Annotated in this window: 215 protein-coding genes, 1 pseudogene and 1 riboswitch (1 of these 217 running past the window's edge); of the genes and pseudogenes, 118 read left to right on the top strand and 98 right to left on the bottom strand. The window is 72.5% G+C overall.

The genetic code is table 11. The features are described from left to right. The 5 genes from ABZ815_RS09675 to ABZ815_RS09655 form a co-directional block, all read left to right on the top strand. On the top strand, window positions 1–481 hold the final stretch of the coding sequence (locus ABZ815_RS09675; RefSeq protein ID WP_357695891.1) for an ATP-binding protein. The gene continues 1,013 nt to the left of window position 1, outside the view; 481 of the gene's 1,494 nt are visible here — the last part of the coding sequence; its start codon lies beyond the left edge, outside the window; the stop codon is at window positions 479–481. Beyond that, entirely contained in the window at window positions 478–1,161 is a 684-nt protein-coding gene (locus ABZ815_RS09670; protein WP_357695889.1) for a response regulator, read from the top strand. Before ABZ815_RS09675 ends, ABZ815_RS09670 begins: the two co-directional genes overlap by 4 nt. A gap of 82 nt (window positions 1,162–1,243) precedes the next feature. Next, on the top strand, window positions 1,244–3,271 hold the full coding sequence (locus ABZ815_RS09665; protein ID WP_357695887.1) for an N-acetylneuraminate synthase family protein: 2,028 nt from the start codon (window positions 1,244–1,246) through the stop codon (window positions 3,269–3,271). 3 nt (window positions 3,272–3,274) lie between these two features. Further along, complete coding sequence (locus ABZ815_RS09660) at window positions 3,275–4,261, top strand: glycosyltransferase family 2 protein (RefSeq protein WP_357695885.1); 987 nt, start codon at window positions 3,275–3,277, stop codon at window positions 4,259–4,261. Next, the gene (locus ABZ815_RS09655; protein WP_357695883.1) at window positions 4,261–5,496 is read left to right on the top strand and encodes a polysialyltransferase family glycosyltransferase; all 1,236 of its coding nucleotides are present in this window, start codon (window positions 4,261–4,263) and stop codon (window positions 5,494–5,496) included. Before ABZ815_RS09660 ends, ABZ815_RS09655 begins: the two co-directional genes overlap by 1 nt. Here the strand turns inward: ABZ815_RS09655 and ABZ815_RS09650 are convergent. Both ABZ815_RS09650 and ABZ815_RS09645 read right to left on the bottom strand, forming a co-directional pair. Continuing rightward, entirely contained in the window at window positions 5,480–6,655 is a 1,176-nt protein-coding gene (locus ABZ815_RS09650) for a DUF6716 putative glycosyltransferase (RefSeq protein ID WP_357695881.1), read from the bottom strand. The two genes, ABZ815_RS09655 and ABZ815_RS09650, sit on opposite strands and share 17 nt — an antisense overlap. Then, entirely contained in the window at window positions 6,652–7,596 is a 945-nt protein-coding gene (locus ABZ815_RS09645) for a hypothetical protein (protein WP_357695879.1), read from the bottom strand. Before ABZ815_RS09645 ends, ABZ815_RS09650 begins: the two co-directional genes overlap by 4 nt. A gap of 97 nt (window positions 7,597–7,693) precedes the next feature. Between ABZ815_RS09645 and ABZ815_RS09640 the strand changes: the two genes are divergently transcribed. The 3 genes from ABZ815_RS09640 to ABZ815_RS09630 all read left to right on the top strand — a co-directional run bounded on the left by ABZ815_RS09640 (window position 7,694) and on the right by ABZ815_RS09630 (window position 10,451). Continuing rightward, window positions 7,694–8,515: an aldo/keto reductase gene (locus ABZ815_RS09640; protein ID WP_357695877.1), complete on the top strand. Its 822-nt coding sequence runs from the start codon at window positions 7,694–7,696 to the stop codon at window positions 8,513–8,515. A 19-nt stretch (window positions 8,516–8,534) separates the two neighbouring features. Beyond that, on the top strand, window positions 8,535–9,488 hold the full coding sequence (locus ABZ815_RS09635; RefSeq protein WP_357695875.1) for a Gfo/Idh/MocA family oxidoreductase: 954 nt from the start codon (window positions 8,535–8,537) through the stop codon (window positions 9,486–9,488). 117 nt (window positions 9,489–9,605) lie between these two features. Beyond that, a riboswitch (cyclic di-AMP (ydaO/yuaA leader) is annotated at window positions 9,606–9,743 on the top strand. 12 nt (window positions 9,744–9,755) lie between these two features. Further along, window positions 9,756–10,451, top strand: a complete 696-nt coding sequence (locus tag ABZ815_RS09630; RefSeq protein WP_357695873.1) for a CHAP domain-containing protein — start codon at window positions 9,756–9,758, stop codon at window positions 10,449–10,451. A gap of 53 nt (window positions 10,452–10,504) precedes the next feature. Here ABZ815_RS09630 and ABZ815_RS09625 read toward each other — a convergent pair whose 3' ends face one another. Beyond that, entirely contained in the window at window positions 10,505–11,323 is an 819-nt protein-coding gene (locus ABZ815_RS09625; RefSeq protein WP_357695871.1) for a class I SAM-dependent methyltransferase, read from the bottom strand. 165 nt (window positions 11,324–11,488) lie between these two features. On the opposite strand from ABZ815_RS09625, the gene ABZ815_RS09620 reads away from it, so the two are divergent. The 9 genes from ABZ815_RS09620 to ABZ815_RS09580 all read left to right on the top strand — a co-directional run bounded on the left by ABZ815_RS09620 (window position 11,489) and on the right by ABZ815_RS09580 (window position 21,050). Next, a complete protein-coding gene (locus ABZ815_RS09620) occupies window positions 11,489–11,917 on the top strand; it encodes a YciI family protein (RefSeq protein WP_357696077.1) in 429 nt (142 codons plus the stop codon). 43 nt (window positions 11,918–11,960) lie between these two features. Continuing rightward, complete coding sequence (locus tag ABZ815_RS09615; protein WP_357695869.1) at window positions 11,961–13,232, top strand: RNA polymerase sigma factor; 1,272 nt, start codon at window positions 11,961–11,963, stop codon at window positions 13,230–13,232. A gap of 360 nt (window positions 13,233–13,592) precedes the next feature. After that, the gene (locus tag ABZ815_RS09610) at window positions 13,593–14,933 is read left to right on the top strand and encodes an extracellular solute-binding protein (protein WP_357695867.1); all 1,341 of its coding nucleotides are present in this window, start codon (window positions 13,593–13,595) and stop codon (window positions 14,931–14,933) included. A 57-nt stretch (window positions 14,934–14,990) separates the two neighbouring features. Next, a complete protein-coding gene (locus ABZ815_RS09605; protein ID WP_357695865.1) occupies window positions 14,991–15,947 on the top strand; it encodes a sugar ABC transporter permease in 957 nt (318 codons plus the stop codon). Further along, window positions 15,944–16,774, top strand: a complete 831-nt coding sequence (locus tag ABZ815_RS09600; protein ID WP_357695863.1) for a carbohydrate ABC transporter permease — start codon at window positions 15,944–15,946, stop codon at window positions 16,772–16,774. Before ABZ815_RS09605 ends, ABZ815_RS09600 begins: the two co-directional genes overlap by 4 nt. Then, window positions 16,771–18,180, top strand: a complete 1,410-nt coding sequence (locus ABZ815_RS09595) for a GH1 family beta-glucosidase (protein WP_357695861.1) — start codon at window positions 16,771–16,773, stop codon at window positions 18,178–18,180. Before ABZ815_RS09600 ends, ABZ815_RS09595 begins: the two co-directional genes overlap by 4 nt. Then, window positions 18,161–19,159: a LacI family DNA-binding transcriptional regulator gene (locus tag ABZ815_RS09590; protein ID WP_357695859.1), complete on the top strand. Its 999-nt coding sequence runs from the start codon at window positions 18,161–18,163 to the stop codon at window positions 19,157–19,159. The genes ABZ815_RS09595 and ABZ815_RS09590 overlap by 20 nt, the downstream gene beginning before the upstream one ends. Before the next feature lie 53 nt (window positions 19,160–19,212). Next, a complete protein-coding gene (locus tag ABZ815_RS09585) occupies window positions 19,213–20,040 on the top strand; it encodes an aldose 1-epimerase family protein (protein WP_357695857.1) in 828 nt (275 codons plus the stop codon). Window positions 20,041–20,057: 17 nt separating this feature from the next. After that, on the top strand, window positions 20,058–21,050 hold the full coding sequence (locus ABZ815_RS09580; protein ID WP_357695855.1) for an aminoglycoside phosphotransferase family protein: 993 nt from the start codon (window positions 20,058–20,060) through the stop codon (window positions 21,048–21,050). On the opposite strand, the gene ABZ815_RS09575 is transcribed toward ABZ815_RS09580, so the two are convergent. Then, window positions 20,997–23,243, bottom strand: a complete 2,247-nt coding sequence (locus ABZ815_RS09575) for a M64 family metallopeptidase (RefSeq protein ID WP_357695853.1) — start codon at window positions 23,241–23,243, stop codon at window positions 20,997–20,999. The two genes, ABZ815_RS09580 and ABZ815_RS09575, sit on opposite strands and share 54 nt — an antisense overlap. Before the next feature lie 77 nt (window positions 23,244–23,320). Between ABZ815_RS09575 and ABZ815_RS09570 the strand changes: the two genes are divergently transcribed. The 4 genes from ABZ815_RS09570 to ABZ815_RS09555 all read left to right on the top strand — a co-directional run bounded on the left by ABZ815_RS09570 (window position 23,321) and on the right by ABZ815_RS09555 (window position 27,909). Continuing rightward, on the top strand, window positions 23,321–24,268 hold the full coding sequence (locus tag ABZ815_RS09570; RefSeq protein WP_357695850.1) for a LysR family transcriptional regulator: 948 nt from the start codon (window positions 23,321–23,323) through the stop codon (window positions 24,266–24,268). A gap of 114 nt (window positions 24,269–24,382) precedes the next feature. Next, the gene (locus ABZ815_RS09565) at window positions 24,383–25,579 is read left to right on the top strand and encodes an FAD-dependent oxidoreductase (RefSeq protein WP_357695848.1); all 1,197 of its coding nucleotides are present in this window, start codon (window positions 24,383–24,385) and stop codon (window positions 25,577–25,579) included. A 68-nt stretch (window positions 25,580–25,647) separates the two neighbouring features. Then, window positions 25,648–26,985, top strand: a complete 1,338-nt coding sequence (locus tag ABZ815_RS09560; RefSeq protein WP_357695846.1) for a class II 3-deoxy-7-phosphoheptulonate synthase — start codon at window positions 25,648–25,650, stop codon at window positions 26,983–26,985. Between the two features lie 156 nt (window positions 26,986–27,141). Beyond that, complete coding sequence (locus ABZ815_RS09555) at window positions 27,142–27,909, top strand: SAM-dependent methyltransferase (protein ID WP_357695844.1); 768 nt, start codon at window positions 27,142–27,144, stop codon at window positions 27,907–27,909. A gap of 37 nt (window positions 27,910–27,946) precedes the next feature. Here the strand turns inward: ABZ815_RS09555 and ABZ815_RS09550 are convergent, their stop codons facing one another. Continuing rightward, the gene (locus ABZ815_RS09550; protein WP_357695842.1) at window positions 27,947–28,798 is read right to left on the bottom strand and encodes a LysR family transcriptional regulator; all 852 of its coding nucleotides are present in this window, start codon (window positions 28,796–28,798) and stop codon (window positions 27,947–27,949) included. 26 nt (window positions 28,799–28,824) lie between these two features. Here ABZ815_RS09550 and ABZ815_RS09545 point away from each other — a divergent pair, with 26 nt between their 5' ends. Next, the gene (locus ABZ815_RS09545; RefSeq protein WP_357695840.1) at window positions 28,825–30,243 is read left to right on the top strand and encodes an MFS transporter; all 1,419 of its coding nucleotides are present in this window, start codon (window positions 28,825–28,827) and stop codon (window positions 30,241–30,243) included. Here the strand turns inward: ABZ815_RS09545 and ABZ815_RS09540 are convergent. Beyond that, complete coding sequence (locus tag ABZ815_RS09540) at window positions 30,209–30,583, bottom strand: thioredoxin family protein (protein ID WP_357695838.1); 375 nt, start codon at window positions 30,581–30,583, stop codon at window positions 30,209–30,211. The two genes, ABZ815_RS09545 and ABZ815_RS09540, sit on opposite strands and share 35 nt — an antisense overlap. 162 nt (window positions 30,584–30,745) lie before the next feature. Further along, a complete protein-coding gene (locus ABZ815_RS09535) occupies window positions 30,746–32,449 on the bottom strand; it encodes an ExeM/NucH family extracellular endonuclease (protein WP_357695837.1) in 1,704 nt (567 codons plus the stop codon). 106 nt (window positions 32,450–32,555) lie between these two features. Here ABZ815_RS09535 and ABZ815_RS09530 point away from each other — a divergent pair, with 106 nt between their 5' ends. Both ABZ815_RS09530 and ABZ815_RS09525 read left to right on the top strand, forming a co-directional pair. Continuing rightward, window positions 32,556–33,926, top strand: a complete 1,371-nt coding sequence (locus ABZ815_RS09530) for a pentapeptide repeat-containing protein (protein ID WP_357695835.1) — start codon at window positions 32,556–32,558, stop codon at window positions 33,924–33,926. Window positions 33,927–33,979: 53 nt separating this feature from the next. After that, window positions 33,980–35,131 carry a hypothetical protein gene (locus ABZ815_RS09525; protein ID WP_357695833.1) on the top strand — a complete coding sequence of 384 codons (1,152 nt, stop codon included), beginning with the start codon at window positions 33,980–33,982 and terminating at the stop codon, window positions 35,129–35,131. Between the two features lie 71 nt (window positions 35,132–35,202). On the opposite strand, the gene ABZ815_RS09520 is transcribed toward ABZ815_RS09525, so the two are convergent. From ABZ815_RS09520 to ABZ815_RS09510, 3 genes are read right to left on the bottom strand one after another with little or no spacing between them, the layout of a single operon-like run. Then, window positions 35,203–35,634, bottom strand: coding sequence for an SRPBCC domain-containing protein (locus tag ABZ815_RS09520; protein ID WP_357695831.1), 432 nt, complete (start codon window positions 35,632–35,634; stop codon window positions 35,203–35,205). Continuing rightward, entirely contained in the window at window positions 35,627–35,953 is a 327-nt protein-coding gene (locus ABZ815_RS09515) for a metalloregulator ArsR/SmtB family transcription factor (RefSeq protein ID WP_357695829.1), read from the bottom strand. The genes ABZ815_RS09520 and ABZ815_RS09515 overlap by 8 nt, the downstream gene beginning before the upstream one ends. After that, window positions 35,950–36,303 carry a VOC family protein gene (locus tag ABZ815_RS09510; protein ID WP_357695827.1) on the bottom strand — a complete coding sequence of 118 codons (354 nt, stop codon included), beginning with the start codon at window positions 36,301–36,303 and terminating at the stop codon, window positions 35,950–35,952. Before ABZ815_RS09510 ends, ABZ815_RS09515 begins: the two co-directional genes overlap by 4 nt. 104 nt (window positions 36,304–36,407) lie before the next feature. On the opposite strand from ABZ815_RS09510, the gene ABZ815_RS09505 reads away from it, so the two are divergent. After that, on the top strand, window positions 36,408–37,091 hold the full coding sequence (locus ABZ815_RS09505) for a permease prefix domain 1-containing protein (protein WP_357695825.1): 684 nt from the start codon (window positions 36,408–36,410) through the stop codon (window positions 37,089–37,091). Here the strand turns inward: ABZ815_RS09505 and ABZ815_RS09500 are convergent. After that, complete coding sequence (locus ABZ815_RS09500; RefSeq protein WP_357695823.1) at window positions 37,083–37,418, bottom strand: helix-turn-helix transcriptional regulator; 336 nt, start codon at window positions 37,416–37,418, stop codon at window positions 37,083–37,085. The two genes, ABZ815_RS09505 and ABZ815_RS09500, sit on opposite strands and share 9 nt — an antisense overlap. A gap of 89 nt (window positions 37,419–37,507) precedes the next feature. Between ABZ815_RS09500 and ABZ815_RS09495 the strand changes: the two genes are divergently transcribed. The 8 genes from ABZ815_RS09495 (at window position 37,508) to ABZ815_RS09460 (ending at window position 45,518) form a co-directional block, all read left to right on the top strand. After that, the gene (locus ABZ815_RS09495) at window positions 37,508–38,677 is read left to right on the top strand and encodes a cytochrome ubiquinol oxidase subunit I (protein WP_357695821.1); all 1,170 of its coding nucleotides are present in this window, start codon (window positions 37,508–37,510) and stop codon (window positions 38,675–38,677) included. 10 nt (window positions 38,678–38,687) lie between these two features. Continuing rightward, complete coding sequence (locus ABZ815_RS09490) at window positions 38,688–39,452, top strand: cytochrome d ubiquinol oxidase subunit II (RefSeq protein ID WP_357695820.1); 765 nt, start codon at window positions 38,688–38,690, stop codon at window positions 39,450–39,452. 7 nt (window positions 39,453–39,459) lie between these two features. Continuing rightward, the gene (cydD, locus tag ABZ815_RS09485) at window positions 39,460–41,184 is read left to right on the top strand and encodes a thiol reductant ABC exporter subunit CydD (RefSeq protein WP_357695818.1); all 1,725 of its coding nucleotides are present in this window, start codon (window positions 39,460–39,462) and stop codon (window positions 41,182–41,184) included. After that, window positions 41,181–42,860, top strand: coding sequence for a thiol reductant ABC exporter subunit CydC (gene cydC / locus ABZ815_RS09480; RefSeq protein ID WP_357695816.1), 1,680 nt, complete (start codon window positions 41,181–41,183; stop codon window positions 42,858–42,860). Before cydD ends, cydC begins: the two co-directional genes overlap by 4 nt. An 82-nt stretch (window positions 42,861–42,942) precedes the next feature. Next, window positions 42,943–43,563, top strand: coding sequence for a hypothetical protein (locus ABZ815_RS09475; protein WP_357695814.1), 621 nt, complete (start codon window positions 42,943–42,945; stop codon window positions 43,561–43,563). Then, window positions 43,560–43,883 (top strand): transcriptional regulator, encoded by a 324-nt coding sequence (locus ABZ815_RS09470; protein WP_357695812.1) that lies wholly within the window; start codon window positions 43,560–43,562, stop codon window positions 43,881–43,883. The genes ABZ815_RS09475 and ABZ815_RS09470 overlap by 4 nt, the downstream gene beginning before the upstream one ends. Beyond that, entirely contained in the window at window positions 43,880–44,785 is a 906-nt protein-coding gene (locus tag ABZ815_RS09465; RefSeq protein ID WP_357695810.1) for an ABC transporter ATP-binding protein, read from the top strand. Before ABZ815_RS09470 ends, ABZ815_RS09465 begins: the two co-directional genes overlap by 4 nt. Continuing rightward, the gene (locus tag ABZ815_RS09460; protein ID WP_357695808.1) at window positions 44,778–45,518 is read left to right on the top strand and encodes an ABC transporter permease; all 741 of its coding nucleotides are present in this window, start codon (window positions 44,778–44,780) and stop codon (window positions 45,516–45,518) included. Before ABZ815_RS09465 ends, ABZ815_RS09460 begins: the two co-directional genes overlap by 8 nt. Before the next feature lie 70 nt (window positions 45,519–45,588). On the opposite strand, the gene ABZ815_RS09455 is transcribed toward ABZ815_RS09460, so the two are convergent. From ABZ815_RS09455 to ABZ815_RS09430, 6 genes are all read right to left on the bottom strand, one after another. After that, window positions 45,589–46,827, bottom strand: a complete 1,239-nt coding sequence (locus ABZ815_RS09455) for a trypsin-like peptidase domain-containing protein (RefSeq protein WP_357695806.1) — start codon at window positions 46,825–46,827, stop codon at window positions 45,589–45,591. A 191-nt stretch (window positions 46,828–47,018) separates the two neighbouring features. Beyond that, window positions 47,019–48,554, bottom strand: a complete 1,536-nt coding sequence (locus ABZ815_RS09450) for an AMP-binding protein (RefSeq protein WP_357695804.1) — start codon at window positions 48,552–48,554, stop codon at window positions 47,019–47,021. A gap of 101 nt (window positions 48,555–48,655) precedes the next feature. Then, window positions 48,656–49,483, bottom strand: a complete 828-nt coding sequence (locus ABZ815_RS09445) for a MetQ/NlpA family ABC transporter substrate-binding protein (protein ID WP_357695802.1) — start codon at window positions 49,481–49,483, stop codon at window positions 48,656–48,658. A 9-nt stretch (window positions 49,484–49,492) separates the two neighbouring features. Continuing rightward, window positions 49,493–50,149: a methionine ABC transporter permease gene (locus ABZ815_RS09440; RefSeq protein ID WP_357695800.1), complete on the bottom strand. Its 657-nt coding sequence runs from the start codon at window positions 50,147–50,149 to the stop codon at window positions 49,493–49,495. Then, the gene (locus tag ABZ815_RS09435) at window positions 50,146–51,108 is read right to left on the bottom strand and encodes an ATP-binding cassette domain-containing protein (protein WP_357695798.1); all 963 of its coding nucleotides are present in this window, start codon (window positions 51,106–51,108) and stop codon (window positions 50,146–50,148) included. The genes ABZ815_RS09440 and ABZ815_RS09435 overlap by 4 nt, the downstream gene beginning before the upstream one ends. Window positions 51,109–51,405: 297 nt before the next feature. Continuing rightward, on the bottom strand, window positions 51,406–52,218 hold the full coding sequence (locus tag ABZ815_RS09430; RefSeq protein WP_357695796.1) for an SAM-dependent methyltransferase: 813 nt from the start codon (window positions 52,216–52,218) through the stop codon (window positions 51,406–51,408). Between the two features lie 39 nt (window positions 52,219–52,257). On the opposite strand from ABZ815_RS09430, the gene ABZ815_RS09425 reads away from it, so the two are divergent. Further along, on the top strand, window positions 52,258–52,677 hold the full coding sequence (locus ABZ815_RS09425) for a helix-turn-helix domain-containing protein (protein ID WP_357695794.1): 420 nt from the start codon (window positions 52,258–52,260) through the stop codon (window positions 52,675–52,677). Window positions 52,678–52,766: 89 nt separating this feature from the next. Here ABZ815_RS09425 and lon read toward each other — a convergent pair whose 3' ends face one another. Next, window positions 52,767–55,127 carry an endopeptidase La gene (lon, locus tag ABZ815_RS09420; protein ID WP_357695792.1) on the bottom strand — a complete coding sequence of 787 codons (2,361 nt, stop codon included), beginning with the start codon at window positions 55,125–55,127 and terminating at the stop codon, window positions 52,767–52,769. A gap of 176 nt (window positions 55,128–55,303) precedes the next feature. On the opposite strand from lon, the gene ABZ815_RS09415 reads away from it, so the two are divergent. Together ABZ815_RS09415 and ABZ815_RS09410 are read left to right on the top strand one after the other, a co-directional pair. After that, window positions 55,304–56,797, top strand: coding sequence for a sensor histidine kinase (locus ABZ815_RS09415; protein ID WP_357695790.1), 1,494 nt, complete (start codon window positions 55,304–55,306; stop codon window positions 56,795–56,797). Then, entirely contained in the window at window positions 56,794–57,450 is a 657-nt protein-coding gene (locus ABZ815_RS09410; protein WP_357695788.1) for a response regulator transcription factor, read from the top strand. Before ABZ815_RS09415 ends, ABZ815_RS09410 begins: the two co-directional genes overlap by 4 nt. Before the next feature lie 285 nt (window positions 57,451–57,735). On the opposite strand, the gene ABZ815_RS09405 is transcribed toward ABZ815_RS09410, so the two are convergent. Next, entirely contained in the window at window positions 57,736–58,089 is a 354-nt protein-coding gene (locus ABZ815_RS09405; protein WP_352359473.1) for a helix-turn-helix domain-containing protein, read from the bottom strand. Between the two features lie 155 nt (window positions 58,090–58,244). On the opposite strand from ABZ815_RS09405, the gene ABZ815_RS09400 reads away from it, so the two are divergent. Then, a complete protein-coding gene (locus ABZ815_RS09400; RefSeq protein ID WP_357695786.1) occupies window positions 58,245–59,135 on the top strand; it encodes an NAD(P)-binding domain-containing protein in 891 nt (296 codons plus the stop codon). Between the two features lie 11 nt (window positions 59,136–59,146). Here the strand turns inward: ABZ815_RS09400 and ABZ815_RS09395 are convergent, their stop codons facing one another. Next, window positions 59,147–59,281, bottom strand: a complete 135-nt coding sequence (locus ABZ815_RS09395) for a hypothetical protein (RefSeq protein ID WP_357695784.1) — start codon at window positions 59,279–59,281, stop codon at window positions 59,147–59,149. Window positions 59,282–59,622: 341 nt separating this feature from the next. Between ABZ815_RS09395 and ABZ815_RS09390 the strand changes: the two genes are divergently transcribed. After that, window positions 59,623–60,945, top strand: a complete 1,323-nt coding sequence (locus ABZ815_RS09390; protein ID WP_357695782.1) for a phenylacetate--CoA ligase family protein — start codon at window positions 59,623–59,625, stop codon at window positions 60,943–60,945. Window positions 60,946–60,988: 43 nt separating this feature from the next. Here the strand turns inward: ABZ815_RS09390 and ABZ815_RS09385 are convergent, their stop codons facing one another. Genes ABZ815_RS09385 through ABZ815_RS09360 form a run of 6 tightly spaced genes read right to left on the bottom strand, consistent with a single transcriptional unit; the run spans window position 60,989 to window position 66,828 of the window. After that, window positions 60,989–62,578, bottom strand: a complete 1,590-nt coding sequence (locus tag ABZ815_RS09385) for a fused response regulator/phosphatase (RefSeq protein WP_357695780.1) — start codon at window positions 62,576–62,578, stop codon at window positions 60,989–60,991. Further along, a complete protein-coding gene (locus ABZ815_RS09380) occupies window positions 62,571–64,253 on the bottom strand; it encodes an ATP-binding protein (RefSeq protein WP_357695778.1) in 1,683 nt (560 codons plus the stop codon). Before ABZ815_RS09380 ends, ABZ815_RS09385 begins: the two co-directional genes overlap by 8 nt. Then, entirely contained in the window at window positions 64,240–65,241 is a 1,002-nt protein-coding gene (locus ABZ815_RS09375) for an anti-sigma regulatory factor (protein WP_357695776.1), read from the bottom strand. The genes ABZ815_RS09380 and ABZ815_RS09375 overlap by 14 nt, the downstream gene beginning before the upstream one ends. Further along, complete coding sequence (locus ABZ815_RS09370; RefSeq protein ID WP_357696075.1) at window positions 65,229–65,612, bottom strand: anti-sigma regulatory factor; 384 nt, start codon at window positions 65,610–65,612, stop codon at window positions 65,229–65,231. The genes ABZ815_RS09375 and ABZ815_RS09370 overlap by 13 nt, the downstream gene beginning before the upstream one ends. Window positions 65,613–65,620: 8 nt before the next feature. Further along, window positions 65,621–65,986, bottom strand: coding sequence for an STAS domain-containing protein (locus ABZ815_RS09365; RefSeq protein ID WP_357695774.1), 366 nt, complete (start codon window positions 65,984–65,986; stop codon window positions 65,621–65,623). Further along, a complete protein-coding gene (locus tag ABZ815_RS09360; protein ID WP_357695772.1) occupies window positions 65,986–66,828 on the bottom strand; it encodes an STAS domain-containing protein in 843 nt (280 codons plus the stop codon). The genes ABZ815_RS09365 and ABZ815_RS09360 overlap by 1 nt, the downstream gene beginning before the upstream one ends. A 247-nt stretch (window positions 66,829–67,075) precedes the next feature. Here ABZ815_RS09360 and ABZ815_RS09355 point away from each other — a divergent pair, with 247 nt between their 5' ends. Then, the gene (locus tag ABZ815_RS09355; protein ID WP_357695770.1) at window positions 67,076–67,726 is read left to right on the top strand and encodes a biliverdin-producing heme oxygenase; all 651 of its coding nucleotides are present in this window, start codon (window positions 67,076–67,078) and stop codon (window positions 67,724–67,726) included. Here ABZ815_RS09355 and ABZ815_RS09350 read toward each other — a convergent pair. The 4 genes from ABZ815_RS09350 to ABZ815_RS09335 are packed head-to-tail and all read right to left on the bottom strand — an operon-like array spanning window position 67,723 to window position 71,744. After that, complete coding sequence (locus tag ABZ815_RS09350) at window positions 67,723–69,738, bottom strand: APC family permease (protein WP_357695768.1); 2,016 nt, start codon at window positions 69,736–69,738, stop codon at window positions 67,723–67,725. The genes ABZ815_RS09355 and ABZ815_RS09350 overlap by 4 nt on opposite strands. 22 nt (window positions 69,739–69,760) lie before the next feature. Then, window positions 69,761–70,138, bottom strand: a complete 378-nt coding sequence (crcB, locus tag ABZ815_RS09345) for a fluoride efflux transporter CrcB (RefSeq protein WP_357695766.1) — start codon at window positions 70,136–70,138, stop codon at window positions 69,761–69,763. Further along, complete coding sequence (locus ABZ815_RS09340; protein WP_357695764.1) at window positions 70,135–70,527, bottom strand: CrcB family protein; 393 nt, start codon at window positions 70,525–70,527, stop codon at window positions 70,135–70,137. The genes crcB and ABZ815_RS09340 overlap by 4 nt, the downstream gene beginning before the upstream one ends. After that, window positions 70,527–71,744, bottom strand: a complete 1,218-nt coding sequence (locus tag ABZ815_RS09335; RefSeq protein WP_357695762.1) for an ammonium transporter — start codon at window positions 71,742–71,744, stop codon at window positions 70,527–70,529. Before ABZ815_RS09335 ends, ABZ815_RS09340 begins: the two co-directional genes overlap by 1 nt. 241 nt (window positions 71,745–71,985) lie before the next feature. On the opposite strand from ABZ815_RS09335, the gene ABZ815_RS09330 reads away from it, so the two are divergent. The 9 genes and pseudogenes from ABZ815_RS09330 to ABZ815_RS09290 all read left to right on the top strand — a co-directional run bounded on the left by ABZ815_RS09330 (window position 71,986) and on the right by ABZ815_RS09290 (window position 80,038). After that, a complete protein-coding gene (locus ABZ815_RS09330; protein WP_357695760.1) occupies window positions 71,986–72,918 on the top strand; it encodes an urea transporter in 933 nt (310 codons plus the stop codon). A 9-nt stretch (window positions 72,919–72,927) separates the two neighbouring features. Continuing rightward, window positions 72,928–73,233 (top strand): urease subunit gamma, encoded by a 306-nt coding sequence (locus ABZ815_RS09325; RefSeq protein WP_357695758.1) that lies wholly within the window; start codon window positions 72,928–72,930, stop codon window positions 73,231–73,233. Window positions 73,234–73,265: 32 nt separating this feature from the next. Then, window positions 73,266–73,571 (top strand): annotated as a pseudogene (locus tag ABZ815_RS09320) (urease subunit beta); the annotation flags it as partial. A 238-nt stretch (window positions 73,572–73,809) separates the two neighbouring features. Beyond that, entirely contained in the window at window positions 73,810–75,534 is a 1,725-nt protein-coding gene (gene ureC / locus ABZ815_RS09315) for an urease subunit alpha (RefSeq protein ID WP_357695756.1), read from the top strand. Then, a complete protein-coding gene (locus ABZ815_RS09310; RefSeq protein WP_357695754.1) occupies window positions 75,531–76,202 on the top strand; it encodes an urease accessory UreF family protein in 672 nt (223 codons plus the stop codon). Before ureC ends, ABZ815_RS09310 begins: the two co-directional genes overlap by 4 nt. An 89-nt stretch (window positions 76,203–76,291) precedes the next feature. Next, window positions 76,292–76,969 carry an urease accessory protein UreG gene (gene ureG, locus ABZ815_RS09305; RefSeq protein WP_357695752.1) on the top strand — a complete coding sequence of 226 codons (678 nt, stop codon included), beginning with the start codon at window positions 76,292–76,294 and terminating at the stop codon, window positions 76,967–76,969. Continuing rightward, window positions 76,951–77,892, top strand: coding sequence for an urease accessory protein UreD (locus ABZ815_RS09300; RefSeq protein WP_357695750.1), 942 nt, complete (start codon window positions 76,951–76,953; stop codon window positions 77,890–77,892). The genes ureG and ABZ815_RS09300 overlap by 19 nt, the downstream gene beginning before the upstream one ends. Before the next feature lie 81 nt (window positions 77,893–77,973). Further along, the gene (locus ABZ815_RS09295) at window positions 77,974–78,573 is read left to right on the top strand and encodes a TetR/AcrR family transcriptional regulator (protein WP_357695749.1); all 600 of its coding nucleotides are present in this window, start codon (window positions 77,974–77,976) and stop codon (window positions 78,571–78,573) included. Window positions 78,574–78,631: 58 nt separating this feature from the next. Then, window positions 78,632–80,038, top strand: coding sequence for an MFS transporter (locus ABZ815_RS09290; RefSeq protein WP_357695747.1), 1,407 nt, complete (start codon window positions 78,632–78,634; stop codon window positions 80,036–80,038). Here ABZ815_RS09290 and ABZ815_RS09285 read toward each other — a convergent pair. Continuing rightward, window positions 80,028–81,257 (bottom strand): cytochrome P450, encoded by a 1,230-nt coding sequence (locus ABZ815_RS09285; protein ID WP_357695745.1) that lies wholly within the window; start codon window positions 81,255–81,257, stop codon window positions 80,028–80,030. The genes ABZ815_RS09290 and ABZ815_RS09285 overlap by 11 nt on opposite strands. A gap of 124 nt (window positions 81,258–81,381) precedes the next feature. On the opposite strand from ABZ815_RS09285, the gene ABZ815_RS09280 reads away from it, so the two are divergent. Then, window positions 81,382–82,776 (top strand): FG-GAP and VCBS repeat-containing protein, encoded by a 1,395-nt coding sequence (locus ABZ815_RS09280; RefSeq protein WP_357695743.1) that lies wholly within the window; start codon window positions 81,382–81,384, stop codon window positions 82,774–82,776. Here ABZ815_RS09280 and ABZ815_RS09275 read toward each other — a convergent pair. From ABZ815_RS09275 to ABZ815_RS09250, 6 genes are read right to left on the bottom strand one after another with little or no spacing between them, the layout of a single operon-like run. Then, window positions 82,761–84,257 (bottom strand): HAMP domain-containing sensor histidine kinase, encoded by a 1,497-nt coding sequence (locus ABZ815_RS09275; protein ID WP_357695741.1) that lies wholly within the window; start codon window positions 84,255–84,257, stop codon window positions 82,761–82,763. The genes ABZ815_RS09280 and ABZ815_RS09275 overlap by 16 nt on opposite strands. After that, window positions 84,254–84,946 (bottom strand): response regulator transcription factor, encoded by a 693-nt coding sequence (locus tag ABZ815_RS09270; protein WP_357695739.1) that lies wholly within the window; start codon window positions 84,944–84,946, stop codon window positions 84,254–84,256. Before ABZ815_RS09270 ends, ABZ815_RS09275 begins: the two co-directional genes overlap by 4 nt. Beyond that, window positions 84,943–85,491, bottom strand: coding sequence for a hypothetical protein (locus ABZ815_RS09265; protein WP_357695738.1), 549 nt, complete (start codon window positions 85,489–85,491; stop codon window positions 84,943–84,945). Before ABZ815_RS09265 ends, ABZ815_RS09270 begins: the two co-directional genes overlap by 4 nt. Window positions 85,492–85,501: 10 nt before the next feature. Further along, window positions 85,502–86,761, bottom strand: coding sequence for an ABC transporter permease (locus tag ABZ815_RS09260; RefSeq protein ID WP_357695737.1), 1,260 nt, complete (start codon window positions 86,759–86,761; stop codon window positions 85,502–85,504). Then, window positions 86,748–87,503 carry an ABC transporter ATP-binding protein gene (locus ABZ815_RS09255; RefSeq protein WP_357695736.1) on the bottom strand — a complete coding sequence of 252 codons (756 nt, stop codon included), beginning with the start codon at window positions 87,501–87,503 and terminating at the stop codon, window positions 86,748–86,750. Before ABZ815_RS09255 ends, ABZ815_RS09260 begins: the two co-directional genes overlap by 14 nt. Further along, entirely contained in the window at window positions 87,500–88,603 is a 1,104-nt protein-coding gene (locus tag ABZ815_RS09250; RefSeq protein ID WP_357695734.1) for a biotin/lipoyl-binding protein, read from the bottom strand. The genes ABZ815_RS09255 and ABZ815_RS09250 overlap by 4 nt, the downstream gene beginning before the upstream one ends. A 176-nt stretch (window positions 88,604–88,779) precedes the next feature. On the opposite strand from ABZ815_RS09250, the gene ABZ815_RS09245 reads away from it, so the two are divergent. After that, entirely contained in the window at window positions 88,780–90,516 is a 1,737-nt protein-coding gene (locus tag ABZ815_RS09245) for an efflux RND transporter periplasmic adaptor subunit (protein WP_357695732.1), read from the top strand. 89 nt (window positions 90,517–90,605) lie between these two features. Here the strand turns inward: ABZ815_RS09245 and ABZ815_RS09240 are convergent, their stop codons facing one another. The 3 genes from ABZ815_RS09240 to ABZ815_RS09230 form a co-directional block, all read right to left on the bottom strand. After that, a complete protein-coding gene (locus tag ABZ815_RS09240) occupies window positions 90,606–92,162 on the bottom strand; it encodes an alkaline phosphatase D family protein (RefSeq protein ID WP_357695730.1) in 1,557 nt (518 codons plus the stop codon). An 85-nt stretch (window positions 92,163–92,247) separates the two neighbouring features. Then, complete coding sequence (locus ABZ815_RS09235) at window positions 92,248–92,838, bottom strand: HAD family phosphatase (RefSeq protein WP_357695728.1); 591 nt, start codon at window positions 92,836–92,838, stop codon at window positions 92,248–92,250. Then, window positions 92,835–93,656, bottom strand: coding sequence for a hypothetical protein (locus tag ABZ815_RS09230; protein WP_357695726.1), 822 nt, complete (start codon window positions 93,654–93,656; stop codon window positions 92,835–92,837). The genes ABZ815_RS09235 and ABZ815_RS09230 overlap by 4 nt, the downstream gene beginning before the upstream one ends. 159 nt (window positions 93,657–93,815) lie before the next feature. Here ABZ815_RS09230 and ABZ815_RS09225 point away from each other — a divergent pair, with 159 nt between their 5' ends. After that, a complete protein-coding gene (locus ABZ815_RS09225; RefSeq protein WP_357695724.1) occupies window positions 93,816–94,082 on the top strand; it encodes a helix-turn-helix transcriptional regulator in 267 nt (88 codons plus the stop codon). Between the two features lie 19 nt (window positions 94,083–94,101). Here ABZ815_RS09225 and ABZ815_RS09220 read toward each other — a convergent pair whose 3' ends face one another. Beyond that, on the bottom strand, window positions 94,102–94,881 hold the full coding sequence (locus ABZ815_RS09220; protein WP_357695722.1) for a hypothetical protein: 780 nt from the start codon (window positions 94,879–94,881) through the stop codon (window positions 94,102–94,104). A 145-nt stretch (window positions 94,882–95,026) separates the two neighbouring features. Between ABZ815_RS09220 and arfB the strand changes: the two genes are divergently transcribed. After that, a complete protein-coding gene (gene arfB / locus ABZ815_RS09215) occupies window positions 95,027–95,437 on the top strand; it encodes an alternative ribosome rescue aminoacyl-tRNA hydrolase ArfB (protein WP_357695720.1) in 411 nt (136 codons plus the stop codon). Between the two features lie 12 nt (window positions 95,438–95,449). On the opposite strand, the gene ABZ815_RS09210 is transcribed toward arfB, so the two are convergent. The 5 genes from ABZ815_RS09210 to ABZ815_RS09190 form a co-directional block, all read right to left on the bottom strand. Further along, window positions 95,450–95,983, bottom strand: a complete 534-nt coding sequence (locus ABZ815_RS09210) for an NAD(P)H-dependent oxidoreductase (protein WP_357695718.1) — start codon at window positions 95,981–95,983, stop codon at window positions 95,450–95,452. 95 nt (window positions 95,984–96,078) lie between these two features. Beyond that, complete coding sequence (locus ABZ815_RS09205; RefSeq protein ID WP_357695716.1) at window positions 96,079–98,046, bottom strand: AarF/UbiB family protein; 1,968 nt, start codon at window positions 98,044–98,046, stop codon at window positions 96,079–96,081. 66 nt (window positions 98,047–98,112) lie between these two features. Continuing rightward, window positions 98,113–99,042, bottom strand: coding sequence for an acyl-ACP desaturase (locus ABZ815_RS09200; protein WP_357695714.1), 930 nt, complete (start codon window positions 99,040–99,042; stop codon window positions 98,113–98,115). Window positions 99,043–99,121: 79 nt separating this feature from the next. Next, window positions 99,122–99,310: a hypothetical protein gene (locus tag ABZ815_RS09195; protein ID WP_357695712.1), complete on the bottom strand. Its 189-nt coding sequence runs from the start codon at window positions 99,308–99,310 to the stop codon at window positions 99,122–99,124. A gap of 167 nt (window positions 99,311–99,477) precedes the next feature. Continuing rightward, window positions 99,478–100,218, bottom strand: coding sequence for an HAD-IIA family hydrolase (locus tag ABZ815_RS09190; protein WP_357696073.1), 741 nt, complete (start codon window positions 100,216–100,218; stop codon window positions 99,478–99,480). Window positions 100,219–100,318: 100 nt separating this feature from the next. Between ABZ815_RS09190 and ABZ815_RS09185 the strand changes: the two genes are divergently transcribed. The 8 genes from ABZ815_RS09185 (at window position 100,319) to ABZ815_RS09150 (ending at window position 109,256) form a co-directional block, all read left to right on the top strand. Further along, a complete protein-coding gene (locus tag ABZ815_RS09185; protein ID WP_357695711.1) occupies window positions 100,319–101,512 on the top strand; it encodes a M20 family metallopeptidase in 1,194 nt (397 codons plus the stop codon). Beyond that, window positions 101,512–102,477 carry a zinc-dependent alcohol dehydrogenase family protein gene (locus ABZ815_RS09180; RefSeq protein ID WP_357695709.1) on the top strand — a complete coding sequence of 322 codons (966 nt, stop codon included), beginning with the start codon at window positions 101,512–101,514 and terminating at the stop codon, window positions 102,475–102,477. The genes ABZ815_RS09185 and ABZ815_RS09180 overlap by 1 nt, the downstream gene beginning before the upstream one ends. 182 nt (window positions 102,478–102,659) lie before the next feature. Then, on the top strand, window positions 102,660–104,492 hold the full coding sequence (locus tag ABZ815_RS09175) for an ABC transporter substrate-binding protein (RefSeq protein WP_357695707.1): 1,833 nt from the start codon (window positions 102,660–102,662) through the stop codon (window positions 104,490–104,492). Window positions 104,493–104,495: 3 nt separating this feature from the next. Beyond that, on the top strand, window positions 104,496–105,503 hold the full coding sequence (locus ABZ815_RS09170; protein WP_357695705.1) for an ABC transporter permease: 1,008 nt from the start codon (window positions 104,496–104,498) through the stop codon (window positions 105,501–105,503). Next, the gene (locus tag ABZ815_RS09165) at window positions 105,500–106,405 is read left to right on the top strand and encodes an ABC transporter permease (protein ID WP_357695703.1); all 906 of its coding nucleotides are present in this window, start codon (window positions 105,500–105,502) and stop codon (window positions 106,403–106,405) included. The genes ABZ815_RS09170 and ABZ815_RS09165 overlap by 4 nt, the downstream gene beginning before the upstream one ends. A gap of 3 nt (window positions 106,406–106,408) precedes the next feature. Further along, window positions 106,409–107,395 carry an ABC transporter ATP-binding protein gene (locus ABZ815_RS09160; protein ID WP_357695701.1) on the top strand — a complete coding sequence of 329 codons (987 nt, stop codon included), beginning with the start codon at window positions 106,409–106,411 and terminating at the stop codon, window positions 107,393–107,395. Further along, a complete protein-coding gene (locus ABZ815_RS09155; protein WP_357695699.1) occupies window positions 107,392–108,402 on the top strand; it encodes an ABC transporter ATP-binding protein in 1,011 nt (336 codons plus the stop codon). The genes ABZ815_RS09160 and ABZ815_RS09155 overlap by 4 nt, the downstream gene beginning before the upstream one ends. Next, window positions 108,402–109,256: a GNAT family N-acetyltransferase gene (locus ABZ815_RS09150; protein ID WP_357695697.1), complete on the top strand. Its 855-nt coding sequence runs from the start codon at window positions 108,402–108,404 to the stop codon at window positions 109,254–109,256. The genes ABZ815_RS09155 and ABZ815_RS09150 overlap by 1 nt, the downstream gene beginning before the upstream one ends. Before the next feature lie 2 nt (window positions 109,257–109,258). On the opposite strand, the gene ABZ815_RS09145 is transcribed toward ABZ815_RS09150, so the two are convergent. After that, a complete protein-coding gene (locus tag ABZ815_RS09145) occupies window positions 109,259–110,371 on the bottom strand; it encodes a DUF1343 domain-containing protein (protein WP_357695695.1) in 1,113 nt (370 codons plus the stop codon). A gap of 57 nt (window positions 110,372–110,428) precedes the next feature. Between ABZ815_RS09145 and murQ the strand changes: the two genes are divergently transcribed. The 3 genes from murQ to ABZ815_RS09130 all read left to right on the top strand — a co-directional run bounded on the left by murQ (window position 110,429) and on the right by ABZ815_RS09130 (window position 113,008). Then, the gene (gene murQ, locus ABZ815_RS09140; RefSeq protein WP_357695693.1) at window positions 110,429–111,328 is read left to right on the top strand and encodes an N-acetylmuramic acid 6-phosphate etherase; all 900 of its coding nucleotides are present in this window, start codon (window positions 110,429–110,431) and stop codon (window positions 111,326–111,328) included. A 98-nt stretch (window positions 111,329–111,426) separates the two neighbouring features. Further along, on the top strand, window positions 111,427–112,626 hold the full coding sequence (locus tag ABZ815_RS09135) for a serine hydrolase domain-containing protein (protein ID WP_357695691.1): 1,200 nt from the start codon (window positions 111,427–111,429) through the stop codon (window positions 112,624–112,626). Window positions 112,627–112,630: 4 nt separating this feature from the next. Next, window positions 112,631–113,008, top strand: coding sequence for a VOC family protein (locus ABZ815_RS09130; protein ID WP_357695689.1), 378 nt, complete (start codon window positions 112,631–112,633; stop codon window positions 113,006–113,008). Here ABZ815_RS09130 and ABZ815_RS09125 read toward each other — a convergent pair. Beyond that, window positions 113,005–113,901 carry a TIGR03619 family F420-dependent LLM class oxidoreductase gene (locus ABZ815_RS09125; protein ID WP_357695687.1) on the bottom strand — a complete coding sequence of 299 codons (897 nt, stop codon included), beginning with the start codon at window positions 113,899–113,901 and terminating at the stop codon, window positions 113,005–113,007. The genes ABZ815_RS09130 and ABZ815_RS09125 overlap by 4 nt on opposite strands. Before the next feature lie 18 nt (window positions 113,902–113,919). Between ABZ815_RS09125 and ABZ815_RS09120 the strand changes: the two genes are divergently transcribed. Then, complete coding sequence (locus tag ABZ815_RS09120) at window positions 113,920–114,774, top strand: phosphotransferase (protein ID WP_357695685.1); 855 nt, start codon at window positions 113,920–113,922, stop codon at window positions 114,772–114,774. Between the two features lie 59 nt (window positions 114,775–114,833). Beyond that, entirely contained in the window at window positions 114,834–115,091 is a 258-nt protein-coding gene (locus ABZ815_RS09115; protein ID WP_357695683.1) for a zf-TFIIB domain-containing protein, read from the top strand. Between the two features lie 71 nt (window positions 115,092–115,162). Here the strand turns inward: ABZ815_RS09115 and ABZ815_RS09110 are convergent, their stop codons facing one another. The 3 genes from ABZ815_RS09110 to ABZ815_RS09100 all read right to left on the bottom strand — a co-directional run bounded on the left by ABZ815_RS09110 (window position 115,163) and on the right by ABZ815_RS09100 (window position 118,530). Beyond that, window positions 115,163–116,140, bottom strand: coding sequence for a hypothetical protein (locus ABZ815_RS09110; protein WP_357695681.1), 978 nt, complete (start codon window positions 116,138–116,140; stop codon window positions 115,163–115,165). Window positions 116,141–116,177: 37 nt separating this feature from the next. Next, entirely contained in the window at window positions 116,178–117,770 is a 1,593-nt protein-coding gene (locus ABZ815_RS09105; protein WP_357695679.1) for an ABC-F family ATP-binding cassette domain-containing protein, read from the bottom strand. 232 nt (window positions 117,771–118,002) lie between these two features. Then, entirely contained in the window at window positions 118,003–118,530 is a 528-nt protein-coding gene (locus ABZ815_RS09100) for a CGNR zinc finger domain-containing protein (RefSeq protein WP_357695677.1), read from the bottom strand. Window positions 118,531–118,555: 25 nt separating this feature from the next. Here ABZ815_RS09100 and ABZ815_RS09095 point away from each other — a divergent pair, with 25 nt between their 5' ends. Both ABZ815_RS09095 and ABZ815_RS09090 read left to right on the top strand, forming a co-directional pair. Next, window positions 118,556–118,738 carry a hypothetical protein gene (locus tag ABZ815_RS09095; protein ID WP_357695674.1) on the top strand — a complete coding sequence of 61 codons (183 nt, stop codon included), beginning with the start codon at window positions 118,556–118,558 and terminating at the stop codon, window positions 118,736–118,738. A 50-nt stretch (window positions 118,739–118,788) separates the two neighbouring features. Beyond that, window positions 118,789–120,546 carry a long-chain fatty acid--CoA ligase gene (locus tag ABZ815_RS09090; protein WP_357695671.1) on the top strand — a complete coding sequence of 586 codons (1,758 nt, stop codon included), beginning with the start codon at window positions 118,789–118,791 and terminating at the stop codon, window positions 120,544–120,546. Window positions 120,547–120,659: 113 nt separating this feature from the next. Here ABZ815_RS09090 and ABZ815_RS09085 read toward each other — a convergent pair whose 3' ends face one another. After that, window positions 120,660–121,547, bottom strand: a complete 888-nt coding sequence (locus ABZ815_RS09085) for an NAD(P)-binding domain-containing protein (protein ID WP_357695668.1) — start codon at window positions 121,545–121,547, stop codon at window positions 120,660–120,662. A gap of 86 nt (window positions 121,548–121,633) precedes the next feature. Between ABZ815_RS09085 and ABZ815_RS09080 the strand changes: the two genes are divergently transcribed. After that, a complete protein-coding gene (locus tag ABZ815_RS09080) occupies window positions 121,634–122,014 on the top strand; it encodes a MerR family transcriptional regulator (protein WP_357695666.1) in 381 nt (126 codons plus the stop codon). Between the two features lie 20 nt (window positions 122,015–122,034). On the opposite strand, the gene ABZ815_RS09075 is transcribed toward ABZ815_RS09080, so the two are convergent. From ABZ815_RS09075 to meaB, 5 genes are all read right to left on the bottom strand, one after another. After that, window positions 122,035–122,934, bottom strand: a complete 900-nt coding sequence (locus ABZ815_RS09075; protein WP_357695663.1) for a glycoside hydrolase family 19 protein — start codon at window positions 122,932–122,934, stop codon at window positions 122,035–122,037. A 106-nt stretch (window positions 122,935–123,040) separates the two neighbouring features. After that, window positions 123,041–124,102 carry an acyltransferase family protein gene (locus ABZ815_RS09070; protein WP_357695660.1) on the bottom strand — a complete coding sequence of 354 codons (1,062 nt, stop codon included), beginning with the start codon at window positions 124,100–124,102 and terminating at the stop codon, window positions 123,041–123,043. Continuing rightward, window positions 124,099–124,719, bottom strand: coding sequence for a TetR/AcrR family transcriptional regulator (locus ABZ815_RS09065; protein ID WP_357695657.1), 621 nt, complete (start codon window positions 124,717–124,719; stop codon window positions 124,099–124,101). The genes ABZ815_RS09070 and ABZ815_RS09065 overlap by 4 nt, the downstream gene beginning before the upstream one ends. Before the next feature lie 100 nt (window positions 124,720–124,819). Beyond that, on the bottom strand, window positions 124,820–127,018 hold the full coding sequence (locus ABZ815_RS09060; RefSeq protein ID WP_357695654.1) for a CehA/McbA family metallohydrolase: 2,199 nt from the start codon (window positions 127,016–127,018) through the stop codon (window positions 124,820–124,822). Between the two features lie 236 nt (window positions 127,019–127,254). Continuing rightward, complete coding sequence (meaB, locus tag ABZ815_RS09055; protein WP_357695652.1) at window positions 127,255–128,220, bottom strand: methylmalonyl Co-A mutase-associated GTPase MeaB; 966 nt, start codon at window positions 128,218–128,220, stop codon at window positions 127,255–127,257. Window positions 128,221–128,330: 110 nt separating this feature from the next. On the opposite strand from meaB, the gene ABZ815_RS09050 reads away from it, so the two are divergent. Continuing rightward, complete coding sequence (locus ABZ815_RS09050) at window positions 128,331–130,001, top strand: protein kinase (protein ID WP_357695650.1); 1,671 nt, start codon at window positions 128,331–128,333, stop codon at window positions 129,999–130,001. A gap of 56 nt (window positions 130,002–130,057) precedes the next feature. Here the strand turns inward: ABZ815_RS09050 and scpA are convergent, their stop codons facing one another. The 5 genes from scpA to ABZ815_RS09025 all read right to left on the bottom strand — a co-directional run bounded on the left by scpA (window position 130,058) and on the right by ABZ815_RS09025 (window position 137,664). Then, on the bottom strand, window positions 130,058–132,202 hold the full coding sequence (gene scpA / locus ABZ815_RS09045) for a methylmalonyl-CoA mutase (RefSeq protein ID WP_357695648.1): 2,145 nt from the start codon (window positions 132,200–132,202) through the stop codon (window positions 130,058–130,060). Beyond that, complete coding sequence (locus tag ABZ815_RS09040) at window positions 132,199–133,914, bottom strand: methylmalonyl-CoA mutase family protein (RefSeq protein WP_357695645.1); 1,716 nt, start codon at window positions 133,912–133,914, stop codon at window positions 132,199–132,201. The genes scpA and ABZ815_RS09040 overlap by 4 nt, the downstream gene beginning before the upstream one ends. A 45-nt stretch (window positions 133,915–133,959) precedes the next feature. Beyond that, window positions 133,960–134,721 carry an N-acetylmuramoyl-L-alanine amidase gene (locus ABZ815_RS09035; RefSeq protein WP_357695642.1) on the bottom strand — a complete coding sequence of 254 codons (762 nt, stop codon included), beginning with the start codon at window positions 134,719–134,721 and terminating at the stop codon, window positions 133,960–133,962. Between the two features lie 93 nt (window positions 134,722–134,814). Beyond that, window positions 134,815–135,753 (bottom strand): S-methyl-5-thioribose-1-phosphate isomerase, encoded by a 939-nt coding sequence (gene mtnA, locus ABZ815_RS09030; RefSeq protein ID WP_357695640.1) that lies wholly within the window; start codon window positions 135,751–135,753, stop codon window positions 134,815–134,817. A gap of 45 nt (window positions 135,754–135,798) precedes the next feature. Next, window positions 135,799–137,664: a potassium transporter TrkA gene (locus ABZ815_RS09025; protein ID WP_357695638.1), complete on the bottom strand. Its 1,866-nt coding sequence runs from the start codon at window positions 137,662–137,664 to the stop codon at window positions 135,799–135,801. A 95-nt stretch (window positions 137,665–137,759) separates the two neighbouring features. Here ABZ815_RS09025 and ABZ815_RS09020 point away from each other — a divergent pair, with 95 nt between their 5' ends. From ABZ815_RS09020 to ABZ815_RS09000, 5 genes are all read left to right on the top strand, one after another. Continuing rightward, complete coding sequence (locus ABZ815_RS09020) at window positions 137,760–139,340, top strand: protein kinase (RefSeq protein ID WP_357695636.1); 1,581 nt, start codon at window positions 137,760–137,762, stop codon at window positions 139,338–139,340. 56 nt (window positions 139,341–139,396) lie between these two features. Then, window positions 139,397–140,509: a DUF5925 domain-containing protein gene (locus ABZ815_RS09015; RefSeq protein WP_357695634.1), complete on the top strand. Its 1,113-nt coding sequence runs from the start codon at window positions 139,397–139,399 to the stop codon at window positions 140,507–140,509. A gap of 107 nt (window positions 140,510–140,616) precedes the next feature. Next, window positions 140,617–141,651, top strand: coding sequence for a C39 family peptidase (locus tag ABZ815_RS09010; RefSeq protein WP_357695632.1), 1,035 nt, complete (start codon window positions 140,617–140,619; stop codon window positions 141,649–141,651). A 6-nt stretch (window positions 141,652–141,657) separates the two neighbouring features. Further along, window positions 141,658–143,529 carry a prolyl oligopeptidase family serine peptidase gene (locus ABZ815_RS09005; protein WP_357695630.1) on the top strand — a complete coding sequence of 624 codons (1,872 nt, stop codon included), beginning with the start codon at window positions 141,658–141,660 and terminating at the stop codon, window positions 143,527–143,529. Beyond that, entirely contained in the window at window positions 143,526–144,788 is a 1,263-nt protein-coding gene (locus ABZ815_RS09000) for a M20/M25/M40 family metallo-hydrolase (protein ID WP_357695628.1), read from the top strand. The genes ABZ815_RS09005 and ABZ815_RS09000 overlap by 4 nt, the downstream gene beginning before the upstream one ends. Before the next feature lie 39 nt (window positions 144,789–144,827). Here ABZ815_RS09000 and ABZ815_RS08995 read toward each other — a convergent pair whose 3' ends face one another. Then, window positions 144,828–146,450 (bottom strand): FAD-dependent monooxygenase, encoded by a 1,623-nt coding sequence (locus ABZ815_RS08995; RefSeq protein WP_357695626.1) that lies wholly within the window; start codon window positions 146,448–146,450, stop codon window positions 144,828–144,830. 84 nt (window positions 146,451–146,534) lie between these two features. On the opposite strand from ABZ815_RS08995, the gene ABZ815_RS08990 reads away from it, so the two are divergent. Further along, window positions 146,535–147,188: a TetR/AcrR family transcriptional regulator C-terminal domain-containing protein gene (locus tag ABZ815_RS08990; RefSeq protein ID WP_357695623.1), complete on the top strand. Its 654-nt coding sequence runs from the start codon at window positions 146,535–146,537 to the stop codon at window positions 147,186–147,188. A 54-nt stretch (window positions 147,189–147,242) separates the two neighbouring features. Beyond that, window positions 147,243–147,854: a TIGR03086 family metal-binding protein gene (locus ABZ815_RS08985; RefSeq protein WP_357695621.1), complete on the top strand. Its 612-nt coding sequence runs from the start codon at window positions 147,243–147,245 to the stop codon at window positions 147,852–147,854. A gap of 40 nt (window positions 147,855–147,894) precedes the next feature. Here the strand turns inward: ABZ815_RS08985 and ABZ815_RS08980 are convergent, their stop codons facing one another. The 3 genes from ABZ815_RS08980 to ABZ815_RS08970 all read right to left on the bottom strand — a co-directional run bounded on the left by ABZ815_RS08980 (window position 147,895) and on the right by ABZ815_RS08970 (window position 149,839). After that, on the bottom strand, window positions 147,895–148,638 hold the full coding sequence (locus ABZ815_RS08980) for a DUF427 domain-containing protein (RefSeq protein ID WP_357695619.1): 744 nt from the start codon (window positions 148,636–148,638) through the stop codon (window positions 147,895–147,897). A gap of 71 nt (window positions 148,639–148,709) precedes the next feature. Further along, a complete protein-coding gene (locus ABZ815_RS08975; RefSeq protein ID WP_357695617.1) occupies window positions 148,710–149,294 on the bottom strand; it encodes a hypothetical protein in 585 nt (194 codons plus the stop codon). 77 nt (window positions 149,295–149,371) lie between these two features. Further along, window positions 149,372–149,839 carry an adenylyltransferase/cytidyltransferase family protein gene (locus tag ABZ815_RS08970; protein WP_357695615.1) on the bottom strand — a complete coding sequence of 156 codons (468 nt, stop codon included), beginning with the start codon at window positions 149,837–149,839 and terminating at the stop codon, window positions 149,372–149,374. 207 nt (window positions 149,840–150,046) lie between these two features. On the opposite strand from ABZ815_RS08970, the gene ABZ815_RS08965 reads away from it, so the two are divergent. Continuing rightward, window positions 150,047–150,499, top strand: a complete 453-nt coding sequence (locus ABZ815_RS08965) for an ATP-binding protein (RefSeq protein WP_357695613.1) — start codon at window positions 150,047–150,049, stop codon at window positions 150,497–150,499. Between the two features lie 20 nt (window positions 150,500–150,519). Here the strand turns inward: ABZ815_RS08965 and ABZ815_RS08960 are convergent, their stop codons facing one another. After that, on the bottom strand, window positions 150,520–151,494 hold the full coding sequence (locus tag ABZ815_RS08960; RefSeq protein WP_357695611.1) for a LuxR C-terminal-related transcriptional regulator: 975 nt from the start codon (window positions 151,492–151,494) through the stop codon (window positions 150,520–150,522). Window positions 151,495–151,630: 136 nt separating this feature from the next. On the opposite strand from ABZ815_RS08960, the gene thrS reads away from it, so the two are divergent. After that, complete coding sequence (gene thrS, locus ABZ815_RS08955) at window positions 151,631–152,866, top strand: threonine--tRNA ligase (protein ID WP_357695609.1); 1,236 nt, start codon at window positions 151,631–151,633, stop codon at window positions 152,864–152,866. A 10-nt stretch (window positions 152,867–152,876) separates the two neighbouring features. Here thrS and ABZ815_RS08950 read toward each other — a convergent pair whose 3' ends face one another. Together ABZ815_RS08950 and ABZ815_RS08945 are read right to left on the bottom strand one after the other, a co-directional pair. Beyond that, window positions 152,877–153,845 carry a magnesium transporter CorA family protein gene (locus ABZ815_RS08950; protein ID WP_357695607.1) on the bottom strand — a complete coding sequence of 323 codons (969 nt, stop codon included), beginning with the start codon at window positions 153,843–153,845 and terminating at the stop codon, window positions 152,877–152,879. Then, window positions 153,845–154,558: a DUF72 domain-containing protein gene (locus ABZ815_RS08945; RefSeq protein WP_357695605.1), complete on the bottom strand. Its 714-nt coding sequence runs from the start codon at window positions 154,556–154,558 to the stop codon at window positions 153,845–153,847. Before ABZ815_RS08945 ends, ABZ815_RS08950 begins: the two co-directional genes overlap by 1 nt. A gap of 70 nt (window positions 154,559–154,628) precedes the next feature. On the opposite strand from ABZ815_RS08945, the gene ABZ815_RS08940 reads away from it, so the two are divergent. Next, entirely contained in the window at window positions 154,629–155,912 is a 1,284-nt protein-coding gene (locus tag ABZ815_RS08940) for a YibE/F family protein (RefSeq protein ID WP_357695604.1), read from the top strand. A 43-nt stretch (window positions 155,913–155,955) separates the two neighbouring features. Here the strand turns inward: ABZ815_RS08940 and ABZ815_RS08935 are convergent, their stop codons facing one another. Then, window positions 155,956–156,813, bottom strand: coding sequence for an NAD(+)/NADH kinase (locus tag ABZ815_RS08935; protein WP_357695602.1), 858 nt, complete (start codon window positions 156,811–156,813; stop codon window positions 155,956–155,958). A gap of 79 nt (window positions 156,814–156,892) precedes the next feature. Here ABZ815_RS08935 and ABZ815_RS08930 point away from each other — a divergent pair, with 79 nt between their 5' ends. Then, complete coding sequence (locus ABZ815_RS08930; protein WP_357695601.1) at window positions 156,893–157,744, top strand: DUF72 domain-containing protein; 852 nt, start codon at window positions 156,893–156,895, stop codon at window positions 157,742–157,744. A 13-nt stretch (window positions 157,745–157,757) separates the two neighbouring features. Here the strand turns inward: ABZ815_RS08930 and ABZ815_RS08925 are convergent, their stop codons facing one another. Continuing rightward, on the bottom strand, window positions 157,758–159,029 hold the full coding sequence (locus tag ABZ815_RS08925; protein WP_357695599.1) for a cytochrome P450: 1,272 nt from the start codon (window positions 159,027–159,029) through the stop codon (window positions 157,758–157,760). Between the two features lie 151 nt (window positions 159,030–159,180). Between ABZ815_RS08925 and ABZ815_RS08920 the strand changes: the two genes are divergently transcribed. Continuing rightward, window positions 159,181–160,323: a glutamate--cysteine ligase gene (locus ABZ815_RS08920; RefSeq protein ID WP_357695596.1), complete on the top strand. Its 1,143-nt coding sequence runs from the start codon at window positions 159,181–159,183 to the stop codon at window positions 160,321–160,323. A gap of 11 nt (window positions 160,324–160,334) precedes the next feature. Here ABZ815_RS08920 and ABZ815_RS08915 read toward each other — a convergent pair whose 3' ends face one another. Then, the gene (locus ABZ815_RS08915; protein WP_357695594.1) at window positions 160,335–161,870 is read right to left on the bottom strand and encodes an NAD(P)-binding domain-containing protein; all 1,536 of its coding nucleotides are present in this window, start codon (window positions 161,868–161,870) and stop codon (window positions 160,335–160,337) included. Then, window positions 161,870–162,430: a carboxymuconolactone decarboxylase family protein gene (locus ABZ815_RS08910; protein ID WP_357695592.1), complete on the bottom strand. Its 561-nt coding sequence runs from the start codon at window positions 162,428–162,430 to the stop codon at window positions 161,870–161,872. The genes ABZ815_RS08915 and ABZ815_RS08910 overlap by 1 nt, the downstream gene beginning before the upstream one ends. Before the next feature lie 152 nt (window positions 162,431–162,582). On the opposite strand from ABZ815_RS08910, the gene ABZ815_RS08905 reads away from it, so the two are divergent. After that, complete coding sequence (locus ABZ815_RS08905; protein WP_357695590.1) at window positions 162,583–162,975, top strand: nuclear transport factor 2 family protein; 393 nt, start codon at window positions 162,583–162,585, stop codon at window positions 162,973–162,975. 34 nt (window positions 162,976–163,009) lie between these two features. Here ABZ815_RS08905 and ABZ815_RS08900 read toward each other — a convergent pair whose 3' ends face one another. Beyond that, window positions 163,010–163,537 carry a carboxymuconolactone decarboxylase family protein gene (locus ABZ815_RS08900; RefSeq protein WP_357695588.1) on the bottom strand — a complete coding sequence of 176 codons (528 nt, stop codon included), beginning with the start codon at window positions 163,535–163,537 and terminating at the stop codon, window positions 163,010–163,012. Window positions 163,538–163,846: 309 nt separating this feature from the next. On the opposite strand from ABZ815_RS08900, the gene ABZ815_RS08895 reads away from it, so the two are divergent. Continuing rightward, window positions 163,847–164,563, top strand: coding sequence for an NAD(P)-binding domain-containing protein (locus ABZ815_RS08895; protein ID WP_357696072.1), 717 nt, complete (start codon window positions 163,847–163,849; stop codon window positions 164,561–164,563). Window positions 164,564–164,601: 38 nt separating this feature from the next. Here the strand turns inward: ABZ815_RS08895 and ABZ815_RS08890 are convergent, their stop codons facing one another. The 3 genes from ABZ815_RS08890 to ABZ815_RS08880 all read right to left on the bottom strand — a co-directional run bounded on the left by ABZ815_RS08890 (window position 164,602) and on the right by ABZ815_RS08880 (window position 168,211). Beyond that, window positions 164,602–166,794: a SpoIIE family protein phosphatase gene (locus ABZ815_RS08890; RefSeq protein ID WP_357695586.1), complete on the bottom strand. Its 2,193-nt coding sequence runs from the start codon at window positions 166,792–166,794 to the stop codon at window positions 164,602–164,604. Window positions 166,795–166,871: 77 nt separating this feature from the next. Further along, window positions 166,872–167,645, bottom strand: a complete 774-nt coding sequence (locus tag ABZ815_RS08885; protein ID WP_357695584.1) for an SDR family oxidoreductase — start codon at window positions 167,643–167,645, stop codon at window positions 166,872–166,874. 119 nt (window positions 167,646–167,764) lie between these two features. Next, a complete protein-coding gene (locus tag ABZ815_RS08880; protein ID WP_357695581.1) occupies window positions 167,765–168,211 on the bottom strand; it encodes an ATP-binding protein in 447 nt (148 codons plus the stop codon). 345 nt (window positions 168,212–168,556) lie between these two features. Between ABZ815_RS08880 and ABZ815_RS08875 the strand changes: the two genes are divergently transcribed. Next, window positions 168,557–168,937 carry an STAS domain-containing protein gene (locus ABZ815_RS08875; RefSeq protein WP_357695579.1) on the top strand — a complete coding sequence of 127 codons (381 nt, stop codon included), beginning with the start codon at window positions 168,557–168,559 and terminating at the stop codon, window positions 168,935–168,937. 67 nt (window positions 168,938–169,004) lie between these two features. Here the strand turns inward: ABZ815_RS08875 and ABZ815_RS08870 are convergent, their stop codons facing one another. After that, the gene (locus ABZ815_RS08870; protein WP_357695577.1) at window positions 169,005–169,367 is read right to left on the bottom strand and encodes an STAS domain-containing protein; all 363 of its coding nucleotides are present in this window, start codon (window positions 169,365–169,367) and stop codon (window positions 169,005–169,007) included. A 178-nt stretch (window positions 169,368–169,545) separates the two neighbouring features. Between ABZ815_RS08870 and ABZ815_RS08865 the strand changes: the two genes are divergently transcribed. Both ABZ815_RS08865 and ABZ815_RS08860 read left to right on the top strand, forming a co-directional pair. Then, entirely contained in the window at window positions 169,546–170,148 is a 603-nt protein-coding gene (locus ABZ815_RS08865; protein WP_357695575.1) for a TetR/AcrR family transcriptional regulator, read from the top strand. 132 nt (window positions 170,149–170,280) lie between these two features. Then, window positions 170,281–170,643, top strand: coding sequence for a DUF1622 domain-containing protein (locus tag ABZ815_RS08860; protein ID WP_357695572.1), 363 nt, complete (start codon window positions 170,281–170,283; stop codon window positions 170,641–170,643). Between the two features lie 47 nt (window positions 170,644–170,690). Here ABZ815_RS08860 and ABZ815_RS08855 read toward each other — a convergent pair whose 3' ends face one another. After that, window positions 170,691–171,443 carry a peptidylprolyl isomerase gene (locus ABZ815_RS08855; protein ID WP_357695570.1) on the bottom strand — a complete coding sequence of 251 codons (753 nt, stop codon included), beginning with the start codon at window positions 171,441–171,443 and terminating at the stop codon, window positions 170,691–170,693. Between the two features lie 360 nt (window positions 171,444–171,803). Between ABZ815_RS08855 and ABZ815_RS08850 the strand changes: the two genes are divergently transcribed. Beyond that, on the top strand, window positions 171,804–172,370 hold the full coding sequence (locus tag ABZ815_RS08850; RefSeq protein ID WP_357695568.1) for a hypothetical protein: 567 nt from the start codon (window positions 171,804–171,806) through the stop codon (window positions 172,368–172,370). Window positions 172,371–172,529: 159 nt separating this feature from the next. Here the strand turns inward: ABZ815_RS08850 and ABZ815_RS08845 are convergent, their stop codons facing one another. Beyond that, window positions 172,530–173,999 carry an alpha/beta fold hydrolase gene (locus tag ABZ815_RS08845; RefSeq protein ID WP_357695566.1) on the bottom strand — a complete coding sequence of 490 codons (1,470 nt, stop codon included), beginning with the start codon at window positions 173,997–173,999 and terminating at the stop codon, window positions 172,530–172,532. Between the two features lie 427 nt (window positions 174,000–174,426). On the opposite strand from ABZ815_RS08845, the gene ABZ815_RS08840 reads away from it, so the two are divergent. The 3 genes from ABZ815_RS08840 (at window position 174,427) to ABZ815_RS08830 (ending at window position 176,180) form a co-directional block, all read left to right on the top strand. Next, window positions 174,427–174,954: a hypothetical protein gene (locus ABZ815_RS08840; RefSeq protein ID WP_357695564.1), complete on the top strand. Its 528-nt coding sequence runs from the start codon at window positions 174,427–174,429 to the stop codon at window positions 174,952–174,954. A gap of 163 nt (window positions 174,955–175,117) precedes the next feature. Next, a complete protein-coding gene (locus ABZ815_RS08835) occupies window positions 175,118–175,711 on the top strand; it encodes a hypothetical protein (RefSeq protein WP_357695562.1) in 594 nt (197 codons plus the stop codon). Between the two features lie 148 nt (window positions 175,712–175,859). Beyond that, on the top strand, window positions 175,860–176,180 hold the full coding sequence (locus ABZ815_RS08830) for a GYD domain-containing protein (RefSeq protein ID WP_357695560.1): 321 nt from the start codon (window positions 175,860–175,862) through the stop codon (window positions 176,178–176,180). A 429-nt stretch (window positions 176,181–176,609) separates the two neighbouring features. Here ABZ815_RS08830 and ABZ815_RS08825 read toward each other — a convergent pair whose 3' ends face one another. Genes ABZ815_RS08825 through pdhA form a run of 3 tightly spaced genes read right to left on the bottom strand, consistent with a single transcriptional unit; the run spans window position 176,610 to window position 180,182 of the window. Further along, entirely contained in the window at window positions 176,610–178,043 is a 1,434-nt protein-coding gene (locus ABZ815_RS08825; protein WP_357695558.1) for a dihydrolipoamide acetyltransferase family protein, read from the bottom strand. Continuing rightward, the gene (locus tag ABZ815_RS08820; protein WP_357695556.1) at window positions 178,040–179,074 is read right to left on the bottom strand and encodes an alpha-ketoacid dehydrogenase subunit beta; all 1,035 of its coding nucleotides are present in this window, start codon (window positions 179,072–179,074) and stop codon (window positions 178,040–178,042) included. The genes ABZ815_RS08825 and ABZ815_RS08820 overlap by 4 nt, the downstream gene beginning before the upstream one ends. A 1-nt stretch (window position 179,075) precedes the next feature. Beyond that, window positions 179,076–180,182 carry a pyruvate dehydrogenase (acetyl-transferring) E1 component subunit alpha gene (gene pdhA, locus ABZ815_RS08815; RefSeq protein WP_357695554.1) on the bottom strand — a complete coding sequence of 369 codons (1,107 nt, stop codon included), beginning with the start codon at window positions 180,180–180,182 and terminating at the stop codon, window positions 179,076–179,078. 120 nt (window positions 180,183–180,302) lie between these two features. On the opposite strand from pdhA, the gene ABZ815_RS08810 reads away from it, so the two are divergent. Beyond that, window positions 180,303–180,812, top strand: coding sequence for an Lrp/AsnC family transcriptional regulator (locus tag ABZ815_RS08810; RefSeq protein ID WP_357695552.1), 510 nt, complete (start codon window positions 180,303–180,305; stop codon window positions 180,810–180,812). A gap of 50 nt (window positions 180,813–180,862) precedes the next feature. On the opposite strand, the gene ABZ815_RS08805 is transcribed toward ABZ815_RS08810, so the two are convergent. Next, window positions 180,863–181,654 (bottom strand): enoyl-CoA hydratase-related protein, encoded by a 792-nt coding sequence (locus ABZ815_RS08805; protein ID WP_357695550.1) that lies wholly within the window; start codon window positions 181,652–181,654, stop codon window positions 180,863–180,865. A 1-nt stretch (window position 181,655) separates the two neighbouring features. Further along, on the bottom strand, window positions 181,656–183,695 hold the full coding sequence (paaZ, locus tag ABZ815_RS08800) for a phenylacetic acid degradation bifunctional protein PaaZ (RefSeq protein WP_357695547.1): 2,040 nt from the start codon (window positions 183,693–183,695) through the stop codon (window positions 181,656–181,658). A 91-nt stretch (window positions 183,696–183,786) separates the two neighbouring features. On the opposite strand from paaZ, the gene paaA reads away from it, so the two are divergent. The 7 genes from paaA to ABZ815_RS08765 are packed head-to-tail and all read left to right on the top strand — an operon-like array spanning window position 183,787 to window position 189,236. After that, entirely contained in the window at window positions 183,787–184,752 is a 966-nt protein-coding gene (gene paaA, locus ABZ815_RS08795; RefSeq protein ID WP_357695545.1) for a 1,2-phenylacetyl-CoA epoxidase subunit PaaA, read from the top strand. Continuing rightward, window positions 184,749–185,042: a 1,2-phenylacetyl-CoA epoxidase subunit PaaB gene (paaB, locus tag ABZ815_RS08790; RefSeq protein WP_357695543.1), complete on the top strand. Its 294-nt coding sequence runs from the start codon at window positions 184,749–184,751 to the stop codon at window positions 185,040–185,042. Before paaA ends, paaB begins: the two co-directional genes overlap by 4 nt. 13 nt (window positions 185,043–185,055) lie before the next feature. After that, window positions 185,056–185,961, top strand: a complete 906-nt coding sequence (gene paaC / locus ABZ815_RS08785) for a 1,2-phenylacetyl-CoA epoxidase subunit PaaC (protein WP_357695541.1) — start codon at window positions 185,056–185,058, stop codon at window positions 185,959–185,961. Further along, complete coding sequence (paaD, locus tag ABZ815_RS08780) at window positions 185,958–186,500, top strand: 1,2-phenylacetyl-CoA epoxidase subunit PaaD (protein ID WP_357695539.1); 543 nt, start codon at window positions 185,958–185,960, stop codon at window positions 186,498–186,500. Before paaC ends, paaD begins: the two co-directional genes overlap by 4 nt. Before the next feature lies 1 nt (window position 186,501). After that, window positions 186,502–187,587: a 1,2-phenylacetyl-CoA epoxidase subunit PaaE gene (paaE, locus tag ABZ815_RS08775; protein ID WP_357695537.1), complete on the top strand. Its 1,086-nt coding sequence runs from the start codon at window positions 186,502–186,504 to the stop codon at window positions 187,585–187,587. Between the two features lie 57 nt (window positions 187,588–187,644). Then, window positions 187,645–188,385, top strand: a complete 741-nt coding sequence (locus ABZ815_RS08770; protein WP_357695535.1) for an enoyl-CoA hydratase/isomerase family protein — start codon at window positions 187,645–187,647, stop codon at window positions 188,383–188,385. After that, a complete protein-coding gene (locus ABZ815_RS08765) occupies window positions 188,382–189,236 on the top strand; it encodes a 3-hydroxyacyl-CoA dehydrogenase family protein (RefSeq protein WP_357695533.1) in 855 nt (284 codons plus the stop codon). Before ABZ815_RS08770 ends, ABZ815_RS08765 begins: the two co-directional genes overlap by 4 nt. 7 nt (window positions 189,237–189,243) lie before the next feature. Here ABZ815_RS08765 and ABZ815_RS08760 read toward each other — a convergent pair whose 3' ends face one another. Further along, window positions 189,244–189,873 (bottom strand): TetR/AcrR family transcriptional regulator, encoded by a 630-nt coding sequence (locus ABZ815_RS08760; RefSeq protein ID WP_357695531.1) that lies wholly within the window; start codon window positions 189,871–189,873, stop codon window positions 189,244–189,246. Window positions 189,874–189,993: 120 nt separating this feature from the next. Here ABZ815_RS08760 and ABZ815_RS08755 point away from each other — a divergent pair, with 120 nt between their 5' ends. Continuing rightward, window positions 189,994–190,836: a PHP domain-containing protein gene (locus ABZ815_RS08755; RefSeq protein ID WP_357695528.1), complete on the top strand. Its 843-nt coding sequence runs from the start codon at window positions 189,994–189,996 to the stop codon at window positions 190,834–190,836. 3 nt (window positions 190,837–190,839) lie between these two features. On the opposite strand, the gene ABZ815_RS08750 is transcribed toward ABZ815_RS08755, so the two are convergent. Together ABZ815_RS08750 and ABZ815_RS08745 are read right to left on the bottom strand one after the other, a co-directional pair. After that, window positions 190,840–191,559 carry a tyrosine-protein phosphatase gene (locus tag ABZ815_RS08750; protein ID WP_357695526.1) on the bottom strand — a complete coding sequence of 240 codons (720 nt, stop codon included), beginning with the start codon at window positions 191,557–191,559 and terminating at the stop codon, window positions 190,840–190,842. Then, on the bottom strand, window positions 191,556–193,166 hold the full coding sequence (locus ABZ815_RS08745) for a beta-N-acetylhexosaminidase (RefSeq protein ID WP_357696070.1): 1,611 nt from the start codon (window positions 193,164–193,166) through the stop codon (window positions 191,556–191,558). Before ABZ815_RS08745 ends, ABZ815_RS08750 begins: the two co-directional genes overlap by 4 nt. Before the next feature lie 178 nt (window positions 193,167–193,344). On the opposite strand from ABZ815_RS08745, the gene ABZ815_RS08740 reads away from it, so the two are divergent. The 4 genes from ABZ815_RS08740 to ABZ815_RS08725 all read left to right on the top strand — a co-directional run bounded on the left by ABZ815_RS08740 (window position 193,345) and on the right by ABZ815_RS08725 (window position 197,913). Beyond that, window positions 193,345–194,499 carry an ROK family protein gene (locus tag ABZ815_RS08740; protein WP_357695524.1) on the top strand — a complete coding sequence of 385 codons (1,155 nt, stop codon included), beginning with the start codon at window positions 193,345–193,347 and terminating at the stop codon, window positions 194,497–194,499. A gap of 64 nt (window positions 194,500–194,563) precedes the next feature. Then, window positions 194,564–196,105, top strand: a complete 1,542-nt coding sequence (locus tag ABZ815_RS08735) for an RICIN domain-containing protein (RefSeq protein ID WP_357695521.1) — start codon at window positions 194,564–194,566, stop codon at window positions 196,103–196,105. Between the two features lie 142 nt (window positions 196,106–196,247). Next, window positions 196,248–197,276, top strand: coding sequence for an alcohol dehydrogenase catalytic domain-containing protein (locus ABZ815_RS08730; RefSeq protein WP_357695519.1), 1,029 nt, complete (start codon window positions 196,248–196,250; stop codon window positions 197,274–197,276). Window positions 197,277–197,289: 13 nt separating this feature from the next. Beyond that, complete coding sequence (locus ABZ815_RS08725; RefSeq protein WP_357695517.1) at window positions 197,290–197,913, top strand: cysteine hydrolase; 624 nt, start codon at window positions 197,290–197,292, stop codon at window positions 197,911–197,913. Between the two features lie 14 nt (window positions 197,914–197,927). Here ABZ815_RS08725 and ABZ815_RS08720 read toward each other — a convergent pair whose 3' ends face one another. Continuing rightward, a complete protein-coding gene (locus ABZ815_RS08720; RefSeq protein ID WP_357695515.1) occupies window positions 197,928–198,380 on the bottom strand; it encodes a hypothetical protein in 453 nt (150 codons plus the stop codon). 259 nt (window positions 198,381–198,639) lie between these two features. Here ABZ815_RS08720 and ABZ815_RS08715 point away from each other — a divergent pair, with 259 nt between their 5' ends. The 10 genes from ABZ815_RS08715 (at window position 198,640) to ABZ815_RS08670 (ending at window position 210,420) form a co-directional block, all read left to right on the top strand. Next, window positions 198,640–200,847: a hypothetical protein gene (locus ABZ815_RS08715; RefSeq protein ID WP_357695513.1), complete on the top strand. Its 2,208-nt coding sequence runs from the start codon at window positions 198,640–198,642 to the stop codon at window positions 200,845–200,847. A gap of 112 nt (window positions 200,848–200,959) precedes the next feature. Continuing rightward, window positions 200,960–202,075, top strand: coding sequence for a GntR family transcriptional regulator (locus ABZ815_RS08710; RefSeq protein ID WP_357695511.1), 1,116 nt, complete (start codon window positions 200,960–200,962; stop codon window positions 202,073–202,075). 55 nt (window positions 202,076–202,130) lie between these two features. Then, complete coding sequence (locus tag ABZ815_RS08705; protein WP_357695509.1) at window positions 202,131–203,423, top strand: sugar ABC transporter substrate-binding protein; 1,293 nt, start codon at window positions 202,131–202,133, stop codon at window positions 203,421–203,423. Then, window positions 203,420–204,352 carry a sugar ABC transporter permease gene (locus tag ABZ815_RS08700; protein ID WP_357695507.1) on the top strand — a complete coding sequence of 311 codons (933 nt, stop codon included), beginning with the start codon at window positions 203,420–203,422 and terminating at the stop codon, window positions 204,350–204,352. The genes ABZ815_RS08705 and ABZ815_RS08700 overlap by 4 nt, the downstream gene beginning before the upstream one ends. Beyond that, window positions 204,345–205,157 carry a carbohydrate ABC transporter permease gene (locus tag ABZ815_RS08695; protein ID WP_357695505.1) on the top strand — a complete coding sequence of 271 codons (813 nt, stop codon included), beginning with the start codon at window positions 204,345–204,347 and terminating at the stop codon, window positions 205,155–205,157. The genes ABZ815_RS08700 and ABZ815_RS08695 overlap by 8 nt, the downstream gene beginning before the upstream one ends. 34 nt (window positions 205,158–205,191) lie before the next feature. Continuing rightward, the gene (locus ABZ815_RS08690; RefSeq protein ID WP_357695502.1) at window positions 205,192–206,199 is read left to right on the top strand and encodes a Gfo/Idh/MocA family oxidoreductase; all 1,008 of its coding nucleotides are present in this window, start codon (window positions 205,192–205,194) and stop codon (window positions 206,197–206,199) included. Further along, on the top strand, window positions 206,196–206,966 hold the full coding sequence (locus ABZ815_RS08685) for a sugar phosphate isomerase/epimerase family protein (RefSeq protein ID WP_357695500.1): 771 nt from the start codon (window positions 206,196–206,198) through the stop codon (window positions 206,964–206,966). Before ABZ815_RS08690 ends, ABZ815_RS08685 begins: the two co-directional genes overlap by 4 nt. Beyond that, window positions 206,963–208,402, top strand: coding sequence for a beta-N-acetylhexosaminidase (locus ABZ815_RS08680; protein ID WP_357695498.1), 1,440 nt, complete (start codon window positions 206,963–206,965; stop codon window positions 208,400–208,402). The genes ABZ815_RS08685 and ABZ815_RS08680 overlap by 4 nt, the downstream gene beginning before the upstream one ends. Then, on the top strand, window positions 208,389–209,414 hold the full coding sequence (locus ABZ815_RS08675; RefSeq protein ID WP_357695496.1) for an NAD-dependent epimerase/dehydratase family protein: 1,026 nt from the start codon (window positions 208,389–208,391) through the stop codon (window positions 209,412–209,414). Before ABZ815_RS08680 ends, ABZ815_RS08675 begins: the two co-directional genes overlap by 14 nt. Before the next feature lies 1 nt (window position 209,415). Next, window positions 209,416–210,420 carry a dihydrodipicolinate synthase family protein gene (locus ABZ815_RS08670; protein WP_357695494.1) on the top strand — a complete coding sequence of 335 codons (1,005 nt, stop codon included), beginning with the start codon at window positions 209,416–209,418 and terminating at the stop codon, window positions 210,418–210,420. 48 nt (window positions 210,421–210,468) lie between these two features. Here ABZ815_RS08670 and ABZ815_RS08665 read toward each other — a convergent pair whose 3' ends face one another. Continuing rightward, window positions 210,469–211,617 (bottom strand): enolase C-terminal domain-like protein, encoded by a 1,149-nt coding sequence (locus tag ABZ815_RS08665; protein WP_357695492.1) that lies wholly within the window; start codon window positions 211,615–211,617, stop codon window positions 210,469–210,471. 216 nt (window positions 211,618–211,833) lie between these two features. On the opposite strand from ABZ815_RS08665, the gene ABZ815_RS08660 reads away from it, so the two are divergent. Then, window positions 211,834–212,331, top strand: a complete 498-nt coding sequence (locus tag ABZ815_RS08660; protein WP_357695490.1) for a CAP family protein — start codon at window positions 211,834–211,836, stop codon at window positions 212,329–212,331. Between the two features lie 76 nt (window positions 212,332–212,407). Here the strand turns inward: ABZ815_RS08660 and ppk2 are convergent, their stop codons facing one another. Both ppk2 and pstS read right to left on the bottom strand, forming a co-directional pair. Beyond that, the gene (ppk2, locus tag ABZ815_RS08655; RefSeq protein ID WP_357695488.1) at window positions 212,408–213,367 is read right to left on the bottom strand and encodes a polyphosphate kinase 2; all 960 of its coding nucleotides are present in this window, start codon (window positions 213,365–213,367) and stop codon (window positions 212,408–212,410) included. A 113-nt stretch (window positions 213,368–213,480) separates the two neighbouring features. Continuing rightward, on the bottom strand, window positions 213,481–214,557 hold the full coding sequence (gene pstS / locus ABZ815_RS08650) for a phosphate ABC transporter substrate-binding protein PstS (RefSeq protein ID WP_357695486.1): 1,077 nt from the start codon (window positions 214,555–214,557) through the stop codon (window positions 213,481–213,483). A gap of 219 nt (window positions 214,558–214,776) precedes the next feature. Between pstS and ABZ815_RS08645 the strand changes: the two genes are divergently transcribed. Then, window positions 214,777–216,048, top strand: a complete 1,272-nt coding sequence (locus ABZ815_RS08645) for an alkaline phosphatase (protein ID WP_357695484.1) — start codon at window positions 214,777–214,779, stop codon at window positions 216,046–216,048. 14 nt (window positions 216,049–216,062) lie between these two features. Here ABZ815_RS08645 and ABZ815_RS08640 read toward each other — a convergent pair whose 3' ends face one another. Beyond that, window positions 216,063–216,743, bottom strand: a complete 681-nt coding sequence (locus tag ABZ815_RS08640; RefSeq protein WP_357695482.1) for an alpha/beta hydrolase — start codon at window positions 216,741–216,743, stop codon at window positions 216,063–216,065. A 1-nt stretch (window position 216,744) separates the two neighbouring features. Continuing rightward, window positions 216,745–217,503 carry a DinB family protein gene (locus ABZ815_RS08635; protein ID WP_357695480.1) on the bottom strand — a complete coding sequence of 253 codons (759 nt, stop codon included), beginning with the start codon at window positions 217,501–217,503 and terminating at the stop codon, window positions 216,745–216,747. 72 nt (window positions 217,504–217,575) lie between these two features. On the opposite strand from ABZ815_RS08635, the gene ABZ815_RS08630 reads away from it, so the two are divergent. Continuing rightward, a complete protein-coding gene (locus tag ABZ815_RS08630; protein WP_357695478.1) occupies window positions 217,576–218,541 on the top strand; it encodes a WYL domain-containing protein in 966 nt (321 codons plus the stop codon). A 36-nt stretch (window positions 218,542–218,577) separates the two neighbouring features. Here the strand turns inward: ABZ815_RS08630 and nhaA are convergent, their stop codons facing one another. Beyond that, window positions 218,578–219,813, bottom strand: a complete 1,236-nt coding sequence (nhaA, locus tag ABZ815_RS08625; RefSeq protein ID WP_357695476.1) for a Na+/H+ antiporter NhaA — start codon at window positions 219,811–219,813, stop codon at window positions 218,578–218,580. 239 nt (window positions 219,814–220,052) lie between these two features. Continuing rightward, complete coding sequence (locus ABZ815_RS08620) at window positions 220,053–220,199, bottom strand: hypothetical protein (protein ID WP_357695474.1); 147 nt, start codon at window positions 220,197–220,199, stop codon at window positions 220,053–220,055. Between the two features lie 209 nt (window positions 220,200–220,408). Here ABZ815_RS08620 and ABZ815_RS08615 point away from each other — a divergent pair, with 209 nt between their 5' ends. Beyond that, a complete protein-coding gene (locus ABZ815_RS08615; RefSeq protein WP_357695472.1) occupies window positions 220,409–220,840 on the top strand; it encodes a MerR family transcriptional regulator in 432 nt (143 codons plus the stop codon). A gap of 5 nt (window positions 220,841–220,845) precedes the next feature. After that, entirely contained in the window at window positions 220,846–221,178 is a 333-nt protein-coding gene (locus tag ABZ815_RS08610) for a YnfA family protein (RefSeq protein ID WP_357695470.1), read from the top strand. 262 nt (window positions 221,179–221,440) lie between these two features. On the opposite strand, the gene ABZ815_RS08605 is transcribed toward ABZ815_RS08610, so the two are convergent. Together ABZ815_RS08605 and ABZ815_RS08600 are read right to left on the bottom strand one after the other, a co-directional pair. Continuing rightward, window positions 221,441–221,998: a PepSY domain-containing protein gene (locus ABZ815_RS08605; RefSeq protein WP_357695468.1), complete on the bottom strand. Its 558-nt coding sequence runs from the start codon at window positions 221,996–221,998 to the stop codon at window positions 221,441–221,443. Window positions 221,999–222,142: 144 nt separating this feature from the next. Beyond that, window positions 222,143–222,994: GNAT family N-acetyltransferase (locus ABZ815_RS08600; protein ID WP_357695466.1), on the bottom strand; the 852-nt coding region annotated here is incomplete at its 5' end.

The following is a 222,994-nucleotide window of genomic DNA, read 5'->3' as shown; positions in this document are numbered from 1 at the left end:
CGAGCAGGCGGTCGCGCTGGGCACGGCGGAGCTGCGCGCGGCGCAGGAGCTGACCGACCGGGTGGTGGGCGCGGTGCGCGAGCCGGTGCTGGCCGCGCTGCTGCTCGGCAAGAGCGCCGAGGCGGCCGAGCGCGGCGGCGAGCTGGTGCTGACGCCGGACAGCGACCTGGACGACCTGGGCCTGGACCCGCGCGACCTGGTGACGATCGTCGGCAACCTGGTCGACAACGCCCTCGACGCGGCCACCAGGGTCGAGGTGCGCCTGAGCGCGGACCGGGACGGGGTGGTGATCAGGGTGGCCGACGACGGGCCGGGGCTGACCGCGCCGGAGGCGTTCGCGAAGGGCTGGACCACCAAGGGCGACGGCCACGGGCTCGGGCTGGCGCTGGTCGGGCAGGCGGTGCGCCGCCTCGGCGGCACGATCGACGTGGCCGGATCGGCGTTCACCGTGCGCCTGCCGGTCCCGGAGCGGGTGCGATGAGCGGGCCGGGTGGGGCGGTCTCCGTGCTGATCGTGGAGGACGAGGGGATCACGGCCGAGGCCAACCGGGTCTACGTCGAGCGGGTGGCCGGCTTCGAGGTGGCCGGGGTGGCCCGCTCGGGCGGCGAGGCGTTGCGGTTCCTGCGCGGGCGGCCCGTCGACCTCATCCTGCTCGACCTGTACCTGCCCGACATGCACGGCCTGGAGGTGTGCCGCGCGGTGCGGGCCGGCGGGCTGCTGTGCGACGTCATCGCCGTCACCTCCGCGCGCGACCTGGCCATGGTCCGTTCGGCGGTGTCGCTGGGCGTCTCGCAGTACCTTCTCAAGCCGTTCACCTACGCGACCCTGGCCGAGAAGCTGACGCGTTACGCCCGGTTCAGGCAGGACACCGGCGTGATCGTCGCCCAGGGCGACGTGGACCGGGTGCTCGGCACCCTGCGCGGCCCCTCCGAGCTGCCCAAAGGGCTGGCCCGCGACACCCTCGACGCCGTGTCGGCCCGGCTGCGCGAGCGGCCCGGCGGCAGCTCCGCGCAGAGCGTCGCCGAGGCCGTGGGGGTGTCGCGGGTGACCGCCCGCCGCTACCTGGAACACCTGGTCGAGCTGGGGATGGCGGTGCGCGTGCCGCAGTACGGCGGGGTCGGCCGGCCAGAGTTGCTCTACCGGATCCCCATGGAAAGTTAATGGCGGTGACGCTGCCCGTTCAATCCCGGCCTCTAGCTTCTGGGTGCGATCCCACGCACTGAGGAGAAGACACTTGCGAGTCTTGGCCGTTGTTCCCGCCCGCGGAGGTTCGGCGGGCGTACCCCTGAAGAACCTCGCCCTGGTCGGGGGCGTCCCGCTGGTCACCCGCGCGGTACGGGCGTGCCTGCGGGCCGAGCTCGTGGACCAGGTCGTGGTCAGCACCGACCACCCGCAGATCGCCGAGACCGCCCGCGCGGCGGGGGCGGTCGTGGTGCAGCGGCCCGAGGAGCTGAGCGGCGCGACCGCCTCCAGCGAGTCGGCCGTGCTGCACGCCCTCGACGCCCTCGGCGAGGACCCCGAGGTGGTCGTGCTCGTCCAGTGCACCAGCGCGTTCATCGACCCGGCCGACCTGTCGGCCGCCGTGCGCAGGGTCCTGGACGGCGAGGCCGACTCGGTCGTGTCCGGGCTGCCCACCCACGAGTTCCTGTGGACGGCCGCGGGCGCGGGCGTCAACCACGACCCGGCCGTACGGCAGCGCAGGCAGGACCGCGAGCCGCAGTTCCGCGAGAACGGCGCCTTCTACGTCATGCGCACCGCCGGCCTGCGCGAGCACGGCCACCGCTTCTTCGGCGAGGTCGCCGTGCAGCCGGTGCCGCCGCAGCACGCCATCGAGGTCGACGACCCCGGGGACCTGGAGCTGGTGCGCGCCCTCGCGCCGTTCATCGACCAGCCCGAGCCGATCGACGTGGACGCGGTCATCACCGACTTCGACGGCGTGCACACCGACGACCGCGCCTACATCGACTCCGACGGCCGGGAGATGGTCCTGGTCAGCCGCTCGGACGGGATGGGCGTCTCGCTGCTGCGCCGCTCCGGGGTCAAGGTGCTGGTGATGTCCACCGAGCAGAACCCGGTCGTGGCCGCCCGCGCCCGCAAGCTGGGCGTGCCCGTGCTGCAGGGCCTGGCCGAGAAGCGCATCGTGCTGCGCGACTGGCTGGCCATCGAGGGCCTGGACCCGGCGCGCGTGGCCTACGTCGGCAACGACGTCAACGACCTGGGCCCGATGGCCGAGGTCGGCTGGCCGATCGCCACCCCCGACGCGCACCCGCGCGTGCGCGCCGCCGCCCGCGTGGTGCTGACCAGGCCCGGCGGCTCCGGCGCGGTGCGCGAGCTGTGCGACCTGGTGGTGGCCGCCCGGCCCGAGCCGCCGGTCGCCGAGGCCAAGGCCCGTCCGCGGCTCGGCCCGGTCGCGATCGGCGACGTGCTGGTCGGCGACGGCGAGCCGGTGTACATGATCGGCGAGATCGGCATCAACCACAACGGCGACCTCGACATCGCCCGCCGGCTCATCGACGTGGCGGCCGAGGCGGGCTGCCAGGCGGTCAAGTTCCAGAAGCGCACCCCCGCGATCTGCGTGCCCGAGGAGCAGAAGGGCCAGATCAGGCAGACGCCGTGGGGCGAGATGACGTACCTGGAGTACAAGGAGCGCACCGAGTTCGGCTACGACGAGTACCGGCAGATCGCGAAGTACTGCGACGAGCGTGGCCTGCACTGGTTCGCCTCGCCGTGGGACGTGCCGTCCGTGGAGTTCCTGGAGGACATGGACGTGCTGACCCACAAGATCGCCTCGGCCAGCGTCGCCGACCACGAGCTGCTGCGCGCCCTGGCGGCCACCGGCAAGCCGCTCATCCTGTCCACCGGCATGTCCACGCTGTCGGAGATCGACCAGGCCGTCGAGATCCTCGGCACCGACCGGCTGATCATGATGCACGCCACCTCCACGTACCCGCTGCCGCCGGAGGAGGCCAACCTGCGCACGATCACCACGCTCAAGGAGCGCTACGGCGTGCCGGTCGGCTACTCCGGGCACGAGCGCGGCCTGCAGATCTCCCTGGCCGCGGTCACCCTGGGCGCGGTCTGCGTCGAGCGGCACATCACGCTCGACCGCACCATGTGGGGCTCCGACCACGCCGCCTCGCTGGAGCCGTCCGGGCTGGAGCACCTCGTCCGCGACATCCGCATCATCGAGCAGGCCATGGGCGACGGCGTCAAGCGCGTCTTCCCCGGCGAGGAGGCGCCCAAGGCCCGGCTGCGCCGGGTGACCGTCTGAGTCATGACGCCGACCACTCTCTCCGTCGTCGTGCCGGTGCGTGACGGCGAGCGCTTCATCGCCGACGCGCTCGCCTCGCTCGCCCGCAACGCCCGGCACGACTTCGAGTTCATCGTCGTGGACGACGGCTCCGTGGACGCCACCCCGGACATCATCGCCGACTTCGCCCGCGACCTGCCCGGCCTGGCCGTGCTGCGCAACCCCGCCCCCGTGGGGCTGGCCGACGCCCGCAACACCGGGCTGTCGGCCGCCTCGGGGCGGTTCGTCACGTTCATGGACGGCGACGACTGGCTGGCGCCCGGCTACCTGGCCGGGCTGGTGGCGGCCATCGACGGGCTCGGCTGCGACTTCGTCCGGGTGGACCACGTCCAGGTGGAGGGGCGCAAGCGGGTGGTGCACCGGGCTCCGCTGTCGCGCCGCGGCGTGGTGCTCGACCCCCGTGCGGCGATCCTGCCGGCGGGGGTGCGGACCATGGTGGACTACCCGTACGCGTGGGCCGGGGTCTACCGGCGTTCGCTGCGGGACCTGCTGCACTTCCCCGGCTCGCTGCACACCGCCGAGGACCGGCCGTGGATCTGGCGGCTGCACCGGGAGGCGGCCACGTTCGCGGTGGTGTCGATGGCCGGGGTGTTCTACCGGCGCCTGGTGTCCGGCTCGCTGACGCAGATCGGCGACGAGCGGCAACTGCACTTCTTCGACGCCTTCGAGCTGGTCCTCAAGGACCTGGAGCCGGAGTTCCTGCCCAAGGCGGCGCGCAACTTCTGCGCGCTGCTGGCCCACCACCTGGAGCTCGCGGGCCGGTTCACGCCCGCGCTGCGGGCCCGCTTCGAGGAGCGCGGCGCGCAGATGGTCCGCGGGCTGCCGTCCGCGCTGGTGGCCGACGCGGTGTCGCGGATGGCCGTCGAGCGGGAGGCCCTGCTGCGCGCCCTGGTGCCCGACATTCCCCCCAGCCCCCACGTCCGGATCCGCCGGGATCGGGAGGACTCCTGATGAAGGTCTTCTACGCCTCGACGCTGTTCGGCGCCATGTCGCTGGCCGCCGCGATCGACGACGGCCGCTTCGGCACGGGCCGGCGCGTGCTGATCGTGTCGAACAACGCGGCGATCCCCGAGGTGTCGGTGCCGCTCGACGGCGCGCCCGGCTTCGCCGTCCTGCGCTCGCGCTTCGACGAGGTGCACTCCTGGAACGACCTGATCGCCCCGCTGCACCCCTCCGACTGGCGGGCGCGGGTCATCGAGGTGCCGATGTTCGAGCGACTGATCCGCTCCCACCTGGCCCTGGACGACGTCGAGGAGCTGGTGCTGGAGTCGATCGCGGTGCCGCCCGCGCGCACGATCGCCGGTCTGGTGCGCGACTGCCCGATCACCGTCTACTCCGACGGCCTGATGAGCTACGGCCCGACCCGCGACCCGCTGCCGGCCGAGATCTCCCGCCGCATCGAGCGACTGCTGCACCTGGACCTGGTGCCCGGCCTGACCCCGCTGCTGCTCAGCGAGTACGGCGTGCCGCCCGTGGTGCTGCCCGAGGAGCGTTTCCTCGCGGTCGTGCGCGAGGTGGCCGCCACCGCGCCGGACATGCCCTCCGGGCAGGCGGTCATCCTCGGCCAGTACCTGTCGGCCCTGGAGATCGTCACGCCGGAGGAAGAGGCCGGGCTGCACGCCTCGATGCTGGGCGCGCTGGTCGCCCGCGGCTGCACCAGCGTGGTGTTCAAGCCGCACCCGGCCGCCGGACGCCGGCACGCGCAACTGCTGCGCGCGGCGGCCGAGCCCCTGGGGGTACGGCTGACGGTGGCCGGGGAGAGCGTGCCGGCCGAGGTGTGCTTCGCGGCGCTGCGGCCCGAGCTGGTCGTGGGCTGCTTCTCCACCGGCCTGGTGACCGCCATGCGCTACTTCGGCCTGCCGGTCGCCACCTTCGGCACCGGCCTGGTGCTGGACCGGCTCACGCCGTACGAGAACAGCAACAGGATCCCGGCCACGATCGTGGACGCCCTGCTGCCCCGGCTGGGCGCCGACGGAGTGATCGACCGGCCGCCGCGCACGGACCTGCCGGCGCTGGTGCGCGCGGTCGGCTACTGCATGCAGGCCGACGCCTATCCCGAGCTGCGCCCGTCGGGGGTCGCGTTCGACCCGCGCTACTTCAAGCGCAAGCGCCTGGAGACGCTGGGGCTGGCCGAGCCGCCCTCGGCGCTCTCCAGGCTGCGCAGGAAGATCAGATCAGCGATCTGAGGTAGCGGCGCACCCGCCGCCTGGCCCGGTAGCCCGCCCGCAACATCGTGGGCGGCACCTCCACCCGCAACCTGGCCCGGCGGCGGGCCGCGGCGTGCTCGGGGCCGTCCAGCAGCGAGCGGGCGGGCGGCCGCCCCCCTTCCGCGGCCAGTCCGGCCAGCAGGTCCGCCCAGTCGTCGCGCCCGGCGGGGTGGAAGTAGTTGGCCTCGCACCACCGCGGCTCGGCCGGGCGGAAGTCGCCCAGGGCCAGGTCGTCGAGCGTGCCGAGCAGGCCGCTGCCCTCGAACACCAGGTTGATCATCTCGGCGCTGACGCCGAAGTCGCTCAGCACCAGCGACGGCACGCCCATGGCGACGGCCTCCAGCGCGGCCGTCGAGCTGACCGTGACGAACCCGGCCGCCCGCGAGAGCTGCTCGTGCATCGACCCGGCCGCGAACGTCAGCCGGCCCGGCTCGCCCATCTCGCGCCAGAGCCGCTGGTAGTGGTGACGTTCGTTGTGCGTCTGGCGCTCGTGCTCCAGGGCGCGCAGCTTGACCACGACCTCCAGGCCGGGGCGGCGTCCGGCCAGCTCGGCCAGGGCCCGCAGCACCCGCTCGCGCTCCTCCCGCGCCCGCGGCACCTTGGCCTGGGTGGCGAACACCACCCGGTCGCCGCCGGCCGCCGCGCCGGGCCGCAGGAACGGCAGCCGGGCCAGCCCGACCGCCCCGCCTCCGCCGAGCCGCCCGGCGATCTCGGAAAACTCGGCCACCTCGCGCTCGCTGTGGACCACGAACAGGTCGCAGCCGCTGCGGAACAGCCACGCCTTCTCCGTGGCCGGGACCGAGATGCCGGGCAGCCCGCTGACGAACACCGGCCGTGCCCGACCCGCCGGCCGCAGCCCGGCCAGCACGTCGGCCACCAGCACGTCCACGACCGGGCCCGTGCAGCCGACCAGGATCGCGTCGGGCCTGGTGCGCTCGGCCAGGCGGCGCAGGGACCGCGCCGAGAGCACCGGGGGCGCCGCGCGCCCGCCCACCGCCGCCGCGATCTGCTCGGCCGAGGGCGCGATCGGGGTACGCACCACCACCAGCTCCGTGTCGCAGCCCGGGGGCAGGTCGTCGAGCAGGCAGGCCGCCCACTTCAGATACGAGTCGGAGTCGGCTACCGCCAGCACCCTCACCTGGAAGCTCCTGTCAAATGCGATCGCAGGTCGGGGGCCGCCCTGCTCGTCCACCAGTCGTCGGGAACGTCCACCGGCTCGACCTCGACACCGCGCGGGCCGAGCAGCACCCGCAGCGAGGTGATCGCGGTCGAGGGAAGGCTGAGCACGCGCTGCCCCGCGTCAAGGCCGCGCAGCGTCAGCTCGGCCGGCACGCCCGCGTCGTGCACGGTGATGCCGGGACGCTCCCTGATCAGCGCGAGGTCGACGGGGTCCTCGCGGCGGTGCGGGTAGTAGGCCAGCGGCTCGCGGCCGGCCAGGTCGGTCAGCCAGCGCAGGTAGCGGTCGCGGTGCACCAGGCCGTTGCGGACCAGGGAGGTGCCGAGGACGACCGTGCGCTCGGCGGGGCCCTGCGTGCTCGGCGGCTGGGCGCGCAGCCAGGCGAAGTCGTGGTGCACGAGGTCGACGCCCGCCTCCCGGACGGCGTCGGCCAGCTTCTCGGGGACGGGCAGCGCGGTGAAGACCGAGACCCGGCTCATCCGCAGCCGCAGCGCGGCGGCCAGGCCGAGCAGGGCCCGCGCCCGCGACGGCGTCGCCCGCGCCCGCAGCAGCGGCCGGTACGGCCCGGCGGCCAGCAGTTCGAGCAGCCTGAGCGTGGCCAGGCCGTCGTCCACGACGACGATGCGGCCGGGGTCGGAGGTCAGCCAGCGCACCTGGACCTTGCCGGAGAACGCGTCGCCCACGGCCTGGACGCGGCGCGGCATGCGCTCGCGCGGCTCGTCCAGCACCAGGCCTGGAGGCAGGTCGAGGCGGCGCAGCTCCTTGCGGGTGGCGCGCAGCGGGCGCAGGCCGGCGCGCGGCACGACCACGGTGTCCGGGCCGAGCAGCCCGGCATGGTGGGCCTCGACGGCGCACAGCATCTGGAGCGGAGACTCCACCCAGGCCGACGCCTGTCTGACCACTCTGTTTCCCCCAGCCGGTGGAGCGCCTTGCACGACCCGTCACAAGCTAACCCGGCCTGCTTAAGCCGCAAGAAACGACACGTGAACAATGGAGGGTATGAACTCGCTGATGCTCAACACCGACGGTGTGCAGATACCACAGCTCGGCTTCGGCGTCTGGCAGGTCTCTGCCGACGACGCCGAGCACGCCGTGACGACCGCGCTGCGCGCCGGATACCGGCATGTCGACACCGCCGCCGCCTACGAGAACGAGGAGGGCGTCGGCCGGGCCGTGCGCGCCGCCGGGGTGCCACGGGAGAAGGTGTTCGTCACCACCAAGCTGTGGAACGGCGACCACGGGCGGGCCGAGCAGGCCTTCGACGAGAGCCTGGCCCGCCTGGGCCTCGACTACGTAGATCTTTTCCTGATCCACTGGCCGGTTCCGGAGCAGGACAAGTACGTGCAGGCCTGGCGGGCGCTGGAGAAGATCTACCGTGACGGCCGGGCCAAGGCCATCGGGGTCTCCAACTTCACGGTCGCCACCCTGACCCGGCTGATGGACGAGACCGACATCACGCCCTCGATCAACCAGATCGAGCTGCACCCGTACTTCCAGCAGCGCGAGATGCGGGCCTTCCACGAGGCCAACGGCATCCTGACCGAGGCGTGGAGCCCGCTCGGGCAGGGCAAGGGGCTGCTGGCCGACCCGGCGCTGCGCGTGCTGTCGGAGAAGTACGGCAAGACGCCCGCGCAGATCGTGCTCCGCTGGCATCTCCAGCTCGGCAACGTGGTGATCCCCAAGTCGGTCACCCCGGCGCGGATCGAGGAGAACATCGACGTGTTCGACTTCATCCTCGACTCCGAGGACCTGGTGGCCATCGGCGCGATGAACTCTGGGCGGCGCATCGGGCCCGACCCCGACTCGTTCAACCTGACCTGAGCGCTCTACGATCTCGGGCGTGCGAGATTTCACCTGGGGAATAGCGGCGACCGGCGGCATCGCGCGTACCGTGGGGGCGGCCATCGTGGCCGAGCCCGGCATGCGGGTGGCCGCCGTCGGCTCGCGGAGCCTGGTCAGGGCGCGGGCCCTGGCCGACGAGCTGGGCGCGGAGTCGGCCTATGGCTCCTACGAGGCCCTGTGCGCCGATCCGGCCGTCGACGCGGTCTACGTGGCCACGCCGCACGCCCAGCACCTGGAGGTGGCCGAGGCGGCCATCGCGGCGGGCAAGTCCGTGCTGTGCGAGAAGCCGCTGGCGGCCGGCGTGGCCGACGCCGAGCGCATGGTGGCGCTGGCCCGCGCGGCCGGGGTCTTCCTCATGGAGGCCATGTGGATGCGGTTCAACCCGCTCATCCAGCGGGTGGCGGCCGATCCGCGTTTCGGGGAGATCCGCTCGGTGCGGGCCTCGTTCGGGTTCGCGCTGCCCTACGACCCCGCCCATCGGCTGTGGGCGCCGGAGCTGGGCGGCGGGGCCCTGCTCGACCTGGGGATCTACCCGTTCGGGCTGGCGCAGCTCCTGCTCGGCATGCCGCGTGAGCTGCGGATCACCGGCTCGCTGGCGCCGAGCGGGGTCGACGCGGAGGCGGGCGGGGTGCTGCTCTACCCGGACGGGCGGCGGGCGCTGGTGGACGTGTCCCTGCTCGCCCATCACGCCAACGACGCGAGCGTGGTGGGCACGTCGATGCGGGCCGACATCCTGGCGCCGTTCTGGGCGCCGCAGCGGGTGCTGCTGTCGGGGCCGTCGATGGAGACGGAGGAGCTGGTGCTCGACCCGGCCGACAACGGGTACGCCGGGGAGCTGCGCGAGGTGCGCGCCGCCACGGCCGAGGGCCGGACCGAGAGCGCCGTCATGCCGCTTGACGAATCCCTTGCCATGATGGGGCTTCTGGCCGACGCGCGGGGGCAACTCTCCTAGCTGCGCCTTTAGGCATTTGCCTTCTTCTTGCCCGATGTATTACCTTGTGGGGCATCTCGCGGCAGACGTCCGGTTTGTCCGGCTTTGTCCAACCATCGCAAGACATTTCACAGGATCGTCCTGTGACCGCTGAATCCGCCTCCGGGCGGAACCGGGGACCCACGTCCTTTGGGGTGAATCGGCACTTCGGTGCCGTAGGGCAGCTTCCACGTCCGAACCCGTCAGCTAACCCGGTAAGCGGCATGGAAGCAAGGAGTAATGCCCTCGATGGCCAAGCACCGTCCCATCCGTGCCCCGAAGATCAACCACCTCCGCGCCGCACTCGGCGCGACCATCATCGCCACCGCGATCGGCGCCCACGCCACCGCCGCCGGCGCCGACAGCGTCGACCCGGCCGCCTCCACCGGCCACTCGGCCGTCGCGCCGCAGGCCGCCGCCCAGACCGGCAGGGCCGGGGAGACCCAGGTCAACGTCACCGCCGCACAGGTCCTGGCCGTGGCCAAGGCCCAGGTCGGCATCTCCGAGAACGCCTACGGCGGCGGCACCAAGTTCCAGAAGTGGTACGCCGACTCCCAGCGCGCCGCCGAGACCGTCGCCCGCGACGGCGGGAGCCGCCAGGACTACGTGAACGCCGCCTGGTGCTCGATGTTCGTCTCCTGGGTCGGCGAGCAGACCGGCGCCCGCCCGCAGGTCGGCTGGGACGCCTGGACCGTGGCCCACGCCAAGTGGTTCGCCGCCAACAAGCGCTGGGGCACCGAGGCCAAGCCCGGCGCCGTCGTCTTCTTCTCCTGGAGCGGCAGCAAGAGCCTGGACGCCATCCAGCACGTCGGCTTCGTCGTCAAGGACAACGGCAACGGCACGATCTCCACGGTCGAGGGCAACACCGGCAACGGCAAGGTGGAGGAGCGCGTCCGGCCGAAGTCGCAGGTCGTCGGCTACGGCTACCCGCAGTACGCGGGCTGACCTCCCCGGCTTCGAGCGCGCGTCCCGCACGAGGGACGCGCGCTCGCCGCGTCTCAGGGCCGGACCGCCACCAGCGAGTACAGCACCGGCAGGTGCGAGTCCCCGAACGGCAGCCGGTAGCGCCCGTCCTCACCCTCGGTCAGCAGCCCGCGCGGGTCCAGCTCGGCGGCGACGTGCTCGCCCAGCTCGGCCACCGTGAGCCCGGCGCGCGCCGCCGCCGTGACGATCTCGCCCACCGAGTACGGGTACTGGACGGTCTCCTGGGCCTCGGTCACCACCCCGGCGTCGGCGTACGTGCCGGTCACCGTCTCGCGGTGGGCCTGGCCGCCGCCGTAGGGCCAGTCGGCCACCAGCGGGTCGAGCGAGGCCACCGTCTGGTAGGCCGGATGCAGGTCGACCAGCACCAGCCGCCCGCCGGGCCGCAGCGCCATGGCCGCGCCGCGCATCCAGGCGGCCAGGTCGCCGATCCAGCACAACACGCCGTACGTGGCCACGGCCAGGTCGAAGCCCCCGGCCAGCGACTCGGGCAACCGCTGCGTGTCGGCCTCCACGAACGTGGCCGCCAGCCCGGCCTCGGCCGCCAGGTCGCGGGCGCGCGCGACCGCCACCGGGGAGAAGTCGACGCCGGTCACCCGCGCTCCGAGCCGCGCCCAGCTCAGCGTGTCCATGCCGAAGTGGCACTGCAGGTGGAGCAGGTCCTTCCCGGCGACGTCGCCGGCCAGGCCGCGTTCGAGCGCGTAGAGGGTCTGCCGACCGGCGAGGAAGGCGTCCACGTCGTAGAACCTGTCGGCAGGCGTGGAGCCGTGGACGCGGGCGCGCTCGTCCCAGAGGGCCCGGTTGGCGGGGAGGCCGGCTGCTGCGGGTTGGGGCATGGGCCGAGGATGGCACATCGGCCACGCGGTCGCACGACCGGTACCGTGCCCTGGACAACGAACGATCCGCCCCCGCGTGTCGATCCGGCGGGCGCCCGTTCGACGCTCGGGTGAGACCGGCTCCGCGGCGCGATCGCGGGGGGAAGGGACGGCAGAGTGAAGTTCATGATCGTCGGCAAGGCCAACGCGGAGACCGAGGCGGGGGCGGTGCCCAGCCAGGAGGTCGTCGACAACATGCACGCCTACAACGAGGCGCTGACCAGGGCGGGGGTGCTGCTGGCCGCCGAGGGCCTCTACCCGAGCTCGCAGGGCGCGCAGATCGCCTACAGCGGCGGCCGGGCGAAGGTGATCGACGGCCCGTTCGCCGAGGCCAAGGAGCTGATCGCGGGGTTCTGGCTGATCCAGGTGAAGTCCAGGGAGGAGGCCGTCGAGTGGGCCCTGCGCGTGCCCGTCCCCGAGGGCTGCGACGGGATCGCGCTGGACGTGTGGCGGGTCTACGACGCCTCCGACGCGCCGGACGCGGCCTCGTCCGACCCGGTGGACGTCGAGCGGGAGCGGGCCATGCGCCGGCGCCTGGGCACGTGGGAGCCCTGACCGAGGCTTGCGGACCCCGGGCGGCGGCTGGTGTCATGTGCCGATGACGGCTTCCGAGGCACCCCGGACGATCGAGGCGGTGACGGCCTCCGACGCCCACCGGGCGGTCGAGGCCGTCTGGCGGATCGAGGCCGCGCGGCTCATCGCCGGCCTCGCCGGGCTGGTCCGCGACGTCGGCCTGGCCGAGGAGCTGGCCCAGGACGCGCTGGTCGCGGCCCTGGAGCAGTGGCCGGAGTCGGGCGTGCCACGCAACCCGGGCGCCTGGCTGATGACGGTCTCCAAGCGCCGCGCCGTCGACCTGATCCGCAGGAACGAGCGCATGTCCCGCAACCTGGCCGAGCTGGGCCACCGGCTGGAGAGCGCCGAGGAGCCGCCCGAGCCCGACGAGATCGAGGACGACCTGCTCCGGCTGGTCTTCACCGCCTGCCATCCGGTGCTGTCGATGGAGGCGCGGGTGGCCCTGACCCTGCGGGTGCTCGGCGGCCTGAGCACCGACGAGATCGCCCGCGCGTTCCTGGTGCCCGAGCCGACCGCCGCCCAGCGGATCGTGCGGGCCAAGCGCACCCTGGCCGACCGGGAGGTCCCGTTCGAGGTGCCGCAGGGCGCCGAACTGGCGGGACGGCTCTCGTCCGTGCTGGAGGTCATCTACCTGATCTTCAACGAGGGGTACTCGGCGACGGCGGGCGACGACTGGATGCGCCCCGGCCTGTGCGAGGACGCGCTGCGGCTGGGCCGGGTGCTGGCGGGGCTGATGCCCGCCGAACCCGAGGTGCACGGGCTGGTCGCGCTCATGGAGATCCAGGCGTCCAGGGCGGCGGCCCGGGTGGGGCCGTCCGGCGAGCCGGTGCTGCTGCTGGAGCAGGACCGCACCCTGTGGGACCGGCTGCTCATCGGGCGCGGGCTGGCGGCGCTGGCGCGGGCCGAGAAGCCGGGGGGCGCGGCCGGGCCGTACACGCTCCAGGCCGCCATCGCGGCCTGCCACGCCCGCGCGCTCGATCCCGGCGACACCGACTGGGTGCGCATCGCGAGCCTGTACGAGTCGCTGGCCCGGCTGGCCCGCTCCCCCGTCGTCGAGCTGAACCGGGCGGTGGCGCTGTCGATGGCCTACGGCCCGGCGGTGGGCCTGGACCTGCTCGACCAGATCGTGGACGAGCCGTCGCTGAAGGGTTACCACCTGCTGCCGAGCGTCCGCGGCGACCTGCTGTTCAAGCTGGGCCGGCGCGGCGAGGCGCGGGCGGAGTTCGAGCGGGCGGCCTCGATGACCCGCAACTCCCGCGAGCGGGCCCTGCTGCGCGAGCGCGCCGCCGCCTGCTGAGGAACGGCGATCCCCTCTGCGGAGGGCGGACGTTGGAACGTGCCGGGCGGCCGTCACGCTCCGTGACAGCCGGGCCTGACCCGGAGCAAGCACGGAGGGTCCGGGCGACATGCCCTTGATGCGGCACGAAAGATGTCTCTTGAGGTGGGAGCGCTCCCAAACGGCCCTTCGCGCCCTTCATGCCCCTGAATCCTGATTTTGGGGCGCAAAACGCACCATTGGTAACGGTTCCGTTTCGGTGGATTGACGGACACAGCCGGTAAGTGCACCCTTTGTGGGAGCGCTCCCAAAAACTCCCACCGCGGCGGAGCGCGTGCCGCGGTGCACCTCCCCCACCATTCACCCGAGAAGGGGTCTCCCATGATGATCAGCAAGCGTCGCGGTCTTGCCGCGGCCTCAGCCCTGGCCGCGGCGGCGCTGACCGTCGCGTCGTGCGGCAGCGGCGACACGCCGGCCGCCGGCGGCTCCCCCGCCTCCTCCGCGGCGGCGGCCGAGCCCGTCACCATCCGGGTGCAGACCTTCGGCGGCGGCTCCAACTTCGGCTACAAGAACGCCATCGAGAAGTGGAACGCCGAGCACAAGGACATCCAAATCAAGGAAGAGCACCTGACCGACCAGTTCGAGCAGCAGTACTGGCCCCAGATGATCCAGTGGCTGCAGTCCGGCAACGGCGCCGGTGACGTCGTCGGCATCGACGAGGGCGGCATGGGCCTGGCCAAGGCGCACCCCGAGTGGTGGGCCGACCTGAAGGAGTACGGACTTGAGGGCCGCAAGGCCGACTACCCCGCCTGGAAGTGGGAGAACGGCGTCACCGCCGACGGCAAGATCTTCGGCCTCGGCACCGACATCGGCGGCATGAGCCTGTGCTACCGCGCGGACCTGTTCAAGAAGGCCGGGCTGCCCACGGACCGCGAGAAGGTCGCGGCGCTGTGGCCGACGTGGGACGACTTCATGAAGGTCGGCCAGCAGTTCCAGGCGAAGGTGAAGGACACCAAGTTCACCGACGGCACGAACACGCTCTACAACGTGGTGCTGTACCAGGAGGCGGCCAAGAACGGCAACGTCGCCTACTTCGACAAGGACAACAACCTCATCGTCGACAAGAACCCGGCGGTCAAGGCGGGCTTCGACTTCGCCTCCAAGCTCAGCCAGTCCGGCCTGACGGCCAAGCTGCGCAACTTCACCGACGAGTGGGCGGCGGGCACCCAGAAGGGCGCCTTCGCCACGGTCGGCTGCCCGTCCTGGATGCTCGGCGTGGTGTCGGGCAACGCCGGTGACGGCATGAAGGGCAAGTGGGACGTCGCCTCGGTGCCCGGCGGCGGCGGCAACTGGGGCGGCTCGTGGGTGGCCGTGCCCAAGCAGTCCAAGCACCCGAAGGAGGCCGCGCAGGTCGCCGACTACCTGACCAGCGCGCAGACCGAGGCGAGCATCTTCACCGACTTCGGCAACATGCCGAGCAACAGCAAGGCCCAGGCCGACACCGCCGTGCAAGGCGCGAAGAACGAGTTCTTCAGCGACGCCCCGATCGGTGAGATCTTCGCCAAGTCGGCGGAGAGCCTGCAGCCGGTCTTCCTCGGTGTGAAGCACGCGCAGGTCAAGAACGCGGTCGAGTCGGTCATCCAGGGCATGGACGACGGCTCGGTGGCCTACGACAAGGCCTGGCAGCAGCTGGTCGACGACGCGGTGAAGGCCGCGGGCTGATCTTGCTCCGCCCGGCCCGCGATCCGCGGGCCGGGCTTGCCGCCGAAAGGTCTGTTCATGAGCTTCGACTCCCATCCGCGGCCGGTGCGGACGAACCGCCGCCGTGCCCGCCCTCCCGGCCGCCTCTGGCGTTCACGACTTGACGTCAAGGCCATGCCGTACGCCCTGGTCTCCCCCTACTTCCTGCTGTTCGCCGCCTTCGGGCTGTTCCCGCTGGCCTTCACGCTCTACTACTCGCTCTACGACTACGACCTGGCCGGCGACACCAAGTGGGCCGGGCTGGGCAACTACGCCGCGCTGCTGACCGACGAGGACTTCTGGAACGCCGTCACCAACACCGTCGGCATCTTCCTGCTGGCCACGATCCCGCAGATGCTGATGGCCCTGTTCCTGGCCAACGCGCTGAACAAGAAGCTCCGCTGGCGCCTGCCGATCCGCATGAGCGTGCTGTTGCCGCTGGTCACCTCGGTGGTCGCGGTCGCGGTGGTGTTCACGCAGCTGTTCGCCCGCGACTGGGGCCTGGTGAACTGGGTCCTGGGCATGTTCGGCGGCGAGAAGACCAACTGGCGGGCCGAGCGCTTCCCGTCCTGGCTGGCCATCGCCGCGATGGTCGACTGGCGCTGGACCGGCTACAACGCCATCATCTTCCTGGCCGGCATGCAGACCATCCCCAAGGACCTGTACGAGGCGGCCGCCATCGACGGCGCGTCCCGGCGGCGGCAGTTCTGGCAGATCACGCTGCCGATGCTGCGCCCGACGATGATCTTCGTGGTGCTCAACTCCACGATCGGCGGCCTGACGCTGTTCTCCGAGCCGACCACCTTCTACAACGGCAACGTGGACGGCGGCTCCCAGGGCCAGTTCCAGACGGTGGCGATGTTCGTCGTCAAGCAGGGCTTCCGCGAGTTCGACTACGGCTACGCCGCGGCCGCCGCCTGGCTGCTGTTCCTGCTGATCCTCATCGGCGCGGCCGTCAACTTCCTGTTCGTCCGGCGGATCGGAGGCGCCAAGTGACCGCCTGGAAACCGACCGTCATGACGCGGGTCATGCTGGGGGTGGCCATCTTCCTGTCGGCGTTCCCGCTGTACTGGATGCTGGTCATCGCCTCGCGCACGAACTCCGACGCCGTGGCGGTGCCGCCGAAGTTCCTGCCCGGGGGCAACCTGGGCGAGAACATCGTGGCGGTGCTCAACAACGAGGACGCGCACTTCCTGCTCGGCCTGACCAACTCCTTCATCAGCGCGGCGATCGTCACGGTCTCCGTGGTGATCATCTCGACCCTGGCCGGGTTCGCCTTCGCCAGCCTGCACTTCAAGGGCCGCAACATCCTGCTGCTGCTCGTGCTGCTGACGATGGCGGTGCCGTTGCAGCAGATGGGCGTGGTCCCGCTCTACCGCATGATGGTGAGCCTGGAGTGGACCGGCACGCTCAAGGCGATCATCCTGCCGTACCTGCTCAACGGGTTCGGCGTGTTCCTGATGACGCAGTACACGCGTCAGGCCGTGCCGAACGAACTGGTCGAGGCGGCCAGGGTGGACGGCGCGGCGACGCTGCGGATCTGGTGGAACGTCGTGCTGCCGGCCGTGCGTCCGGGCATGGCGGTGCTGGGCATCAACACCTTCATGCTCATGTGGAACGACTACATGTGGCCGCTGATCGTGCTGACCCCGGACAACCCGACCGTGCAGATCGCCATCAACTCGCTCAACGCGCGCTACTCGACCAGCTACTCGCTGATCTTCGCGGGTACCGCGCTGTCCATCATTCCGCTCATCGCGGTATTCGTCGCATTCGGCCGCCAGATCGTCGGCGGACTCATGGAAGGTGCGGTCAAGGCGTGACGACACAAGAGGAACAGATTCGTCCCGGGCTGCGCTTCCCCGCCGGCTTCGCGTTCGGCGCGGCGACCTCGGCGTACCAGATCGAGGGCGCGGTCACCGAGGACGGGCGCGGCCCGTCCATCTGGGACACCTTCACCAAGACGCCGGGCCGGGTGCTCAACGGGCACCACGGGGACGTGGCCATGGACCACTACCACCGCTACCAGCAGGACGTCGCCATCATGGCGGAGCTGGGCCTGACGGCCTACCGCTTCTCGGTGTCCTGGCCCCGGGTGCAGCCGACCGGCTCGGGCGCGGTCAACCAGAAGGGCCTGGACTTCTACAAGCGGCTCACGGACGAGCTCCGGCAGAACGGCATCGACCCCTGGCTGACGCTCTACCACTGGGACCTGCCCCAGGAGCTGGAGGACAAGGGCGGCTGGCCCAACCGCGACACGGCCTACCGTTTCGCCGAGTACGCCTCGATCGTCCACGAGGCGCTGAAGGACCACGTCCACACGTTCAGCACGGTCAACGAGCCATGGTGCGCCGCGTTCCTCGGCTATGCCTCGGGCGAGCACGCCCCGGGCCGGCGTGAGCCGCGCAACGCGATCAGGGGCGCGCACCACCTCAACCTCGCCCACGGCCTGGCCGTCCAGGCGATGGACGCGCGCCGCGTCGGCGGCTGCGTCAACCTGTACGCGATCTCCCCCGAGACCGGCAGCGAGGCCGACCTGGAGGCGGCCCGCCGCATCGACGGCCTGCAGAACAGGTTCTTCCTGGACGCGCTGCTGACCGGCCGCTACCCCGAGGACGTCCTGAACGACATCCCGATCGACGACGACCTCGTGCAGCCGGGCGACATGAAGATCATCAACGCTCCGATCGACGTGCTGCTGGTGAACTACTACAGCCGCTTCACCGTCTCCGGCGCGCCCGGCGGCAAGGCGTCGGCGGCGGCGGCCCCCACGGACACGGCCTCGCCGTGGGTGGGCAGCGAGCACGTCTCGTTCGTCAACGGCGGCCGGCCGGTCACCGCGATGGGCTGGGAGATCGACGAGGGCGGCCTGGTGGAGGTGCTCACCCGGGTGGCGCGGGACTACCCGCCGATCCCGATGGTGGTCTCCGAGAACGGCGCCGCCTTCGACGACGTGCTGGCCGACGGCCGCATCCACGACGCGCAGCGGCAGGCGTACGTGGAGGCGCACCTCGGCGCGTGCCGGGAGGCGATCGACGCGGGCGTGCCCCTGCAGGGCTACTTCGCCTGGTCGCTGATGGACAACTTCGAGTGGGCCTGGGGCTACGGCAAGCGCTTCGGCCTGGTCCACGTCGACTTCGACACCCAGGAGCGGCTGCTGAAGGACAGCGCGCACTGGTACTCGGAGATCATCCGGCACAATAGGCGACATGAACCGACCGACTCTTGAGGCAGTCGCGGCCCGGGCCGGTGTGGGCCGGGGCACGGTGTCGAGAGTCATCAACGGCTCGCCGAACGTCAGCGCCAAGGCCCGCGAGGCCGTCGAGCTGGCCATCCGCGAGCTGGGCTACGTGCCCAACAGGGCGGCGCGTGCTCTCGTCACGCGCCGCACGGACACGGTCGCCCTGGTGGTGTCCGAGTCCCAGTTCCGGGTCTTCGACGAGCCGTACTTCGCGGGCACCATCCGCGGCATCGGCTCGGCGCTGGCCGAGACCGGGCTGCAGCTGATCCTGGCGATGGCGCGCTCCCCCGAGGAGCACGAGCGGCTGGAGACCTACCTGACGGGGCAGCACGTCGACGGCGTGCTGCTGCTGTCGCTGCACGGCGCCGACCCGCTGCCGGGCAGGCTGGAGGAGATGGGCGTGCCGACCGTGCTCGGCGGCAGGCCCGTCGGCCTCGACCCCTACAGCTTCGTGGACATGGACAACCGGGCGGGGGCCAGGCAGGCGGTCAAACACCTGCTGGGCCTCGGCCGGGCCGCGATCGCCACGATCGCCGGCTCCCAGGACATGGGCGTGGGCGTCGACCGTCTGGCCGGCTACCGCGACGCCCTGCTGCCCTCGGGGCTGCCGGAGATCGTGGCCTTCGGCGACTTCTCCGAGGAGAGCGGCGCCACCGCCATGCAGGAGCTGCTGGAGAGCCATCCCGATCTCGACGCCGTCTTCGCCGCCTCCGACCCGATGGCCCTGGGCGCGATGCGCGTGCTCAAGGCCGCGGGCAAGGCGATCCCGGGCGACGTGGCGGTGATCGGGTTCGACGACTCCAAGGCCGCGCTGCACGCCGACCCGCCGCTGACCACCGTCCACCAGCCGACCGAGGCCATGGGCCGGCAGATGGCCCAGCTCCTCGTGGCCCGCATCAACGGCGAGGAGCTGCGCCAGCCCGTGGTGATCCTCGACACGCACCTGGTTCGCCGAGAGTCGGCCTGACCAGGGGATATCCTGGCCCGGCTGCTCGCAGGCCCGACGAAAGGACCTTCTCCGTGCCCCAGCTCGAAGGCGGCGGCTACACCGCGCAGATCAGCCCGCGTGGCGCCGCGGTCAGGACGCTCAGGCACGGCGGGCGCGACCTGGTGACGACCTGGCCCGAGCAGGGCCCGGTCCCGTACTTCGCGGGCACCGTCCTGGCTCCCTGGCCCAACCGGGTGGGCGGCGCCCGCTACACCTTCCAGGGCCGCCCGTACCAGCTGGAGGTGACCGAGCCCGACCGCGGTCACGCGCTGCACGGCCTGGTCGCCGTCGTCGACTGGAAGGTGGCCGAGGCCGAGGCCGATCGCGCGCGCCTGACGTACGAGCTGGCCGGGGCCCCCGGCTACCCGTTCACGCTGGCGCTGTCGGTCGAGCACCGGCTCGGCCAGGGCGGCCTGACCACGACGGTCACGGCCCGCAACGCCGGCGAGGCCGACGCCCCCTACGGCTGCGGGCCCCACCCGTGGCTGCTGGGCGAGGAGCTGGAGCTGCCCGCCGCCCGCTACCTGGAGACCGACGACCGGCTGCTGCCGGCCGGCCTGGCCGACGTCGCCGGCACCCCGTACGACTTCGGCAAGCCGCGCCCGGTCGGCGACACCGTGATCGACCACGCCTTCACCGGGCTCGACCGCGGGGAGGTGCGGGTCGGCGGGGTGCGGCTCGCCTGGGACCCGGCCGTGCTGCCCTGGGTGCAGGTCTGCACGAGCCGGCAGCTGGGTTACGAGGGCGTCGCGGTCGAGCCGATGATCTGCCCGCCCGACGCCTTCAACTCCGGCACCGACCTGGTCGTGCTGCGGCCGGGCGACGAACACGTGGCGAGCTGGACGATCAGCGCCGCCTGAACCCGGAAGGGGCCCACGTGGACAGTAGGACCAAGCGCCGTTTATCGCCCGCCGAGCTCGACGCGCTGGCCCGGCGGGCCGTGGGGGCGGGCGTCTTCACGGCCACCGAGCTGACCGACGGCTACGCCAACGCGGTGTGGCGGCTGACCCTGGAGGACGGCCGCGAGGTGGTGCTCAAGCTGTCGCCCTCGCCCGATCTCGACCAGCTCAGCTACGAGCGCAACCTGCTGCGCATGGAGGCCGCCGCCTACGAGCTGGCCGCCGCCGCGGGCGTGCCGATGGCGGAGCTGCTGGTGGCCGGGTTCGACGACCCGGTGCTGGGCGGCGACTACCTGATGCTGAGCGCCCTCGACGGCGTCTCCTGGAACGACGTCAAGCCCGAGGGCGAGCGGGCGCTGCGCCGGGAGCTCGGCCGCCACCTGGCCGCGTTCAACGCGGTGACCGGCGAGGTGTTCGGCTACCCGCACGCCGGGATCGTCGGCTCGACCTGGCGGGAGGCGTTCCTGGCCATGGTGGGCGCGCTGCTGGCCGACACCGAGCGCTACCCGACGCCGCTGCCCCGCCCGGCCGCCGAGATCATGGCGGCCTTCGAGCGGGCCGCGCCGGTGCTGGACGAGGTGACCACGCCCTGCCTGGTGCACTTCGATGTGTGGGCCGGGAACGTGTTCCTCGACCTGACCGGCGAACCGCGCATCCAGGCGATCATCGACCACGAGCGCGCGTTCTGGGGCGACCCGATCGCCGAGTTCGTCACCCCGACGATCTTCGACGAGCTGCGCGAGGACGACCCGCTGCTGGCCGGCTACCGCGAGGTGACGCCGCTGGAGCTGACCGCCTCGGCCCGCGCCCGGCTCGACCTCTACCGCGCCTACCTCTACCTGATCCTGCTGGTGGAGAACGGACCCCGGCAGTACCCGGAAGCCGAGTACGCCAGGGTCCGTGATCTGGCCGTCAGCTCACTGGCGGAGGTCCTGGACCGCCTCGTACGGCTTCCCCTTGACGCCCGCTGACAGCTTGCCGCACTGACCGCCGCCCGCGCCGTTCACCTGGTTCGGCACGCCGAGGTCGGCCGGCGCCGGGGTGTTGCCGGTGCAGGCGAGCGCGCCCTTGACCGCGACGCCCGACAGGATCGGCGCGGTGTTGCCGGTGAGCACGGCCGCGCCGCGCAGTTCGCCGCCCACGACGGTGAGCTGCCGCGCGCCCGTGACGCTGAGCGCGCCGTCCACGCGGGTCCTGATCAGGTGCACGGCGGCGGGCCCGGCGGCGGTGAGGGTGCCGCTGATCCGGCCGCCGTCGGTCACCAGCGAGGCGCCCGCCTTGACCGTGACCGGGCCGGTGACCTGGGCGTCCTTCAGGCAGGTGACGCCGTCGGCCACGGTGAGCGGGCCCCGGTGCGCGCCGGTGACCGTGCGGTCGCAGGCGGGCGGCGGGGCGATGGTGGTGACGGTGAAGCTCTTGGCCTGCCCGTAGTTGCCGGCGGCGTCGATCGAGCGGTATTCGACGGTGTGCCGGCCGCGCGGCAGCTTGCCGTAGACGAGGGAGTCGATGACCGTGCCCTCCTCGGTGAACGTCCAGGGCAGCTCGGAGGAGGTGGGCCAGCCGAAGTAGTTGAACCAGCCGTCGCCGTCCACCCGGGACTCCGAGACCACGTACCCGTCGCGGTCGTCGTCGCCGGTGAGCTTCATCGTGAACGGGGCGTTGTAGACGTAGGTGTCGCCGGAGCGGGCGAGCGGCTCGGACAGCTCGTACCCGGTGGTGGGATCGGCGGCGTCGACCTGCCAGGTCAGCGTCGTGCCGCCGAGGGTGGCCGTGAGGGTGTGCGCGCCGGGCGTCAGGCCGGCCGCGCCCAGGTCGAACTCGGCGCCGGTGCCCGCCTGCCTGTCACCGTCCAGCGTCCAGGTGACGGCGGGGACGGCCGCCGCCGGGTGGGTGGTCTCCACGTAGACGACGGCGGCGCGCCCGGCCGGGCGGTCCGTCGGCGTGGACGACACGATGCCCGCCTGGACGCCGTCGGGCGGCGTGGTGAGCGTGGTGTCCACGGTCCAGGTGCGCGTCCTGGTCATGGCGGCCCTGACCGCCGGGTCCCGGACGAACTCCGTGGGGTCGGCGACGGTGGCGGTGACCGTGTGCGTGCCGGGGGCCAGGCCCAGGGTGCGCAGGTCGAGGACGTCGGCGTCGCCGGGCAGGTTCTTGCCGTCCACGGCCCAGGTGGTGGTCAGCGAGTGCCCGGCCGGGCGCATCGGCTCGATCCAGAGCACCCGGTCGGCCCCGACGGGCGCGGACGTGGGCGCGGAGTCCTGGATCAGCATCGTCTTGGCGGTGATGCGCTGGGTCATGACCTCGCGGCTGACCTGGTCGAAGTAGTAGCCGAGGGTCTTCATCATGGAATGCCTGCTCGGCCGCCACACGCCGCTCGTGTAGTACATGCCGCCCTCGAAGCGGGCGATCGGGCCGCCGGACTCGCTGTCCTCGCCCAGCCACCGCCACCACTTCCTGCGCTGGTCGAGCATCTGCTGCTCGGTCAGCAGGCTGTGGTGCGCGCTGGACGGCTCGGAGCCGCCGTAGGTCCCGCCGGGGACGCCGCGCTGGTAGTAGTCGTACTCGTCCTGGAGGCCGCCCAGGGAGTGGCCGAGCTCGTGCGGGCTGATCAGGGCGGACATGGAGTTGCTGCCGGAGGCGGTGGCGTAGCTGCCGCCCGCGCCGCCGTAGGTGCCGCTGTTGGCCAGGGCGAGGATCTGCCGGTTGCCCGACGTCGTCCCGGTGACCAGGTTGGCGAAGCGGGTGGCGGCGGAGTTGTCCATGGTGATCAGGCGCTGCACGCTGCCCGGGTTGCACCCTCCCCAGAAGCCCATGCTCAGCGGGGTCGTACGGCGGGGCGCGTCCAGGCCGGGGTCGCAGCTCACGCCGGACTCGCCGGAGACGATGTCGATCCGGTAGACGTTGATGTAGTCGCGGTAGGTCTTGAACGGCTCGATCGACCACATCACGTTGAGGTGCCGGTCCACGTCGGCCCGGAACTTCGCCTGCTCGGCCTCGGTGTAGCCGTCGCCCATGACGATCAGGTTGAACCGCTTGGCGGGGGCGCCGGTGACCTGGACCGGCACGACCGTGGCCGCGCCGGGCCCGTCAGCGGCCGCGGACGCGTGGGCGGATGGGACATATAAGACGGCGGCGGCCAGCACCAGGGCCGCGAATTTACGCATGTCATGCACTATCGGCCCGAAAGGTGCAGGAGTCTCATCCCATAAGGGCATAACTCCGGAGTGATAGCTTCTGCGGGATGCAGCTCGAACTGAGACATCTCAGGACGCTGCGCGCCATCGCCGACCAGGGCAGCGTGACCAGGGCCGCGGCGGCGCTCGGCGTCTCCCAGCCCGCGCTCACCGCCCAGCTGGGGCGGATCGAGCGCCTGCTCGGCGGCGCGGTCTTCACCCGGGACCACCGCGGCGTGGCGGCCACCGCCTTCGGGGAGTTCGTGCTGGCCAGGGCGCGGGTGGTGCTCGCCGGGGTGGACGATCTGCTGGCGGCGGGGCCGTACGAGCTGGCCGGTCAGTCGATCCGGGTGGGCAGCTTCGAGAACCCCGTCGTCGTGCCCCTCGTCGCGAATCTGGCGGGCGCGCTGCCCGAGGCGCGCATCACGCTGCAGACCGAGCACTTCGTCCGGGTGCTGGTGGACATGGTGGCCAACGGGCGGCTCGACGTGGCCCTGGTGGCCGACTACCCCGACCACGAGCTGCGGCCCAGCCCGGCCATGGGCATGGGGGTGGTGGCGGTCGAGCCGGTGTTCGTGGCGCTGCCCGCCGCCCATCCGCTGGCCGGGCGGACGGAGGTGGAGCTGGCCGAGCTGGCGGGCGAGCCGTGGGTGCTGCCGCCGCCCGACGGCATGGGGTGGCCGGAGCACCTGCTGGAGGCGTGCGGGCGGGCCGGGTTCACGCCGCGCGGGCGGTACCAGCTCGTGGAGGCCGGGGTGCGGCGGGAGCTGATCGCGGCCGGGCACGCGGTGTCGGCCTGCCAGGCGCTCTACGACCCGGGTGAGCGGGTGGCGGTGCTGCCGCTGCGGGGGAACCCGCTGTGGATGCGGCAGGTGCTCATCTGGCGGTCGTCGTTCGCGGCGCACGCGCCGGCCCTGCTGGAGAGCGCCCGCGCCGCGCACGCCGCCGTCGCGGCCCGCAGCACGGCGTACACCGCCTGGACCGCCCGCTACGGCCGCCCGCCCCTCACCTCCTGACCCGCTCCTGACCCGCTCCTGACGCGCGGTCCCCTCCACCCTTCGGCACGCCGGAGGGGCGGAGGGCTTGCCCATTTCCCCGGAGAGGGAGACAATCTCATTGGGTGATGAATTATGACGTGTGTAATAGCCGGAGGCGGTCCCGCCGGGGCCGTGCTCGCACTGCTGCTGGCCAGGGCCGGCGTCGAGGTGACGCTGCTGGAGAAGCACGCCGACTTCCTGCGTGACTTCCGAGGCGACACGATCCATCCCTCCACCCTGCGCGTGCTCGGCGAGCTCGGGCTGGCGGAGGAGTTCCTCAAACTGCCCCACCGCAAGGCGCACGAGCTGAGGCTGGCGACCGACGCCGGTGACATCAGGCTCGCGAGCCTGCGCGGCCTGCCGGGCGGCTACGACTACATCGCGTTCGTTCCCCAGTGGGACTTCCTCACGCTGGTCACGAAGGCCGCGAGCGCGTACCCGAACTTCCGGCTGCTGATGAACGCCGAGGCCTACGACCTGATCCGCGAGGACGGCGCGGTGCGCGGGGTGCGCTACCGCGACCCGTCCGGCGAGCACGAGCTGAGGGCGACCCTGACCGTGGCGGCCGACGGACGGCGCTCGGTGCTGCGCGAACGCGCCGGCCTGGTCCCCCAGGACCTGAAGGCGCCGATGGACGTGCTCTGGTTCAGGCTGCCCCGGCACGACGGCGACCCCGACGACACGTTCCTGCGTGTCTCCAGCGGCCACATGATGGTCGCCATCAACCGCGAGACCTACTGGCAGCTCGCCTACCTGATCCCCAAGGGCGGCTACGGGCCACTGACCAAGCAGGGCATCGACGCCCTCAGGCGCCCGGTGGCCACGCTGCTGCCGTACCTGGCGGACCGGGTGGGCCAGATCGAGGGCTTCGACGACGTCAGCGTGCTCACGGTCGCGCTCAACCGGCTGCGCCGCTGGCACCGCCCGGGGTTCCTGTGCATCGGTGACGCGGCGCACGCCATGTCGCCGGTCTTCGGGGTGGGCATCAACCTGGCCGTCCAGGACGCGGTGGCCGCGGCCAACCTGCTCGCCGCGCCGCTCGCCGCGGGCCGGCCGATCACGGAGGCCATGCTGCACCGGCTGCAGCGCCGGCGCATGCTGCCCACGCGGATCACGCAGGCGGCCCAGCGGGTGGTGCAGAACCGGGTGATCAGCGCCGCGCTGGGGCGGCGGTTCGACCCGTCCGGGCTGCCGCGCGACGTGACCAGGATCCCGCTGCTCAACCGGCTGCCGCGGCGTTTCATCGGGTTGGGCGTACTCCCTGAGCACGTAAAGTCTCCCGAAAGCTGATAAATGCATTCTCACAACGTGGACAAGGGGGTCAGTGGGGCGGGGTCAGTGGAATACCCTCGTATCTCGTGAGCAGCAATCTCGTGGATCTCGATTCCTGGCGAGCCCTTCCCGCGGCCCAGCAGCCCGACTGGCCCGATCGCGGTGAGCTCGACAAGGTCGTCGCCGAGCTCGGCGGCCTGCCCCCGCTCGTCTTCGCCGGCGAGTGCGACCAGCTCAAGAGGCAGCTGGCGGCCGTCTCGCGCGGGGAGGCGTTCGTCCTGCAGGGCGGCGACTGCGCCGAGACCTTCTCCGGCGCGACCGCCGACAACGTCCGCAACAAGCTCAAGACGTTGCTGCAGATGGCGATCGTGCTGACCTACGCGGCGAAGGTGCCGGTCGTGAAGATCGGCCGGGTGGCGGGCCAGTTCGCCAAGCCGCGTTCCAAGGGCACGGAGGTCCGCGACGGCGTGGAGCTGCCGGCCTACCGCGGCGACATGGTCAACGGCTTCGAGTTCACGCCCGAGTCGCGTCAGCCCGACCCGTGGCGGCTGCTCAAGGCGTACCACTCCTCGGCCGTGACGCTCAACCTGGCGCGTGCCTTCACCAAGGGCGGCTACGCCGACCTGCGCCAGGTCCACGCCTGGAACCAGGACTTCGTGGGCGAGTCGCCCGCCGGGCGCCGCTACGAGCAGCTCGCCCGGGAGATCGACCAGGCGCTGGCCTTCATGCGGGCCTGCGGGGCCGAGCCCGAGGAGTTCCACACGGTCGAGTTCTACGCCTCCCACGAGGCCCTCATCCTCGACTACGACCGGGCGCTCACCCGCATCGACTCGCGCACGGGCCTGCCCTACGACGTCTCGGCGCACATGGTCTGGATCGGCGAGCGCACCCGCCAGCTCGACGGCGCGCACGTCGACTTCTTCGCCGGCATCCGCAACCCGATCGGCGTCAAGCTCGGCCCGACGACCTCGCCGAAAGAGGCGCTGGCGCTGATCGAGAAGCTCAACCCGGACAACGAGCCGGGCCGGCTCACGTTCATCACCCGGATGGGCGCCTCGAAGATCCGCGAGCACCTGCCCGCGCTGGTCAAGGAGGTCACGGCCGCCGGCGCCCAGGTGGCCTGGATCTGCGACCCGATGCACGGCAACACGTTCGAGGCGCCGAGCGGGCACAAGACGCGCCACTTCGACGACGTGCTCGACGAGGTGGCCGGGTTCTTCGAGGTCCACCGCGAGCTCGGCACGCACCCGGGCGGCATCCACATCGAGTTCACCGGCGACGACGTCACCGAGTGCGTGGGCGGCGGCCACGAGATCGTCGAGGGCGACCTCGCCACCCGTTACGAGACCGCCTGCGACCCGCGGCTCAACCGCGGCCAGTCGCTCGACCTCGCCTTCCGCGTGGCCGAGCTGTACCGGGGCTGAGCACGACGCCTTCCCGGGGCTGACCGCGGTCTCCTGCCGGGTTCCGCGCGGCGTGTCTCTCCGGGGCGCGCCGCGCGGGCAACCGAACCGAATTCCGGTGCGGGCGGGGTCGGCACGGCTATGATCACGCGAAAGACCGAAATTTCGGGAGAAAACGTGGACAGTGCCCCCGAGGGGGTCGACCCCAACGTCCCCAACGTCGCGCGGATGTACGACTACTACCTCGACGGCAAGGACAACTTCGCGGCCGACCGCGCCGCGGCGGAGCAGATCCTCAAGGTGTTCCCCAACACCAAGGAGGCCGCCCGCGCCAATCGCGCGTTCCTGCAGCGGGCCGTCCGGCACCTGGTGGACTCGGGCGTGCGGCAGATCATCGACCTCGGGGCCGGGCTGCCCACGCAGGGCAACACCCACGAGATCGCTCCCGAGGCGCGCGTGGTCTACGTCGACTACGACTCGGTCGTGTGCGTCCACGGCCGGGCGCTGCTGGCCCGTACGGACAACGTCGACTTCCTCCAGGCCGACATCCGCGAGGTCGACCTCCTGCTGGACAAGCTGGGCGCCCTGGTGGACTTCGACCAGCCGGTCGCCTTCCTCATGCTGGCGATCCTGCACTTCATCCCCGACGAGCAGGCCCGCCCGATCGTGGCCGGGCTGCGCGAGGCCAGTGTCCCCGGCAGCCACCTGGTGATCAGCCACGCCATCGACGCCAGGCCCGACACCACCCCGCAGGCCCACCAGGTCTACAACCAGGCCACGGCCGCGCTGAGCCTCAGGACCGACAAGGAGATCCTGAGCTTCTTCGACGGTTACGAGCTGGTCGACCCGGGCCTGGTGTTCCCCCAGGACTGGCGGCCCACCGAGCCGCCCGCCCTGACGAGCGGCACGGACGTCGGCTACGTCGGCGTCGCCCGCAAACTCTGACGAACCCACCGGACCGCCCGGGTCGCGGCCTCCGTGGTCAGGGCAGGGCCGCCAGGAGCTGCCGCACCTTGGCCGTCGGCGGCCCGGACGGCACGGCGAGGTGGGTGAGCACCTCGGGCTCGTCCAGGCCGGCGTAGGCGACGCCGCGGATCGGCGGCAGCTCGTCGAAGACCGGGTAGAACAGCGTCCACGACGGCGGCCCCGCGGCCAGGTCGATGAGCGTGTCGTGCAGCCCGGTGAAGGCCGGGCCCCGCGGCGGGTCCACGCCCGCCCGCGCCAGCGCCCCGGTGACCAGGTCGTGGAAGGACGGGTTGCGCTCGCGGGGGGCGAGTCGTACGGGCAGGTCGCCCAGCTGGGCGAGGCCGAGCGTGCCGGCCGTGGCCAGCGGGTGGCCGGCGGGCAGCGCCACGACCAGCGGCTCGGTCCAGGCGGGGAAGAACTCCAGACCGGGCGCGCTGTCCACCAGCCGGACGAGGGCGGCGTCCAGGTCGCCCGAGCGGACCGCCGCCAGCCGCTCGGCGAGCCCCTGTTTGCTGAGCCGGACCCGCAGGCCGGGGTCGAGCCGGTCGAGCATCGGGTACAGGCGGGTGCCGGGCGCCCGCGACACGCCGAGCCGCAGGGTGGCTCCCTCCAGGTGGGCGGTGACCGCCCGGCGGGCGCGTTCGGCCGCGGCGAGCACTTCGCGGGCCTCGGGCAGCAGCCGCTCCCCCGCCTCCGTCAGCCGTACGTGCCGGGTCGAGCGGTCGAACAGGCGCGCGCCCAGTTCGCGTTCGAGCCGGCTCACCTGCTGGCTGACGGCGGGCTGCACGATGTGCAGCCGCTCGGCCGCCCGGCCGAAGCCGCCCTCGTCGGCGACGGCGACGAAGTAGGCGAGCTGGCGCAGCTCCACTGGGGCTCCATTCATCATGATCCGTGATGGCTGTCCAGGAGAACGTCTTCTGGTTCGCCCGCTCTTCCCGCGATGGACTGGCCCGCATGAACGGGAGTGGATTGATCGGGATCAGGCTGGGCGCGCTGTTCGGCCCGGCCGTGTTCGGCGTCACGGCGGCCGGGGTCGCCCTGCCGGACGTCGCCGCCGCGCTGGGGGCGCGTCCAGGCGCGGTGGTGTGGGTGCTGACCGCGCACGCCCTGGCGCTGGGCATCGGGACGGCACTGTTCGGACGCCTGTCGGACGCGTGGGGGGTGCGCCGCACGCTGCTGCTCGGCTCGGCGGTGCTGGCATCGGGGGCGCTGGCCTGCCTGGTGGCGCCGTCTCTGGGCACGCTCGTGGCGGCGCGGGCGGTGCTGGCGGCCGGATCGGGCGCGCTGTCGGCGGTCGCGCTGAATCTGGCGGCCACGACCGAGCCGAAGCGGCGTCATGCGGTGCTGGCCTGGTTCGGCAGCGCGATGGCGGTCTTCTCGGCGGGCGCGACGCTGGCCGGAGGGCTGGTCACCCAGGCGTTGTCGTGGCGGCTCACGCTCGCCTTGCCCGCGCTGGCGCTGGTGGCGGTGCCGTTCTGCCTGCCACTGGCGCGGCGGGCGGGGTCGGGCGGACGGGTGGACGTCGTGGGCGCCGGGCTGCTGGCGGCGGCGGTGTCGGCGTTCCTCGTGCTCGTCCAGTCGGCCAATCTGGGGCTGACGTGGCCGGTGGCGGCGCTGGCCGGGGCGGTGGCGGCGCTCGCGGGGGCCGCGCTGGTCCGGCGCACCCGTACGGTCGCCGCCGGGTTCGTCCCGCCCGACCTGCCCGCCGACCGGGTCTTCCGCCGGGCCGCGCTGATCGGCGTCGGCGTGTACGGCGGCCTGTTCGCCACCATGTGGGCCGCCCCGCAGCTCCTGGCCGGCGTGCACGGGTGGAACGTGCTGACGATCGGGGCCTGGCTGCTGCCGGGCGCGCTGGTGGGCGTGGTGCTGGCCAGGATCGCGGGCGGCCGGGCCTGGCTGCTGCCCGCCGTGGCCGCCGCCTTCGCCGCCTGCCTGGTCGCGGCCGGGCTCGCCGAGATGCTCGGCGGCGGACGGACGGGCGCGGTGCTGGTGGTGGTGGCCGCCTCGCTCGGGTTCCCGGCGTTCTCGCTGGCCCAGGTGGTGATCACGGGCCGGATGTCGGCGAGCTTCCCGTTGGAGCGGCGCGGCGGCGCGATGGGCCTGCTGAACCTGACGTTCTTCGTCGGCGGCGGGATCGGGCTGGGCGTGGCGGGGGCGCTGTCACGCGTGCTCGGGCTGCCCGGCACGCTCGTGGTGCTCGCGATGTTCCCGCTGGCCGCCGCCCTGACGCGGGTCGGGGGACGCGAGGGCCCCGCCGTGCAGGCGGGGCCTGCCGGGGTCAGTTCTGCTCGGCGTTCTTCAGCTCCTCGCTGAGCTCGGTCCTGATCGCGTCCATGTCGAGGGCCCGGACCTGGCGGATGAGGTCTTCGAGGGCCGGGGCCGGGATCGCGCCGGCCTGGGCGAACACCACGATGCCGTCGCGGATCGCCATCAGCGTGGGGATCGAGGTGATGTCGAAGCCCTGGGCGAGCGCCTGCTCCGCGTCGGTGTCGATCTTGCCGAAGGTGATGTCGTCGTGCTTGTCGGAGGCCGCCTCGAAGATCGGCCCGAACTTCTTGCACGGCGGGCACCACGTCGCCCAGAAGTCGAGCAGCACGATGCCCTTGTCAGCGATGTCGTTGAAGTTCTTCTCTGTTACTTCGATGGTCGCCACAAGTGGCTCCTCGCTCTTCGGTGAAATTGCAACCGTGTCAACCACGTACCCCCCACCAGCATTCCATGCCGCGGCGGCCCTCAAGCCCGATACGGCGGGCGATCTGGAACGCCGAAGGCGCGGCCCCGCGGGCCGCGCCTTCGGCTCGGGCGACGCGTGCGTTCAGTGGCCGCCGGGCAGGGTCAGGCCGATGACCAGCGGGTCGTGGTCGGAGGAGCGGTAGGCGTCCGGCTGGTAGAGGCCGGGCGGGTTGAACTCGGTGTTGTAGTCGCGGATGCGCGGCTCGTCGGAGTTGATGTGCCAGATGGTGGTGCTGGTCACCCGCTTGAGCAGCTGCTTGCCGGCGAAGGCGTGGTCGAGCTCGCCGGCCAGGCCGTCGAACAGGTAGCTGTAGCGCTGCGGCTCGGGCACGAACCGCTTGGTGAGGCTGGTCAGGCCGCCGGCCTCCAGCGTGTCGATCGGGTCCTCCTCGCCGTAGGCGTTGAGGTCGCCGAGCACGAGCGGGTTGGGCAGGTCCTGGTCATCGATGATGCCCAGCAGCGTCTGGGCCTGCTTGACGCGGGTGGGGTTCCAGCAGCTCTGGCCGTCGCCCTGGTCGGTGTCGGGGCCGTCGGCCGGGCAGGAGCCCTTCGACTTGAGGTGGTTGACGATCATGGTGAACGGCTGGCCGCCGCCCTTCCTGCGGAAGGTCTGGATCAGCGGCGGGCGGCTGAAGACGGGGTCCTGGGAGGCCCTGGTCTCGCCGACCGGGGTCAGCTTGCCCGGCTTGTAGATGAGCCCGACCTGGATGAGGTCCGTGCCGGGGTAGGGGTGGGTGAGCGCCGCGTACGTGCCGGCGCCGACCTCGGCGTTGACGGCGTCCACGAGCGCCTGCAGCGCGGTCTGGCCGTTGTTCTCGACCTCCATGAGGGCGACCGCGTCGGCGTCCAGGCCCTTCAGCGCGGCCACCAGCTTGGCGAGCTGCCGCTGCTGCTCGTTGGCGTTGCTCGCGCCGCGTGAGCCGATGGTGGTGAACCAGTTCAGGGTGTTGAACGAGGCCACCTTCACGTTGCCGACCACCGGGAACGGGCGCGGCGTGCGCGGGTTGGCGTCCAGGTAGGCGATCGGCTTGGTGGGCTGGAGGCGGTACTCGCCGAAGCCGTACCCGAGCACGCCGGTGATGCCCGCGGCCACGGTCCCCGCCCGCGTGACGGGCGGCAGGGTCGCCGGGTTCTCCCGGTTGGAGCCGTCGTCGACGAGCAGCGAGCGGCTCAGGTCGTGGGCGGGGTCCACGCCGGGCCGGTCGGTGGGCTGGTACAGGCGCCCGTGCGCCGACACCGTGACCTCGCCGAAGCGGCCCAGGTTGTAGTTGTCGTCCACGGTGAGCGGCTGCGGGAAGGTGAGCAGCATGTTCTCGACGGACTCCAGCCCCGCCCCACCCGCGGCCGGGGGCAGGGTGTACGGCTGCGCCGCCACGTTGCCGGCGCCGCAGACGTCCACGGCGGTGACCGGGGACAGCTCGGTCCAGCCGTTGTACTCGGTGGCCTTGCCGGTGACCAGGACGCGGTCGCCGACCTTGACGTCCTTGAAGGACTCGCGGGCGAAGACGAACAGGCCCTCGGAGGTCCTCGGGTCGGAGTCGGGCTGCGGGTCCTGCAGGAAGAAGCCGCTGAGCTGGTCGGTCCGCTGGAAGTCGCCGGTCACGACGCCTTCGACCCGTACGGTCTGGCCGGCCAGAGGACTGGCGTCGCCGCTGCCCTGCACCTCGGCGACGCGGCGGTCGGCCGGGGTGTCGCAGGGCGCCGCCGCCGTCTCGGCGAGGGCCGGGGTGGCGGTCAGGGTGCCCGCCACGAGGGCAGCGAGTGCTGCTCGGGATAAAACGCGCATGACCGGCACTTTAGAGGGATTATTGTCCGTATATTTCCACACAAAAGTGGATAGAACATTAAATCATCGAACCTTGACATTGGCGCACTGCGGGTATGACCAGTGCATGGACTGGGTCACCTGCGCGTTTTCTGCTGCCTGCCCCGGAATCGCCCACCAGCCGTCCGGCCTGTGCCTGGCGCATCTGCCGGCCGAGGACCTGCCCGCCGTCCTCGCCCGGCTGTCCCCCGGCAGGCTGCTCGACCTCCGCGGCACCACCGTCACCGCCGACCTGCTCTCGCGGGTCCTGGAGGCGACGAGTCGCAGACCGGGCCGCGCCCGGCTCGACCGGGCCAGGTTCACCGGCGACGTCAGGCTGTCGGGCGTGACGTTCGCCGGTGACGTGTCACTCGACGGGGCCAGGTTCGAAAGGCTGGCCTCCTTCTTCGGGGCGTGCTTCGAGGGGAACGTGTCGCTGGCCGCGGCCAGGTTCACGCGCGAGCTGTCCTTCCACGGCGTACGCGTCCGGGGGCACGTCTCGCTCGACCGGGCCGTGATGTCCCGCGACGCGCTGTTCGGCCAGGCCGTCTTCGAGCACGGGCTCTCCTGCGAGGGCGCCCGGTTCGACGGGTACGCCACCTTCGACGACGCCCGCCTGGGCACCGGCGGCACGTTCCGCGGCGCCAGGTTCGGCCGTACCCTCTCCTTCCGCAAGGTGCGCGGGCAGGCGGGGTTCGAGTACGCGCACTTCGCCGGCGACGCGTACCTGTCGGCCACCGGCAGGTTGTCGGCCGCGCGCGCCCGCGCCGACGGCCTGCTCGACGTGACGGTCGCGCGCTGCGGGGTGGACCTGCGGCGGGTCGAGGTCTCGGGGGCCGCCACCGTACGGCTGACCGACTCCAGCGCCGACCTGGAGGGCGCCGTGCTGCACGGGCCCGCCTCGGTGACCGGCAAGGGCCTGTCGATGCTCAGCTCGCTGCGCCAAGTGGACGCCGACAGCCTCACGCTGACCGGCCTCGACCTGTCGGGGTGCGGCTTCACCGGGCTCATGCGTCCGGCCGGGGTGCGGGTCAGGAACTGCACGTTCGCGCTCACGCCGCGCGGCGTGCGGGTCAGCCTGCGCCGTCCGATGCTGCGCTGGTTCTCGCGGCGCAGCGCGCTGGCCGACGAGCACGCCCTGCGCGGCTGGGACGCCTCCGGCGGCTCGCCCACCACGCCCGACCGGCTGGCCGCCCTCTACGCCGAGCTCCGCGGCCGGGTCGAGGACCGCGACACCTCGGCGGACTTCGCCTTCGCCGCCATGGAGATGCGCCGCCAGGCCGGCGAGCACTGGTGGCTGTCGCTGTCGTGGCTGCTGTGGGGGTACGGCATGCGCCTCGGCCGCGCGGTGGCCTGGTGCACGCTGCTCGCGGCGCTGACGGCGGCGGCGGTGTTGTGGAGCTCCACCTCGCACGCGGCCCGCCAGGCGGTCCACCACAACCCGGTCATCCACCAGTAGCCGGGCGGAAATGCGGTGGCAGGCGGCGGATCGGGCTCGCTAGGGTCGCGCCGGTGAGCATCGATCCACTGCCGCTGCTGTGGTTGTCGGGCCCCACGGGCGCCGGGAAGTCGTCGGCCGGGTGGGAGATCTTCGCCCGGCTCGGCCGCGGCGGCGTCAAGGCGGCCTTCCTCGACGCCGACCAGATCAGCCTCTGTCATCCGGCGCCGGATGACGGCACGCATCGCCTGCGGGCGCGCAACCTGGCGGCCCTGTGGCCGGGGTTCCGGCGCGAGGGGATGGACTGCCTGGTCCTGGCCGGTTTCGTGGACACGTCCGAGGAGGTCGGCCAGTACACGTCGCTGCTTCCTGGGGCGGCGTTCACCGTGTGCCGGCTGCGGGTCCCCCACGCGGAGCTGAGGGCGCGGTTCCTGGGGCGGGGCTGGCGTCCGGACCTGGTGGAGGAGGCCGTGGCCGAGGCCGTGGCACAGGACCGCAGCCGGTACGCCGACCTGTGGGTGGACACCGGCGGGCTGACGGCTCCGGAGACGGCCCGGCTGGTGCTCGACCGGCTCGGCGGGTGGCCGCCGACCGTGCCCGCTGGTTGTCCGGCGACCGTACCCGCTGGTTGTCCGCCGACCGCGCCCTCCGGCGAGGTTCCCCTGCTGTGGTTCTCGGGCGCGACGGCGGCCGGGAAGTCGACGGTCGGCTACGAGGTCTTCGGGCGGGTCCACCGGTCGGGCGTGCGGGCCGCCTACGTCGATCTCCGGCAGATCGCCGCGCTGCGCCCGTCCAGTGAGGACGAACGCCGCCGGCTCAAGGCGCACAACCTCGCCGCGCTCTGGGACGGGTACCGGGCGGCCGGGGCCGCCTGCCTGGTCGTCTCCGGCGAGGCGGACTCCGACGAGACCGTCCGCGGCTGCACCCGCCTGCTGCCCGGCCTGGCGCCGACCGTGTTCCGGCTGCACGCCTCCCCCGCCACGCTGCTCGAACGCGTCCTGCTGCGCGGCCGGGGAGGCGGCCCGGCGATCCCCGGCGACGAGCTGAGGGGGCTGGGCCCGGACGCCCTGCGGGCCGTGGCCGCGCGGGCGGCGCGGGAGGCCGCGGCCCTGGAGCGGGCCGGGGCGGGTGACGTGCGCCTGGACACCGACGGCCGCGCCCCGGACGAGCTGGCCTCACAGGCCCTGGCCCACCTGCCACCACCGGGCCCGAGCCCGCTCCGGTGACGGAGCCGAGTGGCCGCGAGGGAGTCGGACGCGGTGAGGCGCCGTGAGGCGCCGGAGCCGAGCGGCCGGGATCAGAGGGTGGCGGCGAGGGACTCGATCGTGGTGAAGTGCCGGGGCCAGCCGCCGCCCATGATCCGGCGGGAGAGCTGCTGGGTGGGGTCGTCGGGGTCGAAGCCCTCGTGGTCGAGGAACAGCCGGGTCCCCCGCCCCTCGGGCACCAGCCGCCAGGTGACCGTCCAGTCGGCCTGCTTGCGGTCGCTCCAGCTGATCCGCAGCAGCTTCTCCTCCTCGAACTCCAGCACCTCGCAGTGGACGACGCCGTCGAACCCCACCGCCTTCCTGGGCTGGGTGGTGAAGGTGAACCGGTGGCCCACCTCCAGCCGGAAGTCGTTGGGCATGAGCCAGCGGGCCATCAGCTCGGGGTCGGTCAGCGCCCGCCACACCTTGCGCGGCGGGTGCGCGAGGAACTCGTCCAGCCGGATCGCGGTCCGGTCGTCAGCCATCTTCTTCTTCCATCTCGTCGAGCAGTGCGGAGAGTCCGGCCAGCTTCCCGCGCCAGAACCTCTCGTACGGGGTGAGCCAGTCGCGGATCTCCATGAGCGGCTCCGGCTCCAGCTGGTAGTGCCGTTCCCGCCCCTTGCGGGCCTCGGCGACGAGCCCGGCGTCCTTGAGCACCTTGAGATGCTCCGAGACGCTGGGCCGGCTCAGGTCGAACCGCTCGGCCAGCCGCCCGGCGGGCTGGGGCCCCTCCTGGAGCAGCAGGCGCAGCAGCTCACGCCTGGCCGGGCTGGCCAGCGCGGTGAAGACGTGGTCGGCGGTCATGCCTGGCTGACCACGAACCCGTTGCCGAAGGGGTCGGCGAAGAGCAGCTGGCGTCCCCACGCCTCGTCGCTCGGCCCTTCGAAGGCGATCTCGTGGGCGGCGAGCCGGGCGGCGAGCGCGTCGAGGTCGGGTGCGGCCAGCACGAGCCCGCCGACGGGGGCCATGGCGGGGAACCAGGAGGCCAGCAGGAGCGTGGTCGCCGTGCCCTTGGGCGCGACGGTGAGCCAGCGGCCCATCGGGAACGGATTGTCGGTGCGCACCTCCAAGTCGAGCACGCCGGTGTAGAAGTCGAGCGCCCGCGCCTGGTCGGCGACGGGCACGGTGACGGTCAGAATCCCGGAAATCAGCATGTGGGCCACTATACGTAGGATTTTTCCGACATATCAAGCCGGTGCGCGAAATATCGGGGACTTCCCTGATAGGCCGATGGCGACCTACTCCGTAGACTGGGATCATGCGGATCGACGACTACGTGGCCGACCTCGATCGCGTGCTGTCCGGCCCCGCCGGCGCGAAGCGCGACCTGGTCGTCGAGGCGCGCGACAGCCTGTCCGACACCGCAGACGCCCTGGAGGCCGACGGGCTCGAACGCGCCGAGGCCGAGCGGCTGGCGGTCGCGGAGTTCGGCCCGGTCACCGAGATCGCCCCGGGCTACCAGAGCGAGCTGACCGCCGTGGCCGGGCGGCGCCTGGGCCTGCTGCTGTTCATCAGCGTCCCGCTGACCGCGCTCATGTGGTCGCTGGTGTGGCGGATCTATCCCGCCGACCCGGCGCTGTGGGTGGGCAGGCCCGCCTGGTACCACCTGCTCTCGCGGCTGCTGGACATCTGCCAGCTCGCGACCGGCCTGTACGGCGGCCTCGCCCTGCTGGCGCTGGGCCGGGGCGCCCGCTGGATCCGCCGCCCGCGCCTGGTGACCAGGTCGCTGGGCATCCTCGTGTGGGGCATGCTGCCGGTCGCGGGCGCCATGAGCCTCGTGCTGTCCTACAGTTCCTCCGGGCCGGGCACGATGACCGACTATCTGCCCGCGTTCCTGGCGAACCTGGTCACGACCGCGTTCTGGGGCCTGCAGATCTACGGCGCGACGCGCTGCCTGCGGGTCACCCGCGCCGGCCGGACCGCCGCGGAACCGTCAGCCTGAGGCCCGCGTGTCGGCCTGGAGCACGCTGCCGATCACGCTGGTGAACTCCCGCCAGGCCGACCGCTCCCCTTCGAGCTGCTTCCTGCCCGAGTCGGTCAGCCGGTACGTGCGCCGCTTGCGCCCGCCCACGGTCGCCCATTCGCTGGCCAGGTAGCCGATGCGCTCCAGCCGCCGCAGCGCCGGATAGACGGTGCCGGTGGGCACGCTGAGCGCGCCTCCGCTGCGCTCCTGGAGCGCCTCGATGATCGCGTAGCCGTGCAGCGGCTCGCGCTCCAGCACCGAGAGCAGCAACGCGTCCATGTGCCCGCGCAGCGCGTCTGGATTCATGTCCTAGATCCTAGACAACCGTTTCGCATGTAGCCAGTCTACATGTAGGCTGCCTATATGTAGGTAGACACAACAACGGAGTCGAGGGAATGGACGTACTCGAACTCGCCCGCACGCAGTTCGCGGTGACGGGAAGCCTGCACTTCCTGTTCGTCGTGCTCACGCTCGGGCTGGCGCCGATCGTGGCGCTCATGCACACCCGCCACGTGATCTCCGGCAGCGCGCTGCACGGAGGCATGACCCGGTTCTGGGGTCAGATCTACGTCGTCAACTACGCCCTGGGCATCGTCACCGGCCTGGTGATGGAGTTCCAGTTCGGGCTGTCGTGGAGCGGGCTGTCCGACTACGCCGGAGGCGTGTTCGGCGCGCCGCTGGCCATGGAGACCCTGGTGGCCTTCTTCCTGGAGTCCACGTTCCTCGGACTGTGGATCTTCGGTTGGGGGCGGCTGCCCAAGTGGCTGCACCTGGCCTGCATCTGGCTGGTGACGCTGACCGCGTACGCCAGCGCGTTCTTCATCATGGTCGCCAACTCCTTCCTGCAGAACCCGGCGGGCTCGGTGCTCAGGGACGGCCGGCTGGAGCTGGTCGACTTCGGCGCCCTGCTCACGAACAAGACGCTGGTGTTCTCCTTCCCCCACGTCATCGGCGCGGGGTTGCTGACCGGCGGCCTGGTGCTGGCCGGGGCGAGCGCGTACCAGTTGCGGCGCCGCACGCGGGAGTCGGTGTTCTTCGGCAGGTCGCTGCGCATGGGGGTCGGCGTGGCGTCCGTCGGCGCCTTCCTGGCCCTGGGGTTCGGCTACGCGCAGTTCGGCGGCGTCCAGGAGGGCAAGTTCGACGGGAACACGGGCGCCGCGGTGCCGCTCGGGTTCATGATCGAGATCGGCCAGCTCCTGGCGTTCGTGCTGCTCTTCATCCTCCTGCCGCTCATCTACTGGCTGCCGCGCTGGCGGTGGACGCACGTGGTGCTGATGCTCATGACCCCGGTGCCGTTCGCGCTGGCGATCCTGGGCTGGATGGCCAGGGAGATCGGCCGCCAGCCGTGGATGGTGTGGCAGAAGCTCACCGTCGCCGACGCCCTGACGCCGGGGCTGACCTCGGGCATGGTCACGGCCTCGCTCATCGGGTTCGCCGGGGTGCTGGGGCTGCTGGCGGTCGTCGACTACGTCCTCATCGCCCGGATCGTCCGGCGGGGTCCGCGCGACCTCGACCTCGGCGCGGTTCCCGCCGACGCCCGGCCCGCCCCGGCGATGACCTTCTAGGAGTGCTGACATGGAAGTGATCTGGTTCCTGTTCTTCGCGGTGCTGCTGGCCGGGTACTTCGCGCTGGAGGGCTTCGACCTCGGCGTCGGCCTGCTGCTGCCGGTGCTGGGCAGGACGCGCGCCAACCGCGACCGCATGGTGGCCGCCATGGCGCCGTTCGTGCTGGCCAACGAGGTGTGGCTGGTCGCGGTGGCCGGGACGCTGTTCGGCGTGTACCCGCGCCTGGAGGGCGAGGTGCTGTTCGGGCTGTATCCGCTGGTGGTGGCCATGCTGCTGAGCTGGATCCTGCGCGACGCCGGGCTGTGGTTCCGGCGGCGGCTGGACGGCGCCCGGTGGCGCGGCTTCTGGGACGCGATGATCGCGTTCGGATCGCTGGGGCTGTCGTTCGGCTGGGGCATGGCGCTGCACGCCGCCGCCACCGGGTTCACCTCCTCGCCGGTGCATCCGGTCGGGGTGCTGCTGGGCGTGCTGACGACCCTGCTGTTCGCCTTCCACGGGTGGACGTTCCTGGCCTGGCGGGAGCCGGGCGCGTTCGGGGGCGTGCGGTCGGGGCGGGCGCTGGCGGTCTCGGGGCTGGTCTCGGCGCTGCCGGTGATCGGCCTGCTCGTGGGGGCGATGCCGTTCTTGCTGGAGCACAGCGCGCCGGCGGCTACGTTGAATGTGCTCAGTGTCATGGCGTTGCCGTTCGCGCCGATCATGCTGGGCGCGCAAGTATGGGTATGGCGGACTTTCCGGCCAGGTAAGGGCGCCGTCCCACTCCCCTCGTTCTTCTGAAGGCCACGTGCATAAGGATCTTCTGCGGCTCATGCGGGCCGAGCGCTCGGTGCGCCGCCATCTGACCGTCACCATGGTCGCGGCCGTGCTGGCCGGGCTGCTCGTGCTCGCGCAGGCCGAGTTGCTGGCCGGGGTGCTGTCCGGCCGGTTCACCGCCGCCGCGCTGGGCGCGCTGGCCGCCGTCGTGGGCGTACGGGCGCTGCTGGCCTGGACGCAGGGCGTCTTCGCCGGGCGCACGGCGACGGGGGTGAAGTCCGCGTTGCGCCACCGGCTGCTGGCCCGCCTGGGCGAGCTGGGCCCGTCCAGGCTGACCGGTCACCGGTCGGGCGAGCTGGTCACACTGACCGGCCGGGGCCTGGACGGCCTCGACGCCTACCTGACCGGCTACCTGCCCTCGATCGCGGTGGCGGCCGTGGTGCCGGTGGCCGTGCTGGTCCGGTTGTTCGCCGCCGACCTGGGCAGCGCGGTGATCGTCCTGATCACGCTGCCGCTGATCCCCGTCTTCGGCGCGCTGGTCGGCATGACGACCAAGGCCGTCACCGAGCGGCAGTTCCACGCCCTGTCGCGGCTCGGCGGGCACTTCCTCGACGTCGTGCGCGGGCTGCCCACGCTGCGCGCCTTCGGGCGGGCCCGCTACCAGGCGACGGTCATCCGGCAGGTCGCCGACGCCCACCGGAGCGCGACCATGCGCACGTTGCGGGTGGCGTTCCTGTCGTCGCTGGTGCTGGAGCTGTGCGCGTCGTTGTCGCTGGCGCTGGTGGCGGTGCCGATCGGGCTGCGGCTGCTCGGCGGGTCGCTGGACCTGACGACGGCGCTGCTGGTGCTGCTGCTGGCGCCCGAGGCGTACCTGCCGCTGCGGGCCATGGGGACCCGGTTCCACGCCTCCATGGAGGGGGTGGCCGCCGCCGACGCCGCCTTCGCCGTCCTGGACGACGCCGCCGGCGACCCGCCCGGCGCGACCCGCCCGTACGGCGGGCACGGCGCGCCGGAGATCCGCCTGGAGAACGTGACCGTCCGCTACCCCGGCCGCGACGAGGCCGCCCTGGAGAACGTGACGCTCACCATCGCGCCCGGCGAGCGGGTGGCGCTGGTCGGCGAGAGCGGCGGCGGCAAGAGCACGCTGCTGCACCTGGTCCTCGGCTTCCTGCGCCCGTCCGAGGGGCGCGTCCTGGTCGACGGCGCCGACCTGACCGAGCTGGACCTGGACAGCTGGCGGGCGGCCCTGGCGTACGTGCCGCAGCGCCCCCACCTGTTCACCACCTCCGTGGCCGACAACATCCGGCTCGGCGCGCCCGGCGCCACCCTGGAGGAGGTCCGCCGGGCCGCGGCCGCCGCGCACGCCGACTTCGTGGACGGCCTGCCCGAGGGGTTCGACACCGTCGTCGGCGAGCGCGGCGCGAACCTGTCGGCGGGCCAGCGGCAGCGCGTGGCGCTGGCCCGGGGCTTCTGCCGCCCCGACGCCACGGCGCTGCTGCTCGACGAGCCCACCGCCCGCCTCGACGGCCGCAGCGAGGCCGCCGTCGTGGCCGCCACGGCCGAGCTGGCGCGGGGGCGGACCGCCGTCATCGTCGCGCACCGGCCCGCGATGATCGACCTGGCCGACCGGATCGTCCGGGTGCACGAGGGCCGCGTCGTCTCCGACACCACCCGCGACCGTCCGGCCCGCCCAGGAGGCGACGATCACAGGGAGCCGCAGGGCGTGGCCTCCCTTCCCGAGGGGAGCGCGCGATGAACCGGCGCATGGGCACCCGGCTGGCCTGGGCCGTGCTGGCCGGGGCGGCCGCCGACCTGGCCGGGCTGGGGCTGATCGCGGCCGCCGCCTGGCTGATCACCCGGGCCGCGCAGCAGCCGTCCCTGGCCGCGTTGAGCGTGGCCATCGTGGCTACCAGGGCGTTCGCGACCGGCAAGGGCGTCTTCCGCTACGCCGAACGGCTCACCGGCCACGACGTGGCCCTGCGCGCCCAGGCCGGCACCCGCGAGCGGCTCTACGAGGCGCTCGTCCCGCCCCAGCGCCCCCGCCACGGCGGCGCCGACCTGCTCAGCCGCATGGTGGACGACACCGAGGCCGTCCAGGACCTGCTGGTCCGCGCGCTGCTCCCGGCTGCCGCCGCTCTCCTGACCGGCCTGGCCGCGGTCGTCATCGGGCTGTTCGTGCTGCCGGTGACCGCGCTCGTGCTGGTGGCCGGGCTGGTGGTGGCGGGCGTGCTGCTGCCCGCAGCAACCGCCGCCGCCGCGCGCCGCTGGTCGGCGCGGATCGCCCCGGCCAGGGCCGCGCTCGCGGCCCGCGTGGCCGACCTCGTGCACGGCTCGGCCGACCTGGCCGCCTACGGCGCGGGTGAGCGGGCGCTGTCCGGCGCGCTGGCCGCCGACGAGTCGCTGGCCGCGCTGGAGCGCCGCCAGTCGCGCGTGCACGCCGCCGCCCTGGCGGTCGGCACGCTGGCCCAGGGCCTGACGGTGGCGGCCATCGTGCTGCTCGCCCAGGGCGCGGGCGCCGGCTCGGTCGCCACGGCGGTGCTCGCGCTGACCGCGCTGGTGTCGTTCGAGCCGGTGCTGCCGCTGGCCGCGGCGGGTGAGCGCATGGCCGGGATCACCGCCGCGATCCGGCGGCTGCGCGAGGTCCGCGCCGCCGCCCCGGCCGTCACCGAGCCCGCCGCGCCCGCGCCCGTGCCGTCCACTCCCCTGACGGTCGAGGTCGAGGGCCTCGTCGTACGCCACCCTGGCGCCACCAGGCCGGCCCTCGACGGCGTCTCCCTGCGCCTCACGCCGGGCCGCCGGGTGGCGATCGTGGGCCCGAGCGGCGCGGGCAAGAGCACGTTGCTGGCCGCGTTGATGCGCCTGGTCGAGCCCGAGTCGGGAAGCGTCCGCGTCAACGGGGCCGACCTGCGCGACCTGTCCGGCGACGACGTCCGCACGCTGATGACCGGGCTCACCCAGGACCCGTACATCTTCCGCACCACGCTGCGCGACAACCTGCGCCTGGCCGGGCCGGACGCCGATGACGAGCGGCTGGCGGCGGCCGTACGGGAGGCCAGGCTCGGCCCGTGGGTCGAGCGCACCGGCTGGGACGCCGAGCTCGGCGAGGACGGCAGGACCGTCTCCGGCGGCCAGCTCCAGCGCCTGGCCCTGGCCAGGGCGCTGCTGTACGACCCGCCCGTCCTGCTGCTGGACGAGCCCGCCGAGGCGCTCGACGAGGAGACCGCCGACCGCCTGATGGCCGACCTGCTGGACGTCATCCGCGACCGCACCACCGTGCTGGTGACCCACCGGCTCAAGGGCCTGGAGTCGGTCGACGAGGTCGTGGTGCTCGACGAGGGCCGCGTCGTCCAGCGCGGGCGGCACGACGAGCTGGTGGCCGTGCCCGGCTATTACCGCGACCTGTGGGAGTCCGAGGCCCTGACCAGGCGGTAGCCGTCCCGCCCGCCCTGCTGTAGAGTTTGCGCCGTCATCAGGTTTAAGATACAAACCTGTTTGCGGGATAAGAGGGGCAGGCATGGTGGACGACGATCACGCGCGTACTCCGGAGGAGACGCTGCGGCTGATCGAGCAGCAGCGGACCGCCACGGTCAGGCGCCTGCACGGCGACCCCGTGCTGCTCTACGTGCCCTGGGGCGTGGCCTGGCTGCTCGGCTTCACGGCGCTGTTCCTGCACTACGGCCTCGACGGCGTGCCCTACGCGCCGATCTCCCGCCCGCTGGCGCTCACGGTGCTGTTCGCGGGCATGTCGCTGGCCGGGGCGATCGCCGTCTTCGGCATGGTGAAGATGGGGGCGCAGGTCCGCGGCGAGACCTCGGCCAAGGGCATGATGTACGGCTACGCCTGGGTGGCCGGCATGATCTCCATGACGGTGCTCGCCGTCCGCCTGAGCCCCCAGCTCTCCGCCACCGAGAGCGGCCTGCTGTGGGGCGGCGGCTTCATGATGCTCGTCGCCCTGCTCTACATGGCCGGCGGCGCGATCTGGACGTACTGGCCGATGTTCTTCGTCGGCGTGTGGACGGCGGTCGTCAACGGGGTGGGCGTCATGCTCGGGGCCGGCTGGCACGCGCTGCTGACGGCCGTGCTGACCGGCGGCGGCTACATCGTGACCGGGATCGTGCTGCGGCGGCGGACGTGAGCCATGGCGGGGCCGTCCCCGAGCTCGACCCGGTCATCCACGCGCAGGCCAGGCTGCGGGTGGTCGCCACGCTCAACACCCTCGGCGGGCGGGACGAGATCGCCTTCCCCTCGCTGAAGGACCTGCTCGGGATGACGGCCGGCAACCTCTCGGTGCATCTGACCAAGCTGGAGGACGCCGGTTACGTCCGCATCACCAAGACCCACAAGGGCCGCACCCCCGTCACGTACGTCGCGCTCACCCAGCGCGGACGGCTGGCCTTCGAGGACTACACCAAGGCGATCCGCGCCTTGCTCGACAACGCTGGAGGAACCCCATGACGGCCCTCGCCAGAACGGTGGAGGTCACCCGCCGCTACGGGGACGTGCTCGCGCTCGACCGCGTCTCACTCGACATCCGGGCGGGCGAGCTGGTCGGCCTGCTCGGCCCGAACGGGGCGGGCAAGTCCACCCTGATCAACCTGTTCGTCGGGCTGCGCCGCCCGACCTCCGGCACGGTCGAGCTGTTCGGCGGCTCGCCCCAGGACCCGGTGACGCGCCGCGGCATCGGCGTGACCCCGCAGGAGACCGGCCTGCCGGAGTCGCTGCGGGTCGGCGAGATCACCGACTTCGTGCGCGCCCACTTCCCCGACGCACTCGGCAAGGACGAGCTGCTCGACCGCTTCGGCCTGAGCGACCTGGTCAAGCGCCAGGTGGGCGGGCTGTCCGGCGGGCAGAAGCGGCGTCTGGCCGTGGCGCTGGCCTTCGCAGGCCGGCCGCGCCTGGTGTTCCTGGACGAGCCGACGACCGGCCTCGACGTCGAGGCCAGGCGCACGCTCTGGGACGGCATCCAGGCCTTCCACGCCGAAGGCGGCACGGTCGTCCTGACCAGCCACTACCTGGAGGAGATCGAGGCGCTGGCCCAGCGCGTGGTCGTGGTCGGCCAGGGGCGGGTGCTGGCCGACGACACCGTGCGGGCCGTGCGCGACATGGTGGGGGTGCGGCGCGTCTCGCTCGACGCCGAGGACCTGCCCGAGCTGCCCGGCGTGCTCAGCACCGAACGCCAGGACGGCCGGATCAGCCTGCTGACCACCGATCCCGACCGGCTGGTGGTCGAGCTGGTGCGCAGCGGCACGCCGTTCTCGGGGCTGGAGGTCAGGCCGACCACGCTGGAGGAGGCCTTCCTCACCATCACCGCCACCTCGGACACCTCGACCGCTTCCAAGGAGGACGCGAATGTCTAGCCTGATCGCGGCCCACACCCGGCTGCAGCTCGTCGAGCAGTTCAGGGTGCCCATCGGGATCCTGGCCAGCTCCATGTTCCCGGCCATCTCGATGCTGGCGTTCGTGGTGCCGTTCGCGGGCGGTGACCCGGCGGCGGCGACGACGGCGACGGGGGCGCTGATGTTCTTCGGCGCCATGTCCTCGGCGGTGATCGGGCTCAGCGCCTCGGTCTCCCAGGACCGCGAGCAGCCGTGGGACCCCTACACGCGCACGCTGCCCGCCGGGCCGTTCCCGCGCCTGGCCGGGCGGATGTTGTCGACGGTGGTCCTCATGCTGCTGTCGGTGGTCCCGGTGCTGGTGGTGGCGGCGCTGCTGACGGAGGCGGTCATCACGCCGGTGCGGCTGGCCCTGGGGCTGGCGGCGCTGGTCGGCGCGGGGGTGCCGTTCATGCTGATCGGGCTGTTCCTCGGCCTGACGCTGCCGTCGAAGGCGGCGCTCGCGGTGGCCCAGATCGTCTTCTTCCCCGTGGCGATCGTGGGCGGGCTGATCCTGCCGCCGCAGATCCTGCCGGACATCGTGGAGACCATCTCGCCGTACGTGCCGTCCAGGGGCGCGGCCGAGCTGATCTGGGCGGCCATCGCGGGGGCGCGGCCGGACGGGATCGCGCTCATCATGCTGGGCGTCTGGACGGTGCTCGCGGCGGCCGCCGCCACGTGGGCCTACCGCCGTGACGAGGGCCGCCGTTTCGCCTGATGGGGGGGTGTGCCGCCGAGTCCGCAGCGATCTCAACGGCACACCCGTCTCCGGGAGGGGGTCCTGGTGTTTACTTCTTCTCTTGGAGGGTGACGGTGACCTCGCCGGACTGTCCGCCCCTCATATATGTGATCTTGACCTGTTGGCCCGGTTTGAAACCTCTGACCTGTCCAACAACGGTATCGCCTGAGTCAACAGGTGTGTCCCCAATCTTGGTGATCAGGTCCCCCTCCTTCAGTCCGGCCTTGGCAGCCGGGCTTTCCGCGGTCACCTGACGGATAAGCGCGCCGGGCACGTCGCCGGTGGCGTCGGTGACGCTCACGCCGAGGAAGGCGTGGCTGACCTTGCCGCTCTTGATGAGCTGCTCGGCCACCTGCTTGGCGGTGTTGACGGGGATCGCGAAGCCGACGCCGCCGCCGGCCGCGTCGGAGGCGATGGCGGTGTTGATGCCGACGAGGGCGCCGGCCGCGTTCACCAGCGCGCCGCCGGAGTTGCCGGGGTTGATGGCGGCGTCGGTCTGGATGACGTCGCCGATGGTGGCGCTCGGCGCCTGGCTCTGCTGCTGCTGCTCGCCGCCGAAACCGGGCGGAAGCTGCTGGCGCTGCTCGCCGCCCAGGTTGAGGGTACGGTTCAGGGCGCTGATGATGCCCCTGGTGACCGATCCGTCAAGGCCGAGCGGGCTGCCGATGGCCAGCACGTCGTCGCCGACCTTGAGCTGGTCGCTGTCGCCCAGCGTGACCTTGGTCAGCCCCGAGACGTCCTGGGCCTTGATGACCGCGAGGTCGGTGGCCGGGTCGGTGCCCACGACGCTGGCCTTGGCCGTCCTGCCGTCGCTGAACTTGACCGTCATCTGCCCCCCGCCCTGCGAGGCGCCGACGACCACGTGGTTGTTGGTGAGGATGAGGCCGTCCTCGGAGAGCACGACCCCCGAACCCTCGCCCGTCTGCCCCTGGATCATGACCACCGACGGCTGCACCCGCTCGGCCACCTCAGCGGTGGAGAGCTGGTTGGAGGCCGACCGCAGCACCGGGCTGGGCGCGCTGACCACCTGCTGCGGCTGCGGCTGGAAGGCGGTGGCGACGGCCGCTCCCACGACCCCGCCGCCGATGGCCATCGCGGCCAGCGCCAGGCCCGCGACGGCCTTCTGCCCGGCGCTGAAGCGCGCCTTGACCAGGGCGGACGGCGGAGGAGGAGGCGGCTGCTCCATGACGATCGTGTCCCGCCGGGGGAAGCCCCCGGCGGCCGGTGGCGTGGCGCCGAACTGGCTCCAACCACCGGTGCCCTGCTCGCGAGGCTCGTTCGCGTCCATCTGTCATCTCCCTCAAGTCCCTATGGCTCAAGGGTGCCAAGGACGGCGTAAGAGCTGGTTAAGCCGTTGATCGGAACTCTGTGAGACGACTCACTCACGCCTTATCTGCGCTGCTCGCAGGCCCTGCCGCCGCGCCGAGAACGGGCAAAAAAAGGTGAAATACGTGCGTATCGGCCCGTCGCAGGGGGTGGTCAGGTGCGGGCGGGCCAGTATTCGTCCCTCAGGAGGCGCTTGTAGAGTTTGCCGGTCGGGTGGCGTGGGAGCTCGTCGCGGAAGTCGACCGACTTCGGGCACTTGTAGTGCGCCAGGCGGTCCCGGCAGTACGCGATCAGCTCCGCCTCCAGCGCCGGTCCCGCCTCGGCCGCCGTCATCGGCTGGACCACGGCCTTGACCTGCTCCCCCATCTCCTCGTCCGGTACGCCGAACACGGCCACGTCGGCCACCTTGGGATGGACCGCGAGCACGTTCTCGGCCTCCTGCGGGTAGATGTTCACCCCACCGGAGATGATCATGTACGAGCGGCGGTCCGTGAGGTACAGGAAGCCGTCGGCGTCGAGGTAGCCGATGTCGCCGAGGGTGGTCCAGCCGCGGCCCTTCGGGTCCTGCGCCGAGCGGGTCTTGTCGGGGTCGCCGTGGTACTCGAAGCGGGCGCCGTTCTCGAAGTAGACCGTGCCGTGCTCGCCGGGCGGCAGGTCCTCGCCCTCCTCGTCGCAGATGTGCACGACGCCGAGCAGCGAACGGCCGACCGTGCCCCTGTGCGCCAGCCAGTCCTGGGAGCCGACGTAGAGGAAGCCGTTGCCCTCGGTGCCCGCGTAGTACTCGTGGATCACCGGGCCCCACCAGTCGATCATCTGCTCCTTGACCGGCACGGGACACGGCGCGGCGGCGTGGATGGCACAGACCAGCGACGACAGGTCGTACTTCTTCCGGGTTTCTTCGGGCAGCTTGAGCATCTTGATGAACATCGTCGGCACGAGCTGCGAGTGCGTCACCCCGTGCCGCTCGACCAGCCGCAGGTACTCCTCGGGGTCGAAGCGTTCCATCACCACCACCGTGGCGCCGAGCCGCTGGAAGGACAGGCAGTAGCGCAGCGGCGCGGCGTGGTACAACGGCGCGGGCGAGAGGTAGACGCTGTCCGCCGACGGCGCGAACAGCCCCTGGATGAGCCGGACCAGCGTGTTCGACTCGGTCAGCGGGGCCAGCGAGGCGGCCACCTTGACGCCCTTCGGACGGCCGGTCGTGCCGGAGGAGTAGAGCATGTCGGCGCCCTGGCACTCGTCGGCGATCGGGGTGACCGGGCGGCCGGCCACGGTCTCCTCGTAGGAGACGAAACCCTCGGCGACGCCGTCGAGCATGAGCCGAAGCTCCACGCCCGGCGTGGCGGCGGTGATCGAGGTGGCCACCTCGGCCAGGTCCGCGCTGGAGATGAAGACCCGGGCGCCGCAGTTGTCCACGATGTAGGCGAGTTCGTCGGTCCGCAGGCGGGAGCTGATCGGCGTGTAGTACAGGCCCGCGCGGTGCGCGGCCCAGGCGACGGCCAGGAAGAGCGGGTGGTTGGCGAGCATGAAGGCGACGTGGTCGCCGGGCTTGAGCCCGGCCTCGCGGAAGGCGTGGGCCAGGCGGTTGGACTCCTCTTCGAGCTCGCGGTAGGTGAGGACCTGCCCGGAGCCCGCCATGATCACAGCGGGCTTGTCGGGGGTGACGGCTGCGATGGCTCCCGGGTACATATTAGAACAGTATTCGGTCCGTCGGCGGCGGCGCTAGGGCACGCCGAAGCCGCGGCTCCCCGGTGGAGGGCCGCGGCTTCGGCGCCGATCGACGCCGGAGGTCACTCGGCGGGGATCACCGAGCCCTCGTACTTCTGCTTGATGAAGTCCTTGACCTTCGGGTCCTGCAGCAGCTTGCCGAGGGTGACGATGCCGGCGTCCTTCTCGTGGCCGGCCTGCACGACCAGCCCGTTGACGTACGGGTTGCCCTCGGTCTTCTCCAGCACGAGCGCCTGGCTCGCCGGCTTGAGCCCGGCCTCGATGGCGTAGTTGCCGTTGATCACCGCGGCGTCCACGTCGTCCAGCGCGCGCGGGAGCTGGGCCGCCTCAAGGGGCTTGAACTGCAGCTTCTTCGGGTTGTCCGTGACGTCGCGCTCGGTGGCCGCGGTGCCCGCGCCGTCCTTGAGCTTGACCAGGCCGTTGTCGGCGAGCAGCTTGAGCGAGCGGCCGAGGTTGGTGGCGTCGTTGGGGACGGCCACGGTGGCCCCGTCGGCCAGCGCCGACAGCGAGGTGATCTTCTTGGAGTACAGGCCGAGCGGCTCCAGGTGCACCGGGGTGACGAAGCTCAGCTTGGTGCCCTTGGAGGCGTTGAAGTCGTCCAGGTAGGGCTTGTGCTGGAAGAAGTTGGCGTTCAGCTGGCCCTCGTCGAGCTGCACGTTCGGCTGGACGTAGTCGGTGAACTCGACGATCTCCAGCTTCAGCCCGGCGGCCGGGGCCAGGTTGTCCTTGACGAACTTCAGGATCTCGCCGTGCGGGACGGGGCTCGCGCCCACCTTCAGCACCGTGTCGGCCGACTCGGCGGCGGGGGTGCTGGTCGCGGACTGCGACGTACCGCATGCGGCGAGCAACAGGGACAGCGCGGCAGCACCCAAGATCGAACGGATCTTCATGTTTTTTCCTTACTTATGTGAAATGCGCCGAGCGACCCAGTCGCCCAGACTCTGCAGAATTTGCACGATGACGATGAGCAGGACGACGGTCACGATCATCACGAGCGTCTCGAACCGCTGGTAGCCGTAGCGCACGGCCAGGTCCCCGAGCCCGCCGCCGCCGACGGTGCCGGCCATGGCCGAGTACCCGATGAGCGCGACGATCGTGACGGTCAGCCCCGACACCAGGCCCGGCAGCGCCTCGGGCAGCAGGACCTTGCGCACGACGGCGGTCCGGCTCGCGCCCATGGCCTGCGCCGCCTGCACGACGTCGGTGCCGACCTCGCGCAACGCCGTCTCGACCAGCCGGGCGAAGAACGGCACGGCCCCCACGGTCAGCGGCACCACCACGGCCGCGGTGCCGATCGTGGTGCCGATGACGAACCGGGTGAACGGGATGATCGCGATCATCAGCACGATGAACGGCAGCGACCGCCCGACGTTGACGACGATCCCCAGCGTGGACTTCAACGCGGGCAGCGGACGCAGCCCGTCCCGGTCGAAGGCCACCAGCGCCACGCCGAGCGGCAGCCCGAACAGCACGGTGAACAGCGTGGCCCACCCCACCATCTGGGCGGTCTCCCAGGTGGCCGGCCACAGCAGCGGAACGATCTCTTCCCAGGTCATGCGGCCTCCCCCGCGACTTCGACGATCAGCCCGGAAGCCCGCAGGAACGACAGCGCCGAGGACGACTCCGCGCCGGTCAGCGACACCCGCAGGCGCCCGACCGAACCGCCGGCCAGGTCCTCGATCGAGCCGCCGAGGATGTTGACGTCCACGTCGAACTTGCGCACCATCTCCGAGACCAGCGGGCGGCCCGGGTCGCCGGTGAAGGTGAGCGTGACCGCGCCGGCCGGGGCGGGCTCGGGCAGCGGGAAGATCTCCCTGGTCAGACGGGATCCGGGGGTCCTGATGAGGTCGGCGATCGCGCCCGACTCCTCGACGCGTCCGCCGGACATGATGGCGACCGAGTCGCAGACGCTCTTGACCACGTTCATCTCGTGGGTGATGAGCAGGATCGTCAGGCCCAGCTCGGCGTTGAGCCGCTTGAGCAGGGCGAGGATCGACTGGGTGGTGGCCGGGTCGAGCGCGGAGGTGGCCTCGTCCGACAGCAGCACCGACGGGTTGCCCGCCAGCGCCCTGGCGATGCCGACGCGCTGCTTCTGGCCGCCGGAGAGCTGGTGGGGGCGGTCGCCGCCGCGTCCCTGGAGGCCGACGAGTTCGAGCAGCTCGGCCACGCGCCGCTGCCGTTCGGCCCTGGGCACGCCCATGACCTCCAGCGGGAAGGCGACGTTGCCGGCCACCGTGCGCGAGGACAGCAGCGCGAAATGCTGGTGGATCATGCCGATGCGCTGCCTGGCGCGGTTGAGCTCGCGGCCGGGCAGCGCGGTCAGGTCCTGCCCGGCGACGGTGACCGTGCCCGCGGTGGGGCGTTCGAGCAGGTTGACGCAGCGCAGCAGCGTGCTCTTGCCGGCGCCGCTCTGGCCGAGCACGCCGTAGATCTCGCCCTCGCGCACATGCAGGTCGACGCCGTCGAGCGCGACGGTCTGGCCGTACTGCTTGCGCAGGCCGGAAGCCTGGATCACGAAAAATTCCCCACGACTGAGAGCGGCCGGTGGCGGGCCGCTTCCTGACACGAACATCACCGTCGAAACGGTGGGATCTAGTGGCTGCCCGGAGGGAACGGCAGGTGACTCAGCCTGCGCAGCACGAAGCAAAAGGTGTGGATCATGGTGACCTTCGAGGAGAACGGGCGGGATCTGGTCTCTAACGGGCCGGCATTCGCCCCATACGCAGGCGACAACACATGGCGTCCCGGTGGGCGCGGTGGTCGTTCGCGTATGCCTCGTTCACGCCGTTGCTAACACCGCTTTTACATACTCCTATTCCGGGGAATTGTGGTGATCTGCGTCACTGCGGGTGGCGGTGAGGAAGGCGCCGCCCGGGGCGCGGCGACCGTAGCGGGCGGCCAGGGCGGACGCGTCGACCGTACGCGCCCGCCAGCCGCGGGCGTTCAGCCGGGCGACGGCGTCCTCACCCAGGCCGCCCTTCCACAGCGTGGCGATCCGGCGCAGCTCGGGCATCGTCCGCGCCCGTTCGGCCGGCGCGGCGGAGGCGGCCGGGTCGTGCTCGAAGGCCAGCCTGCTGCCCGCCGCCGACAGCGCGCCGATGCCGTCGAGCAGCCGTGCGGCCTCGGCCGGGCTCAGGTAGATCAGCAGGCCCTCGGCCAGCCAGGCCGTCGGCCGCGCCGGGTCGAACCCGGCCGCGCGCAGGCTTCCCGGCCAGTCCTGGCGCAGGTCCACCGGCACCGGGACGCGCTCGCACCGCGCCGTCGCGCCCAGCCCGCGCAGCACGCCGTCCTTGAACGCCAGCAGTTCGGGCAGGTCGAGCTCGAACAGCCGCACGCCGGGCGGCCAGTCGAGCCGGTAGGCGCGGCTGTCGAGCCCGGCGGCCACCAGCACGACCTGGCCGCAGCCGGACTCGCTCAGATAGTCGTCGAAGAACCTGGTCCTGAACACCAGGTGGTCACCGAAGAGCCCAGCCGCCCCGCTCCCCCGCCCCGCATCCGCCCGCTCGGTCTCGGCCGCCGCCACGAAGGCCGCCGCGTACGGGTCGTCGAACAGCCGGTCGGGCCGCTCGCTCTCGCACGCCCGCAACCACGCCGCGCCCACCGCCGTCTTCGCCACCCCATTCATATCGCTGACGATACATCTCCAGCGATACAATCGGCGACCATGAACGTGGCGCGGATGCGAAGGCTCGGACGGCGGCTCGTGGAGCTGTCGAAGACGGCGGCCGGCGAGACCAAGGGCCCGCCCCTCACCCCCGGCGAGGAGGCCGTCTTCGAGGACGCGCTGCGCCACCCGGGCAGCACCGTCGGCGAGATCCAGGCCAGGACGGGCTTCGTCCAGAGCCACGTGTCGGCGTCGGTGGCCAGGATGCGCGAGCGGGGCCTCGTCCGGACCGCGCCCGACCCGGACGACGGGCGGCGCACCCAGGTCACGGTCACGGAGCCGGCGCTGAACGCGGTCCACCGCCGGGCGGCCAGGCCGGTGGCGGAGGCGGTGCGGGCGGCGGTGGGCGACGACCCCGAGCGGGCCGCCCGGGTCGTGGCGCTGCTGGAGGAGCTGGAGACGCTGCTGGTCACGGACTGAGGCCCTCTTCCGGCCACACATGGGGCCGCCCCGCCGCCCCCGGAAGGAACCGGGTGCGGCGGGGCGGTGTCGGAGGGAGCGGGCCGGGGTCAGGCCGCGACCGTGGTGGCGACCTCGGCCGGGGTGAGCGCGATGTCGAGCACCTCGCGCACGTCGCTGACCGCGTGGATGGTCAGCTCGTTGCGGACCTCCTCGGGCACGTCGTCCAGGTCGGGCTCGTTGCGCGCCGGGATGAGCACCGTGGTGATGCCCGCCCGGTGGGCGGCCAGCAGCTTCTGCTTGACGCCGCCGATCGGCAGGACCCGCCCGGTCAGCGAGATCTCACCGGTCATGGCCACGTCGGAGCGGACCTGGCGGCCGGACAGCAGCGAGGCCAGCGCGGTCGTCAGCGTCACGCCCGCCGAGGGACCGTCCTTGGGGACGGCGCCCGCCGGGAAGTGCACGTGCACCGACCGGTCCTTCAGCGCGGTGACCGGCAGCTCCAGCTCCGCGCCGTGCGAGCGCAGGTAGGACAGCGCGATCCGGGCCGACTCCTTCATCACGTCGCCGAGCTGGCCGGTCAGGGTCAGGCCGGTCTCGCCGGTCTCCGGGTCGGCCAGCGACGCCTCCACGTAGAGCACGTCGCCGCCGGCCCCGGTCACCGCCAGGCCCGTGGCCACGCCCGGCACCGAGGTGCGCTGGGTGGACTCGGGCAGCGACGACTCCGGCACGAACCGCGGCCGGCCGATGTAGCCGACCAGGTCGTCGGCGCCGACCGTGACGGGCAGCTCGTCCTTGGCCGCCACCTTGCGCAGGATCCGGGCGACCGCCCGCTCCAGCGAGCGGACCCCGGCCTCGCGGGTGTACTCGCCGGCCAGCCTCCGCAGCGCGGCGTCGTCGACCTTGACCTCCTCGGGGGTCAGCCCGGCGAGCTCCAGCTGCCGGGGCAGCAGGTGGTCGCGGGCGATCGAGACCTTCTCGTCCTCGGTGTAGCCGTCGAGGGTGACGACCTCCATGCGGTCGAGGAGCGGGCCGGGGATGGCCTCCAGCACGTTGGCCGTGGCCAGGAACAGCACGTCGGACAGGTCGAGCTCGACCTCCAGGTAGTGGTCGCGGAAGGTGTGGTTCTGGGCCGGGTCGAGCACCTCCAGCAGCGCCGCCGTAGGGTCGCCGCGGTAGTCGGCGCCGACCTTGTCGACCTCGTCGAGCAGGACGACCGGGTTCATCGAGCCGGCCTCGCGGATGGCCCGGACGACGCGGCCCGGCAGGGCGCCGACGTAGGTGCGCCGGTGTCCGCGGATCTCGGCCTCGTCGCGCACGCCGCCGAGGGCGACCCGGACGAACTTGCGGCCCATGGCGCGGGCCACCGACTCGCCCAGCGACGTCTTGCCGACCCCGGGAGGGCCGGCGAGGGCCAGGACGGCGCCGCTGCGCCGGCCGCCCACCACGCCGACGCCCTTGTCCTGGCGGCGCTTGCGCACGGCCAGGTGCTCGATGATGCGGTCCTTGACGTCGTCGAGGCCCGTGTGGTCGGCGTCGAGCACGGCCCGCGCGCCCGCGATGTCGTAGTTGTCCTCGGTACGCTCGTTCCACGGGATGTCGAGCACCGTGTCGAGCCAGGTGCGGATCCAGCCGCCCTCCGGCGACTGGTCGGAGGTCCGCTCCAGCTTGTCGACCTCCTTGAGCGCGGCCTCGCGCACCTTCTCCGGCAGGTCGGCGGCCTCGACGCGGGCCCGGTAGTCCTCTTCCTCGCTCTCGGCCGTGTCGCCGTTGAGCTCCTTCAGCTCCTTGCGGACGGCGGCGAGCTGCTGGCGCAGCAGGAACTCGCGCTGCTGCTTCTCCATGCCCTCCTGGACGTCCTTGCGGATCGTCTCGGCGACGTCGAGCTCGGCGAGGTGCTCGCGGGACCACTCGATCAGCCTGGCCAGGCGGTCGGCCGGGTCGGCGGCCTCCAGCAGCTCGACCTTCTGGGCGGTGGTCAGCCACGGGGTGTAGCCGGAGCTGTCGGCCAGCACGGAGGGGTCGTCGATCTGGTTGACCTGGTCGACGACCTGCCAGGCGCCGCGCTTCTGCAGGATGGTGGTGGCCAGGGCCTTGTACTCCTTGGCCAGCTCCTGGGCGCGCTCGCCGGCCGGAACCGTGTCGACCGTGTCCGCCTCGACCCAGAGTGCGGCGCCGGGGCCGGTGGTGCCGGTGCCCACGCGGACGCGGTCGACACCGCGGACCACGGCGGCGGGCTCACCGCCGGGCAGCCTCCCGACCTGCTCGACCACGGCCTGGACGCCGACGGCGCCGTAACGGCCGTCGATCCGGGGAACGAGGAGGACCCGCGGCTTGTTACCACCGGACGCGCGGGCCGCGTCGATCGCAGCACGCACCTCGGAGTCGGACAGGTCCAGCGGAACCACCATGCCCGGCAGGACGACCTCGTCGTCGAGCGGCAGCACCGGGAGGATCAAGCTCTCACTCATACGAACTCCAAAGGGTTGAGTTATACCGACTCAATTCATCAGAGCGCGCTGTTGTTCCCAACCTTGCCGATGTTCGCTCACGGCGATCGTAATGATGTAAGCGATACCTGAGAGTGACACCGCTATCAAACCTGGGTCTGATGCCGGGCCGCCCGGCCGTCCGTATCCTTGACCAGGTGAATCACCGTGACCGCCGCTCCGCGCCTCCCGCCCTCCCGGGCGACGCGCGCGCCGGCGCGTCCCCGGCTCCCGGCGGCCCGCCCGGTGAGCCCGCGGCATCGTCCGGAGGGGCGGCCGTGCGGTTCGTGATCGCGCTGGGCCGGGTGTCGGCGGCCGTGCTGCGGCCGTTCACGCTCGCGCTGCTCACGGGCAGCGCCGATCCTCCGCCGCGGCCCCGTTCCCGGTGGCTGCGGATGCCGGTGCCGCGGTGGCTGGCCCCGCTGGTCCCGGTCCAGACGTTCAGCCTGCTGCAGGTGGCCGAGCTGCTGATCGCCGTTGAGCTGTTCGGCGTCACGCTGTCCACGGTCACGGACTGGAACGAGCAGGCCGCCGCCACGCCGGGCGCTCCCCTGCCGCTCTGGGGCGGCGTCGTCGTGCTCGCGGCCCTGGCCGCCGGCCTGCCCGTGGCGTTGCGCAACCGATGGCCGCTGGCGGCCTGGCGGGCGGCGGTCGTGCTGACCCCCGTCGCCGTCTACGCCCAGGTCACGATCGGGCGGGACGAAGGCTACGCCCCCTACCCGATGACGGTGGGGCTGGCGTACCTGCTGGCGCTCTACTCCGTGGGCGTGCGCTGCGAGCGGCGCATCACGCTGGGGGCCGGGATCATCACGGTCCTGCTGTGCCTGGCCGTCGACGCCGACTCGGCGCCCGTGGTGGCGGGCGCTGCCGGGATCGTCGTGCTGTTCGGCTACAACGTCCGCGCCCGGCGCAACGCCACGGCCAGGCTCATCGAGGAGGAACGGCGCACCCGGCAGGCCGAGGGCGCGCACGCGGTGCTGGAGGAGCGCGCCCGCATCGCCCGCGAGCTGCACGACGTGGTGGCCCACCACATGTCGGTGATCGCCATCCAGGCGGAGGCCGTGCCGCTGAGGGCCGCGGGCGACCCGTCGCAGCTGGAGGCCGGGCTGGCCGAGATCCGCGCGCTGTCCCTGGAGGCCATCACCGAGCTGCGCCAGGTCCTCGGCGTGCTGCGCGACCCCGACGGCCGCACCGACACCGCGCCGCAACCCGGCCTCGACCGGCTGGAGGAGCTGGTGGGCAACGCCCGCAACGCGGGGCTGACCGTGGAGGTCGGCCTGCGGCGGCCGATCGGGCCGCTGCCGCAGGCGGTGGGGTTGTCGGCGTACCGGATCGTCCAGGAGTCGCTCAGCAACGCGATGCGGCACGCGCCGGGGTCGAGCGTCACCGTGGAGATCACCCACGACGACGGCACGCTGCGCCTGCGCGTCGCCAACGGCCCCGGCCGGTCCCCCGCCGCCGCTCCCGGAGCCGGGCAGGGGCTGGCCGGCATGCGCGAACGCGCGGCGCTGCTCGGCGGCACGCTCGACGCCGGGCCCGCGCGGGGCGGCGGCTACCAGGTGAGCGCCGAGCTGCCGATCGAACCGCCGACCGAGTCGCCGATCAAGTCAGCGATCGGGTCGCCGATCGGGAAGAGGGAGGGTGCCGCGTGATCCGCGTGCTGATCGCCGACGACCAGGGGATGGTCCGCACGGGGTTCACCGTGTTCCTGAGCGGCCAGCCGGACATCGAGGTCGTGGGCGAGGCCGCCGACGGCCGCGAGGCGGTGACGCGGGCCGTCGCGCTGAGCCCCGACGTGGTGCTGATGGACGTGCGCATGCCGGTCATGAACGGGCTGGAGGCGACCCGGGAGTTGCTGGCGGCGTGCCCGGCGTCGAAGGTGCTCATCCTGACCACGTTCGACCTCGACGACTACGTCTACGAGGCGCTGCGGGCGGGCGCCAGCGGCTTCCTCCTCAAGGACGCGTCGGCGGCCCAGCTCGCGGAGGCCGTCCGCGTGGTCGCGGCCGGCGACGCGCTCATCGCGCCGGCCATCACCAAGCGGCTGATCCACGAGTTCGCCCGGCTGGGCGGTCCCCGTCCGCCGTCGGGCCGGCGGCCGGAGGAGCTGACCGAGCGCGAGACCGAGGTGCTCATCCTGGTCGCCCAGGCCATGTCCAACCAGGAGATCGCCCAGAAGCTGTTCGTGGCCGAGCAGACGGTCAAGACGCATGTGGGGCGGGTGCTGACGAAACTCGGGCTGCGCGACCGCGCCCAGGCCATCGTCTTCGCCTACGAAACCGGCCTCGTCCGCCCAGGCGAGTAACCCCACCGCCCCTTGTGGACGGAAGCCGCCGAGCGACACCGGCCGTACAGCGCCCCACGGGCGGGGGTACGGCGGGCACAGGGTACGGCGGGCCCCGCGAACGGGCGCTGACGCGAGGGTGCCAACGCATGCGCACATCGAGGCGGAGCTGCGCGAAGACACGTGTGCGCGAACGCGAAGGTCCATGGCGCGGAAGTGGGCGCACGCGGGCGCGGAGGGGAGAGGGGCGGGCGGCGGGAGTGTGAAGCAGGGGGTGATGAAGCCTGCCGATCCATCCGCTCACGTTCACCCCACCTGGTCCCACGGAATGGCCTCGATGCGCTCGACGTGCTCCTCGCCCCACTCCCCGAGCGGCGCCATTGCGGTGTTCAGTGAATGACCGAACTCGGTGAGCGAGTACTCCACCTTCGGCGGGACCTGGTGATAGACCTCGCGATGCAGCAGCCCGGCGGTCTGCATCTCCCGCAACTGCAGGATCAACACCCGCTCGCTGATGCCAGGCACCGCGCGCCGCAACTCCCCGAAGCGCAGGGGACCATCCTGGAGCGCGAAAAGGATCAGTCCCTTCCACTTGCCTCCCATGACAGCGATGGCGGCGTCGAGACCGCAGGTGAACGTCCGCTTCTTCGTCTCCTTCACCGACCTATGCTTACATTTATGTCAGTACCCGGCAAAAATGTAGGTACTTGAGAGAATGCAGGCGCTCCAGGCAGCATGGAACAGGCCCGCGCCAGACCACAACGGTCTCCACTACAGCGCGCCCATCTCCTCATCTCTGTGGCTGGAGCATGCATATGACCGCGAAGAACCTGACACCTGTGACCGTCATCGGACTGGGCTCCATGGGCACAGCACTGGCCGAGGCCTTCGTCAAGGCCGGACACCCGACCACCGTCTGGAACAGGACCGCCGCCAAAGCCGCGCCCCTCATCGCCATGGGAGCCAGACATGCGGAGGCCATTGAGGACGCGGTGGCGGCAAGTCCCTTGGTCATCACCTGCCTGACCACCTTCGAGGACACCCGGGTGGCACTGCGGCCCGCCGGCGCGTCGCTGCGCGGACGAGCCCTGGTCACCCTCAACAGCGGTTCCCCGGCCGGCGCCCGAGAGACGGCCGCCTGGGCCATCGGCCATGGCGCCCGGGTCCTGGCCGGCGCGGTCAAGAACGTGCCCTCGGCCGTGGGAGCGCCGGACACCCTGCTGTACTACAGCGGCGACAAGGCGGTCTTCGAGGAGTTCGAGACGACCCTGAAGGTGCTGGGTGGCGACACCGTCCACCTCGGCGACGAGGCCGACCTGGCCGCCCTGTACGAGATGGCGGTGGGCGCCATGCTGCTGCCGGCACTCGTCGGCTTCTTCCAGGGCGCCGCCGCGGTCCAGGCGCGCGGGCTGGAGGTGAACACGATGGTGCGCTTCGCCGGCAAGTGGCTGGACATGATCAAGTCCTTGCTGCCGATCTACGCCAAGGAGATCGACAGCGGCGACTACACCGACGCCGCCTCCTCGGTGAACCTGTTCCTGGCGGCGGCTGCCCACGACGAGGACCTGGCCAGGGAGACGAACGTCGACACGACCTGGCTCGCCCCGCTCCATGACCTGGTGAGGCGGGCGGTCGAGGCGGGCTACGGCGATCAGAACATCTCGGCCCTCACCGAGGTGCTCAGGAAGCCTGCACGACAGCCGTAAGCCGGCTCAGCTCATCGATAGGAGTCGATGAGCCGTGCGAGGTGCCTACCGGCGATCTCCAGCGGCGCCTCGCTGTGGGACACCTGCGCCGACAGCTCCGCGCCCTCCAGCATGTTGATCACGCTGTGGGCGAGGTCGTGCGCCACGTCGCCGGCGAAGTCGAACGCCGCGCGCAGGAATTCCGTGAACTCTCCGTCCCCGCGCCGTCATGGCTGAGCATTCTGCCTCACCAAGATCGGAGCCGAAGGCGGAATCCGACAGCTCACCCTGAACACCGACAGCTTCAGCTGCAACCGGCAGTGCCGAGCGCGGAGGGGGCGGGGGGTTGGAGGGGTGTGGGACGTAGTGGGTGGTGTCACCATGGGGGTGGAGACGATCAATCAGTGGAGGGAGGAGGCGTGGTGGGCGTTCAGGGCCGGGGTTCTGGGCGGACGGCCGCGCGTACCCCATGGATCCCCTTGAGCTCTTTCATCAGGTGGCCGCGACCGTGCCGGCCTATCGCTCGTTCCTGGCCGAGCACGGGGTCGAGCCCGCGAGCGTGACCGCTCCGGAGCACTTCAGGCGGCTGCCGATGACGTCCAAGGACGCCTACATCCGCCGTCACCCCCTCCCCGACCTCTGCCGGGACGGCGTGATCGGGGACATGATCGCCGTGTCGTCCGGTTCGACGGGTACGCCGTCGTTCTGGCCGCGTTCGGTCGCCGACGAGCGGGTGATCGCCGCCCGTTTCGAGGAGGTCTTCCGGGACTCCTTCGACGCCCGCGAACGCCGTACGCTGGCCGTGGTCTGCTTCGCCCTCGGCACCTGGGTGGGCGGCCTGTTCACCATCGAGTGCTGCCGTCACCTGGCCGAGCGCGGCTACCCGATCACCGTCGTCGCGCCGGGCACCGACCGCAGGGAGATCGCCCGGGTGCTGCCGGAGCTGGCGCCGCACTTCGACCAGGTGGTCCTGCTGGGCTATCCGCCGTTCCTGAAGAACGTCATCGACACCGAGCCGCTCCCCTGGGCCGACTGGAACGTCAAGCTGGTCACGGCGGGCGAGGTGTTCAGCGAGGAGTGGCGCACGCTGGTGGCCGAACGGGCCGGGATCGCCGACCCCGTGCGCGGGATCGCCTCCCTGTACGGCACCGCCGACGCCGGGGTGCTCGGCAACGAGACCCCGCTCTCGGTCGAGCTGCGCCGATTCCTGGCCGGACGTCCGGACACGGCCAGGAAGTTGTTCGGGGAGTCCCGCCTGCCGACCCTGGTGCAGTACGACCCTCGGGTGCGCTTCTTCGAGGAGCAGGAGGGCACGCTGCTGTTCTCCGGCGACAACGGCGTCCCCCTGATCCGGTACCACATCGCCGACGAGGGCGGGGTGATCCCGTACGAGCGCATGCTGGAGTTCGCCGAGCGGCACGGTTTCAGAGCCGCCGCCTCCGGCCCGCGCCACCCGTTCGTCTACGTGTTCGGCCGCAGCCACTTCACGCTGTCCTACTACGGCGCGAACGTCTACCCCGAGAACATCGCGGTGGGGCTGGAGCAGCCCGAGGTCAGCGGGTCGGTGACGGGCAAGTTCGTGATGGAGGTGGCGGAGGACGCCGACCGCGACCGGCATCTGACGGTCACGGTGGAGCTGATGCCCGGCGAGAAGCCCTCCGACGAGGTCGCCCAGGCGGTGGGCGCCTCGATCCTGGCCCAGCTTTTGCGGCTGAACAGCGAGTTCGCGAACTACGTGCCGGTGGCGCAGCAGATGCCGTTCATCCGGTTGCGCGAGGCCGGGGACGCCGAGTACTTCCCGCCGGGAGCCAAGCACCGCTACACCCGCTGACGCGCCCCCAGGAGGCCCCCAAGAGGCCGCCGGGACTGCGCGGTCAGGTTCCGGCGGAGTCCGCGTCGGGCGTGCGGCGGACGACGACCAGCGCCACGTCGTCCTCGCGCGCCCCGAACGCCGCCAGCATGCGCTCGGCGAAGTCCTCCAGGTCGTCCTCGACGGTCTCGGCGAGCTGCCTGGCCTTCTCCATGCTGTCGTCGAGCAGGACGTGCCGGTCCTCCAGCAGCCCGTCGGTGAACAACATCATCGTGCCGCCGGGCGGCAGTTTGAGCCGGTCCACCTGGTACCGCTCGGGCACCGCGCCGAGCAGCAGGTTCCCCAGCGTGTGGTAGGAGCTGCCGGGCCCGGCGAACAGCGGCGGCATGTGCCCGGCATTGGCCAGCTCGATCTCGCCGGTGGCCGGGTCGATGAGCATCAGGCACACGGTGGCGGTCAGGCCCCGGTGGTAGCGCCGCATCATCTGGTTGAGCAGGTCGAGGGAGGCGCTCAGGTCCACCTGGGCGATGAGCGAGGCGCGCAGGGCGTGGCGCACCTCGGCCATGACGGTCGCGGCGTGCAGGGAGTGGCCCTCCACGTCGCCGACGGCGACCAGCACGCGTCCGTCGACCTGCAGCACCTCGTAGAAGTCGCCGCCGACCTCGACGTTGTCCACGGCGGGCTGGTAGCGCAGCGCGACCTGCAGGCCCGGCACCTCGGGGATGCGGCTGGGCAGCAGGCTGCGCTGCAGGGTCAGCGCGATGTCGTGCTCCTCGGTGTAGGCGCGCAGCGCGCCCAGGGCCAGCGCCAGCTCCTGGCCGAGCTGGCGCAGCAGGTTGACCTCGTCGGCGTCGAGCGGCGAGACGGCCTCGACCCCGAGGTAGACCGGCGACGGGGAGTTCTTGGTACGGCAGAGCACGCCGGTGGTGGAGCCCTCGGCGCGCACGTCGGGCAGCAGGCCCTGCCACTCGGTGCTGTCCAGGGTGAACACCCGGGCCCTGGCGGCGTCCTTGAGCGCCAGCTTCGACAGGCGGTCCAGCACGTCGGGGGCGGCGGCCTGGGCGGCGGCGGGCTCGCCGGGCCGGGCGCGGTAGCGCCGCAGCCGCCCGTCGGGCAGCACGGCGAGCGTGCCGCAGTAGCGGCCGAGCACCTCGGCCGTGCCCTCCACGGCCACGGTCAGCAGCTCGTCGAACGTCTCGGCCTCGTTCATCCGCAGGGTCACCTCGGCCAGCTTGGCCAGGCGTTCGGCCATCAGCTCGGCCCGCCAGCGCGCCCGGTAGTAACGCAGCATGGCCTCGACGGTGGCGGCGAACTCGGTGGGCTCGATGGGCTCGCTCAGGTAGGCGTCGGCGCCGCGTTCCAGGCCCTCGGTGCGGTCGGCGGGGGTGATCGCGTTGGCCGACACCTGGATGACGGGGATGGAGGCGGTGGCCGGGTTGGCCTTGATCAGCTCGCAGACCTCGTAGCCGCCGATGTCGGGCAGGCGGACGTCGAGGACGACCAGGTCGATCTGGTTGGCGGCGAGCATGCCGAGTGCCTCCTCGCCGCCTCTCGCCTCCAGCACCTGGTGCCCGGAGCGGCGCAGCCAGCTCGACAGGATGTAGCGCTTGGTGGGCGTGTCGTCCACCACCAGCACGCGTGCGGACTCAGACATCCTGGTCCTCTCCAGCACCGCCGTTCTCGCCCTGGCGGGCGCTGCGGATGGCCTGCAGGAGGTGTTCCCTGCGCAGCCCGTGCTTGGACAGTACCGGCCGATTGCCGGGGGCGTGCTGCGGAGCGATGGTCACGATGACGACGGGGATGCCGCTCAGCCGCTCGTCCTCGGCCATCTGGTGCAGCAGGACGTTGCCGTCGACGCGGGGCATGAGCAGGTCGACGAGGATCACGTCGGGCGGGGAGGCGGCCATGACGTCGAGCGCGGCGGCGCCGTCGGCGGCCTCGTCCACGTGGACGGTGAAGCCGTAGAGCATGCGGCGGGCACTGGCGCGGAACACCTCGTCGTCGTCGGCGATCAGCACGCGTTCCAGCTCGGGCGTGCCGATCTGGTGCGGCAGCCGCAGGGTGGCGACGGTGCCCTCGCCCTGGGTGCTGGTGAGCTCCAGCGTGCCGCCCAGCGCCTCGGCGAGCCTGCGCGCGTACGGGAGGCCGAGGCCGGTGCCCCTCGCCCTGACCTGCAGCGAGCCGGGAACCTGGTAGAAGTCCTCGAACACGCGCCTCAAATGTTCCTCCGAGATGCCGATGCCGCTGTCGGTGACCGTGATGACGATCTCGCCATTGGCTTCGTCGGCATGCGCGGCCAGCACTATCTGCCCGCTTTGCGTGAATTTGAGCGCGTTCGAGAGCAAATTACGCAGAATTCTGATCAACATGCTCTCGTCGGCGTACAGCTCGGTGGCCTCCGGAGCGATCTCGTGACTCAGCGTCACCCCGGCGCGCTCGCTGGTGGGACGCATGGTGACGTGCAGCTGCCCGGCCATCCGGGACAGGTTGACCAGCGTGGGCTGGGGATCCAGGCGGCCGGACTCGGCCTTGGCCATGTCGAGCAGCTCGCTGACGAGTTCGAGCAGCGTCTGCGCCGAGTCGCCGATCAGCCCGATCTGGTGGGTCTGCTCCTCGGTCAGCGGCTCGCCCCCCTGGCCGGTCAGCAGCCGGACCAGGCCGATGACGGAGTTCAGGGGGGTGCGCAGCTCGTGGCTGACGGTGGCCCAGAAGCGGTTGCGCGCCTCGATCGTCTCGCGGAGCTGGGTGGACTTCTCGTCCAGCTCGGCGTACAGGGCGACGACTCCCCTGTTGGTCTCCTCCAGCTCGGCCGAGAGCTGGTTGTACATGGCCAGCACGCCGGTGTTGGTCTCCTGCAGCTCGGAGTTGAGCCGCAGCACGTCCTCCAGGGTCTCGGCGAGCTCCCTGTTCTGCTCGCGCAGCTCCTCCAGCGCGCTGACCGGGGCCAGCTTGGCGAGGCCCGCGCGGATGGACTCCAGTGAGACGGCGGCCGCCCGTGGCCGCAGCCGCTTGGTGATCGTGACGTGGCCGTCGCCGAGGGTGATGTCGTCCACGAGCCGACCGGCCAGTGTCACGCCTTCGGAGCGGTCCAAACCGGATGGCCTGGTGTGCCGGATGGTGATCAGCAGCACGTCGCGGCCGAGCGTGATCACGGCGGCGGCGCCCTTGCCGAACGCCTCCCTGCCCACCTCGCTGAGGGCGGTGGCGACCCTGGTCTGGTCCTGCGACTCCAGCCCGACCAGCTCGGCGGCGGCCCGGCCGAGCCGGCGCAGGACGAAGACGTCCTGGTCGGTGTCGAGGCCGATCCTGACGAGCTCAGTTCCCGCCATTGCCGGGCCTCACCGTCACCACGCAGGCGTCGTCACGCCTGCTGCCGGCCTCGCGCAGCAGGCCCGCCGCGATGACCGCGGGGGTGCGCGCGAACAGCCCCGGCACGTTCCCGGGGTCCCATCGGTCGGTCAGGCCGTCGGAGTGCATGACGACGGTGGCGTACGGGGCGATGCGGTACTCGTACTGGCGCAGGGTGCGTCCCTGGTGGCCGGCGATGCCGGGCAGCGAGATCATGCCCTGCCGGCCGGTCGCGTCGGCCACCCAGCCGGAGACGTTGCCGAGCCCGGCGTAGGTGACGGTGTCCGGCCCGACCCTCGCCACCGCGACGGCGCCGCCGCGGGTCCCGTGCAGCCCGCGGTGCAGGTGTTCCAGGATCGACAGCGGCTCCTGGTCGTTGACCTGCGCGAACAGCTCGACGGCGGTCTCCGCGGCGACGGCGGCGATGTGGCCGTGGCCCAGCCCGTCGCACAGCAGCACCGTCGTCGTCTCTCCGTTCTCGGCGATGGCGTAGCCGTCCCCGCAGCTCACCTCGTCGCCGATCGGCCGGGTCAAGCCGCTGGCGCGCAACGGCGGGCCGGGCGTGCCCTCAGCGGTGAAATGCATGACGAGCACAGTGCCCATACCGGGCACCGAGTGAACGTCGTATCCGGTGGCGATGCGGGCGATCGCGCCCATGCCGATGCCGAGCGTGCCGGAGGTGGAGTAGCCGTCGCGCAGGGCGCGGGCCACGTCGGCCATGCCGGGGCCCTTGTCCACTGCGACGAGTTCCACCCCGAGCGGGGCCTCGGGGTGCGGCCGGACCAGGACGACGCCCTCCACGGCGTGCTTGACCAGGTTGGACACGGCCTCGCTGACGGCCACGGCGATCTGCCCGGTGCGGGTGGTGTCGAAGCCGGCCACCTCGGCCAGCGCGACCGCCTGTCGCCGGACGGCGCCGACGGCGCTCGGGTCCTCGGCGCGCACCCAGGCCGGGGTCACCTGGCCCATTTGGTCACCGTCACGGTCGTGCCCTTGCCGGGGGCGGAGATCAGGTCGAACTCGTCGACCAGCCGGCGCGAGCCGCCGAGGCCGAGGCCCATCCCGCCGCCGGTGGTGAAACCGTCGGTGAGCGCCTTGTCGAGGTCGGGGATGCCGGGGCCCTCGTCGCTGAAGATCAGCTTGAGGCCGCGTTTCCTGCCGTTCTCGACGAGGTCGATGCGCACGTCGCCGCCGCCGGCGTAGACGAGCGCGTTGCGGGCCAGCTCACTGGCCGCAGTGACGATCTTGGTCTGGTCGACGAGGGACAACCCCGCCTCGATCGCGAGGGTCCGTACGACCTGCCGGACCATCACGACGTCCGCGCTGCCCGCGATCGTCATCGTCTCGGTCACCTGTCGGCGCCCCTGACGTGGTCAAGGAGCGCCACTCCCTTCTCCAGGTTCAGCGCCGTACGCACACCGCCCAGCGACAGGCCCAGCTCGACCAGGGTGATCGCCACCGCGGGACGCATACCGACGACGACCGTCTGGGCGTCCAGCATGCGGCACATGGTGGCGATGGTGGCCAGCATGCGGCCGATGAAGGAGTCGACGATCTCCACCGCGGTGATGTCGATGATCACGCCTCTGGCCCCGGTGGCGACGACCCGATCGGCCAGGTCCTCCTGGAGGGCCAGCACGCTCTGGTCCTCCAGGTCGATCTGGATGGAGACGATCAGGATGTCGCCGAGCTTGAGTACGGGCACCCGCTGCATCAGGCGTCCTCCGCCCGCACGGCGATCCGGGCGTTGTGCGACCGGATCACCTGCACGCCGCTGCGCCTGAAGGCGTGGGCGAGCGCGTCGGCCAGCGACGCCTTGGTGACGATGTCGCCGAACTCGATGCCGAGCGTGACGATGGTGTGCGCGATCTGCGGGCGGATGCCGGAGATGACGCACTCGGCGCCCATCAGCCTGGCGGCCACCACGGTCTTGAGCAGGTGCTGGGCCACCTGGGTGTCCACGGCGGGCACGCCGGTGATGTCGATCACAGCGTGCTCGGCCCCGGTGTCGACCAGGGTCTGCAGCAGCTTCTCCATCACGACCTGGGTCCTGGCGGAGTCGAGGGTGCCGATCAGCGGGACGGCGACGATGCCCTCCCAGAGCTTGACCACCGGGGTGGACAGTTCGAGCAGCTGCTCGGCCTGGTCCAGGATGATCTTCTCGCGGGCGTCGGAGAAGGTCTCGAAGGTGAGCAGGCCCAGGTCGTCGATGAGCCGGGAGAACCAGATGAAGCCGCGCAGGGCCTCGGCCTCGCCGTCGGCCTCGACGACCTCGTACAGGGCCTCCTTGAGGCCGAAGACGGCGCGGGCGGTGTCGGCCGGCGCGTGGCCCGCGCGGGCGCGGGTGCGGGAGAGCTCCGCGAGCAGGCCGCGGACGTCGGCGAGGTCTCCCTTGCCCTGGTCGAGCGCGGACTGCAGCGCCCGGTATATGTCGAGGAGCTCGTCCGACGGGGCCTTGGCGAGCTGCACCCAGCGGGCGAGGATCTGCTCCTCGTGCTGCCGGAGCAGGTCCTCAATGCGTCGCCTGGCGACATCGGCTTGGACGGTCAAGATCACTCCTGGGTCGGCTGGCGGCTGACGGTGTCACCGTATGTTAGAGCGATTTTTCCAGGTAGCGGACCGTTTGGCGTCCGCCACTGTACGCGACGGGGGCCTTGCGGGGTGTGCCCTCTTGAGTTCGTTCTTCCTGGGTAGATGAACGGCGAGGCGAGTTTTGCTGACATGCTGTCGTCATCGCCTTGACGGAGCCTCCGAGGGTTTGTGACACTGTGTCAGAAACAGTCGCGCGAGTTGAGGAAGTGCTGTGACGACGTCGTTCTCCGAGACCTTGAGGGCCGCCACCTGGGGCGACCACGAGTCGGCCGAGTCCGAGGGCTACCTCGCCGAGCTGATGGGCGGCCGGTTGAGCGAGCACGAGTACGGCGAGATGGTCGCCCAGCACTACTTCGCCTACCTCGCCCTCGACGGCGTCTCGAAGGAGCTGGCCGACCACCCGGTCGCCGGCCGCTTCGTCTTCCCCGAGCTCTACCGCGAGCCCGCCCTGGAACGCGACCTGGCCACGATCTACGGCCCCGCCTGGCGCGAGCGCGTCACCCCCTCCAAGGCCACCCGCACCCTCCAGGCCCGCATCGAGCAGATGGCCGACTGGCCCGGCGGGTACGTCGCCCACCACTACACCCGCTACCTCGGCGACCTGTCGGGCGGCCAGTTCATCCGCATGGAACTGCAGAAGATCTTCGGCTACCAGGCCGGCGGAGGCGTCGACTTCTACATCTTCGACGAGGTGGGCAGCCTCCCGCGGTTCAAGACCGAGTACCGGGCGCGGCTCGACGCCCTCGGCGCGGAGCTCGACGAGCGCGAGCAGCGGCGGATCATCGGCGAGGTGCGGCTGGCCTACCAGCTCAACACCGAGGTCCTGGCCGAGCTCATGCACGTCGTCAGGGCCACCGCCTAACCGTCGTCGGCGTCGGAGGCGGAGGCGGGGGCGGGGGCGTCGTCGGTCGGCTGCATGGCCAGGACGGCCAGGCGCGTGGGCAGGCGCGGGCGGCGCTCGGCGCGGCGTTCGCCCGAGGCCAGCCGGTAGGGCACCAGCGTGACCATCACCCCGGGGACCAGCAGCAGCTGGTCGCGCAGCCGGGCGGTCAGCCGGTTGTGCAGGGCCGGCTCCCACCAGTGGCCGGTCACGTAGTCCACGATGTAGACGGTCACGATGTGGCCGGGGTGCAGGGCCAGCCGGTCGCGCACGTGCCGCAGGATCGGGCCCACAGTCGTCCGGTAGGGCGCGTCGATCATCGTCAGCGGCACGGAGGAGGGGGCGTACCGCTCCCATCCTTCGCGCAGCTCGCGGGTCGTCTCCTCGTCGGTGCACACGTGCACGGCCTCCAGCCCGGCCGGACGGGTGGCCGCGGCGTAGGCGACCGCCTGGAGCGCGGGGCTGCCCAGCCGGGAGACCAGCACCATGGCGTGGGCGCCGGCGGGCAGCTCGACGGGCGTGTCGGGCGTGGTGGCCGCCTGTACCTGGTCGTAGTGCCGCCTGATGCCCTTCATGAGCGCGAACAGCCCGGGGATGGCCAGGCAGACGAGCCAGGCGCCGTTCATGAACTTGGTCACCAGGACGATCACCAGGACGGCGGCGGTCACCGTCGCGCCGGTCGCGTTGACGGCCTGCCGCCGCCGCACGCCGGGCGAACCCGGGCCGGTGCGCCGCCAGTGCCGGACCATGCCGGCCTGGCTCAGCGTGAAGGAGATGAAGACGCCGATGATGTAGAGCTGGATGAGCCGGGAGCTGTTGGCGTCGAAGACGACGAGCAGCACGGCCGCGGCCGTCGCGAGCAGCAGGATGCCGTTGCTGAACACCAGCCGGTCGCCGCGCTTGTGGAGCTGCCTGGACAGGTAGGAGTCGGCGGACAGGATCGAGGCCAGCATGGGGAAGCCGTTGTAGGCGGTGTTGGCGGCCATGATCAGGATCGCCGCGGTGCTGGCCTGGAGGAGGGCGTACAGGACGCCGCGGCCGAGGACGGCGTCGCCGATCTGGGCCAGGGCGGTGGGCTCGACGTACCCGGCGGGCATCCCGGCGAGCCTTCCGGGGTGGTCGGGGTCGGTCATCCGCACGTGGGTGAGCAGGGCCAGCACGGTGATGCCGGTGAACATGGTGACCGACAGCACGCCCATGATCGCCAGGGTGTTCGCCGCGTTCCTGCTCTTGGGCCGGCGGAAGGCGGGCACGCCGTTGCTGACCGCCTCCACCCCGGTCAGCGCCGTGCAGCCGGAGGCGAACGCGCGCAGCACCAGGAAGACCGCGACGAAGCCGACGGGCTGGTAGAGCGGTTCGATGGTGAAGTCGGCGCTGACCGCGCGGGGATGCTCGCCGGTCAGCAGCCGCCAGGCGGCGACCAGGAACATCAGGTAGACCGTGGCGATGAAGGCGTAGGTGGGCACCGCGAACCCGCGGCCGGACTCGCGGGTGCCGCGCAGGTTGACCAGGGTGAGCAGCGCGACGCAGGCCACGCTCAGGGGCGCCGACCAGCGGTTCAGGCCGGGCGCGTAGGAGGTGATGGCGTCCACCCCCGCGGCGACGGAGACGGCCACGGTCAGCACGTAGTCGACCAGCAGCGCGCTGGCGGCGACCAGGCTGGCGTTGACGCCCAGGTTCTCCCGGCTGACGACGTACGCGCCGCCGCCGCCCGGGTAGGCGTAGCAGGTCTGCCGGTAGGACACGATGATGATCACCAGCATGGCCACGATGGCCGCCGCGATCCAGCCGGTCAGGTGCAGCAGGACGAGGCCGCCCAGGGTGAGGGCCATGATGATCTGCTCGGTCGCGTACGCCACCGACGAGATCGGGTCGCTGCAGAAGACGGGCAGCGCCAGCCGCTTGGGCAGGAGCTGCCGCTCCAGGTGCTTGGTCCGCAGCGGGCGGCCGACCACGGCCCGTTTGGCCCGCTCCCACGGGGACGGGACGGTCATGGGCGTTCCCGCCTCCTTCCGGTCAGCCGGCCAGCGCCCTGCCGAGCAGGTAGCCGAGGCTGACGACGGCCAGGCCGAGCACCACGTTCATGGCGATGTTGGCCAGCGCCCGGCCGGTGGACCCGGCGGCCAGCATCTTCCAGGTGTCGGTGCTGAAGGTGCTGAACGTGGTGAGCGCGCCGCAGAACCCGGTGCCGACCAGCGACAGCACGGCCGGCGGCAGGGAGTCGCGCGAGGCGATGCCCATCAGGACGCCGAGCACGGCCGAGCCGATGACGTTGACGGCCAGCGTGCCCCAGGGCATCGCCTTGCCGGCCGCCTTGGTGACCCCGGCGTCCACGAGGTATCGGGCGGGCGCGCCGATCAGGCCGCCGACGAAGACCACCAGGACGAGGATCACCGCCGGCCGCCCAGCTTCAGGCCCGCCCAGACGGCCACCAGGCCCAGGACGACGCTGAGCACGAGGTAGACCGCCGCCCAGCCGGCCGCGCCGTCCACGGTCAGCTCGCGGACGCCGTCCACCAGGTGCGAGAAGGTGGTGAAGCCGCCCAGGAAGCCCGTGCCGAGCAGCGCCTTGACCGGCATGCGGTGCAGCGGGTGCCGGGTCAGCTCGCCGGTGAGCAGGCCCATCAGCAGGCAGCCGACGACGTTGACCACCAGCGTGGGCCAGGGCAGCGGATGGTCGGCGCCCATCAGCGTCTGGGTGAGCAGGTGGCGGACGACCGCGCCGACGCCGCCGCCCACCGCCACCAGGGCGAGGGCGCGGGCCGGATGCCGGGTGGCGGCCATCAGTCCTCCGTCCCGAGTTGCGCGTCGGTGCCGGCGAGCTGTTCGGCCTCGGTCTCGCGCATCCGGCAGACCCGGTCGACGACCCGGCCGATCAGGTAGGTGACGATGAAGGAGTAGAGCGCGACCACGATGATCGCGGCGATCTGCTTGAGCAGCACCTGGATCGAGCCGCCGTAGAACAGGCCCTTGGTCGTGCTGACGCCGACGCCGGTGGCGAGCAGGCCGATGAGGGCCGTGCCGACGATGCCGCCCGCGCCGTGCACACCGACGACGTCCAGGGTGTCGTCGTAGCCGAGGACGAGCTTCCAGGTCACGGCGAACGACACCACGACGGCGGCCACGATGCCGATGATCAGGGCGCCCTCGGAGTTGACGTACGCGCAGGACGGCGTGATGGCCACCAGTCCGGCCAGCGCGCCGGTGGCCGAGCCGAGCCGGGTGAAGTGCCGGTACCGGAACCATTCGATGACGAGCCACGTGAGCATCCCGGCCGAACCGGCGATCATGGTGGTCAGGAAGGCGTTGACGGCGATGCTCCCGTCGGCCATGGCCGAGCCGGCGTTGAAACCGAACCAGCCGAACCACAGCAGGCCCAGGCCGAGCATGACGAACGGGATGTTGCTCGGCCGGGGCGGCTCCTTCCTGCGGAAACGCACGCCTGGACCGAGCGCGAGGGCCAGGGCCAGGCCGGCCATGCCGGAGTTCAGCTCGACGACCAGGCCGCCGGCGAAGTCGAGCACGCCCCACCGGCTGATCCAGCCCTGCCGGTCGAACACCCAGTGCGCGATCGGGAAGTACACCAGCGTCACCCAGACGATCGAGAAGACGATCCACGGCCCGAGCCGGGTCCGGCCGGCGACCGATCCGCTGATCAGGGCCACCGTGATGATGGCGAAGGTGAGCTGGAACAGCGCGAAGGCGTAGGTGGGGACGCGGCCGTGCAGCATGGTGGGTGTGATGTCGGCGAAGCGCAGGTCGCCGAAGCCGATCACTCCGGCGCCGCCCACGTCCGGGCCGAAGACGAGGCCGTACCCGTAGCCGAACCACAGGATCGTGACCAGGGCTATCGAGACGAAGCTCATGAAGAGCATGCTGAGCACGTTCTGGGCGCGGACCATGCCGCCGTAGAAGAAGGCCAGGCCGGGCGTCATGAGCAGCACCATGGCGGCGCTCACGAGCACCCAGGCCGAATCCCCGGTGTTGAGCCCTGGCGGCATCGCTCGACCTCGCTTCCTGTCCCCAGACAGGATGATCGGCCGGAGTAGACGTAAAACGCCCTGGTCAAGGGCCTTTGCCGGGCCTGTCCATTGTTGAGGTGCTCTTAGGTCTCGACTCGTTTTCGACGGCCTTTGCAAAGAATGTCCATCGAATCACCGCCGCCGCGTGGCGCGCCGGACGCCGGGGAATGTTGCCGCTCGTTGACCCGGTTCCGGCGAGTGGCGAGAGAGGCAGGCGTACATGCGTGCCGAGATGCCCGACCTGCCGCTCGCCACGCTCCGCGGCTTCAGCCAGGTGGACCTGCAGAACAACCTGGCGACCGCGATCTGCTTCGTCGTAGCGTTGCTCGCCGCCGGATGGCGGTTCGCGCTCTTCGGCCTGATCGGCGCCGCCGTGGGCACGCTCACCGCCTGGTTCCTCGGCGCGGCGCGGGAGAGCGTGACCGCGGGGCTCGAAGGCTTCAACGGCACGCTGATCGGCGTCGCGCTGGTGCTCTACTTCCAGGCCCGGTGGATCACGCTGCTGCTGGTCGTCGTCGGGGCGATCATGGGCAGCGTCCTGACGGCGGCGCTCAAGACACTGCTCGGGCCGCATGGCCTGCCGGGGCTCACCGCGCCGTTCTGCGTGGTCGCCACGATCATGGTGGTCGGCGGCCCGTCCTACGAGCGGGTCTGGCGCAGGCACACTCTCGCGGCGCCGCCGTCGGCCACGTCCCCGGGGACCACGGTGACGTTCGCGGACCTGTGGCAGGGCCTGCTCAACGGCGTCGGCCAGGTGTTCTTCCAGGGCAAGTGGTACGTCGGGCTGATCTTCCTGATCGGCCTGGCGCTCGCCGGATGGCGGGTCGCGGTGGCCGCGCTGGCCGCCAGCGCCGTCGGGATCGTGGTGGCCGTGCTGCTCGGCGCGCCCGCGGCCGACATCGGCGCCGGCCTGTACGGCTACAACGCGGTGCTCACCGGCATCGCGCTGTGCTGCGCGTTCGTCGTGCCGACCGTGCTCGGCCTGCTGTACGCCCTGGCCGGCGTGGTGTCGGCGACCGTGCTGACGGCGTTCGTCGGCCACCTGTTCGCGCCGGTCGGCGGGCACACCCTGACCTGGCCGTTCGTCCTGGTCACCTGGATCTTCCTGGCGGCGGTCCCGGCGTTCTCCGGCGTCCGGCGCGCTTCCACCTAAGGAGAGCTCATGAACCTCGCACCGCGCGAAATCGACAAGCTGCTGATCTACGTGGTCGCCGACCTGGCCACCAGGCGCCGCGACCGCGGCGTGAAGCTGAACTACAGCGAGGCGGTGGCGCTGATCAGCGTCGCGGTCCTGGAGGCCGCGCGGGACGGCAGGACCGTGGCCGAGTGCATGGAGCTCGGCAAGCAGGTGCTCGGCGCCGGGGACGTCATGCCCGGGGTGCGCGAAATGCTCAAGCTGATGCAGGTCGAGGCGTCGTTCAAGGACGGTTCCAAGCTCGTTTCCTGCCACGACCCCATCGGCGGCTGACACCCGCCGCGACCAGAAAGGAGCGGTTCGCCATGACGGACACGGACCGGATCATGTACGGGGACGACCCGATCGAGATCAACGCCGGTCGCGCCTCGGTCACCCTGACCGTGCGCAACACCGGCGACCGGGCCATCCAGGTCGGCTCGCACTTCCACTTCTTCGAGGCCAACCGGGCGCTCAGCTTCGACCGTGAGAAGGCGTACGGCATGCATCTCGACATCCCGGCCGGGACCGCCGTCCGCATCGAGCCGGGTGACACCCACCAGGTCACGCTGGTCGAGTTCGCCGGCGGCATGCGCGTCGTCGGCTTCGCGGGACTGGTGGACGGCGGACTGCGGGCCAGGGACAGCCGCACGCACGCCCTGCGCCGCCTGGCCGAGCTGGGGTACGCCGACCAGCCGGAGCCCGGGGCCACCGTCCGCGCGGCGGGCGAGGAGAAGCCGGCGCGGAAGGCGGCGGGCGAGGAGAAGCCGGCGCGGAAGGCGGCGGGCGAGGAGAAGCCGGCGCGGAAGGCGCCCGCCAGGAAGGCCGCCGCCAAGAAGCCGGCCGCCGGGAAGAAGAAGGCCTGAGCCGATGAGCACCATGAACCGCAAGCAGTACGTCTCCATGTTCGGCCCCACCGTGGGCGACCGGGTCCGACTGGCCGACACCAACCTGGTGATCGAGATCGAGAAGGACCACACGGCCGGCTACTACGGCGACGAGGCCGTCTACGGCGGCGGCAAGACCGCCCGCGACGGCATGGCGTCCGACCCCGGTTCCCAGAACGCCACGATCGCGCTCGACCTGGTGATCACCAACGCGGTCGTCCTGGACCCGGTGCTCGGCGTCGTCAAGGGTGACATCGGCATCAAGGACGGCCGGATCGTCGGGATCGGCAAGGCGGGCAACCCGCACACCCAGAACGGCGTGGACCGCCGGCTGGTCATCGGCGCCGGGACCGAGGTGCTGGCGGGCGAGAACATGATCGCCACTCCGGGGGCCATCGACCCGCACGTGCACCTGATCGCGCCGCAGCAGGCCCAGACCGCGCTCACCAACGGCATCACGACGCTGATCGGCGGCGGCACCGGCCCCACCGACGGCACCCGCGGCACCACCTGCACGCCCGGCCCGTGGAACATCGGCCGCATGTTGCAGGCCGTCGAGGCGCTGCCGGTCAACATCGGCATCATGGCCAAGGGCAACGGCAGCCTGCCCGCCGCGCTCGCCGAGCAGATCGAGGCCGGGGCGTGCGCGCTGAAGGTGCACGAGGACTGGGGCTCCACCCCGGCGGTGGTGGACTGCGCGCTGCGGATGGCCGACGAGTACGACGTCCAGGTGGCGCTGCACGCCGACAGCCTCAACGAGGCCGGCTACCTGGAGGACACGATCAGCGCCATCAACGGCCGCGCGATCCACACCTTCCACACCGAGGGCGCGGGCGGCGGGCACGCGCCGGACATGATCCGCATCGCCGGCGAGCCGAACGCGCTGCCGTCCTCGACGAACCCGACGCTGCCGTACACGATCAACTCGGCTGACGAGCTGCTGGACATGGTGATGGTCTGCCACCACCTCAACCACGACATCCCCGAGGACGTCTCCTTCGCCGACAGCCGGGTGCGGGTGGAGACCATCGCCGCCGAGACCGTGCTGCAGGACATGGGCGTGATCAGCATGTTCTCCTCCGACTCCCAGGCGATGGGCCGGGTCGGGGAGACCTTCACCCGCGCCTTCCAGACCGCCCACCACTGCAAGGACCAGCGCGGCCGGCTGCCGGAGGACTCCGAGCGCAACGACAACGCCCGGGTGCTGCGCTACCTGGCCAAGCTGACCATCAACCCGGCCCGTACGACCGGCATCGCCGAGACCGTCGGCTCGCTGGAGGACGGCAAGCTGGCCGACATCGTGCTGTGGCCGTTCACGTCGTTCGGGGCCAAGCCCGCGCTGGTGGTCAAGGGCGGCCTGATCAACTGGGCGCAGATGGGCGACCCGAACGCCTCGCTGCCCACGCCGCAGCCCGTCTACTACCGGCCGATGTACGGCGCGATGGGGATGGCGCAGCGCAAGAGCAACGTGACGTTCCTGCCGGACGCCGCCATCGCCGCCGGGGTGCCCGAGCGGCTCGGCCTGCAACGGCTGATCGCCAAGGTGCGCCACACCCGGACGGTGGACAAACGGCACATGATCCGCAACAACGCGCTGCCGAAGATCACCGTGGACCCGGAGACGTTCAAGGTCACCGTGGACGGCGAGCACGCGACGATCGCGCCGGCGCAGGAGCTGCCGCTGAACCATCTGTTCTTCCTGGCATGAGCCTGCTCGCCCAGCTCCAGCTCACCGACTCGGCCTTCCCCGGCGGCCTGTACACGCTCTCGCACGGGCTGGAGGCGTACGCGCAGGCCGGGCCGGTGGACGTCGCCGCCCTGCTGGAGGACCTGCTGCTGCACGCGGCGGGGCCGGGCGACGCCACCGCGCTGGTTCTCACCCACCGGGCGGTGACGGCGGGCGACTGGGACGCGGTGGTCGAGGTCGACCGGCGGCTGCACGCCGTCAAGCTCGGCCGGGAGATCCGGGCCGCCGCCACCAGGACCGGCAACCAGGTCCTGCGCACGGCGGCGCTGGTCTTCGCGACGCCGGAGCTGGCCCGCCTGTCGGGGCTGGCCGACGCCAGGGTCACGCCGGGCAACCACGCCGTGGTGCTGGGCACGGCCTACGCCGGGCTCGGCGTCCGGGAGGCCGACGCGGTGACCGGCGACCTGTACGCCTTCGCCGCGAGCTGGGTCGGCGCCGCCGTACGGCTGCGCCGGCTGGACTTCCGGCAGGCCCAGGCCGTCCTGTACGGCGCGGCCGGCGCGATCGGGCGGGCCGCCGCGCACGCCCTGGCCGCCCGCGGCCCGCTCGACCTGCACGCCGCCACCCCGCTCGCGGACACGATGAGCGCCGCCCACGAACGCGCCGAGGCCCGCCTCTTCGCCACCTGACAGGCCCGGCCGAGAGCCCCATGCCCAGAACCGGCGGAGAGCCGCCGGAGCGCCACTGATGACAGCCACCTGAGAAAGAGGCCGCGCACATGCATCACCACCACCCGCACCCCGCCGTCGAGGTGCCCTCGGGCACCGCCATGGACCACGTCTTCAAGATCGGGATCGGCGGGCCGGTCGGCTCCGGCAAGACCGCCCTCATCGAGGCACTGGTGCCCGTCCTGCTCGAACGGGGACGCAACGTGGCCGTCGTCACCAACGACATCTACACCCAGGAGGACGCCCAGCACGTCCGGCGCACCCTCGACGGCGTGCTGGACCCCGCGCGGGTGGTGGGCGTCGAGACCGGCTCCTGCCCGCACACCGCCGTGCGCGACGACCCGACGATGAACCTGGCCGCCGGGGCCGAGCTGCTGGAGCGCTTCCCCGACATCGACACGCTGCTGTTCGAGAGCGGCGGCGACAACCTGACCCTCACCTTCAGTCCCGTCCTGGCCGACGTCTACGTCTTCGTCCTGGACACCGGCGAGGGGGACAAGATGCCGCGCAAGCGGGGGCCCGGCATCACCGACTCGGACCTGCTGGTCATCAACAAGATCGACATCGCGCCGTACGTGCGGGCCGACCTGGAGGTGATGTCCCGCGACGCCGACCGGGTCCGCGACGGGCGGCCGGTCGTGCTCACCGACGCCCTGCGCGGCACCGGCGTGGCCGAGGTGGCCGACTTCGTCCTCAGCGGCGCGACGGCATGCTCGCCGGCCCGGTAGACCGGCTGGCCGCCGGCCACTACACGATCGACTCGGTCCCGGCGGACGTGGCCCGGTACGCCGACGTGCCCGACACCCTGCCGGTCGGCAGCCCCGGCAAGGTCGGCGTGCTGGACCTGGCGTTCGAGCGGCGCGGCGGGCGTACCGAGCTGACCGGCCACTACCAGAAGGCGCCGCTGCAGATCATGCGGCCGCACTACTACGACCCGGCCCGGCCGGACCTGCCGTACCTGATGGTGATGTCCACCGGCGGCGGCGTGCTCCAGGGGGACCGCCACCGAATCGACGTGACCTGCGGCGCGGGCGCGTCCGTGCACGTCACCACGCAGGCGGCCACCAAGATCTACCGGATGGAGCAGGACTACGCCACCCAGCTCCTCACGCTCACCGTGGGGCCGGACGGCTACCTGGAGTACCTGCCGGACCCGGTGATCCCCTTCGCCGGGTCCCGCTTCTACCAGCGCACCCTGGTGAACGCCGGGCCCGGCGCCACGGTGATCCTCGGCGAGACCGTGCTGGCCGGGCGGCTGGCCCGGGGCGAGCGGCACGCCTACACCGCGTACTGCAACGACCTGGACGTCCACGACGCCGGCGGGCGGCTGCTGTTCGCCGACCCGATCAGGCTCGTGCCCGGCCGCGCGCCGGTCACCGGCCCGGCGATGTTCGGCGACCACGGCGTCCTGTCCACCCTGTACGTGATCACCTCCGCCGTGCCCGCGGACGAGCTGGCCGGGGCGCTGCACGAGACGGCGGCGGGCAGCGGGCTGGCGGGCGGGGCCAGCACGCTGCCCAACGGGGCGGGCGCCTGGGCGAGGCTGCTCGGCCCGGAGTCTCCGCCCGTCCTGGCCACCCTGGAACGCCTGTGGGACCTGGCCCGGCGCGCCGTCACCGGCGACCCGGCGCCGGACCGCCGCAAACCCTGAGCCGGGCCCGAGAAGGGGTCTGACCCTGCCCCCAGGGGCCGTCCCGGGTGCGCCGGGGGCGATCCGGCCTACCATGGGCCTATGCCCCGCATCTCGGCCGCCACGATCGGCGAGCATCGCGCCCAGACGCGCGACCGCATCCTGCAGGCCGTCTCACGCCTGTCCAGGGCCCAGGGCATCGACGCCATCTCCCTGACGGACGTGGCCCACGAGGCCGGCATCACCCGCACGGTCCTGTACAACTACTTCCCCGACAAGGCCGCCCTGCTGCTGGCCTTCACCGAGCGCGTGACCAGCTACTTCATCGAGAGCTACGAGCGGGAGCTGCCTGAGGAGGCCTCGCCCGCCGACCGGTTGCGGGCCTTCGTCCGGCTCCAGCTCGCGGGGCTGCTCGCCCACCCCCACCCGGGCGCGGCCGACCTCGGCGCGGCGCTCGGGCCCGACGCCTACCAGCAGCTCGCCGAGCACGTCGCACCCATGCAGCGGGTGCTGGTGGAGATCCTCGACGACGGCGTGCGGTCCGGCGACTTCCAGGTGCCGGAGGTGGGGGCGACGGCACGCATGGTGCTGGCCGTCATCGGGGCCGAGCGGGTGCCGCTGATCAGCGGCGAGGTCACGGTCGAGACGGCCGAGCAGGCGGTGGCGGGCTTCGTGCTCCGGGCCCTCGGGGCGCGCCCGTAGGGGTCCCGACGCCGGGGTGGCCGTCGCGGGCCGCCGGAGCCGGTGACAAGATTGTCAGATGGGACAGAACGGGCACATCCAGGTCAGGTCGGCGCGGGGGCGGTGGATCCTCGGCGCGACCGTGCTCGGCTCCGGGCTGGCCCTGCTCGACAGCACCGTCGTCAACGTCGCGCTGCCGTTCCTCGGCAAGGAGCTGCACGCGGCCATGGACGGCCTGCAATGGACCGTCAACGCCTACACCCTCACCCTGGCGGGCCTGATCCTGCTGGGCGGCTCGCTGGGTGACCGCTACGGGCGGCGCAAGATCTTCCTCATCGGCACGGTGTGGTTCGCCGTGGCCTCGGCGTTGTGCGGCCTGTCGCCGAACATCGAGTTCCTGGTGGGGGCCCGGGCGTTGCAGGGCGTCGGCGGCGCGCTGCTCACCCCGGGGTCGCTGGCCATCATCCAGGCGTCGTTCGTCAAGCAGGACCGGCCGCGGGCCGTCGGCGTCTGGTCCGGGCTGGGCGGCGTGGCCAGCGCGATCGGGCCGCTGCTCGGCGGCTGGCTGGTGCAGACGGCGGGCTGGCGGTGGGCGTTCCTGATCAACCTGCCGTTCGCGCTGGTCGTGGTGCTGGTGACGCTGCGCCACGTGCCGGAGAGCCGCGACGAGGAGGCGGGCGGGCGCTTCGACGTCCTGGGGTCGCTGCTGGCGGCGCTGGCGCTGGCCGGGATCACGTACGGGCTGATCGAGAAGGGCGCGCCGGTGCCGCTGATCGCGGGGGTGCTGCTCGGGGCGGCGTTCGTGGTGACCGAGCGGCGCCGGTCGCCCCAGGCGCTGGTGCCGGTCGCCATCTTCAGGAACCACGTCTTCACGGCGGTCAACGTCGTCACGCTGATCATGTACGCCGCCATGGGCGTGGTGTTCTTCCTGCTGGTGATCCAGCTCCAGGTGGTGTCCGGGTTCTCGCCGATCGCGGCGGGGCTGGCGATGTTGCCGACCACGATCCTCATGATGCTGCTGTCGTCGCGGGCCGGGGAGACGGCCCGGCGGTTCGGGCCGCGCTGGCCGATGACGATCGGCATCCTGCTGGCGGGGGCCGGGTTCGTGCTGATGAGCATGATCGGCCCGCACGCCTCCTACCCGCTGCTGGTGTTGCCCGCGGTGACCGTCTTCGGGCTCGGCCTGTCGGCGGCGGTCGCGCCGCTGACGGCGACGGTGCTGGCCACGGCCGACGAGCGCTACGCCGGCACGGCCAGCGGCGTCAACAACGCGGTGGCCCGCACCGGGAGCCTGCTGGCGGTGGCCGCCGTGCCGCCGCTGGTCGGCCTGGTGGGCGACGCGTTCCAGAACCCGCCGGTGTTCAACGCCGGGTTCCGGACGGCCATGCTGATCAGTGGCGGCATGATGGCGGTCGCCGCGGCCATCACCTTCTTCACCATCAGGACGAACGTGCTGGCCGGAGAGCCCGAGGCCGTCAGTACGTGAACGCCTGACCGCGCACGCTGTTGTCGAAGTTCGACAGCAGCAGGTCGGGCTCGCCGACCGAGCGGATGCCGGGCAGCCTGGTCAGCAGCTCCCTGAACATCGTGCGCATCTCCTGCCTGGCCAGGTTGGCGCCGAGGCAGAAGTGCGGGCCCGGCCCGCCGAACCCGACGTGGGGCTTGGTGTCGCGGGTGATGTCGAAGGTGTCGGGGTCGGGGAAGACCGACTCGTCGCGGTTGGCCGAGCCGTAGAACAGCACGACCTTGTCGCCCTGCTTCAGCTCCAGCCCGCGCAGCGTGTAGTCCTCGGTGACGGTGCGGCGGAACTGCATGATGGGCGAGACATAGCGGACCATCTCCTCGATGGCGCCGTTGATGTGGGCGTCGAAGTCGGAGGTCAGCAGCTCGCGCTGGGCCGGGTTCTCGGTCAGCAGCCGGATGCCGTGGGCCATCGTGTTGCGGGCGGTCTCGTTGCCCGCCACCAGCAGCAGCGAGAAGAACGAGCCGAGCTCCTTGTCGGTCAGCTTCTCGCCGTCGGGGTTGGCGTTGACCAGCAGCGAGACCAGGTCGCCCTTGGGCTCGGCGACGCGCTCGTGGCCGAGCTTGATGACCATGCGCTGCAGGGCCAGCAGGGCCAGCATGTTCTGGCCGGCCATCTGGACGCTGCGGGCCAGGCTGGGACGCACGCCGGTGTAGGCGGTGGAGACGTCGACGTGCTGGTGGACCTTGGCGCGCAGCTCCTGCGGGATGTCGAGCATGTCGCAGATGACGTGGATGGGGAGCTTGGCGGCCACCTGCGTGACGAAGTCGCGCGGGCCGTCGGCGACGACGTCGTCGACGATGCGGGCGCAGGCGGCCTCGATGTCGCTCTGGAGCCCGGCCAGCATCTTCGGGCTGAACGAGCGCGTCACGATGCGGCGCAGGCGGGCGTGGCGGGGGTCGTCCATGTTGACCATGGACTCGCCGAACACCTGCTTGACCCAGCCGGGCGGCTCGGGGTTGGTCACCGCGGGCTCGCTGGAGAAGATCTTGGCGTTGCGGCTGGCCTCGACCACGTCGGCGTGCCGGACGAGGGCGTAGAAGCCCTTGCCGGAGCGGAGGAGGGGCACCTTCTTCTCCGGGAAGAACACCGGGTGCTCCAGTTGCCGGAGCCGGGCGAATGCCTCATTCCGCTCTTTAAGCGGTTTGCGCCAGAAGTCCAGATCAGCGAGGTCGATGTCCACCCGTCTATCCTGGCACGCTCCCACCCCCGGCCGGACGGGCCGAAAGTCCCTTCCGAAGCGGATGTGCATCGTGCCCTCCTGGCCCGTTCTCGTGGCGTTAAGTCCGGGTTCGACCACAACGGAGATGACTGTCCGTATGAACGCGTTGCTCGCCGCCTGCCTGGTCGTCCCCCTCGTCTCCGGCACCGGCCCCGCCGCCGCCCGCGCGTGCGGCGGGCACCCCCTCGACTTCGACGGCGACGGCCGCGCCGACATCGCCGTCGCCGCCCCCTACGACGACTCCAGGGCCGGTTCGGTCACCGTCATGTACGGCTCGGGCCGGACCGTCAAGCTCACCCAGCCCGGCGCGGAACCCGGGGACGCCTTCGGCTCGGCGCTGGCCGTCGGCGACTTCAACGGCGACCGCTGCGCCGACCTGGCGGTCGGGGTGTCGGAGGAGTTCGACGGGGCGCGGGTGCCCGGCGCGGACGGCAACGGCGTCGTGCAGATCTTCGACGGCTCCCCCGGCGGCCTGGTCGCCGGCGAGGAGCTGGCGCCGGCCGGGCGGGGCAGCGACCGGTTCGGCGCGGCGCTGGCGGCCGGCGACTTCGACGGCGACGGCCACGACGAGCTGGCCGTGGGCTCCCCCAGCCACTCCTCGGGCGGCGCGGTCACCGTCTACTGGACGAAGGGGCGCGGGACGTACCGGGTCACCCAGCAGACGTCGTGGGTGCGGCAGACGGCGAACGTCACCGACCAGTGGGGGGCGGCGCTGGCGGCCGGCGACTTCGACGGCGACGGCCGCGACGAGCTGGCCGTCGGCGCGCCCGCCGACAGCGTGCGCCTGGACGGCCAGGGCTCGGTGACCGTGCTCGACCCGCGCGCCCGCCGGGCCCGGCTGCTCACGCAGAGCTCGCCCGGCATCGCCGGCGCCGCGGAGAAGTGGGACGCCTTCGGCGCGGCCCTGGCCACCGGCGACTTCGACGGCGACGGCCGCGACGACCTGGCGATCGGTGTCCCCGGCGAGGGCCTCAGCGCGAACCAGCGGGCCATGGACTACGGCGACGGCACCGTGGACGTCCTGTACGGCTCGCGCGCCGGCCTGCGCACCCACGGGAGCGAGGCGTGGTCGCAACGCTCGCTGAAGGGCGAGCCGCGCTACTACGACCGGTTCGGCGCGGCGCTGGCCGCCGGGGACTTCACCGGCGACGGCAGGGACGAGCTGGCCGTCGGCGTGCCGGGCGAGCACGCCGTCCAAGTGCTCCAGGGGCGCGCGTCGGGCGGCCTGACCCGGGTGGGGAACCTGCTGATCAAGGGTAAGGGCCGCGACTTCGGCGCCTCGCTGGCCACGCTCCCCGGCGGGCGCGGCGGCCGCTTCCGCGCGCTGACCGCCGGACGCCCCCTGGACGGGCTGCTGGTCGCCGCCCCCGACCAGGGCCTGGTCATGTACGCCCCTGGCGTCCGCGAGCCCGGCCTGCGCCTGGGCCCGCTGCGCCAGGTCTCCCAGGGCGCCGGCCTGTACGGCTACGCCTTCGGCTGACCCCCGGACCCCGCGGCGGCCCGCCCCGGCGGCGGCTCGGACGGCAGGAGCACGCGGAACAGGGCGCCCTTGCCCGGCTCCCCCTCCGCCATGACGACGCCGCCGTGCGCCTCCACCAGCGTCGCCGCGATCGACAGCCCCAGCCCGGCCCCGCCCACCCCGCGCGCCGGGTCGGCCCGGTAGAACCGCTCGAACACCCGCTCGGCCACCTCAGGCGGGAACCCCGGCCCCTCGTCGGCCACCTCCACCACGGCCCGCTCACCGTCCACGCCGACGCGCACCTCGAACGGCGTCCCCGGCGGCGTGTGCTGCAACGCGTTGCTCACCAGGTTCCCGAGCACCTGGCCGAGCCGCGACTCGTCGCCGGTCACCAGCACCTCGCCCTCGCCGCCGTCCAGGCGGACCAGCTCGATCCGCCGGTCCGGGGCGAGCGTCTGGGCGTCGATCACCGCGGTCGCGGCCAGGCTGAGCAGGTCCACCGGCCGCCGGGCCAGCTCCCGCCGCTGGTCCAGCCTGGCCAGCAGCAGCATGTCCTCCACCAGCAGCCCCATGCGCGCGGCCTGTCCCTCGATCCTGCTCAGCAGCCGCACGGCCTCGGCCAGGTCCTTCTCCTGGCCCAGCCGGAACAGCTCGGCGAACCCCCTGATCGAGGTCAGCGGCGTGCGCAGCTCGTGCGAGGCGTCGGCCATGAACCGGCGCATGACCTCCTCCGAACGCCGCGCCGCCGTGGCCGACTCGCGCGCCGACTCCGCCGCCGCCTCCCGCTCGCGCACCGCCGCCTCGATCTGGGCCAGCATGCCGTTGAGCGAACGGCCGAGCTTGCCGACCTCGGTGGTGCTCGCCCACATCGGCACCCGGCGCGACAGGTCGCCGCCCGCGATGTCCCTGGCGGTGCTGCCGATCTCGCGCAGCGGGCGCAGGCTCCGCCGGACCAGCCAGTAGCAGGCGACGCCGAGCACGACCAGCGTGCCGCCGCCGGCGAAGGCCACGATGAGGGCGAGCCGGCGTACCGTGCCCTCGACGTCGCCGAGGCTGATGGCGATGATCCGGCTGCCGCCGTCGCGGCCGGGCACGGCGACCACCCGCCAGTCCGGCCCGCCGGGCGCCGTCGACTCGACGGTGAACGGCCGCCCGCCGCGCGCGGCGACGTCCGCGCCGGTCAGCCGGGGCAGCCTGGGCGTGTGCTCCTCGGTGGACTCGCTCATCACCCGTACGGTGGCGCCGCCCGCGTCCACCAGCACCGAGTGGAACAGCCCGAAGAAGCGCTGCGGCTGCCGTCCGACCGGCCAGGCCTCGGGCGGCGGCGGCATGTCGCGCGGCGCGCCGGCCGCCACCAGTTGCCGGTCCACCCGCTCGACCAGGTACCCGCGCAGCAGTCGCACGGCGAACAGGCCGGTCAGCGTGATGGCGAGGGTGACCAGCAGCAGCGTGGCCGAGACCAGGCGCAGCCAGAGCGGGGCGCGGGCGAGGTGCTTCCTCATATGCGGGGCGGACGCAGGATGTAGCCGACCCCGCGCAGCGTGTGCAGGTACTTGCGGTCGCCGTTGTCGATCTTGCGGCGCAGGTAGGACACGTACGACTCGACCAGGCCCACGTCGGTACGCCAGTCGCCGTTCCAGACGTGGTCGAGGATCTGCGTCTTGGACAGCACCCGGCCCACGTTCAGCATGAAGTACCGCAGCAGCCGGAACTCCGTCGGCGACAGCCGCACCGGGACGCCGTCGCGCCAGACCTCGTGGCTCTCCTCGTCCAGTTCCAGGTCGGCGACGCTCAGCCGGTTGGGCGGCGGCGCGCCCCTGCGGGTCCTGCGCAGCACGGCCCGGATCCGGGCGATGACCTCCTCCAGGCTGAACGGCTTGGTCACGTAGTCCTCGCCGAGGCCGAGGCCCGCGATCCGGTCCTCCGGCGTGTCCTTGGCGGTGACGAACAGCACCGGGACCCGGCGGCCGCGGGACCGCAGCCTTCCCGCGACCGCCAGGCCGTCGATGTCGGGCAGCATCACGTCGAGCATCACCAGATCGGGCGTGCTCTCCTCGGCCACCCGCAGCGCCTCCCGCCCGTCGGCGGCGGTCAGCACCTCGAACCCGGCCATGCGCAGGCTGGCCGAGAACAGCTCCCTGATGTTGGGTTCGTCGTCGACCACCAGCAGCCTGGCCTCGGGTCCGCTCATCGCGGGCCCCCTCCCTGCGTGCCCTGCGTGATCGTGGTCGCGGTGACCGAGCCGTCGCCGGACTGCTGGCCGCGCACCACGATCGTGGTGCCGGCGGCCAGGTCGGCGACCTTGCCGGGCTTGGAGATCTGGACCGTGGTCTGGTCGCTGGTGGTGACCGTCACCGTGGAGCCGTCCATGGTCTTGACGTAGAGCTTGTCGCCGTCGACCTTCTCGACGGTGCCGATCGTGCCGCCGCCCATGCGCTGCCCGAAGCCGCCGTTCTGGCCGCCGCCCGGCTGTCCTCCGCCGGGCTGGCCGCCGTAGCCGCGCTGGCCGTAGCCGCCGCCGGGGAACTGGCCGTTCTGACGTTGGAGCTGCGCGGCGGCCGGCGTCCCGGTGGACGTGCCGAACAGCTTGCCCGCCTGGATCCCGATGAGGACGCCCGCCACCAGCAGGACCCCGGCGGCCAGCCCGAGCGTCAGCTTCGAGACGCCCTTGCGCGGCTGGACGGCGAGCTCCTCCCCCAGGTCGTCGGGGAAGGGCGAGGAGTCGAGCCTGTCCATGTCATTCTCCTTACTCATGCCGCAGGGCCTGGATCGGCCGGAGCTTGGCCGCCCTGTTGGCGGGATAACTGCCGAAGAACAGCCCGATCCCCACCGACACGCCCAGCGCCAGCGCGACGGACGAGGGCACGAGGACCGGTTCGATGCCGGCCACGGTGAACCTGGTGCCGAGGAAGGCCACCAGCACCCCCAGCAGCCCGCCGACCAGGCTGAGCAGCGTGGCCTCCATCAGGAACTGGCCGAGGATCGCGCCGCGCGGCGCGCCGATCGCCTTGCGGATGCCGATCTCGCGGGTCCGCTCGGTCACGGTGACCAGCATGATGTTGGTGATGCCGATGCCGCCCACCAGCAGCGAGATCGCCGCCACGGCCCCGAGCAGCACGGTGAACGTGCCGGTCGCCTCGCTCACCGTCTCCTGCAGCGTGGCCTGGTTGAGTATGCGGTAGTCGGCGTCGCCGTCGGTGATGCCGTGCCGCTGGTTGAGGATGGCGGTCACCTCCGACTGCGCCGCCGTGGTGGCCTCCGCGCCGGTGGCCTGCACGACGATCGAGCCGAGCGAGCCGAACCCGCTCAGGCTCTGCTGCACGGCCGGCAGCGGCGCGACGGCCACGTCGTCGGCGTCCTGCATGCCGGTGGAGCCGCTCTCCTTGAGCACCCCCACCACCGTGAACGGCACCCCGGACACGCTGACCTGCCGGCCGATCGGGTCCACCGTGCCGAACAGCTCCTCCACCACCGTCTGCCCGAGCACCACGACCTTCCTGGCGGCCAGCACGTCGTCGTTGAAGAAGTACGTGCCCTTGGCCACCGGCTTGTTCATGGCCTCGAAGTAGCTGGGGTAGGTGCCGACGAACTGCGCGATCGTGTGGCTGGCGGCGCCGTACGCGGCGGTGGAGGAGGCGGCGTCGACCACCGGCGAGACGGACCTGACCGACGGCGCGAGCGTCCGGTCGGTCAGCGCCTTGGCGTCGGCCAGGCTGAGCTGCCTGGCCTGGGTGCGCGGCCCGGTGTTGCCGCCGCCACCGCCCGGCCCGCGCCCGCCGAAGCCCCCTCCGCCGCCCCCGCCGGAGAAGGACGGGGAGATCGTCAGCGTGTTGGCGCCGAGGCGCTGGATGTTCTTCTGGATGCTCTGCGAGGAGCCCTCGCCGACCGCCACCAGCAGGATGACCGCGGCGACGCCGATGAGGATGCCCAGCGTGGTCAGGGCGCTGCGCATCTTGTTGGCCAGCAGGCCGCGCAGCGCGAAGCGGAGGATCTCAAGCTGGTTCACTGGCCGCCGTCCTCGGGGGCTGTCCGTCGACCGGCGCCTGGCGGCGGTCCTCCACGATCTCGCCGTCCACCAGCCGGATCACCCGTTTGGCGTGCGCGGCCACGTCGTCCTCGTGGGTGATGAGCACGATCGTGCGTCCCGACTGGCTGAGCCGGTCGAGGATCTGCAGCACGTCGCGGGTGGAGGCGGTGTCCAGGTTGCCGGTGGGCTCGTCGGCGAGCAGCAGCGCGGGCGCGGTGACCAGCGCCCTGGCCACGGCCACGCGCTGCTGCTGGCCGCCGGAGAGCTGGTTCGGCTCGTGCCGCACCCGGTCGGTCAGCCCGACCTGCTCCAGCGCGGCCAGGGCACGGGAGCGCCGCTCGGCCGGGGCGACGCCGCCGTACACGAGCGGCAGCTCGACGTTGGCCAGCGCGCTCATGCGCGGGATCAGGTTGAAGGACTGGAAGACGAACCCCACCCTGCGGTTGCGCAGGATCGCGAGCTGGTGCTCGGCCAGCCGCCCCACGTCCGAGCCGTCGATCTGGTACGTGCCCGAGGTGGGCACGTCGAGGCAGCCGAGGATGTTCATCAGGGTGGACTTGCCGGAGCCGGAGGCGCCCATGATGGCGAGGTAGTCGCCGCGCTCGACGTCCAGGCTGATGCCGCGCAGGGCGCGCACCTTGGCGTCGCCCTCGCCGTACTCCTTGACGAGGTCCTTCACCCGCAGGACGGGCGCCGCCGTCGCGGTGGCCGGGGCCGTCATCGCCCGCCTCCCGGCATGCCGCCGCCGGGGAACCCGCCGCCGAACCCGCCGCGCTGGTTGGTGCCGCTCTGCGTGCCGGTCGCCGGAGGCACGAGCTGGTCGCCCTCCGACACCCCCGACCTGATCTCGGTGAGCGCCGTGCCCTGGACGCCGACCTCGACCGCGGTTCTGACCTGGCGGCCGTTCCTGAGCAGGGTGACCGTGGTCTGACCGCCGCTGGTGGAGACCGCGGTGGAGGGGACGGTGACGACGTCGTCCGCCTGGCCGACGACCACCTCGACGGTGGCGGTCTGGCCCAGCCTGACCTGGGACGGCACCTTGGTGAAGGTGACCGTGACCGGGTACTGGACGACGTTGTTGCTGGTGGTGGCGACCGGCTGGATCTGTGTGACCTTGCCGTCCGCGGTCACCCCCGGCAGGGCGTCGAAGGTGACGGTGGCCTTCTGGCTCTGCTTGAGCTTGCCGACGTCGGACTCGGTGAAGGTGCCCACGAGCTGGAGGCGTCCGGTGTCGGCCAGGTCGACGAACCCGCCCGTCCCCGTGCCGCCGCTCTGGGACTGGCCCTGCGACTGGCTCTGGCCGCTCGTACTCCCACTCCCGCTTCCGCTTCCGCCCGAGCCGGAGGCGGTGCCTCCGACGGATCCGTTCACCGCCGTGACCGTGCCCTTGAACGGCGCCCGCAGGACGGTGGCCGCGACCGTGCGCTCGGCCTCGCGGTAGGCGTTGCGCGCCTTGACGTAGGAGGCGTACAGGGCGGCCGTGCCGGTGCCCTCGTCGATCGCGCTCTGGTACGTGGCCTTGGCCGCCGACAGGCTCTCCTGGGCCGCGGAGTCGTCGAGCCTGGCCAGGATGTCGCCCTTGTCGACCTTGTCCCCGGCCTTGACGTAGATCCGCTCGACCGTGCCGCTCGTGCCGAACGACAGGGCCCTGGTCTTGGAACTGGCCACCGCGCCCGACGCGGACACCGACGCGGTCACCGAGCCGCGGCTCGCGCTCACCGTGCGCACGACCGTCTCGCCCGCCGCACGGTCCGTGCCGAGCTGGACGTAGGCGAGCGCGGCACCGCCCAGCAGGAGCACGCCCAGTGCTCCGTTGGTCATCAGCGCTCTGCGCGTTGTCGACACCTTCACAGCCGGTGACCCTTGCACACCAGCCTGCGCCGCAGCCGTGACGGAGCTGAACGTTCGCTGACAACCTGGGCCCGCGCCGGGCCACACAGGGAACTCTCAGGCTGCTCGCAGGCTGCCGTGAACCTGGTCGGCCAGGATGGGCGGTCATGAGACCGACTTTCGCGCTGGGCGGGCTCGCCCTGGCCGTGCTCGTCGCCGGGTCGGGCCTGGCGCTGGCACTCCGCGACGACGCCCCTCCCGCCGTGCGGGTACGGCTCGCCGCCGCTCAGCGGGGCCAGGTCACGGCCCTGGTCAGCGCCGCCGGCAACACCGTGGACGGGGCCCGCCGGGACCTGGCGTTCGGCTCGTCCGGCCCGCTGACCAAGGTGTACGTCAAGGTCGGGGCCAAGGTGTCCAAGGGGCAGGTGCTGGCCAGGATCGACGGGCGGGCGGCGCGGGAGGCGTACGCGGCCGCCAAGGCCGACCTGGCCGCCGCCCAGGAAGCCCTCGACACGTCCACCGCCACCGGCACCACGTCCACCCCGTCCACCCCGTCCCCCCGCACCGCCGTCACCCCCGGCTCACCGAACCCGGCCGCCACCGGCACCCCCGGGACCCCTGGGTCGCCGAACTCCGCCGCCTGCCCCACCCCGTCGGCCTCCCAGAAGCCCACCCCGAGCAGCGGAAGCTTCAAGGGCGAGGGCGTCCTCGGCCCGACCACCCCTCCCAGCACCCCGGCCACCCCCACCAGCCCCGGCGAGGCCACTGCTCACAACACCGCCGCGACCCCCACCCCCGGCGGGCCTCCCGCCAACACCAGGACCCCCACCACGTCCCCCACCCCCGGCAGGACGCCGACGCCCACCCCCACCGAGAACACCCCCGAGCCCCATCCCACGGCGACGGTCACCGTGACCGCCACGGTGACCGCCACGGTGACCGCCACGGTGACCGCCACCGTGACCGTGACGGCGACCCCGCCCGGCGACGGCCCCCCAGGAGGCGGCCACACCTCCTCCCCCGGCACGCCGTCCACCCCCACACCCCCCGCCACGACCACCCAGACCCCGTCCCAGAGCGCCAGGCCCACGGCGAAGGCCACCCCCAGGACGTCCTCCCCCCGCCCCACCGGCTCCTGCTCCCCCGGCACGACCTCCCGGGCCACGACCTCCCGGAGCACCACCGCCCGAACCACCACCACCGGTACGAACCCCGGCACCGGCACGAACGCGGGCACCGGCGCCAAGGGCGGGATCACCGAGGACCAGGCCGCCGCGAACGTGGACCGCGCCGAAGCCGCCCTGGAGCAGGCCGCCGACGCCGTACGCGCGACCCGCATCGTGGCCCCCGCCTCGGGCACCGTCCTGTCGGTGGCGGGCGCGGTCGGCGACACGGCCGGCACGGGCGCCTTCATCAGCCTCGGCAACCTGAACGAACTCCAGGTCCAGGCCATGGTCACCGAATCGGACGTCAACCGCCTCAAACTCGGCCAGAAGGCCACCGTCACCCTGGCCACCCGCCCCGGCGAGCACCACAGCGGGACGGTCACCGCCATCGCCCCGACCGCCACCGTCGAGGACCGGCTCGTCCGCTACTCCGTCACCCTGGCCTTCGACGAGCCGCCCACGGGCCTCATGCTCGGCCAGACCGCCACGGTCTCGGTGACGACGGCCGAGACCAAGGACGCGATCTACGTCCCGGCCGCCGCCGTCCGCAGCCGTTCCGACGGCGCCCAGGTCGTCACCGTACGCTCGGGCGGGCAGGACGCCGCGAAGGTCGTCGCCACCGGCGTCCGCGGCGACCAGTACGTCGAGATCACCTCAGGTCTCGACGAGCGCGACCAGGTCGTCATGTCCGGCACCGCCACCGGCGAGTTCCCCGACGCCACCTGGCCGGGCGCCTGAGCGACCATCCGGCACCGGCGGTTCCCAGCCGATCCCCAGCCCGCTCCCAGCAAACCTTCAGCCGCCCCCCACGAAGCCCCCGCCGTCCCTCAGCCGTGGCGCGGCACGCGACGGACGGCGGCCCGCCCCGCCGCCGAGCGGGCCGGTTCGGCCGGGACGGTGAGCCGGTGCGCGGTGCGGGCCTGCGCGCCGCGGCGGGAGATGTGGTCGAGCGTGCGGAAGTCCACCGACAGCTCGTCCCGGGTCAGCCGGGCCATGAGGTATCCCCGCCGCTGGTCGATGAAGGAGATGTGCGGGTTCTCCTGGAGGGCCTCGGCGATCCACGTCCGGTCCCGGTAGCCGTCGCCGTCGCTGGCGATCGACGACGTCACCAGTTCCCTCGCCACCACCGGCGAGTCCGGGTCGTCGAAGTCGGCCTTGAGGTCGGCCAGGTGGTGCATGTGGGCGTCCCCGGTCAGCACGACGGGGTTGGAGGTGGTGGACAGCGACCCGAGCAGGCGGGTGCGCTCGGCGGCGTAGCCGTCCCAGGAGTCGAGGTTCACCTCGTGGCCGGGCCCGATCTTGTAGTCGCGCTGGGCCATCAGGATCTGCTGCCCCAGCAGGTTCCACCGGGTTCCGGACCCGCTCAGCCCCTCCTCCAGCCACCGCCACTGGGCCGAGCCGAGCAGCGTGCGCCGGTCGGACAGCCGTTCGTCACAACCGGCCCGCACCCCGTCCAGGCAGGCCTGGTCGTCGCGGAACTGGCGGGTGTCCAGCAGGTGGAAGCGGGCCAGCGTCCCCCAGGAGACGCGCCGGTTGATGCGCAGCACGGCTCCCTGGAGGCTGGCCCGGCGCAGCGGCATGTTCTCGTAGTACGCGCGGAAGGCGTCGGCGCGGCGGCGGGCGAAGCCGGGCGCGCCGGTGCTGGAGACGGGGCCGGCCCAGTTGTTCTCCACCTCGTGGTCGTCGAAGGCCACCAGCCAGGGCGCGACCGCGTGGGCGGCCTGGAGGTCGTGGTCGCTCTTGTACTGGGCGTGCCGCAGCCGGTAGTCGGCGAGCGTGGCGCACTTGCCCGGCGTGTGCGTGCGCACCCGTCCGGCCAGGGCGGTGTAGCCGCTGGGGCCGTACTCGTACATGTAGTCGCCGAGGAAGACGACCAGGTCGGGCTCCTGCTCGGCCAGGCGGCGGTAGGCGGTGTAGTAGCCGTGCTCGTAGTGCGCGCAGGCGGCCACGGCGAAGGTGAGCGGGCTCTCCCCGGCGGGCGTCGTCCTGGTGCGGGCGGCGGGCGAGAGCCGGCCCTGGCTCCTGAACCGGTAGAAGTAGTCGCGGCCGGGCTCCAGGCCCTCCAGCTCGACGTGCACGCTGTGGGCGTCGCGCGGCCGGGCGGTCGCGGTGCCCGACCGCACGACCGTGGAGAAGCGCTCGTCGGTGGCGACCTGCCAGTCGACCTCCACGTCGCGCGTGGGCATGCCGCCGCGGCCGTCGCCGCTCAGCGGGTCGACGGCCAGCCGGGTCCACAGGACGAAGCCGTCGGCGGAGGGGTCGCCGGAGGCCACGCCGAGGGTGAACGGGTCGGACTTGAGTGTCGTGGCGGAGGCGGGCGGGGTGACGGCGCCGGGCGCGAGGAGGCCGGCCGCCGCCGCTGTCAGGAACGTTCTGCGGTCCACGCTCCAGGTATGTCCGCCCGCGCTGACCCCGTCGTGACAGGCGAGTCAAGCGTGGGTGAACAGCGGCGGTCGTCCCGGCGGGCGGTCAGCGGGGCAGCTCGCGCAGGGACTTGCGGAGCGCGGCGGCGCCGGTGAACAGCACGCCGGTCATGCCCGCGCGCTCGGCGCCCTCGACGTTCTCTGCGCGGTCGTCGACGAAGACGATCTCGGACGGGTCGGCGGCCAGCTCGCGGGCGACCTCGTCGAAGATCTCCCGGTCGGGTTTCACCAGGCCCATCCTGCCGCTGTAGAAGCGGTGGCCGATGGCGGCGATCCAGGGCAGCTCGTCCAGGCCGTCGGCCATGCAGACGGGCATGTTCGACAGCAACGCCACGCCGCCGCCCGCGTCGAGGATCTCCCCGAGGACGGCGACCGTGCCCTCGTCGGGGTAGGCCCAGCTCGCGACGTCCATGGCCACCAGGCGGGCGACCTCGGACGGGGTGGCGGCCCGGCCCAGCACGGCCGACCAGTAGGCGACGGGGCTCAGGCTCGCCCGGTCGAACTCCAGGCGGTGCTCCCAGTAGCCGCGTGCGAACCCTTCCGGCTCGGCCCCGACGGCCCGCGCCATGGCCTCGTTGTCGGACTCGGACTGGGGAAGGGACAGGACGCTGCCGTAGTCGAACACAATCCACGTCATGCAAGGAATGGTCGCAGATGCGGGTCGAGCGCCGGGCAACCCAGGTACTTCTCGGCCGTGTGGAAGTCGATCCAGTCCAGGTTGACCAGCTCTTCGACGTCCACGCCGGTGAAACTGGCGCGCAGCGCGGGCGGGATGGCGGCGATGTCGTCCTTGTCGGCGATGTTCACCCAGCGGGCGACGTTCTTCGGGCGCTCGCCGAGGCCGTTGACGGGGGCGGGCAGGAGGCGCTCGAAGACGACGTTGCGCATGCCGAGCGGGCTGCCGAGCGTCAGGAGCAGGTCCACGGGCAGGTCGGGGTTGGCCCACAGGGCCTCGTACGCCACGACGCTGCCGAGCGAGTGGGCGATCACCACCCTGGGCCGGTTCCTGCGGATGGCGTCGGCCACGGCCCGCCGGCACCGCTCGCGCCTCTCCTGGTCGGTGAGGTAGACCGCGACCTCGGGCGCGAACAGCTTGGCGAACGCCGCGGACCTGGTGTCGAGCCTGCCGAGCAGCCACCCGGTGAACGACTTGAGCGCGCCGGTGACGTGCTCGCCGAGCCCGAGGTCCTTGGCCCATTCGACGAGCACCTGCTGCGTGGCGGCCTCCACCCGCGCGGCCGCCTGCGGGGAGCTCTCCCCCGGTTTGGGGTCGCGCAGGAGGTGGGAGAAGTAGGCGACCTCGCTGAAGTAGGCGCCGGTCCCGCCGCCGAGCGCCGCGTGCAGGTAGCGGTCCCATTTGAGGCGCATGGCCTCGGCGGCCCCGGCGGCCGACCCGCCGGCCTCCAGGAAATAGTTGTACTTGCCGATCCCGTGCACGCCCACGATGGCCGTCACAGCGCCTCCCCCACCCCTGACCGCTCGATCTTCCGCGGATATTGGCATACGCCGCTCGTCCACGCGCGTCAAGAGCGGTCGGGGTTTAGGCTTGCCTAAAGGTTTAGGTAGAGCTAAAGTGGAGTCACGAGGACGGACAGCGTCGAGAGCGAGACCGAGATGGCCTTCCGCCGGAACTCCCGCGACGAGGTGGGCGGTCTCGCCCAGGAGGTCGTCGACGAGATCACCTGGTACATGCGGGAGCACAAGATCACCCGGGCCGATCTCGCCGCGTCGCTGGGCGTCTCGCCCGGCCGGGTGAGCCAGATACTCTCCGGCGACGAGAACCTCACGTTGCGCACGCTCGGCGCGGTCGTCGACGCGCTCGGCGCCCGCCTGGAGCTCACGCTCGGCGACGCCGAAGGCTCCCCCACGGCACTCACCTGAGCCGGTTCAGCGCGCCCGTTCAGCGTGCTCGCATGATGTGCTCGCCGGCGCGGGCCCGTGACGGCGGCACGTACCCCGGCAGGGAGCGGTAGCCGGCCCGGTAGGCCGCGGCCAGCAGGCGCAGCACGTCGTTCTCGGCGTCGTGCCGCAGCACGCCGTGCAGGCGGTTGAGGTTGCCGAGATAGCGCTCGTACCTGGGGGTCTTGGTGTGGCGGGAGAGGGTGAGCGCGGTGGCCACCTTCGAGCGGGCGGCGCCGTCCTCGATCAGGGCGGCCACGTCCAGCCTGCGCTCGACGGCGTCCAGCCGGGCGTGCACCCGTTCGCGCCGCCGGTCGTCGGCCGACAGGCGGTCGCGCATGCGCTCGTGGTAGCGCGCCGCGGCCAGGCTCAGCTCGTAGACGTTCCAGGACGGGTCCACCCGCTTCTCGCACCAGACGCGCTCGTCCTCGGCCATCGCCTGGTCGAGCCGGGCCAGCAGCGACACCAGCCAGAACGTGGCCGCCTCCCGGGCCAGCGAGCGCCGCTCGTCCTGCCTGGCCCGCATCTGGCTGAGCCACAGGCCGCTCGGCGCGACCGCGCCCAGGACGGTGGCGAGGGAGTCGTTCAGCAGCGCGTGCCCGGCCAGCGCGACGGTGGCCGACAGGCCGCCGGTGAGCAGGCTGATGGCGACCGCGAGCCGCCGCCCGGCGGGCCCGAACGGCCGCCCCTTCCCCTGGCACCGCAACAGCAGGAAGACGACGGCGGAGACCACCGCGAGTCCAACGGTGAGCGCCGCCTGGGCGACCCACTTCGGGTCCATGGAATTAGCCCCTCCCGCGGAATGTTCTCTCCATATTCGCAGTGAGGGCAAACATTGAAAATGCCGTTGCGTACGGTATACGTCGCTCATATACGGTGACAATGACCTCGACAAGGCGCATCCACCTGGAACAGGAGCCCCACCCATGCCCGGCCCGCTGATCGTCAACGACTCGATCGTCATCCCCGACGCCGAGCTCGTCTGGCGTTTCTCCCGTTCCTCAGGTCCGGGCGGCCAGGGTGTCAACACCACCGACAGCCGTGTGGAGCTGGTCTTCGACGTGGCCGCGAGCACCGCGATCCCGCCCGCGCTCAAGGCCCGCGCGCTCGACCGCCTGGGCGCCGGCACGATCACCGTCGTGGCCTCGGAGTACCGTTCCCAGCTGCGCAACAGGGAGGCCGCCGGTCACCGGCTGGCCCAGCGCCTCAGGGAGGCCGTCGCGCCGCCGCCCAAGCGCCGCCGTCCGACCAAGCCCAGCCGCGGCTCCGTCGAACGCCGCATCGCGGGCAAGAAGCTCCGTTCCGACGTCAAGCGCCTGCGCCGCGACCCGCACTGAACCCGCGCGGGCTCAGAGGGAGAACGCCGGCTCCCTGACGCCCGCCGGGCAGAGCTGCCCGATCACCGCGCGCACCTGGCCGCGCAGCACGGGGTCGGTGAGGTGGCCGTCGTCGTCGAAGTGCGGGCAGGCCGGCGAGATGACCAGCTCGGCGCCCATCACGACCGCGTCCGCGCCCTGGAGCCGCTTGTAGAGCTCCGCCTGCGCCCACATCGCGCCGCACGCCCGCGCGCTCGCGCTCATCACCGCCACGTGCTTGCCGGACAGCACGTCCCCGGCCGACAACCACTCCAGCGTGTACGTCAGCTCCATCGGCAGCAGGCTGTGCTCGGGAGCCGTCAGCAGCACCGCGTCGGCCCCGGCGACCAGGCCGAGCAGTTCCCTGGCCGCCACCGGCACCTTGCCCGGCTGGTACGGCGGGACGTCGCCCATCCCCGTCCAGATCTCGAACCGGACGCCCTCCGGCAGTTCGCCGCCCGCTGCGTCCAGCAATCTGTTGATGAATGACCCCGCGTGGAGACTGGCGGCGATCCCGATGATTTTCACCTATGCTCCCCAGGCGTTCCGGTGTCACCTGGAAACTTCCCGATGCCTGGGATGTCCAAGACCAGCTCAAGGTCAAAAGCGGCTCTGTCTTCGGCTCAGCGCCGGTGACGCTCCTGGTCAGGCGGGCGCCGGAAGATCAACGCGAGCACCCGCAGCACCATGATCGCCGCGATCACCAGCAGGTTGTAGCCGAGGAGCTGGTACAGGCTCGTGGTGCCGATCACGACGGGGCCGCCCTCGATGCCGAGCAGCAGCACCGCCATGAGCCCGGCCGTGGCGCCGAGCACGGTGAGCAGCACCTGGTGGACCAGCCCGGTGACGTAGCGGCGATCGCGGTCGTCGGCCAGCAGCCGGACGTTCAGGCTGAACCTGCCGTGCTCGGCGGCGCTGGCGATGCGCTCGACCCGGCGGGGCAGGCGGCGCAACATCGGCAGCAGCGCGGCCAGCTCCTGCCCGACGGCCTCCTTGACCGACTCGGGCCCGGCCCGCTCGGCCAGGTAACGGCCGGCGAACGCGCGGGCCTCGCCGATCAGGTTGAAGCCGGGCGACAGGCGCACGAGCGTGCCCTCCAGCGTGGCCAGGGCGCGGAAGACGGCGGCCACCTCGGGCGGGATGGACAGCCCGTACTCCGAGACGATCCTGAACAGGTCGGTGAACATCTGCGCGCTGTCCATGCCGGGCCCGAGGTGCCGGGCCATGAACTGGCCGAGCGCCCTCTCCAGCGCGGCCTCGTCGATCTCCTCCGGCCGCGGCACCACCTCCAGCAGCGCGTCGGTGACGCCGAGCGGGTCCTGCCGGTTCATCGCGAGCAGGAAACGTTGCAGGGCCGAGCGGACGGAGGCGTCCAGGCGGCCGACCGAGCCGAAGTCGAGCAGGCCGAGCGTGCCGTCGTCGAGCAGCATGAGGTTGCCGGGGTGGGGGTCGGCGTGGAAGACGCCCTCGACGAGGATCTGCCTGAGCAGGCAGTCGAGCAGGTCGCGGGCCAGCGCGGGGCCCAGCTCGGGGGCGGCGGCGGTGACCGGGCCGCCTGACAGGCGCCGCATGACCAGCACCTGTTCGGTGCAGAGCGCGGGGAACGGCTCGGGGTAGGTGACGCCGCCGCTGCCGGAGGCGGCCACGGCGGCCATGTTGGCGGCCTCGACGCGGAAGTCCAGCTCCTCGCGGATGGCGGTGGCGAACCCCTCGGCCAGGTCGCGCAGCCCCAGCGAACGCCCCCACCGCGTCCTGGACTCCAGCGTGGCGGCCAGCCGGCGGACGATGTCGAGGTCCTGGGCCACCACGCGCTCGATGCCCGGCCTGCGGACCTTGACCACGACGCTCTCGCCGGTGTGCAGGCGCGCGGTGTGGGCCTGGCCGATGGAGGCGGCGGCCAGCGGCGTACGGTCGAAGGCGGCGAACACCTCCTCGACCGGCCCGCCCAGCTCGGCGGCGAGCACCGGCTCGATCCGCTCCCACGGCGCGGGGGCGACGTGGTCCTGAAGGCGGCCCAGCTCGTCGATGAATTCGGCCGGCAGCAGGTCGCGCCGGGTGGACAGGACCTGGCCGAGCTTGACGAAGGTGACGCCGCCGTCGTCGAGTGCCTGGCGCAGCGACCTGGCCAGGCGCACCTTGCCCGACCTGTCGTCCAGGCTGTCGCCGCGGCCCCGCAGGTAGGGGCCGAGGCCGTGCCGGAACGCGATCCTGGTGATCTGCGAGTAGCGCCTGGCCCGGCGGATCCGTCCGCGCAGCGAGCGCAGCACCTCCAGCGGCCCCGGCACCGAGCCGGGCGGCACCAGCGCCTCGGCGAGCACCAGGATCACCATCGGGATGAGCACCATGCACATGGCGACCAGGAGCAGCATCCCGAGCGCGCCCGCGTCGGGCGTGGTCTGCGGGTCGACCGGCCCGAACGAGGCGATCACCGGCGTCAGCATCGGCTGGGCCAGGCCCCAGGCCACCATCGCGGCCAGAAAGGTGCGTAACGCGCCGAACCTGACCCCGAGCAGGCGTTGGGCCGCCGTCGCCAGCAGCAGGATCATCACCAGGATGGCGAGCGAGACGAACAGCGTGCCCAGGAGCTCCATGAGGAGGGATCATGCCACGCCGCGTGGGTGGCGGCGGCGCGCCGGCCCCGGTGCCGGCCCCTGGCGTCAGCCCTTGGCGGCGGCGCGGGCGCGGCGCTCGTCGCGGCGCTCGACGAAGCGGGCCGCGGTCACCTCGGTCTTGGCCAGGAACGCCGACAGCTCCTCGCGGGCCTGCTCGCCCTCGGCGTCGAGCCCGGTCTTGTCGAAGACCGCCCACTGCCGCAGCACGGGCATGAGCACGTCGTCGAGGTGCAGGCGCAGGTCGTAGATGCCCTCATTGGCGATGATCATGGCCTTGCGGGCGAAGCCCTCCATGCCCGTGCCGGGCATCTGGAAGGTGGTGACGACCTCGGTCACCGCGCGCATGGTCTGGTTGGGGTCGAGCTCGAAGGCCGCCTTGAGCAGGTTGCGGTAGAAGAGCATGTGCAGGTTCTCGTCGGCGGCGATGCGGGCGAGCAGGCGCTCGCAGCCCTCGTCGCCGGAGGCCCTGCCGGTGTTGCGGTGGGAGATGCGGGTGGCCAGCTCCTGGAAGGAGACGTAGGCGAGCTGCTGGAGCATGGTGCCGTACGCGGTGGTGAAGCCCTGCTCCATGTGGTGCATGCGGGCCCGCTCCAGCGCGACCGGGTCGACCGCCCGGGTGACGGTGAGGTAGTCGCGCAGAGCGGTGCCGTGGCGGTCCTCCTCGGCGGTCCAGCGGTGCACCCAGGTGCCCCACGCGCCGTCGCGGCCGAACGTGGTGGCGATCTCGTGGTGGTAGCTGGGCAGGTTGTCCTCGGTGAGCAGGTTGACGATGAGCGAGATGCGGGCGGCCTCGGGGATCTTCGAGTCGCCCTCCTCCCACGCCTTGCCGCCGTAGATGCCGTCGAAGTCGCGTCCTTCGCTCCACGGGATGTACTCGTGCGGGAACCACTCCTTGGCCATGGAGTTGTGGCGATCGAGCTCCACGCCGACAACAGGCTCAAGCTCGTGCAGCAGTTCCGTCTGAGACATCGCCATAAAGATCTTCTCCTTCAGGTTACGGGACCGTAGGTTAGGCTACCCGAAGGACATGTGATGCGGTGTCTACCTGGTTGTCCTAAATGCCAACGCGTTGCAACAAGCGGTCCAGCTTGATGTTCAGATCGAGGATCTCCGAGCGCAGCGAGTTGAACTCCTCGGCCATCGCCGTCCGGACGAACCTGAGCTCCTCGGTCACCTCGATGCGCAGTGTCGCCAACTCCTGCGCGGCCTGCGCGTCCTTCTCCCCGGGCTCGTCACGCCACATCGCTGCCTCCCCGAAATCGGTAAGTCACCTTCCGCTACCAAGGATCTCAGCCGGACGGGCACCGCGTCGCCGGACGGCGAACGCCGGGAGTGGTTTTCTTCTCCCGCGCCGCGATCCTTCGCGCCCCGGGAGAAGAGTTGTCACCCTGCTCGCGCTCCCCGCCGGGCTCAGATCAGGTCGACGAGGTCGGCGACCGACTCCACGACCAGGGACGGACGGTAGGGGAAGCGGTCGATCTGGTCGCGCTGGGTGACGCCGGTCAGCACCAGGATCGTGAACAGCCCCGCCTCCATGCCGGAGACGATGTCGGTGTCCATCCGGTCGCCGATCATGGCGGTGGTCTCGCTGTGGCCCTCGATGGCGTTGAGCGCGCTGCGCATCATGCGGGGGTTGGGCTTGCCCACGAAGTAGGGCTCGACGCCGGTCGCCTTGGTGATCATCGCGGCCACCGCGCCGCAGGCCGGCAGTGAGCCCTCGGTGGAGGGGCCGATCGGGTCGGGGTTGGTGGCGATGAAGCGGGCGCCGGCCTCGATGAGGCGGATCGCGCGGGTGATCTGGGTGAAGCTGTAGGTGCGGGTCTCGCCGAGCACGACGTAGTCGGGGTCGAGGTCGGTCAGGACGTAGCCGACCTCGTGCAGGGCCGTGGTCAGGCCGGCCTCGCCCATCACGTACGCCGAGCCGCCGGGGCGCTGGTCGTCGAGGAACTGGGCGGTGGCCAGGGCGGAGGTCCAGATGGACTCGGCGGGCACGTCGAGCCCGGCGCCGGCCAGCCGTACGGACAGGTCGCGCTGGGTGTAGATGGAGTTGTTGGTCAGGACCCGGAATTTCTTGTCGGACTCCTTGAGCCGTTTGATGAATTCGTCCGCACCGGGGATCGGCCGCCCCTCGTGGACGAGGACGCCGTCCATGTCGGACAACCAGGAGTCGATCCGCTTACGCTGAGTCACCCGTTCATGGTATCGAGCGAGCCTTGTCGACTTCTCGCCGCACACATGAACAATGTTCATCATGTCGTTCACTGAATCCGCCCTGGACATGCGGGACGAACTCATCCAGCTCCGCCACTCCCTGCACACCACCCCCGAGCTCGGACTGCATCTGCCGAGGACGCAGGAGAAGGTGCTGGCCGCGCTCGACGGGCTCCCCCTGGAGATCACGACCGGCAAGACGCTCAGCTCGGTCACCGCGGTGCTGCGCGGCGGCCGTCCCGGTCCCGCGGTGCTGCTGCGCGGGGACATGGACGCCCTGCCGGTCGCCGAGCGCAACGACCTGCCCTACATCTCCCAGACGCCGGGCCAGATGCACGCCTGCGGCCACGACCTGCACACCGCCATGCTGGTCGGCGCGGCCCGGCTGCTCAGCGCGCGGCGCGAGGACGTCGCCGGTGACGTGATCTTCATGTTCCAGCCGGGCGAGGAGGGGCACGAGGGCGCCAAGCACATGATCGGCGAGGGCGTGCTCGACGCGGCCGGCACGCGTCCGGTGGCGGCGTACGGGATGCACGTGGTGTCGGCCATGCTGCCGCCGGGGCTGTTCGCCTCCCGGCCGGGCCCGATGATGGCGGCGGCCGACGTGTTCTGCGTGACGGTGAAGGGCAGCGGCGGGCACGGGTCGAGCCCCCACCGCGCCAAGGACCCGATCGCGGCCGGCTGCGAGATGGTGACGGCACTGCAGACGATGGTGACCCGCACGTTCGACGTGTTCGACCCCGTGGTGATCACCGTGGGCACCTTCCACGGCGGCTCGGCCGACAACGTGATCCCCGACGAGGCGCGCTTCGAGGCGACCGTGCGCACGTTCAGCCAGGAGCACCGGGTGCTGGTCAAGCGGCGGCTGGTGGAGGTGGTCGAGGGCATCGCGGCCGCCCACGGGCTCCGGGTCGAGACGTCGTTCGGCATGGGCTACCCGGTGACGGTCAACGACCAGGGCGAGGCCGGGTTCGTCTCGGCGACCGCCGACGAGCTGTTCGGCCCCGGCCGCTACTTCGTGGCGCCGCAGCCGGTGATGGGGTCGGAGGACTTCTCGTACGTGCTGGAGGAGGTGCCGGGCGCGTTCGTCTTCCTGGGGGCCTGCCCGCCCGACCGCGACCCGGCCACGGCGCCCTACAACCACTCGCCGGACGCCCTCTTCGACGACTCCGTGCTGTCCGACGGCGCCGCGCTGTACGCCTCGCTGGCCTACGAGCGCCTGTCGGGTTCGTGATGCGCGCCTGGGTGGTGGCCCGGCCGGGGCCGATGGCGTCCGGCCCGCTCGTACCGGTCGAGCGGGACGTCCCCGAGCCCGGCCCCGGCGAGGTGCTGGTCAAGGTGGAGGCGTGCGGCGTGTGCCGGACCGACCTGCACCTGGCCGAGGGCGACCTCGCGCCGCGGCGGCCGCGGACCACCCCCGGGCACCAGGTGGTGGGCCGGGTCGAGGGCTCCGGCGAGCGGGTGGGGGTGGCCTGGCTGCGCTCGACGTGCGGCCGGTGCCGCTACTGCCTGCGCGGCACGGAGAACCTCTGCCCGGACTCCACATATACGGGCTGGGACGCCGACGGCGGCTACGCCGAGTACGTCGTGGCCCCCGCCGCCTACGTCTATCCGCTGCCCGGCGACGTGCCGGCCGAGCGGCTGGCGCCGCTGCTGTGCGCGGGCATCATCGGCTACCGGGCGCTGGCGCGCTGCGACCTGCCGCAGGGCGGCCGGCTCGGCATCTACGGCTTCGGCTCCTCGGCCCACCTCACCGCGCAGGCGGCCGTCGCGCAGGGCGCCACGGTGCACGCCGTGACCAGGTCGGCCGCCTCCAGGGCGCTGGCGCTGGAGCTGGGCGCGGCCTCGGCGGGCGACCGGCCGCCCGAGCCGCTGGACGCGGCGATCCTGTTCGCGCCGGTCGGCGACCTGGTGCCGCCCGCGCTGGAGGCCCTCGACCGCGGCGGGACGCTGGCGATCGCCGGCATCCACCTGACCGACGTGCCCCCGCTGAACTACGAGCGGCACCTGTTCCAGGAGCGCACGCTGCGCAGCGTGACCGCCAACACCAGGGCCGACGGGCGGGCCTACCTGGAGCTGGCGCTGGCCCATCCGCCGCGGGTGGCGACCACGCTCTACCCGCTGGCCGCGGCCGATCGGGCGCTGGCCGATCTGGCCGCCGACCGGCTCAGCGGCGCCGCCGTGCTGGTCGTGGACTGAGGCCCCTGGACCCGTCGCCCGAGGTCGCGCGATGGAGATTGGCGCCATGCCGGACCTCTATGAAGGAAAGTTACATTACACTCACAACATCTGGAGATTATTGACGCTGCCTGCTGGCGACCGTAGGGTCCGGTCAATTCCCTACAGATCCTCAACAGGTCCGACATCCCCCGGAGCGGCAGATGAAGCGACTGGCAGCGGTAGTGGCGTTGCTGGGCCTCGCCACCGCCACAGCGGCGTGCAGCGGTGGTACTAACAACAAGTCCGGCGGCTCGAGCGGTGGTGGTGGCGGGCTCTTCACCACGATCGACGTCAACAGGCCGGGCCTGGAGGCCACGGCCCCGGCCAACCCGTACAACCCCAAGGGCAACTCCTTCCCCGGCTACACGGCGATGAAGCTGGGCTGGGTGAAGAACCACCTGACCGACCCCAACCAGGCCCTCCCCGGCATCGCGGAGAGCTGGGAGATCGCGCCGGACAACTCGGCGATCACCCTCAAGCTCCAGCCGAACGCCAAGTGGTCCGACGGCAAGCCGGTCACCGCCGACGACGTCAAGATGTCCATCGGCATCGCCTACACCCAGGGCAGCACGGCGTTCTCCATCACGCCGGGCGCCGCGGGCGCGGCGGCGGACGTGACCGTGGTCGACCCCCACACCCTGAAGATCACCCAGGACATGGCGAACCCGAGCCCGAAGTTCGCCCGCGGCGTGCTCGACACGTTCGTCCTGCCCTCCCACGTGTGGAGCAGCGTGCTCCCCGCGGACTTCTGGGACCAGCTCAAGGCCTCCAGGGGCGAGGGCGCCGACGCCGACAAGGCGCGCGAGACGATCACCGGCCTCGGTGAGAAGGTGCTCACCTTCGCCCCGCCGAAGGACACCTCGGCCGGCCCGTTCGTGCTGGAGCGGGTGAACCCGTCCGAGGCGCTGCTGGTCAAGAACAAGTACTTCTACAACGCCGCGAACGTGGCGCCGGCTCAGGTGAAGTTCCTCAACTACACCGGCAACGAGCAGATCTGGAACTACCTCACCGCGGGCAAGCTCGACCACGCCGGCTTCACCGCCGCGCCGTCCGACGTGATGAACCGGATCAAGGCGGCCGCCGGCAACGAGGTCATCAAGGGCTACTCGCCGGTCGCGGTCAGCATGGCCTTCAACCAGTCCAAGAAGCCGTACGACAACGTGCACGTGCGCCGCGGCCTGGCCTACCTGATCAACCGCGAGGAGGTCACCAAGGTCGCCTCCCCCGAGGGCGGCACCGCGGCGGTCACCACCAGCGGCATCCACCAGAAGGCCGCGCAGGCGTGGATCCCCGACGAGCTGCCCAAGCTGGAGCCGTACGCGCCCGACGTGGCCAAGGCCGAGGAGGAGTTCAAGCAGGCCGGCCTCACCAAGAAGGACGGCAAGTGGACGCTGGCCGACGGCTCGGCGTGGAAGGTCTCCATGCACGCGCCCGCCGGCTTCTCCGACTGGCTGTCGGCGCAGGAGAACATCAAGAGCCAGCTCGTCAAGGGCGGCGTGGACGCCGAGGTCGTCACAACCGCCGACTACCCCCTCTACCTGGAGGAGCTGGCGGCCGGCAAGTACGACGTGGGCTTCTGGCTGATGGCGCTCGGCCCCGCGCCGTACGACATCTACCAGCGCCTGTACGGCGCCTCCAACGGCTGGACCAACGTCGCGGGCAAGGTCAAGCACTCCGAGCCCGGCAAGGCCGGCAACTGGATGGGCGGCCCCGAGGAGATCGAGGTCGACGGCACCAAGATCAACCCCGGTGAGCTGACCGGCAAGCTGAACTCGGCCACCGAGGACGAGGCCAAGCCGATCATGGCCCAGCTCGCCAAGGCGGCCAACCAGGACCTCCCGGTCATCCAGCTCTGGGACTACGTCAACACCCAGTTCGTCAACAACAGCCGCTTCACCGGCTGGCCGCACGACGACGAGATCCTGCGCATGGGCGCCGGCGTCCTGCCCTCGGGCGTCTGGATCCAGCTCGGCATGATCAAGGCGAAGTCGTAGTTCATGGCGCTCATCGCACGACGACTCGCGGGCCACCTGGCCCGCGGGTTCGTCATGATCCTCGTAGTCGCGACGATCAGCTTCTTCATCATCAACAACATCCCCGGCGACCCGATGGCCGCCCGCTACGAGAAGCTGGTCGAGCAGGGCATGTCGCCCGAGGCCGCCGCCCAGGCCGTCAAGGTCCTGTACGGCTTCCTGCCCGACGGCACGCTGTGGCAGCAGTACACCGACTACATGACCGGCCTGCTCCACCTCGACCTCGGCATGTCGGTCAGCCGGCCCGGCACCCCGGTGCTCGACGTGCTCACCGACGCGGCCAAGTGGACCGTTCTACCGGTGCTGGCCGGCACGCTGCTGAGCTTCCTCGTCGGGATCGTCCTCGGCGTGTACGCGGCCATCAAGCGCACCGGCAAGCTGGGCGACGCCCTGGCCATCTCCGGCTCGCTGCTGCACGGCATCCCGCAGTACGTGCTGGCGATGCTGCTCGTGGTGATCTTCGCGACGCTCATCCCGATCCTGCCGGCCGACGGCACGGTGGACATCCTGTTCGAGCCGGGCTTCAACGCCGGCTACCTCGGCTCGCTGGCCGAGCACGCGGTGCTGCCGGTCGTCACGTACGCGCTGTCGGCCTACGGCGGCTGGATCCTGGCCATGAAGTCGAGCGTGGTCACCGTGCTGGGCGACGACTTCATCCTGGCCGCCGAGCTGCGCGGCATGAAGCGCTCGATCGTGTTCCGCTACATCGCGCGCAACGCGATCCTGCCGCTGTTCACGATGCTCGCGCTCTCGCTCGGCCTGCTGCTGGGCGGCGCGGTCTTCATCGAGAAGATCTTCAACTACCCGGGGCTCGGCTGGCTGCTGATCAGCGGCGTGCAGGACCGCGACTACGGCCTGATGGGCGGGGCGTTCCTGCTGATCACGGTCGGCACGATCATCGCCAACATCGTGGCGGACCTGTTCTACACGGTCATCGACCCGCGGGTGCGCAGCGGAGAGGAGGGCTCGTGAGCGCCACGCTCATCCCTGAGGCCGCGCCGGCCGCGTCGGCCATGCGCCGCAACTTCTGGAACGGCGTGTGGCGGGTGATGAAGCGCAAGCCCAGCCGCATGGCCGGGGTCGTCATCATCGCCGGCTTCATCGTCATGGCGGTGATCGGGCCGATCCTGCTGCCCGAGCACCTGCCGGGCAACGCGAGCGCGATCACCCAGCCGCCGAGCTGGGACCACTGGTTCGGCACCGACCCGCAGGGCCGGGACGTGACCTCGCTGGTGATCAAGGGCTCGCGTTACGTCCTGCTCACCGCCCTGGTCACCGCGATCATCACGGTCGTCGCCGGCACCGCGATCGGCCTGTTCTCCGGCTTCAAGCGGGGCCGCTGGGACACCGTGCTCATGCGGCTGACCGACATGAAGCTCACCATCCCCGGCCTGCCGCTGCTGCTGGTGCTGGCGACCGTGTGGAAGTTCGGCAACCCCTTCCAGATGGGCCTGGTGCTCGGCCTGCTCGGCTGGGGCGGCGTGGCGCGCGCGGTGCGCTCGCAGACGCTGTCGCTGCGCGAGCGCGGGTTCATCGAGGCGGCCCGCGGGCTGGGGCTGTCCACCACGCACATCATCGGCAGGGAACTGCTGCCGAGCATGGCGCCCTACATCGCGATGAACATGCTCATCGCGGTCACCGGCGCGGTCTACTCGCAGGTGGGCCTGTTCTTCCTGGGCGTGCTGCCGTACGAGTCCGACAACTGGGGCGTGATGCTCAACCTCGCCGTGTTCCAGGCGGGCGCGATGATCACGCCGAACGCGCTGGGCTACCTGCTGGCGCCACTGCTGGCGATCCTGCTGCTCACGCTCGGCATCGTGCTCGTGGTGGACGCCATGGACGAGATCTTCAACCCCCGGCTGCGCGAGGAGTAACAAGTGGCCGAACAAGCGCCGGGAGTGCGCATCGACGGCCTGACGGTCGTCTACAAGACCCCCGCGGGCGAGTTGCCCGCCGTCCGGGACGTCACGCTGACGCTGGAGCCCGGCACGATCACCGGCATCGTCGGCGAGTCCGGCTCGGGCAAGTCCACGCTGGCGCTGTCGCTGCTCAACGCGGTGCAGCCGCCGGGCAGGATCGCCGCGGGCAGCGTCGAGATCGACGGCCTCGGCGACGTCACCGGTTTCGCCGGCGAGGAGCTGCGCAAGGCCCGCGGCCGGCACATCGGGTACGTCTTCCAGGCGGCCCAGAACTCGCTCAACCCGCTCAAGACGGTCGGCAAGCAGCTCCTCGACCTGGGCCGTTCGCACGGCGTGGAGGACCTGCCCGGCCTGGTCCGCGAGGCCAAGGAGCTGCTGGGCCGGATGGGCCTGGACGGCGCGCGTGTGCTCGACTCGCACCAGCACGAGCTGTCGGGCGGCATGCGGCAGCGGGTCGGCATCATGCTGGCGCTGGTGCTCAACGCCCACCTGGTGGTGCTCGACGAGCCGACGACCGCCCTGGACATGATCACCCAGGCGAACATCCTGAAGATCGTCCGCGAGGTGCACGCCGAGCGCGGCCTGACCACGCTGGTCATCACGCACGACATCGGCGTCGTGGCCGAGGTCGCCGACCGCCTGGTCGTCATGTACGGCGGCCGCCTGGTCGAGCAGGGCCCGACCCGCGAGGTGCTCGGCGCCCCCAGCCACCCCTACACCAAGGGGCTGATCAGGGCCATCCCGCGCCTCGTGGGCGACATCGCCGAGGCTCAGGCGCTGCCCGGCCGGCCGCCGACGCTGGCCACGGTGCCGAAGGAGGGCTGCGTGTTCAGGGAGCGCTGCGCGCTGCGCATGGACGTGTGCGACACCGTCGACCCGCAGGCCGCGGCACATGGATCGAGGGTCGTGGCCTGCCACGCCGTGACCGTGAAGGAGCACGCGTGATCACCGGGACCGGCATCGTCAAGACGTACAAGCAGCGCGGCAACGTGCTGGCCGGGCGGGAGGTGCGGGCGCTGCGCGGGGTGGACTTCACCATCCCCAAGGGCGGCGCGGCCTCCTTCATCGGCGAGTCCGGCTGCGGCAAGACCACGCTGGGCCGGATCATCGCCGGGCTGGAGACCTACGACGAGGGCGAGATCGTCATCGGCGACGTGTCCATGTCGGGGCTCAAGCAGAAGAAGCGCCAGCCGTACTTCCGCAAGATCCAGATGATCCACCAGGACCCGTACTCGGCGCTCAACCCGACCCGGACCATCCACCAGACGCTGTACGCGCCGCTCAGCCTGCGGGCCGGGCAGACCGGACGGTCGAAGGAGTGGATCGAGGAGCGGGCCGCCGAGGTGCTGTCGATGGTGGGCCTCGACCCGGGCTCGGTGCTGGCCCGCTACCCGCACCAGCTCTCGGGCGGCATGCGGCAGCGGGTGGTCATCGCCCGCGCGCTGACCGTCGACCCGGAGATGCTGGTCGCCGACGAGGCCGTCTCGATGATCGACGTCTCGCTCCGGCTGGGCATCCTGGCGCTGCTGAAGGACCTGCGCGAGCGGCTGGGCGTGAGCGTGCTGTTCATCACCCACGACGTCGCCACCGCCCGCTACATCGGCGACGACGGCGAGCTCTACGTCATCTACCGCGGCCAGGTCGTCGAGCGCGGCCCGGTGGACACGGTCATCGCCGACCCGGTGCACCCGTACACGCAGTCGCTGCTGTCGGCCATCCCCGTGCTGCACGGCCTGGAGGAGCCCGGCGCGCAGCCGGTGTCGCCGCTGGAGTCGCTGGACGAGAGCAAGACCGACGAGGGCTGCCTGTTCGCCCGCCGCTGCCCCTTCCGCGGCGAGCGGTGCGCGGGCGAGCGGCCGCTGCTGCAGATCACCGAGGGCGTGCCGCAACAGCACGCGTGCTTCTACCCCGAGCGGCGCGACGTGATCGCGCGCCCGATGAGCGAGGTGTGATGTCGCCCACCGTCCGCGACGCGGACCTGGCCGAGGCCGCCCGGGTGGCCGAGGCCGCGCTGACGCTGGACGCCCCCGAGGCTCCCGACCTGGTCCGGCGCCTGGCCGAGCCGCCGGCCGAGCGCCGCTGGACGGCGCTGGCGACCGACGGCGGGGTGGTGATGACGTCCGTCTCGTCGAAGGACCCCGAGGTCGGGCACGTCGACCTGCTGGCCGTGCATCCCTCGGCCCAGGGTCGCGGGCACGGGCGGGCGCTGGTGCGGGCGGCCGAGGAGTGGCTGCGCGGGCACGGCGTGCGGCAGGCCCGCTTCGCCGGGAACCCGCCCTGCTACGCCTGGCCCGGCGTCGACGTGCGGTACACCGCCGCCGCCTGCCTGGCCGAGAGCCTCGGCTACGAGCGCTACCACGTCGCCTGGAACATGACCGCCGACCTGCGGGCCGACCTGTCCGTCGAGGACGACCTGCGGCGGCTGGAGCAGGCGGGGGTGACGGTCAGGGCGGCGGACGCCGACCGGTCGGCCGTGGCCGCGTTCGTCGAGGAGCACTGGAACGAGCGGTGGGCCTGGGAGGCGGCCAACGCGACCGGCCTGCACTACGCCGAGCGCGACGGGCGCGTCCTGGCCTTCGCCGCCTGGGGGGCCCGGCCGGCCTGGTTCGGCCCGATGGGCACCGCCCCGGACGCCCGCGGGCTGGGCCTCGGCGGGGTGCTGCTGCGCCGCTGCCTGGCCGACCAACGGGCCGCCGGCCAGGAGAGCGCCCAGATCGGATGGGTGGGGCCGTTGCGGTTCTACTCGCGCGCCGTGGGCGCGCGAGCCGAACGCGTCTTCTGGCTCTATCGGCGCGATCTGGCCTGATGTCAGCTGTAGAGCAGATGTCCTTCGGGACGGCCGGGCGGCGGGCACAGCCCGCGCGGGTCGTCCCCGGCCTCCAGACAGCGCGTGAGCGCGTCGGAGCCCCACAGCAGGTCCAGGAAGAGGTCATCGCCCTTCCAGACCAGGTCGTCCGGGTAGAGGACGCGGGCCGTGTGCAGCATCGACAACCCGGTCAGCACCGGCCGGAAGGCCCGCGGGTCGTGCACGTGGAGCTGCACCCCGCGTACGGGAACGCCCGCGTGCTTGTGGAACGTCGGCGTGAACCAGGTGTCCCTGAACCGTACGCCCGGCAGGTCCAGCCCGTTCAGGACGGCCGCGTAGCGTTCGTCCGCGTACGGCGCCCCGACCAGTTCGAACGGCCGGGTGGTGCCGCGTCCCTCGGAGAAGTTCGTGCCCTCGAACAGCCCGGTGCCCGGGTAGACCAGCGCGGTGTCGGGGGTGGGCATGTTGACCGAGGGCATCACCCAGGGCAGGCCGGTCTCCGCCCAGCCCATGTCCCGCCGCCAGCCCTCCATCGTGACCACCCGCAGGTCGGCGTCGAAGCCGAACAGCGTGGCCAGCTCCCCCGCGGTCCTGCCGTGGCGCACGGGCAGCGGGAAGCGGCCCACGAAGCTGGCGAACGCCGGGTCCAGCAGCGGGCCCTCCTCGACGGTCCCGCCCAGGGGGTTGGGCCGGTCCAGCACCACGAACCGCAGGCCCAGCCGGGTGGCCGAGGCCAGCAGGTCGTACATGGTCCACACGAAGGTGTAGAAGCGGGTTCCCACGTCGGCGATGTCGAAGACCAGGGTGTCCACGCCGGAGGCGGAGACCACCCGGTCGAGGTCGTCGCCCGACAGCTCGTGGGTGTCGTGGACCGGCAGTCCCGTCCCGGGGTCCACCGCGTCCCGCTCGCTCGACCCCGCCTGGGCCGTGCCGCGCAGGCCGTGCTCGGGGCCGAACAGCGCGGTCAGCGGCACGCCCGCGGCCAGCAGGGCGTCGGTCGTGGGGGTCAGGTCGGGCAGGACGCCGGTGGGATTGGTGATCAGGCCGAGACGGGCGCCTCCGGCGAGCGCGGGGTCCGCGGCCAGCCGTTCGGCTCCGGTGCGTACGTATGACATGGATCCATTCTCTGAAAGATATTTACAACTGAGAAGTAAAGGGTGGAAATTAGCGTCATGATTGATCCGCTGCCCGAGCTGTCCACCGAGCAGAGCGATCCCCGCTACAGCCAGATCGACCGGCTGCCGACGGAGCAGATCGCCCGACTGATGAACCAGGCCGACGCCGGGGTTCCCGAGGCCGTGGCCGCGGCCGTCCCGGCCATCTCGGCGGCCATCGACGCGATCGCCGCCCGGATGGCCGAGGGAGGCAGGCTGCTGTACGTCGGCGCCGGCACCTCGGGACGGCTGGCCGTGCTCGACGCCAGCGAGTGCCCGCCCACGTTCGGCACCGATCCCTCGCTGGTGCAGGGCGTCATCGCGGGCGGGCACGAGGCGCTGACCCGGTCGGTCGAGGGCGCGGAGGACGACGCCGAGGCGGGCGCGGCGGCCATCAAGGACCTGGAGGTGGGCGCGCTCGACTCGGTGGTGGGCGTGTCGGCCAGCGGGCGGGCCCCGTTCGTGCTGGGCGCGCTGGCCGAGGCCGCCGGCCGGGGGGCGCTGACGGCCGCGCTGTCGTGCAACACGGGCGCGCCGCTGTCGGCCGCCGCCGAGCACGGGATCGAGGTCGTGGTGGGGCCCGAGGTGGTGGCGGGCTCGACCAGGCTCAAGGCGGGCACGGCGCAGAAGCTCGTGCTCAACATGATCTCGACGATCTCCATGGTCAGGCTGGGCCGTACCTACGGGAACAGGATGATCGAGATGTCGGCCATGAACAGCAAGCTCGCCTCCCGCGCGCTGCGTATGGTGAGCGAGATCACCGGGGCCGACGCCGCGACGGCGGGCGCGGCGCTGGAGGCGTCCGGTGGGCAGGCGAAGACGGCCGTGGTGATGATCCAGCACGGGCTGGACGCCGACGCCGCCCGCGCGCTGCTGGAGTCGCACGGAGAGCGGCTCAGCGACGCGCTCAGCGGCTGACGTCCGGGGCGGGACGCGCGAGGACTCACAAGGTCCTCACAAGGTCCTCACAAGGTCCTCACGAGGACTCACGCGGGACTCACGAGGGGGGAACGGGGATGTCGGACCGGCTGGAGCGGCTGCTGGCCGCCGCGGTGCCCGAGGTGTGCCCGGCGGCGGTCGCACTGATCGCGGCCCACGGCACGGTGACCGCCGCCGCGGCGGCCGGCGAACTGGTCAGATACGCCGACGCCGAGCCGACCGGCGTCTCAGGCGGTGGGCCGGACGGCATCTCGGACGGCGTCTCTGCAGGCGGGCAGGGCGGCGGGGGCGGTGAGCCGGGAAGGCTCGCCGCCGAGCGGCCGCCCGCGCGCCGGGACTCGGTGTTCGACCTGGCCTCGGTCAGCAAGCTGTGCACCACCGCGGTAGTGCTCTCGCTCACCGAGGAGGGCCTGCTCGACCTGGACGAGCCGGTCGCGGCGTGGATCCCCGGGGCCGACCCGCGGATCACGTTGCGCCGCCTGCTCACGCACACGGCGGGCCTGACCCCGACCCGCCGCGTCGACCTGGAACTGCCGCACGCCGCGCCGGACGAGCGCATGGCCGCGATGCTCACCACGCCGGTCACCGGCCCGGTCGGCGGCCCCTACCTCTACAGCGACGTCGGCATGGTGATGGCCGGCCGGATCGCCGAGCTGGCCGCGTCCGCCTCCCTCGACGCCCTGGTCCGCGCCCGGATCACGGACGTGCTCGGCCTCGCGGGCACCGCCTACCGCCCGCTCCCCGGCCACGGACGCACCGAACGGGCGCCAGGCCAGGGGCAGCCCGAGCGGGGAGCCGCCCCCGGGATCCCGGTCGAGCGGGTCGCGGCGACCGAGTTCAAGCCCGAACGTCCCGGCCCCGGCTGCGTGCGCGGCGAGGTGCACGACGAGACGGCCCACGCCCTGGGCGGGGTGGCCGGGCACGCGGGCCTGTTCGCCCCGGCGGACGACCTGCTGGCCTTCGGGGAGGCTTTGCGGCTGGGCGGGGGCGCGATGCTGAGCCCGTCGAGCGTGGCCGAGATGACCCGCGACCAGGGGGCCGAGGGAGCCGCGTTCCGGCACGGGCTCGGCGTGCGGATCGGCGACCCCGGCATCGTGGGCCCGCTGAGCGGCGCGTACGGCCACTCCGGGTTCACCGGGACGTCGCTGGTGGTCGATCCGGCGCGCGGGCTGACCGTGGTGCTGCTGACCAACGCCGTCCACCCCGTGCGCGGGCGGCCCGGGATGCGCGAGCTGCGGTGCGCGGTGGCCGCCGAGGCGCTGCGGCACGTAGCGTGAGTGCATGCCCGTCCAGCTGAACCACACCATCGTCGCCGCCACCGACCGGGACGCCACGGCCGCCTTCCTGGTCGACGTCCTCGGCCTGGAGCCCGCGCCGGTCTACGGCCCGTTCCGCGTCGTGACGCTGGCCAACGACGTCTCGCTCGACGTGATGCAGGCGCCTGGGGAGGTGACTCCCCAGCACTACGCCTTCCTGGTCGGCGAGGAGGAGTTCGACCAGATCTGGGGCCGGATCAGGAGCAGGGGCCTGACGTTCTGGGCCGATCCCGGACACGGCAGGCCCGGCGAGATCAACACCCACGACGGCGGTCGCGGGCTCTACTGGTCGGCCCCCGACGGGCACAACCTGGAGATCATCACCGTCCCCTACGGCGGTTAGGGCGCCAGCGCCTCCAGGGCCTCCTCGGCGCGGCGCATCGCCTCCCGCGCGTCGGCGGTGACGAACTCCTGGTCGAAGTTGAGGTCGTGGAAGACGTCCGTGACGCCCGCGGCGGCCAGGGCGTCCACGTCCCGCCGGATCTGCTCGTACGTGCCGGTCAGCGGCCGGCGTCCGTCCTCGGGGCCCTCCGGCCGCACCTGCGTGACGCCGCGGCACACGAAGCGGAACGCGGCCGCGTCCCGCCCGGCGCCGGCGATCGTCTCCTTGATCAGCCCGATCCGGCCCGCGACCGCCGACAGGTCCTCCCTGCTGGAGCTGATCCAGCCGTCGGCCAGCCGCCCGGCCCGGCGCAGCGCGACCTCGGCGGTGCCGCCGAGCAGCACCTGCGGCGGGCCGGGCGCCGGTTTGGGGTCGATGTACGAGGCCGGCACCCGGTAGAACTCGCCGTCGTGCTCGACGACGTCGTCCGCCCACGCCTTGTGCAGCAGCTCGACGAACTCCTCACCCCTGCGCCCGCGCCGCTCCATGCCGATGCCGGCGGCCTCGAACTCCTCGGGCACCCAGCCGAGCCCGATCCCGGCGCTCAGCCGGCCGCCGGAGACGGTCTGCAAGGTGGCGAGCTGCTTGGCCAGCACGACCGGCTGCACGTACGCGTTGATCACGGCCACGCCGAGCCGGATCGTCCCGGTCACGCCGGACAGGTGCGCCAGGGTGATCAGCGGGTCGTGCACGCTCCGGTAGGTCGGCCCCATGGGATGCCCGACCGGGTAGAGCATGCGCTGGAACGTCCAGAGCTCGTGGTGGCCCAGCTCCTCGGCCCGCGCGGCGACGCGACGCATGTTCTCCGGCGTGGCCCACGGCCCTGACTGGGGTACGGCGAAACCGATTCTCATGCCCCCTAGTCTGTACGAGTGGGTCTAGAGGAGGAGCTTGCGGGTATCGCCGCGGCGTACGGCGGCACGGGCGAACCCGTGCGACACCAGACGCGCACCGACGTGGTCGTGTTACGGATGGGCGAGGTGGTGGTCAAGGCCCACTCGGCCCGCGACGAGGTGGAGCCGCTGCGCGCCCGTCTCAGGGCCGCCGCCGCGGCCGCGGTCAACGGCGTGCTGCTGGCCCCGCTGGAGGGCGAGGTGCTGACGGCGGCGGGCCGCGCGGTCACCGTCTGGCCGGCCGGCCGGCCGGTCCCCCACGACGATCCCGGGTCCGCCCCCTGGGAGGAGGGCGCGCGGCTGCTGGCCCGGCTGCACGCCGTCCCCCTGACGCTGGTGCCGCCGATGCCGCCCGCCGGAGGCCCGGCGCGGGCCGCCCGCGCGGTGTCCAGGATGAGCGGGGACGGCCCGGTCGAGCAGCTGGTCAGGCACGCGTTCAGGGAGCTGCCGGAGCCCGTCCCCGTGCCGGGCCTGCTCACCCACGGCGACTGGCACCTGGGCCAGCTCGTCTGCCGCGACCGGTGGCTGCTCATCGACGTCGACGACCTCGGCGTCGGCGACCCGGCCTGGGACCTGGCGCGACCGGCCGCCTGGTACGCGGCGGGCCTGCTCGAACCGGCCGTCTGGGAGCGGTTCCTCGGCGCCTACCTGGCCTCCGGCGGCCCCGCGCTCGGCCAGGGCGACGATCCCTGGCAGCGGCTCGACCTGCCGGCCAGGGCGCTGACCGTGCAGCTGGCCGCCGTGGCCGTCCTCAACGCCGAGCGTGAGAACCGGGAACTGGACGAGGTCGAGCATTCGTTAATCGAATCGTGCAGCAGAATCGTCAGAGCGTGACGGGGGCCGCACGCGGTAGGTTTCAGCCTGAGACCCCGGATCCAAGGAGAGCGACTTAGATGCAGTGCCCGAAGTGCCGCGGCAACATGCGGACCTATGAGCGCAATGGCGTCCACATCGAGCAGTGCGACAACTGCCGTGGGATCTTCCTCGACTTCGGCGAGCTGGAGACCCTGACGCGCATGGAGTCGCAGTACCACTCCGCTCCCCCGCCTCCCGCCCCCGGGCCGGCCTGGGGCGCTCCCCACCACGGCGGCGGCCACCACTACGGCCACCACCGTCAGCGCAGCTGGGTGGGCATGCTGTTCTCGACCTGATCGCCCCGACAGGCGGAAAAGGGGCCGCGCTTTCGCGCGGCCCTTTCGCGTGTTCCGCCCCTGTCGGCGGGTCAGCTCGGGAAGTCGTCGGGGTTGACGGTCGCGGTGCGGGCGTTGCCGCCGGTGATGGCGTGCAGGGTGACTCTCCAGTCGTGCCAGAGGATCTGGGTGGCGGTGACCGTGGTCTTGAACTTCACCGACTTCTGGAAACGCTCGAAGCTGCACTGACGGGTGAAGGACTTGCTCTTGCCGTCCCAGTCCACGCCGTGGGTGAAATAGATCTTGTACGTGCCGTCGGGCACGCCCCTGACCTTGAACTTGGCCCTCTTGCGCACGTACACGCTGAACGTCTTGCTGCCGCCCCTGACCACCGTGACGACGGCGTCGCGGCTGCCGCCGTTGTCGACCTCCAGGGAGCTGCGTCCGCCGAGGGAGGCCCTGCGGATGAACGCGCCGTTCTTCAGCCGCCTGTTCTGCTTGCCGCCGGCCTTGACGGTGACGATGTCGGCCGGGTAGTCGCCGGCACTCTGCAGGGCCTCGCCCGCCTTGTTCAGGGCGGTGAGCTTGGTGCCGAGGTCGCTCAGCACGGCCGAGGAGGTGCACAGCTCGCGGCTGCCGACCTTGCCCGCCGTGGAGCCGAGCTCGGTGGCGAAGTCGCGCAGGCTGGTGACGTACGCGTCGTGCTGGGCCTGTACGTCCGCGGGCGGGCTGATCGCGGACAGGGCGTCGGCGGCGCCGCTCAGCGCCTGCTCGGCCTTGTCCACGCGCTGGTTGAGCGACTGGACCCCGCGCGCGCCGGCCAGTCCGTTGATCGCGCCGAGCATCGCCTTGTGCCTGTTGTCGAGCTCGCCCTTGTACGCCTCCGGCGTCAGGGCGCTGACACTGGGACCGGCCCCCGAGGTGGGGTCGCCGCCGGGGGATCCGCCCTTGCCGTCCGCCACGCCGCTGACCTTCGGCTCACCGCCGGTCAGCGGTGGGGGCGAGGAGCAGGCGGCGAGCGTCACCGTCGCCAGGGCGAGAACGCAGGAGATCAACCGGGGTGAAGCCACCCGCCACACTATTGCCCGGTTGATCCCCAAACGTCAATTACGATTCGGCCAGACCCTCATCCCGATCCTGTCGCAGCCACCGGGTGATCCCCAGCGTCTCCAGGAACGGCACGTCGTGGCTGGCCACGATGAGCGCGCCCCGGTAGGCCGCCAGCGCCTGGGACAGCTGCCGCACGCTGGACATGTCCAGGTTGTTGGTCGGCTCGTCCAGCAGGAGCAGCTGCGGCGGCGGATCGGCCGACAGCAGGGCGGCCAGGGTCGCGCGGAAACGCTCGCCGCCCGAGAGCGTGCCCACCGGCTGGTCGGCCCGCCCGCCGCGGAACAGGAAGCGGGCCAGCCGGGCGCGCACCTCGTTGACCGAGGCCGCCGGAGCCACGGCCCGGACGTTGTCCACCACGCTCAGGGCGTCGTCGAGCACGTCGAGCCGCTGCGGCAGGTACCGTACCGGGACGTGCGCGCCGTGCTCGACGATCCTTCCGAGCAGGGTCGTCTTGCCCGATCCGTTGGGCCCGAGCAGCGCGATGCGTTCCGGCCCCCGGATCACCAGCCGGTCGAGCGCCTTGAGCCCTTCGCCTCCGGCTGCGGTGTCCGGGGGGTCGAGGGGCAGCGTCAGGAGCGTCCGGCCGGCCGGGACGGCGGTGCCGGGCAGCTCGACGCGGATCTCGGCGTCGTCCCGCACGGCCTGCTCGGCCTCGGTGAGCCTTCCCCTGGCCTCCTCCAGCCGCTCCTGGTGCAGCGCGCGGTGCTTGCCCGCCGACACCTGGGCCTTCATCTTGAGCCCACCGGCCACGATCTTGGGCACCTTCTTGTTCTCGAACGCCTTCCTCGCGTTGCGCCTGCGCCGGTCGAGCCTGGTCCTGGCCTCGATCAGCTCGCGCTGCTGCCGCCGTACCTCGCCCTCGGCGGTCCTGACCGTGCGCTCGGCCGCCTCCTGCTCGGCGGCGACCTGCTCCTCGTAGTCGCTCAGGTTGCCGCCGTACAGGTGGACGGCGGCGTCGCGGAGCTCGGCGATCTGGTCGACGAGGCCGAGCAGCGCCCGGTCATGGCTGACCACGACCAGCACCCCCGGGTACGCCGAGACCGCGGCGTAGAGCCGCCGCCGGGCGTCCAGGTCGAGGTTGTTGGTGGGCTCGTCGAGCAGCAGCACGGCGGGGCGCTTGAGGATCTGCGCGGCCAGCGCGACCATGACGGCCTCGCCGCCCGACAGCGTCGCCACCGTGCGGTCGAGCCCGACGTGGCCGAGCCCGAGCCGGTCGAGCTCGGCGCGCGCGCGTTCCTCGACGTCCCAGTCGTCCCCGATGACGGTGAAGTGCTCCTCGGCGACGTCGCCGCTCTCGACGGCGTGCAGCGCGGCCCGCTTCCCGCTGATCTCCAGCAGGTCGGACACGGTACGGCTGCCTTCGAGCGGCACGTTCTGCGGCAGGTACCCCACCTCGCCCGTGACCGAGACGGAACCCGAGCCCGGGGTCAGCTCGCCGGCGATGATCTTGAGCAGGGTGGACTTGCCCGACCCGTTCGTCCCGATGAGCCCGGTACGTCCGGTGGGGAAGGCGGCGTCGAGGCCGTCGAGCACCATGGTCCCGTCGGGCCAGCCGAAGGACACGTGATCGACGACAATGGAAAAAGACATCAGGCGGCTCCCATCACAAAACCCGAAATTTCGTGACTTGGCGGGAACACCGCTGCGCGCGCGACAACCAGGCAGCCAAAGCTGGGAAGACTGGGGCGAAGAGGTCGCCGAGGTCGAGGTGTGCGCGCGACAGAGCCCGTGACCGGGCGGATAGGCGCGGTGCCCGCGGCCTCAGATCCTCACGTCAACTGCCCCCATGGGTCGGCGATACGACCCGGACATACTACCCACTTCACGCCGAACGGGCAACGCCCCGCGCTCGATGGGCCGCCACGTTGACCCGGTTCGCGCAGGTCAGCGAGCAGAACCGGCGGCGGCCGTTACGCGAGGTGTCGACGTAGACGGTCGCGCACCCCGTCCGGTCGCAGCGCCCGAGCCGCCGCCCGTCGGAGAAGCACACGGCCATGGCCAGCCCGCCCGCGGTGGTGTCCTTGGCCCTGGAGACGATGTCGGCCTCGGTGGAGAAGAAGTGCAGGTGGGGCTCCAGGCCGTCGTGGGTGCTGATGTGCGGCTTGGAGGCGGTGATCTCCAGGAGCTCGTTGATCAGCGCGACCTGGACGCCCAGGTCGGGCTCGCCGAAGACGGGGGCCAGCCGGCGCGCCCAGGCGGCCAGCTCGGCGGCCTGGGCAGGGGTGACGTCCGTGCGCCACATGGCGTTGGCGGTGAGCGTCTCCCGCACGGCGGCCGGGCTGAAGTCGTCCGCGTTGACGAGGGCCGCCGCGAGCTCGGCGCCGTTGCCGCCGTAAGTGTTGAAATGCACAAGGCCATTACATCAGGTTGGAGTCATGCATCACGGAGAGCCGCACGACCCCTTCGCCCTGACCCTCGTCTCCTCGCACCGCACCTCCGAGGGCCTGGTCTCCTATCTGCGCTGCGCCTGCGGCGCGTGGGAGGTGCGCACGTCCCGGACGGTCGCGTGCGCCGGCCCGCCCCCGGTCGGCGGCAGGTCGATCACGGGCATCGACTGACCCGGCGCACTCGTCCTAGAGTCGGCGGCACACCCCTCAGGAGGTCAGGCATGTCCAGCATTCCCTCCCTGCTGCGCGACCGGATCGCGGCCACCCCCGACGCCGAGGCCTACCGGGTGCCGTCGGGCGACGCGTGGACGTCCCTGTCGTGGCGCGAGGTCGGCGAGCGGGTCCGCGGGCTGGCACTGGGGCTGTCCGGGCTCGGCGCCGGGCCCGGCAGGCGCGTGTCGATCCTCTGCTCGACCAGGCTCGAATGGATCCTCGCCGACCTGGCCGTGCTCTCCACGGGCGCGGCCACCACCACGATCTACCCGTCCAACACGGCCGCCGAGTGTGCCTTCGTCATCACCGACTCCGGCAGCACGATCGTCATCGCCGAGAACGACGAGCAGGTGGCCAAGCTCAGGTCCGTGCGGAAGGAGCTGTCCGACGTCACCGGCGTGGTCGTCGTCGACGGCTCGGCGAGCGACGACGGCTGGGTGGTCACCCTCGACTCGGTCAGCCGCGGCGAGGGCGACTACGACGCCCTGGTGGACGCCATCGCCCAGGACGACCTGGCCACGCTCATCTACACCTCCGGCACCACCGGACGTCCCAAGGGCGTCGAGCTCACCCACGACAACTGGCTGTTCGCGGCCGGCTCGGTCCGCGAGATCGACCTCATCTCCCCCGGCGACCTGCACTTCCTGTGGCTGCCGCTGTCCCACTCGTTCGGCAAGCTGCTGGAGGTCGTGATGATCGACATCGGCGTGCCCACCGCGATCGACGGCCGTCTCGACCGCATCGCCGACAACCTCGGCGCGCTGCGGCCGACCGTGATGGCCGCGGCGCCGCGCATCTTCGAGAAGATCCACAACACGGTCGTCGCCACCGTGCGCCGCGAGGGCGGGATCAAGCTGCGGATCTTCGAGTGGGCAAGGGAGACCGGCATCAGGGTCAGCAGGGCGCGGCAGCGGGAGGCGTCCGTCCCGCTCACCACCCGGGTCGAGCACGCGCTGGCCGACCGGCTGGTCTTCGCCAAGCTGCGGGCGCGCTTCGGCGGCCGGATCCGCTTCTTCATCTCCGGGGCCGCGCCCCTGTCACGGGACGTGGCCGAGTTCTTCGACGGCGCCGGCCTGACGATCCTGGAGGGGTACGGCCTGACCGAGTCGTCGGCGGGCAGCTTCCTCAACCGTCCCGAATCGGTGCGGTTCGGGACGGTCGGCCCGCCACTGCCCGGCACCGAGGTCCGCGTCGCGGACGACGGCGAGATCCTCATCGGCGGGCGCGGCGTGATGCGCGGCTACCACGGCCTGCCCCGGGAGACGTCGGAGGCGCTGGAGGACGGCTGGCTGCGCACCGGCGACATCGGCGAGCTGGACGAGGCCGGACGGCTGCTGATCACCGACCGCAAGAAGGAGCTGATCAAGACCTCGGGCGGCAAGTACGTCGCGCCCACCTACCTGGAGGGCCGCGTCAAGGCCGCCTGCCCGTTCGCCTCGCACGTGTTCGTGCACGGCGACCGCCGCAACTACGTGACGGCGCTCGTCACCCTCGACATGGACGTCGTGCGCCCGTGGGCCGAGGCCGAGTCGCTGCCGGCCGACCCCGAGGCGCTGTGCGGGCACCCGCGCATGCGCGAGGAGGTTGGCAGGGCGATCGAACAGGTCAACGCCGACCAGGCCAGTTACTCCACGATCAAGAAGTTCGCGATCCTGGCCGACGACTTCACCGTGGAGACGGGCGAGCTGACGGCCAGCCTGAAGATCAGGCGCAAGGCCGTCGAGGAACGCCACGCCGACCTCCTCGACGGCTTCTACACCGACTGACGACGACGCACTTCTCGACGGGCTTCTCGACGGGCTTCCTGGCGGCTTCTACGCCGGCTGACGACGGCGAGTTCCCGGGCGGCGGCGACGGGCCCCTCGCCGCCGCCGTCCCGTCACTGGCCGGAGGGCTTGCGGAACTGCTCGATCAGGGCCGTGTAGCCCTGGTCTCCGTGACCCGCCGCGACGGCCCGGCCGGCCAGGGCCCTGATGAATCGCGGCAGCTCGGCGTCCACGCCGTGCGACTCGCTCTCGTGGACCAGGTGGTCCATGGCGGCCACATGGGTGTCGAGGGTCGAGTCGGTGGCCGGGTGGGCGCCCTCGTCGATCTGCCGGGCGTAGTCGGCCAGCCAGCCGGCCACGGTCTCGACGCCGTTCTTCGCCACCGGGGCGAACGCCGCCGCCTCCACCCCGGCGGCCCCGAGCAGCGCGACGCCCTGGAGGAAGCCGTTCAGGATGTTCCACATCAGGCTCAGCACGCCGACGTCGTAGAGCGCCGACAGGCCGTGGTCCGCGCCGAGGTACGTCGTCGCGCCGCCGAGGCTGCGCAGGGCCGGTTCGTGCGGGTCGAAGGCCGAACGCGGGCCGCTGTAGAGGAGGGCGGCCTCCGGGCTCCCGACGGCGGCGGGGGTGGTCATGATCGCGCCGTCGAGGTAGGCGCCGCCGTGCCGGGCGACCCACCCGGCCGTGTCGCGGGCCTCGGCGGAGGTGCCCGAGGTGAGGTTGACCAGCACCCGGCCCTCCAGGACGTCGGCCAGCGGGTCGAGGACCTCGCGCACGGCGGCGTACCCGGTCAGGCAGACGACCACGAGCGGGGCGGCGGCCACGGCCTCCCTGGCCGAACCGGCCCGGACGGCTCCGCGCTCGACGAGCCGGTCGGCCCTGGCCGCCGTACGGTTCCACACGGTCGTCGGCCGCCCGTCGCGCAGGAAGGCCCCGGCCAGCGCCTCCCCCATCAGGCCCAGGCCCACGACGGTCACGGGGGTACGGCGATCCTTCGTCATCACAGTCGCTCTCCCAAAGAGGTTGTTCAGCAGCTATGGGAGAATCGTCAACGTTCAGACCGGTATGAAGGTCAAGGGGGACGGCCATGCTGATCGGGGACCTGAGCCGGCGGACCGGGGTCCGCCCCCACCAGCTGCGCTATTACGAGGCCCAGGGCCTGCTGGAGCCCAACCGCCGCGCCAGCGGCTACCGCGAGTACGACGACGAGGCCGTGCTGACCGTCGCCCAGATCAGGAAGCTGCTCGACGCCGGGCTGTCGACCGACGAGATCGCGTACCTGCTGCCCTGCGTCACTGGCCCCGACCCCGACCTCGTGCCCTGCCCCGAGCTGCTGGACACCCTGCGTGCCCGGCTGCGCGGCCTCGACGAGCAGATCGACACGCTCGCCCGCTCCCGCCGCGCCCTGCGCGGCTACCTGGAGACCACCGAACGGCGCGCGCCTGCCGAACGGCGCGCGCCGGCCTGATCACCTGCCGGGAAGGGCGGTCAGCAGGACAGGTTGCCTCCGGGGGCGACGCCGAGGATCTGGGTGAAGCGCTGGTAGGCGTTGACCCGGCTCTGGACCTGGCCCGGGTTGCCGCCGTTGCACTCCAGGCTGCCGTTGATGCTGCGGATGGTCTCGCCGAACCCGCGGCCGTTGACCATGGCGTTGTGCGGGGTCATGGTGCCGGGGCCGTTCTGGGTCATCCAGTACCACAGCGCGGTCTTCCAGGCCACGGACGCGTTCCGTTCCACCTGCCAGGGGTCGTTCAGCAGGTTGATGCCGAGGGCGTCGCCGGCCGCCTTGTAGTTGAAGTTCCAGCTCAGCTGGATGGGCCCGCGGCCGTAGTAGGCGGCCTGCCCGGCCGGGCAGCCGTAGGGCTGGCTCGTGTCGCAGTAGTGCGGATAGTTCGCGGTGTTCTGCTCGACGATGTAGACCAGCCCGCCGGTCTCGTGGTTGACGTTGGCGAGGAAGGCGGCGGCCTCCTGTTTCCTGACGGTGTCGGAGCCGGTCCCGGCGAAGGCGGGGAAGGCGGCGATCGCCGTGGTCAGGCCGCTGTAGCTGTAGAAGGGGTTACGGCTGGGGAACATCTGGTCGAACTGCGCCTGGCTCACCACGAAGCCTCCCGGGGTCGGCGGGTCGGTCGGCGGGTCGGTCGGGCCGCCGCCACCGCAGGCGCCCTTGTCCGCCCAGACCTCCGCGGTGCCGGGGGTCTCGTTCAGGGTCCACCACCGGGCCGACCAGTTGTGCCCGCCGCGGGACACCAGCGCGCCGCCGTTGTAGACCGTCGCGGCGTTCCACGCCGTCGCGCAGGCCGCCGCCCCGGCCGGCGAGGCCGTCACGACGACCGAGAGGACGCCCGCCACCAGCAGCGCGGCGGCGGACAGCGTCAGGCTCCGTCGCACCCGATCACTTCCCTTCACGGAATCTCTTAGGAAAGTTTCCTAAGAGTTAGCGCGATGGTGACACGCCGCCGGTGACCCGGCAAGGCCCAAAGTCAAGCCCGGAGAGTCAGAGGATCCGCCTGGCCCCCGGCACCGACCGGACCGCGTACGCCAGCGCCCAGCACAACGGCAGCGACACCGCCACCACCAGAGCGAACTTGACGACCGCCGCCGCGTGCAGCTCCCGCACCGCCCAGGCCACGGCCACCAGCACCAGCGGATGGATGACGTAGACCGCGTAGGCGTGCTCGGACAGGAACCTGCCGCGCGCCCCCTGCCCGGCGAACCGCTCCCGGAACAGCACCGCCAGCCCGACGATCATGCCGACCGCGACCACGGACTCCCACAGGGCCATGGCCGCCGACGCCACCAGGCCCGTGGTCAGGCTCGACACCGGGAGCAGCACCAGGCTCGCCACGCCCGTGACGGCGAACCCGGCGCGGGCGGCCCGCCTGGGCAGCGCCTCGAACCAGCCGCGCCGGAAGGCGACCACGCCGGCCGCGAACATGGCCGCGTACTGCGGCAGGAAGTAGGGCGTGGGCAGCCCCAGCACCGGCACGTACGTGCCCTGCGGCACCGGCACGCGCCACAGGACCGTGACGGCCGCCAGCCCCAGGGTGAACAGCACGACCCCCTTGAGGCTCGGCGCGCCGCCTCCCCGCCCGTCGGACCTGCCCGCACGCCGCCACCACGCGTAGAGCAGCGCGAAGACGATCAGCACCTCGACGAACCACATCGGCCCCGGGTCCCACGAGACGATGTACCACTTCCAGAACGGCATGCCGTGGTCCCCGAGCGTCAGCAGCGGCCGCAGCAGCACGACGAAGATCAGCAGCGGCACCCCGAGCCGGACCAGCCGGTCGCGGACGAACGCCCGCCCGCCCTTGCGGTCGTGGGAGCCGGGGGTGAAGAAGCCGGAGATGAGGAAGAAGAACCCCATGAAGAACGCCTGGTTGAAGACCACCAGGAGGTCGAGCGCCACCCCGGAGGCGTCGGTGGCCGGTTCGCTGTAGTACCAGATCGGGATGTTGCCGTACGTGACGGCGACGTGATGGACGACCACCAGCGCGGTCAGTAACACGCGCAGGTTGTCGATCGCGAAAAGCCTGGTGCCGGTCTCGGTCCTCATTGCCTGCATGCCCTCTCGAACAGGTCGGCCAGCTCCGCGGCGTGCGCGTCGAGGTCGTGGTCGGGGTTCGCCACCCAGTAGGCGAACATGTTGTCGATGGCGGAGGAGTGGGTGATGGCCATGACCCGCCGGTCGAAGTCGCGGAACTCGCCGGTGGTCTGGCCGTAGGCGTAGATCTGCTCCATCGCCTGGTAGAGCTCCTCGTTGGCCTTGACGCCGTAACGCGGCTCCCCGTCGGCGGTGCGCAGGTTGTAGAAGATCTCGCCGAGGGCCTTGAGCCGCGTGCGGTGGTCACGCATGTGCTCGGCGACCGCGAGGATGTGCGTCCGCAACATCGCGGTGGGGCCTTCGACGCCCTCGATCCGCGCCATGACGTGCGCGGCGATCTCGCCGTAGACGCTGTTGACCACCTCCTCCATCAGCTCTTCCTTGCCGGTGAAGTGGTAGGAGATGACACCCTTGCTGATGCCCGCGTGCTGGGCGATGCGCGCCAGCGACGCCTGGGCGAAGCCGACGTCGGCGATCACCTCCACGGCTGAGGCGATGATCTGCGCCCGCCTGGCCTCCTCGATGAACGAGCGCACCTTCTGGCCGCCCGGCTGATTTTCTGACCGCATGGCCAAAACCTAGCACACACGGCCAGAATCACGATGCACACGGCCCTCAAGACGGGCCTCAAGACGGGCCTCAAGGCAGGCGGCGTCAGGGCGGACGGCGTCAGGACAGGCGGGCCCGGTAGACCTCTCTGGCCTGGTCCAGCAGGGCGACGTGGTCGGCGAGCTGGGCGGGGTCGGTCAGGCGGGCGTGGGACCTGATCAGCTCCTCCAGCAGGTCCAGCCACTCCAGGCACCAGCGCACGTCGTCCCGCCGGGCGACTCTACGGCCGGCCATGTCCACGTAGACGGGGCTGGTGAGGGCGTAGCCGGTGCCGGTCATGGTGCGCACGTGCGGGTGGCACACGACCTCGGCCACCACGTACGTCGGCTCGTCCACACGAAGGTCGGCCGTCACGGTCAGCCGCTGATCGCCGTCCGGGCGGTGTTCGCCGTCCGGGAGCCGGTCGACGTCCGGGAGGCGTTCCGCGCCCGCGCGCACGCCTTCGGCCGTACGGATGCGCACCGCGGCCACCTCCGGGCCGATCGCGGTGGCGGTGACGCGGACATGGTCGCCGGGGCGGGCGTCGATGACGTGACCGGGGCCGTGCCCGTCCACCGCCAGCTCCAGCCAGGGGCCGGTGGTGGCGAACGTGCGGCCCGCCCGTACCGCGTCGGCGAACGCGCGGGCGGTCAGCTCGCCCTCCACCCGGGCGTAGACGCGGGCCCAGCCGGGCGGGTTGGACTGGTTGTCCGACCGCGTGAAGGAGATCATCGAGTCGGTCCCGGCGGTGACGGCGAGCCGGTTGCCCGCGCCGATCAGCCGCCGGTAGACGGCCGCCGTGGACGCGATCGAGGCGTGGGTGAGCACGTCGAGACTGTCCACCAGGCCGAGCGCGGCGTCGGCGACCAGCTCGCGGGCGGCGCAGTTGCGCGGCACCGGCGAGACGACGGCCTTGGGCGGATCGCCGTCGGCGAGCGGCGTGGCGAAGGGATGGCTGTAGCCGAGGACCGCGCCGAGGCCGCGCAGCTCCCGCAGCCCCTCGGCGTTCGGCGGCCAGTCGGCGTCCCCGGCGAACCCGGTGTGGAAGCGGCCGGGCGCGCGCTCCGGGGCGAAGGCGTAGACGTGGCCGAGCAGGTCGTTGCGGTACTCGACGCCCATCCGGGCCAGGTGGGTGGCGTCTGACCAGGGCAGGTCCTTCCCCGCCCAGTGGTCGAGGGCCTCCCGGTCGTAGACGCGCGGCCCGGAGACGTTCCCGGCGAGCAGGTTGAGCACGTGCAGGTCCTCGCCGTGCTGGGCGGCGGCCGCGTCGGCGGGCAGGCCCACCAGGTCGCCGGCCCAGTTGAGGTGGACGTGCAGGTCGCCGCCGTACCAGCCGCGGGCGGCGGCGTCGTAGAGCCGCTTCGGGGAGAGCCGGACCACGCGTTCCCCGCCCGGGTCCGGGGTGATCTCCAGGGCGGACTCGGCGTACTCCATGCCCCTGGTGACGGTGATCGTCAGCGGCTCGGCCGGGACGTCGAGGGTGAGGCCGTCACCGTGGAAGTACGGCCTGCCGTGGTAGTCGTGGCGGCTCGGGACGCCCGGCGGGTACCAGCCGCGGCCGTCCGCCGAGGCGACGCTCCACCGGCACGGCTCCCCCGCCACCAGGGTGAGCCGGGCGGCCGGCACTTGGCGGAGCAGGGGTTCCAGCCGGACGCGCCGCCCGTCGACCGTGATCACGCTGTCGGCGTCGACCTCGACCAGCCAGGCGCCGCGGGGAGCCAGCTCGCGGTGCGCGTCGTCCACGGTGACCGGGCAGGGGGCGTCGCGGGCGGAGTCGACGAGCAGGAAGATCCCCTCCTCACCACGCCCGGCCCGACCGCCGCCGGTCACGGCGAACGCCTTCGCGGGCTGCGGGGGGTCGGTCACGGAGGCGACCGGTACCTGGCCCACCCAGCGCGGGCCCGTGCCGGGGGTGCCCGGGGTCAGGACCGTTCTCGGGGCACCCCGCAGCTCGATCCCGTCCGGGCCGATCCGCAGCGCGGTGAGGTGCGGTGGCAGCTCGCCGCTTAGGGTGTCGCGCAGCACCCGGTCGTAGTCGGGCTCGGCGAGGTGGGCGGCCAGCCGATCGATCGGCTGTCCCCGGTGCAGGCGTGCGACCTCCTCGAAGGCCAGGCGCCAGAACGTACCGAACAACGAGGGCGGCAGCACCCTGCGCCTGGCGAAGAACTTCACGTAGTGGATCTCCGGCTCACCCCAGGTGATGCCGTGCTCGGCCAGCAGACGACCGTACTCCTCCAGGGCCCCCGCGACCGTTTCGGGCAGCATCGGTTCCGCACACATCTGCGCTTCTCCCCACGTCGGTTGCGCGACATCGTGGCATGTCCCGCTCAGGCCGTCGGATCGGCGATGACGCTGCGGATACTGATATTTCTCCCGCGGGCGCAAGTCTGTTCCTCCGGGGTGCAGACTCCCGGTGACCACCACAGGGGTCCGACCGCCACCGAGGGGCGGCGCCGCCAGATGTCAGGGCCGCCAGATGTCAGGGCCGCCGCCGAGGGGCCGGCCGCCGGGGCGGGTCAGGGCCGTTTGAACACCGACAGCAGGCGGTCGGCGGCGAGCGACGGGGTCAGTTCCCCCGCCAGCACCTCCCGCTCGATCTCCGCCCTGATCGCCGCCACCTCGGGGTCGTGGCGCAGCTCGGCGAGCAGGCGGTCGCGGACCAGCGTCCAGGTCCACTGGACCTGCTGGCTGCGGCGCTTGGCGGGCAGGTCGAGCGAGTCCTGATGGGCCAGGATCCGCCGCCACAGCTCCTCCAGACCGTCCCCGGTGAGCCCGCTGCAGGTCAGGACGGGCGGCGGCCCCGAACGCGGGTCCGAGCGCAACATGCGCAGCGCCCCGGCCAGCTCCCTGGCCGCCTTCCTGGCCGCGAGCTCGTGCTCGCCGTCGGCCTTGTTGACCGCGATCACGTCGGCCAGCTCCAGCACGCCCTTCTTGATCCCCTGGAGCTGGTCACCGGTACGCGCCAGCGTGAGCAGCAGGAACGTGTCCACCATGTCGGCCACGGCGGTCTCCGACTGCCCGACCCCGACGGTCTCGACCAGCACCACGTCGAACCCGGCCGCCTCCACCACGACCATGGCCTCCCTGGTCGCCTTCGTCACGCCGCCGAGCGTGCCGGAGGTCGGCGACGGGCGGATGAACGCGGCGGGGTCGGCCGACAGCCTGGCCATCCGGGTCTTGTCGCCGAGGATGCTGCCGCCCGTCCGGGTCGAGGACGGATCGACGGCCAGGACGGCCACCCGGTGCCCCTGGCCGGTGAGGTACGTGCCGAGCGCGTCGATGAACGTGGACTTCCCCACGCCGGGCACGCCCGAGACGCCGATCCGGCGGGCCCGGCCGGACAGCGGGGTGAGCTCGACGAGCAGCCGCTGGGCCAGCGCCATGTGGTCCGGCCTGGTCGACTCGACCAGGGTGATCGCGCGGGCGACCCACGTACGGGAGCCTGCCCGTACGCCTTCGGCGTAGTCCTCCAGCGAGCGCACCCGGTTGGCTCCTTTCTTCGCTCTGATCAGCCTAACTTCTGACAAGTCCCGACATTTGCCAGTAAGGTGCTGGAGTTCTGATCACAGCCGTCACAGGAGTCACTCCCCTCATGCCCAACGTCGAACCCCTCCGCGAGGGCGACCCGGCAGCGGTGGGACCCTACCGGCTGGCCGGGCGGCTCGGCGCAGGCGGCCATGGTGTCGTCTACCTCGCGCGCGGGCGCGACGGCGGTCCGGTGGCCGTCAAAGTGCTCGCCGAGGGCGTCACCGCGGGTGAGCCGTTCGTCAGGGAGGTCGCCGCCGCGCACGCCCTGGAGCCGTCCTGCGTCGCGAGGGTGCTCGACGCCTCGGCCCGGGGGCGGCCGTACATCGTGACCGAGTACGTGGACGGGCCCTCCCTGCAGGAGACCGGCGCGCTGCGCGGCGCGGACGAGCTGCGGCGGCTGGCGGCGGCGACCGCCACGGCGCTGGCCGCCGCGCACCGGGCGGGCGTCGCGCACCGCGACTTCAAGCCGGCCAACGTGCTGCTCGGGTCGGACGGGCCGCGGGTGACCGACTTCGGCGTCTCGGCGGCGTTCGGGACGGGGGTGAACGCGACCGGCAACATCACCGGGACGCCCGCGTACATGGCGCCCGAGCAGCTCTCCGGGCGGGAGGCGGGCGCGCCGGCGGACGTGTTCGCGTGGGCTTCGGTGATCGTGTTCGCGGCGACGGGGACGCCGCCGTTCGGCGACGACTCGCTGCCCGCCGTGATCAACCGCATCCTGCACGACGAGCCCCGCACCGGCGACCTGCCCCAGCCGCTGCTCGGCGTGGTCCTCGCCTGCCTGGCCAAGGATCCGGACCGCCGTCCGGCCATGGGCGACGTCCTCCGCCACCTGCTCGGCGGCCTGCAGGACACCTTCCCCTCGCCGTCCCGCCCGGCGCCGTCCGGGACGCCGGACGCCGCGTCGGGGACCACCGGCCTGCGCCTGGTCGCGGGCACCCCGCCCCACCTCCACGGCGGAACGCCGCACCCGGAACCCCTGCCCCAGCGGGGCCCCGCCCCCGAGGCCCGGCCAACCCCCCTGGCGGCCCCCGCGCCCTACGAAGGTCCGACCCAGCAGGCGCCCGCGCCCTACGTCGGACCAACCGCGCAGGCGCCCGTGCCCGACGCCAGTCCGGCCCACCACACGCCCGCGCCCGACGTCAGTTCGGCCCACCGAACCCCCCAGCCCAAGGTCAGGGTGCGGCGGCGGGTGAAGACGGCGGTGGTGGCCGGGGTCTCCGGGGTGACCGTGCTGGTACTGGCGGGCGCGATCGTGTGGCTCACACCTTCGACGCCCACGCCCAAGGCCACCCACGTGACGGACGTGACCGGCGCCCCCACACCCGCCTCCACCCCCACCCCCAAGCGGCGTCCCCAGCACACCCGCACGCCCGGACCCGGGCCCGGCGCGGAGAGCACGCCCAGCACGACCCCCACGACCAGCCGCCTCACCCTGGCCTCACTGCGCCCGTCCGGCGGCACCAGGAACGGCGACTGCTGGGACGGCGCGGTACGGCTCCAGGCCGCCGTGACCAGAACCGGCGACCCCGTCACCCTCAGGTACGCCTGGATCGTCGACGGCACGGTCACCGCCCGCTCATCGGCCACGGTCGCCGAGTCCGGCCCCCGGTACCTGACCTCGCCGACCGCCGTGACGGGCTCGGGCTCCCACAGCGTCACGCTCCGGATCACCGCGCCCGTCGCCCGCCAGCGCACCGTCGCCGTCACCGTCTGCGACGACACCACCGGCTGACGCCCGCCCAGCCCTCCGACGCCCGCCAAGGCCCCCGGCCGTACGTCGCCGGAAGGCTAGTGGCGGTCGCCGAGGGTCTGGAGGAGGTCGAGGGCGGCGTCGGCGATCACCGTTCCCGGCGGGAAGATGGCGGCGGCGCCGGCGGCGCGGAGCTCGTCGTGGTCGCCCGGCGGGATGACGCCGCCGACCACGATCATGATGTCCTCGGCGTCGAGGTCGGCCAGGGCGCGCCGGAGCGCGGGCACCAGCGTCAGGTGCCCGGCCGCCAGCGACGAGACGCCCACGATGTGCACGTCGGCCTCGACCGCCTGCCTGGCCACCTCTTCCGGCGTCTGGAACAGAGGGCCGACGTCGACGTCGAAGCCGAGGTCGGCGAAGGCGGTGGCGATCACCTTCTGGCCGCGGTCGTGGCCGTCCTGGCCCATCTTGGCGACCAGGATGCGCGGGCGGCGGCCCTCGTACCGCTCGAAGTCGGCGCAGGCCAGGCGGACGCGCTCGATGGCCTCGGCGGGGCCGGACTCGTCGCGGTACACACCGGAGATGGTACGCACCTGCTCGGCGTGCCGGCCGAACACCCGCTCCAGGGCGTCGGAGATCTCGCCGACGGTGGCCTTGGCGCGGGCGGCGTCGACGGCCAGCTTGAGCAGGTTGGCGTCGAGGCCGGGCGCGGGGTTGTCGGCGGCCTTGGTGAGCGCGTCGAGGGCGCGCTGCACGGCCTCGCCGTCGCGTTCGGCCCGCAGGCGGGCCAGCTTGTCGAGCTGCTGGGCGCGTACGGCGCTGTTGTCGACCTTGAGCACCTCGATGGGCTCGTCGTCGGCGGCGCGGTACTTGTTGACCCCGATGACCGGCTGGCGGCCGGAGTCGATGCGCGCCTGGGTACGGGCCGCGGCCTCCTCGATGCGGAGCTTGGGCAGGCCGGCCTCGATGGCCCTGGCCATGCCGCCGGCGGCCTCGACCTCCTCGATGTGGGCCCAGGCGCGCTCGGCGAGGTCGTGGGTGAGGCGCTCGACGTAGTAGGAGCCGCCCCACGGGTCGATCACCTGCGTGGTGCCCGACTCCTGCTGGAGGAGGAGCTGGGTGTTGCGGGCGATGCGGGCGGAGAAGTCGGTGGGCAGCGCGAGCGCCTCGTCGAGGGCGTTGGTGTGCAGCGACTGGGTGTGGCCCTGGGTGGCGGCCATGGCCTCGACGCAGGTGCGGGCGACGTTGTTGAAGACGTCCTGGGCGGTGAGGGACCAGCCGGAGGTCTGGCTGTGCGTACGCAGGCTCAGCGACTTGGGGTTGGCCGCCCCGAACCGCGACACCAGCCTGGCCCACAGCAGCCGGGCGGCGCGCAGCTTGGCGACCTCCATGAAGAAGTTCATGCCGATGCACCAGAAGAACGACAGCCGGGGGGCGAACCGGTCGACGTCCATCCCGGCGGCGATGCCGGCGCGCAAGTACTCGACGCCGTCGGCGAGGGTGTAGGCGAGTTCGAGGTCGCAGGTCGCCCCGGCTTCCTGGATGTGATAGCCAGAAATGCTGATCGAGTTGAATTTCGGCATCTTTTCGCTTGTATAAGCGAAAATATCCGAGATTATGCGCATCGAGGGGCCCGGCGGATAGATGTAGGTGTTGCGGACCATGAACTCCTTGAGGATGTCGTTCTGGATGGTCCCGGCCAGCTCCTCCGGCGCGACGCCCTGCTCCTCGGCCGCCACGATGTACATCGCGAGGACGGGCAGCACCGCGCCGTTCATGGTCATCGACACCGACATGCGGTCGAGCGGGATGCCGTCGAAGAGCTGCCGCATGTCGTAGATGGAGTCGATCGCCACCCCCGCCATGCCCACGTCGCCGGCCACGCGCGGATGGTCGGAGTCGTAGCCCCGGTGCGTGGCCAGGTCGAAGGCGACCGACAGGCCCTTCTGCCCGGCCGCCAGGTTCCGCCGGTAGAAGGCGTTGGAGTCCTCGGCGGTGGAGAAGCCCGCGTACTGGCGGACCGTCCAGGGCTGGTTGACGTACATGGTCGGGTAGGGCCCGCGCAGGTACGGGGCCGCGCCGGGGTAGGTGCGCAGGAAGTCGAGCCCGTCGAGGTCGGCGGCCGTGTAGAGAGGCTTGACCGCGATGCCCTCGGGCGTCTCCCACACCTCGCCCTCAGGGGCGGCGCTCGCGCCGGGGCCAGGGCCCCCGTCGAGCGGGACGCCGGAGAAGTCGGGGATCATCGCAGCACCTCCAGGTCCTCGAACGTCTGACGGAGCACGGCGAGCGCGTCGCACCCCGCGTAGAGGCAGGCGTCCACGCCCTCGTAGTCTCCCTTCCCCGCCAGCCAGACGCGTCTCGCCCCCGCGTGCCGCAGGGCGGTGGCCACGGCGCCGGCGTGCTGGGCGTACAGCTTGTCGGTGGAGCACAGGCAGGCGACGGCGGCGCCGCTCACGGCGAAGGCGGTGGCGATCTGCTCGGGGTCGGCGCCCGGCCCGGCGGTCTCGGTGGCCAGGCCGCCGGAGTGGAAGAGGTTGGCGGCGAAGGAGGCCCGCGCGGTGTGCGCGGCGACCGGCCCGATGGTGGCCAGGAACACCTTGGGACGCTCGGGCAGTGCGTCGGCGACGTCGCGCAACGCCTCGAACTCCTGGGCGTGGCGGGCCACGGGCCGCCCGGCGGGGGCGGGCGGGCGGCGCAGCGGCTTCTCGCCGGGGTCGGGGAACTCGCTGACGCCGGTGATCGGGAAGCGGCGGTGGGCGATGTCGTCGTCGCGGCGGGCGCGGGTGGCGGCGACGCGCCGCTCGATCAGCTCGCCCGCGGCCTCCACGCCTCCGGCGGCCTCGATCTCCTGGAACCAGGCCCAGGCCCGCTCGGCCAGGTCGGCGGTGCGGCGCTCGACGTACCAGGAGCCGCCGGCGGGGTCGGTCACCCGCCCGATCCCCGACTCCTCCAGCAGCAGCGACTGCGTGTTGCGGGCGATGCGCCGGGAGAAGGCGTCGGGCAGGCCGAGCGCGGCGTCGAACGGCTGCACGGTGACCGCCTCCGCCCCGCCCACGCCCGCCGCGAAGCAGGCCAGGGTGGTGCGCAGCATGTTCACCCAGGGGTCGCGGGCGGTCATCATGGCGGCGCTGGTGACGGCGTGCTGGCGCTGCCCGCCGTGCTCGGCCGCGCCGCACACCTCGGCGACCCTGGCCCACAGGCGGCGCGCCGCCCGGAGCTTGGCGATGGTGGCGAACTGGTCGGCGGTGGCGGCGTACCGGAAGTCTATCTGGCCTAGCGCTTGCTCAACGGAGAGGCCGGCGCCGGTCAGCGTCCGCAGCTCGGCCACGCCCCGCGCGATCGAGCAGCCCAGTTCCTCGGCGTCGGAGGCGCCCGCGTCGTGGTAGGGCGTGGCGTCGACCATGACCGCCCGCAACCCCGGGTACGCGGCGCAGCGCCCGGCCAGCGCGGCCGCCTCGCCGCCGCTCGCGCCCAGGTTCCCGCTGAGCGGGACGCCCCGCTCGGCGGCCAGGCCGAACAGCACCTCGGCGGCCTCCCGCGTGCGCTCCCCCGCCTCCAGGACGATCGGCGCCAGGTCGAGATAGACGTCCTTCAGCACGGCGGGCAGCGCGTCGACCGGGATCGCGTCGTCGCCGACGACCAGCCAGAGCGAGGTGACGCCGTTCTCCAGGTCGGCCAGGACCGCCTCGGGGTCGGCCACGGCGTGCCGCTGCCGGACGTCCCATCCGGGCAGCGCCCGCGCCCCCCGCGTGAACGGCGGCGCGCCCGGCGCCCCGGGATCGCCCGGCAGGTCGCCCGCGTCGTAGAGCGGCGCGACGGTCACTCCGTCGTAGGTGGGGCTGGACAGCGCCTCCTCGGGCGAGCCCGCCTCGACCCCCGACTTGCGCAGGACCTCGACCGCCAGTCTCCGCCAGTCGTCGCGAGTGGTGGGAGGAAACCCCGCTGCCAGTTCCATGCAACGGATAGTAGGCGCTGCCGGGCCGCCGCAGTAATCCGGGGGTTACCCGTCGGCGGGCGGCGCCTCCCATGCCAGCCTCCATGTGAGCGGGCCCACGATCCCGTCGTCCTCGACGCCCTGCTCGCGCTGGAATCTGCGGCACACGTCGCGGGAGGCGGCGCCGTAAGCGCCGTCGACGGTCAGGTCCCAGCCGCGCTTCTTCATCTGCCGCTGCCAGGTGCGCACGTCCTCGCCCTCCATGACCGGCGGGTACTTCAGCAGCCGGCCGGGGAAGGGCGGCGTGGCCGGGGGCGGCGTGGTGGGGCCGCCGCCCGGACGGGGGGCGCCGCGCTTGATCCAGGCGTACAGGGGGTCGCCGGGGCAGTCGGTGGAGTAGCCGTCGCGGTGGCCCTTGATCTCCTTGCCGGCGCCGCCGTGGTCGCGCACGTACTGGACGGCGTCGACGATCGCCTCCAGCATCGTGTCGGGCGGCTGCACGAGCCCGGCGTTGCCGACCAGCCCGAGCACGGCGTAGTGACCGGCGTTGAGCCCGGGGCCGTTGGCGGCGGGCAGGTGGTGCAGCCCCCGCCCCTCGAACACCTTCCGGTGCGGGCAGGCCACGAAGGAGTAGCCGATGTCGATCCAGCCGTTCCCGTCCATGTGGTACGCCTGGATCGATCGCACGAGGGACACGCAGGCGGCGTGGTCGGAGACGATGCCGGGCTCGACCCTGCCGCCGGTGTAGTGGACCTTGACGCCCTTGGTCGAGTCGAGCTGGGTGTAGGCGCCGCGGGGCGTGCGCGCCTGCCAATCGCGCCTTAACACCAGATCTATGTCCACGGCTGCTCTCCGAGAGTAGATATCGGGACGACCGAGCGTAACGCGAGCGAGGTGAGCAGGTCCGCGGATCGCGCTATTTCACGGCCTGATCACCCGCCGTTCGGTCACGATCGCGGTGATCAGATCGTGCGGCGTCACGTCGAACGCGGGGTTCAGCGCCTGAGTGCCCTCGGGCGCGACGCGTACACCTCGGACGGACAGGATCTCCTCGGGGTCGCGGTCCTCGATGTGGATGTGGTCGCCGGTCGGGGTGGCGGGGTCGATGGTGGACTCGGGCGCGACCACGACGAACGGCACCCCGGCCCGTTCCGCGCCGAGCGCGAGCGCGTACGAGCCGATCTTGTTGGCGGTGTCGCCGTTGGCGGCGATGCGGTCGGCGCCGATGAGCACGGCGTCCACCTCCCCCTTGGCCAGCAGGTACGGCCCCGCCGAGTCGGCCACCAGCCGGTGCGGCGCGCCCATCCTGGCCAGCTCCCAGGTGGTGAGCCGGGCACCCTGGAGCAGCGGGCGGGTCTCCAGGGCGAGCACCTCGGCCAGGCGGCCGCGTTCGTGCAGGGTCTGGACGACGCCGAGGGCGGTGCCGCGTTCGACGGCGGCCAGGCCGCCGGTGTTGCAGACGGTCATGATCCGCAGCCGGTCGCCCTCCAGCAGGCCGGCGCCGCGCTCGCCCATGGCCAGGCAGGCGGCGATGTCGTCGTCGCGGACGCGCAGCGCGGCCGCCAGCACCGCCTGGCGGCCCCTGCCCAGGTGGGCGGCGGCCTGGTCGACGCCCCAGGCGAGGTTGGCGGCGGTCGGCCGGGCGGCGCGCAGCTCGGCGATCTGGCCGAGGTCGCCGTCGGCGAGCACGACGCCGAGCGCGCCGGCCACGCCGAGCGCGGGGGCGCCGCGCACGGCCAGCCGCCGGATCGCCGCGACGAGCTCGGCCACGGTCTCGACGCGCAGCCGCACGCACCGGTCGGGCAGCAACGTCTGGTCCACGAGCTCGACGGCGTCGCCGGCCCAGTCGATGGTCCTCACGCCGCACACGCTAACCCACGGGCCCGGGGCCGGCCCGTGCCCGGATCAGCGTTCGGCCAGGACGATCACCGAGTCCTGCCGGCCAAGGACGACGGTGTCGCTCTTGTGGGGGTTCAGCACGATGCCGTAGTGCGGCGGGACGTTCCTGGAGACGTTGTCGCGGTAGCCGATCGCGGTCTCGCCCCTGCGCCGGGCCGCCTCGACGATGGTGGCGAAGGTGACCTCGGAGCCGGTCTTCACGTACGAGGCGGCGGGCCTGGGGTAGATCTCCGAGCCGTGCGAGTCGAACAGGTAGCCGAACACGTCGGCGAGGTGGCGGTTCTCGGCGAGCTGGGCCAGCAGGAGGCCGATGACGGTGTCGCTGATGACGATGTCGTCGGCCTCGGTGACCTCGGCCAGCGCCCGGTTGCCCTCGTCGTGCATCTCGCTGACGATCGAGTAGTGCTCGCCGAGCGTGCTCTGCATGTCGCGGAGCTGGAGCAGGGTCATGAGCGTGCGGGTGTCGGCGTGGTGGGGCTTGAAGCGGTCGTCGGAGAGCACGATGACGTGCTGGTAGAGGCCGACGCCGAGGGATTCGAGCGCGTACCGGTCGGTGGTGTCGCAGTCCTTGACGTTGACGGTGAGGGTGCGCAGCCCGGTCAGGCCGGTGCCGGCGTCGGGGTGGTCGGCGGCGATGTCCAGGACCGAGCCCGGGGAGACGTAGCCGTCCAGGTAGCGCACGATCTGCTCGGCGCGGCCGTTCCAGTTGAGCAGGAGGGTGCGCTCGGGCTCCGGCGGCGCGGCGCCGGTGGCGGTGACGGCCTGCTCGTCCACCGGGGGCTCGCCGGTGGCGAGTTCGATGTGGGAGTCGTCGTGGGCGATGACGACGACCTGGTCCTTGGCGGTGATGACGGTGTCCAGGGGCGGGTTGAGCACGACTCCGGCCGGCCCGCGTAAGCCGATGACGGCGGCGGTCTCGTAGGCGTGCAGCGCCTGGCCGTAGGTGGCGCCGACCAGTTCCTCGTCGGCGCGCAGGTAGATCTCGCCGCCGTCGAAGTTGAGCAGGTCCATGCAGACGACGGACATGCCGGACTGGCGGGAGGACTGCACGATCAGCCGGGCGGCGGTGTCGTCGGAGTCGACCAGGTGCACGTCCTCGCCGCCGGCCAGCCGGGCGGCGGCGAGGTTGCGGGCGGAGGCCAGGGCGGCGACCACGGGCGGGTGGGAGCCGTCACGCTTGGCCAGGGCCAGCAGGATCTTGATGACGTGCGCGTCGGGGTCCTCGCCCTCGGGCGAGAGCACGACGACGGACCTGGCGGCGGTGAGGTTCATCAGGCCGAGGTCGCGCGGCTCGGTGGGACGGCCGGTGCGGCAGACCAGGCGGGTCCTGCCGAGGTCGCCGACGTGCTCGCGGATGTCCTCCTCCATGGCCAGCTTGTCGCGGTCGGCCAGGATGGCGATGACCGAGTTCTTCTGGCTGGCGTGCGCCTTGACCAGCTCGGTGACGATCGTGAACACCTGGTCCGACCAGCCGAGCACCACCGTGTGGCCGGACTCGACGATGCGCGAACGGCCTCTGCGCAGGCGGTCCACCTTCTGCTTGAGGCCGTTGGACAGCAGGCCGACGAGCATGCTGACGATGAAGATGCCGCCGAGCGACCCGGCGAACATCACGGTCATGTAGCCGAGCGAGCCCTTGTCGCTGGCGACCTTGCTGGGGGTGAGGGCGTGCATGAGGGCGATCCACAGCACCTGCCCCGCGCCGCCGACGCCGTCGGGCTCGTCCGGCGCGAGCCAGAGCGTGAACGCGGCCACCACGAGGATGAGCGCGACCGACACCACCGCGAGCCAGCCGATGAGCGACGCCGTCCCCCTGGACATGGTGTTGTCGAACCAGTACCGCGCCCGTTCGCGGACCGTGACCCTCGACACTTCCCCGATACCTCCGTGTAAGGAGTGATTTAGACCGACGACACAAGGTACCGGGCGATCTTGGCTTCCGCATGGCGAGCGGTAACGTAGCCGCCATGGTGACCCCCCTCACACCGGACGATCCGGCGTCCCTGGGCGATTTCCGCCTTGCCGGGCGGCTCGGCGAGGGTGGGCAGGGCGTGGTCTACCTGGCCCACTCCCCCGCCGGGGAGCAGGTCGCGGTCAAGCTGCTCAACGCGGGCGACCAGGAGACGCGGGCCAGGCTGGCGCGCGAGCTCGACGCGCTGGAGTCGATCGCCTCCTTCTGCACGGCCCGCGTGCTCGACGTCTCGACCCGGGGCTCGCGGCCGTACGTGGTGAGCGAGTTCGTCGACGGGCCCTCGCTGGCCGAGCGGGTGGCCGGGCGCGGGCCGCTGCGCGGCGGCGAGCTGGAACGCCTGGCGGTCGGCACGGCCACCGCGCTGGCGGCCATCCACGCGGCCGGGGTCGTCCACCGCGACTTCAAGCCGTCCAACGTGCTGCTCGGGCCGGACGGGCCGCGCGTGGTGGACTTCGGCATCGCCAGGGCCGAGGGCGCGGCGACGCACACCTCGGGGCTGATCGGCACGCCCGCCTACCTGTCGCCGGAGCAGATCGCGGGCTCGCCCGCCTCGGCGGCCTCCGACGTGTTCGCGTGGGCGGCGACGATCGTCCACGCGGCCACGGGGGTCAGCCCGTTCGGGGCGGACACCGTGCCGGCGGTGCTGCACCGGGTGCTGCACGCCGAGCCGGATCTGTCGCCGCTGCCGTCCCGGCTGCGCGGGCTGATCGCCGCCGCCCTGGCCAAGGACCCCGCCCGCCGCCCGACGGCCGGCGCCCTCATGCTGGCCCTGGTCGCCCCGGGCACCCCGCCGCTCCCTGCCTCCGGCCCCGCGTCGGGCGCGCCTACCGGCCCCGCATCCGGCCCCGCGTCCGGCGCGCCTACCGGCCCCGCATCCGGCCCCGCATCCGGCCCCGCCCCCGGCTCGCCTGCCGGCACCGCCTCGGGCGGGCCTCCGGGAGGCCCGCACGGCCTCGGTCCGGGGGTGGCCGACACGCGCGAGAGTCGGGAGGGCCGGAACAGGGGGCGCGGCGCCCTCGCCGGGGCCGTGGCGGTCGTGGTGGCCCTGGCCGTGGTCGGCGGCGTGGTCCTGCTGACCGCCCGTGCGCCCGGCTCGACCGCCACCCGGTCCACCTCGCCGCCGTCCGCGACCGCCGCCCCGTCCGACTCGCCGTCCGACCCGCCGTCCACGACCGCCGCTCCCGAAACGCCCGTCGCCGCCCGTACGGCCACGGCGCGGACCACCGGCGGGACCGGGGCTCTGAAGATCCCCGCGGCCTTCGCCGGCACCTGGACGGGCCACACCGACACCACCAACCCGCTCGACCCCGACGGCGCCGACAACACGGTCGAACTGAAGGCCGGCCGGCCGGAGGCGGCCTGGCAGGAGAAGGACTCCCAGGTCGACTGCACCGCCACCATCACCCTGACCGAGGTGCGCCCCGACCGGCTGACTTTCTCCCTCGGTGCGACCACGGGCGGCTGCATCCCGGGTACTGTCTGGCTGGAGCTTAAAGGCGACACTCTCACCTACACCTGGCGAGACGTGCCCGGCCTGGGAATGGTCACCCAGACCGGCGATCTCGGCAAGAAGTGAATGATCCGCTCGCATAACCCTTCGACATCCGAGCCCACGAAGGAGATCCTTTACCTATGTCTGTGATCAGGGAGGTGCCGTTCCCCAGCCCGGACTCCTCGTCCGAACTGCCGATGAACATCTGGATCGACGACGCCGACTCGGCGATCGACGTCATCGACGCCCTGGCGTTGTCGCCGTTCGCGACCGGCGTTCAGCCCTGGTCAAGGCTGGCCAACCTGGAGCGTGTGCGCCCGGACGCCCAGTTGCAGCCGGCCGAGGGGCGGGTGCTGCGCACCGCGCAGGTGGAGGACGGTTCGGAGTCGCGGCTCATCTGCGGCGAGGGGTGGACGCTGCGGGTCATCCGGCACCGCAACCGCACCGCCACGGTGAGCGTGACGGCGGTGAGCGAAGAGCTGGCCACCTCGGTGATGAAGGAGAGCATCGACGGCGCCGAGGAGCCGATGCCCGACGCCGACCACGTCGAGATGGGCTTCTGGTGGCGCGGCTCCCACGGCGGCAACCGGTCGGAGAAGCCGATCACCGCCCAGCCATGGGACGAGATCGGGACGAACTACTCGGCGCAGGTGCGCCCGGCGCTCGGCCGCCTGATGGCGACCACGCCCGCCGACGTCAACGGCCGGCTGATCCTGCTGCACGGCCAGCCCGGCACCGGCAAGACCACGCTGCTGCGCACGCTGGCCAAGCAGTGGCACGACTGGTGCCAGGTCGACTGCGTGCTCGACCCCGAACGGCTGTTCAACGACCCGGGCTACCTGATGGAGGTGGCGGTCGGCTACGACACCGACGACGACACGCAGCGGTGGCGGCTGCTGGTGCTGGAGGACTGCGACGAGCTGATCAGCTCGGGCGCCAAGGCCCAGGCGGGCCAGGGGCTGTCGCGGCTGCTCAACCTCACCGACGGCCTGCTCGGCCAGGGCCGCGACGTCCTGGTGGCCATCACCACGAACGAGGACCTGACCCGGCTGCACCCGGCGGTGATCCGTCCGGGCCGCTGCCTGGCCCAGATCGAGGTCGGCCCGCTGACCCGGGACGAGGCCGTCGCCTGGCTCGGCTCGCCGCAGGGGGTCGGCGCCTCGGGGGCGACCCTCGCGGAGCTGTACGCCCTGCGCGCGGGCCGCGCGATCAGCCCGGCGGGCCCCGACGAGTCCACCGGCCTCTACCTCTGACCGAGCCCACCGGCCCCTCCTGGTGAGCGAGCCCGCCGGGAGCGGGGCCGGGCCGGTACGTAAACCAACCGATGTGCGACACCCGGTGTGAAACCACAATATGGCTGGTGCTCACCGTCGATCTGGCGCGCGTCGCCTTCACCCGTCTCACCGTGCCCGGAGGCACGTGGACCAGCGAGGAACACCGGGTCGGCTTCGCGGCCACCCAGCTCGTCCCCTCGTGGACCGCGCGTACCCCGCCGGGCGCCTGGGTCGAGGTGGAGCTGCGGGCCAGGACCGAAGCCGGCACGCTGACCAAGTGGTACGTCATGGGCCGCTGGTCCGAGCACGGGCCGCGTACCTCGGTGCCCGGCCAGGGTGACGAGGACGGCGACGTGGCCGTGGACACGTTCGTGGCCAGGCGGCCGGTCGTGGCGTTCCAGACGAGGGTCACCGCGCGTGGCGAGGGCGCGCGGATGACCTCTCTCGGCGTGCTGGCCTCGTCCCTGCCGCAGCGTCCGGTCGCGGTGAGCACGTCCGGGGTGGCCGGGCGGGTCGAGCTCGACGTGCCCGGCCACTCCCAGTACGCGCACGCCGGGCACCACCCGCGCTGGGACGGCGGCGGCGCGAACTGGTGCAGCCCCGCCTCGGTGGCGATGGTGCTGGCCTTCTGGGGCCGCGGCCCCGAGCCCGGCGAGCTGGCCTGGGTGGGCGCGGACGACCCCGCCCCGGCGGTGGACCACGCCGCCATGGGCACCTACGACGACGGCTACCAGGGCACCGGGAACTGGCCCTTCAACGTGGCCTACGCGGGGCGTTACGGGCTGACCGGCTTCGTGACCAGGCTGCTGTCGGCGGCCGAGCTGGAGGCGTTCGTCCTGGCGGGCATCCCGGTGATCGCCTCGCTGTCGTTCAAGGCCCACGAGCTGCCCGGCTCCGGCTACTCCACGAACGGCCACATCCTCGTCGTCACCGGCTTCACCGCCGGGGGCGACGTCGTCGTGAACGACCCCGCCGCGCCCGCGGACGGCGAGGTTCGCCGGGTGTACCCGCGGGCAGCGTTCGAGAACGTGTGGCTGAGGAGCTCGGGCAGCGGCGGCATCGTGTACGTCCTCCACCCGCCCGGGCATCCCCTGCCTCCCTGTACCAACGGCAATTGGTGATTTTTCATGAGCATTCGACCGATCGATGTGGCGCGTACCGACGGCGGCCCCCAGTGGGTGGAGGCCGTCGCCACGCCCGAGGGCGTGGAGGTGTGGTGGGACGAGCCACGCCCGCACGAGGGCGGCCGGCGCTGCGTGGTGCGCCGCCTGCCCGACGGCTCCCGCGCCGACGCGCTGCCTCCCGGCTGGAACGCCCGCAACCGCCTGATCGAGTACGGCGGCCGCTCCTGGCGTCCGCTGCCGGGCGGCGGCCTGGTCTTCACCAATTGGTCCGACCAGCGGCTCTACCGCCTGGACGCCTCCCCGGGGAAGGCCGCCGACCCGGTCGCCCTCACGCCCGAGGGCCCGGCGCGCTACGGCGACCTCTACCTGCCGCCCGGCCGTGACGAGGTGTGGGCGGTCCGCGAGATCGACGACGTGCGGGACCTGGTGGCGGTCCCCCTGGACGGCGGCCCGGTCAGGGTCGTGGCCCGGACGCACCACTTCCTCATGAACCCCCGCCTCTCCCCCGACGGCGCCCGGATCGCCTGGATCGGCTGGAACCACCCCGACATGCCCTGGGACGGCACCGAACTGTGCGTGGCCCCCCTGTCGCCGGACGGCGTCGCGGGCCCCCACCGGGTCGTGGCCGGCGGCCCCGAGGAGTCGGTGGCCCAGGCCGAGTGGCGCGACGCGGAGTCCCTGTACGCCGTCACCGACCCGACCGGCTGGTGGAACGTGCATGTCGTGCACCTGGACGGTTCCCCCTCGCGCAACCTCACCCCCGTGGAGCTGGAGTTCGGCGCGGCGGCCTGGAAGCCGGGCCTGGCCTGCCTGGCCCCGGCGGGCGAGCACCTGGTCGTCGTGTACGGCACCGCCGACCACCGACGCCTGGGCGTGCTCGACCCGGCGACGGGCGGCCTGCGGGAGATCGGCGGGGCGGAGCACACGTACTGGGCCTCGACGGTGTCGGCGGCCGGGGGCAAGGCGGCGGCGGTGGGGGCGACGCCGTACACGCCGCTGGAGGTCACGCTGGTCGATCTGGCCACCGGCGGGCACGAGGTCGTCTCGGCCCCCAAGCCCCTGCCCGACCGGGCGCTGCTGCCCACGCCGGAGGCGGTGACGGTCGAGGGCGTGCACGCCCACCTCTACCCGCCGGCCGGGGTCGCGGGCCCGGCGCCGTACGTGATCTTCGTGCACGGCGGGCCGACCGGGAACTCGCCGGTCGTGCTCGACCTGGAGATCGCCTACTTCACCAGCAGAGGGATCGGCGTGGCCGTGGTGAACTACGGCGGCTCGACCGGCTATGGCAGGGCCTACCGCGAGCGGCTGCGGCACCAGTGGGGCGTGGTGGACGTCCAGGACTGCGCCAAGGTGGCGCGCGGGCTGGTGCAGCTCGGCCGGGCGGACGCGGCCAGGATCGCGATCCGGGGCGGCAGCGCCGGCGGCTGGACGACGGTGGCCGCGCTGGTGCACAGCGACGTGTTCGCGGGCGGCGTCGCGCACTACGCGATCACCGACCCGGAGAGCTGGGCGGCCGAGACGCACGACTTCGAGTCGCGCTACCTCGACGGCCTGGTGGGCCCGCTGCCCGAGACGCGGCAGCGGTACACCGACCGCTCGCCGCTCCTGAACGCGGCCCGGGCATCGGGCCCGTGCCTCATGTTGCACGGTCTGGAGGACGCGATCGTGGACGTCAGCCAGGCTGAGCGATTCACCGCCGAACTGGACAAGCACGGCAAACAGTGGGCTCTGCTCACCTTCGCCGGTGAGCAGCACGGCTGGCGCAGGGAAGAGACCATCGTGGCGGCGCTGGAGGCCGAGCTGGCCTTCTACGGGCTGATCTTCGACCTGGAGACGCCCGGCGTGCCGCCGCTGACGCTGAAGGGGAGAGCGTGAAGAGCGTCGCCGAGATCTGCTCGGACCTGATCAGGTTCGACACCACCAATCCGGGCTCGGGCGAGCGCCCGGCGGCCGAGTACGTGGCCACGCTGCTGGCCGACGCGGGGCTGGAGCCGGTGGTGTTCGAGTCGGCGCCCCGGCGCACCACCGTCGTGGCCAGGATCGACGGCGACTCCCCCGACGCGCTGCTCGTCCACGGCCACCTGGACGTCGTGCCCGCCGACCCCGCCGAGTGGCGGATGCACCCGTTCTCCGGCGAGATCACCGACGGCTGCGTGTACGGCCGGGGCGCGGTGGACATGAAGGGCTCGTGCGCGATGACCCTCGCGGCCGTGCTCGGCATGGCGGCGGACGGCGTGCGGCCGAAGCGGGACCTGGTGCTGGCCTTCCTGGCCGACGAGGAGGCGACCGGCGACTACGGCTCCCGCCACGCGGTGACCGAGCACCGGCACCTGTTCGACGGCGTCACCGAGGCCATCAGCGAGTCGGGCGGCTTCAGCGTCGACTCCGGCGGGCGGCGCGTCTACCCGATCGCCGTCGGCGAGCGCGGCACCGCATGGATGAAGGTGACCGCCCACGGCGTGGCGGGCCACGGCTCGCGGCCCGCCGTGGACAACCCGGTCGCCACGCTGGCCCACGCGCTGTCGCGGGTGGCCGCCCACCAGTGGCCGGTACGCCTGACGCCGTCGGTCGCCGCGCTCCTGGAGAGCCTGTCGGAGATCACCGGGCAGCCGATCGACCTGGACCGGCTGGACGCCGAGGCCGACCGGCTGGGCGCGCTCGGCGAGCTGTTCCACGGCCAGATCCGCAACTCGGCGAACCCGACGATGCTGGAGGCCGGCTACAAGGTCAACGTGGTGCCCTCGACCGCCTCGGCGCACGTGGACGGCCGGTACCTGCCGGGCCTTCAGGAGGAGTTCCTCGCGACGATCGACGAGCTGCTGGGCCCGAAGATCACCCGCGAGTTCGTGAACCTGGAGGAGGCGCCCGCCGCGCCGTACCCGTCGGCGTTTTTCGACGAGCTGGCGGGGGCGCTGGTGGCCGAGGACCCGCTGGCGCGGCCGGTGCCGTACGTGATGAGCGGCGGCACCGACGCCAAGTCCTTCGCCACCATCGGCATCCAGGGGTACGGCTTCGCCCCGCTCATGCTCCGGCCCGACCTGGACTACTTCGGCATGTTCCACGGCAAGGACGAGCGGGTTCCGGTGGAGGGGCTGGAGTTCGGCACCCGCGTCCTGACCCGCCTGCTCACCTGACCGTCCCGGCCGTCCCCCGGGCCCGTGTCCGGGGGACGCTCATGACGCCGGGCCGAACCAGGTGGTGAGCGCGTCCATGAGCGCCCCTCCTGGCGCGCCCGCCCAGGCCACGTACCCGTCGGGCCGGACGAGCAGCGCACCACCGCCTGCCTGGGGCGGGGCGGCCACGGCCAGGCTTACGCGGTCGTGGTGGCCCGCCAGGGCGGCCGTCAGTTCGGCCGCGTCCGCGCCGCCGGACAGGTCGAGCAGCAACCCCCGCCCGTCCCGCAGCAACTCCGCGACCGGCCGCCCGGTCCCGGCCGCCGCCGGGCTCTCGCTCCCCCGCCGACCGCTGCCGGGAACACCGGAATCCGCCGCGCCCGGAACCTGAGGGCAGCGATCGTGCGGGCCCTCGGGTGGGGTGGCGGTCAGGGGTGGGGTGAAGCGGCCGGTGCGGGGGTCGGGGGCGGTGGGCGCGTAGTCGACGTCGGTGCCCTCGACCATGCCGGTGAAGTGCCGCTCGGCGTCCGGCAGCGCCATAACCTCCGACAGCACCTCCCGCAGCGCGTCCACCTGCGCCCCCGGACGCATCGCCGCCACCTGGGCCCGGGTGTTGCGCAGCACGCGGGCCGCCACCGGGTGACGCTCGGCGGTGTAGGTGTCGAGCAGGCTCTCCGGAGCCGCGCCCCGGGCCACCAGCGCCAGCTTCCACCCCAGGTTGACGGCGTCCTGGAGGCCCAGGTTGAGCCCCTGGCCGCCGATGGGCGAGTGCACGTGGGCGGCGTCCCCGGCCAGCAGGACGCGTCCCTTGCGGTAGGAGTCGGCGTGCCGGGTGTTGTCGCTGTAGCGGATGCCCGCCTCCAGCCGCGCGACCCCGACGTCCTCCCCCGTCACCCGGCGCAGGCTGCCGGCCAGTTCCTCGGCCGTGACCGGCGCGTCCCTGTCGGGGGAACCGTCGCCGGGGCCGCCGTCGAACTCGATGGTCGCGATCTCCCCGGGCACCAGCGACAGGTTGACGAGCCCGCCGGGTGAGCGCAGGGACGAGGTGACCGACCCCGGCCCGGTCAGCGTGGCCACGGCCGTCCTGCCGGTCATGGTCGGCGGCGTGCCGGAGAAGGCGAACCCGGACCGCTTGCGCACCACGCTCCGGCCGCCGTCGCAGCCCACCAGGTAGGGGGCCTCGACGCGCTCGCCGTCCGCCAGTGTGGCCACCGCGTGGCCGGCGTCCTGGGTGACGTCCACGACGGCGCGGCCCTGCCTGACCGGTACGCCGAGCGCGGAGGCCCGCGCGGCGAGCACGGCCTCGATCTGGTGCTGCTTGAGCATGGCGTACTCGGCGCCGCCGTGCTCCTCCAGCAGCGGCAGCCCGGCGAAGTGACCGCGCATCATGCCCTTCTTGAGCAGCTCGGTCATCATGCCGACCATGTCCGAACGGTCGGGCGCCGAGCCGGTGGCCAGCTGGTCGAACAGCCTCCACTGGGCCTCGGTCAGCGGTTCCACCAGCCCGCGCAGCTCCAGCGAGTGCAGGGTGCGCGCGTTGAGCGAGCGCAGGCCGAGGCTGCGGGTCACGCGTTCCCCGCCGGTGGCCGCCTCCAGGACCAGCGGCTCGGCGCCGCCCAGTTTGAGCTCGCAGGCCAGCAGCAGCCCGACCGGCCCGCCGCCCACGATGATCACGTCGGTCATCCCGGCTCCCTACTTACGGCGTATGCTTACGTCGTAAGTAGAGCACGTACACCGTAAGCTCCGTCAAGCACGAAGGGAGAGCCGATGGCACGGCGCGAGCCGCTGAACCGGGAGAAAGTCCTCGACGCGGCCCTGGAGCTGGCGGACAGAGAGGGCCTGGAGGGGCTGTCCATGCGGCGGCTGGCCAAGGCGCTCGGCGTGGAGGCGATGTCGCTCTACAACCACGTCTCCAACAAGGCCGACCTGGTCGACGGCATCGTGGAGCGGGTGTTCGGCCAGGTGGAGCCGGCCGACCCGGGGCTGCCGTGGCAGGAGCGGCTGCGCGTCATGGCGCGCAACATGCACCGGGCGTTCAGCCGCCATCCCGTGGTCCCGCTGGCACTGGCGACCGACCGGTCCAACCCGACCTCGCCGCACGCCCTGAGGACCCTCGACGACCTGGTCGGCACGCTGTACGCGGCGGGCTTCGACGACCTCGGCGTCTGGCGGGCGCTGACCGCCGTGAACGCCCTGGTGTTCGGCACCCTGCTGCTGTCCACCGGCGGCTTCGACGGCGCCCCCGGCCGGCACGCCGGCGAGGAGCAGGTGGGCGTCTACATCCGCGCCCTCGACCCCGACCGCCTGCCACACTTCGCCAGGCTGCTGCGCTGGACGCGCGGCGGCGTCGACCCGGCCGCCGACTTCGAGCAGGCCCTGGACCTGCTGATCGACGGACTTGAGAAGGCCGTCGCCACCTAGTGGAACAAACTATTCCGTTCTGCTATAGTGGAGACATACCGAAAGGAGCTCCACATGGGCGACGACATCAGCGGCTGGGACGTTCTGGACGCCGCGCACGAGGCGCTGCGCAAGGCCGTCAGCGGCATCCCGGCCGGCGGCTGGGACCTGCCCACCCCCTGCTCGGAGTGGAGCGTCACCAAGGTCTTCAAGCACGCGGTCGGCGACCAGCTCGGCTTCGCCGCCACGCTCACGGGCGAGGGCGGGCCGGCGTTCAACCCGTTCGACCCGCCCGCCGAGCCGGGCGCGGACCCGTCGGCCGAGCTTGAGGACGCGCTGACGCGCGCGGCCAGGGCGTGGGCCGCGGTCGACCGCGACGCCGCCGAGGTGCCGACGCCGGTGCCGCCGAACAGGATGTCGCCGTGGATGGGCTCGACGGCCTGCGCGCTCGACGCGGCCGTGCACGCCTGGGACCTCGCCGTGGCCACCGGGCAGCCCTCGCCGCTGACGCCCGAGCTGGCCGGGCCGCTGCTGGAGGTCGCCCGGCAGATCGTCGACCCGCTGCGCCCGTGGGGCGCCTACGCCGAGGCCCTGCCGGACGCCCCCTCCGGCGCCCCCTCCGGCGACACGGCCGCCGCCCTGCTGCGCTACCTCGGCCGCGACCCGCACTGGACCCCGGCCGCCTGATCCCCGGGCGCCCCGCCACCCGGCGGGGCGCCCGACGGGCTCAGGAGAACTTGGTCGCCGGACGCTCCTCGCGCTCGCCGTCGACGTAGATGTCCAGCTTCTCGTTGTAGAAGGCGATCAGCCCCGCCACGCGCTCGCTCTCGGGCAGCGGCGTGCGGTAGGACCAGGCCAGGTCCTTCTTCCCGTTGACCGTCCAGTACTCCGCCGTCCCCTTGTACGGGCAGTGCGTCGCGGTGTCGGTGTGCTCCAGCAGGTCGAGCCGTACGTCCGTCTTCGGCAGGTAGTAGCGGGCGGGCAGGCCCGTCTCGAACAGGATGCGGGCGTTGCGCGAGTCGGCCACGGTGACCCCGTCGACCTCGACCCGGATGTGCCGCGAGCTCGGCAGGATGTCCACCCGCGTGTACGGGTCGCGCGCGTGCACGTAGACCTCCTCGTCCTCCTCGAACCAGGCGTCCATCGCGTCCCAGTCGAAGCGGACGTGCCCGCGGATCTCCTCCAGCGGCGAGTCGTCGTAGACCAGCGCCGCCTCCGGAGCCTCGCCGGTGCCCGAGGTGACCGTGTGGACGGCGGCGTCCCCCCTGCTCGGGGAGTGCCTGGACGTGCCGGTCGGCTTGAGCGCCGCCTCCTCGACGTCCTGGAGGGGGAAGTAGTAGGTGGGGTAGAAGGGGCCTTCCCACACCAGCAGGGCCCGGGTCGTGTCGGCGACCAGCCGGCCGCCCAGGTAGGTCCGCACGCGCTTGGCCGACCGCTCGACGCGGACCCGGCCCCGGTTCGTGGCATCCATGTTCGCGCCAACCCGCGCGGCGGCGGGGCTATTCCGGGCTGTTCTGGACTGTTCCGGACTGTTCCGGCCCCTCAGACCCCGAACAGCGCCAGCGTCGCCCACGTGGTGAGCGTGCCGGTGAACGCCCCCGCCGCGACCTGCGCCCACGTGTGATGGGCGAGGCGGACCCTGGCCCAGCACACCAGCGCCACCACGGCCGCGCCGGCGAGCGCGACGGGCAGGGCGGGCAGCACGTGCGCCAGCACCACCACCGTGCCCGCCGAGACGGCGGCGTGGAAGGAGATCTTCCAGCGGGTGGTGATCGGCACGGTCACCGCCAGGGCGACCAGCATCGCGGTCACGGTGGCCACCAGCAGCCGCGGCGCGCCCAGCACGACGAGCAGCGCGAGCGCGACCAGCACGGCGGCCACGGCGGCCAGCAGCGGGCCGGTGCGCCGGGCGCGGTCGACGATGTGGTGGGAGTCGAGCCGCCCCGAACGCACGCCGATCGCGATCACCGCCGCCGGCACGCCGCCGCAGAACGCCGAGGCCATCAGCCCCCAGGCGGCCCCGGCCCATCCTTGGGCGAGCAGGCCCACGGCGGGCGGCATGACGATCACCAGCACTTGCGGTGCCAGCAGGTTCGTCACCCGCTTCGCCACCAGGTCGGCCATCATGAGAGGAAAGATTACGCGATCATGGCGCCTGCCCGTTTCAGCGACGCCCCCGGCCGTTCCCGGAGAGCCGGGGTGTCTCAGCCCTTGCCCGCCGCGTTCACGATGCGGGTCGTGGACCGGTCGGGGATGGCCGCCATCTCCCAGCACTCCGCGCCCAGGATGGCCGCCGCCGTGGCCCGCGCGCCCGCGTGCGGGTCGCCCGCCGTGTGGGCCAGCGCCCCGGGCCGCATCGGCGCGAGCAGGTCGATGTAGTCCTCGGGGCCATGGGCGTCGGGCGGCCCGGTCACCACGAAGACGCCGGACACGCAGCGCAGCGCGGCCAGCACCTCGGCCCGCTCCGCCGCCGGGTTGAACGGCCGGCTGGGCCCCTTCCACGCCCGCACGCGCGGATCGTCCTCCACGCCGACCACCAGAGGCAGCCCGCGGGCGGCCACGGCGCCCAGGTAGCGCACGTGGCCCACGTGCAGGATGTCGAAGACGCCGGTCACGACCGCCGCCCCGGGCCCGTCGTACGGCTCCACCCAGACGGCCTCCAGGCTGCTCACGCGACCTCCTCCGACGGCCGGGCGAGTAGGCTGCTGTGCACGCTTTGCTCCCCCACGGGCCTAGACGACTCGTCGATCGCAGCGTACTCGGTCGCCGCGCCCGGTCGTGCAGGCGACCTTGGGAAAGAGCATTCCTACCTTTTCGCGATAATCTCCGGGCCCCCTCTCGGGCGTCTCATGACGTCACCTGATTCGGGGGAGGTCGCCGTGGCGTCACCGGACTCGCACCATGCCGACGGGGGTGAACCGCCCGGGGCCCGCGACCTCGCGGTGCGGCTCCCGGGGGTTCCGTCGCAGGTCTCGCGGGCCAGGGGGCTCGTGACGGCCGCGCTCGGCCGTGATCATCCCTTCCATGACGACGTGGTGCTGCTCACCAGCGAGCTGGCCACGAACGCGATCCTGCACACCAGATCCGGGGACGGCGGCTCGTTCACGGTGTCGGTGTCCAGCTCGGACACGACCGTCCGGGTGTGCGTCGCCGACGGCGGCACGGACGGCCCTCCGTGCGTGTGCCGGACGGCTCCCCAGGCGACCAGCGGCCGGGGGCTGCCGCTGATCGAGGCGCTCAGCCACCGCTGGGGGTTCGTCCGCGAGGGGGGCTCGACGACCGTCTGGTTCGAGCTGACGCGGGAACGGGTGCCCGCCGGGATGGCCCGCTGAGGGGGCCGGGGCGGGCGGCGTCAGAGGTCGAGCCGGCACAACCCTTCGGCCAGCGCCTTGGTCGTGAGCCGGGTACGGCTGTCGCAGCCCAGCTTGGCGAAGATGTGCTCCAGATGGGTGGTCACCGTCCGCACGCTCAGCACCAGGCAGGCCGCGATCTGCGGGTTGGAGTCGCCGGCCGCGACCCGGGTGAGCACGTCGACCTCGCGGCCGGTCAGGTCGTAGGGCAGCGGGCAGGGCCGTTCGGCGGCGACCGCGCCCTGCAACGACCCCTGGTAGCCGACGCCGGCCCGCAGCAGCCGCACCTCGTGCCAGCGTCCGCCGCCGTCGAGCCACAGGCCGCGCCGGCTCAGCTCGCGCGAGTCGATGAACGCCCGTGCGAAGGCCGCCATGGCGGGGTCGTCCCACAGCTCGCGCGAGACCTCGTGGCCGGGCACCGCGCGGCGCTCGCCGAGCCGGTCGAAGGCGACCGCGCGGAAGTCGGGCGGCAGCCCGGCGGGGTCGATCACGCACCTGGTGAGGTCGGTGACGTGCGCGAGCATCGGGCTCACGGCGGCGACCAGGGCGCTGGTGAGCAGCGGGAAGGCGTCCTTGGCGGCCAGGTGCAGCAGTCCGGTGTAGCGGCCGTCGTCGGCGAGGAACAGCGGCGCGGTGAGCCCGGCCCGCCAGCCGTAGGGGGCCAGGTGGCGGCGGAAGTACCGTTCGGTGCCCGGCTGCGGCATGGGCACCGGCCGCCGTCCGGCGATGGCCGCGCGGCAGGCGTCGAGGGCGGCGTACTCCTCGGCGGCGTCGCGGTCGATGCGCCGGTGGCCGTCGGAGACGACGCTGTGGTGACGCCCGGTGGCGGGGTCGAAGGCGACGAACTCGTAGGCGTCGAGCGGGACCACCCGGCGCAGCGCCGCCATCGCCGCGTGCGCGCCGCCACCGCCCGCGACCTGGTAGCCGACCTCGGCGAACGCCTGCAACTGGCGGACACTCAAGGTGATCTCAGCCACGGCTCTTTTATATCATTTGCCATTCCTTGACCGGCTGTTGAAGATTTTCTTCACGCCGCCCGCGGTGTTAGAGTCTCCGGCATGCAGCGCGCTCTCGTCACGACGACGCCGGACACGGTCCCGGCGCGCTGATTCCATGCATCCCGGGCGGACGCCCGGGAGCTGGTCGTTCGCCCTTTCCGCGAAAAGGACGATCATGAATGACCACCGCAGACTCGGCCGCGAGCTGGAGATCTTCGGCACCGACCCGCTGATCGGCTCCGGCCTCCCCTACTGGCTGCCCGCCGGGGCCGCCGTGCGCAAGGCCGTGGAGGACTACGTCCACGAGCTCGAACGCCGTCACGGCTACCTGCACGTCAACTCCCCCGTGCTCGGCAAACGCGAGCTGTACGAACGTTCGGGCCACTGGGCGCACTACGCCGAGGACATGTTCCCGCCCATGAACGTGGGCGGCGAGGAGTTCGTGCTGCGTCCCAGCCTGTGCCCGCACCACGCGCTGATCTACCGCTCACGCGGGCGCAGCCGCCGCGACCTGCCGCTGCGCGTGGCCGAGCTCGGCGGCATGTACCGCTCGGAGCTGTCGGGCGTGCTCGGCGGCCTGACCCGGGTGCGCGCCATCCAGCTCAACGACGGTCACGTGTTCTGCGCGCCGGAGCAGGCGGCGGCCGAGGTGTCGGCCGCGCTCGACCTGATCGAGGCCGCGCACGCCCAGCTCGGCATCGAGGCCGCCCGCTATCGGCTCTCGCTGCGCGGCGACGGCGACAAGTTCGTGGACGACCCCGAGATGTGGGCCCGCTCGGAGGCGATCCTGCGTGACGTGCTCGGGGAGCGCGGCCGCGCCTATGACGAGGAACGCGGCGAGGGCGCCTTCTACGGCCCGAAGATCGACATCCAGATCGCCGACCCGGCGGGCCGCGAGAGCACCCTGTCGACCGTCCAGGTGGACCTGTACCAGCCCGAGCGCTTCGACCTGGCGTACGCGGGCGGGCGGCGTCCCGTCATGGTGCACCGCAGCGTGGTCGGCGGGCTCGAACGGCTGGTCGCGCACCTGATCGAGGTGCACGGCGGCGCGTTCCCCGCGTGGCTGGCGCCCGTTCAGGCGGTCGTGCTGCCGCTGTCGGACGCCGAACTGCCGGCGGCCGGGGACGTGCTGCGACGGGCCGTGGCCGCCGGGCTGCGGGCCGAGCTGGCGCCGGCGGACCGGGGCAGCCTGGGGGCCAGGATCAGGGCGCACCGGCTGGTGCCGTACCAGCTCGTGGTGGGGCCGCGCGAGGTGGCCGACGGCGTGCCGGCCGTCCGTTCGAGGGACGGCCGCCAGATGGGCCCGGTGCCGGTCGAGAGACTGGCCGAGGACTGCCGGCCGCGCTTCTGAGCCCTGCCGCTCAGAGCCAGTCCTTCTTCTTGAAGATCACGTACAGCGCCACGGACGCCACCGCCACCAGCACCGACGACACCCAGAACCCCGAGATGTCCCCGGCCCCGGGGTAGGGCACGTTCTGGCCGTAGAAGCCGGTGATGGCGGTGGGCACCGCGATGATGGCGGCCCAGCTCGTCACCCGCTTCATGATCTCGTTGAGGCGGAAGCCCTGCTGGGCCAGCCGGGTCTCCCGGACGTTGGCGAGCATGTCGCGGATCGCCTCCACCCACTCGGCGACGCGCTGGACGTGGTCGTAGACGTCCTCGTAGTAGGGGGCCATCACCGGGTCGGCGACGAGCTCCTGGTCGCGGCGGAGCAGGGTGCCGAGCACCTCCCGCATCGGCATCGAGATCTTGCGGAGCCTGGCGGTGTTCTTGCGCAGGACGTACATGGCGCGCTGGAGCTTCCTGCCGTCGCGCGGCGCGTCGTCGAACAGCGACTCCTCCATGGCCTCGGCCTGCGCGTCGAGGTCCTGGACCAGGTCGAACTGGCTGTCCACGACGTAGTCGAGCAGGCCGTGCAGCAGGAAGGGGACGCCGTGCGAGGCCAGGCGGGAGGACGCGTCCCAGCGCCTGAGCACCTCGTCGATGTCGAAGCGGTCGTTCTCGCGAACGGTCACCAGGGCGTTGCGGGTGACGAAGACGTTCACCTCGACGGGGACGAGGCGGTCCTCGTCGAGGTGGATGCCGTACACGGTGATGAACAGGTGGTTGTCGTAGACGTCCACCTTGGGGCGCTGGTGGTCGCTGAGCACGTCCTCGACGGCCAGCTCGTGCAGGCCGAGCTCCTCGCCGACCAGGTTGAGCTGTTCGGGGGTGGGCGAGCACAGATCGAACCAGACGGTGGCCTCGGGGTCGCCGACGTGGTCGGAGACCTCCTCGACGGGGAAGCCCTCCTTTTCGAGGACGCCGTTCCTGTACAGACGCGTGCGCATCAGGCGAGTGTGGCAAATCGCCGGGCATCACGCACGGCCGCTCCCCCCGGATCGTTGTTGAAGTAGACGTGGACGTCCCGCCATCCGGCCTCCGCCACCCTTCTCGCCCAGCTCCGCAGCGCCGCGTCGCCGTAGGAGGGGCGGGGCGCGGCCAGGCCCTCGTGCAGGCGCACGTACCCCCAGTCGGCGGTGCGCCACAGCGGCGTCAGCGGCCGGCCGAGCCGGTCGGCCCAGCACAGCGCGGCGCCCCGGGCGAGCAGCACCTCGCGCACCTCGCCGGTCCACCAGGAGTCGTGCCGCGGCTCCACCGCCACCCGCACGCCGCCGGGGAAGCAGGCCAGGCAGCGGTCGAGCAGGGCGGGGTCGGCCCGCAGCGTGGGCGGCAGTTGCAGCAGCACCGGGCCCAGCTTCTCCTTGAGCTCCCCGGCGGCCCTCATCAGGCGGGCGACCGGCTCCTCGGGCTCGGACAACCGCTTGATGTGGGTGAGGAAGCGGCTGGCCTTGACGGCCATCACGAACCCGGCGGGCGTGCGCTCCCGCCAGGCGGCGAACGTCTCCGGCGCGGGCAGGCGGTAGAAGGCGTTGTTGCTCTCGACGGTGGGGAACTCGGCCGCGTACGTCTCCAGCCACAGCCGCTGCGGCACCCCCTCCGGGTACAGCACGCCGCGCCAGTCCTTGTACTGCCATCCGGAGGTGCCCACCAGCGTCGCCACACCCGGCTCCTACCCCGGGCCGGGTGCGTTACTGTCGCAGTCCCGGAAGCCGAGGAGGATCTTTCACGCGATGGGCGCCGATCATTTCCACGCCCACGGCCACGGCCACTCCCACGGTCCGCCCGCCGCGCCGCCGTCGCGCCGGGCGGTCGTGGCGAGCCTGGCCGTGCTGGTGCCGCTGGCCCTGGCGACGCTGGCCTGCCTGGTGTGGCTCTGGCCCGCCGCGCAGGCCACGCCGGACGGCCGGGACGGCCAGGAGGGGCGGGCGGTCGAGCGGGTCGAGGGCACGGTCACGTCGGTCACGCTCAGGCGCTGCCCGGCCGTCCAGGAAGGGATGCCCGTGCCCGACCCGGCCACCTGCGGCAACGCCATCGTGCGGGTCGGCTCGGGGCCCGACGTCGGCCGCGACGTCACCCTGCGGCTGCCGGGCGGGCCGGGGGCGCAGCGGTTCACCGCGGGTGACGACGTGCTGCTGCTGCGGGCCGGCGACGGGGCCTACCAGCTCTCCGACCACGACAGGTCCACGACGTTGTGGCTGCTGGGGGGCGCGTTCGCGCTGGCGGTGATCGCGTTCGGGCGGTGGCGCGGGGTGACGGCGCTGGTGGGGCTGGCGGTGACGTTCGGGCTGCTGCTGACGTTCGTCATCCCGGCCGTCCTGGCGGGCGAGCCGCCGATGCTGGTCGCCGTCGTGGGCTCGGCCGCGATCATGCTGACCGTGCTCTACCTCACCCACGGCTTCTCCCTGACCACGTCGATGGCCGTGCTCGGCACGCTGGCCAGCCTCCTGCTGACCGGGCTGCTGTCGTACGGGGCGCTCGGCCTGGTCCGGCTCAACGGCGTCACCGACGACAGCGCGCTGACCCTGGGCATGAGCCTGTCGATCGACACCGAGGGGCTGCTGCTGGCCAGCATCATCATCGGGGCGCTGGGCGTGCTCGACGACGTCACCGTCACGCAGGCGGTGACGGTGGGCGAGCTGGCCGCGGCCAACCCCTCCTACGGCTTCGCCCGCCTGTACCGGGCCGCGGGGCGCGTCGGCCGGGCCCACATCGCCTCGGTGATCAACACGATCATCCTGGCGTACGCGGGGGCGTCGCTGCCGCTGCTGCTGCTGTTCAGCATCGGCGCGCAGCCGCTCGGCGACGTGCTGACCACGCCGGTCGTGGCCCAGGAGATCGTCCGCAGCGTCGTGGGCACGCTCGGGCTGATCGCCGCCGTGCCCATCACGACCGCGCTGTCGGCCCTGGTGGCCGCCCGCGGGGCGCGGCGGGAGGGGGCGCCGCCGGCCGACCAGTTCACCAGGCCCGTACGCACCGGGGGCCCGCTCACCCGGCCCGCCCGGCACCGCCGCTGAACGGGCCGCGTGGCCTCCTCCGAGCTGGAGCCGGAATCGAGGCTCAGCCGACCTCGGCGCTGCCGTCCACGCGCAGCTTGCGGCGGGCGCGTTCGTAGAAGGTCGTGCCGACGCGGACCACCTTCGCCGCCCCGGGCCAGGCCGTGACCGTCACGGTGTCGCCGGGGCACAGGTGGCCGACGACCCGGCCGTCCACCTCGACGGCGAGCCTGCCGCTGGTGGGCAGCACCTCCAGCGTCACCTCCTCGTCGGCGGGCAGCACCAGGGCCCGGTTGAAGGAGGAGTGGGCGGCGGCGGGCACCACGAGGATCGCCTCCACCCGGGGCGAGACGATCGGGCCGCCGGCCGAGAAGCTGTAGGCGGTGGAGCCGGTGGAGGTGGCCACGATCACGGCGTCGGCGGACAGGCTCACGAACGGGCTGCCCGACGGGGTCACCGACACGCCGGCCAGCCCCTCGCCGGGGATGCGCACCAGCGCGATGTCGTTGAACGCCGTCACCCCGACCCCGGCGACCTCGCTCCTGATGGCCATCCGGGGCTCGATCGTGTACTCGTGGCGGTCGATGGCCGACAGCGTGCCGGCCAGCTCGTCGACGTCGATCTCGGCCAGGAACCCGAGCTTGCCCAGGTTCACCCCCAGGATGGGCGTGGGCCGGCCGGCCAGCAGCCGCATGGTGCGCAGCATCGTGCCGTCGCCGCCGAGCCCCACCAGCAGGTCGGCCCGCTCGACGAGGGCGACCGCGTCGACCGGCACCGCGCTGCAGTCGATGCGCCCGACCTCCTCGGGCAGCCCGAGGACAGTGGCCCCCTTGTCCGCGGCCCAGCGCAGGATGGTGTCGATCGCCTTCTTGGAGTCGCGCTGGGGATGCAGCACCAGCCCGACCGTCCCGACCATGCCCATGCGACCAGCCTAAACGGTGACGTTCCAGTACATCGGAGGCGGGCCCTGAGCACCCGGCGGCTCCGCTAACGTCGGAGGCATGCGGCTTCATGTGGGATGCGCGATGTGGACGCACACACCGTGGAACGGACGTTTCCTGCCCCATCCGCTCCCGCCGGGAGAGCGCCTGCGCGCCTACGCCACCTGGTGCGACGCGGTCGAGGGCAACACCACGTTCTACGCCACCCCCGCCCGCGCCACGGTGGAGTCGTGGGCCCGGCAGATCGCCCCCGACTTCCGCTTCGTGGTCAAGCTGCCCAAGTCCATCACCCACACCCACCGGCTGACCGGCGCCGAGCAGGACCTCCACGCCTTCCTCGACGCCATCGAGCCGCTCGGCCCGCGCGCGCACGCCCTGTGGGCGCAGTTACCGCCCGCCTTCGGACCGGCCGACCTCGGCACGCTGGCGGCCTTCCTGCGGCGGCTCCCCCGCTCCCACCGCTACGCCGTGGAGGTGCGCCACCGCGCCTTCTTCGAGGACGCCCGCCAGGCCGGGCTGCTGGAGCGGGTCCTGGCCGCGGCCGGCGCCGAGTGGGTGCCGTTCGACACCGTGACGCTGTTCCGCAGCCCGCCGACCAGCGACGCCGAGCGTGACGCGTGGACGAAGAAGCCGCGCGTGCCGCGCCGCACCCGCGCGCTCACCGGCCACCCGATCGTCCGCTACCTGGGCCGCGACTCCATCGAGGCCACGGTGGAGGGCTGGCGGGGATGGGTGGCCACGGTCGCCGGGTGGCTGCGCGAGGGCCGTTCCCCCACCGTGTTCGTCCACACGCCCGACAACGCCGACGCGCCGATGCTCGCCCGCCGCTTCCACGACGAGGTGCGCGCCCTGGTGCCCGAGCTCCGGCCGCTGCCCGAGCCGATGCCCGCCGAGCCGCCCACGCTGTTCTGACCGGCCGCCGCGCTCACCGGCCGCCCGGCCGTTCGCGCAGCGTGTAGCGGATCGGCAGGTGCTTGAGCCCGCCCACGAACGTGGTGGCCACCCAGGCGGGCTCGCCGTCGAACTCGACGCTCTCCAGCCGCGGCAGCAGCTCGGCGAACAGGGCCCGGATCTCCATGCGGGCGAGCGCGGCCCCGAGGCAGAAGTGCACGCCGGAGCCGAAGGCCAGGTGCCGGTTGGGGTCGCGGCCGGCGTCGAACCGGAACGGCTCGGCGAACACGTCCTCGTCCCGGTTGGCCGACGGGTACGAGAGCAGCACCGACTCGCCCCGCCTGACCGGCGTGCCGCGCACGTCCGTGTCGGCGGCGGCGGTGCGCATGAACTCCTTCACCGGGCTCACCCACCGGATCATCTCCTCGGCCGCCAGCGGCAGCAGCCCGGGGTCGCGGCGCAGCCGCCGCAGCTCGCCGGGGTGCCGGATGAGCGCCTCCAGGCCGCCGGCGATGGTGGAGCTGGTGGTGTCGTGCCCGGCGGTGGCGATGATCACGTAGTAGGAGGCGGCGTCGAGGTCGCTCAGCGGGCGGCCGTCCACGCGGGCGTTGGCGATCTCCGAGGCGAGGTCGCCGGTGGGCCTGGCCCGGCGGGCGGCGGTCAGTTCGCGGAAGTAGGCCAGCAGGTCGGCCAGCACGGCGGTGTGGTCCTGGGCGGTGCCGCCGCGCCGGTTGTCGCTGTCGTCCTGGCCGAACAGCTCCTGGGTGAGCCGCAGCATGCGCGGGAAGTCGGACTCGGGCAGGCCCAGCAGCGACAGGATGACGTAGAGCGGGTAGTGCACGGCGACCTGCCGGGCGAAGTCGCAGGAGCCGCCGTGGGCGGTCATGCGGTCGACGTAGCGGCGGGCCAGGTCGCGCACGCGCACCTCCAGGGAGCGCATGGCCCTGGGCCTGAACCAGTCGGCGGCGACGGCCCGCACGACGCGGTGCTCGGGCTCGTCCATGTGGACGAGCGTCTTGAGGCCGGTGCCGCGCGCCCGCTGCTCGGCCAGGCGCGCGTCGATCTCCGCGCTTCTCAGCACGGGACGCGGGGCGCTCAGCCACAGGGCCTGGTTCCGCTCGATCTCCAGCAGGTCCGCGTGCCGGGTGACGGCCCAGAAGGGGTTGTAGCCGGGCACCTCCACGCGGTGCACGGGCGACTCGCGGCGCAGCAGTGCCAGGGCCTCGTGCAGCCGGGTCTCGTCGGCGTACGCGGCGGGCGTGGCGAACACGTGCCCGGCCTCCTCCACGGACATGGTCGCGGTCACGGGCGGGCCCTCCTCTCGATGCGGGGGTAGTGCGGCCAGGAGAGCCATTCCCCCGGAGCGAGTGCGCCATTCGGCCCTCCTGCCGGGCCCGGCAGGGCAAGATCGGACGCAGCGTCCCCGCAGTCGAGTGCAGTAGTGGAGTGGAGTGGACATGACGGCTACCGCCGAGTCGTTACGGCAGGCCTCCGGCGGCGCGACCGCCCGGCTGATGGGCGTCGAGGAGGAGTACCTGGTCGTCGATCCGGCCACCCGAGCGGTGGCGCCGGGGGCGGCGGCCGTCGTCGAGCGCGCCGCGGCCGGTCTGGGCGACCGGGTCTGCACGGAGATCACGCAGTTCCAGGTGGAGGCCAAGACGGCGCCCTGCGCGAGCCGGACCGAGCTGGACGGCGAGCTGCGGCGGATGCGCGAGGTCGTGGCCGCCGCCGCGCGCGCCGAGGGCCTGGCCGTGGTCGCCTCCGGCACACCGGTGATCGGCGACGTCGTCCCGCCGCCGATCACCGAGCACCCCCGGTACGGCGTCGGCATCGACAACTACCGCGCCCTGCACGACGAGCAGGCCATCTGCGCCGGTCACGTGCACATCCACGTGCCGGACCGGGAGCAGGCCGTGCTGGTCTGCAACCACGTGCGGCCGTGGCTGCCGGTGCTGCTCGCGCTCATGGCCAACTCGCCCTTCTGGGCCGGTCGCGACACCGGTTACGCGGGCTGGCGGGTGCTGGCCTGGGGCAAGTGGCCGGTGGCCGGGCCGCCGCCGTACTTCGGGTCGCTGGAGCACTTCGAGCGCACGGTCGCGGCGCTGACCGACAGCGGCGCCCTGGTCGACCCCGGGACGCTCTTCTGGGACGTGCGCCCGTCGGCCCGGCTGCCCACGGTGGAGGTGCGGGTGGCCGACGTGCCCGCCTCCACGGCGGAGTCGGTGTTCCTCGCGCTGGTGGTGCGGGCGCTGGTCACGGTGTCGCTGCGCAAGGTGGAGGACGGCGACCCGGGCCCCGAGGTGCCCGGCGAGCTGCTGCGCGTGGCCTACTGGCGGGCCGCCAGGGACGGGCTCGGCGGGGCCGGCGTCGATCCGTTCACGGGGGCGGCGCGGCCGGTCGCCGAGCTGGTGGAGGGGCTGCTGGAGCACGTCGGGCCCGCGCTGGCGGCCGCCGGCGACCTGGAGGCGGCCGCGCGGGGATGGCGGTCGCTGCGCGAGGGCGGGGGCGGCGCCGACCGCCAGCGGGCCGCGCACGCCCGGCGCGGGGCGCTCGCCGACGTGGTCGACGATCTCGTGACCCGCTTCTCCCCCGACGCCTGAGGCCGGGCGGCCTACGGCTGGAGCCGGGCGGCCAGGAACGCGCGCAGGGGCTCGGCGTGGCGGGCCGGGTCGCGCCAGCGGGCCTGGAGGTCCTCCAGGAGGTGCTGCTCGGCGACCGGCTCGCCGTGCCGCCAGGCCCGGACGACGGGATGCAGGAAGGCGCACTCGTCGGCCCGCTCGGGGGTGGGGTGGCGCTGGATGGCGAACACGTCGGCGCGGTCGCGCGGCCCCCAGCGCAGGGTCAGCGTGAGGCACAGCTCGTCGGCGGCGAAGCGTTCGCGGGCGTAGTCCTCCGGCAGCTCCTCGTAGTGGCGCACGACGCCGCCGGGGCCCAGCACGTACGCGTCGGACAGGTACTCGAACTGGGTCCACAGCGCCGAGCTGTGGTTGACCCGGTCGAGCATCGACGTGGTCAGCGCGCCGGCGTCGGCGGGCAGCTCGCGGACCGGCAGCGGCCTGCCCTCGTAGCGTTCGAGGAGCAGGGCGGTCAGGGAGCGCAGGTTGTAGCGGAAGCCGTCGATGAACGCGGAGGAGGCCCGTTTGAAGTCGCGGGCCTGCATGAGGGTGCCGGCGAAGTACAGGCCCTCGACGTCGGCCGACTGGAAGTCGGGACGGATCGCGGGCATCCGGCCGTTGGGCGTCAGCGCGGGACGGCAGGAGTCGCCGAACAGGCCGGTGTCCATGGTGAAGCCGGTGCAGCGCAGGACGGCGTCGTAGTCGAGCAGCGCCTGCTCGCCGTCGGCCAGCGTGTACGTGATCGCGGCCCTGATCGCGCCGCCCTCGCGCCAGAGGCGGTCCACGGTGCACTCCAGCACGCCGTGCAGGGTCTTGAACCAGTAGCTGTCCAGGAAGGCGCCGTACTGGCCGCGGACGTGGCCGGGGTGCTTGCTCGTCCAGGCCAGCCGTACGGGGCTCGGGCTGGCCAGGTGGATGACCGCGGCATGCGGGAGCAGCGCCTGGGCGGTCTCGAAGGCCGAGTTGCCCTTGCCGATGACCAGGACGCGCCGGTCGGCGAACTCCTCGCCGTCGACGGGGACGTCCTCGTAGCCGGTGGCCAGCTCGATGCCCGGGATGTCGGGGATGTGAGGGCCACCCCAGCCGGTCGCGACGATCAGGCAGTCGGCGCGGACGACCTGCCCGCCGGCGCGGACGACGAAGCCCTCGCCGTCCTTCTCCACGCGCTCGACGGCCGTCGAGTACCGCACCCGCAGCCCGTGGACGCGCTGGAAGTCGGCCAGGTAGCGGACCAGGTCGTCGGCGTGCGGGAAGTACTCCTGGGAGTACTGCGGGAACATCAGGTCGGGCTCGTCGTTGAGCAGGGAGTTCCAGTCCCAGCGGAGCTGGATCTCCCGCTCCTTCTCGCCGGTGTGCACCTTGTTCAGCGAGATGAGCCGCCGGTGGCGCGGGTAGCGGCGGAAGAAGCCGCCGGGCGCGTCCTCGCGTTCCAGGGTGAGGTAGTCGGCCCCGGCGCGCTGCAGGAAGTAGCTGAGCTGCAGCCCGCCGGGTCCCGCGCCGATGATCACGAACCGGTGGTGTTCCTCGGTCATCAGCCCTGCTGTCCCGCCGCCGGTGGGACGGTCGTGTAGCCGTGTTCGAGGATGCGCTGTGCGGCCAGGTCGTAGCCGGCGGGGTCGTCGGGGGCGTGCGTGCCCAGGCCGTCGACGTACCGGTTGAACATGCAGAACGCGGCCGCGATCAGCACGGTGTGGTGCAGTTCCTTGTCGGTGGCCCCTTCGGCCCTGGCCGCGGCCACCAGCTTGTCGGTGACGTCCCTGCCGCTCTGCTGCACGGCGGCGGCGATGGCGAGCAGGGCGCGGAGCTTGGGCGGGACGGGGGCCGTGTCGGGGTCGGCGCGGACCTGGTCGACCAGGGTCATCCCTTCGGGGAGCTGGGCGGCGGCGAACGCGGCGTGCGAGGCCGTGCAGAACCGGCACTCGTTGAGCCCCGACACGTAGGCCGCGATCAGTTCCCGTTCGCCGCGGCTCAGCGTGCTGTCGCCCCGCAGGAGGACCTCGGCCAGCGCGTTCATCGGTGCGGCCGTCTCCGGGCTGAACTGGAAAAGTCCGCGGATCCCTGGCTCGTCGGAATCGAGGGCGATATGGGGCATGCAAGCTCCCAGCGATGCGGTTTTCTCCTAGTCTGCACACTCCTGCAAATTGCGCAAGATCTCCTTTAATCCGCCTCCTTCTTGTCTCCTGCAACTGACGCGCGTAATGTCACGGACGCCACCTAAACCCCGTTTGTGACTGGGCGGTCGTCATGGATGAGCATCCCCACATCACCGTTGCCAGCAATACCTACGACGCCATTGCCAAGGGCGACCTGGAGGACCTTCGCCGGCTGCTCGCCGACGACGTGATCTTCCATGTCCCCGGTCGCGGCCCGATGGCCCGCGACTACTCCGGCAAGGAAGCCGTGCTCGGCTACCTGGCCGAGCTGCTGCAGTCCACCACCGGCACGTTGCGCCTGGAGCCGGAGTCCTATCTCGTCGGCGGCGACCAGGTCGCCGCGGTCCTGCGCATCCGCGGCGAGCGCGAAGGCCGTTCGCTGAACGACCGCGGCATGCAGTTGTTCAGGATCACCGACGGGAAGATCAGCGAGCGCTGGAGCTTCCCGCTCGACCCCTATTCGGTGGACGAGTTCTTCGGCTGACCGCACGACGCCCGACGGCGCCGGACGGGGCCGCTCAGCCGGCCTCGTCCAGTGCCTCCGCCAGCGACTCGTCGTTCCACACCTTCACGTATCCGCTGGTCAGGTGGGCTCTTTCGGCGTAGTGGCCGGGGTCGTCGGTGGCCAGCGTGGCCAGGCCGTCCACGTACCGGTTGTACATGCAGAAGGCCGCCGCGATCAGCACCGTGTCGTGGATCTCCAGGTCCGTGGCACCCTCCTCGCGGGCCGCGCGCACGTGCTCGTCGCCGACCTCCCGCCCGCTCCGCTGGACCGCGCCGGCGATGGCCAGCAGGGCCTTGAGCTTGCCGGAAAGGGGGGCCGCCGCCGGATCGGCGCACGTCTCGTCGACCAGCGTCATGCCGTCCGGCGCGCGCACGGCGGCGAAGGCCGCATGGGTGTGGAAGCAGAACCGGCACCGGTTCAGCGACGACACGTACGCGGCGATCAGCTCGCGCTCGCCGCGGGTCAACGGGCTCTCCCCGCACAGCAGCACCTCGGAGAGCAGGGTCAGCGGTCCGGCCGCCTCGGGCCGGTAGCGGAACAACCCCCGGATGCCGGGCTCGTCGGATATCAGCTGGATATGCGGACGATTCCCGCCCGCGTGATTGACGAATTCACGCCGCTCGGCGTCGCGCGAGACGGATCGTAATGCTGAATTTCCCATTCGGCCCTCCAACGTCCGTTTGCCTGCCTATGGCATCCAGTGTGCGGGTTCACCGTGCGCGGATTCCGCCGCGGAACGACCAGGAAGTTGCGTACCGCTGACCACTTGATGTCAACGGCGCCGATGGAATTACCGCCCGCAATCCGGTCGCCGGGCGCTCCGGCGCGCCGACCGGGCCTCTGACCAGCGATAACAGCAGGTGACGATACCCTGGCGAACAGTAGCTGGCGGACAATCCGGGGGCAGGGCATGAAGATCGGCATCATCGGCGCGGGGAACATCGGCGGCACGCTCACCCGGCGCCTGACCGAGCTGGGACACGAGGTGGCGGTGGCCAACTCGCGCGGCCCGCAGACCCTGGCCGACCTGGCCGCCGAGACCGGCGCCACACCGGTGACCGTCGAGGAGGCGCCCCGGGGAGCCGACGTGGTCGTGGTCACGATCCCCCAGGGCAAGGTGCCCGAGCTGCCCGACGACCTGTTCGGCGACGTCACCGGCGGCCTGACCGTCGTGGACACCGGCAACTACTACCCCCAGCGCGACGGCAGGATCGACGAGATCGAGGCCGGGATGCCGGAGAGCCGCTGGGTCGAGCAGCAGCTCGGCCATCCGGTGGTGAAGGCGTTCAACAACATCTACGCCGACCACCTGGGCCACGGCGGCCGCCCCTCCGGCAGCCCCGGACGCATCGCCCTGCCCGTGGCCGCCGACGACGAGCGCGGCAAGAGGATCGTGATGGCCCTGGTGGACGCGCTCGGCTTCGACCCGGTCGACGCCGGCGGGCTCGACGAGTCGTGGCGGCAGCAGCCGGGCAGCCCCGTCTACACCACCGACAAGGACGCCGAAGGCGTCAGGGAGGCCCTGGCTCAGGCCCGGCAGGAACGCACCCCGGAGTGGCGCGCCTGACCGGGGCCAGCGTCAGGGGCCGGCGTCAGGGGCCGGCGTCAGGGGCGGCCGATGCGCAGCAGCATCATGGCGATGTCGTCGGCGCGGTGGCCGACGGACGCCGCCGTTCCGATCATGGTCTCGGCCACGTCGGTGAGCGGCTGGTCCGGCGACGGGGCGAACCCTGCGGCCAGGCCGCCGATGGCCTCGCCGAGGTCGCGTCCGGGCACCTCGACGAGCCCGTCGGTGTAGAGGGCCAGCACCGAGCCGGGCGGCAGGTCGAGCTGGGTGGTGGCGTACTCGGCGCCGGGGTCGATGCCGAGCAGCACCCCGGGGGCGGTCTCCACCACCTGGGCGGGCTCCCCGGGCCGGCGCAGCAGCGCCGGCAGGTGGCCCGCGCCGGCCACGCAGGCCGTCCCCCGGCCCAGGTCGATGCTGATGTAGAGGCAGCTCGTGAACCGGTCGGGGGCCAGCTCGTTGAGCAGGCGGTTGGTGTGCGCGAGCACCTCGCCGGGGTTGGCGCCCGCCGTCGCGTGGGCGTGGATGGCGGTACGCACCTGGCCCATCAGCGCGGCGGCGGTGACGTCGTGCCCCTGGACGTCCCCGATGACGGCGGCGGCCACCCTCTCCTCCAGCCGGATGAGGTCGTAGAAGTCGCCGCCGATGTCCATGCCGGGCGTGGCGGGCAGATAGCGGGCGACCACCTCCAGCCCGGGGACGCCGGGCAGGGTGCGCGGCAGCAGGCTCGCCTGCAGGGACTGCGCGAACTGGTGCTTGACGTCGTAGAGGCGGGCACGCTCGAACGCCTGGGCGATGAGCCCCCCGAGGGCCGTCAGGCTGGCCCGCTCGTCGGTGGTGAACCGGTGGGGACGGTCGTAGGCCAGGATGCACATGCCGGCCGTACGCCCGCCGACGGTCAGCGGCAGGAACGCCCAGGCCGACAGGTCGTCCGACCTGATCGCGTCCGGGTACGTCGCGCGCAGCTCGGCCCAGGTGCCGAAGAAGGCCGGCGCCCCGGCGGCGAGGGGGTGATCGGGCGCGAGCTGCCCGATGGGCCGTCCCTCGTACTCCTCGACCGCCTGCTCGCTGTATCCGCGGGAGGCGGCCACGTGCGTGCGCCCGCCCCTTGACGTGAGGATGGCCAGGGCCTGCACGTGGTAGGCGGGCATCACGTGGTCGGCGACCAGGTTGATCACCTCCTGGGCGGTGACGGCCCGCGCCAGGGTGGTGGCCAGGTGCAGCATCTCGTGCAGCGCGACCAGGCGCGGCGGCCGGTCGGCGGCGGCGAGCTGGTCGGGCATGACGGGACGCGGGTCGCGGGCCATCGTGCTCGGCGTGACGCGCACGGTGACGCCGGCCAGGCCCGGATAGAGGTGGAAGGCCAGCCACTGGCCGCCCGGGTTGCGGGTGGTGAAGTAGGTGACCTCCTGGCTGACCACCGCGGCGCGGTAGCGGTCCTCGTAGGCCGGGTCGTCCAGCCAGGTCAGGGCGTCCCAGGGCCGCTTGCCGATCAGCTCGCCGGCCTCGGCCTGCAGCAGCTCCTCGGCGGGGGCGGTGAGCAGGACGAGCCGGCCCTCGACGTCGAGCATGCAGTAGCCCTCGGGCAGCCGGTTGAGGCAGGTCAGCAGGAGGTCGTCGCCGCCGGGCGGCTCCCTGGTCAGCACGCGCGGCTGGTGCCCCGGCGGCACCGGCCGGTCCCCGCGTGGGACGATCTCGGCCAGGTCGGCGCAGGTGGCGGTCAGGACGTCGAGGTGCCGCCGGGTGGGCCGGCCCGCCGGGGCGGGCGGCCAGAGCAGCATCATGGCCCCCCGCACCTCGCCGTCGCGGTCGACCAGGGGCGCGGCGGCCAGCGCGAACCCGTACGGGAAGGCCAGCGCCACGAGCGGGAACTCGCGGGCCATGGACTCCCGGTCGGGCACCCACACCAGCCGCCGCTGCCGCACCGCCAGCGCGATCGGCGACTGGTCGGTGGATCTGATCAGGACCCACGAGCGCGAGAAGGGCTCGGGGAGCCCCGACTCGGCCTCCATCATCAGCAGGCGCCCGTCCTCGGCCAGGGCGAAGAGCACGCACACGTGCGCCTGCGTGCTGATGGCCGCGCCGAGCAGCAGCCTGTCCTGGTGCGCGTCGCGGATCAGGCCGCCACCGTCACCACCACCGTCGCTGCTGCCGCCGCCTTCACCGTCTCCGCCATCGGCGCCGTTGCCGTGCGGCGGGTCGGGAGGTGGCGGCTGGTGGGGGGTATCTCCCATGAAATCAGGCTATGCAAGCTCTATGTCCGGAAATATTTACTCACCATAAGGGATGAGCAAAGTGTTCCGGCGCTTGCTCAGGCGAGCGGGCCGAGGTAGGTCCCGCCCGAGACGTCGATGGTCTGACCGGTCACCCACCGCGCCGCGGGGCCGGCCAGGAACCCGACCACGTCGGCGACGTCCTCGGGCTCGCCGAGCCGGCCGAGCGCGGTGATGGACTCCAGCCCGGCCACCACCTCGGGGATGGAGGTGTAGCCCGCCGTCATGTCGGTCCGTACGGCGCCGGGGGCGACCGTGTTCACGGTGATGCCGCGCCTGCCCAGCTCGTTGGCGAGCGTCGGGGCCATCGCCTCCAGCGCCGCCTTGCTGATCGTGTAGCCGAGCTGGGTGACGACGGCGATCCGGCTGGCCGTCGAACCCATGTTGATGATGCGTCCGCCGTCGTTGAGCAGCGGCAGGGCGCGCTGGATCACGAAGAACGGGGTGGTGACGTTGATGGTCATCACCCGCTCGAACTCCTCCGGGGTCAGGTGGGCGATCGGGGCCGTCGAGGCGATGCCCGCGTTGTTGACGAGGATGTCCAGGCCGCGTCCGCCCAGCTCGGCGGTCAGGCCCTCGAACAGCCTGTCCACCACCCCCTCGACACCCTCGGCGCCGAAGCGGGCGCGGACGGTGAACGCCTGGCCGCCGGCGTCCTCGATCAGGGCCACGGTCTGCTTGGCCGCCTCGTCGTCGCCGCCGTAGTGCACGGCCACCAGCGCGCCCTCGGCGGCCAGCCGCAGCGCCACCGCCCGGCCGATGCCCCGAGAGCCGCCCGTCACCAGCGCCGTCCTGCCCGTCAGCATGCCCATTGTTCGCTCCCCACGTGTGTGGCCTGTGCTCCGCGGTCGCGGAGACAGGTCAACAGTGGCGGGGGCGGCTCACCGCGTACTCACCGCCGGCTCACCGCCGTCGGGGCGGGTCGTCGTGCCTAGCTGGCCGCAGGTGAGGAGTCGCCGCCCTGCCAGGGGCGCAGATGGGTGGCGAGGGGCAGGCGCATGCGCAGCCGCAGCCTGCTGCCTCCTTGCGGATGGTCGATGCCGACCTCGTCGCACAGCCGGTGGATCAGCCACAGGCCGAGCTGCCGTCCCGTGCCCGTGGGACGCGTGAGGCGGGCGTCGGCCAGATGCACGGCCCGAAGACGCCCGGCGGTGTCGCAGACGTCGACCGTGAGGACGGCGGCGTCGGTGTAGGCCGTCACCGTGCCGCGCCCGCCGCCGTGCTCCAGGACGTTCGCGGCGGCCTCGTTGACGGCGAGCACCAGGTGGTCGAGCCGCGCGCCGGACAGCCCCGCGTGGCGGGCGTAGACGCGGACCAGGTCACGGATGAGCGCGAGATTGTTGGTGATGGTGCACCGCAGGTGGAAGGGGGCGTGCATGGCCCGCCCCTACCGCGTGCGGGGGTGGCGACGGCGTAAGGCGCTCGATCGAGGGCAGAGAGTGAGATGACCGAGTAAACGAGCCGAGCCGGGCGCGCTGGCTGCGCCCCCGTCCAGCTCACCGGCGGCCCGCGCCGCGGTGACCTGGCCGGTGCCTGGCGGAAAGGGTTGATCGCCCGACATCTGCTTCTCCCTCTGCCCGATGTGCCGACGCTGTGTGGACGCGCGGCGCGCCGGGCGATCTTGTTTTCGGCGATCTGTCAGGGGCGCCCGTACCCTCCCGTGATCGAGGACGTGGCGCGGCTCGGCTCTGCCCTGAGACGACCGCAAATAGGTGTGATTTCGATGACCGACCAAACCGGCGGCCCTGCTGATGTGCTGCCCATGGTGCACCCCTTCGGCCTGCGCGTGCGCGGCGAGATCGACCACCATGGACGATCCGCGCTGGCCCGAGCGCTGGCGTGGGCGTTACGCATCGGCGAGACCGACCTCCATCTGGACCTGTCCGAGCTTACCTTCATCGACGCCGGCGGGCTGCGGCTGATCATGAGCGCGGCCACCGGCCTGCCGCCGCCGCGACGGCTCGTGCTCCAGAACGCCTCGCCCACGGTGCGCGAACTGCTGGCGCTGCTCGGCTGGCGCCTGGGGCCCGACGATCAGCTTTACGAGGTGGTCGGCGAGTCCCATCCCCACGGCCCCGACCCGGCACCCTCGCCTCCGTCCTAGGAGTCCTAGGAGGGCGCGCCCCCGCGGGCGTCCGCGGGCCGTCCTGGGGGCACGCGTTCCCGCGGCCTCAGGACGGCCAGCCGCGCGGCCTGGTCCAGGTCGCGGCCTCGGCCGGGCCGTCGTCCGGCGGGTACAGGCGTGACAGCCGGGTGATGTCCAGCAGGCGCGCCAGCGGCCCGTGCACCCCGACCAGCCGGACCGTGCCGCCGCGCCGCTCGGCCTGCCGCTGGCCGACGAGCAGGGCCCAGAGGCCGCACGAGTCACAGAAGGCCAGGTCGGTGACGTCGATCACGACCTTCGGACGGTCCGCTTCGAGGAGTGCGGCGAGCGTACGGGCCAGGGGCATCCGGGTCACGCGGTCCAGCTCGCCGTCGAGGTGCACGACGTGGCAGCCCGGCAGACGTTGGACATTGATCGCTAACTCTGTCATGAGGGAGAATCCAGAGCTCGGCGACATCGGACATCGGCCGCTCCTACCCCTCGGCGGCGTCCTCGCTCCTCCAATCGCGCGAGGTGAGCACGATGTGGCCCAGCCGCCACAACCGCGCCCGGTGTCGTCCGGACGGATGAGCGCTCGTCACAGCCGTCTCGGACGTATAGTGAGTTGGGTGACTGACTCAACGAGGACCCGGTCCCGGGGGGCCGACAAGCGGCGCAGGCTGATGGCCGCCGCCGCCCGCGTCCTGCACGAGCAGGGCGTCGAGCGGACGACCATCGCCGACATCGCCGAGGCCGCCGGCGTGCCCGTGGGGAACGTGTACTACTACTTCAAGACCAAGGACGAACTGATCCTGGCCGCGCTGTCCGAGCACGCCGGGCACCTGGCCGAGCTCACCGACGAACTCGACCGGCTACCCGACCCGCGCGCCCGGCTCAAGGCCATGGTGGACGCCTGGGTGAGCCGGCGCGACGTCGCCGCCCGGTACGGCTGCCCCACCGGCACCCTCGCCGCAGAACTGGACAAACGCGCCGAGGGCGGCCTCGACGTCGAGGCGGGCCGGGTCATGCGGCTGCTCCTCGACTGGTCGGAACGCCAGTTCCGGGCCCTCGGCCTGCCCGACGCCGACGATCTCGCGCTCACCTTCGTCGGCGCGTACCAGGGGATGTCGCTGCTGGCCAACGCCCTGCGCGATCCCGAGATCATGACCCGTCAGGGCGCCCGCCTGGCCCAGTGGCTCGACTCCCTCCCCACCGGCGGACAGGAGTCCTGACCCTCGTCCGGGGCCGCCGTCGAGATCCCGCCGGGTGGCCCCGGCAAAGAGCCTGGCTGGTGCGGCGTGTCGGGGAGGCGGGCCGGGCGGAGGCCGCCGATCCTTGCGGAAGGCGGGGCAAAGAGGGTGGTCATGAACTTCGCGCGGATCGTGGAGGCGATCGGCCAGGCTGTCGATCTCGCGGGCGTGGCGATCATCGTGCTGGGTGCGCTGGCCGCCACCGTGTCCTTCGTCCTGCGACTGCGCGAGGGACGGTCCCCGAACGACGTCTACCGCGCCTACCGGCAGGGCCTCGGGCGGGCGATCCTGCTGGGGCTCGAATTCCTGGTGGCCGGGGACATCATCCGTACCGTGGCGGTGGCGCCGACGTTCGTGAGCGTCGGCGTGCTCGCGCTCATCGTGCTCGTACGGACCTTCCTCAGCTTCTCGCTGGAGATCGAGCTGGAGAACCGCCTGCCCTGGCAGGCGCGGCGCGGCGCCGACACCCCCGGCTGAACCCGCCCCCGTTCCACCGGCGGGTGGGACGGGGGCAAGAGTGGCGCCTACCTGCGGCAGACCTTGGCGTCCCGGATGTCGACCGGCAGGACGGGCTTGCCGTCGACGGGCGGCGTGGGCCCGTCGGGCTCCGGCTGGATGCCGCCGGCGGCGATGCGGTCGAGCGCGGCGAGCCCGGCGGCGTCGACCGTGCCGAAGACCGTGTAGTTGGGCGCCAGACCCGAGTCACCGTAGACCAGGAAGAACTGGCTGCCGTTGGTGTCGGGCCCGGCGTTGGCCATGGCCAGCACGCCCCGCGCGTACGTCTTGCGCACCCCGGTCGTGTCGCCGGGCCACGGCGGCAGGTCGGTCGGCAGCTCGTCCTTGTAGCGGTAGCCCGGCCCGCCCTCGCCGGTGAAGCTGGGGTCGCCGCACTGCAGCACCTTCAGCCGGTCGTACGCGGTGAGCCGGTGGCAGGAGGTGACGTCGTAGAAGCGGTGACGGATCAGGTGCACGAAGCTCTGCACGGTGCACGGCGCCTTGGCCGGGTCGAGGGTGAGCCCGATGTCGCCGTGGTTGGTCCTGAGCACCGCCGAGACCGGACGGTCGGGGGTGCGGCGAGGGTCCGGCGGCAGCGGCACCTTGCGCACGGCCGGGTCGTCGGGGGTCTCGGTGTACGCGCACGGCCCCTTGGTCGTCCGCGGCGGCCGGTCCAGGGCCGTCGCGGCGGCCGGCATGGCGGCGGCCGCGACCAGCGCGCCCGTCGTGACTGCGGATAACGCGGCGCGGGCCGCGAGTCGTACCAACGCTCTGCCGGACATCGTGTCCTCCACTGCGTGATGATCGCCGGGCTTCCTGTGGTCTAGTCGATCTGACCCGCCCAGTCAAGACCGTGGCCGCACGAGGTCGGCGCCTCCTTGTGCGACTTCGGCGGCAGCCAGAGTCCACCCCTGGTCGGCACGCCGGGGCCGGGCTGAGCTCGGCGTGACAGCCGCCCCTCACCATCTCCCCTACGCCCTTCGCTGGTGGATCTTCACCGCCGTTTGCTCGGACGGGCACGGCTACGCTTCGGCCTGCGGCCACCACGTGATCTTTGGTTGTCGGCACACCACTCGATCATCGCGGTGGCCGTACGCGTCTCTGCCCTTGCCCATCGGAACACCGTTGCAGGAGGACGCCAAGTGCGCTGGCTCGACGTGGGCCGACACAGCTTGACCAAGAAGGGCGCGGCACGTGGCCGTGGGTCACACCTGTCGGCTGACGGGATGGCCCTCACCCGCTTCGTCGGCTCCGGAGTCGGCCCCTACGAGCGTGTGGTCACCAGTTCGTCTCCTCGGGCCGTCGAGACCGCTGTTGCGATGGGTTTCGCCGTCGACGACACCATGGAGATGCCGTCAGGCTATGTGCCGGGAGAAATCGCTCGGCACGCGCAATGGGGCTGGACCGAGCCCTACCGGCGTCTCGCGGAGATCATCCGGGAGGGTCGGGAGGCGGCGACCGTGGCCGGGACCCACCGAGCGATCTGGGTGGACACGGTCCGCGACGTCGCTGACGGCTGCTCGGCGCTCCTGGTCGGGCATGGAGGGGCGATCGAGCTGGCGTTGGCGGCGTGCTTTCCGGACGCTTCACATGACTCCTGGGGGACGCCGTTAGCGCACTGCGACGGTGCGCGCCTCGGCTTCGCCGACGGCCGATTCGTGAGCATCGAGTTCCACCGGGCGCCGCAGAGCCCCATCCGGCCGAGTTGAAGATCGCCGACTGCACCTGGCGTACTAGCCCAGCACGACTGGGTTCTTCCTCTCGTGCTCCGGCTTCTCGTGCTCGGGAGCCGAACGGCTCTGGCGCAAGCGTGGGACGAGGACGTTCCCGTTCGCCCGGATGGCTGGCTGCCGGAGGGGTCGAGGTGGTCAGCATTGGGTGTTCGGCGGTGGCAGAGTCAGGTCGGTGAAGTAGCGGTTCATCAGGTCGCGGGCGCAGGGGTTGAAGCCGTAGAGGGTGTGACCCGGGCCGTCGTGGCGGATGGTGGAGCTGCCGGGGACGTCGGCCAGGGCACGTTCGACCGCGTCCGACTCGCCCCAGGCGCCTGCTCCCAGGACGGGAGGCACGCCCTTCGGGAGGGGAGCGGGTGGGTTGGTGACCGGGACGGGCCAGCCGATGCAGGTGAGGGTCGCCGAGGCCAGAGTGTTGGCGGTGCCGGTGAGAGGAGCGATCTTGCGGAGGCGGGCGTCGGTGCCGGCCAGTTCCTTGAGGGTCGTGGGGCGCGGCCAGTCGAGGCATTCGGTGACGGGGGTGGTCTGGTCGGGGTAGCGGGCCCCGCGGGCTGGGACGAAGTCGGAGGCGTCGCCCTGGCCGGCCGCCTTGCGGATCGCGCGTGCCAGGGCGGGCCAGCCGGGGGCTCCTTGGCGGGCCATGAAGACGGCGAGGGACTGCAGGTCGCGGGCGTCGTAGGCCATGTTGACCGTCGTGGTGGCGATGGGCTTGCGGCGGGCTCGTTCGGTCAGCTTGTGCCAGAGGCCGGGTATGTCTTGGCAGTCATGGGTGGCACACCAGGTGAAGAAGCGCCGCATGGACTGCTCATTGGATTTCGCCATCTCCTCCAGTTCGCGCGACCAGTCGGCGGGACTGTGGTTCCAGGTGCCGTCGAGGACCATCGTGCGGATCTGGTCGGGGAAGAGGCGGGCGTAGTCCTGGCCGTAGAAGCCCGCGTAGGAGGCGCCGTAGTAGTTGAGCTTCGCGCCGCCCAGGGCCTTTCTGATCGCCTCCATGTCTCTGGCCTGGTCGGCCGAGCTCATGTTGGCGAACAGTTGGGGGTCTTGGTGGCGGCATGCCTCGGCGAAGCCGCGGTTGGTGTCGGACAGTCGGCCGAAGCCGGCGTCGTCACGTGGGGCTTCCGGGATGGGGATGCGGGTCCAGACGCACGCGAGGCCGGTGCTCAGGCCGCCGAACTGCTCGCCGTAGCCGCGAGTGTCCCAGGTGACGATGTCCATGCGCTCGCGCAGCCGGGCCCACCAGTCGGGGACGGCTGCGGTGGTGGCGATGCCGGGGCCTCCTGGGCCGCCATAGGCGACCAGGACCGACCCTTCGGAGGTGCCGGTCGCTTTCAGCCTGCCCAGCTTCAGTGTGATCTTGCGGTCGTCGGGCTTGCGCCAGTCGACCGGGACCTGGAGGTCGGCGCACTCCATGCCGATCTTGTCGTTGGGGCAGGGCTGCCAGGTCAATGAGGAACCGGCCGTCATGGCGGATCGGGTGGCCGAGGAGGGACGGACCGTGTTCTCGCTGCCGGGTCGGGTCTCGGCGCTTGGGGTGGCGGTGGCCATGGCGGGTTGGCCGGTGATCGCCAGCAGGGCGGCCAGGATCGTGGCGAGGGGTTTCAGCATGCGGTCATGATTGCGGCGCGGGGGTCGGGAACGCGTCGGACCAGGGTCTGATCTTGGAGCGGCGAAGTCCTACCACGGGTTGTCAGACCGTGGTCTGGCCGGTGCCACGCACGCTCTGTCGTCTGGCCGGTGTCACGCACGGCCCGTGGTCCAGCCGGTGTCCCGCACGATCCGTAGTCCAGCCGGTGTCACGCACGGCCCATGGTCCAGCCAAAGTCACGCGCGATCTGGAGCCCGTGTTACTGCTCGTGCAGGCTGTCTCGTCACCTCTCCGCCGAGGAGTCTGTCCGGTCGGGACGCTCGGTGAGGGGCGGGTCGGGTCTGTTTGGCGGGGCTTCCGGTTGGTCGCTGAGCAGGGGCGTGGGGCGTTGGAATGGCCTGGCAGCGTCGCGGGCTCGCCGGGTACGGTTGCGCTAGCCTGCCGGGGATGCGGCGGATTCTGGTGGCGGGCATCAGCGGGGCGGGCAAGTCGACGCTCGCGCGCGCACTGAGCAACCGGCTTGCCGTGCCCTGTCACGAGATGGACGGCCTGTACTTCGCCGGGCCAGGTTGGGCCGTGGACGAGGCGTTCCCGGAGCGGGTCGCCGAGATCGCCGGGACCCCGGCGTGGATCTTCGACTCCTTCGGCTACCCGGAGGTGCGCGACCTGCTGTGGGAACGCGCCGACACCATCGTCTGGCTGGACTATCCGCGCCGGGTCGTCATGCCGCGGGTCCTGCGGCGTTCGCTGCGCAGGACGGTTCTGCGCGAACCCGTCTTCAACGGCAATCGGGAGACGGTCGCCGGATGGTTCCAGAGTGATCATCCGGCGTGGTGGGCCTGGTCGCAGCACGCGGCGCGGCAGGCGGAGATCCGGCGGCGCACCCGTGATCCGCGTTTCGCTCCCTTGCGCGTGCTCCGCTTCACCAGCCCGTACTCGGCGGCGGTCTGGCTGCGGTCGGTCGCGCCGGCCTGACGGCGGACCGCCTCCCCCACACAGGCGTCCGTCACCCCGGGGCCGTCTGCTTCACGCACGTGGTGGCGGTGAACATGGGGTGGGTGGACCGGGATCGCAGGATTCTGGACGTTCAGGGTGTTCGGCCACAAGGTGGGCGGAGGTGGCGCGGGAGAGTCGGGGCATGGTTGAGATGTCGTCCGCGCAAGGCGGCTCGCAGGAGCGCTCCCCCACCGGCCGGGTGCTCATGGCCGTGGCACGTCGCTGGCCCACGGGGCTGGGCGTGGCTTTCATGGTCTTCAACGTCCTGGGGCTGGAGGACGGGCGGGACGCGGCCCTTGTGGTGTTCCTCGCCGCGCTCGTCTACCTCGCCACGGCGGTGACCGGCAGGCCGGGGGTGGCCTGGCCGTTGTTCGGGGCGTCCGTGGTGGCGGTGGCGGTGCTGCGGCTGCTCGCGGTGGAGCCGTGGCCGGGGCTGGTCGGGGGTGCGGTGTGCGTCGCCGTCGTCGGCCTGACGGACGGGCTGGTGAGGAGGCCGACGCTCGTCGCGGCGCAGGTTCCGGCGATGCTGGTCTTCGGGGCGGTGTCGGTGGCCGCGCTGTCCCTGTCGCCTGCGGTCGGGGGCTACCTGGTCGCCGCGGCCCTGGTGGGGCATGCCGTTCTGGACGTGGTCCTCTGGCGCAGGAACAAGGTGGTGGCCCGGTCGATGGCCGAGTTCTGCGCCGCACTCGACCTGACGCTCGGGATGGTGATCGTGGCACTGACGGTCTCGGCCTAGACGGCGGCGTCGGCCGGCGTCGAGAGGCCGCAGGGAAAACCCAGCACCACCGGTGGGATTACCTTCATCCCGGGCCGAGAATTCCGACCTCGTGACCTGCGACAGCCACCTCGCACCGGGGCGGCGGCACGAGAAGAGGAACTCGCCCATGCCCAAGTATCTGATCCAGTCCACGTACACCACAGAGGGTCTCCGCGGGGTGCTGCGGGACGGTGGCACCGGACGCCGACAAGCGGTGGATCGCCTGGTGGAAAGCCTGGGCGGGCGGGTCGAGCAGATGTACTTCGCGTTCGGCGAGACGGACACGTTCGTGGTCGTCGACCTGCCGAGCAATGCGGCGTCGGCGGCGTTGGGGTTGGCGGTGTCGGCGTCCGGGGCGGTGCGGACGACAACGGTCGCCCTGCTGACGGCGGAGGAGGTCGACGAAGCCACGCGGATGAATGTGGCTTACCGGGCTCCTGGCGCGTGACAGCCAGGCGCAGACGCAGGCGCAAGCCAGCCGTTGGACACGGCGGTGAGGAGCGATCCGCGGTCGGCGCCTGCATAGTGCGCGGCGAGCGCCCTCGCCGAACTCCTCGCCGATCTTCATGACACGCAGCGTGAGTTCGTGCGGGTCCCGGCCGTTGTTACGGTCCAGCCACGCCACCAGCTCGCCGATCGTGGACCACAGGTCTGTCGAGGTGGGATCAGGCATCGGGCTCTTCCTCCATGCCGGCCTCTGAGAGGGCGCGGTACCGGCGCGTACACCAAGCAAGGTTGCCGTCGTCCGCGTTGCCTCTGACGGGGCCGTGGCAGGCGACAGCTCGCGCTCCTCGCCGGGTGCCCGGGGTTCGGTGGGCCCGAGGGGCGTCGCCCTCGGGTCCACCGGGTGACGTTCGCCGGTGTGGGGAGCGTGCCGCTAGACGTGGGCGAGCAGCACGGCAGGGTTCTCCACGCAGTCGGCGACGAAGCGCAGGAAGCCGCCCGCCGCGCCGCCGTCGCAGACGCGGTGGTCGAAGGTGAGGGACAGCTGAGTGATCTTGCGGGGCACGACCGCGCCGTCGTGCACCCAGGGGCGGTCGATGACGCGGCCCACCCCCAGGAGCGCCGCCTCCGGGTGGTTGATGATGGGGGTGGAGCCGTCCACGCCGAAGACGCCGTAGTTGTTGAGGGTGAACGTGCCTCCCGTCAGCGCGGCCGGAGGCAGGCCGCCCGAGCGGGCCAGGCCGGTCAGCCGGGTCAGTTCGGCGGCCAGGCCGGCGGTGGTCATGAGGTGCGCGTCGCGGACCACCGGCACGACGAGGCCGCGGTCGGTCTGGGCGGCGAAGCCCAGGTTGATGTGGCCATGGCGGACTATCTCGGCCCGGTCGGTGTCGACCGAGGCGTTCAGCTCGGGGAAGCGCAGCAGGCCGGCAACGCAGGCGCGGGCCAGGAGTGCCAGCAGGCCGACGCCCAGGTCCGGGCTGGTCCGCCGCAGGGTGTCGCGGACGGTGATCAGGTCGGTGGCGTCCACGTCCACCCAGGTGGTGGCATCAGGGATCTCGGTGCGGCTGCGGGTGAGCTTGTCGGCCACCGTACGGCGCAGGCCGCGCAGCGGGATGCGCTCGGCCACCAGCCCCGTCGCGGCCCCGGCGGACGGGGTGTCAGGGGCGGGTGCGGGGGTGGGGATGGGGATGGGGGCGGCGATGGCTTGTTCGACGTCGCGGCGGAGGATCACGCCGTGGGGGCCGGTGGGGACGACGGCGGTGAGGTCCACACCATGATCGCGAGCCATCCGGCGGACCAGCGGCGAGATCACCCGAGGCGCGCCCTCCGCCCCGCCCGACGACGAAGGCCCGGCCGCGACCACGGGCGCCGGGACACGCCCGGAAGCGGGCCCGGGCCCAGGCGCGGGCACGGGTGCGGGCACGGGTGCGGGCCTGGAGGTCGGGGTGGAGGGGTCGGAGGGAAGGGGCTTGGCAGGGCGGGGGCGGCGGCGGCTCCTGGGCGGGGTGTCGGTGGTGCCGTAGCCGATCAGGACGTTGCCCGAACCGGCGCGTTCCTCCTCCCGGTACCGCGCCGCCGCCGGGTCCTCCGCCGGGCCGGCCGCACGGCCGTCCGACCCGGCCCCGACCTCGATGAGGGGCTCCCCCACCGCCACGACCGCGCCCGCCTCGGCGTGCAGCCGCAGTACGGTCCCCGCGTACGGCACCGGCACCTCCACCGCCGCCTTGGCCGTCTCCACCTCCACCACGATCTGGTCGATCTCGACCGTGTCCCCCACGGTCACCTTCCACTCGACGATCTCGGCCTCCGTCAGGCCCTCGCCGAGGTCGGGCAGCCGGAACACCTGCCGCGCGGCGGTCGCCGTCATGACGCCTCCCGGGTGAGGTGCAGGAGGTCGGGCTCGTCGTCGAACTGGAGCCGGTCCACGGCGTCCAGGACGCGGTCCACGTCCGGCAGGTGGGAGTGTTCCAGGATCGGCGGCGGGTACGGGATGTCGAACCCGGTGACGCGCAGCACCGGAGCGGCCAGCGAGTGGAAGCACCGCTCCTGCACGCGGGCGGCGATCTCCGCCCCCACCCCGGCGAACCCCTGCGCCTCCTGGATCACCACGCAGCGCCCGGTCCTGCGCACCGAGGCCACCACGGTCTCGTCGTCGAACGGGACGATCGTCCGCAGGTCGACCACCTCCAGCGAGAGCCCGTCCTGGGCCGCGGCCTCGGCGGCCTGGAGCGCCACGGGCACGCTGGGCCCGTAGGCGACGAGCGTGGCGTCGCGTCCCTCGCGGCGGACGGCCGCGCGGCCGAACCCGGCGGCGCGCCGGTCCGCGGTGGACGTCTCCTCCTTCGACCAGTACAGGCGCTTGGGCTCCATGAAGATCACCGGGTCGGGGTCGGCGATGGCGTCGCGCAGCAGCCAGTACGCGTCGTCGGCCGTCGCGGGCGTCACGACCTTCAGCCCCGGCGTGTGGGCGTAGTACGCCTCGCTGGAGTCGCAGTGGTGCTCGACGCCGCCGATGCCCCCCGCGTACGGGATCCGGATCACGATCGGCAGCGACAGCCGCCCGCGGGTGCGGTTGCGCAGTTTGGCCACGTGCGAGGCGATCTGCTCGAAGGCCGGGTAGGCGAAGGCGTCGAACTGCATCTCGATCACCGGACGGAAACCGCCCATGGCCAGGCCCACGGCCAGGCCCACGATCCCCGCCTCGGCCAGCGGCGTGTCGAAGCACCGCTCCTCGCCGAACTCCTTGGTGAGCCCGTCGGTGACGCGGAAGACGCCGCCGAGCGGGCCGACGTCCTCGCCGAAGACGAGGACGCGCTCGTCCTCGCGCAGGGCGTCCCGGAGGGCGGCGTTCAGCGCCTGGGCCATGCTCATGGAGGCGTTGGGGGTGGTCGCGGTCATCTCAGTCCTCCCGCGCGGTCAGCTCGGACGCCAGCAGGGCCCGCTGCTCGTTCAGCTGGGGCGTCGGCTCGGCGAAGACGTGGTCGAACAGCTCGAAGGGGTCGGCCTCGGGGTCGGCGTTCATCGCGTCGCGGAGGCGGGCGGCGTACTCCTCGGCGGCCTTGTGCGCGGCGGCGACGTCCTCGGCGCCGAGCAGGCCGCGCCCGCGCAGGTACGTCTCCAGCCGGGCCAGCGGGTCGGCCGACTCCCACTGCTCGACCTCCTGGCTCTCCCGGTAGCGGGTGGGGTCGTCGGCGTTGGTGTGGGGGTCCATGCGGTAGGTGTGCGCCTCGACGAGGAAGGGGCCGCCGCCGGTCCTGGCGTGCGCGACGGCGGCGTCCAGGACCGACAGCACGGCGACGAGGTCGTTGCCGTCCACCTGCTCGGAGGGGATGCCGTAGCCGATGCCCTTGTAGGCCAGCGCCGGGGCCGCGCTCTGCTTGGCCAGCGGCACCGAGATGGCGTACTTGTTGTTCTGGACGAGGAACACGACGGGGGCGCGCAGGACCGCGGCGTAGTTGAGCGCCTCGTGGAAGTCGCCCTCGCTGGTGCCGCCGTCGCCGATGAAGGCCATGACGACGCCGTCCTCGCCCTTGCGGCGCAGGGCGTCGGCCATGCCGACCGCGTGGATCGTCTGGGTGGCCAGCGGCGTGCACTGGGGGGCCACCCGGGTGGCGGCGGGGTCGTAGCCGCAGTGCCAGCCGCCGCGCAGCAGCGTCAGCACCTCGACCGGGTCGAGGCCGCGGGAGACGAGCGCGACCGAGTCGCGGTAGGTGGGGAACAGCCAGTCGTCCTCGCGCAGCGCGAGGACGCCGGCGATCTGGCAGGCCTCCTGGCCGCGGCTGGAGGGGTAGACGGCCAGCCGGCCCTGCTTGGTCAGCGCGGTCGCCTGGCGGTCGAAGCGGCGGCCCAGGACCATCCGCCGGTACGCCTCCATCAGGTGCTCGCCGGTGGGCTCGGCGTACCCGGCGGGCGGCTCGACGGCGGTGCCGTCCTCGGCGACGAAGCGCACCGGCTCGGGTGAGGGCAGCAGGCCCTCGACCGTCCGCGGACTCCTCCTCACGGACATGGCGACGCTCACTTTCTCTGGACGTTTGTGAGGGAAAGCGTCCGCTTCCGGAGCCATACGTTCAAGACATCAGGCATGATGAGCGACAAATGGATTCATAGAGGACTTCAGGAGGGCCAATTGTCGGCCAACGAGGGCATCGAGGGCGGCTGGCCGGGACGTTCGGCCGCCAACCTGGACGCGGTGGACCGGGCGATCATCGCCGAGTTGCTGCGCGACGGCCGGATGTCGATGCGTACGCTGGCCGAACGCGTGCACGTCTCGCGCGCCAACGTCTACGCCCGGCTCACCCGGTTGATGGACGACGGCGTGATCACCGGCTTCACCGCCGAGCTCGCGCCGCACCGGGCGGGCCTGGGCACCAGCGCGTACGTGTCGGTGACGATCGAGCAGAACTCCTGGCGCCAGGTCACGGCCAGGCTGCGCGAGACGCCCTACGTGGAGCACTTCGCCATGGTCGGCGGCGACTACGACGTCCTGGTGCTGGTCAGGACGCCGGACAACGCGGCGCTGCGGCACGTGGTGCTGGAACGCATCCAGGACATCCCGGGCGTGCGGGCCACCCGGACCTGGCTGGTGTTCGAGGAGGCCCGCGGCCGGGGCGCGGAGTGGGGGGCACACGAGAGCTGAGGCGCCGCCCCGGCCCCCACAGAGGGGTCGGGGGCAGCGTTCCTCGAAGGTCAGCGTCCCTCGAAGGTGGGGCGGCGTTTGGCGAGGAACGCCTCCACCGCGCCCGCGTGGTCGGCGGTCAGCCCCAGACGGGCCTGTGCGCGCGCCTCGGCGGCGAGCACCGCGCCGAGCCCCTGCTCCCACCCCTGCGCGATGAGCCGCTTGGACTCGGCGTAGGCGGCGGTCGGCCCGGCGGCGAGCCGGGCGGCGAGCTCACGTCCCGCCATGCACACCTCGGCCCTCGGCACCACCCGCCCCGAGACGCCCCACGCGACCGCCTGCGCGGCCCCGAACGGCTCGCCCAGCAGCACCAGCTCCTTGGCCCTGGACTCGCCGACCGCCCGCGTCAGCGTCACCGACAGGCCGGAGTCGCAGGTGAGCCCGATGCCCGCGAACGCCGTGGCGAGCTTCGCCTCCTCGGCGATGACGCGCAGGTCGCAGGCGAGCGCGAGGGCCAGCCCGGCGCCGACGCAGGTGCCGTTGACGGCGGCGACGACCGGCTTCGGCATCGTGGCCAGGAGCCGGACGACCGGCGCGTAGTCCGCCTCGACGGTGTCGAAGGCGTGGCCGGGGTCGGCGCGCAGGGCCTCGGCGTGCTCGGCGAGGTCCTGGCCGACGCAGAACGCGCGGCCCGCGCCGGTCAGCAGCACGGCCCTGACCGAGTCGTCGGCGGCGACCTCCTCCAGCGCCCGGCGCAGGGCCTTCTTGAGCCCGTCGTCCAGGGCGTTGCGCCGGTCGGGGCGGTTGAGCGTCACGACGGCCACGGCGCCGTCGCGTTCGAGCAGGATCGGGGTGTCGGCCACGTCAGCCCTCCGGCCAGGTCTTGGCCACGAGGGTCAGCACGTCGTACGTGGCGACCGGGACGTCGTCCTGGTTGGTGACGGTGGCGTCCCAGCGGACCTCGCCGTAGTCGGCGCCGCTGCGCGGCGTGATCTGCTTGACGGTCAGCGCGACGGCGATGGCGTCGCCGGCCTTGACCGGGGTGAGGAAGCGCAGCCCGTCCACGCCGAAGTTGGCCAGCACCGGGCCGGGCGCCGGGTCCACGAACAGCCCGGCGGCCAGGGACACCACCAGGTACCCGTGCGCGACGATGCCGCCGAACAACGGGTTGCGGGCGGCGGCCTCGGGATCGGTGTGGGCGTAGAAGGTGTCGCCGGTGAAGTCGGCGAAGTGCTCGATGTCGGCGAGCGAGACCGTGCGCGGCGCGGAGGCGATCGTGTCGCCCACCCGCAGCTCGGCCAGCGACTTGCGGAAGGGGTGGACGCCGGACTCGGCGCGGGCCGAGCCGGTCGTCCAGCGGCCGGTGATGGCGGTGAGCTGGTCCGGGGAGCCCTGGACGGCGGTGCGCTGCATGTGGTGCAGGACGCCGCGCACGCCGCCCAGTTCCTCCCCGCCGCCGGCCCGCCCGGGGCCGCCGTGGACGAGGACCGGCAGCGGCGAGCCGTGCCCGGTGGACTCCTTGGCGTCGTCGCGGTCGAGGACGAGGACCCGGCCGTGCCAGGGCGCGAGCCCGAGCACGACGGACCGCGCGACCTGCGGGTCGTGGGTGGCGACGGAGGCGACCAGGCTGCCCCTGCCCCGCGCGGCCAGGGCGACCGCCTCCTCGACGCCGTCGTAGGCGAGCACGGTCGCGACCGGCCCGAACGGCTCCACGTCGTGCGGCTCGGCGGCGCCGGGACGGGCCCGCAGCAGCAGCGGGGTCATGAACGCGCCGCGCTCGGGGTCGCCGTCGAGCAGGGACGCGCCCCGCGGGTCGCCGTGGACCACCTCCGCGCCGGCCAGCAGCGCCTCGACCGCCTTGCGCACCTCCTCGCGCTGCCCGAGCCCGGCCAGCGGGCCCATCCGCACGTCGGGGTTGCGCGGGTCGCCGACGGTGATCTTCGACAGGCGGGCGGCCAGCGCCTCGACCACCTGCCCGGCCAGGTTCTCCGGCACGAGCACGCGGCGGATGGCCGTGCACTTCTGCCCGGCCTTGACCGTCATCTCGGCGACGACGCCCTTGACGAACAGGTCGAACTCCGGATCGTCCGGGCGCACGTCGGGGCCAAGGATCGAGCAGTTGAGCGAGTCGGCCTCGACGCCGAGGACGACGCCGCGGTCGAGTACGTTCGGATGGCGGCGCAGGATGCCGGCGGTGTGGGCCGAGCCGGTGAAGGCCACGGAGTCCTGGACGGTCAGCTCGTCGAGCAGCCCGGCGGGGCTGCCGGACAGGAGCTGGAGCGTCCCTTCGGGCAGGATGCCCGACTCGATGATCTGCCGGACGGCCAGCTCGGTGAGGTAGGCGGTCTGGGCGGCGGGCTTGACGATGGACGGGAGCCCGGCCAGGAAGGCCGGCGCCAGCTTCTCCAGCATGCCCCAGACGGGGAAGTTGAAGGCGTTGATCTGCACGGCGACGCCCGGCCGCGAGGTGTAGATGTGCTGGCCGGCGAAGGTGCCGCCCTTGCCCAGGCGTTCCAGGCCGCCGTCGAGGACGACGGTGTCGTTGGGCAGCTCGCGCACGCCCTTGCTGGCGTAGCTGAACAGGGTGCCGATGCCGCCGTCGACGTCGACCATGGTGTCGCGGGCGGTGGCGCCGGTGCGGGTGGACAGGGCGTACAGGGCGTCCTTGCGCTCGATCAGGTGCTTGGCCAGCGCCTTGATCAGGGCGGCCCGTTCGTGGAAGGTCAGGGCGCGCAGCGCCGGGCCGCCGGTGTCCCTGGCGTGCCGGACCATGGCGGCGACGTCCAGCCCCTTGCTGGAGATCCGCGCGACCTCCTCGCCCGTCGCGGCGTCGAGCAAGGGTTCCCCGTCGTCGGCCGCGCGGAACCATCGTCCGGCGGCGTAGCTCTCCAGCAGCGCGCTCACGCTGTCTCCTCTCTTGCGCGGAAGCCCCGACTCATGCAACCGTATTACTGACCGAGCGATAAGTAAATAAGACCGATGCCTCGGAGGGACGATGACCACCACGCCGGCGGAGCCGGACCTGGAGCAGCGGCTGCAGGCCGCCTTCGACGCGACCATCGCGGGTCACGACCGGATAGAGCCCCGCGACTGGATGCCGGAGGCGTACCGCAGGACGCTCGTCCGCCAGATCGCCCAGCACGCGCACTCCGAGATCATCGGCATGCAGCCCGAGGGCGAGTGGATCGGGCGGGCCCCGTCGCTGCGCCGCAAGGCGATCCTGCTGGCCAAGGTGCAGGACGAAGCCGGACACGGCCTCTATTTGTACTCCGCGTGCGAGACGTTGGGCGTCTCCCGCGCCGAGCTGACCGAACTCCTCTTGGCCGGGAAGCAGAAATACTCCTCGATCTTCAACTACCCGACGCTGTCCTACGCCGACGTCGGCACCATCGGCTGGCTCGTGGACGGCGCCGCGATCTGCAACCAGGTGCCGCTGTGCCGCACCTCCTACGGCCCGTACGGCCGCGCCATGATCCGCATCTGCAAGGAGGAGTCCTTCCACCAGCGGCAGGGCTACGAACTGCTGATGACGATGATGCGCGGCACCGACGCCCAGCGGGAGATGGTCCAGGAGTCGGTGAACCGGTTCTGGTGGCCCTCGCTGATGATGTTCGGCCCGCCCGACGAACACTCGCCCAACAGCGAACGCTCGATGGCCTGGGGCGTCAAGCGCAACTCCAACGACGAGCTGCGCCAGAAGTTCGTCGACATGACGGTCCCGCAGGCGAAGGCGCTCGGCGTCACGCTGCCCGACCCCGACCTGCGCTGGAACGAGGAGCGCGGGCACCACGACTTCGGACAGCCCGACTGGTCGGAGCTGGCCGCCGTCATCCGCGGCGACGGGCCGTGCAACGCCCAGCGCATGCGGCACCGCCGGGCCGCCCACGAGGACGGCGCCTGGGTGCGCGAGGCCGCGTCGGCGTTCGCGAGCCGTTCGGCCGCCGGGGCGGGTGCCCGGTGAGCGCCGACCGGCGGGAATGGCCGCTCTACGAGGTGTTCGTCCGGGTCAAGCGCGGGCTCAACCACGTCCACGTCGGGTCGCTGCACGCCCCCGACGACGCGATGGCCCTGCGCCACGCCCGCGACGTCTACACCCGGCGCAACGAGGGCGTGAGCATCTGGGTCGTACGCTCCGACGCCATCACGGCCTCCAGCCCGGACGAGAAGGACCCGCTGTTCGCGCCGAGCGGCGACAAGGTCTACCGGCACCCGACGTTCTACGACATTCCCGACGACGTCCCGCACATGTGAGAGGGGGTCCAGCGTGAGCGATGACCACGAGAGCATCTTCGACGGCCTGGCCGGCGGGGACTCCACGCAGTGGGCGTTCGGCACGGACTTCGAGGAGCCGCTGGCGGGCGTCGACACGTCCGTGCCCGAGGGGGTCGGCTCGGCCGAGCTGGCCGCGTACTGCCTGATGCTCGGCGACGACGCGCTGATCCTGTCGCAGCGGCTCGCGGAGTGGTGCAGCCGCGCGCCCGACCTGGAGGAGGACATCGCGCTCGCCAACGTGGCGCTCGACCTGCTCGGGCAGGCGCGCCTGCTGCTGGCGCGGGCGGCCGCGGCCGATCCCGGCGTGGCGCCCGCGCTCCCGGAGGGCTCGCCGGTGCCGCCGGAGGACGCGCTGGCGTTCTTCCGCGACGCCGGGCAGTTCAGGAACGTGTGGCTGGCCGAGGTCGAGAACGGCGACTTCGCGCACGTCGTCGTACGGCTGCTGCTGTTCTCGACGGCCCGGCTGGCGCTGCTGGAGCGGCTGGCCGCGAGCGTGGACACTGTGCTGGCCGCCGTCGCCGCCAAGGGCGTCAAGGAGGTCGCCTACCACCGGGACTGGGCGGGCCGCTGGTTCCTCACCCTGGCCCAGGGCACCGAGGAGTCGCGCCGCAGGCTCGACGCCGCGCTCGGCGAGCTGTGGCCGCTGCTGGCCGAGCTGGTCACCGCGCATCCCGTCGAGCTGACGCTCGCGCGGTCGGGGGTCGCCGTCGATCCCGCCGCGCTGCGCGCCGACGTGGACGCCGTGCTCGGCCAGGTGTTCGCCGTGAGCGGCGTGCCCCATCCGGGCGGCCAGGGCGAGCCGGGCGGCGGCCGGGACGGCGGCCACACCCCGGCGCTGACCGTCCTGCTGGCCGACATGCAGTCGGTCGCCCGCGCCCACCCGGCAGGCCGCTGGTGAACGCCCGCGAGCACACCGGCCACGCGCCCCCGGACGCCCGCGAGCGGGCCGTCCGGGTCGCCGAGCGGGTGCGGGATCCGGAGATGCCGATGCTCACGCTCGCCGACCTCGGCGTGCTGCGCGGCGTCGAGGTGGAGCCGGGGCCGGACGGCGAGGTCGTGGTCGCCTTCATCACCCCGACGTACACCGGCTGCCCGGCCATGGCGACCATGCGCGACGACCTCGTCCACGGGCTGCGGGAGGCGGGCTTCCCGCGGGTCGAGGTGCGCGTCGTGCTCGATCCGCCGTGGTCGAGCGACTGGATCTCCGAGCGTGGCAGGGCCGCCCTGCGCGCGTCCGGGCTGTCGGCGCCGGGACCGGCCCGCCGGACGTCCGGGCCGGTGCCGCTGACGCTCGGCCCGGTCAGGCCCGCCCCGGCCTGCCCGCGCTGCGGGTCGCGGGCCACCCGGCCGACCTCCGAGTTCGGCGCCACCGCCTGCAAGGCCCTCTACGCCTGCGCCGACTGCCTGGAACCGTTCGAGCATGTCAAGGAGATATGAGATGACCACGCTCGCGCCCGCGCCGGCCCGGGCGCACGCCGCCTTCCACCCGCTGACCGTGGCGGCGGTCGACCACCTGTGCGAGGACGCCGCCGCGATCACCTTCGCCGTGCCCGGCGAACTGCGCGAGGCGTACGCCTTCCGCGCCGGCCAGTCGCTCACCCTGCGCCGCTTCGTGGACGGCCGGGAGGAACGGCGGTCGTACTCGATCTGCGCCCCGGCCGGGGAGGCGCCGCGCATCGGCGTCCGGGAGATCCCGGACGGGCTCTTCTCCTCCTGGCTGGTCCGCGAGGTGCGGCCGGGGACGCGGATCGAGGTGCAGACCCCGACCGGCTCCTGGCAGGCCGACCCCGGCCTGGGCGAGCGGCACCTGTGCGTGGCCGCCGGTTCGGGCATCACCCCGATGATGTCGGTCGCCTCGACGGTGCTCGCCCATCCCGGCGCGCAGGTGTCTCTCCTGTACGGCAACCGGACCAGCCGGACCGTGATGTTCGCCGAGGAGCTCGGCGACCTGAAGAACCGGTACGGCCCCCGCTTCCAGCTCGTCCACGTGCTCTCCCGGGAGCCGCGCGACGTCGAGCTGTTCTCCGGCCGGCTGGACGGCGACCGGCTGCGGCGGATGTTCACCGAGCTGGTGCCGATCGAGACGTTCGACCACGTCTGGCTCTGCGGGCCGCTGCGCATGGTCGAGGACGCCCGCCGGGTGCTGGCCGAGCTCGGCGTCCCGGCCGCGAACGTGCACGTCGAGCTCTTCTACGTCGACGCTCCCCCGCCGCGGCCGAGGCGGCCGGAGGGCGTGCCGGCCGGCGCGACGACCGTGCTGACGACGGTGCTCGACGGAAGGCGCACGACCGCCACCGTCTCGCGCGAGTCGACCCTGCTCGACGGCGCCCAGCAGACCCGCTCCGACCTGCCGTTCGCCTGCCGGGGCGGGGTCTGCGGCACGTGCCGGGCGGTGGTCCGCGAGGGCGCGGCGGACATGCGCCGCAACTACGCCCTCGAACCGGCCGAGGTGGAGGCGGGTTTCGTGCTCACCTGCCAGACCTTCCCGGCCGGCGACCATGTCACCGTGGACTACGACGCCTGATCCCCACACAGAGGAGCCTTCCGTGACCGAAGCCCGCGCTCCCCAGGCGGAGCGCCCATGACCCTCATCGTCGAGGAGGGCGCCGACCGGGTGGTGTGGCGGCTCAACCGGCCGCAGGTGCGCAACGCCATCGACCGGGAGCTGGTCGCCGCGCTGCACGAGGCGTGCGCCGCCGTCGAGGACGAGCCGCGCGTCGTCCTGCTCACCGGCGAGGGCACGACCTTCGCCGCCGGGGCGGACATCGCCCAGCTCCGCGACCGGGACCGGGGCGACGCGCTGCGGGGCATCAACTCCAGGATCTTCGACCGGATCCACCGGCTGCCGATGCCGACCGTGGCCCTCGTGGACGGTTACGCCCTGGGCGGCGGCGCCGAGCTGGCCTACGCCTGCGACTTCCGGATCGGCACGCCGCGCACCCGGATCGGCAACCCGGAGACCGACCTCGGCATCCTGGCCGCCGCCGGGGCCGCCTGGCGGCTGGCCGAGCTGGTCGGGGAGCCGCTGGCCAAGGAGATCCTGCTGGCGGGCCGGGTGCTGTCGGCCGAGGAGGCGCGGGCGGTCCACCTGCTCAACGACGTCGTGGAGCCGGGGGACCTGCTGGCCGCCGGTCACCGGCTCGCCGACCGCATCGCGGCGCGGGCGCCGCTGGCGACCCGGCTGACCAAGGCCGTCTTCCACGCCCCGCGCGCCGCGCACCCGTTCGTGGACGACCTGGCCCAGGCGGTCCTGTTCGAGACCGAGGAGAAACACGCGCGCATGACGGCGTTCCTGGACCGGCGGAAGGAGCCGCGCTCATGACCCGGCCATCGACACTTCCACAAATCGTCGGCGTCTTCGGCGGCGGGCGGATGGGGTCGGGGATCGCGCACGCCTTCCTCGCCGCCGGCAGCCACGTGATCGTCGTGGAGAGCGACCCGGCGACCGCCGCCCAGGCCCTGGAACGGGTGACCGGCAGCCTGGCCAAGGCGGCGGAGAAGGGCCGCCTGGGCAGCCCGCTCCAGGACGTCCTGTCCCGGCTGCGCACGACGTCCGACCCCGCCGAGCTGGGCCCGTGCGAGCTGGTCGTCGAGGCGGTGCCGGAGGACGCGGCGCTCAAGGCCCAGGTGTTCGCGCTGGTCGAACGGCAGGCGCCAGGCGCGGTGCTGGCCACGAACACCAGCAGCCTGTCGATCGGCAAGCTCGCGGCCGGCCTGACCGCGCCGGAGCGGCTCATCGGGCTGCACTTCTTCAACCCCGTCCCGGTCAGCGACCTCATCGAGGTCGTGGTGGGGCCGCGTACGGACCCCGAGCTGGTCGAGCGGGCCCAGGAGTGGACCGAGGCGCTGGGCAGGACGCCGGTCACGGTGGCCGACTCGCCGGGCTTCGCCAGCAGCCGGCTCGGCGTCTGCCTGGCCCTTGAGGCGATGCGGATGCTGGAGGAGGGCGTGGCGAGCGCGGCCGACATCGACACGGCCATGACCCTCGGCTACCGCCATCCGACGGGCCCGCTGCGCACCACCGACGTGGTGGGCCTGGACGTGCGGCTCGCGATCGCCGAGCACCTGGCCCGCGAGCTCGGGCCCCGGTTCGAGCCGCCGCGGATCCTGCGCGACCTGGTGGCCGCCGGGCATCTCGGCCGCAAGACGGGCAAGGGCTTCTACACCTGGTGAACCCTGATCAGCGTGCGTGCTTGGCCAGGCCGTCGAAGGCGATCGCGGTGACGGCGTCGGCGACCATCGCCCGGTCGTAGGCGCCGTCCGGGCGGTACCACTCCACCAGCGAGTTGACCATGCCGAACACCAGCCGGCTGACCAGCGCGGGCGGCACGTCGTCGCGCAGCGCGCCCTCGGCGACGGCGTCGGCGACCAGCGCGGCGAGGCGGTCGTCGAGCCAGCGGCGGCGTTCCAGGGCCGCCAGCTCGACCGGGCTGTTGCCGCGTACGCGCAGCAGGAGCGTGACGCTGGGCTGGTGGGCGACCAGCACCTCGACGCTGCGCCGCACGACCTCGCGCAGGCGTTCGTACGCGGTGCGGCCGGCGGCGTCGCGGGTGGCGGCGGTCAGGGCGGCGGTGAGCTCGTCGAGCGCGTCGTCGAGGGCCTGGCCGAGCAGCTGCTCCTTGCTCGTGACGTGGTGGTAGATGGCCGGCTTGGTCAGGCCGAGCTCCTTGGCCAGGTCTCCCATGCTGGTGGCGTCGTAGCCCCGGCGGTTGAACAGCTCCACCGCGGCGCGCAGGATCGCGGCCTGGTCGTAGCCGGGGCGGCCGCGCCCGCGGCGCGGGGCGGGCCCGGCGGGCTCGGTCGTCGTCACGAAAGCCAGCATCTCACGGCAGATCAGACGTCCTCCCCGAGGCGGCCACGCCCGGGACGCGGGGACGTTCGCGGGGTACATTCGTGCTGATCTTCTCCTGACCCCCGAGGAGTGAACCCTGTGACGTTGCCTGCCGACAGCCATGTGCACAGCGAGTGGTCCTGGGACACGGCGGGGGGTGACATGGAGCGTTCCTGCGCGCGGGCGGTGGAACTGGGCCTGCCCGCGATCGCGTTCACCGAGCACCTCGACCACACCGTCTGGACGGTCGACCCCGGCGCCCTCGACGGCTACGACCACCTGCTCGCGCTGACCACACCGGACGGGCACCTCACTCCCCCGGCCTTCGACGCCGCCGGCTACCTGGAGGCGGTCGAGCGGTGCCGCGGGCGCTTCCCCGGGCTGCGGATCCTGAGCGGCCTGGAGGTGGGCGAGCCGCACCGGCACGCCGAGGGAGTCGCCCGCGTGCTGGCCGCCGGGCGGTTCGACCGGGTGCTCGGCTCCCTGCACTGCCTGCCCGCCGGCGACGGCTTCCGCGAGCCGCCCGGCCTGTACGCCCGCCGCGCCGCCGCCGAGGTCGTCCGGGAGTACCTGGCCGAGATCCCCGAGGTCGTGGCGGGCAGCGACGTGTTCGCCGTGCTGGCCCACGTCGACTACCCGGTGCGGTACTGGCCGCGGGCGGCCGGGCCGTTCGACCCGGCCGACTTCGAGGAGGAGTTCCGGCACGCGCTGCGGGCGACCGCCGGGTCCGGCCGGGCGCTGGAGATCAACACGGTCGTGCCGCTGGACGCGACGCTGCTGCGGTGGTGGCGCGAGGAGGGCGGCCAGGCCGTGACGTTCGGCAGCGACGCCCACGAGCCGTCCGTCGTCGCGCGCCGGTTCCGGGAGGCGGCGGAGCTGGCCCGGGCGCACGGCTTCCGCCCGGGCCGGGACCCGTACGGCTTCTGGGGCCGTACGGGGTGACGCCTACCGTTCCACCAGGCGCGCCCTGATCAGGGCGAGGTCGGCCGGTGGCAGGCCGCCGGCCAGCAGGTACGCCTCCGCGCCGCCGTGCCGGCCGTCCAGGTGGGCCAGGGCGGCGAGCATGGTGTCCGCGGTGACCTCGGCGAACAGGCGCAACGACCTGTCCCGTACGGCGTCGTCCAGGGCGGCGAGGTGGTCGTCGAGGCGCAGGCAGACGGCGGTGACGGCGTAGTCGGCGGCGATGTCCTGACGGGAGACGCCGGCCAGCGAGAGGGCCAGCGCCACCGCGAGCCCGGTGCGGTCCTTGCCGGAATGGCAGTGCAGCAGGACGCCTCCGGCCGGCGCGTGGGCGACGGCCGACAGGACGGCGGCGAACCGGCGGGCGCCCCGGTCGAGGATCACCCGGTAGATGCCGGGCAGGGTGTCGTCCAGCGCCTCCAGGACGTCGTCCTCGTCCCGCAGGACGGGCAGGTGGCGGCGGCCCGGCACGGCGGGGCCCGGGTCGGCCCGGCACTCGGCGGCCAGCCGAAGGTCGGCGACGAGCCGCACACCGTGGGTCCGCAGCGCCGGGACGGCCGTGCTCCTCGGCCGGTCACCGCGCACCAGCGCGCCCCAGCGGACGCGGCCGCCGTCCGTGGTCGGCAGGCCGCCGAGGTCCCGCACGTTCTCGCAGCCGGGCCAGCTCAGCACCCGCCCGCCCGCCGACGGCTCCAGGGGCGTCATGCGAGGTCCCGCAGATTGCTGGTCCAGGCGTCGACGGTGGCCTGCCACTCCTTCGGGTCCTCCGGGCGTCCCGGCACGCCGGGCCGGGTCTGCCACGGCAGCGGCCCCGACTCCCGCCGGTACTCCACCCCGATCGCCTCCAGCCTCGGCAGGTGTGCCGCCAGCCGGGCGCGGAAGTCCTCCAGGTCGCGCGCGGCCGTCGCCCAGACGGTCTCGGCGAAGGCCGCCAGCCGGGGGAAGACCATGTAGTCGATGCGCCGGTTGGAGTCGATCAGCTCCGTCCAGACCCCGCACTGCGCGCCCAGAACCCGTTCCGCGGCGGGGTCGCCGCGCAGCTCCCGCGGGACGGGCTCGAAGGCGTAGACGTCCTCCAGGGTGAGCACGGTCCCGAACGGCACCGGCTCGTCCTCCCCGACCCCTTGGCGGTAGTCGAGGTAGACCTGGGTGTTGGAGCAGTTGACGACGTCGTGCCCGCGCCGGGCGGCGGCCACCGCGCCGAGCTCGCCGCGCCAGGACGCCACCACCGCCCCCGGCGCCAGGCCGCCCTCCAGGATCTCGTCCCAGCCGACCAGCCGGCGGCCGCGTCCGGCCAGGAAGTCGTCGAACCGGTGGATGAACCAGCTCTGCAGCTCCTCCTCGTCCCGCAGCCCCAGCTCCCGGATCCGGCGCTGGGCGGACGGGCTCTCCCGCCACTGGTCCTTGCGGCACTCGTCGCCGCCCACGCACACGTACGGGCTGGGGAACAGCTCCAGCACCTCCTCCAGGACGTCGCGGAAGAAGGCGATGGTGGCGTCCTCGGCGTTGAGCACGTTGCGGCCGACGCCCCAGGTGGTGCGGACCTCCGGGGCCGTGCCGAGGTTGCCCAGCTCGGGGTGGGCGGCGATGGCGGCCTGCGTGTGCCCGGGCAGGTCGATCTCGGGCACGACGGTGACGTGGCGGGCCGCGGCGTAGGCGACGATCTCCCTGATGTCGTCCTGGGTGTAGAAGCCGCCGTGCGGGCGGCCGTCCATGGCGCCGTTCCAGCCGGTCCGGCTCTCCCGGCGCCACGCGCCGACCTCGGTCAGGCGGGGGTACCGGCGGATCTCCAGCCGCCAGCCCTGGTCGTCGGTGAGGTGCAGGTGCAGGACGTTGAGCTTGTGCAGGGCCATCAGGTCGATGAACCTCAGCAGGTCGTGCTTCGTCATGAAATGCCGGGCGACGTCGAGGAGGCAGCCGCGCCAGCCGAAGCGCGGCTTGTCCTCGATGTACGTGCCCGGCGCGACGAGGGGTTCCGTGCCCGGCGTCCGGCGGAAGGCGGCGGCGGGCAGGAGCTGGCGGAAGGTCTGCGCGCCGTAGAAGGCCCCGGCGGGCCCGCCCGCGTCGATGGCCACGCCGTCGTCGCCCACGCTCAGCCGGTACGCCTCCGGCCCGAGGCCCTCGCCGAGCCCCAGGGTGATCGTCCCCGGGCCCGGCGTGCCGGGCAGCAGCTCACCTCCGGCGACCTGGCTGAGCTCGGCCCGCAGCCAGGCGGCCACCCCGGCGAGCGCCGGATCGGCGGTGAGCGCCGTGCTCGCGCCGAGGACGAACCTCCCGCGCCTGGTCCCGTGCCTGACCGGCCTGGGAACGATCTTCAAGTGGATCTCCTCACTGCCAGACGATGGCGGAGCGAGCCGGACTTTACGAAGGAGCCCTTCATTAATAGCACCGGCATTTCTGAGGTTCAACGCCCAATTTTGTGGAGTTCACCTGAGGGGCGGCCGCTGGGATAATCTGTGTTTACAGAGGAGACCTACGTTAAGGACAGCGATGGCGGATCTACGCGGCGGCGACCTGTCACGGCTGCGACAGCTCAACTCGCTGACCGCCATCCGGGCGCTGCGCCGGGCCGGGCCGCTCACGCTGTCGGCGCTGGCCGAGCGTACGGGGTTGTCGCGCCCGTCCATGAAGGAGGTCGCCGGCGAGCTGATGGACCTGGGCTGGGTGGAGGAGGTCCCGCCGAGCCCCGGCTCGATGGGCCGGCCGGCCCGCCGCTACCGCTTCCGCGCCGACAGCGGCTACCTGGTGGGCGTCGACGTGGGCGGCCACAACGTGCGCGCCGCCCTGGCCGACCTCGACGGCGAGATCCTGGCCGAGACCCGGCAGCCGGTGCTGCCGGACGCGCCGCTGGAGGAGCGCCTGGCCGCGATCGAGCGGGCCGTCTCCGGCTGCCTGGCGCTCGGCCGCGTCCCGGTGTCCGACCTGTGGACGATCGCCGTCGGCACGATCGGCGTGATCGACGTCGAGGGCCGGGTCATCTACTCGGCCGCCGTCCCCGCCTGGCGCGACCTCGACCTGGCGGGCCGGATCCGCGAGATGTTCCCCTGCCAGGTGCTGATCGAGAACGACAGCCGCCTGGCGGCCATGGCCGAGACCAGGCGGGGCGTCGCCCAGGACGCCAGGGACGTGGTGTTCCTGCACGTCGGCAGGCGCATGGGAGCCGGGCTGATCATCGGCGGCAAGGTCCACAGGGGGTTCGGGGCGGCGGCCGGGGAGATCGCCATGCTGCCCGAGTCCCGCTGGTTCGACGCGCCCGAGCACCTCAACTCGTGCGCGGCCGTCCCCGAGGGCACGCCGCCGGAGGACGCGGCCGGCTGCACGCTGGCCGCCGCCAGGAACGGCGACCCGGTCGCGCTGGAGGCCGTCGGGCGCTACCTCGACGACCTGGCCGTGGGCACGGCGGCCATGGTGCTCGTCCTCGATCCGCAGGTCGTGGTGCTGGGCGGCGGGTTCTCGCGGTCGGCGGACGTGCTGCTCGGGCCGCTGCGCGACCGGCTGGAGCGGCGGTGCATGCGCATGCCGGAGGTGCGGGCGTCCACGCTGGGCGACGAGTGCGTGGTGACGGGCGCGATCGAGTACGCCGTCGACCATCTCGACGACCGGCTCTTCACCCCCGAACACGGCCCGCTCCCCCTCACCCGCTGACGTCCGGGACACGCTGATTGCACGGCACACCCCCTTCCACTCCTCCATCGAAACGGAGCTGGACGTGCGTAAGAACCAACCCTCGGCGACAAGGCCGGCGGTCGTGCTGATCACCGGCCCGCTCACCGCGGTCGGCCTGGTCGCCGTACTGAACACGCCCGCGTCGGCGGCCCCCGCCGGCGGGAACTACACGCTGGTCAACGGCGGCAGCGGCCTGTGCGCCACCGTGCCGGGGCAGAGCACCGGCGACGGCGTGCAGCTCGCGCAGAACGCCTGCGCCGAGTCCGCCGGGCAGGTCTTCACCCTCACCGCCGCCGGGAGCGCGTACCGGATCGTCGACGCCAACGGCGGAAAGTGCCTCAACGTCAAGGACGACTCCACCGCCCCGGGCGCGCTGCTGCAGCAGAACTCCTGCGACTCGGCCGCCACCAAGCAGTGGACCCTGAAGCCCGCGGGCGGCGGCCCCACGACCACCCCCACACCGACCCCGACCGTCACGCCCACCGTCCCGCCCGCCGGCGCCCTGTACATGTCCCCGAACGGCAGGGACGGCGCGACTGGCACCCGGTCCGACCCGACGACGCTCACCTCCGCCATCACCCGCGTCGCGGCGGGCGGCACGATCTACCTGCGCGGCGGCACGTACGCCTTCTCGCAGACGGTCACCATCGCGCCGGGCAACGACGGCACCGCCTCGGCCCGCAAGAAGCTGTCGGCCTATCCCGGCGAGACGCCGGTGCTGAACTTCGCGGCCCAGAGCGAGGACCCGGCCAACCGGGGGCTCGCCGTCAACGGCTCGTACTGGCACCTGTACGGCATCATCGTCGAGCACGCCGGCGACAACGGCATCTTCGTCGGCGGCAGCGACAACATCGTCGAACGCTCGGAGACCCGGTTCAACCGCGACACCGGCCTGCAGCTCTCCCGCATCGCCTCCGACACGCCGCAGAGCCGGTGGCCGTCCCGCAACCTCGTCCTGAGCACGGTCTCGCACGACAACGCCGACTCCGACGGCGAGGACGCCGACGGCTTCGCCGCCAAGCTGACCGTCGGGCCCGGCAACGTCTTCCGCTACGCGGTGTCCCGCAACAACATCGACGACGGCTGGGACCTCTACACCAAGCCCGACACCGGCCCGATCGGCCCGGTCACCGTCGAGGACTCCCTGTCCTACGGCAACGGCACGCTCAGCGACGGCAGCCAGGCCGGGAACGGCGACCGCAACGGCTACAAGCTGGGCGGCGAGGACATCAAGGTCAACCACGTCGTCCGGCGCAACATCGCCTACCGCAACGGCAAGCACGGCTTCACCTACAACCGCAACCCCGGCACGATGATGATCGCCGGGAACGTCAGCATCGACAACACCGAGCGCAACTTCTCCTTCGACGCGGGCACCTCGGTGTTCCGCGACAACACCTCGTGCCGCTCGGGCGGCGGCGCCAACGACAAGATCGTCGGTGACGCCGACGCGTCCGACCAGTTCTGGTCCGGCTCGAACGGGTCCCGCTGCTCCGCCTACGGCGGCGCCCTGAACTGGTCCTTCGCCGCGGACGGCCGCCTGGTGGTGACCTTCGGCGGCGTCCCGGTCGTCCCGGCGGGCTGACCGGCCACCCCACAGGTCCGGGACCTCGCGCGGGGCCCCGGACCTTCGGCGTGCCGGTGGGGTAAACGAGGCGGAAGTGGAAAAGGTGGCCTTGTGAGGGCCTCGAGGCCACCGCTTCCCGTACGAAGAAAGAGGAGACGCCATGCCGTCTTCCGCCCTGCACCGTTCCATCCAGGTCGCCGAGCCCGGCGGCGCCATGGCGCAGACCGCGGCGCCGACCCGCGAACCGGGCCCCGGCCAGGTGCGGATCACCGTCGAGGCGTGCGGGGTGTGCCACTCCGACGCGCTGATCATCGGCGGCGCGATCCCGGGCACCGCCTTCCCCGTCACGCCGGGGCACGAGATCGCCGGACGCGTCGACGCGATCGGCGACGGCGTCGCGGGCTGGTCCGTGGGCGACCGGGTGGCGGTCGGCTGGTACGGCGGGAGCTGCGGCCACTGCGACGCCTGCCGGGAGGGCGACGGCGTGCTCTGCCCCGAGCTGCGGGTGCCGGGCGCCGCCTATCCCGGCGGGTTCGCCGACTCCGTCGTGGTGCCGGCCGTCGCCCTGGCCGCGATCCCCGGCGAGCTGACGGCGGCGCAGGCGGCGCCCCTGGCCTGCGCGGGCGTGACCGTGTTCAACGCGCTGCGGCGCAGCTCGGCGAGGCCGGGCGACACCGTCGCGATCCTCGGGCTGGGCGGCCTGGGACATCTGGGCGTGCAGTTCGCGGCCAAGATGGGCTTCGAGACGGTCGCGATCGCGCGCGGCGGCGACAAGGAGCCGCTGGCACGCGAGCTCGGCGCCGCCCACTACGTCGACGCCGCCGCCGAGAAGGCGGCCGACGCGCTGGCGGCGCGCGGCGGGGCCAAGGTGGTGCTGGCGACGGTGACCAGCTCGGCGGCGATGTCCGGCACGATCGACGGGCTGGGCCGGCGCGGCGAGCTCATCACCGTAGGCATCGACACCGAACCGCTCACCGTCACGCCTCTCCAGCTCGTCGGCGGCGCCCGCCGGGTCTACGGGCACGCCTCCGGCATCGCCGTGGACACCCAGGACACGATGAGGTTCGCCGCCCTGAGCGGCGTGCGGGCCTGGACGGAGGAGGTGCCGCTGGCGGAGGCCGCGACGGCGTACCAGCGGATGTTGTCCGGTCAGGCGCGCTTCCGCATGGTCCTGACCACCGGCAACTGAGCGGCGGCGAGCCATGACCGAGTCCTACGACCCGCGCCGCACGGCGGTGCTGCTGGTCGATCCGTACAACGACTTCATCTCCGAGGGCGGCAAGGTGTGGCCGCGGCTGGAGCCGGTGGCGCAGGCGATCGGCCTGCTGGACAACCTGCGCGCGGTGATCGCCGCGGCGCGGGCGGCCGGGGTGCGGGTGGTGTTCGTCCCGCACCGCCGCTGGGAGCCGGGCGACTACGAGAGCTGGGCCCATCCGAACCCGACGCAGCACGGCATCCAGGAGCGGCACACCTTCGCCCGCGGCTCCTGGGGCGGGGAGTTCCATCCGGACCTCCAGCCGCAGGAGGACGACGTCGTCGCGCACGAGCACTGGGCGCAGAGCGGGTTCGCCAACACCGACCTGGACCTCCAGCTCCGGCAGCGCGGTGTCACGCACGTGGTGGCCGTCGGCGTGCTGGCCAACACCTGCGTCGAGTCCACCGGGCGGTTCGCCATGGAGCTGGGCTACCACGTGACGCTGGTGCGCGACGCGACCGCCGCCTACCTGCCGGAGATGTTGCACGCCGCCCACGAGCTGAACGGCCCCACCTTCGCCCACGCCATCCTCACCACGGAGGAGCTGGTCACGGCGTTCGCCCGAGGCTGACGGGGGCTACGGGGTCAGTGGGTGCTCGGGCGGGTGGCCGTCCAGTAGGAGCGGGTCATCTCGGTGGCCAGGCCGAGCACGACGAGCCCGACGATCCCGTGGTACCAGCGCCAGCCGACGCCGAGGCCGACGAACCCGTCCAGGATCATGATGCCCGCGCCCCCGCCGACGGCCGCCAGCATCACGGCCAGGGCGGCGAGCACCACGCCTCTCGGCAGCCGGCGGCCCACGGCGGTGACCGTGGCCAGGACGAGGCACGCCCCCAGCACCCCGGAGGCCGCCGCGAACCCCTGCGCCAGGGACGGGTCCAGGAAGTAGCGCGCGGCCTCGGCCGCCGGCACGGGCGGCCCACCGGGGAACCCGAGCCTGCCCTGCACGGCGAAGACGGCCTTGCCCGCCGCGTACCCGAGCATCAGCGCCGCCAGCCCGTACGCCGGCCAGCGCCGCGGACGATGTGAGTCAACCATGCCCGCCACGCTAGGCATCCCCCGCCGCACCGCCCTCCCCTTCACGCGTGACCTCCCTCCCCCGCCAGAGGGATTCCTGGGCCCTGGCTCCGTCCGTCGAGGCCGCCTGCAACGCGTCCCCTGAGGCGCGGCGGTTCGACAGCCGGAATTCATGCCATTCTTCTTCCGGAAATTCAGGGCTATCGTTTCGCCATCTCACGGATTCAATGTCCGGACATTTCCGTTTCCGGCGTTAATTCATTCCTATGGAGGTGGCTTCATGCCTGCAGGGTTGTGGAGAATCTCGGGCGCGCTCGTGCTCGCCGTACCACTGGCCGTGGCGCCCTCCGTCGCGGCGAGCGCGGCGGACCCGCCGTCGGTGGTGATCGACTCCTCCGAGTCCGCCCCCGGCCTGGTACGGCTGACCGGCCGCTTCACCTCCGCCTACGACGTGTCGGTCGTGGTGGACGGCGAACGCACAGACCGGGCCAAGGTCACCGACCCCGACGCCGACGACACCGGAACCTGGTCCTACGACCTCGACACCAGCGCCCTGGACGGCGAGATCGAGGTCTACGCCAAGGCCACGGCCGCCGACACCCGCTACGGCGCCTGGTCGCCGCCGCTGACCCTGCGCGTGGACAACCCGCGGGCCAGAGCCCCGCGCGTGGCGATCGCCGAGCCCGCCGACGGAGCCCGGCTCACCCGTCCCACGCCGGTCCGGGTGGACGTGGCCGGCGCGGACGTGCGCACGGTCCGGGTCCGCGTCAACGGCGGCCCCTGGCAGCGCGCCGCCGGCGCGGCAGGGCGCTACGTCACGCTGGTGAACCCGGCGCGGTACGGCGACATCATGGCGAGCCTGGAGGCGGAGGCGGTCGACGCGCGCGGCCACGTGTCCAGGTCGTCCACCACGTACGTGGCGCTGGGCGCGGCGCGGAAACGCGGCGCGGTGCCGCACCGGCAGGACCGGGCGATGTGGATCTGGGAGAAGGCGTCCTACAACCTGGTGCTCAACCCGGGTTCGCGCCGCCTGCTGGAGACCGTCCTGCCCGCCGGATCGACGCTCTACCTGGGCGTGGACACCTACGCCGGGCGCGACATGATGGAGGACGCGCGTCCGGAGCTGCGCGACCTGGTGGCCTGGGCGCACGGCCGGGGCATGAAGGTGCACGCCACCGTGGCCGGCGGGACCCGGCCGCCGTACCTGGGCGCGCTGTCCCGGTACCGCGAGCGCGCCGTCGGGGAGATGGAGCGGGTCCTCGACTACAACCTGTCCTCCAAGCCGGACGAGCGCTTCGACGGGATCAACGTCGACATCGAGCCGTACAGCCTGCCGTGGTTCACCAGCGGCAAGCCCGACGTGCAGATCCAGTGGCTGGACACGCTGCGCGCGATGATCGCCCGCCGGGACGCCTCCGGCCAGCCGCTGCTGTTCGGCCCGGCCGTGCCGCGCTGGCTGGACACCTCCGCCTGCTGCACGGACATCACGTACGGCGGGAACACCCGCACCCTGGCCGAGCACGTCCAGGACCTCAGCGACTACATCGCGATCATGGACTACCGCGACCAGGCGGACGGCGGCGTCGGCATCATCGCGCAGGCGGCCGGCGAGCTGGCCTACGCCGAGCGCATCGGCAAGCCGCTGTCGGTCGTGGTCGGCGTGGAGACGCTGGACATCGCGACCAGCGGCGACCCGTCCAGCATCACCTTCCGCGAGGAGGGCAGGAACGCGCTGGAGGCCGAGCTTGCCAAGGTCTCCCAGGCGTTCGCGGGCAGCCCGGCCTACGCCGGGATCGCGCTGCATCACTACGACTCCTACCGGGAGCTGCCCACGGTCTGGGGCCCCTCGGCCGAGTGGCCCGACCCGCCCGCCGACTCCGGGCCGCCCACGGGCGTGGCGTCGCCGCCGCGGGCCGTCGCGTTCGACCACGCCACGGTGGACCTGACGTACGGGCGGGCGCGCGACGACACCGAGGTCGCCCACTACGAGGTGCACCGCTCGACCGAGCCGGACTTCACCCCCGGCCTCGGCACGCTCGCCGGGAAGGCGCGCGGCCTCACCCACACCGACACCGGCCTGCTGCCCGGCACCGCCTACCACTACCGGATCGTCCCGGTGGACGTGGCCGGGCACCGCGGGCCGCCCTCCGCCCCGGTCACCGTGACGACCGGCGCGACGGCCCTGCGTCCCATGGTCGTGGAGTCGATGTCGGTGACCGTGGAGGGCGGCGCGGCCCGCGTACGGCTGCGCGTGGTGGACAAGGAGAGCGGGCAGCCGGTGGCGGCCACGGTGCGCGGGCGGTTCACCTTCTCCGCCGGCCGCTACGTGACGGTCACCGCGGGCGCCGACGGCTGGGCCACCGCGACGTCGGAGGCGCTGAAGCAGCCGACCGGCGAGGTCGGCTTCGCCGGTCACCGCCTGACCGCCGCGGGCCACTACTGGGCCGCCGCCTACGACCGCGACAAGGACGTCACGGCCCGCTGGTGACCCCCGAAAGGATGGAATTCATTCCTAATATGCCGCCGATAACGGAGTGAATTTAGGGTTGACATTACTTCAGAATGACGAGAAGAATCCCGTTATGGAGCCACCTGAAGGAATGAATTCCCTCCCCAGGGGAAGGCGATTCCGCACCCTCGCGGCACGCCTGCGGCAGGAGATCGTGCAGGGCCGCTGGCCGGTCGGCGGCAGGCTGCCGACCGAGTCCGAGCTGGCGCAGACCTACTCGGTCGGGGTCAACACCGTGCGCCGCGCGGTCGACCTCCTGGTCGAGGAGGGGCTCGTCCGCCGCCGGCAGGGGTCGGGCACCTTCGTCACCAGCTCCGTCACCCCGGGGGCCAGGCCGCGTCTCATCGGCGCGCTCGTCCCGTCGAACACCTACTACTTCCCGCAGGTCGTCCAGGGCATCGAGCGGGCGGCCACCGCCGCCGGCGTGCAGCTCGTGCTGGCCTGCTCCAACTACGACCCCGACGTCGAGGCCGGGCAGATCCAGCAGCTCGTCGACGTCGGCGTGGCCGGGCTGCTGCTGGTGCCCAACCTGCACCTCACCGCCGACCCCGACGCCCACCTGGCCCGCCTGCGCGGGCTGCCGGTGCCGTACGTCCTGGTGGAGCGCCGGCCGGCCGACCCCCGCCCGGCCGACCCGACCTCCTACGTCTGCACCGACGTGCACGGCGGCGGCTACGCCGCCGTGCAGCACCTGAGCGGGCTCGGCCGCAGCCGGATCGGCTACCTCGGCCGGCTCGGCACCGCCAGCTCCGAGCAGGTCTTCGCGGGATACCGCCAGGCCGTCGCCGACCTCGGGCTTCCGGAGATCCCGGAGGCCGTGGCCAGGCAGCCCGTCTGGACCGGCCCCGACATGCTGGCCTACGCCAACACGCTGGTCACCGAGAAGGTGCGCGCGGTGGTGTGCCTCGGCGACCGCGAGGCCACCGCGCTCCTGCCCTACCTGCGCCGGGTCGGCCTGACCGTGCCCGACGACATCGCCGTCGTCGCCTACGACGACGAGGTCGCCGACCTGTCGGAGGTGCCGCTCACCGCGGTCTCGCCGCCCAAGGCGGAGGTCGGCCGCATGGCGACCGAGCTGCTGCTGCGCCGGATCGAGCTCGGCGCCGCCGCCCCGGTCTGCCGGGTCGTGCTGCAGCCCCGCCTGGCCGTCCGCGCCTCCTGCGGAGCCGCCTCCGGCAGCCTGGTCGAGGTCCGCGTCCCGACGTGACGCCGGCGTCCCCCTCACCCCCCTTCCCCCCTCTTCGTTCCTGTTGGAGGACCCAATGAGAGTGCGCGTGCTCGCCGCTGCCGCGGTGGCCGTCCTCACCGTGGCCGGCACGGCGTCGTGCGGCGGCCCGGCCGACGACTCCGGCGCCGTCACCCTGAAGCTCGGCTTCTACGCCGCCGCGGGCGACCCGGCCGACACCACCATGCGGCAGCTCGTCCAGGAGTTCACGGCCGCCAACCCGTCGATCAAGGTGCAGCTGGAGGTCGCGCCGTACGTCAAGTTCTTCGAACGGCTCAGGACGCAGATCGCCGGCGGCCAGGCGCCCCAGCTGTGGCTCTCGGACGGCGTGCTCGTGCAGGAGTTCGCCGCCCGCGGCGCGCTGGCCGACCTGAGCGACCGGGTCAAGACCGTCAACGCCGCCGACTACTCCGGCATCGACCTGAACCGCGACGCGGAGGGCCGGGTCTTCGGCTTCCCGCAGGGCGCCCAGACCCCGGTGCTCTTCTACAACAAGAAGATGTTCGCCGAGGCCAAGGTCGCCGAGCCGACGGCCGAGTGGACCTACGACGACCTGGCCGCCGCAGCCAAGAAGCTCACCAAGGACGCCAACGGCGACGGCAAGCCCGACACCTACGGCTTCCGCGCGTACTCGCCGGGGTTCACCGAGAGCTGGTGGCCCATCGTCAAGGCGTTCGGCGGGGACGTCGTCACCGAAGGGGGCCGCAAGGTCGTCGTCGACAGCCCGCAGTCCACGGCCGGCCTCGACTGGATGCTGGCCGCCATGGGCAAGGACGGCTTCGCCCCCGACTACGTGACCACCGAGGCCATGGGCAAGGGCGTCGTGCACACGCTGTTCGCGACCGGCCGGGTGGCCATGTCGTACGGCATCTACGCCCGTACGCTGCCCGCGGTGAGCGCCGGCGTCGACTTCGGCGTGGCGCCGCTGCCGAAGGGCCCTGCCGGGCGCGGCAACGTCGCGATCGTCAACTCGTGGGTGGTCAGCAAGGCCGCCTCCCCCGCGCAGGCCGACGCGGCGTGGAAGTGGATCACCTTCTTCTCCGGCGAGGGCCCGCAGCGCAAGTGGGCCGAGCTCGGCGAGGCGATCCCGATCAACAAGAAGGTCGCCTCCACGGCCCTGCCCGCCGACCGCGGCCCGGTCTTCCTGGAGTCGCTCGACGCGGCCACCGACCTCGGCACCAACGCCGTGTGGTCGGAGTACACCGAGGCCCTGGCCAAGCGCATGAACGAGGCGCTGTCGAACGCCACGCCGGTCGCCACCGCGCTCCAGACCGGGCAGAAGGAGGCCCAGGAGGTCATCGACCGCTTCTACGCCGGGAAGACGCAGTGACGGTGCTCACCAGGCGCTCCGGGCAGGTGGCCGCCGGACCGCGGCCGCCCGCCCGGCGGCGGCGCTCGGGCGAGCGGGCCTGGGCCTTCGCGTTCGCCTCGCCCTACCTGCTCCACCTGGTCGCGCTGGCCGCCTGGCCGCTGCTGGCCTCGCTGTTCTTCAGCATGACCGAGTACGACCTGATGTCCCCGCCGAGGTTCGTCGGGTTCGGCAACTTCACCCGCCTGTTCGGCGACCCGGTCTTCTGGCGCACGCTGGGCAACACCGCCTACTTCGCGGTGCTGTTCGTCCCGGCGCAGACGGCGCTGGCCCTGGCCCTGGCGGTCGCGCTCAACCAGCGGCTGCGCGGCATGGCGCTGTTCCGCGCGGCCTACTTCGTCCCGGTCGTCTCCTCGTGGGTGGTCGTCGCCTACGTGGCCGACGCGGTCTTCAACCCGCAGACCGGCATCGCCAACCAGGTGCTCGGCCTCCTCGGGCTGCCGGCCGAGAACTGGTTGCAGGACCCCGCGCTGGTGATCCCCACGCTGGCGGCGGTCGCCGTCTGGAAGGGCGTCGGCTACATGGCGGTGCTCTTCCTGGCGGGCCTGCAGGCCATCCCCGAGGAGCGCTACGAGGCGGCGAAGATCGACGGCGCGTCGGCCTGGAACCGGTTCCGGTACATCACCCTGCCGGGCATCTCCGGCACCACGTTCCTGGTGCTGGTGCTCACCTCCATCGAGACGCTGCAGTCGTTCGAGCAGGTCTTCGTGATGACGGACGGCGGGCCGCACGGCGCGAGCGAGCTGACCGTGCTCTACCTCTACCGGCAGGGTTTCCAGTTCTTCCAGATGGGCTACGCCTCGGCCGTGGCGTGGGTGCTGTTCGTGCTGGTGCTCGCGCTGACCCTGGTGCAGTTCCGGCTCCAGCGCAGGTGGGTGCACTATGCGTAAGACCGTCTCGTACGTGCTGGTGCTGGCGGGGGCGGCGGTCATGTTGCTGCCGTTCGTCGCGGCGCTCGGCAACTCGCTCAAGAGCTTCGCCCAGTACATCCAGGTGCCGCCCGCGTGGCTCCCCGACCCGGTCCAGTGGGACAACTACGCCGAGGTGTGGCGGCGCACGCCGTTCGGGCTCTACCTGGTCAACAGCCTGGTGATCGCGGTGCTCGCGGTCGCCGGGAACGTGCTGACCAGCGCCATGGTCGGGCACTCGCTGGCCAGGATGCGGCTGCCGGGCAAGCAGGCGCTGCTGACGATGGCCCTGGGCACGATGATGTTGCCGACGGTCATCACGATCGTCCCGAACTTCCTGCTGTTCCGCTCGCTGGGCTGGCTGGACTCGATGTTGCCGCTCATCGTGCCGTACTGGCTGGCCACGCCGATCGGGATCTTCCTGATGCGGCAGACGTTCCTCGGCATCCCCAAGGACTTCGAGGAGGCGGCCGGCCTCGACGGGGCCAACCCCTGGCAGGTGTTCTGGCGCATCCACCTGCCGCTGGCCAAGCCCGCCCTGGCCACGCTCGCGGTCTTCACCTTCACCACGTCGTGGAAGGCCGTGCTGGAGCCCACGATCTACCTCACGTCGCCGGAGAACTACACGCTGCCGGTCGGCGTGCTGAGCCTGAAAGGGCAGTTCGTCGGCAACGACCAGCTCGTGACGGCCGCGGCGATGATGAGCCTGCTGCCGATGCTGATCGTGTTCGTGCTGGCCCAGCGTTACTTCGTCCGCGGAACCATGTCCGCGGGTCTCAAGGGCTGAGATCAGGCCCTTCGTCCGATCCGGAAAGGAAATCGTGACCACAACATCCGGGCTGCGCCTGGGCGTCATCGGCGCGGGCACCATCGCGGAGTTCCACGTGGCCGCCGCCCGCCAGAGCGCCGGGCAGGTGAAGGTCGCCGCGGTGTGCGACGTGCGGGCCGAGGCGGCCGAGAAGCTGGCCGCCGAAGCCGGCGCCCGCGTCTTCACCGACCACCGGGCGATGCTCGACGCGGGCGGCCTCGACGCGGTCGTGATCACCGTACCGCACGCCCTGCACGCCCCGATCACCCTCGACGCCGCCGCGGCCGGGCTGCACGTGCTCGTGGAGAAGCCGATCGCCACCACGCGCGAGGACGCCGTCCGCATGATCGAGGCGTGCCGGGCGGCCGGCGTCGTGTTCGCGGTCGGGCACGTCCTGCGCTTCGTGCCGATGCTGCGCGCGGCGGCCGGCTTCCTCTCCTCCGGCGAGCTCGGCCAGGTCGTGGTGGCCGCCGAACGGCGCACCGCCGACTACGCCGACCCCTCGCGCCCCCGCTGGTTCCTCGACGCCGACATGGCCGGCGGCGGCATCGTGCTCAACGTCGGCACGCACAGCATCGACAAGCTCCAGATGCTCGTCGGCTCGCCGATCGTCGAGGTGACCGCGCACGTCGCCGGGCCCGCCGGCGGGTCGGTGGAGACCGAGGCGGTCGCCCTGGCCCGGCACGCCGACGGCACCCGTTCGACGATCTCCGTCACCGGCACCGGCCTGCCGTTCACCGACGAGGCGGAGATCGTGTGCGGCGAGGGCGCGGTGCGCATCAGCCGCGGCGAGGGCGTCTGGTCCTTCCGGGGCGGCGTCGCCACCCAGGTCGCCGCGCCCGGCATCGGCGAGATGGCCACCGCGTTCGCCGCGCAGCTCGCCGACTTCGCGCGGGCCTGCGCCGGCCGGACCGCCCCCGAGGTCACCCCCGAGTACGCCCTGTCGGTCCTCGACGTCGCCCTGGCCGTCTACGAGTCCGCCCGCCGGGGTTCCACCGTCACAGTGAAGGGACAGCCATGAACCCGCTCGCGTTCAGCACGCTCGGCATGCCGGGCGCACCGGCCGAGGAGGTCGTCGCCACCGCCGCCCGGTACGGCTGCGCCGCCGTCGAGCTGCGCTGCGCCGAAGGTGAGATCGTCGCGCCGGACACCCCCGACGCCGAGCTGCGCTCGATCGCCCGGACGTTCGCCGCAGCCGGGATCGGGATCGTCGCCGTGTGCTCCTACACCCGCGTGGCCCGGCCGGACGGCGACCCGGTGGCCGAGGTGCTGCGCCACGTCGAGATCGCCGAGGCGCTCGGCTCGCCGTACGTGCGGGTCTTCGGCGGCGTCGAAGGGCAGGACGACCCGGCCGCCACCGCGACTCGGAGGCTCGCGGACGTGGCCGGGCGGCTCCCCGACAACGGCGTGGACGTGCTGCTGGAGACGCACGACGTGTTCCTGACGGGCGAGGCGATCGCCGGGGTGCTGGCCGGGGTCGGCTCGCCGCGCGTCGGCGCGCTGTGGGACGTGGTCAACCCGTGGCGGGCGGGCGAGAGCGCCGCGGCCACGGCGGACGCGCTGGCGCCGTACCTGCGGCACGTGCAGATCAAGGACGCCGCCTCGCCCGCCGACCTCGCGCCCGTGCTGCCGGGCAAGGGCGCGGTGGGCGTGCCTGCCGTGCTGGCCGAGCTGGACCGGATCGGGTACGCGGGCTTCCTGGCGCTGGAGTGGGAACGCGCCTGGTACCCCGACGCGGCGCCCGTCGGCGAGGCCCTGGCCGCCTTCCGAACGGTGCTGGGACGATGATTCCCCTGGCCGCCTCGGCGCGTCCGGAGGAGGGAACGTTCCAGCCGGGCGTGCGCGCGCCCGTACGCGGGCCGCACGCCGCCCTGGCCAGGGAGCTGCTCGGCCCGGCCGCGGGCGGCGACGCCTCCGGCGGGATCGAGCTGCGCCTGGTGTCCGACCCGTCGCTCGGCGCGGAGGGCTACACCCTGGCCGTCACCCCGGAACGGGCCGTGATCTCCGCGGCGGACGTCGCCGGGCTGCGCTGGGGCGTGCAGACGTTGCGCCAGCTCGACGGCCCGGACGGCGTGCCCTGCGGGACCGTGCGCGACGTGCCCAGGTACGCCTGGCGCGGCGTGATGATCGACGTGGCCCGCTGGTGGCGCCCGGTGTCCTTCCTGCGCTCGTACGTCGACCTGCTGGCGCTGCACAAGTTCAACGTGCTGCACCTGCACCTGACCGACGACCAGGGCTGGCGGTTCGAGGTGCGCGGGCACCCGCGGCTGACCGAGGTCGGGTCCCGCCGCGCCGGGTCGCCCGCCGGGCACGCCCGCGAGGGCCGGTCCGACGGCACCCCGCACGGCGGCTTCTACACCCAGCGGGAGCTGCGCGACCTGGTGGAGTACGCGGCGGCGCGCGGGGTGACCGTGGTCCCCGAGATCGAGTTCCCCGGCCACTCGCAGGCCGCCATCGCCGCCCTCCCGTGGCTGGGCCACTCCTCCGGGACGCCCGTCCGGGTGCGTACGGAGTGGGGCATCTCCTCGCACGTGCTCAACGTGGGCGACCGGGCCGCCGGGTTCGCCCGCGACGTGCTCGACGAGCTGTGCGACGTGTTCCCGTCCAGGTACGTGCACATCGGCGGGGACGAGGTGCGCGGCGAGGAGTGGGCGGCCGACCCCGAGGCCGCGCGGCGGGTCGCCGAGGCCGGGCTCGACGGGCCGCGGGCCCTGCTCGGCTGGTGGGGCCGGCTGCTCGCCGATCACCTGCGCGGGCTCGGCCGCCGCGCGGTGGCCTGGGACGACATGCTCGACCACGACCCGCCCGAGGACATGGTGATCATGGCCTGGCGGGGCGTGGACCGGGTGGAGGCGGCCCTGCGCGCCGGTCACGACGTGGTCGCCGCGCCGCACACGCACACCTACCTCGACTACGCCGAGTCCGACGCCCCGGGCGAGCCGGTCAGCATCGCCGGGCCGCTCCCCCTGGAGACGGTCTACGGCTACGACGCCGGCGAGTCCGTCCTCGGCATGCAGGCCCAGCTGTGGGGCGAGTACCTGCCCACCAGGGAACGCTTCGACTACAACGCCTTCCCGCGCCTGTGCGCCGTGGCCGAGGCGGCCTGGTCGGCGGGCCGCGACCTGGACGGCTTCACCCGGCGGCTGGCCGACCACCTACCTCTGCTGGACCGGCTGGGCGTGGCCTACCGGCGACCCGAAGGAGCCGCCCGTGTTCACCTCTGAGCGGGAGCTGGAGGACCGGCTGTCCACCCCGTCGGCCGCGCTGACCGCCGACGTCGCCGGGCTGGACGGCGACCTCGTCGTGCTCGGCGCGGGCGGCAAGATGGGGCCGAGCCTGGTCCGGCTGGCCCGGCGCGCCCTGGAGGCGGCGGGCCGCGGCTCGGCCCGCGTGTACGCGGTGTCCCGCTGGTCGGACGCCCGGGCGGCGCGCGCGCTGGCCGACGAGGGGGTCGAGGTGGTGGCCCACGACCTGATGTCGGGCGGCGACCTGGCCGGGCTGCCCGACGCGGCCAACGTCGTGTTCATGGCGGGCGCCAAGTTCGGCACGTCGGCGGCGCCGTACCAGGCGTGGGCGGTCAACGCGGCGCTGCCGGCGGCCGTGGCCCGGCGCTACCGCGACTCCGCGATCGCGGTGTTCTCCACCGGCAACGTGTACCCGCTGGTGGACGTGGCCGGCGGCGGCAGCGCGGAGGAGGACCGGCCGGACCCGGTGGGCGAGTACGCGATGAGCTGCCTCGGCCGGGAACGCGTCTTCGAGCACGCCGCCGCCGCGTACGGCGCCAGGGTCGCGATCCTGCGCCTGAACTACGCCGTGGACCTGCGCTACGGCGTGCTGGCCGACCTCGCGGCCACCGTGGCGGCGGACGAGCCGGTCGACCTCACCACCGGGCACGTCAACGTCGTGTGGCAGGGGTACGCGAACGAGGTCGCGCTGCGGTCGTTGCGCCACGCGCGCGCCCCGGAGGCGTTCGTCCTGAACCTGACCGGCCCGGAGACCGCCTCGGTGCGCCGCACGGCGGCCCGGCTGGCCGCCGCGATGGGGACGCGGGCGTCCTTCACCGGCGTCGAGAGCGGCACCGCGCTGCTCAACGACGCCTCGCGCTGCCACGGCCTGTTCGGCTACCCGGACGTGCCGCTGGACACCCTGATCGCGTGGCAGGCCGCCTGGCTGTCGCGCGGGCTGCCCCTGTCGGGCAAGCCGACCAAGTTCGCGGTACGCGACGGGAGGTTCTGAGATGTCGATCGGCCTGCTGCGGGAGGGGACGGTCATCCCCGCCCATCCGCTGGCGCTGACCGCCGGGCGCGCCCTGGACGAGCGCCGCCAGCGCGCGCTCACCCGCTACTACCTGGCCTCGGGTGCGGGCGGCGCCGCCGTGGCGGTGCACACCACGCAGTTCGAGATCCGCCGGGCCGGGCTGCTGCGGCCGGTGCTGGAGCTCGCCGCCGAGGTCGTGGGCAAGGAGGCGGGGCGGCCGTTCGTCATGGTGGCGGGCGCGTGCGGCGACACCGCCCAGGCCGTGGCGGAGGCGGAGCTCGCGGCCTCGCTGGGCTACCACGCCGTGCTGCTGTCGCCCCAGGTGCCCGGCGCGGGCGAGCCGGAGCTGCTGGCGCGGGCCAGGGCGGTCGGCGAGGTGCTGCCGGTGATCGGCTTCTACCTGCAGGAGGCGGTGGGCGGGCGGCGGCTCGGCCCGTCGTTCTGGAGGTCGCTGAGCGAGCAGGAGTCGGTGGTGGCGATCAAGATGGCGCCCTTCGACCGGTATCGCACGGTGGACGTGGTCAGGGCGGTGGCGGCGTCGGGCCGCGACGACCTCGCGCTCTACACCGGCAACGACGACAACGTCCTGGCCGACCTGCTCGCCCCCGTCGCGGGCCGCCGGATCGTCGGCGGGCTGCTCGGCCAGTGGGCGGTGTGGACGCGGGCGGCGGTGCTCATGTTCGAGGAGGTCCGCCGGGCGTGGGCTGGGGACGACGAGGTCCTGCGTTCCCTGCTGGCCCGCGCCGGCGACCTCACCGACGCCAACGGCGCGGTGTTCGACGTGGCGGGCGGGTTCCACGGCTGCATCGCCGGGGTGCACGAGGTGCTGCGCCGCCAGGGCCTGCTGGCCGGGACCTGGTGCCTGGACCCGGGTGAGGGGCTGTCGCCGGGGCAGGCGGCGGAGATCGCGCGGGTGAGCGCGGCCTATCCGTGGCTGGTGGACGACGAGTTCGTCGCCGCGCACCTGGACGACTGGCTGCGCTGAGACGCCGTCCGGGGCCGGGACACGCGTCCCGGCCCCGGATTCCGTGCGTCAGACGGACCAGTGGGCCGTGGACAGGGCGCGGACGGCGTCCTCGTCCACCTCGACGCCGAGGCCGGGGCCGGTGGGCACCAGGGCCGTCCCGTCCGAGACCTCCACCGTCCGGCCGCCGACGTAGGCCGAGCGCACGAACTGACGGCCGTTGAGGTCGACCGGGGTGTCCACGCCGAAGGCCGCGAACAGGTGCAGCGAGGCGGCGAACCCCAGGTCGGTGTCCGTCAGCCCCGAGCCCATGATGCGCAGCCCGGCGTCCTCGGCGAGCTGGCAGAGCCGGCGCGACAACGTCAGCCCGCCCGACCGCTGCACCTTGGCGATGGCGATGTCGACGGCGTCGAGCTTGACGAAGGTGGCCAGGTCGGAGGGGTGGCGCAGGCTCTCGTCCAGCGCGACCGGGAGCGGGCTGTGGTCGCGCAGGCGGCGCAGCCCGGTGACGTCGTTGGCGGGCAACGGCTGCTCGAACGCCGTCACGTCGAGGTCGGCGAGCCGTCGGGCCATGCGCAGCGCGCCGTCCACGGTGTAGCCCTGGTTGGCGTCGACCCACAGGGGCGCGTCGGGGGCCGCCTCCCTGACGGCCGCGACGACGGCCAGGTCCGTCGCCTCGTCATGTAGGCCGACCTTGACCTTGAACGCCCGGTAGCCCTCCGCCCGCCCCTCCTCGACCGCCTGCCGCACCTCGCCGGGTGTCTGACCGGCCACGATCCAGCCCAGCGTGATCCGGTCGAGACGGCGCTGGCCCCACAGCACGCCGACGGGCACGCCGAGGGCCCGGCCGAGCAGGTCGTGCAGCGCGATGTCGAGCGCGGACTTGGCGATGGGCGACCCGATCGTCAGCCCGCGGTTGATCACCTTCTCGTAGGCCGCGCAGGCGCCGTCCAGGTCCCAGGCGGGGCGGCCGAGAAGGGCGGGGGCCAGGTAGCCGGCGATCGTCGTCGAGATCGTCTCCACGGTCTCGTACGTCCACGCGGGCGTCGGGGTGGCCTCGCCCCAGCCGGTCACCCCGCCCGCCGTCACCTTGACGAGAACCCGCTCGGCGGGCCGCCCCTCGGTGGTGACGTTTCCTCCTGAAATGCTGAACGAACGGATGGACGGCAATTCCACGACGAATATATCGATACGTTCGACGACCAGCGATTTCATCATTCTCCAATGGGCAGGAATTCATGCTTACCCGAGCATTTAAGCCTCCCGAATCTAGCACGCCGGAAATGATTCACGAATCAATGGCAGGAATTCATGCGGCAAATGCGAGGGCCCCTTCCCCCGGGCCCGTGGCCGCATCCGGACGTTGACCGGCGCCCGGCGCGGGCGCAGGCTTCGGTGGTCCCCACTTCTCCCGTTCACGACGAGGTGATCGAGATGGCCGGAACCCGTCCCGCCCTTCCGGACGCGACCAGCGACAGCTTCCTGGCCGAGGCACTGAACGAGGCCAACGCCTACCGCGCCAAGCACCACGCGCCCCCCATGGAGATGGACGCCAAGCTCGTCGCGTACGCCAAGGAGCGCGCGTCCTCCCGCTCCGAGTACGCGAAGCTGTCGGCCGGCCACGACGGCCTGCGCGACACCACGGGCGAGAACATCTTCTGGGGCATGACCTCCGGCACCACGCCGAAGACCGCCGCCGACGCCGTGACCGCCTGGTACGACGAGATCGCGGACTACAACTGGGCCAACCCGCCCGGCGACCCGGCCAGGACCGGCCACTTCAGCCAGCTCGTCTGGAAGGACACCAGGAGGGTCGGCGCGGCCCGCGTCGCGGGCCAGGGCCCCGACGGGTTCGAGACCTACATCGTGTTCGTCTTCGAGAACCCGGGCAACTACGAGGGCGAGTTCCCCCAGAACGTCCTGCCCGCCTGACGACGCGCCCCAACCGGTCAGGGGGCGGCGAGGGCCCCCTGACCACGGGCCGCCGGCCGTGGCGGGCGGCCGGCGGTCACGGGTCGGTGCCCTGGTAGGCGACGTGGTCCTCGTCGAAGATGTCCCCCGCCGAGATCACGATGCGCGGGTCGGGCACGCCGACGACCTCGGCGTCCTTCTCGTCGTAGTCGAAGAGACTGAGCACGTGGCGCATGGCCTCCAGCCGGGCGCGTTTCTTGTCGTTGCTCTTGATGACCGTCCAGGGCGCCGACTCGGTGTCGGTGTGCAGGAACATGTCCTCCTTGGCCTGGGTGTACTCGTCCCATTTGCGGAGGGAGGCCAGGTCCATCGGCGACAACTTCCACTGCCGTACGGGGTCCACCTGGCGGATGATGAACCGGGTGCGCTGCTCGGCCCGCGAGACCGAGAACCAGAGCTTGACCAGGTGCAGCCCCGAGTCCACCAGCAGGTTCTCCAGCCGGGGCACCTGTTCCATGAACTCCAGGTACTCGTGCACGTCGCAGAAGCCCATGACCCGCTCGACCCCCGCCCGGTTGTACCAGGAGCGGTCGAACAGCACGATCTCCCCGTTGGCCGGCAGGTGGGCGATGTACCGCTGGAAGTACCACTGGCCGCGCTCGCGCTCGCTCGGCTTCTCCAGCGCGACCACCGTGGCCCCGCGCGGGTTGAGGTGCTCCATGAAACGTTTGATCGTGCCGCCCTTGCCGGCCGCGTCACGCCCCTCGAACAGCACCACCAGCCGGCGGCCGGTGCCCTTGATCCAGTACTGGAGCTTGAGCAGCTCGATCTGCAGCAGCCGCTTGTCCCGCTCGTACGTCTCCCGGGACAGGCGCTCGTCGTAGGGATAGTGCTGCCGCCAGGTGTCGACCGGACGGCCGTCGGCGCGCACCAGCACCGGATCGTCGTCGTCGCTGTCGTCCACCCACAACCCGGGGGTGGTGTCGAGCAGTTCGCTGTGCTCCGCGGCCGCCAGGGGGGCGAGGACCGTGGGATGCTCGTCGTCCGGACCGGTCATGCGGCCCGCGACCGGATGTTCGCGTTCATGGCATCCTCTCTTCACCGGACGCGGGCGGGCTAATCGTGCCGGCGCCCGCCACTCCTGGAATTCGCCCCGAGGCGGCGGCCCGTTCAGCTCGTGGCCCCCAGGCGTCCGCGCACCTGGGCGAGCAGGTCGTGCGGCAGGGGGGCGTAGCCGTACAGGGCCAGGTAGGACTGGCCGGCGTCGCCGGCGGTGTAGTCGAGGAAGGTGCGCACCAGCGGGTCCGCCCGGCCCGCGCAGATGATCTCGTACGTGACCTGGACGATCGGGTAGGCGCCGGGGACCGCCCGCCGGTGGTCGAAGGACAGCACCAGCCCGTTCGGGAGGTTCGCGACCGTGGCGCCCTGAAGGGCCTTGCTGGCGCTCTCGGGCGACAGGGTGACGAACTGGCCGGCGGCGTTGCGCACGTCCGCGGTGTTCAGCAGGGCGCTGCTGGCGAAGCCGTACTCGACGTACCCGATCGAGTCCCCGGTGTGCTGGAGGACCTGCGTCATCCCGCTGGAGCTGGTCACGCCCTGGCCGGCGCCGGTCCACGTCCTGGACGGCTGGTGCGGCCAGCCGCCGGTCGCCCGCAGGAACTCGGTGAGGTTCTGCGTGGTGCCGGACTGGCCGGAGCGGTGGAAGACGTGGATGCGGGTGCCCGGCAGGCCCTCGCCGGGGTTGTCGGCGGCGATCTCGCGGGCGTTCCACTTGGTGATGCGCCCGGTGAAGATGCCGGTCAGGGTCGCGGGCGACAGGCGCAGGGCGGGCACGGTGGCCACGTTGTAGGCCACCGCGACCGGGGAGACGACCATCGGCAGGTGCTCGGCCGGGCCGCCGCAGTGCCGGTCGGCGTGCGCCTGCTCCTCCGGGGTCATCGGCACGTCCGAGCCGGCGAACGCGCTGCGTCCCGCGATGAAGTCCTCGATGCCGCGGTCGGAGCCGTTGGGCTCGTAGGTGACGCGCAGTTCGGGGTGGATGCGGTGGAACTCGCCGATCCAGGCGTCCATGGCGCCCTTCTGCGCGGTCGAGCCCGAGCCGCGCAGCCACGCGACGACCGGCTCGGGGGCGGAACCGTCCTCGCTGCTCATGCTCAGGAACACGGCCCCGGCCGCGGCGGCGGCCCCGGCGACCAGCACGAGCACGGTGACCAGGACCGACTTGGCCGTCCATGTCAGCCTTGCCATTGCACCAGGCTATGAACTGGTCGCGTCCGGACGCGTCATCCCGAGGTCAAGCCCTCGGACATGAACGGTTACCGTGTCGCCAAGCCGGCCGGCCGTCCCGTACGGCTCGGACATGTTCACCGTATGGACATCACTTGGACGGAAAGATGTCCGGCGAGAAGTACAGGATCGTGTCCCGCAAAGTACTTCTCTGCCCGATTCGTTCCATATGGGGGCGTCATGCATTCCTCGTCCAAGCGGCGCCTGACCGCCTCGGCAACCACCGCGCTCGCCGCCGCTCTCGCGGTCGTCGCCGTCAGCCCGGTCCTGTCCGCCGACGCGTCCAGCAGCGGCAAGGGCCGCGCCCGTAGCGTGATCTTCATCAACGGCGACGGGATGGCGGCCGCCCACCGCGAGGCCGCCCGCCTCTACCTGGCCGGCCTCGACGGCCAGCTCACCATGGACCAGCTCCCGGTCTCCGGCCAGCTCACCACCAGCCCGCACGACCCCAAGACGGCCATCACCGACTCCGCCGCGGCCGCCACCGCCTGGGCCACCGGCGTCAAGACCTACAACGGCGCCATCAGCGTCGACGTGGACGGCAAGCCGCTGCCCACCCTCGGGCAGCAGGCCAAGCAGGCCGGCAAGTCCACCGGGCTGGTCACCACCGCCCAGGTCACCGACGCCAGCCCCGCCGCGTTCTTCGCCCAGACCGCCAACCGCTCGGCCCAGGACGAGATCGCCCGCCAGTACCTGGCCGTGAGCAAGCCGGACGTCATCCTGGGCGGCGGCGAGGACTGGTGGCTGCCCGCCGGCACCCCCGGCGCCTGGCCCGACAAGCCCGCCGAGGACCCGACCGAGGCCAGCAAGGGCACCAAGGGCAACCTCGTCGACCAGGCGAAAGCCGACGGCTACCAGTACGTCTCCAACGCCCAGCAGCTCGACTCCGCCCGTCACGGCAAGCTGCTCGGCCTGTTCAGCAACGAGGAGATGTTCCAGCAGCGCGCCGAGGGCGAGGGCGACGTCTACTCCCCCGCCGTCGACCTGGCCACCATGACCAAGAAGGCGCTCGACACCCTCTCCACCAACAAGAAGGGCTTCTTCCTGCTGGTCGAGGAGGAGGGCATCGACGAGTTCGCGCACGAGAACAACGCCCCGCGCACCCTTCAGGCGCTGGAGTCGCTGGAGAACGCCGTCAAGGTCGCCCGCGCCTACGTGGACGCCAACCCCGACACGCTGCTGGTCGTCACCGGCGACCACGAGTGCGGCGGCCTGACCGTCGAGGACACCTCCGCCGGCGACGAGAGCGGCACCGCCCCCTCGACCGAGGACGGCCCGTTCCCCGTCAAGGGCAGCAAGCTGCAGTTCGTCATGGACTGGACCACCGGCGGCCACACCGGCGCCGACGTCCCCGTGACCGCCGTGGGCCCGCTGGCCGAGCAGTTCACCGGCAAGCACCCCAACACCCACGTGCACGAGGTCCTCTCCCAGATCCTCACCTCACGCCACTGACCCTCGGCGAGAGTTCAGCCGGCCGCCTCGGTCAGGAGCCGGGCCAGGGCGGCCGGCTCGGTGATCATGGGCCAGTGCCCCGAGTCGAGGTCGACGAGGTCGAGGTGCTTGACCCGGGCCAGCTCGGGGACGTCGCCCCCGTCGATCCACTCCCGCGCCTGGGCGGGGGTGAACTCCGGGCACACGACAACGGCCGGCACCTCGAACCGCCGCTCGTCCGTCAGCCGCACCACGCCCTTGGCCACCCCCTCCGGGACGGGGAGCGCGGCGGCGGCGAAGCTCCGCCGAGCCTCCTCGTCGAGGTCGGCCGCGTCCGGCCCCTCGAACGGCTCCCACCCGGGGAACGGCATGACGCCGTCCGCGATCTCGAAGAAGTCGGCGTAGGCGGCGCCGTCGGCGGCGGGGAAACCACCGATGAAGGCGACCTTGCCCACCTTGTCCGGCCGCGCGTCGGCGGCCAGCCAGGCCAGGGTGCAGGCCGCGGAATGACCGGCCACCAGGGGCCTGCCGTGCGCCGCGTCCACGGCGGCGAGCACCGCGGCCACCTGGTCGGCGAGCGTGGCCGAGGTGGTTCCGTCCCCCTGGCCGGGGAGCGCGACCGGCACGGGACGGTGGCCGAGCGCCTCGATCGCGGACGCCACCTCGTCCCAGGCGGAGGCGTCGAGCCACAGGCCGCCGATGAGCAGGATGTCCATGTCAGTCCTCTTTCTGTAGTGCGTTCAGGTCGCGTTCCGCGTAGAGCCGGTGTTCCCATTCCTCGTGCAGGACGATGTGCAGGCATTCCTTGAGGGGGAAGCCGGTCAGCCGCGGCCAGCCGGGCTCGTCGCGGGTGACGTCCGCGGCGAGCCGCTCGGCCGTGAGCGAGGCGACGACCCGGCCGACCATCGCCTGACGGGCGCGGCGGACCGCCAGCACCTCCTCCAGCGAGGGCTGCGCCTCGCGGTCCCACGGGACGCCGTCCCAGCCGGGCGCCTCGTCCCAGGGCAGGTCGAGCGGGTGCCACGGCGAGACGTCGCCCACGATCATCCGGCCGACCCAGGCGGCCGAGGCGAAGTTGAGGTGCCGCAGCGTCTGGATGAAGGACCATTCGCCGTCGACGCTCCGGTGCAGCCGCGCCTCCGGGAACGTCGCGGCGCGGGCGAGGGTGCCCGCCCACAGCCGTCGCAGGATCGCCCACGCCTCGGCGAACCCCTCGGGGTCCTCGGGGCGCATCTGGGCGCGCTCGGGCATGCGGCGATTCAGCTCGGCCTCGACGAGGGGGACGATGTCCACGCCGTTCACCACGACGTTCCGCAGCTCGCCGCTGATCTCCACGTCGACGAGCTCGACGCCGCTCAGCCGCAGGCCGGACAGGTCGGCCGCGCGTACGCGGGCGTCATGGAGGCCCATCCGCGCGAACGTGGCCTTCCGCAGGTGCACGCCTTCGACGTGCACGTCTTCCTGGAAGTCGGTCATGGCGGCCCACGTTAGGGGGTGTTCCGGACGTTCTACTTCCGGATCTCGCCCTGACCGTTCTAGTCTGCTCGGATGCCGGCCGAACTCAGCCCCACCGCGCGGGCCCTGCGCGCCCTGGAGGTCCTTCAGCGGCGTCCGGGCGTGACGGCCGGCGAGCTGGCCGCGTCCCTGGGCGTGACCGAACGCGCCGCCCGCCGGTACGTCGGGATCCTGCGGGAGGCGGGCATCCCCGTCGAGTCGGCCAGAGGCCCCTACGGCGGCTACCGGCTCGGGCGCGGCACCAGACTGCCGCCGGTCGCCTTCACCGAGCCCGAGGCGCTCGGCCTGGTCATGGCGGTGCTCGACGGCCAGCCGGCCGCCGCCGGCGCCGACGACGCCGACGACCTGGTGGGCGCCGCCCTGTCCAAGGTCATCCGGGCCCTGCCGGAAGGCGTCGGACGGCAGGCCGCCGCGCTGCGCGAGCACGCCTCCGCCGCCCCCGACCGGTACGCGGCCCGTCCCGGCGTCGCCGTGACCAGCGCGCTCGTCGCCGCGTCCGCGGCCCGGCGGCGGGTGCGCATCACCTATCGCAGCGGGTCGGGCAAGGAGTGGGAGGCCGAGGTCGATCCCTGGGCGGTCGTCGTCCGGTACGGGCGCTGGTACCTGCTGTGCCATTCCCACCGCGCCGGCGCGATCCGCACCTACCGGGTGGACCGCGTCCGAACCGTACGTCAGGGCACCCTCGGCTTCCGGCCGCCCGACGGCCTCGACCCGGTGGCGGCGCTGGAGGAGAACCTGGGCACCGGATGGGCGTACTCCACCCGCGTGGTCTTCGACGCGCCCCTGGCCGAGGTCGCGCCCTGGGTCCGCCCGCCCATGGGGCGGCTCGAACCGTACGGGGAGGGCTGCGTGCTGGTCGGGAGCACGGGCAACCCGGCCATGTACGCCCAGGAGTGGTTGCCGGCCGTGCCGTTCGCCTTCCGCGTCGAGGGCGGCCCCGAACTGCGCGCGGCGGTCGCGACCCTGGTGGCCCGCCTCACCGCCGCGCTGTCCGGTTAACCCGTTCCGTCCTGCCCGGGTCAGCCCGCCTCCGGCCTATCCGGTCAACGCGCCTCCGGCCTGTCCGGTCAGCCCGCCCGCGACCGCCCGACGTCGGCGGCCGCGGGCGCCGAGGATCAGGGCGGCCAGCACGGACGCCGCCGCCGAGGCCAGCAGGATCGCGCCCTTGGCCTGGGTCAGGTGCGCCGGGCCGGTGTAGGAGAGCTCGGCGATCAGCAGCGAGACGGTGAACCCGATCCCGCCCAGGACGCCCACACCGGCGATGTCGCTCCAGCTCAGCCGCGGGTTGAGGTGGGCGCTGGTGAGGCGCGCGGTGAGCCACGCCGCGCCGACGATGCCCAGCGGCTTCCCCGCCACCAGCCCGGCCAGCACGCCCCAGGTCACGGTCCCCGCCCAGAACCCGTCCGCCCCCGACAGGGAGATCCCGGCCGACAGCAGCGCGAACACCGGCAGCACCACCCCCGCGCAGAACGGCCGCAGCGCGTGCTCGGCGCGCTGGGAGGGCGGCTCCTGCTCGCCGGCGCGCGGCCGGGTGCGCATCAGCAGGCCCATCGCCACGCCGGCGATGGTCGCGTGCACCCCGCAGGCGTGCGTCAGCGCCCAGATCAGCACGGCGAGCGGCCCGTACAGCAGCCACGCGGGCAGCGCGCGGCGCACGGCGGTGACCGCGCGGCCCCGCCCGTGCTGCAGGTACGCCCACACGCACAGCCCGGCGGCGGCCCCGGCCAGGGCGGCGAGATTGAGGCCCGAGGTGTAGCCGACGGCGATGACGACGACCGCGCACACGTCGTCCACGGTCGCCAGCGTCAGCAGGAACGTCCGCAGCGGCGTGGGCAGGCCGCGGCCCACGACGGCCAGGACGGCGAGCGCGAAGGCGATGTCGGTGGCCATCGGCACGCCCCAGCCGTTGACCGCCTCTCCCGGCGCGGCGACGTTCACCGCCAGGAACAACAGCGCGGGGATCACCACACCGCCGAGCGCGGCCACGACGGGCAGCGCGGCGCGGCGCGGGTCGCGCAGCTCGCCGTGCACGAGCTCCTGCTTGAGCTCGTTGCCGACGATGAAGAAGAACACCGCCAGCAGCCCGTCGGCGGCCCACGCCTGCGCGCTCAGTCGCAGGTCCAGCCCGGACGGGCCGAACGACCACGTGCGCAGGGCCTCGTAGGAGTCGGCGAGAGGCGAGTTGGCCCAGGCCAGCGCGGCCAGGGCGGCGACGATGAGCAGCACGCCGCCGACCGCGTCGGAGCGGAGAGCGGTGATGATCCGCGACATGAAGGAAGAACTCCAGAACAATAAGAACAATTCGGGCCAACGACTACACCGCCCCCAGCCATGCGGAACCTTCACGAGACCTTCAGCCGCACGGCGAAGCCTCCGCACGGCGCAGCACTTCCGGCCGCTGTGCGGCGTTTCGCTTGATGGAGGGCTTGCAGGGCGCCGCGCAGGCCTTTGCGTGGTGCGCGGCTTTCAGCGGTCTCCGGCTGTGCGGGCCGCCGCCTGGCGGAGGGCTCTCAGTGGGCCTGCGGCGGGCGGATGCCCGGGATCACGCCCCACGTGCTGACATAGCCGTTCGTGCCGACCGGACGGAACTCCAGCGGACGCAGTGGGCGGGCGTGCCACTCGCGGGCGAGGTGAAGGCAGGAGCGGAACTCACGCACTCTTGCCTCCCATTTGTCCGGCCCTATCCCCTACCACCCTACAAGTTCCCGCCGCCCCTTGAATCCGGTACCCAGGTACAGGGTTACCGTCATGACATGACCACAGGCCTCCCCCTTCACCAGGGTTCCCAGGACCGGACGCCGTCCACATGCACGCGGCACACCGACGTCCTGGACGCTCTCCAGCCCAGAGCCGCCGGGCGGCACGCGTGAGCCCCGAGCCGGAGGAGCCGTACCTGCGCAGCGGGCAGGTCGCCGAGCAGGCCGGGGTCAACATCCAGACCCTGCGGTACTACGAGCGCCGCGGCCTGCTCGCCGAGCCGCGGCGCAGCCCGGGCGGGCACCGCGCGTACCCGCCCGGGACCGTCGCCCTGCTCACCGTGATCAAGGCCGCCCAGCGGCTCGGCTTCACCCTGGACGAGGTCGCCGCCCTGATCGACACCGGCCGCCGCCACCCCACGCCCGACCTGCGCGCCCACGCCCAGGCCAAGATCGACGAGATCGACGCGAAGATCGCGGACCTGACCACCGTCCGGGAGTCGCTGACCCAGGTGGTCGCCGCCGGCTGCGACAGCCTGACCGGCTGCACCTGCCCCGACTGCCCCCTCCCCTCCGCCGCCCTCGCGGATACGATGTACTGACCGTCATGACGATGATCCGCTCACTGCTGCTGTTCGCCTTGGCCGCGCTCGCCGAGATCGGCGGCGCGTGGCTGATCTGGCAGGGTGTGCGCGAGCAACGCGGCCTGCTGTGGATCGGCGGCGGCGTCGTCGCCCTCGGCCTCTACGGCTTCGTCGCCACCCTCCAGCCGGACGCCAACTTCGGCCGCATCCTGGCCGCGTACGGCGGCGTCTTCGTCGCCGGGTCCCTGGTGTGGGGCATGGTCGCCGACGGCTTCCGCCCCGACCGCTGGGACGTCATCGGCGCCCTGATCTGCCTGGTCGGCGTCCTCGTCATCATGTACGCCCCTCGCACCTGACCCCCGCCCCGCCCCCGGGCCGTCGCCCGAGACCGTGCCCAGCCCAGCCCGTCGCCCCCGGAGAGCCCGTGTTCGCCGGTGTGATGGCCGCCGCGCTCGCTGGTGCGGGCCTCCTGGGCCGCTTTCACGACATCGGCGTCAGCGCCACCGTCTGACCGGCCCCCGACGCGCCTGGAGGCGGCACCGGTGTCGATGCCGCCTCCAGACTCGCGCGCCCCCTGACGGCCCCCTGGGCGGGGGGCTACCGCCAGGCGGGTGTCCCTCAGTCGTCGTCGCCCTGGTCGCTGCCCTGGTCGCTGCCCTGGTCGTCGCTCTTGGCGCCGGCCTTGTCGCCGCCGTGGTCGTCGTTCTGGTCGCCCGCCTGGTCGTCCGCCTGGTCGTCCTCGGCGTCGTCGTCGCTGTCGGCGGTCTGGGCGTTCTTCTGGTCGCCCTGCTGGGCGTCCGTGCGGTCATCGGCGTGGTCGTCGGCGTCGTCGTCCGTTTCCTCGGCGAGGACGGTGCCCTTGGTAGCGTCCACGGTGATCTCGTGCTCGATGCCGTCGGCGGCGTCGATGTCGATCTCCCAGACCTGGCCCTCGTCCTCGTTCTCCAGCTCGGCCGAGGTGACCTTGCCGCCCGGCACCTTCTCCAGCGCCGTCTTCTCGGCCTGCTCCTGGGGGACCGCCGGGGCGGGGGCCGACGTGGCGGCGGACGTGGGGCCGGATGTGGGGCCGGATGTGGGGCCGGATGTGGGGGTGGAGGCGGTGGCGAAGGCCGTGCCGGCGCCCGCGGCGAGCACGGTGGCCGTGGCCAGTCCAGCGATGATCATAGGCTTGCGCATGCGGAAAACCCTCCGTTGCGTGGTCGTCGTCCTGACGCCTCCCACAGTGGCCGCCGGCGCGATAGCGACGAACTGCGAGAACCCTAACGTCCGGTTAAGGCCCGCATCGGAGCCTCACGACCGCCACGCCCGGCTGAGATGGGCCTACTCGTAGCGGGCGCGGCGAGCGATCTTCTCGAACCCGAGACCTTGGAAGAGGGCGGCAGAGGCCGGGTTGTTGACGTTGACGTCCAGGAAGACCTGGACCGCCCCGCCGTCACGCATACGGCCGAGCGCCGCGACGGCCAGCGCCCGCGCCAGCCCGCGCCGCCGCCACCCGGGCACGGCGCCCACCTGGACCAGGAACTCGTCCGCGCACGTCACGAAGCCGACGGCGACGCCCGCCTCGCGCGCCACCAGCGAGCACCCCGGCAGGAACCCGTCGTCCACCAGCCAGTCGACCCACTGCTCCCGCGACCACCCGGGAAAGCCGGGACGATCCGCGAAGGACGCCGCGTACGCCTGGTAGAAGGCCCCTTCGCTGTCCGGGGACCACTCCTCGACCGCCACCTCTGGCGGCATCGGCACGGACGGCAACGGCACGGTCAGGTCGCGCCGGAAGACGTCCTCGGCGAACGCCTGACGGAACCCGCGCGCCAGGAACAGCGCGTGCGCCTGCGGGGTCAGCGACTCGGTCTCCAGCCGCCCGGCCCCCGGCTTCACGGCCAGCCGGTCGAGCAGGCCGGACCCGAGCCCGCGGCCGCGGTGGCCGGGGTCGACCAGGCCGGTCGCCGCCGTCGTCTCGCCCACCGGCCGCACCGCCCCGCAGGCCACCAGCTCGCCTTCCGCGAAGGCGCCCACCGCCGGGCCGCCGGTGTACCTGCGTTCCAGGAAGGACGGCGACGCGGTCGCCGGGAGCCCACCGTCGCGCGCCCCCCCCCAGCCGGGCCCGGCGGCGGTAGCCCGGCGGGGGGGCGGGGGCCGGGCGGGCCCGACCGGGGGGGTGCCAGCGGGCTC

The sequence above is a fragment of the Nonomuraea sp. NPDC047529 genome, assembly GCF_040642995.1.
Lineage (GTDB): Bacteria > Actinomycetota > Actinomycetes > Streptosporangiales > Streptosporangiaceae > Nonomuraea.
The sequence above is the reverse complement of the archived record's forward strand: the minus strand, read 5'-3'. Positions and strand labels throughout refer to the sequence as shown.

Bases quoted from the DNA above. Each gene is read 5' to 3' on its own strand.
- ABZ815_RS09670 (WP_357695889.1), top strand. From the start codon at position 478: ATGAGCGGGCCGGGTGGGGCGGTCTCCGTGCTGATCGTGGAGGACGAG.
- ABZ815_RS09660 (WP_357695885.1), top strand. From the start codon at position 3,275: ATGACGCCGACCACTCTCTCCGTCGTCGTGCCGGTGCGTGACGGCGAG.
- ABZ815_RS09655 (WP_357695883.1), top strand. From the start codon at position 4,261: ATGAAGGTCTTCTACGCCTCGACGCTGTTCGGCGCCATGTCGCTGGCC.
- ABZ815_RS09640 (WP_357695877.1), top strand. From the start codon at position 7,694: ATGAACTCGCTGATGCTCAACACCGACGGTGTGCAGATACCACAGCTC.
- ABZ815_RS09630 (WP_357695873.1), top strand. From the start codon at position 9,756: ATGGCCAAGCACCGTCCCATCCGTGCCCCGAAGATCAACCACCTCCGC.
- ABZ815_RS09625 (WP_357695871.1), bottom strand. From the start codon at position 11,323: ATGCCCCAACCCGCAGCAGCCGGCCTCCCCGCCAACCGGGCCCTCTGG.
- ABZ815_RS09620 (WP_357696077.1), top strand. From the start codon at position 11,489: ATGATCGTCGGCAAGGCCAACGCGGAGACCGAGGCGGGGGCGGTGCCC.
- ABZ815_RS09615 (WP_357695869.1), top strand. From the start codon at position 11,961: ATGACGGCTTCCGAGGCACCCCGGACGATCGAGGCGGTGACGGCCTCC.
- ABZ815_RS09610 (WP_357695867.1), top strand. From the start codon at position 13,593: ATGATGATCAGCAAGCGTCGCGGTCTTGCCGCGGCCTCAGCCCTGGCC.
- ABZ815_RS09605 (WP_357695865.1), top strand. From the start codon at position 14,991: ATGAGCTTCGACTCCCATCCGCGGCCGGTGCGGACGAACCGCCGCCGT.
- ABZ815_RS09590 (WP_357695859.1), top strand. From the start codon at position 18,161: ATGAACCGACCGACTCTTGAGGCAGTCGCGGCCCGGGCCGGTGTGGGC.
- ABZ815_RS09575 (WP_357695853.1), bottom strand. From the start codon at position 23,243: ATGCGTAAATTCGCGGCCCTGGTGCTGGCCGCCGCCGTCTTATATGTC.
- ABZ815_RS09570 (WP_357695850.1), top strand. From the start codon at position 23,321: ATGCAGCTCGAACTGAGACATCTCAGGACGCTGCGCGCCATCGCCGAC.
- ABZ815_RS09565 (WP_357695848.1), top strand. From the start codon at position 24,383: ATGACGTGTGTAATAGCCGGAGGCGGTCCCGCCGGGGCCGTGCTCGCA.
- ABZ815_RS09545 (WP_357695840.1), top strand. From the start codon at position 28,825: ATGGCTGTCCAGGAGAACGTCTTCTGGTTCGCCCGCTCTTCCCGCGAT.
- ABZ815_RS09535 (WP_357695837.1), bottom strand. From the start codon at position 32,449: ATGCGCGTTTTATCCCGAGCAGCACTCGCTGCCCTCGTGGCGGGCACC.
- ABZ815_RS09530 (WP_357695835.1), top strand. From the start codon at position 32,556: ATGGACTGGGTCACCTGCGCGTTTTCTGCTGCCTGCCCCGGAATCGCC.
- ABZ815_RS09520 (WP_357695831.1), bottom strand. From the start codon at position 35,634: ATGGCTGACGACCGGACCGCGATCCGGCTGGACGAGTTCCTCGCGCAC.
- ABZ815_RS09515 (WP_357695829.1), bottom strand. From the start codon at position 35,953: ATGACCGCCGACCACGTCTTCACCGCGCTGGCCAGCCCGGCCAGGCGT.
- ABZ815_RS09510 (WP_357695827.1), bottom strand. From the start codon at position 36,303: ATGCTGATTTCCGGGATTCTGACCGTCACCGTGCCCGTCGCCGACCAG.
- ABZ815_RS09505 (WP_357695825.1), top strand. From the start codon at position 36,408: ATGCGGATCGACGACTACGTGGCCGACCTCGATCGCGTGCTGTCCGGC.
- ABZ815_RS09500 (WP_357695823.1), bottom strand. From the start codon at position 37,418: ATGAATCCAGACGCGCTGCGCGGGCACATGGACGCGTTGCTGCTCTCG.
- ABZ815_RS09495 (WP_357695821.1), top strand. From the start codon at position 37,508: ATGGACGTACTCGAACTCGCCCGCACGCAGTTCGCGGTGACGGGAAGC.
- ABZ815_RS09490 (WP_357695820.1), top strand. From the start codon at position 38,688: ATGGAAGTGATCTGGTTCCTGTTCTTCGCGGTGCTGCTGGCCGGGTAC.
- cydC (WP_357695816.1), top strand. From the start codon at position 41,181: ATGAACCGGCGCATGGGCACCCGGCTGGCCTGGGCCGTGCTGGCCGGG.
- ABZ815_RS09475 (WP_357695814.1), top strand. From the start codon at position 42,943: ATGGTGGACGACGATCACGCGCGTACTCCGGAGGAGACGCTGCGGCTG.
- ABZ815_RS09465 (WP_357695810.1), top strand. From the start codon at position 43,880: ATGACGGCCCTCGCCAGAACGGTGGAGGTCACCCGCCGCTACGGGGAC.
- ABZ815_RS09460 (WP_357695808.1), top strand. From the start codon at position 44,778: ATGTCTAGCCTGATCGCGGCCCACACCCGGCTGCAGCTCGTCGAGCAG.
- ABZ815_RS09455 (WP_357695806.1), bottom strand. From the start codon at position 46,827: ATGGACGCGAACGAGCCTCGCGAGCAGGGCACCGGTGGTTGGAGCCAG.
- ABZ815_RS09450 (WP_357695804.1), bottom strand. From the start codon at position 48,554: ATGTACCCGGGAGCCATCGCAGCCGTCACCCCCGACAAGCCCGCTGTG.
- ABZ815_RS09445 (WP_357695802.1), bottom strand. From the start codon at position 49,483: ATGAAGATCCGTTCGATCTTGGGTGCTGCCGCGCTGTCCCTGTTGCTC.
- ABZ815_RS09440 (WP_357695800.1), bottom strand. From the start codon at position 50,149: ATGACCTGGGAAGAGATCGTTCCGCTGCTGTGGCCGGCCACCTGGGAG.
- ABZ815_RS09430 (WP_357695796.1), bottom strand. From the start codon at position 52,218: ATGAATGGGGTGGCGAAGACGGCGGTGGGCGCGGCGTGGTTGCGGGCG.
- ABZ815_RS09425 (WP_357695794.1), top strand. From the start codon at position 52,258: ATGAACGTGGCGCGGATGCGAAGGCTCGGACGGCGGCTCGTGGAGCTG.
- lon (WP_357695792.1), bottom strand. From the start codon at position 55,127: ATGAGTGAGAGCTTGATCCTCCCGGTGCTGCCGCTCGACGACGAGGTC.
- ABZ815_RS09400 (WP_357695786.1), top strand. From the start codon at position 58,245: ATGACCGCGAAGAACCTGACACCTGTGACCGTCATCGGACTGGGCTCC.
- ABZ815_RS09385 (WP_357695780.1), bottom strand. From the start codon at position 62,578: ATGTCTGAGTCCGCACGCGTGCTGGTGGTGGACGACACGCCCACCAAG.
- ABZ815_RS09380 (WP_357695778.1), bottom strand. From the start codon at position 64,253: ATGGCGGGAACTGAGCTCGTCAGGATCGGCCTCGACACCGACCAGGAC.
- ABZ815_RS09375 (WP_357695776.1), bottom strand. From the start codon at position 65,241: ATGGGCCAGGTGACCCCGGCCTGGGTGCGCGCCGAGGACCCGAGCGCC.
- ABZ815_RS09370 (WP_357696075.1), bottom strand. From the start codon at position 65,612: ATGACGATCGCGGGCAGCGCGGACGTCGTGATGGTCCGGCAGGTCGTA.
- ABZ815_RS09365 (WP_357695774.1), bottom strand. From the start codon at position 65,986: ATGCAGCGGGTGCCCGTACTCAAGCTCGGCGACATCCTGATCGTCTCC.
- ABZ815_RS09350 (WP_357695768.1), bottom strand. From the start codon at position 69,738: ATGACCGTCCCGTCCCCGTGGGAGCGGGCCAAACGGGCCGTGGTCGGC.
- ABZ815_RS09340 (WP_357695764.1), bottom strand. From the start codon at position 70,527: ATGGCCGCCACCCGGCATCCGGCCCGCGCCCTCGCCCTGGTGGCGGTG.
- ABZ815_RS09335 (WP_357695762.1), bottom strand. From the start codon at position 71,744: ATGCCGCCAGGGCTCAACACCGGGGATTCGGCCTGGGTGCTCGTGAGC.
- ABZ815_RS09330 (WP_357695760.1), top strand. From the start codon at position 71,986: ATGCGTGCCGAGATGCCCGACCTGCCGCTCGCCACGCTCCGCGGCTTC.
- ABZ815_RS09325 (WP_357695758.1), top strand. From the start codon at position 72,928: ATGAACCTCGCACCGCGCGAAATCGACAAGCTGCTGATCTACGTGGTC.
- ureC (WP_357695756.1), top strand. From the start codon at position 73,810: ATGAGCACCATGAACCGCAAGCAGTACGTCTCCATGTTCGGCCCCACC.
- ABZ815_RS09310 (WP_357695754.1), top strand. From the start codon at position 75,531: ATGAGCCTGCTCGCCCAGCTCCAGCTCACCGACTCGGCCTTCCCCGGC.
- ureG (WP_357695752.1), top strand. From the start codon at position 76,292: ATGCATCACCACCACCCGCACCCCGCCGTCGAGGTGCCCTCGGGCACC.
- ABZ815_RS09300 (WP_357695750.1), top strand. From the start codon at position 76,951: ATGCTCGCCGGCCCGGTAGACCGGCTGGCCGCCGGCCACTACACGATC.
- ABZ815_RS09295 (WP_357695749.1), top strand. From the start codon at position 77,974: ATGCCCCGCATCTCGGCCGCCACGATCGGCGAGCATCGCGCCCAGACG.
- ABZ815_RS09290 (WP_357695747.1), top strand. From the start codon at position 78,632: ATGGGACAGAACGGGCACATCCAGGTCAGGTCGGCGCGGGGGCGGTGG.
- ABZ815_RS09280 (WP_357695743.1), top strand. From the start codon at position 81,382: ATGACTGTCCGTATGAACGCGTTGCTCGCCGCCTGCCTGGTCGTCCCC.
- ABZ815_RS09275 (WP_357695741.1), bottom strand. From the start codon at position 84,257: ATGAGGAAGCACCTCGCCCGCGCCCCGCTCTGGCTGCGCCTGGTCTCG.
- ABZ815_RS09270 (WP_357695739.1), bottom strand. From the start codon at position 84,946: ATGAGCGGACCCGAGGCCAGGCTGCTGGTGGTCGACGACGAACCCAAC.
- ABZ815_RS09265 (WP_357695738.1), bottom strand. From the start codon at position 85,491: ATGGACAGGCTCGACTCCTCGCCCTTCCCCGACGACCTGGGGGAGGAG.
- ABZ815_RS09255 (WP_357695736.1), bottom strand. From the start codon at position 87,503: ATGACGGCCCCGGCCACCGCGACGGCGGCGCCCGTCCTGCGGGTGAAG.
- ABZ815_RS09250 (WP_357695734.1), bottom strand. From the start codon at position 88,603: ATGACCAACGGAGCACTGGGCGTGCTCCTGCTGGGCGGTGCCGCGCTC.
- ABZ815_RS09245 (WP_357695732.1), top strand. From the start codon at position 88,780: ATGAGACCGACTTTCGCGCTGGGCGGGCTCGCCCTGGCCGTGCTCGTC.
- ABZ815_RS09235 (WP_357695728.1), bottom strand. From the start codon at position 92,838: ATGACGTGGATTGTGTTCGACTACGGCAGCGTCCTGTCCCTTCCCCAG.
- ABZ815_RS09225 (WP_357695724.1), top strand. From the start codon at position 93,816: ATGGCCTTCCGCCGGAACTCCCGCGACGAGGTGGGCGGTCTCGCCCAG.
- ABZ815_RS09220 (WP_357695722.1), bottom strand. From the start codon at position 94,881: ATGGACCCGAAGTGGGTCGCCCAGGCGGCGCTCACCGTTGGACTCGCG.
- arfB (WP_357695720.1), top strand. From the start codon at position 95,027: ATGCCCGGCCCGCTGATCGTCAACGACTCGATCGTCATCCCCGACGCC.
- ABZ815_RS09205 (WP_357695716.1), bottom strand. From the start codon at position 98,046: ATGGAGCTCCTGGGCACGCTGTTCGTCTCGCTCGCCATCCTGGTGATG.
- ABZ815_RS09200 (WP_357695714.1), bottom strand. From the start codon at position 99,042: ATGGCGATGTCTCAGACGGAACTGCTGCACGAGCTTGAGCCTGTTGTC.
- ABZ815_RS09195 (WP_357695712.1), bottom strand. From the start codon at position 99,310: ATGTGGCGTGACGAGCCCGGGGAGAAGGACGCGCAGGCCGCGCAGGAG.
- ABZ815_RS09190 (WP_357696073.1), bottom strand. From the start codon at position 100,218: ATGGACGGCGTCCTCGTCCACGAGGGGCGGCCGATCCCCGGTGCGGAC.
- ABZ815_RS09185 (WP_357695711.1), top strand. From the start codon at position 100,319: ATGTCGTTCACTGAATCCGCCCTGGACATGCGGGACGAACTCATCCAG.
- ABZ815_RS09180 (WP_357695709.1), top strand. From the start codon at position 101,512: ATGCGCGCCTGGGTGGTGGCCCGGCCGGGGCCGATGGCGTCCGGCCCG.
- ABZ815_RS09175 (WP_357695707.1), top strand. From the start codon at position 102,660: ATGAAGCGACTGGCAGCGGTAGTGGCGTTGCTGGGCCTCGCCACCGCC.
- ABZ815_RS09170 (WP_357695705.1), top strand. From the start codon at position 104,496: ATGGCGCTCATCGCACGACGACTCGCGGGCCACCTGGCCCGCGGGTTC.
- ABZ815_RS09150 (WP_357695697.1), top strand. From the start codon at position 108,402: ATGTCGCCCACCGTCCGCGACGCGGACCTGGCCGAGGCCGCCCGGGTG.
- ABZ815_RS09145 (WP_357695695.1), bottom strand. From the start codon at position 110,371: ATGTCATACGTACGCACCGGAGCCGAACGGCTGGCCGCGGACCCCGCG.
- murQ (WP_357695693.1), top strand. From the start codon at position 110,429: ATGATTGATCCGCTGCCCGAGCTGTCCACCGAGCAGAGCGATCCCCGC.
- ABZ815_RS09135 (WP_357695691.1), top strand. From the start codon at position 111,427: ATGTCGGACCGGCTGGAGCGGCTGCTGGCCGCCGCGGTGCCCGAGGTG.
- ABZ815_RS09130 (WP_357695689.1), top strand. From the start codon at position 112,631: ATGCCCGTCCAGCTGAACCACACCATCGTCGCCGCCACCGACCGGGAC.
- ABZ815_RS09125 (WP_357695687.1), bottom strand. From the start codon at position 113,901: ATGAGAATCGGTTTCGCCGTACCCCAGTCAGGGCCGTGGGCCACGCCG.
- ABZ815_RS09115 (WP_357695683.1), top strand. From the start codon at position 114,834: ATGCAGTGCCCGAAGTGCCGCGGCAACATGCGGACCTATGAGCGCAAT.
- ABZ815_RS09105 (WP_357695679.1), bottom strand. From the start codon at position 117,770: ATGTCTTTTTCCATTGTCGTCGATCACGTGTCCTTCGGCTGGCCCGAC.
- ABZ815_RS09095 (WP_357695674.1), top strand. From the start codon at position 118,556: ATGCATCACGGAGAGCCGCACGACCCCTTCGCCCTGACCCTCGTCTCC.
- ABZ815_RS09090 (WP_357695671.1), top strand. From the start codon at position 118,789: ATGTCCAGCATTCCCTCCCTGCTGCGCGACCGGATCGCGGCCACCCCC.
- ABZ815_RS09085 (WP_357695668.1), bottom strand. From the start codon at position 121,547: ATGACGAAGGATCGCCGTACCCCCGTGACCGTCGTGGGCCTGGGCCTG.
- ABZ815_RS09080 (WP_357695666.1), top strand. From the start codon at position 121,634: ATGCTGATCGGGGACCTGAGCCGGCGGACCGGGGTCCGCCCCCACCAG.
- ABZ815_RS09070 (WP_357695660.1), bottom strand. From the start codon at position 124,102: ATGAGGACCGAGACCGGCACCAGGCTTTTCGCGATCGACAACCTGCGC.
- ABZ815_RS09065 (WP_357695657.1), bottom strand. From the start codon at position 124,719: ATGCGGTCAGAAAATCAGCCGGGCGGCCAGAAGGTGCGCTCGTTCATC.
- ABZ815_RS09060 (WP_357695654.1), bottom strand. From the start codon at position 127,018: ATGTGTGCGGAACCGATGCTGCCCGAAACGGTCGCGGGGGCCCTGGAG.
- ABZ815_RS09050 (WP_357695650.1), top strand. From the start codon at position 128,331: ATGCCCAACGTCGAACCCCTCCGCGAGGGCGACCCGGCAGCGGTGGGA.
- scpA (WP_357695648.1), bottom strand. From the start codon at position 132,202: ATGATCCCCGACTTCTCCGGCGTCCCGCTCGACGGGGGCCCTGGCCCC.
- ABZ815_RS09040 (WP_357695645.1), bottom strand. From the start codon at position 133,914: ATGGAACTGGCAGCGGGGTTTCCTCCCACCACTCGCGACGACTGGCGG.
- ABZ815_RS09020 (WP_357695636.1), top strand. From the start codon at position 137,760: ATGGTGACCCCCCTCACACCGGACGATCCGGCGTCCCTGGGCGATTTC.
- ABZ815_RS09015 (WP_357695634.1), top strand. From the start codon at position 139,397: ATGTCTGTGATCAGGGAGGTGCCGTTCCCCAGCCCGGACTCCTCGTCC.
- ABZ815_RS09005 (WP_357695630.1), top strand. From the start codon at position 141,658: ATGAGCATTCGACCGATCGATGTGGCGCGTACCGACGGCGGCCCCCAG.
- ABZ815_RS08995 (WP_357695626.1), bottom strand. From the start codon at position 146,450: ATGACCGACGTGATCATCGTGGGCGGCGGGCCGGTCGGGCTGCTGCTG.
- ABZ815_RS08990 (WP_357695623.1), top strand. From the start codon at position 146,535: ATGGCACGGCGCGAGCCGCTGAACCGGGAGAAAGTCCTCGACGCGGCC.
- ABZ815_RS08985 (WP_357695621.1), top strand. From the start codon at position 147,243: ATGGGCGACGACATCAGCGGCTGGGACGTTCTGGACGCCGCGCACGAG.
- ABZ815_RS08980 (WP_357695619.1), bottom strand. From the start codon at position 148,638: ATGGATGCCACGAACCGGGGCCGGGTCCGCGTCGAGCGGTCGGCCAAG.
- ABZ815_RS08975 (WP_357695617.1), bottom strand. From the start codon at position 149,294: ATGATGGCCGACCTGGTGGCGAAGCGGGTGACGAACCTGCTGGCACCG.
- thrS (WP_357695609.1), top strand. From the start codon at position 151,631: ATGCATCCCGGGCGGACGCCCGGGAGCTGGTCGTTCGCCCTTTCCGCG.
- ABZ815_RS08950 (WP_357695607.1), bottom strand. From the start codon at position 153,845: ATGCGCACGCGTCTGTACAGGAACGGCGTCCTCGAAAAGGAGGGCTTC.
- ABZ815_RS08940 (WP_357695604.1), top strand. From the start codon at position 154,629: ATGGGCGCCGATCATTTCCACGCCCACGGCCACGGCCACTCCCACGGT.
- ABZ815_RS08935 (WP_357695602.1), bottom strand. From the start codon at position 156,813: ATGGGCATGGTCGGGACGGTCGGGCTGGTGCTGCATCCCCAGCGCGAC.
- ABZ815_RS08930 (WP_357695601.1), top strand. From the start codon at position 156,893: ATGCGGCTTCATGTGGGATGCGCGATGTGGACGCACACACCGTGGAAC.
- ABZ815_RS08920 (WP_357695596.1), top strand. From the start codon at position 159,181: ATGACGGCTACCGCCGAGTCGTTACGGCAGGCCTCCGGCGGCGCGACC.
- ABZ815_RS08915 (WP_357695594.1), bottom strand. From the start codon at position 161,870: ATGACCGAGGAACACCACCGGTTCGTGATCATCGGCGCGGGACCCGGC.
- ABZ815_RS08910 (WP_357695592.1), bottom strand. From the start codon at position 162,430: ATGCCCCATATCGCCCTCGATTCCGACGAGCCAGGGATCCGCGGACTT.
- ABZ815_RS08905 (WP_357695590.1), top strand. From the start codon at position 162,583: ATGGATGAGCATCCCCACATCACCGTTGCCAGCAATACCTACGACGCC.
- ABZ815_RS08890 (WP_357695586.1), bottom strand. From the start codon at position 166,794: ATGGGAGATACCCCCCACCAGCCGCCACCTCCCGACCCGCCGCACGGC.
- ABZ815_RS08885 (WP_357695584.1), bottom strand. From the start codon at position 167,645: ATGGGCATGCTGACGGGCAGGACGGCGCTGGTGACGGGCGGCTCTCGG.
- ABZ815_RS08880 (WP_357695581.1), bottom strand. From the start codon at position 168,211: ATGCACGCCCCCTTCCACCTGCGGTGCACCATCACCAACAATCTCGCG.
- ABZ815_RS08875 (WP_357695579.1), top strand. From the start codon at position 168,557: ATGACCGACCAAACCGGCGGCCCTGCTGATGTGCTGCCCATGGTGCAC.
- ABZ815_RS08870 (WP_357695577.1), bottom strand. From the start codon at position 169,367: ATGACAGAGTTAGCGATCAATGTCCAACGTCTGCCGGGCTGCCACGTC.
- ABZ815_RS08860 (WP_357695572.1), top strand. From the start codon at position 170,281: ATGAACTTCGCGCGGATCGTGGAGGCGATCGGCCAGGCTGTCGATCTC.
- ABZ815_RS08855 (WP_357695570.1), bottom strand. From the start codon at position 171,443: ATGTCCGGCAGAGCGTTGGTACGACTCGCGGCCCGCGCCGCGTTATCC.
- ABZ815_RS08845 (WP_357695566.1), bottom strand. From the start codon at position 173,999: ATGCTGAAACCCCTCGCCACGATCCTGGCCGCCCTGCTGGCGATCACC.
- ABZ815_RS08840 (WP_357695564.1), top strand. From the start codon at position 174,427: ATGCGGCGGATTCTGGTGGCGGGCATCAGCGGGGCGGGCAAGTCGACG.
- ABZ815_RS08835 (WP_357695562.1), top strand. From the start codon at position 175,118: ATGGTTGAGATGTCGTCCGCGCAAGGCGGCTCGCAGGAGCGCTCCCCC.
- ABZ815_RS08830 (WP_357695560.1), top strand. From the start codon at position 175,860: ATGCCCAAGTATCTGATCCAGTCCACGTACACCACAGAGGGTCTCCGC.
- ABZ815_RS08825 (WP_357695558.1), bottom strand. From the start codon at position 178,043: ATGACGGCGACCGCCGCGCGGCAGGTGTTCCGGCTGCCCGACCTCGGC.
- ABZ815_RS08820 (WP_357695556.1), bottom strand. From the start codon at position 179,074: ATGACCGCGACCACCCCCAACGCCTCCATGAGCATGGCCCAGGCGCTG.
- pdhA (WP_357695554.1), bottom strand. From the start codon at position 180,182: ATGTCCGTGAGGAGGAGTCCGCGGACGGTCGAGGGCCTGCTGCCCTCA.
- paaA (WP_357695545.1), top strand. From the start codon at position 183,787: ATGACCACCACGCCGGCGGAGCCGGACCTGGAGCAGCGGCTGCAGGCC.
- paaE (WP_357695537.1), top strand. From the start codon at position 186,502: ATGACCACGCTCGCGCCCGCGCCGGCCCGGGCGCACGCCGCCTTCCAC.
- ABZ815_RS08770 (WP_357695535.1), top strand. From the start codon at position 187,645: ATGACCCTCATCGTCGAGGAGGGCGCCGACCGGGTGGTGTGGCGGCTC.
- ABZ815_RS08765 (WP_357695533.1), top strand. From the start codon at position 188,382: ATGACCCGGCCATCGACACTTCCACAAATCGTCGGCGTCTTCGGCGGC.
- ABZ815_RS08750 (WP_357695526.1), bottom strand. From the start codon at position 191,559: ATGACGCCCCTGGAGCCGTCGGCGGGCGGGCGGGTGCTGAGCTGGCCC.
- ABZ815_RS08740 (WP_357695524.1), top strand. From the start codon at position 193,345: ATGGCGGATCTACGCGGCGGCGACCTGTCACGGCTGCGACAGCTCAAC.
- ABZ815_RS08730 (WP_357695519.1), top strand. From the start codon at position 196,248: ATGCCGTCTTCCGCCCTGCACCGTTCCATCCAGGTCGCCGAGCCCGGC.
- ABZ815_RS08725 (WP_357695517.1), top strand. From the start codon at position 197,290: ATGACCGAGTCCTACGACCCGCGCCGCACGGCGGTGCTGCTGGTCGAT.
- ABZ815_RS08720 (WP_357695515.1), bottom strand. From the start codon at position 198,380: ATGGTTGACTCACATCGTCCGCGGCGCTGGCCGGCGTACGGGCTGGCG.
- ABZ815_RS08715 (WP_357695513.1), top strand. From the start codon at position 198,640: ATGCCTGCAGGGTTGTGGAGAATCTCGGGCGCGCTCGTGCTCGCCGTA.
- ABZ815_RS08710 (WP_357695511.1), top strand. From the start codon at position 200,960: ATGAATTCCCTCCCCAGGGGAAGGCGATTCCGCACCCTCGCGGCACGC.
- ABZ815_RS08705 (WP_357695509.1), top strand. From the start codon at position 202,131: ATGAGAGTGCGCGTGCTCGCCGCTGCCGCGGTGGCCGTCCTCACCGTG.
- ABZ815_RS08695 (WP_357695505.1), top strand. From the start codon at position 204,345: ATGCGTAAGACCGTCTCGTACGTGCTGGTGCTGGCGGGGGCGGCGGTC.
- ABZ815_RS08685 (WP_357695500.1), top strand. From the start codon at position 206,196: ATGAACCCGCTCGCGTTCAGCACGCTCGGCATGCCGGGCGCACCGGCC.
- ABZ815_RS08680 (WP_357695498.1), top strand. From the start codon at position 206,963: ATGATTCCCCTGGCCGCCTCGGCGCGTCCGGAGGAGGGAACGTTCCAG.
- ABZ815_RS08670 (WP_357695494.1), top strand. From the start codon at position 209,416: ATGTCGATCGGCCTGCTGCGGGAGGGGACGGTCATCCCCGCCCATCCG.
- ABZ815_RS08665 (WP_357695492.1), bottom strand. From the start codon at position 211,617: ATGATGAAATCGCTGGTCGTCGAACGTATCGATATATTCGTCGTGGAA.
- ABZ815_RS08660 (WP_357695490.1), top strand. From the start codon at position 211,834: ATGGCCGGAACCCGTCCCGCCCTTCCGGACGCGACCAGCGACAGCTTC.
- ppk2 (WP_357695488.1), bottom strand. From the start codon at position 213,367: ATGACCGGTCCGGACGACGAGCATCCCACGGTCCTCGCCCCCCTGGCG.
- pstS (WP_357695486.1), bottom strand. From the start codon at position 214,557: ATGGCAAGGCTGACATGGACGGCCAAGTCGGTCCTGGTCACCGTGCTC.
- ABZ815_RS08645 (WP_357695484.1), top strand. From the start codon at position 214,777: ATGCATTCCTCGTCCAAGCGGCGCCTGACCGCCTCGGCAACCACCGCG.
- ABZ815_RS08640 (WP_357695482.1), bottom strand. From the start codon at position 216,743: ATGGACATCCTGCTCATCGGCGGCCTGTGGCTCGACGCCTCCGCCTGG.
- ABZ815_RS08635 (WP_357695480.1), bottom strand. From the start codon at position 217,503: ATGACCGACTTCCAGGAAGACGTGCACGTCGAAGGCGTGCACCTGCGG.
- ABZ815_RS08630 (WP_357695478.1), top strand. From the start codon at position 217,576: ATGCCGGCCGAACTCAGCCCCACCGCGCGGGCCCTGCGCGCCCTGGAG.
- nhaA (WP_357695476.1), bottom strand. From the start codon at position 219,813: ATGTCGCGGATCATCACCGCTCTCCGCTCCGACGCGGTCGGCGGCGTG.
- ABZ815_RS08610 (WP_357695470.1), top strand. From the start codon at position 220,846: ATGACGATGATCCGCTCACTGCTGCTGTTCGCCTTGGCCGCGCTCGCC.
- ABZ815_RS08605 (WP_357695468.1), bottom strand. From the start codon at position 221,998: ATGCGCAAGCCTATGATCATCGCTGGACTGGCCACGGCCACCGTGCTC.